Below are 230,686 nucleotides of genomic sequence, written 5' to 3' on the forward strand. Positions count from 1 at the left end.
GGGCTATTTTTCGTAAAGTTTCTGGGCGAATTGAGCCGTCTAAATGACAATGCAACTCTATTTTTGGTAGTTTTTTGACGCGTTCACGTTTCACAGTATCATCCTCTCTTTTTTGTTGAAATTTTGTGGTCTTCTTCAATCAGTATTTTGAAGACTTTAACACGCGTTGTACACTCTGTCAATAAGAGTCGTGGTATACTATAAAGACGAGTAGATTTTTCAGAGGATTTAAAGTACAAGGGGTTCTTAAAAACACTCTTTTTTATTATTTAGTTGGAGGGATTTTTTTGTTAGGAGTAGGGCTCTTATTTGTGGCGATTACCTTGATTAGTAATGGATATTGCGGCTTGGTTGGAGTAGATAAAAAATCGACTGGTCTATTAAATTTGCTGACAGGAAGTTTGTCTTTTATTATCAATACCCTTTATTTATCTCGAGGTGCTTATTATGACGCGGGGACTGGTTATTTATTTGCGTTCACTTACTTGATGGTCGGTCTGATTTATGTGTTTGATTTAGATATGCGGATTTATGGAATATTTGCTTTATTTGTTGCGATAAATACGATTCCAGCGGCATACATTTCGTTTACAGTAGATGGCGATTGGCGTTTTGCTTTGATTTGGTTGTCTTGGGGAATTTTATGGATGACAGGCTTTATTGAATATGTTTTGAAAAAGAAAATTGGAAAGCCAGTCTTGTATTTCGCGATTTTTGAAGGAATTGTTACCTGCTGGATTCCTGGTTTATTGATGTTGACGAATAATTGGTGAAAGTTGACTAGAAAATAATTGTTAAAGCGGAGAGGGGAGCAAAGCAACGCTCTCTTCGCAGTTATTTAGAGCAAAGATTGAGGTGTGTAAAAGAAGATAAGCTATTCTATTATATTAAGTTCTGCTAAACTAGAATTATTCGATAAGTAAAATGAAAACGTTGACATTCTTGGTAGGTGTGTCAACAAAGGGAGAATGAGTATGAAGTTGACCATTAAAGAAATTGCAGATATGGCAGGTGTATCAGTTACAACAGTGTCTCAAATCATCAACAATAAAGGTAGCCGCTTTAGTGAAAAAACGAGAAATAAAGTGTTGGCTGTGGTGGAAGAATACGATTATAAGCCAGATTATTTTGCTTCGAACATTATCACACGTCATTCAAAAACAATCGGGATGGTTGTGCCAGATGTAACTGATTTTTTCTTTGCTAAGGTGATCGAAGGGGTAGAAACCTATTTGAATTCTCTTGGTTACATGATTTTATTATGTAATTCAAAACATGATGAAGAAAAGGCGACGCAATATGTCACTGAACTTGTGCACCGTTCGGTAGATGGCATTATTTTTGCTACACCGAATATTTTACCAGCTAATCACATTTTGAGAAATAAAAGTAAACGGAAAGTTCCAGTTATTTTGGTCGATCGAGGAATCAATCCACGAGAAAGCGGCCGCTTGATCGTAAAAGAATATGAAGGTGCGTATCAAGCTGTCAGTTCGTTGATTGAACAAGGGCATCGGCATATCGGGATGTTGAAAGAAAACGACGGCTATTATCAGTTAACTGAAAGAGTGACTGCGTATCAGCATGCATTGAAAGATAACGGTATTTCTATACGGGAAGAATATATGTGCAGCGGGGACCTAAATTTAGGTGGTGGTTATACAGCAGCTAAAAAAGTTTTGAAAAATCAAAAAATTACAGCGATCTTTTGCGGCAATGATGAAATGGCTATGGGCGCTTATCAGGCAATCGAAGAGTGTGGAAAAAAAATTCCAGAAGATATTTCAGTGATTGGTTTTGATGGATTGGAGATCTCTGAATATTTGGTGCCAGGTTTAACGACTGTCTATCAACCAAGCTTTGATATTGGTTTTTATGCGGCGCAATTTTTAGTAGAGTCCATCAATGATCCAAAGAAAAAAATACCCAATAAAATTTTTGATACAACATTTATTTTAAGAAATAGCACGAAATCGATTGACAATTAGCGGGATTTGATTTATTGTTCGTGTTATAAGCGTTTTCAAAATATGAAAGCGTTAGTAAACTGTTTTACTAAAAGGTTTTAACCTGAACAATTTTAGTGTATAATACATCCTTGAGGATTGATTCGGAGGCAAAAAAAGCATGAGAATGGTAGATTTGATCGAAAAAAAACGAGATGGACAGGTCTTAACAGATGAAGAAATTCAATTCATTATTTCTGGTTATACCAAAGGGGATATTCCAGATTATCAGATGAGCGCCTTTTTAATGACTATTTTTTACAAAGATATGACAGATGAAGAAATTACGACCCTGACGTTGGCGATGGCTAACTCAGGTGAAATGATTGATCTTTCATCAATTAAAGGAATCAAAGTAGATAAGCATTCTACCGGTGGTGTAGGTGACACCACAACGCTGATTTTAGCGCCGCTAGTTGCCAGTGTTGGTGCTAGTGTGGCCAAAATGTCTGGGAGAGGTCTTGGTTATACAGGTGGAACATTGGATAAGTTAGAAGCGATACCAGGGTTTCATGTAGAAATACCTGATGCTGAATTTATTCGTTTTGTAAATGAAAGTCACGTAGCAGTAATTGGTCAGTCAGGTGATTTAGCGCCAGCAGATAAAAAATTATATGCATTACGCGATGTTACAGCGACGGTCAATTCGATCCCGCTGATTGCAAGTTCGATCATGAGTAAAAAAATCGCTGCGGGTGCGGATGCAATCGTATTGGATGTAACGACTGGTGAAGGTGCTTTTATGAAAAATATCGATGAAGCCCGCCGCTTAGCAGAAACAATGGTTCGGATCGGACATTTAGCGAATCGCCAGACAATGGCGGTGATTTCTGATATGTCTCAACCGTTAGGTGAAGCAATCGGCAATAGTTTAGAAGTTGTTGAAGCAATCGAGACACTGCAAGGCAAAGGACCAGAAGACTTGTTGGAAATGTGCTATATTTTAGGCAGTCAAATGGTCGTTCTAGCAAAAAAAGCAACTACATTAGACGATGCTCGTGAGATGTTGAAAGAGGCGTTGGAATCAGGTAAAGCATTGGAAAAATTCCGAGAAATGATCCGCAACCAAGGTGGAGATGACACCATCATCGATGCTCCTGAGCTTTTGTTGACAGCTAAATATCAAATAGAATTACCAGCTCAAACATCTGGTGTTGTTCAAAAGCTTGTAGCAAATGAAATCGGTATTGCTGCAATGCTCTTGGGGGCAGGGCGTGCAACGAAAGAAGATGAAGTGGATCATGCAGTAGGAATCAAACTGCATAAAAAAGTAGGGATGGCAGTGAGTTCTGGTGAGTCATTGCTGACTATTTATTCAAATTCAGATTCAATCGACCACGTAAAAGAACTTTTATATAAAAATATCGAAATCGGCAGTTCTGGCACTGAACCTGAGCTGATTCATGATATAATAACAGCATAAAGGATGTGTAAAAAAATAATGGAATTAAATCAAATGATTGACCACACTATTTTAAAAGCAGATGCAAAGGAAGAGGACGTTTTACGAATTATTGAAGAAGCTAAAAAATATGAATTCTTCTCAGTTTGTATTAATCCATGCTGGGTTGCGTTAGCAAAAGAACACTTAGCGGGAACTTCTGTGGCTGTTTGTACAGTAATTGGTTTTCCTTTAGGCGCTAATACATCAGAAGTAAAAGCCTATGAAGCAACAGATGCGATCAACAATGGTGCGACAGAGGTCGATATGGTCATTAACGTTGGTGCTCTTAAATCTAAGCAATACAAAAAAGTCTTGAAGGATATTCAAGCCGTTGTTGATGCAGCGAAGGGGCAAGCCTTAGTCAAGGTAATCATTGAGACAGCCTTACTAACAGATGAAGAAAAAATCAAAGTCTGTGAACTTGCTAAAGAAGTAGGTGCCGACTTTGTTAAAACATCAACTGGTTTTTCAACAGGGGGCGCTACAGTTGCAGATGTTAAATTAATGCGTGAAACAGTAGGACCAGACATGGGTGTCAAAGCGTCGGGTGGTATTCATAATGAAGCACAAGCCAAAGCGATGATCGATGCAGGTGCTACACGCATTGGAACAAGTGCAGGCGTTGCAATCATGGAAGGCTCAACTGGAGCAGGGTATTAAGCTAATGACAGCCAAACAAGAATGGTTAGCGATCGCAGATGATGCGTTAACAAAAGCATATGTACCGTATTCTCATTTTCCAGTGGGTGCATGCCTGATTACCAAAGAAGGTAAAACCTATCAAGGAGTCAATATCGAAAATGCTTCTTATGGATTGACCAATTGTGCAGAACGGACAGCACTATTCAAAGCTGTTTCAGAAGGTGAACGAGAATTTCACCATTTAGTAATTGCGGGAAATACACCAGAGCCAATCTCTCCGTGCGGCGCATGCCGACAAGTGATGGCTGAATTTTGTGCGCCTGATATGCCAGTTACCTTGGTAGGAGAACAAGGTGTTACCAAAGAAATGACCGTAGCTGAGCTTCTACCGTATGCTTTTACGGAAAAAGATCTGTAAGGTATTTTATTCGCTTCTCTTTGACTTTTTGAGAGTTATCTACACACAAGCTAAACCTGTCAACCTTTATCGTGCTATTGAAAAGTTTAAGGTACGCAAAGTACAGAAGTGTTTCATTATTATTTTGGTTCATTCAGTCATCTGACTGTTGAAAATATAAAACTATTTTAGGGGGCTTTACAGAGATGAAAAAAGCAAAATTATTTGGTTTTGGCTTGACTGCACTAGCATTGACTGTTGCATTAGCAGCATGTGGTGGAGGTAAAAAAGATTCAACAGATGGAAAATCAGCAGGCGGGGATGCAGATCACAGCGTTGTTATCGTTACTGATATTGGCGGGGTAGATGACCGTTCATTTAACCAATCAGCGTGGGAAGGTTTACAAGATTGGGGTAAAGAACATGATCTTAAAAAAGGAGCAGACGGATTTGATTACATTCAATCAAACGATGCTTCAGAATACGTAACAAATATTGATACAGCTGTTTCTAACGGATTTAAAACAGTCTTTGGTATTGGCTACTTACTAGCTGATTCAATCGGTACAGCAGCTGATGCAAATCCAGATACTCAATTTGGTATCGTTGATAGTGTTATTGAAGGAAAAGATAACGTAGTATCTGCAACGTTCAAAGACCAAGAAGCTTCTTACTTAGCAGGTGTCGCTGCAGCACGTACGACAAAAACAAATACGGTTGGCTTTATTGGTGGTGAAGAAGGCGCGGTTATCGACCGTTTTGAAGCTGGATTCCATCAAGGTGTGATCGATACTGCTAAAGAGTTAGGCAAAGACATTAAAGTTGAAATCGAATATGCAGCATCATTTGGCGATCCTGCTAAAGGGAAAGCATTAGCAGCTTCTATGTATCAAAAAGGCGCAGACATTATCTTCCACGCTTCAGGTGGTACAGGGCAAGGTGTCTTCCAAGAAGCAAAAGATTTAAACGAAACTGGTTCAAAAGACAAAGTCTGGGTAATCGGTGTAGATAGTGACCAAGATAAAGAAGGCAAATACAAAACAAAAGACGGTAAAGAAGATAACTTCACTTTAACATCAACACTTAAAGGTGTTGGTGCTGCTGTACAAGATATTTCTAATCGTGCGTTAGAAGATAAATTCCCTGGTGGGGAGCACTTAGTATATGGATTGAAAGATGGCGGTGTTGATTTAACAGATGGCTATTTAACTGATGATACAAAAGCTGCTGTTGAAAAAGTAAAAGAAGAAATCATCGCTGAAAAAATCACTGTTCCAGAAGTTCCCAAAGATGTAAAAGAGTAATCATTATACTTGATGAGATGATTGTTAGAACAAAAGTTGCTGGACACTTTTGTTCTAACGCCATCAAGGGTTTGTTAAGCCTTTAAAGAAAGAAAATGAAGGGAGATACCACTCATTTTCTTTCTTTAAGAGCCTAAAAGCTACTTTATTTTTTAGAAGTACCGTGTTAATAAATGATATAAGTGATTAAATCGTTAGGATGTGAAAAATGTGGCTCAAGAAAACTATGTAATTGAGATGCGCAATATCACTAAGCAGTTCGGGACGTTTAAGGCCAATGACAATATCAACTTAACTGTCCGCCCTGGAGAAATCCATGCGTTGCTTGGAGAAAATGGTGCTGGGAAATCCACCTTGATGAATATTTTATCTGGTTTGTTAGAACCAACATCAGGTGAAATCTTTATGAATGGGTCAAAAGTATCAATCAATGGACCGACTACTGCAAACCACTTAGGAATCGGAATGGTCCACCAACACTTTATGCTAGTAGATGCATTTACAGTGACAGAAAATATCGTTCTGGGAAGTGAACCGACAAAAGTTGGTATACTAGACCGCAAAAAAGCAACAGCAGAAATCAAACGAGTTTCTGAGCAGTATGGATTGTCAGTAGATCCAGGTGCTTATATTCGGGATATCTCTGTGGGTGCCCAACAACGTGTGGAAATTTTGAAAACGTTGTATCGAGGCGCCGATGTTCTGATTTTCGATGAGCCAACCGCCGTATTGACACCTCAGGAGATCGATGAGTTGATCGACATCATGCGTGGTCTTGTTCAAGAAGGTAAATCAATTATTTTGATTACACATAAATTAGATGAAATCAAAAAAGTTGCAGATCGTTGTACAGTGATTCGCCGTGGTCAAAGTATTGACACGGTAAATGTTCGAGATGTTTCATCACAACAGTTGGCAGATATGATGGTTGGGCGTTCTGTTTCGTTTAAGACAGAAAAGAAAATTGCAGAGCCTAAGGAAGTCGTTCTTTCAATCAAAGATTTAGTTGTGAAAGAAAGTCGTGGGTTAGAAGCTGTGAAAGGTCTTAGCTTGGATGTACGAGCTGGTGAAGTAGTTGGTATTGCAGGAATCGATGGTAACGGTCAAACCGAATTGATTCAAGCATTAACTGGCTTACGTAAAGCAGAGAGCGGGTCAGTTGAACTAAGAGGAGAAGCCATTACAAATAAACACCCTCGTGCAATTACAGAAGCAGGCGTTGGGCATGTTCCAGAAGATCGTCATAAGTATGGCTTAATCTTAGATATGAGCTTGGCAGAAAATATTGCGTTACAAACTTACTATAAAAAGCCGTTAAGTAACACGGGCGTTTTAAACTATAATCAAATCAATTCATACGCACGCAGATTAATAGAAGAATATGATGTACGGACAGTAAATGAGTTGGTCCCAGCGAAGGCTTTATCTGGAGGGAATCAACAAAAAGCGATTATCGCTCGTGAAATCGATCGTGATCCAGATTTATTGATCGTGTCACAACCAACGCGTGGGTTAGATGTTGGTGCTATCGAGTATATCCATAAGCGCCTGATCGAACAACGAGATAAAGAGAAAGCAGTATTAGTTGTTAGCTTTGAATTAGATGAAATTTTGAATGTATCTGATCGAATTGCCGTTATTCACGCAGGTAAAATCGTAGGGATCGTTGATCCGAAAGAAACAACTGAAAATGAATTAGGTTTATTAATGGCAGGCTATTCATTAGAAGAAGCTAGAGCAGAATTAAGGCAAGAGGCAGGTGAGGCAGTTGAATAATCAAACAGAACGAATACGGAATATTTTAGTTCCTGTTTTATCCGTATTGATGGGCTTTATTCTTGGAGCAATTATTATGCTTATTTCGGGTCAGGACCCGATTGCAGGGTATCAAGCAATGCTGCAAACTGCTTTTCAAAGTCCGAAGAGTATCGGAGAAATATTCGTAACAGCGGGGCCGTTGATTTTCACAGCCTTAGGATTTGCAGTAGCAAATTCGGCTGGATTCTTTAACATCGGTCTTTCAGGTCAAGCACTGTGTGGTTGGGTAACAAGTATTTGGGTAGCTTTAACGATGGCAGATGCGCCACGTTTAGTTGTTTTACCCTTAGCTGTACTTGCGGGCGCTTTAGCCGGAGCATTAGCTGCAGCGATTCCTGGACTATTGCGGGCTTTCTTTGGGACAAGTGAAGTCATCGTTACAATCATGTTGAATTATGTTTTTCTTTATACAAGCACACATATTGTAAATAATGTGATGTCAAAAGATTTTATGAGTAACAAAGGTGTGACAAAAGTTATTGGAGAAAACGCAAGCTTACGAACGGGCTTCTTAAAAGAATTGAGTAGTGGCTCTCGTTTAAATATTGGGATTTTTCTAGCACTTATTTTCCTTGTTTTGATTTGGTTCCTGATGAAGAAAACAACTTTAGGCTATGAGATCCGTTCAGTTGGATTGAATCCTTTTGCTTCCGAATATGCTGGAATGAGTAGTAAACGGACGATCGTCATGTCCATGGTCATTTCAGGAACGTTAGCCGGTTTAGGCGGAGTAGTTCTTGGCTTAGGAACATTTGGTAATTTCTTCGTACAAGGCTCTTCATTGAGTATCGGATTTGATGGGATGGCGATTTCCTTGTTAGGTGCGGGCAGCTCTGTAGGGATTTTCCTATCTGCGATTCTCTTCAGTGTGCTGAAGCTTGGCGGACAAGGAATGCCGCTTCGAGCAGGGGTTCCAATCGAATTAGTAGATGTAGTTATTGCTGCAATCATTTTCTTTGTAGCAATCAGTTACTTGATCCGCTTCTTACTAGCTAAAGCTTCAGGCAGCAAAAAAGAAGTAGCAATCGTTGAAGAGTTAGATGGAAAAACAGACCCAACAAGTCAAGAAGGAGGGAAAATCTAATGGAAATTGCATTGATCGCTACATTAGCGCCGATTATTACACAAACCTTGGTTTATTCTACTCCTTTAGTCTTTACGGCTTTGGGTGGGACATTTTCTGAGCGTAGTGGTATTGTAAACGTAGGACTTGAAGGAATCATGGTGATGGGTGCTTTCAGTTCAGTCGTTTTTAACTTAACTTTTGCCGAAACATATGGGGCAGCAACACCGTGGCTTGCTTGTTTAGTCGGCGGCTTAGTCGGGATGTTGTTCTCACTGCTTCATGCGGTAGCAACAATCAACCTAAGAGCTGATCATATTATTAGCGGGACCGTGGTTAACTTAATGGCACCAGCTTTAGGGATTTTCTTGATCAAGGTCATTTATGGTAAGGGTCAAACAGATACGATCACAGAATCATTTGGGTATTTTACATTTCCTGTTTTAAAGGATATCCCTATTTTAGGCGATTTATTCTTTAAACAAACAACGTTACCAGCTTTTGTGGCAATCTTAGTCGCAATCCTCTCTTGGTTCGTCTTGTTCAAAACTCGTTTTGGCTTACGCCTTCGCTCAGTTGGTGAGAACCCTCAAGCAGCAGATACATTAGGGATCAACGTTTATGTAATGCGCTATGCTGGAGTGTTGATCTCTGGATTTTTAGGGGGGATTGGTGGAGCGGTTTTTGCTCAAACAATCGCTGGCCGTTTTGCAGTAACGACGATTGCTGGGCAAGGGTTTATTTCAATGGCGGCGATGATTTTTGGTAAATGGAATCCACTTGGTGCGATGGGCGCTGCCTTATTCTTTGGTTTCGCGCAAAATATCAGTATTGCTGGATCGAATTTACCAGTTATTTCATCGATACCAGCGGTTTACTTACAAGCAGCACCTTATGTATTGACTATCATTGTGCTAGTTGTCTTCTTAGGCAAAGCTTCTGGACCAAAAGCAAATGGACAAAACTATATCAAATCAAAATAGAATAATTTAGTATAAAAAAGGGCGGGGCTATGGGACATTTTCTGAAGTCTTGCCCTTTTTATAAATAATTATCAGTCAAGTTTTACAGGATAAATTTCTAAAATAATCTCAAAGAAAGAAGGATGGTTATGTTTAAACGCGTGCATTTAATTGTAATGGATTCAGTCGGAATCGGGGAAGCACCTGATGCCGAAAAGTTTGGTGATGTAGGTAGTGATACATTAGGGCATATCGCAAAAGAAGCTGGGTTGACGATTCCTAACTTAGAAAAGCTTGGTTTAGGAACAATCGCTCCTCTTCATAATGTTGAAGCCGTATCTGACCATAAAGGCTATGCAACGAAATTAGAAGAAGTTTCTGTAGGGAAAGACACAATGACAGGGCACTGGGAAATCATGGGCTTGAATATTCAAAAACCATTCCGCGTATTTCCTGATGGTTTTCCAGAAGAATTGCTAAAACAAATCGAAGAATTTTCAGGACGTAAGATTGTCTGCAACAAACCATACAGCGGTACAGCCGTGATCGATGATTATGGACAACATCAAATGGAAACAGGAGACCTGATTGTTTATACATCTGCTGATCCAGTGTTACAAATAGCGGCTCATGAAGAAATCATTCCTTTGGAAGAATTATATCGGATTTGTCAATATGTTCGTGATATCACCAAAGATGAGCCATACATGATCGGTCGGATCATTGCACGTCCGTATCTTGGTGAACCAGGCAATTTTACTAGAACAAGTAACCGCCATGATTATGCGCTAGATCCATTTGGGCATACTGTTCTTGATTCATTGAAAGAAAATGGGAAAGACGTAATTGCAGTAGGGAAAATCAACGATATTTTCAACGGTCAGGGCATCACAGAATCTGTTCGTACGAAGAGTAATATGGATGGCGTAGACCAATTGCTTAAAGTGATGAAAAAAGAATTTGAAGGACTAAGCTTTACGAATTTAGTAGATTTTGATGCGCTATATGGTCATCGTCGGGATGTAGTCGGTTATGCGCATGCAATTGAAGCATTTGATTTAAGACTTCCTGAAATCATTGAGGCTATGGAAGAAGATGATCTACTGATGATAACCGCAGACCATGGGAATGATCCAACCTTCCCTGGGACAGATCATACAAGAGAATATGTTCCATTGTTGGTTTATAGTAAAAAAATGAATGGACAAGGTAGCTTGCCGCAAGGACATTATGCGGATATTTCAGCGACGGTAGCTGAGAATTTTGCAGTTCCAAAAACAGAAAATGGCGATAGCTTTTTAACTAAACTTGTATAGGAGAGAAACGATGACGAACTTAAGTGGAATGTTAAAAGAGACAACGAGCTTTTTAAAAGAAAAAGGCATTAAAGAAGTAGAATTTGGTTTGATCTTAGGCTCAGGTTTAGGCGAATTAGCAGATGAAATAGAAGATGCAATTGCTATTCCATTTGCTGAAATCCCTCATTTTGCAGTATCTGCTGTTGTGGGGCATGCTGGAAAATTAGTTTATGGGACTCTTTCAGGGCGAAAAGTCTTAGCAATGCAAGGGCGTTTTCACTATTATGAAGGTCATTCGATGCAAACTGTTACCTATCCAGTCCGCATGATGGCAGCGATAGGTGCCCATTCTATTATTGTGACAAATGCTGCAGGTGGCGTGAATGAAAGCTTCACACCTGGGAATTTGATGTTGATTACAGATCATATCAATTTCACAGGAGACAACCCATTGATCGGGGAAAATGATGACGAAATGGGGCCGCGTTTCCCAGATATGAGTCATGCGTACACGCCAGAATATGCTGAAATAGCTAGAAAAGTCGCTAAAGCACAAGATGTTCTATTACAAGAAGGGGTTTACATGGGCTATTCTGGACCTACCTATGAAACGCCTGCTGAAATTCGTATGTCCCGTGTGATGGGAGCTGATGCAGTTGGAATGTCAACCGTATCAGAAGTAATCGTTGCAGCGCATAGTGGGTTAAAAGTTTTGGGAATTTCTTGTATTACAAACTTAGCTGCTGGTATGCAAAGTAGTCTAAATCATGCAGAAGTAGTCGAAACAACTGAGCGTGTGAAGGGCCAATTTAAAGAGCTAGTCAAAGCGACATTAGCTGAATTATAAAAATGTACAGTTAAAGGAGAAAAAAGATGAGTGTTCATATCGAAGCGAAACAAGGCGAGATCGCAGATAAAATTTTGTTGCCTGGAGATCCATTACGCGCAAAATACATTGCTGAAACATTTTTAGAAAATCCGGTGTGTTACAATCAAGTCAGAGGAATGTTAGGCTATACTGGGACGTATAAAGGCGAACGAGTTTCTGTGCAAGGCACAGGAATGGGTATGCCCTCAGCGACGATCTATGCCCATGAATTGATCAATTCTTATGGCGTGAAAAAGCTGATTCGTGTTGGTACTTGCGGTTCGATTTCTGAAAAAGTCAGAGTGCGTGATTTAGTAATTGCTCAAGCAGCCGCGACCCCTTCTTCAATGATCCGTAACGATTTTCCCAAATATGACTTTCCACAAATCGCTGATTTTGATTTATTATTAAAATCATACACCACGGCCAAAGAAAAAGGCTTTGTGACACATGTAGGAAATGTCTTGTCTGACGATGTCTTTTACAAAGACAGCATGGACGGTGTTTTTGAACTAGGGAAATTAGGCGTATTAGCAATTGAAATGGAAGCCGCAGCATTATATTACTTAGCAGCTAAATTTGATGTGCAAGCGTTAGCCATCATGACAGTTAGTGATAGCTTAGTGACCGGCGAAGAAACAACTGCAGAAGAACGCCAAACAACATTCAATGATATGATCGAAGTTGGTTTAGAAACAGCGATCAACAGTTAATAGGAAAAGAGATTGAAATGAAAAACGTTCAATCTCTTTTTATTGCAAATCACAGCGATTGCTTGCAGAGCTGATGATGCGCAATACTTGGCGAGCGAAGCGAGAGAAGTTTCAAAAGACAAAATCACAGCGATTGCTTGCAGAGCTGATGATGCGCAATACTTGGCGAGCGAAGCGAGAGAAGTTTCAAAAGACAAAATCACAGCGATTGCTTGCAGAGCTGATGATGCGCAATACTTGGCGAGCAAAGTAAGCGCAGTTTCAAGCTTTTTGGTCTATTATATATGTATATGCATGGCCCTTAACTTGAATGGAGGAAGAAAAATGGACAATTTTAAATTTTATGTACCAACAGATATTCGCTTTGGCAAGGATCGCTTGGCGGATGAGCTGCCGGAAGCATTGAATGTTTACGGTAAAAATGTACTGCTAGTTTATGGTGGCGGTAGTATCAAGAAAAATGGATTATATAATCAAGTAATCGATTTGCTTGGAAAAAATCAAAATATAGTGGTAGAGCTTAGTGGAGTAGAACCAAATCCTCGGATTGAGACTGTTCGTCGCGGTGTATCCTTATGTCGTGAGCATCAGGTAGATGTAATTTTAGCTGTAGGCGGAGGTTCAACGATTGATTGTGCGAAAGTAGTTGCAGCAGGTTTTTACAGTGAAGAAGATCCTTGGGCTATTATTTTAGGAAGGAAAGGCTATCAAGGTGAAGCATTACCAATCGTCACAATTTTAACTTTAGCTGCGACAGGTAGTGAAATGAATGCAGGGGCTGTGATTTCGAATCTGGCGACAAACCAAAAACTAGGTGTTGGTGGTCCATCGATGATTCCTAAGGTCTCTTTCCTAGATCCTGCTAATACGTTTACTGTTCCAACTTATCAAACAGCAGCTGGTTCTGCCGATATTTTGAGTCATCTATTTGAAAGTTATTTTAATGTAACGCCAGGAACGGATGTGCAAGATTTTGTCTCAGAAGGCTTGATGCGTGCCGTTATCAAGAATTGTCCGATTGCGCTAAAATCGCCAGATAATTACGATGCGCGTGCGAACTTGATGTGGGCAAGCAGTTTAGCATTAAACGGTTTAACTCGAAATGGAAAACATGGTGTTTGGTCGTGTCATGCTATGGAACATGAATTAAGTGCTTTTTATGATATTACGCATGGAATTGGTTTAGCTATTTTAACGCCACGTTGGATGGAATATGTACTTTCTGAACAAACGGTCACTAAATTTGCTCAGTTTGCTCATAATGTTTGGGGAATCAAGGAAGAAGAGCCAATAATCGCTGCAAAAAAAGGAATTCAAGCAACCTATGATTTCTTCAAAACATGTGGCATTCCGATGACTTTGCCAGAAGTTGGTATTGATGATGAACGATTTGCGGAGATGGCCAAACAAGCGGTGGCACATAGCACAATCAAGGCAGATGCCTATGTACCTTTAGCTGAAGCAGATGTTGAAGCGATTTATCGTGAATGTTTGACTGAATCTAATTTTGTATAAGTGGCCGTAGCTATTTATTAAAGAAAGGTATGGTTGGGCGAGCTCTTCGGATAGAGTATGTTTTGTGATATAACAAGATAGGCTCAAGCATCAACAAGAAGTTTAGAGAAATAGAAAACCCCTGCAAGTTTCAGCCTATCAAAAGGAGAAACTTGCGGGGGTTAATTATCTTATAAGTAGTATTTTTTAGCTACAGTCAGGTCATCGTTTAATTCATAAACAAGTGGTTGACCAGTCGGGATTTCAAGATCCATGATATCTTCATCTGAAATTCCTTCGATATGTTTTGCTAAAGCACGTAAAGAGTTACCATGAGCTGCTACTAAGACTGTTTTGTTGTCTAATAAAGCAGGTGCGATTTGATCTTGCCAGAATGGTAAAGCACGTTCCAGCGTCACTTTTAAGTTTTCGCCGCCAGGAACATCGCGTTGGTCCAACATTGCATAACGACGATCGTTTGCAGCAGAACCTTCATCATTAGCGTCCATCAATGGAGGAAGCGTATCGTAAGAACGACGCCAAATGTGTACTTGGTCATCTCCATATTTTTCAGCAGTTTCTTTTTTGTTCAAGCCTTGTAATTTACCATAATGACGTTCGTTTAAACGCCAAGATTTGATTTGAGGAACCCATAATTGATCAGAATGTTCTAAAAGTAAGTTACAAGTTTTGATGGCACGAGTCAATACAGAAGTATAGGCTACATCAAATTCAATTCCAGCTTCTTTGATTTTGCGACCGCCTTCGATTGCTTCTTCAACACCTTGTGGTGCTAAATCTACGTCAGCCCAACCGGTAAATTGATTTAATGCATTCCATTCACTAAGTCCATGACGAGAAAATACTAATTTTGGCATGTATAGCTCTCCTTTGAGTTGTAGTTTCTGAAACTTTCATTTCCTTTTCTATTGTACACCGTTTTAAAATAGATTTCCATTGTAAATTAGTGGGAAATACTGAAACGAATGATTCGGTAGGTGGGCACCTTGGAGAAAATTGATAAACGCGAAATAGGTACAGTAGTTTAGCTGCAGTCTATTTCGCGTTTATCATTGAATAGAACGTTACCCCTGAGCTAGTTTAGTAACATCTGTGTCAGATAGATTGATATACTTATAACAAGTTCCCACAGAAACATTGCATTTTGAAGAGATGAATTGGATCGTTTCTTTTTTCTCATGATATAAATGACGGATTTTTTGAACAGTTCGTACATCTATTTTAGGGCGGCCGCCGATTTTCCCTTTTTTCCGAGCGTTATTCAAACCAACTAATGTTCGTTCTTGGATCAGGTCACACTCCATGGCAGCGAGTCCATTCATTAATTTGAAATAGATTTCTCCCATTGGATGACGAGTATCTATTTCTTCATCTAGACTAACTAAATGAATACCGGAACCTTTGAATGTCTGTGTCAATTCGGTTAGCTGACGAGTTGATCGACCAAGACGGTTCAATCGGCAGATTACTAAAGTATCACCAGCCCTTAAGCTAGTAAGAACTGTCTCAAGCTCAGAAATGAGGTGTTGGTCGTGGGTCACATCAAAAGACTCATGATAAACCTCATCACAGCCATAGTCAGACAATACTTTGATTTGTGTGTCTAAATCATCATCGATTATTGTTGTACGGGCATAGCCAATTATTTTCATCGTTCGTCCTTTCTAGTAAAAAAGTAAATAAGATACTAAAAATGTAGCATAAAAGCAGACGAAATGAAAGTTGTTTTTTTATCTTTTTTTAATGTTGCTCTTTGTTTTCCCATCGTATTCAAATAATTAGTTATTTTGGTACATGTATAGTTTTAGGTCCATTCTCGCCGCCGATGATCACCGTTGAAACGATGTTAAGGAATAAGCCATGTTCTACTACACCGACTAACTGATCCAAATAAGAACCTAAAGCAATTGGGTCAGCGATTTCATCTAAATGAAGATCGATGATATAGTGCCCACCATCCGTAACTAAAGTTTCTCCAGTTGCTGTTCTACGTAAAACTGGGGCAAAGTCTTTTTCTTTGAATAAACGAACTAACTGTTGGCTGCCGTATGGAACAACTTCAATTGGTAGTGGGAATTTGCCCAGTTTTTTTACAAGCTTAGATTCATCCACGATCCAAATACATTTTTTTGAATAAGTAGCAACGATTTTTTCGAACAATAAAGCCGCACCGCCGCCTTTGATCCCTTGGAAATCTTCACTAATTTCATCCGCTCCGTCAATTGTTAGATCGACAAATGGAACCTCATCGATCCCTTTTAAAGGAATCCCTAAGGCAAGAGCTTGGCGCTCTGTCTCTTTAGAAGTTGTTACGCCAGTGACAGATAACCCTTCCTCTTTTACACGTCGTCCGATTTCATCCACCATAAATTTTGCTGTCGATCCTGTCCCTAAACCGACGATCATACCGTCTTTTACATATTTTGCTGCTTCGATTCCTGCCATTTGTTTAAGATTCATTACACGTATCCTCTCCTTTTCAAGTCTCACCAAATATAATACATGCCTGCAATTAAAAAAGATAGCGGATCAAGTAGATTTGGATTGAATTTTAATTCTAAACTTATTTAATAGTAAACTTCTTTATAAAAGAATCTATAAAGTTATTTCCTTCATTTTTAAACAAAAAAGTCTATAGAACCGGTTGACAAATAAATCATGAGATGATATGCTATCAAAGGTGCTTTATCTACAGGTCTCTCGTTGGAGACGTGCTGACTGTCTATCGAAGCATATTTGATAATGAGTGCAGAGATTGCATTATTTTTTATCGCAAAAAAAGAACCACCTGGATGTGTGGAACTAGATGCGAAATGAGGAAGGAGGAAACAAGGAATGCCTACAATTAATCAATTAGTACGTAAACCTCGTAAATCAAAGGTGGAGAAATCTAATTCACCAGCGTTGAACAAAGGATATAATAGTTTTAAGAAAGCCCAAACGAACGTAAACTCACCACAAAAGCGTGGGGTTTGTACTCGTGTGGGAACAATGACACCTAAAAAACCTAACTCGGCTTTACGTAAATATGCCCGTGTTCGTTTGTCTAACTTAATCGAAGTAACAGCTTATATCCCAGGGATTGGTCATAACTTACAAGAACATAGCGTGGTACTATTACGCGGTGGACGTGTAAAAGATTTACCAGGGGTACGTTATCATATCGTACGTGGTGCGCTTGATACAGCCGGTGTTACAGATCGTAAACAAAGCCGCTCTAAATATGGTACTAAAATGCCTAAAGCAGCTAAATAATTTGACAATCACTAAGGTATTATACAATAAAGAATTTTCGGAAGGAGGAGTTACGGATGCCACGTAAAGGTCCTGTTACAAAACGCGATGTTTTACCAGATCCAATTTATAACTCAAAATTAGTAACTCGCTTGATCAACCGTGTAATGGTTGATGGAAAACGCGGGATTGCTGCTAATATTATCTATAATTCATTTGATATCATCAAAGAATCTACAGGTAACGATCCATTGGAAGTTTTCGAACAAGCAATGAAAAACGTTATGCCTGTCTTAGAAGTAAAAGCTCGCCGTGTTGGGGGTTCTAACTATCAAGTACCAGTTGAAGTTCGTCCAGAACGTCGTACAACTTTAGGCTTGCGTTGGGTTGTTAACTATGCTCGCCTACGCGGTGAACATACAATGGAACAACGTCTAGCGAAAGAAATCATGGATGCTGCCAATAATACTGGTGCTTCTGTTAAGAAACGCGAAGACACACATAAAATGGCTGACGCTAACCGTGCGTTTGCACATTATCGTTGGTAAAATCCTCTCTGTATGTAAGTTAACACTACGACAGACAGTCACTTTACAATCGATTTAAATAAAGAGAGGAGAACACCCTAGAATGGCAAGAGAATTTTCGTTAGAAAACACTCGTAATATCGGTATTATGGCTCACGTTGATGCGGGTAAAACAACAACAACAGAGCGTATCCTTTACTACACTGGTAAAATCCATAAAATTGGTGAAACGCACGAAGGTGCATCACAAATGGACTGGATGGAACAAGAACAAGAACGTGGGATTACCATCACTTCTGCTGCAACAACTGCTGAGTGGAAAGGTTACCGTGTAAATATCATCGATACTCCTGGACACGTGGATTTCACTATTGAAGTTCAACGTTCATTACGTGTATTAGATGGTGCTGTAACCGTTCTTGATTCACAATCAGGTGTTGAACCTCAAACTGAAACAGTTTGGCGTCAAGCAACTGATTATAAAGTTCCACGTATTGTTTTCTGTAATAAAATGGATAAAATCGGTGCGGATTTCTTATACTCTGTAAACTCATTACATGATCGTTTACAAGCGAATGCTCATCCAATCCAATTACCAATTGGTTCAGAAGATAACTTCACAGGGATCATCGATTTAATTACGATGAAAGCTGAAATCTATACAAATGATTTAGGTACTGACATTCAAGAAACTGAAATTCCAGAAGAATATATGGAACAAGCAGTTGAATGGCGTGAAAAATTAGTTGAAGCTGTTGCTGAAACGGATGAAGACCTAATGATGAAATATCTTGACGGTGAAGAAATTACTATCGAAGAATTAAAAGCGGGTATCCGCCAAGCAACGATCAACGTTGAATTCTTCCCAGTAATGTGTGGATCTGCCTTTAAAAATAAAGGTGTTCAAATAATGCTTGATGCAGTACTTGATTACTTACCATCACCACTTGATATTGAAGCAATCAAAGGGATCGACGTTAAGACAGACGAAGAAACAACTCGTCCTGCTGATGACGAAGCACCTTTTGCTTCACTAGCATTTAAAGTAATGACTGACCCGTTTGTTGGTCGTCTAACTTTCTTCCGTGTCTATTCTGGTGTCCTTGAAAGTGGTTCATATGTATTGAACGCTTCTAAAGACAAAAAAGAACGTATCGGTCGTATTCTACAAATGCATGCAAATACACGTAAAGAAATCGATAAAGTCTACTCAGGCGATATCGCTGCAGCTGTTGGATTGAAAGATACAACAACTGGTGATACTTTATGTGCGATGGATGCACCAGTTATTCTTGAATCAATCGAGTTCCCAGAACCGGTTATCCAAGTAGCTGTTGAACCTAAATCAAAAGCCGACCAAGATAAAATGGGGATTGCTTTGCAAAAACTTGCAGAAGAAGATCCATCATTCCGCGTTGAAACAAACGTTGAAACTGGTGAAACAGTTATCTCTGGTATGGGTGAATTGCACTTAGACGTATTAGTAGACCGTATGAAACGTGAGTTCAAGGTTGAAGCCAACGTTGGTGCGCCACAAGTATCATACCGTGAAACTTTCCGTGCTCCTGTAACTCAGGCAGAAGGTAAGTTTGTACGTCAGTCTGGTGGTAAAGGTCAATACGGACATGTCTGGGTTGAATTTACACCAAACGAAGAAGGTAAAGGCTTCGAATTTGAAAATGCTATCGTCGGTGGTGTGGTTCCTCGTGAATACATTCCAGCGGTTGAAAAAGGCTTGGCAGAATCAATGAACAACGGTGTTCTTGCTGGTTATCCATTAGTGGATATCAAAGCAAAACTTTACGACGGTTCATACCATGATGTCGATTCAAATGAAACAGCCTTCCGTGTAGCTGCTTCTATGGCGCTACGTGCGGCTGCTAAAAAAGCAATGCCTGTAATTTTAGAACCAATGATGAAAGTAACGATCACTGTGCCAGAAGATTACTTAGGTGATATCATGGGACACGTTACAAGTCGTCGTGGACGTGTTGAAGGTATGGAAGCACACGGTAACTCACAAATCGTTAACGCGATGGTGCCTCTAGCTGAAATGTTTGGTTACGCTACAACATTACGTTCAGCAACACAAGGTCGCGGTACATTTATGATGGTCTTTGACCACTATGAAGACGTACCAAAATCTGTACAAGAAGAAATCATCAAGAAAAATGGCGGAAACAACGCATAATAGTTAAGAAATAAGTACAGGCTTATTTATGACTAGGATTTTCTATTGATTTCAGTTAGAATAATAAAAGATGATCAGGTAGCTGTAAAACTATCTATCAAATAAAAATAAAATTCATATATTTTAGGAGGAACATTTAAAATGGCTAAAGAAAAATTTGACCGTTCTAAACCCCATGTAAACATTGGTACTATTGGACACGTTGACCATGGTAAAACTACATTAACTGCTGCAATCGCAACTGTGTTATCTAAACACGGTGACGGTGAAGCTCAAAACTATGCTGATATCGATAACGCTCCAGAAGAAAAAGAACGTGGTATCACAATCAACACTTCTCACATCGAGTATGAAACTGATGCTCGTCACTATGCCCACGTGGATTGCCCAGGACACGCGGATTACGTTAAAAACATGATCACTGGTGCTGCACAAATGGATGGAGCTATCTTAGTAGTATCTGCTGCTGATGGTCCTATGCCTCAAACTCGTGAGCACATCTTGTTATCACGTAACGTTGGTGTACCATACATCGTTGTTTTCTTAAACAAAATGGATATGGTAGATGACGAAGAACTATTAGAATTAGTAGAAATGGAAGTTCGTGATTTATTATCTGAATATGACTTCCCAGGTGACGACACTCCTGTTATCGCTGGTTCTGCTTTGAAAGCTTTAGAAGGCGACGCTTCATACGAAGAAAAAATCTTAGAATTAATGGCTGCAGTTGACGAGTATATCCCAACTCCAACTCGTGACACTGACAAACCATTCATGATGCCAGTCGAAGACGTATTCTCAATCACTGGACGTGGTACAGTAGCTACTGGCCGTGTTGAACGTGGAGAAGTTCGCGTTGGTGATGAAATCGAAATCGTTGGTATCGCTGAAGATACTAAGAAAACAACTGTAACTGGTGTTGAAATGTTCCGTAAATTGTTAGACTACGCTGAAGCTGGCGATAACATCGGTGCTTTATTACGTGGTGTAGCCCGTGAAGATATCGAACGTGGACAAGTATTAGCAAAACCTGCTACTATCACTCCTCATACAAAATTTAAAGCTGAAGTTTATGTTTTATCAAAAGAAGAAGGCGGACGTCACACTCCATTCTTCACTAACTACCGTCCTCAGTTCTACTTCCGTACAACTGACGTAACTGGTGTAGTTGAATTACCAGAAGGTATCGAAATGGTAATGCCTGGTGATAACGTTGCAATGGACGTTGAATTAATCCACCCAATCGCTATCGAAGAAGGAACTCGTTTCTCTATTCGTGAAGGCGGACGTACTGTTGGTTCAGGCGTTGTTTCTGAAATTACTAAATAATTACAGCTCAATATAAAGCAATAAAACCGACGTGAAAAATCGGAGTACTCGGACGTAAGTCGAAGGGATTTCCCTTCGGCTTTTTTTGTGTTTTGAATTTTTGCTAGATTAATTTGAAACCTGCTCAAAAAAATTCAAAATGTTCTTGACATATATCGAGGTTCGATATAATATAGTGTTACGATGTATCGCACCTCGATATATAGATGGAGGAGTTGAATAATAAATGGAAGATAAGCTAAAAAGAATATACATACCAATGACAGAAACAGGTTTCTATATTTTATTTGCACTTAGAGAAGAACGTCATGGCTACAGTATTATTCAATACGTTAAAGAAATGACGAACCAAGAAATTATCATTAGTGCAGGTACGATGTATGGCAGTCTCAGTAAAATGGAAAAGGACGGATTAATTCAAGCGACAAAAGAAGAAAATAGACGGAAAAGCTATTTGATCACAGAGTTAGGAGAGGAAATATTAGTACATGAAATAAATCGAATTAAACGACTCTATAAAAATAGTATTGGGGAGACAATAAATGGAAAATAAAAAAATAAAGAAATACTTTGGGTTGGCAGATTATCTAGAAGAAGAACAATTTTTACAAGAACAACATAAGAATGGATGGAAAATGGTAGAGTTAAAATTACCTTTTAGCACATACACTTTTGAAAGATGTGAACCAGAAGAGTATATATACCAACTAGATTTCAAACAACAAGAGAATGACCTAGGAGAATATCTACAATTATTTGAAGATTGTGGGTGGGAGTACTTTTATAAATATGGGAACTGGTACTATTTTAGAAAGCTAAAATCTGAAATAGAAGAAGAAAATACTATTTTTAGTGATGCTCCGTCTCGTGCGGAAATGGCAAGAAAAGTGGTGAAGTTTCAAGGAATGATTGCACTAGTTGCATTATTTCCACTGAGTTATTTAATACCTGTATTACTAAATAGAAACGAAGGAAAAAATTATGTTTTACTTGTCTTACTCGGGCTAATTATAGGGATCACAGTTATTTTATTAGGTGTTCACTTAAGAAATTTTTGGAAACTTACTGAGATTCTTAAAAATGAAGAGCAAATTTGAAAATAATATTAGATTCTAGAATTTTATTTTACTCGTTAAATGTGTTCCTTTTTTTGCTGATATGAATTTCAGTTGATATCCACGAAATGATTAAATTTAAGAAACAAGTATAATAAGATTGTAGCAACAGCCGTTTAGGATCGGGCAATTACTGAAAACCGCACAATGCCATAAAGCGCATTGTGCGGTTTTCAGTAATTGCCAAAGAGCCTGACTTTTTCACACCGTTTACTCGGATTCACGGTGATGTTAATAAAACTTAAAGTGTTTTGTCTCAATTGCTTTACCTTAAAGTTTTCCGGTCATAAACTGCGCTTCCCCGAAACCAAAGCTCCAATCAGCATCATTATTGATGATGAAAGAAATAAGTAAGTTCTCAGGTGCGATCCCACATAACTCGTCCAACTGTTGTGCAAGTAGCTGATAAAATATTTCTTTTTGATCGGTTGTTCGTTCTCTGCTAATAACGGTTAGTGAAATCATTTTAGCAGGATCTCTTTTAAAACCTAGCCCTGTATCTTCTAGTACCATTTCAAAAGGTTTGTGCTGCGTAACAATCTGATATCTATCACCTGTTGGAACATCAAAAGATGCTAAGACTGCGGAATGGGCAATATCGAGTATCGTTTGTATTTCTTCCTGGCTGCGTCCTTCGACCAAATCAAATTTTAGTAGTGGCAAGTTGAGTCCTCCTTTTTTTATTTAGTTGCTATATAGAAGTTCGACTGTATGTAAGTCGCAAAACTCTACGTATTTTTCAGGTATCTCTCTTGTTGTGACAATTCCTTTAATGCTTTCTAAAGGAGCGTACGTGAGTAAAGTAGAATGATCGAATTTTGAACTATCTGCCAGTAGGTAAATATCTTTGCTTCTTTGGACGATCATTTTTTTTATCCGATATTCCATTAAATCTGAATTAGTCAAACCACTCGTGATTGAGACGCCAGTTGCTGCCATAAAGGCTTTACTTATATTATATCTTGTCACAACAGCTTCATCTTCAATTCCTACAAAAGAACGCGTTTTTCTTTTATAACTATTACCAATAAGAATAAGTTGAACATTTTTCATTGCCGCAGCAAGGTTGATAATATCAAGATTGTTTGTTAATAAGGTAAATGGTAAGTCTGGATCAATGTGATTTAAAATTTGACTAGTAGTTGTTCCGGAATCGATATAGATTAAATCATCCTCTTTAATCAATGTAGCAGCTCTTTTACCAATTTGCTCTTTCTCTATTTGATTATGGATAGTGCGATTTTCAAAAGAAACTAAGCTATTCTCTACATAAACAACACCACCATAGACTTTCTTCAAAGTTCCTCTTTTTTCCAATTCATTGATATCTCGACGGATCGTATTTTTAGAGACGTTGAAAACACGGCATAATTCGTCGAGAGAAATACTGCCTTGTTGTTGTATGTAATTTTCAATTTGCTGAATTCGTTGTAATTTCATATTCTGTAACCTTTCTACTTCGTGTGATTAGATTCACTATAACACATGACCTTAATGTGTTCAACATATAACCAATTGTTTGCGGATTTAGCACTTTTTGAATCAATGAATTTTGTTTTTTTATAAAGAGTTTGGCAAGATATGATCAAAAAAGAAAATATTTCACCAAAAATGGGTTGACTATCGGAAATTGGAATTGTACAATGTAATCAAAAGTTAACCAAAGAACATCAAGATATAACCATCGTGTTGATTTTTAATAGAGAACAAGGAGGACGTTATAGATGGTAGAGGTACGAAAGTTAAAAAATTACATTGGTGGCAAATGGGTATCTAGTCGTACAGAAACGTATGAAGCAGTTTATAATCCGGCTACGAAAGAAATGTTGTGTGAAGTACCACTTTCTACAAAAGAAGATTTGGAAGAAGCGGTCACGATTGCTAGAGAAGCTTTTGAAACATGGAAAGAGATGGCAGTACCGAGACGTGCAAGGATTCTCTTTAACTATCAACAACTTTTAATCAAACATAAAGCGGAATTAGCTCGTCTAATCACACTTGAGAATGGGAAAAATCTCAACGAGGCTTTAGGTGAAGTACAACGAGGCGTTGAAAATGTAGAATTTGCTGCAGGAGCTCCAACGTTAATGATGGGAGATTCATTATCTTCGATTGCAACAGATGTAGAAGTTGCTAACTATCGTTACCCAATTGGGGTGGTCGCGGGAATTTCGCCTTTTAACTTTCCGATGATGGTTCCTTGCTGGATGTTTCCGATGGCAATCGCTTGTGGAAATAGTTTCGTTTTAAAACCGTCGGAAAGAACGCCTTTGCTAACTGAACGATTGGCTGAATTATTTACAGAGGCCGGGTTACCAGCTGGCGTATTTAATATTGTATATGGCGCACATGATGTTGTGAATGGGATTTTAGAACATCCAGAAGTGAAAGCGATTTCCTTTGTTGGCTCAAAACCAGTTGGTGAGTATGTTTACACTCAAGGGAGTAAGCACTTGAAACGAGTGCAAGCATTGACCGGTGCTAAAAACCATTCCATTGTCTTAAAAGATGCGGACCTAGATGATGCTGTGACCAATATTGTATCAGCCGCTTTTGGTTCCGCTGGTGAGCGCTGTATGGCGTGTGCAGTTGTAACGGTTGAAAATGAAATAGCAGATGCGTTTATCAATAAATTACAAGAAAAAGCATCAGGTATCAAAGTCGGAAATGGCTTGGATGACGGTGTCTTTTTAGGACCAGTTATTCGCGAAGAAAATCAAAAAAGAACACTAGCTTATATTGAAAAAGGAATCGAAGAAGGAGCCCGTTTGATTGCAGATGGTAGGGAGAATATTCCAGACAATGGTTATTTTGTTGGTCCAACTATTTTTGATGGTGTGACAACGGATATGACGATTTGGCGGGATGAAATTTTCGCTCCAGTATTGTCGATCATCAGAGTAGAAAACTTGCAAGAAGCCGTTACGACAGCTAATCAATCTGAATTCGCAAATGGAGCTTGTCTGTTCACTAATAATGCCTCTGCGATTCGTTATTTTAGAGAAAATATTGATGCAGGCATGCTAGGGATTAATTTAGGCGTACCCGCGCCGATGGCATTCTTTCCGTTTTCAGGTTGGAAGTCCTCGTTTTACGGGACGCTTCATGCAAATGGCAAAGACAGTGTAGATTTCTACACGCGTAAAAAAGTAGTGACAGCACGGTATCCTAAGACAAATATTTAATGGGAAAGAAGGTGTAAGGATGGTTCATTTAAAGTATAAACCTGTCCCGCAAGAGTTAGCGCAAGGCATCACGTTACTTCAACATATCAATAAAAATAATGCAGCTTTACAGTACATTGAATTGAAAGTCATAAAAATGACGAGTGGAAGTAAATTTCAAGAATCATTAGGAAAGCAAGAAGTGTGTATCGTTGCCCTAACAGGGAAAATTACAGTAACGGATGGAGAACAAACCTTTAAGACAATCGGCACGCGAAAAAATGTCTTTGAAAAAATCCCAACGGATAGTGTCTATATCTCGATAGAGCAAATGTTTGATATTACAGCGATAACCGAAGCCACGGTGATTCTATGTTACTCACCATCTGATAAGAAAAAGACAACTACTCTGATTAAAGCCTCAGATAATACCATTGAACGCAGAGGGAAATATCAGAATAAACGTTTGGTGCATAATATTTTACCAGATACAAGTCCAATTGCTGATCGTTTGTTAGTTGTTGAAGTGTTTACTGATGGTGGTAACTGGTCTAGTTATCCACCTCATAAGCACGATCAAGATAATTTACCTCTAGAATCGAAATTAGAAGAAACGTATTATCACGAAATGAATCCCAGACAAGGGTTTGTTTTTCAGCGAGTGTATACAGATGATCGCTTACTGGATGAAACGATGGCTATAGAAAATGGTGATGTCGTCGTTGTTCCAAAAGGCTATCACCCAGTAAGTGTGCCGGATGGTTACGATTCTTATTACTTGAACGTAATGGCAGGTCCAACTAGAAAGTGGCAGTTTCATAATGATCCTGACCACGAATGGATTTTAAACAGAGAATAGAAGGAGTGACAAGGATGACGAAAACATTTGATATGATCGCCCTTGGTCGAGCATGTATTGATTTGAATGCAGTGGAATATGATCGACCGATGGAAGAAACGATGACCTTTAAAAAATATGTAGGTGGTTCACCAGCAAATATCGCAATTGGCAGTGCAAAGTTAGGTGTAAAAGTTGGTTTTATTGGGAAAATTTCAGATGACCAGCATGGGCGTTTCATTAAAGAATACATGAGCGAAGCTGGAATCGATACGAGCCAACTGTTCACTGATCAAAAAGGACACAAAACAGGATTGGCATTTACGGAGATCAAAAGCCCAGAAGAATGCAGCATTTTGATGTATCGAGATCAAGTGGCAGACTTGTACCTAGCGCCGGAAGAAATCGATGAAGAATACATCAAACAAACAGATCTCTTGTTGGTATCTGGAACGGCACTTGCGCAAAGTCCTTCCAGAGAGGCGGTATTAAAAGCAATTGCTTATGCTAGAAAAAATCAGGTGAAAGTTGCGTTTGAACTAGATTATCGTCCGTACACATGGCAATCACCAGAAGACGTTTCCGTTTATTATTCAATCGTTGCTGAAAATGCTGATATCGTGATCGGTACAAGAGATGAATATGATGAACTAGAAGGCAAAAAAGGTGGAACAAATCAAGCGACCACAGACTATCTATTTCAGCATCGCCCTGAGTTGATTGTGATCAAGCATGGCGTAAAAGGTTCGTATGCCTATACCAAAAAGGGGGAAACCTATCAAGCGGGTTCGTATAAGACCAAAGTCTTGAAAACGTTCGGTGCAGGTGATTCTTATGCAGCAGCCTTTTTATATGCATTAAATACAGGGAAAGACATTGAAACCGCATTGAAATATGGAAGTGCATCGGCGGCTATTGTTGTTAGTAAACATAGTTCATCCGAAGCAATGCCAACAGCCAAAGAAATCGAACAATTAATTGCAGATCAATCTTGATTAAAGTAAGGCGGGAAAGTAATGGCTAAAAAAATTCGATTAACCACAGCACAAGCACTGATTAAATTTTTGAATCAACAATATATTCAAGTTGATGGTGAAGAATGCCCTTTTGTTGAAGGTATTTTTAATGTCTTTGGCCATGGGAATGTCTTAGGAATCGGTCAAGCACTTGAAGAAAATCCAGGGCATTTGAAGGTAATTCAAGGGAAAAATGAACAAGGGATGACACATGCAGCAGTAGCCTATAGTCGGCAGAAATTAAGACAGAAAATTTTTGCTGTTACAGCTTCAGCTGGTCCAGGATCTGCCAACTTGCTCACAGCGGCGGCAACTGCGTTTGCCAACAACATTCCAGTGCTGATCTTACCGGCAGATACGTTTGCTACACGTCAGCCTGATCCAGTTTTACAACAATTAGAACACGAAACCAGTGCGGCAATCACAACGAATGATGCCTTTAAAGCGGTCTCTAAATATTGGGATCGTGTTCAACGACCAGAACAATTGATGAGTAGTCTGCTACGAGCGTTTGAAGTCATGACGAATCCAGCGAGCTGTGGTCCAGCAACGATTTGTATTGCTCAAGATACTGAAGCAGAAGCGTATGATTACGATGAAGAATTTTTTAAAAAGAGGGTGCATTACGTTGATCGGCAAGTTCCTACAGAGCGTGAACTAAATGGTGCCGTAGAAAGAATCACGACAAGTAAGAAACCAGTCATTATCGTTGGAGGTGGAGCAAAGTATTCCCAGGCACGGGAAGCATTGATTCATTTGTCTACACAATGTGGGATTCCGTTAGTTGAAACACCTGCAGGTAAATCAACTGTAGAAGCAGACTTTAAAAATAACTTAGGAGGTACGGGTGTTTTAGGAACTTTGGCTGCTAATAAGGCAATTCGACAAGCTGATTTGGTTATTGGAATCGGTACAAGGTATACGGATTTCACCACGTCTTCTAAAACCGCTTTTAATTATGACCAAACGAAATTTTTGAATATCAATGTCAATCGCATGCAGGCCTATAAGTTTGATGCGTTCCAGCTTATCGGCGATGCAAAAGAGACAGTAGAGAATCTGATCCCGATGTTGGCAGACTATCAAACGTCATTTGGTGAAATTATCAAGGATCTGAAAGAAGAATGGGCTGTTGAAAGGAAGCGTCTAGGTGATATTTCTTTTTCGAGGGAGAACTTTTCTCCAGAGATTAAAGACCAGTTCACGCAAGAAATTCTAAATGAATATTCGGATACGCTACAGACTGAATTGGCTCAAACTAGTGCATTTCTTACAGTTAATAATAACGTAGCTAAAGACAGTATTGTCATTGCATCAGCTGGCTCTTTACCTGGTGATATGCAGCGTTTATGGAATCCACTCGTGCCGAATACGTATCATCTTGAATATGGTTATTCTTGTATGGGGTATGAAATCAGTGGTGCTTTAGGCGTGAAATTAGCCAGTCCAACACAAGAAGTCTATGCCATGGTAGGTGACGGGAGTTTCTTGATGCTTCATTCAGAACTAATCACGGCATTGCAATATGGGCAAAAGATCAATATTCTGTTATTCGATAATTCTGGATTTGGCTGTATCAATAATTTACAAATGGGTAATGGTAGCAGTAGCTATAAGTGTGAATTTAGAGATCATCGTGAGCAAATCATGAATATAGATTATGCGAAAGTTGCGGAAGGGTATGGCGCCAAAAGTTATCGTGCTAATACAAAAGAAGAACTGATTGCAGCGCTAGAAGATGCTAAAAAACAAGAAAAATCTACTCTGATTGAAATGAAGGTTTTACCAAAAACAATGTCAGATGGGTATGACAGTTGGTGGCACGTTGGGGTTGCAGAAGTTTCAAAAAGTCTGGCAGTTCAAGAGTCGTATGAGCGTAGTCAAAAAATGTTGGAAAAAGCCAAAGAGTATTAGCATGACAATAGGTTGGATCGGGAGCGTTTCACTTCACGAAATAAGAAGGAGTTGTTTCTGATCTTACCGTGTGTTCAAATTCTAGCTCTATAGGCTATGGCTTAACGAGTTATAGTCCATATGCAAATAAGCATTTTTTTGAAAGCGCATACGTTACAGTGTGGCTAAGGAAGTTGTCCAGCAGGTTTGTAAAAAAGAAAATGGAGGCAAAACAATGGATTTAAAAGTTGGCGTCATTGGGACAGGTGCAATCGGCATCGAACATATCAAACGAATCAATGAAAAAGTGCAAGGCGCGTACGTGACTGCGGTATCAGATATAAACGTAGAACAAGCTCAGCGTTTAGCAAATCAGATTGATGCTGTCTTTTTTGAAACAGGAGAAGAATTGATTGCTTCACCTGATGTGGCTATTGTTGTGGTAACTTCTTGGGATCCAACCCATGAAAAATATGTTTTAGAAGCAATTAAACATGGAAAATATGTTTTCTGTGAAAAACCTTTAGCGACAGATAGCGCAGGTTGTAAACGAATCGTTGATGCTGAAGTAAAAGCAGGAAAGAAACTAGTTCAAGTCGGCTTTATGAGACGATACGATCGAGGTTATATTGAATTGAAAGAAGCCATCGAAACCAAAAAATTCGGGGAGCCTTTGATGCTTCATTGCGCCCATAGAAACCCAACGGCAGATGAAAACTATTTAACGCCAATGGCGATCATTAACACAGGAATCCATGAACTCGATGCTTTGCGTTGGTTGCTTCAAGAAGATTATGTTTCAGCTCAAATGATTTTGCCTAAACAAACGAGTTTCACACATGAAAAACTGCATGATCCACAGATGTTGATTTTAGAAACAGTTTCTGGTGTCCATATCGATTTAGAGATTTTCGTTAATTGTCAGTTTGGTTATGATATCAAATGTGATGTTGTCTGTGAAACGGGAGAAATTGGATTAGAAGATCCAGCATACACACATGTGAAGGCAAAAGGAAAAAATTATACCAAGATCGCACCAGATTGGCAAACTCGTTTTGTTGAAGCGTATGACTATGAATTTGAATTATGGATTCGTTCGATTCAAACGGGCAATCTAACTGGACCGACTGCTTGGGATGGTTATGCGGCGGCCGTTACGATGGACGCTTGTGGTAAGGCTAGAGATACAGGTGAGCGAACATTGATTCAGTTACCTGAATGTCCAGCATTATATAAATGAAGCAACTTTATTAAATAAATCAACATTTAACTTTTAATTATAGGAGGAAGTAAAGAGTGGAAAAAATCAAGGTTGGAATTGTCGGCTTAGGCCGTCTAGGGAAAGTTCACGCAAAAAATTTAGCTGAAAATGTTCAAGGGTGTCAATTAATTGCTGCTTGTAGTTTTGTGCAAGAAGAATTGGATTATGCAATCAGGGTATTAGGGGTAGAAGAAACCTATCAAGACTATGAAGAAATGGTCAAAAGTCCAACGATTGATGCGGTGTTTATTGTGTCCCCTTCTGGCTTTCACTGCGAGCAGATTCAATTGGCGATGGAACATGGTAAACACGTTTTTAGTGAAAAACCGATTGGCTTGGATTTAGCTGAAATCGAAGCGACAGAGCGGGTAATTCAAAGTCGTCCGGAACAAGTATTTATGTTGGGATTCATGCGTCGTTATGACGATTCGTACCGCTATGCCAAACAATTAGTAGAAGATGGGGAATTAGGGGAACTGACTCTGATGCGCTGTTATAGTATCGATCCTAGTTCAGGTATGGAAAGCTTTGTAAAATTTGCGGGCGCCAGTGATAGTGGAGGGATTTTCATGGATATGTCAATTCACGATATCGATTTAGTCCGTTGGTTTACAGAAAAAGAAGTAAGCAAAGTATGGGCGTTAGGGAAAAATGCTGCTTATCCTGAATTGGATAAAGTAGGAGAATTGGAAACAGGAGCGGCCATGATGCAATTGGAAAACCAAGCGATGGCGATCTTAGTTGCAGGTCGTAATTGTCATCATGGGTATCATGTAGAAACTGAGCTGATTGGAACGAAAGGGATGCTTAGAGTAGCAGCGGCGCCAGAGAAAAATCTTGTTACGATCATGGATGAAAAAGGCGTTGTACGAGCTTGCTCACAAGATTTTCCAGAACGCTTTCGTGAAGCTTTCGTTAATGAAGCGAAAGAGTTTATTGCATGTATCAAAGAAAAACGTCAACCGCAAGTTTCAGCTTATGATGGGCTGCAGTCAACTAAAATCGCACTAGCGTGTAAACAATCATTTGAAACAAATGAATTGATCACAATTGAAAATCTATAGATAGCAGTCCTTTGAAAGGGGAGAAAAATAAAATGAATGAGTCAAAAATCCGTTTGGGCATTGCGCCGATTGCTTGGACAAATGATGATATGCCAGAGTTAGGGAAAGAAAATACGTTTGAGCAGTGTATTAGTGAGATGGCTTTGTCCGGCTATGTAGGGACTGAAATTGGGAATAAGTACCCGAAAGATCCAGATGTCTTACGACCGTATCTTGATATTCGAGGGTTGTCAGTCGCAAGTGCTTGGTTTAGTGCCTTTTTAACAACGAAACCGTATGAAGAGACAGAGCAAGCGTTTATTGAACATATGAATTTTCTCCATGCTATGGGGGCCAAAGTGATTGTTGTGTCGGAACAAGGACATAGCATTCAGGGTCAGATGGATCTAGCAATTTTCAAAGAAAAGCCGGTATTTTCTGCGTCAGATTGGCAAGCATTAGCAACTGGTTTGGAACGCTTGGGTGCGTTGGCAAATGCGAAAGGAATGACGATTGTTTATCATCATCATATGGGGACAGGTGTGCAAACGACAGAAGAAATCACTCGTTTGATGGACTTGACAGATCCTGAAAAAGTTTCTTTGCTATTTGATACCGGACATTTGGTCTTTTCTGGAGAAGACCCAATTGAAATTTATCAAAAATATCAAGAGCGTATCAAACACATTCATTTTAAAGATATACGAGAGCAGATAGCAAGACAAGTCAGCACAACGGAGCAAAGTTTTTTAAATGCAGTTAAGTCAGGAGTATTTACTGTTCCAGGAGACGGGATGATTGATTTTGCACCGATTTGGGAAGTTATCAAGAGTAGTGATTACGAAGGGTGGATTGTTGTTGAAGCCGAACAAGATCCGGCGCAGGCTAATCCTTTTGAATACGCAGTGAAAGCGAGAGACTACATTCACGAAATCACGAGTATTTAAAAACAAAAAAAGGAGCGGAATTCTATGAATCTATTTTCTCTTATTAGTTTTGTCGTAATCGTGGCTTGTGTTTGGATTTTTGCGTACAGTCGTGCGAAAGGTGTAGATACTTCTGGATCAGAAGGGTTCTTTATGGGAGGGAGAAGCCTGACCGCTTTGCCGATTGCAGGTTCTATTATCATGACGAATTTATCCACTGAACAAATCGTTGGTCAGAACGGGCAAAGTTATCACGCTGGTATGGAAGTTATGGCGTGGGAAGTAACGGCTGCGATTGCAATTGTTGCCTTAGCCGTCATCTTTTTACCGAAATATTTTAAGTATGGTATCAATACCGTTTCAGATTTTATTGAAATTCGCTATGATACAGTAACGAAACGAATTATTTCGATTCTATTTATCGTGACGTATATGATTTCATTTTTACCGGTTGTTTTATACTCAGGTTCACTCGTTTTTAATAAAATTTTTCATATAGATGAATTGTTAGGTGTTCGTCCGATTGTCGCAATTATTTTAGTTGCCTTGATCATCGGCGTGATCGGAATTCTCTATTTATTGATTGGTGGATTATCATTAAGTGCCAATAGTGATACCGTATATGGTGTTGGGTTGTTGATTTGTGGTTTATTGATTCCAATTTTAGGTGTAATGAAACTAGGTGATGGAAACTTTATTGGTGGAGTAGATTATATTGTCGACCATACGCCGTGGCTGTTAAACTCTGTTGGTGCAATTGATTCAGCGATTGTCCCTTGGCCAACGTTGATCACGGGAATGTTGTTCAATAATTTATATTTCTGGTGTACGAATCAAATGATCGTGCAAAAAGCGTTATCTGGGAAGAATCTAGCAGAAGCGCAAAAGGGGACCTTTATTGTAGGGCTTTTCAAAGTATTTGGCGCATTGTTCTTAGTATTTCCAGGTATTGTTGCACGTAATATTTTTGGGGATGCACTGATGAGCAATCCCGACAATGCATATCCATATCTCGTGACAGAGGTTTTACCTCAAGCGTTGTTTGGTGTATTTGCAGCTGTGATTTTTGGGGCGATCCTGTCTTCTTTTGCCGGGGCTTTGAATGCGACAGCGACTCTGTTTTCGTTAGATTTCTACAAACCTGTGATTAATAAACAAGCGGATGATAAGCAAATTGCTCGGGCTGGGAAAATCGTTACTATAATAGTTGGTGTAATATCTGTGGTTGTTGCACCGTTCATTTCTTTCGCTCCAGCAGGGTTGTATCAATTTGTTCAAGAGTTCAACGGATTATACAATATGCCGTTATTGGTCATTATCCTGTTTGCTTTCTATTCGAAAAAAGCGACAGCTATCGCAGCGAAGTCAACAATTGCGATTCATATTGTGTTATATGCATTATCAAAAGTCTTTTTGAAAGATATTCATTTCTTGTATGTGTTGAGTCTGCTATTTTTCTTAGATATTTTGATCATGTTGGCGATTTCTAAGTGGAAACCAGATGGAAATTTTGTGTTGGAGTCCTTCGATACGAAAGTAGACATCAAACCTTGGCGCTATACTAAAGTTGTTTCGGTTGTGTTGGTGGTCATTGTCATTTTGACTTATGTTGCTTTTTCTCCAATAGGTTTAGCGAGCTTGCAATAAGGTGAGTTTAGTGTTTGGGGAAAGGAATATCGATTAACAGGAGGGTTGATATGGAAAAAACAATTTTGATTATCTGTGAATCTGGAATTAGTGCTTCATTATTAGTTTCAAAAATTCTAGAGTCACTCAGGGAAAAAAAGTTAGAATACGCAATCGATTATGCACCTGTAAGTCGTGTTCAAGAGAAACTTACGTTTAAAAATTATGATGTATTACTTTTAACACCTCAAGTTGCAAGATATGAGGATAAAATACAGGCAATTGTTGACCAGGAAAAATGCACATCTAAAATCATATTCATCAAACCAGAAGATTTTCAGTATATGAATGTTGAACGAATGATTGGCCAATTGTAAAGAAGTCTTTAATATGAAAAAAAGATAGAGTGAAACGAAAATGTTTTACTCTATTTTTTTTGACCCACATAAAACGATTCTTGCATTGGCATACAAAGTCAGTTTTTCTTCTATTATATAGTTCTCAAATAGATAATTTGATTGGTAACACATAAGAAAATGAAAGGTGAGAAAATCCTTGCAATAAAAAACTGACTTTTTTCTGAAAAAATCCTTGCTATTACTATGTTTCTATAATATAATTACAAAGGTGCTGTTTACAGAAGTGTAAAAGCATTGGTAAATCAAGCTTTTGATCTACCGGCTAAGAAACGAGAGGTTGCGACACGCCCGGACGCTTTGCCACGAACGAGCGTGACGGAAAAATTTTCGTGGAGCTATGTCTACTTTCAAAATAGGCGAAGGAGGGAACAAGATGGCAAAACAAAAAATTCGTATCCGTTTAAAAGCGTATGAACACCGTATTTTAGATCAATCAGCGGATAAAATTGTGGAAACAGCAAAAAGAACTGGAGCTGACGTGTCAGGACCAATTCCATTACCAACAGAACGCTCGCTTTACACAGTTATTCGTGCGACTCATAAATACAAAGATTCACGCGAACAATTCGAAATGCGTACGCACAAACGTCTAATCGACATTGTGAACCCAACACCAAAAACAGTTGATGCTTTAATGAAGCTTGACTTACCATCTGGTGTGAATATTGAAATCAAACTATAAAATCAAGATGATGGAGGTGTACTCATGACCAAAGGAATCTTAGGAAAAAAAGTGGGAATGACACAAATCTTTACTGAGTCTGGTGAATTAATTCCAGTAACAGTAGTTGAAGCTACGCCAAACGTAGTTTTACAAGTAAAAACTGTTGAGACTGACGGATACGAAGCTATCCAAATCGGTTACCAAGACAAACGTGAAGTATTAGCGAACAAACCTGCGAAAGGTCATGTTGCGAAAGCAAACACGGCTCCTAAGCGCTTCATTAAGGAATTCAAAAATGTTGAGCTAGGAGAATATGAAGTAGGTAAAGAAATTAAGGTAGATGTTTTCCAAGCAGGAGACATTATTGATGTTACAGGAACTTCGAAAGGTAAAGGATTCCAAGGCGTTATCAAACGTCACGGACAAAGCCGCGGACCAATGAGTCACGGATCTCGTTACCACCGTCGTCCTGGGTCAATGGGTCCAGTTGCACCTAACCGTGTATTTAAAAATAAAAAACTTGCCGGCCGTATGGGTGGTAACCGCGTAACAATTCAAAACCTTGAAATTGTTAAAGTGGACGCTGAAAGAAATGTAATCATGATCAAAGGGAACATTCCTGGAGCGAAAAAATCATTAATCACAATCAAATCAGCTGTGAAAGCTAAATAAGCGTAGGGAAAGGAGGAACTAAGGAATGCCGAATGTAGCATTATTTAAACAAGATGGAACTCAAAATGGTGAAATCACTTTAAACGAAGAGATTTTCGGAATCGAACCAAATGAAACTGTTGTCTACGATGCAATCATCATGCAACGTGCTTCATTAAGACAAGGTACACACTCAGTAAAACACCGCGGAGAAGTTCGTGGCGGTGGCCGTAAACCATGGCGTCAAAAAGGAACTGGTCGTGCTCGTCAAGGTTCAATTCGTTCACCACAATGGCGTGGAGGTGGCGTAGTCTTCGGACCAACACCACGTTCTTACAGCTACAAACTTCCTAAAAAAGTTCGTCGTTTAGCAATGAAATCTGTATTATCAGATAAAGTTGCTGAAAACAACTTGGTAGCCGTTGAAGCTTTAGGCTTTGATGCACCAAAAACAAAAGAATTCAAACAAGTTCTAACAAACTTATCTATTGATGCGAAAGTATTAGTTGTTTTAGAAACAGGAAATGATTTTGCAGCATTGTCTGCACGTAATCTACCAAACGTTTCTGTAGTAACTTCTGATAACGTAAGTGTTTTAGATATCGTTTCTAATACTAAAGTATTGGCAACACAAACTGCTCTTACTCAAATTGAGGAGGTGCTTGCATAATGAACTTACTAGACGTAATCAAACGCCCAGTGATCACTGAAAAATCCATGCTAGCTATGGACGAAAAGAAATACACTTTCGAAGTGGACACTCGCGCAAATAAAACTTTAGTAAAACAAGCTGTTGTAGCAGCATTTGATGTTAAAGTTAAAAACGTAAACATCATTAACGTGCGCCCTAAATTTAAACGTATGGGCAAACACGCTGGCTACACAAAAAAACGTCGCAAAGCTGTTGTGACATTAACAGATGATTCAAAAGAAATTCAAATTTTCGATGCTGCTGAATAAGCAGTCCATGTTAACTATTAAATGGGAGGGAAAAAGACGTGGCGATTAAAAAGTATAAACCTACCACAAATGGCCGTCGTAATATGACAGCATCTGATTTTGCTGAAATCACGACATCAACACCTGAAAAATCGTTGTTGGCGCCATTAAAAAACCATGCCGGTCGTAACAACAACGGTCGTATTACAGTTCGTCATCAAGGTGGCGGTCACAAACGTCAATACCGTATGATCGACTTCAAACGTAATAAAGATAACGTTGTAGCGGTTGTCAAAACTATCGAGTATGATCCAAACCGTTCTGCTAACATCGCGTTAGTACATTACGAAGATGGAATCAAAGCATACATTCTAGCACCAAAAGGATTGGAAGTAGGCATGCGCCTTGTTTCCGGTACAGATGCAGATATTAAAGTAGGGAACGCATTACCATTGGAAAACATTCCAGTCGGTACTGTTGTCCACAACATTGAAATGAAACCTGGTAAAGGCGGTCAATTGATCCGTTCTGCTGGAACAAGTGCTCAAGTACTTGGTAAAGAAGGCAAATACGTATTAATCCGTTTGAACTCTGGTGAAGTTCGTATGATCTTAGCAACTTGCCGTGCAACTATCGGTTCTGTTGGTAACGAACAACACGAATTAATCAACATTGGTAAAGCAGGCCGCTCTCGTTGGATGCGTAAACGCCCAACAGTTCGTGGTAGCGTAATGAACCCGAACGATCACCCACACGGTGGTGGTGAAGGGAAACAACCGATTGGACGTAAAGCTCCTGTATCACCTTGGGGTCAACCAGCTATCGGCTTGAAAACTCGTAATAAAAGAGCTAAATCCGACAAATTTATCGTTCGTCGTCGTACTAAATAATTTTTTTGACCATGTGTCGTACATTTTGAGAGGAGGTTCACCATGGGTCGTAGTTTGAAAAAAGGACCTTTCGCTGATGAGCATTTAATGAAAAAAGTTGAAGCTCAACAAGGTGCCGAAAAGAAGAAAGTAATTAAAACTTGGTCTCGCCGTTCTACAATTTTTCCAACATTCGTTGGATTTACAATTGCCGTATATGATGGACGTAAACACGTTCCAGTATATATCCAAGAAGATATGGTAGGACATAAATTAGGTGAATTTGCACCAACTAGAACTTATCGTGGCCACGGAGCCGACGATAAGAAAACTAGACGTTAATTTTGAGGGGAGGAAATGCAAATGTCAGAACAAATTACATCAGCTAAGGCAACTGCTAAAACAGTTCGCACTTCACCTCGTAAAGCCCGTTTAGTAATCGATCTTATCAGAGGTAAAAGCGTTGCGGATGCAATTTCTATCTTGAAATTCATGCCAAACAAATCTGCTGGAATCATTGAAAAAGTTTTAATGTCAGCAGTTGCTAACGCAGAAAATAACTTTGACTTAGACGTTGAAAACTTAGTAGTATCTGAAGCATTTGTCAACGAAGGACCAACAATGAAACGCTTCCGTCCACGTGCAAAAGGTTCAGCATCACCAATTAACAAACGTACAAGTCATCTTACAGTAGTAGTATCAGAAAAATAATCTGTTTTAAACAGATGTCACTTGATAAGAGGAGGACCATTATTCTCAATGCTTTGGCATTTTGAAATAGTGGCTGCCGAACCTTAAAAGATTAAGAGGAGGACCATTATTTTTAGTGCTTTAGCACTTAGAGTTAATGGATACCGGACCTCAAGATGAAACCTATTTATTTTAATAAATAGGTGTCAAAAGATAAGAGGAGGGACAATCAGTGGGTCAAAAAGTACATCCAATTGGAATGCGTGTAGGCATCATCCGCGACTGGGATGCAAAATGGTATGCTGAAAAAGAGTATGCTGAGTTCTTACACGAAGATTTAAGAATCCGTAAATTTATCGCGACAAAACTTGCTGATGCCGCTGTGTCTACAATTGAGATCGAGCGCGCTGCAAATCGTGTGAATATTTCAATCCACACAGCTAAACCAGGTATGGTTATCGGTAAAGGCGGATCTGAAGTCGAAAACCTAAGAAAATCATTGAATTCACTAACTGGTAAAAGAGTTCATATCAACATCATTGAAATCAAAAAACCAGATTTAGATGCAAAATTAGTAGGCGAAGGAATTGCACGTCAATTAGAAAACCGTGTTGCTTTCCGTCGTGCTCAAAAACAAGCGATCCAACGCACTATGCGTTCAGGCGCTAAAGGAATCAAAACACAAGTATCAGGTCGTTTAAACGGTGCTGATATCGCTCGTTCAGAAGGTTACTCTGAAGGTACAGTTCCACTTCACACTTTGCGTGCTGATATTGATTACGCATGGGAAGAAGCAGACACAACTTACGGAAAATTAGGAGTTAAAGTGTGGATTTACCGTGGAGAAATTCTTCCAACGAAAAAAAACACTGAGAAAGGAGGGAAATAATCATGTTAGTACCTAAACGTGTAAAACACCGTCGTGAATTTAGAGGTAAAATGCGTGGTGAAGCCAAAGGCGGAAAAGAAGTAGCATTTGGTGAATGGGGTTTACAAGCAACTGAATCTCACTGGATTACTAACCGTCAAATCGAAGCTGCCCGTATTGCTATGACTCGTTATATGAAACGTGGCGGGAAAGTATGGATTAAAATTTTCCCTCATAAATCATATACAAGTAAAGCTATCGGTGTTCGTATGGGTAAAGGTAAAGGGGCACCTGAAGGCTGGGTATCACCAGTTAAACGTGGTAAAATCATGTTTGAAATCGCAGGCGTACCTGAAGAAGTAGCTCGTGAAGCACTTCGCCTTGCATCCCACAAATTACCGGTGAAAACCAAAATTGTAAAACGTGAGGAAATGGGTGGTGAATCGAATGAAGGTTAAAGAAATCAGAGAATTAACCACTGCCGAAATGCTTGAAAAAGAAAAGCAATTCAAAGAAGAATTATTTAATCTTAGATTCCAACTAGCAACAGGTCAATTAGAAAACACTGCACGTATTCAAGAAGTACGTCAATCGATTGCACGCATCAAAACAGTATTGCGTGAACAAGCTAACTAATAGTGGAAGGAGGCCAAACGCGTATGACTGAAGAAAGAAATCAACGCAAAGTTTACCAAGGTCGTGTTGTTTCAGATAAGATGGATAAAACTATCACTGTTGTCGTAGAAACAAAGAAAAACCATCCTATTTATGGTAAACGTATGAAATATTCTAAGAAATACAAAGCTCATGATGAAAACAACACTGCAAAAGTTGGAGACATCGTAAGAATCATGGAAACTCGTCCATTATCAGCTACAAAACGTTTCCGTTTACTAGAGGTAGTCGAAGAAGCAGTTATTATCTAATAAAAACGAGATTTTCCTATATAGATTGAAACATAAAATCTGAAAGGGGGATACACATCGTGATCCAACAAGAAAGCCGATTAAAAGTCGCAGATAACTCAGGTGCTCGTGAAATCTTAACGATTAAAGTACTAGGTGGTTCTGGACGTAAAACTGCTAATATTGGTGACGTGATTGTTGCTACGGTTAAACATGCAACGCCAGGTGGGGTTGTCAAAAAAGGTGAAGTCGTAAAAGCCGTTATCGTTCGTACTAAATCAGGAGCTCGTCGTACAGACGGTTCATACATTAAATTTGATGAAAATGCTGCTGTAATTATTCGTGATGATAAGAGCCCGCGTGGAACTCGTATCTTCGGTCCTGTTGCACGTGAATTACGTGAAAACAACTTCATGAAGATCGTTTCTCTAGCACCAGAAGTATTATAATCAGGACACGTATCAAAGGAGGTGCGAAACAGTAATGTTTGTTAAAAAAGGCGATAAAGTGAAAATTATCACTGGCAAAGACAAAAATAAAGAAGGCGTTGTATTAGCAGCGTTTCCTAAAAAAGACAAAGTCATCGTTGAAGGTGTTAACATCATGAAAAAACACCAAAAACCAAATCAAGCAGCGCCGCAAGGCGGAATCCTAGAAGTCGAAGCGCCTATTCATGTTTCTAATGTAATGGTGATTGACGGAACAGGTGTAGCTGGTCGTGTAGGTTACAAAGAAGTCGATGGTAAAAAAGTCCGTGTTTCTAAAAAAACCGGTGAAGTCTTAGATAAATAGATTAAAAGGAAGGAGGGGCTTACTAAATGAACCGCCTGAAAGAAAAATATATTAAAGAAATTACTCCAGCATTAGTGGAAAAATTTAATTATAATTCAGTTATGCAAACACCAAAAGTTGATAAGATCGTTATTAACATGGGTGTGGGTGACGCTGTATCTAACGCAAAAAACTTAGATAAAGCAGTTGAAGAATTAGCATTGATCACAGGTCAAAAACCTCTAATCACTAAAGCTAAGAAATCAATCGCTGGTTTCCGTTTACGTGAAGGCATGCCAATCGGTGCGAAAGTTACTTTACGCGGAGAAAGAATGTACGAATTTTTAGATAAATTAGTATCTGTTTCTCTACCTCGTGTACGTGACTTCCACGGAGTAAGCAAAAAAGCTTTTGACGGACGTGGTAACTATACTTTAGGTGTTAAAGAACAATTAATCTTCCCAGAAGTTGATTATGATTTAGTAGATAAAGTACGCGGTATGGACATCGTTATTGTAACAACAGCAAACACAGATGAAGAATCTCGTGAATTGTTAACACAATTAGGTATGCCATTCCAAAAATAATAAAAGGAGGCGAACTACGTGGCTAAAAAATCAATGATTGCTAAAAACAAACGCCCTGCAAAACATTCAACACAAGCGTATACTCGTTGTGAACGTTGCGGACGTCCACATTCAGTTTATCGTAAATTTCATCTTTGCCGTATTTGCTTCCGCGAACTTGCCTATAAAGGTCAAATTCCCGGCGTGAAGAAAGCTAGCTGGTAAACAAGTAAACTCGCATAAAGGAGGTAAATAGTTCAATGGTCATGACAGATCCAATTGCAGATTTTCTAACGCGCATTCGTAATGCAAACATGGTTAAACATGAAAGCTTGGAAGTGCCTGCGTCAAAAATCAAACGTGATATCGCTGAAATCTTGAAACGTGAAGGTTTCGTACGCGATGTAGAATATATCGAAGATGACAAACAAGGCGTGATCCGTGTTTTCCTTAAATACGGTAAAAACGAAGAACGTGTTATCACAAACTTAAAACGTATCTCTAAACCAGGTTTACGTGCTTATGTCAAATCTGACGAAGTACCTAAAGTATTGAATGGTCTAGGAATCGCGATTATCTCTACTTCTGAAGGTGTTGTAACTGATAAAGAAGCAAGAGCTAAAAACATCGGCGGCGAAGTAATCGCCTACGTATGGTAATTTAAAAAAACACACAAGGAGGTGTCTCTAAGTGAGCCGTATTGGTAATAAAATCGTTGTACTTCCTGCTGGCGTCGAAGTTAAGCAAGAAGGAAACAACATTACTGTAAAAGGACCTAAAGGTGAATTAACACGTGAATTTTCTGCTGATATCAAAATGAATATCGAAGGAAATGAAGTAACATTCACTCGTCCAAATGATAGCAAAGACATGAAAACAATCCACGGAACAACTCGTGCGAACTTCAATAACATGGTTGTAGGAGTAAGTACAGGCTTTGAAAAAGGTCTTGAACTTATCGGGGTTGGGTACCGTGCTCAAATGCAAGGGACTACATTAGTTCTTAACGTTGGGTATTCTCATCCAGTAGAAATCACACCACCAGCTGGTGTAACTGTAGAAGTACCTTCGAATACACAAGTAGTTGTAAAAGGCGCTAACAAAGAACATGTTGGTGAATTAGCAGCAAATATTCGTGGTACTCGTCCTCCAGAACCTTATAAAGGCAAAGGAATCCGTTATGTTGGCGAATTCGTACGCCGCAAAGAAGGTAAAACTGGTAAATAATAGCAGCATGAGAGTTATTTTTCAACTTTGTTTGAAAAATAACGATCCGTTGTCTATCGCAGCTTAATAGCTAGCAAATATAAAGAGGTGACAATTGTGATTACAAAACCAGATAAAAACAAAACACGCCAAAAGAGACATCGCCGTGTACGTAACAAAATCTCTGGTACTGCTGAGTGCCCACGCTTGAACGTATTCCGTTCTAACAAAAACATCTACGCGCAAATCATTGATGACGTAGCGGGTGTAACGCTAGCAAGTGCCTCTGCCTTAGATAAAGAAATTTCAGGTGGAAACAAAACAGAAACAGCCGCAGCTGTTGGTAAATTAATCGCTGAACGTGCCGCTGAAAAAGGCGTTAAAGTAGTAGTCTTTGACCGTGGTGGATACCTTTACCATGGCCGCGTGCAAGCTTTAGCTGAAGCAGCGCGTGAAAATGGACTAGAATTTTAGGAGAAGGAGGAACACCATTCATGGTTTATATTGATCCAAAACACTTGGAATTAGAAGACCGCGTGGTTTCTATCAACCGTGTAACGAAAGTTGTTAAAGGTGGACGTCGTCTACGCTTTGCAGCATTAGTTGTTGTGGGAGATAAAAACGGTCACGTTGGCTTTGGGACTGGTAAAGCACAAGAAGTGCCAGAAGCAATCCGTAAAGCAATCGAAGACGCGAAGAAAAACTTAGTGGAAGTACCTATGGTTGGTTCTAGTATCCCTCACGAAGTGATTGGGGTATTCGGTGGTGGCCGTATCCTTATGAAACCTGCAGTAGAAGGTTCTGGGGTAGCCGCTGGTGGACCAGTTCGTGCCGTATTGGAATTAGCTGGTGTAGCAGATATTACATCAAAATCATTAGGTTCAAACACACCAATCAACGTTGTTCGCGCAACAGTTGAAGGGTTAAAACAATTAAAACGTGCCGAAGAAGTGGCAGCACTTCGCGGTAAATCTGTAGAAGAAATTTTAGGATAAGGAGGACAAAATAATGGCTGAATTAAAAGTTACATTAAAACGCAGCGTTATCGGACGTCCTCAAAACCAAAAAGATACAGTTAAAGCATTAGGTTTAGGTAAACTAAACAGCTCTGTTGTGAAACCTGCGAACGAAGCAATCAAAGGTATGATCAACACTGTGTCACATTTAGTGGACGTTGAAGAAGTTTAATTTACAATAGTACATTGTTAAGGAGGTGCCAAACCAATGAAACTTCATGAATTGAAACCTGCTGAAGGTTCACGCCAAGTACGTAACCGTGTTGGACGTGGTACTTCATCTGGTAATGGTAAAACTGCCGGCCGTGGACAAAAAGGGCAAAAAGCTCGTTCAGGCGGTGGTGTAAGACTTGGATTTGAAGGGGGTCAAACTCCATTATTCCGTCGTTTACCAAAACGCGGCTTCACGAACATCAACCGTAAAGATTATGCAGTCATCAACTTAGATGTCTTAAATCGTTTCGAAGATGGAACTGAAGTTACACCTGCTGGATTGATCGAAGCTGGAATCGTGAAAAACGAAAAAGCTGGAATCAAAGTTCTTGCTAATGGTGAATTAACAACTAAAAAATTAACTGTGAAAGCAGCTAAATTCTCTAAAGCAGCAGAAGAAGCAATTGTTGCAGCTGGTGGATCAATCGAGGTGATCTAATGTTTAAACTGTTAAAAGACGCTTTTAAAGTCAAAGACATTAGATCAAAAATTTTGTTTACTGTATTCATTCTTTTTGTATTTCGTTTAGGTGCGCATATAACTGTACCTGGCGTAAATGCAAAAGGATTGCAAGACTTAAGCAATTTACCATTTTTAAATATGTTGAATATGGTCAGTGGTAGTGCAATGCAAAACTTCTCTATCTTCTCGATGGGGGTTTCACCTTACATTACAGCATCGATCATCATCCAATTATTACAAATGGATATCGTTCCAAAGTTTGTAGAATGGTCTAAGCAAGGTGAAGTTGGACGTAAGAAATTGAATCAAGCAACAAGATATCTAACGATTGTCTTGGGTATTGCTCAATCTATTGGGATTACTGCTGGATTTCAACAATTAAGTTCAGTTGGGATCGTAAAAAATCCGAATATCAGCACTTTTGTGATGATCTCTGTCATTTTAACTGGCGGAACAATGTTTGTTACTTGGTTAGGAGAACAGATTACTGAAAAAGGGATCGGTAATGGGGTTTCAATGATTATCTTCGCGGGGATTATTTCTCGTTTACCTGAAGGAATCAAAGAAATCATTGACGATTACTTTATCAACATCGAATCTTCTAGAATTTGGCAATCTGTCATTTTTATTGTAATCTTGATTATTGCAATTTTAGCTGTTGTTACTTTGGTAACTTTTTTCCAGCAAGCAGAACGAAAAATTCCGATCCAATATACAAAACGTGTTTCAGGAGCGCCAACTAGTAGTTATTTACCATTAAAAGTAAATGCTGCCGGTGTTATCCCAGTTATTTTTGCCAGCTCGTTGATTGCAACGCCGAATGCTGTTTTACAGGCCTTTTCTAAGAGTTATGCTGGTGAAGGTTGGTATGATGTAATGACACAAATTTTTAGTTACAATACCGTTCCAGGTGCGATTATTTATACTGTGCTGATCGTCGCTTTCACTTTCTTCTATGCGTTTGTTCAAGTTAACCCTGAGAAATTAGCGGAAAACTTACAAAAGCAAGGAAGCTATATTCCAAGTGTACGACCAGGTAAAGGAACAGAAGAATATATTTCTGGAATGTTAATGAGACTAAGTGTTGTCGGTTCTATATTCCTAGGTTTAGTGGCATTACTGCCGATCATTGCACAAATGATTTGGAAGTTACCGCAATCTATTGGTCTAGGAGGAACGAGCTTACTGATTGTGATTGGTGTTGCTTTAGAAACAGCGAAACAATTAGAAGGTTTAATGTTGAAACGTCAATATGTTGGCTTTATCAATAAGTAGGAGTCGTGTGTTGAGGATCATCCTCAGCACCATTCTTATTGGGCTAGCTTCAAAAGCCAGCCTTTAAAATTAGGAGGAAATGAAATGAACCTCATTTTAATGGGATTGCCTGGGGCAGGCAAAGGTACTCAAGCAGAACAGATCGTGGATACTTATGGTATTCCGCATATTTCTACAGGAGATATGTTCCGTGCTGCGATGAAAAACGAAACTGCTCTTGGCTTAGAAGCGAAATCTTATATCGATAAAGGTGCTTTGGTTCCTGACGATGTAACAAATGGAATCGTCAAAGAACGTTTGGCAGAACCAGATACTGATAAAGGTTTTTTATTAGATGGTTTTCCACGGACTTTGGATCAAGCAGAAGCTTTAGATAAAATGTTAACAGAGTTAAATAAAAAAATTGATGCTGTCATCGACATCCATGTCGAAGAAGAAATTTTGGTTGAACGCTTAGCTGGTCGGTTTATCTGCCGAACGTGCGGAGCTACCTATCACAAAATCTTTAATCCTCCTACCGTAGAAGGAACATGCGATCGTTGCGGCGGACATGAATTTTATCAAAGAGAAGATGATAAGCCCGAAACGGTCAAAAACCGTCTGGCTGTCAACATCAAAAGTAGTGCACCAATTTTAGACTTTTACAAGGCTAAAAACGTATTGCATACAATAGATGGGAATCGCGAGATCGATACTGTTTTTTCTGAAGTGAAAGAAATCATTGAAAAAAAATAGTTGTTTGAATTGCCGCAAGCTTACCATTTGTGTTTGATTCAGATTCTCTTGCCAAATAGAAAAATTTATGATAGAATGTATCAGTCCGACTTCTACCTTTTTGTGGAAGTTTAATTGAAAATTCTAGGTGGGGGCTGAAGTTTCCGCCATTTTATCGTGTGAAAATGCGAAACAAGTACAAGGAGGTACTGTGCGTGGCTAAAGAAGATATGATTGAAGTCGAAGGTACAGTCGTCGAAACTTTGCCGAATGCAATGTTTAAAGTTGAACTAGAAAATGGACACCAAGTTCTTGCTACTGTTTCCGGTAAGATCCGTATGCACTATATTCGAATTTTACCTGGGGATAAAGTGACTGTAGAGTTATCTCCATATGATTTAACTCGTGGTCGAATCACTTATCGCTTTAAATAATTGTACTCCGTAAAATTCAGGGAGGTATTATCATGAAAGTAAGACCATCAGTAAAACCAATGTGTGAACATTGTAAAGTAATTCGCCGTAAAGGACGTGTTATGGTCATTTGCCCAGCAAATCCAAAACATAAACAACGTCAAGGATAATAGGAGGTGTAACGTAGAATGGCTCGTATTGCAGGAGTAGACATCCCTCGTGATAAACGTGTAGTGATTTCCCTTACTTATATTTTTGGTATTGGTAACACTACTGCTAAAAAAGTTTTAGCAAACGTTGGCGTATCTGAAGATATTCGTGTTCGTGACTTAACAAACGAACAAACAGATGCTATCCGTGCGGAAATCGATAAGTTGAAAATTGAAGGTGATCTTCGTCGTGAAGTGAACTTAAACATCAAACGTTTGATGGAAATCGGTTCATACCGTGGTATCCGTCACCGTCGTGGATTACCAACTCGTGGACAAAACACGAAAAATAATGCACGTACTCGTAAAGGCCCAGCTCGTACTGTAGCAGGCAAGAAAAAATAATTCCTAAGTGAAGGAGGTTAGATCCTCATGGCAGCAAAAAAAGTTAGTCGTAAACGCCGTGTGAAAAAGAATATAGAAACTGGGATTGCACATATCCATTCTACATTCAATAATACAATTGTAATGATCACTGACAGTCATGGTAATGCATTAGCATGGTCATCTGCAGGTTCATTAGGTTTTAAAGGAAGCAAAAAATCAACACCGTTTGCAGCTCAAATGGCCGCAGAAGCTGCAACTAAAGCAGCACAAGAACACGGACTTAAAACTGTTGATGTAACAGTTAAAGGACCTGGTTCTGGACGTGAAGCAGCGATTCGTTCATTGCAAGCAACAGGTTTAGAAGTGACTGCAATTCGTGACGTGACTCCAGTTCCTCATAATGGATGCCGCCCTCCAAAACGCCGTCGTGTTTAATGAGTGCCACTCATTCTGAGTTTGAATTAAGAACGTCATTGAACAAGACACTTTTCGTTTTGAAAGGGGTATAGATAAGAATGATTGAATTTGAAAAACCAAGAATCGAAAAAATTGATGAGAATAGAGATTATGGCAAGTTCGTCGTTGAACCACTGGAAAGAGGTTACGGGACTACTTTAGGCAATTCTCTACGTCGTATTTTATTATCTTCTCTACCAGGAGCTGCTATTACCAATATTCAAATCGATGGTGTGTTGCATGAATTCTCTACCATTAAAGGTGTAAGAGAAGACGTAACTCAAATTATTTTGAATATTAAAGGCTTAGCATTAAAGCTTTATGCAGAAGAAGAAAAAACCCTTGAGATCGATATTACAGGACCTGCTACAGTAACTGCTGGCGATATCATCGTCGACAGCGATGTTGAGATCTTGAATAAAGATTTAATTATCTGTAGTGTCTCTGAAGGAGCTACTTTCCATGCTCGCTTAACAGTGAAACCTGGTCGTGGCTATGTTCAAGCAGACGAAAACAAAAAGGAAGATATGCCAATTGGTGTTCTCCCAGTTGATTCCATCTATACGCCAGTTCGCCGTGTGAACTACCAAGTAGAAAACACTCGTGTTGGTCGTCGTGATGACTTCGACAAATTAACAATGGAAATATGGACTGATGGTTCAATCATTCCTCAAGAAGCCCTTAGCTTAGCTGCTAAGATTATGACGGAGCATTTAGACATCTTTGTTAACCTTACTGATGAAGCGAAAAACGCTGAAATCATGGTTGAAAAAGAAGAAACACAAAAAGAAAAAATGCTAGAAATGACCATCGAAGAACTAGACTTGTCTGTTCGTTCATATAACTGTTTAAAACGTGCAGGTATTAATACTGTACAGGAACTTACAAATAAATCTGAACCAGAAATGATCAAAGTACGTAATTTAGGTCGTAAATCTCTTGAAGAGGTTAAACTAAAACTACATGATTTAGGTTTAGGCTTACGTAAAGACGATTAATACTTTTTACGAAGGAGGAAAACCAACGTGGGTTATCGTAAATTAGGACGCACATCAAGCCAACGTAAGGCAATGCTGCGTGACTTAACTACTGATTTAATTATCAATGAACGTATCGTTACGACTGAGTCTCGTGCGAAAGAAATTCGTTCAACTACAGAAAAAATGATTACTTTAGGCAAACGTGGCGATCTTCATGCTCGTCGTCAAGCAGCTACTTTTGTACGCAATGAAGTTGCTAGCGTTCGTGAAGAAGACGAAAAAATCGTTGTTGAATCAGCTTTACAAAAGTTATTCAATGACCTTGCACCTCGTTATGCTGAACGCCAAGGTGGTTACACTCGTATCTTGAAGACAGAACCAAGACGCGGAGATGCAGCACCAATGGTAATTATTGAATTTGTTAAATAATCAAACTATACCGTCACTTTATAGATGATTCTTTTAGAGTGTTATGATGTTGGAGGCGACTCCTAGTCTAGCTCAACGCTTTCCCTGTCGAACTTGGTTTGACAGGGAAGCACTCATCATAGTATAAGGTGTATTTTTTTGTCCTGAGAATTTTTCTCAGGTTTTTTTTGTTTAAACGATAGATTTTTTATTTTTGTTATTTTATTGCATCCCGATGCAAAGTTTAGTATACTTTCATTAGTCGGAATTTTCTGACAAAACACTAGGAGTTTCAAAAGGGGGAGTAATATGGCACAAATGACCGCGTTCACGTTATTGGTGGGCATCTTGTATATTGGAGATGTTGTTTCAAGTAAAACAAAAGCATGGATTTCATCTGTTTTTGTTTGTGCAGTATTATTTGTTATTGGTTACTGGACTTTTTTTCCAGAAAATATTGTTGAAATCGCTGGAATACCACCAGTCGTCGCTACTTTATTGATGTATTTACTGATTACGAATATGGGAACTTTATTATCTGTTAAAGAGCTAGTAAACCAATGGAAAACCATTGTGATCACACTTTCAGGAATTTTAGGCATCGTTGTTTTATTATTAACCGCAGGTTCAGTTGTTTTTGATTTTAAAACAGTTTTAGTAGCCGTTCCTCCACTAGTAGGAGGCGTTGTTTCATCTTTGATTATGTCAGAAGCAGCCCAAACTGCCGGCTTGACATCATTATCAGTATTGGCTATTTTGATTTATGTAATGCAAGGCTTTGCCGGGTATCCTTTAACGTCCATCATGTTGAAGAAAGAAGGCAAGCGAATGCTTGAAAAATACCGTAGTGGTGAATGGGTTCCAACGCATGAACAAGAAACAAGCGAGAGCTCAGAGAGTGATGAAGATCTTCCCAAATTGTTTAAAGGGATTCCCAAAAAATATCATACGGATTATTCACGAATCTTTCGTTTAGCAATTGTGGCTACATTGGCTTATTATGTCTCACTGTGGTGTGCGCCCTTTCTATCAATCAGTCCGTTTGTATTATGTTTATTTTTCGGTGTTGTCGCCTCATCGTTAGGTTTTTTAGAAAAGCAACCGTTGAAAAAAGCGAATAGTTTTGGTTTTGCAATTTTAGGATTAATGTTATTTATCTTTGATGGATTAAAAAAAGCGACACCAGAGATGCTAGAAGAATTATTCTTACCCATGGTCGGGATCATCATTATTGGGGTGATCGGCATGTATATCTTTTCAGCAATCGTAGGAAAATTATTAGGTGTTAGTAAAGAAATGGCATTTGCTGTGTCATTGACAGCCTTATATGGTTTTCCTGCAGATTATATTATTACCAATGAAGTCATTCAGTCATTAACCGAAGATGAAAAGGAAAAAGAAGCATTGACAAGTCATATGATGCCACCGATGTTAGTCGCTGGATTTATAACCGTTACGATTGTTTCGGTTGTGTTAGCAGGTATCTTTTCGAGTATTTTATTGAGTCTATAGAAATGAGGGAATAAATTGAAAGAATTAAAAGAGTTGGTTCAAAAGTATAAAAAGGAAATGATAGATTTTAGAAGAGATTTACATCAACATCCAGAACTACAGTTTGAAGAATTTAGAACAACAGAAAAAGTTGCTGAAACGTTAGATAAAATTGGAATTCCCTATCGTAAGACTGAACCTACAGGAATTATTGCAGAACTAGTTGGCGGTCAACCTGGAAAAACAGTGGCTTTGCGAGCAGATATGGATGCTTTACCTGTACAAGAATTGTCAGAAGGAATTTCTTACAAATCCTTAGAAGATGGCAAAATGCATGCCTGTGGTCACGATGCACATACGGCAATGCTTTTGACTGCAGCGAAAGCATTAAAAGAAGTGCAGCCAAAAATCAAAGGAACAGTTCGGTTTATTTTTCAGCCTTCAGAGGAAAATGCCCAAGGAGCTAAAGCTATGGTCGCTCAAGGAGCAGTGGAAGGTGTGGACGATGTTTTTGGGATGCATATCTGGTCACAAATGCTTTCTGGAACAGCCTCTTGTGTTGTCGGCTCATCATTTGCTTCAGCGGATATTTTTTCAATTGATTTCAAAGGACGCGGTGGACATGGCGCAATGCCGGATGCTTGTATAGATGCTGCTGTAATGGCTTCTTCTTTTGTGATGAATGTACAGACAGTGGTTTCCAGAGAAACTAATCCGCTAGATCCTGTTGTCGTAACAGTAGGAAAAATGGATGTAGGGACTCGTTTTAATGTAATTGCTGAAAATGCTCGTTTAGAGGGGACTGTACGTTGTTTTAGCATTGAGACGCGTGATCGTGTGGAAAAAGCACTAAAACGCTATGCAGAGCAAACTGCGGCGATGTACGGAGGCACAGCTGTCATTGATTATGATCATGGAACGATTCCAGTGGTCAATGATGAAGAAGATGCATTATTTGCTCAAAGTATTATCGCCGAAAACTTTGGTGAAGCTGCACTGATCCAAGAACCACCGACTACTGGTGGAGAGGATTTTAGTTACTTCACTGAAAATACACCAGGATGTTTTGCCTTAGTTGGTTGTGGAAATCCAGAAAAAGACACGCAATGGGCCCATCATCATGGTCGTTTTAATGTTGATGAAGATGCGATGGAGATTGGCGCAGAATTGTATGCGCAATATGCTTTTGAATATTTAAATAAATAGTCAATGAGTTGACGTACAAGGATAGAAAAGACTGATTTTTAGTTTTTCTATCCTTGTTTGTTTAGTTGCACAAAAAATAATCGTTAAAAAAATACTGTCTTGACAGATATGAATTCACATATTAGCCCTTAATTTGTTATAATAGAAAATAGTGCAAAGAAAAGAATAGATGATTGAAAAAACACTGATTTTTTGTTAGTGTTAGTAAGACTAAATAATTGAGGGAGTACGCGATGCAACCGATAATTGAATTAAAAAATATCGATTTTAACTATCAACCTGAAGATGCTTCTCCCGCTTTGAAAGATGTATCTTTTTCCATCCAACAAGGTGAGTGGATTGCGATTATTGGGCACAATGGGTCAGGAAAATCAACATTGGCAAAAACGATCAATGGGCTATTATTACCTGCTTCTGGCACAATTAACGTCGGTGGTAAAGAATTAAATGAAACGAATGTCTGGGATATTCGCAAAATGGTCGGAATGGTCTTTCAAAATCCAGATAACCAATTTGTCGGCTCAACAGTAGAAGATGATGTTGCCTTTGGCTTAGAAAATCAAGGAATTCCTCGTGAAGAAATGGTTTTAAGAGTCAAAGATGCTTTAGAAAAAGTACGCATGGCCTCTTTTGCGACACGTGAACCTGCTAGGTTATCAGGAGGACAAAAGCAACGTGTAGCAATTGCAGGTGTAGTTGCTTTACGTCCTGATATTATTATTCTAGATGAAGCGACTAGTATGTTGGATCCTGAAGGTCGTGATGAAGTGATAGCGACGATCAAAAAAATCAAAGAAGAAAGTAATTTGACTGTGATTTCAATTACGCATGATATTGATGAAGCAGCTAATGCTAATCGAATTTTAGTAATGAAACAAGGAGAGTTAGTCAGCGAAGGGATACCTGAGAAGATTTTCTCTGCTGGAACTGAATTGATCCAGATGGGCTTAGACCTACCATTTCCAGAAAAATTAAAAATTGCTTTAAAGCAACGTGGAGTCGATGTACCAAACGAATACTTGACTGAAGAAAGGATGGTGGATTGGTTATGGACATCCGTTTTGAACAAGTAGATTTTACCTACCAACCTAACACACCCTTCGAACAGCGAGCATTATTCGATTTAAATTTAACAATAGAAGACGGTTCTTATACTGCAATCGTAGGGCATACTGGTAGTGGAAAATCAACCTTACTACAGCATTTAAATGCCTTGGTAAAACCGACAAAAGGGACTGTGACGATCGGTGATCGAACGATTGTACCTGAGACAAATAATAAAAATTTAAAACCGATACGTAAAAAAGTCGGTATTGTTTTTCAGTTTCCAGAAGCTCAATTATTCGAAGAAACAGTGGCGAAAGATATCGCTTTTGGGCCTAAGAATTTTGGTGTGGCAGGAGAAGAAGCTGCAAGATTAGCGGCTGAAATGCTTGATTTAGTTGGACTGGACGCTAGTTTTTTAGACCGTTCTCCTTTTGAACTTTCTGGTGGTCAGATGCGACGTGTGGCAATTGCTGGTGTTTTAGCGATGGAGCCAGAAGTACTCGTTTTGGATGAACCGACAGCTGGACTTGATCCGCAAGGACGTAAAGAAATGATGGAGATGTTTCAGCGTTTGCATGAAGAACGTGGCATGACAATCGTTTTAGTGACGCATTTAATGGATGATGTAGCTAACTACGCAGACCATGTCTTAGTATTAGAAAAAGGCAGAATCGTGAAGGCAGGTGCACCTCAAGAGGTCTTTCAAGATATCGACTGGTTGAAAGAAAAACAATTAGGCGTACCAACAGCTGCAACTTTTGCAGAGAAATTAATTGCCAAAGGGCTCTCTTTTGAAGACTTACCTCTGACGGCAGAAACACTGGCTGATGATTTATTAAAGGGCATGAAAAAGGCTGGTGAAGACGGATGATGAATAAATTGATTTTTGGTCGCTATATTCCAGGAGATTCTTTTATTCATAGGATGGACCCACGCGCAAAATTGATTGCTAGCTTTTATTTTATTGGGATCATCTTTTTGGCGAACAATTGGCAGACATACGGTATTTTAGCTATTTTTACATTATTTGCAATTTTTCTATCCAAAGTGAATATCCGTTTCTTTATTCGAGGAATCAAACCGCTGATTTGGTTGATTCTGTTCACGGTTGCGTTACAGATGTTGTTTACCCAAGGCGGAGAAGTTTACTTTAAGTGGGGAATTTTTACAATCACTGAATTTGGTGTGACCAACGGATTATTTATTTTCTGTCGGTTTGTGTTGATTATCTTTATGTCTACATTACTTACATTGACAACACCGCCTCTGGACCTCTCAGATGCAATCGAATATTTATTGCGTCCATTAAAGGTAGTTCGTTTTCCTGTGCATGAAGTGTCATTGATGTTATCGATCGCGTTGCGTTTTGTGCCAACTTTGATGGATGAAACAGAGAAGATCATGAATGCACAACGGGCTCGTGGAGTGGATTTTGGCGAAGGGAACCTGATTCAAAAAATGAAAGCTGTGGTACCGCTGTTGATTCCGTTATTTGTGAGTAGTTTTAATCGAGCAGAAGATTTAGCAACTGCGATGGAAGCACGTGGCTACCAAGGTGGGGACGGCCGGACAAAATATCGGATTCTTCATTGGCAGGTAACAGATACAGCTGTTATGTTGGTATTTGCAGTCTTAACTGTAATGCTGATTTTTATGAGAAGTTAGAAGTAAAGGTGGAAAAGAAATGCCACGCTATAAAGCAATAATTGCGTATGACGGAACAAATTTTAATGGTTTTCAAGCTCAACCAAATGGACGTACTGTCCAAGAAGAGCTTGAAAAGACATTGAGAAAAATGAATAACGGCAAAACGATCACGATTTTTGGTTCTGGTCGGACAGATGCAGGGGTTCACGCCGCTGGACAAGTGATTCATTTTGATTATCCACAGACGAGAGATTTGGAAAAAATGCGTTATGCTCTAGATACTCAAACACCTGAAGATATCGCTGTTAAAAGTGTAGAAATCGTACCAGATGATTTCCATGCTCGTTATCATGTTGTTGAGAAGATCTATCAATTTCGGGTAGATATCGGGAAACCAAGAAGTCCGTTTAAACGATTCTACGCTAGCTACTTTCCTTATGAAGTGGATATTAAAAAGATTCGAAGAGCATTGACTGATTTAGTTGGAACGCATGATTTTACGTCATTTTGTGCTTCTGGTACCGAGATTGAGGACAAAGTTCGAACGATTCATGAAGCAAGACTTGAGATCAATGAAGCGGGAGACGAACTGGTTTTTACATTTCGTGGAGATGGTTTTTTGTATAAGATGATCCGAATATTGGTAGGAACACTTCTTAAAATGGGAAATGGTCGAATGGATGAAACAAGAATTCCTGAAATCATTGCCGCTAAAGATCGGAATTTAGCTGGACCAACTGCACATCCAGAAGGGCTGTATTTGGTTGAAGTAAAATATGAATGAATAAGTTTTTTATGAGTAAAATAACCAAACGTTTTATAAAAAAGTAGAGTAGCTATAACTCAAGAAGTTGTAGCAACTCTACTTTTTTATTTTATATTAATTCTTAAAAAAATTTAAAAACGTGAAAAATATTTGTATATTTCAGTATACAGGAGTAAGATATAATTCATAAAATCGATTGGGAATGAATGATCGATGGAGCAGAATAATTCCCTTTTTTTAGGGCTAAATGCTTGTGTACCAAGCTAGTTTAATTTTTGTAGAATATAATAAATCGTTATAAAGTTATTTTTAAGTCAGCAAATTTAGTTGGGGTTTATCGGAAAATTACTTATTTTGATAGATTACTCATTTCAAAGCTTCCATAAAACAATCTTTTATACGTATATTGTATAGAAATAGTATATAAATTAATAAATAACGTATTTGAATGAAGATAGGAGGATAAAAATGCTTGGTGTTATTTTATTGTATGTAGGAATGGTATTAATAAGCAATGGTCTTTACCGATTACAAGGGACACAAGATAAATCAGTCGTGGTGATGAATCTATTTACAGGTGGATTAAGTTTACTTTTAAACCTGGTAGCTCTTTCTTACGGGATAGTAGCGAATAAAGATTCATCGTGGTTTTATGCCAGTGCGACTGGTTTATTATTTGCGTTTACGTATCTCTATACAGCAATTAATTCAATGTTTGATTTAGATCAGAAGCTTTATGGCTGGTTCAGTTTATTTGTAGCAATCAACGCGATTCCAGCAGGAATATTATGTTTTTATGGGTATGGCGGAAATACGTTATACGGAATAATTTGGTTTCTCTGGGGAATTCTTTGGTTTACAGGATTTCTTGAAAATACACTCGGAAAAAATCTGGGGAAATTTGTGGGTTATCTATCGGTAGGGGAAGGAATCATTACTGCTTGGATTCCTGGATTCTTAATGCTACTTGATTTATGGCCAAAATAAAATGAGAAGGGAGCATTTATTATGCAATTAACAACAAGAGAACAAGAAAAAATGATGATCAGCTTGGCAGCAATGATTGCCCAACGCAGAAAAGACAAAAAAATAAAGTTGAATCATCCAGAAAGTGTCGCTTTGATTACGGATTTGATTTTAGAAGGCGCACGTGAAGGAAAAACAGTTTCTGAATTAATGAACGAGGGTAGAAATCTTTTAACAAAAGAAGATGTCATGGAAGGTATTTCAGAAATGATTCCAATGATTCAAGTAGAAGCAACATTTCCAGATGGAACAAAGTTAGTTACCGTTCATGATCCAATCCAATAAATTCATTTTAATGATTCGATGAAGGAGGAAAAGTTATGATTCCAGGAGAATATAAGTTAGCAAAAGAGCCAGTTGTATGTAATGAAGGGTATGATGCCATCACTTTAGAGGTGAAAAATGTTGGTGATCGAGCTGTTCAGGTGGGGTCACATTTTCACTTCTATGAAGCAAACGAAGAAGGCTTGAAATTTGATCGTGAAAAAGCAAGAGGCAAACGTCTAGATATACCTGCAGGTACTGCAATCCGCTTTGAACCAGGTGAAACCCGTAAAGTGAATTTGATTGACGTAGGTGGAAAACGCCGTATTTATGGTTTCAATGATAAAATAAATGGTTTTTTAGATGATGACCGCACAAAATAGCTGAAAAGAGGGAAAAATATGAGCTTTAAAATGGATAGAAGTAAATACGCGCAAATGTTTGGCCCAATAGTCGGGGATAGTGTTCGATTAGGAGATACGGATTTATTTGCAGCAATTGAAAAGGATTATACGATTCACGGTGAAGAAAGCAAGTTTGGTGGAGGAAAAGTTTTGAGAGATGGCATGGGGCAAAGCGCTACAGAAACCCGTGCAGCAAATCCACTGGTTGTAGATACAATTATCACCAATGCAACAATCATTGACTATACAGGAATTATTAAAGCGGATATAGGGATCCGCGATGGTAAGATCATCGCCATTGGTAAAGGCGGAAATCCAGATAATATGGATGACATAGACTTTGTCGTTGGTGCTAGTACGGAAGCAATTTCTGCTGAGGGTCTAATCGTAACAGCGGGTGGATTGGATATTCATGTTCATTTTATTTCACCAGGTTTAGCACAAGCGGGACTTGATAATGGCATTACAACATTATTCGGTGGGGGAACAGGTCCAGCTGATGGAACAAATTCAGCGACTACATCACCTGGTAAATGGCATATCGAACGAATGCTTCAGTCAGCCGAAAACTTACCGATCAACATTGGTGTTATGGCAAAAGGTGCGGGTGCTGTACCTGAAACGATTGCAGAACAAATTGAAGCGGGTGCCATGGCGATAAAAAACCATGAAGATTGGGGCGCAACTGCTGCTGGAATTGATAATTCACTGAAAGCTGCTGATCAATACGATGTTCAATTTGCGGTTCATACTGATTCGCTTAATGAAGGGGGATTCGTTCAAAATACGTTAGATGCTTTTCAAGGACGAACAGTGCATACATTCCATACTGAAGGTGCAGGTGGTGGACACGCACCAGATATCATGGTAGTAGCGGGGCACGATAATGTGTTGCCTTCATCAACGAATCCAACAAATCCTTATACGATCAATGAAATCAGTGAACTATTTGATATGGTCATGGTTTGTCATAACTTGGATCCGAAATTACCAGAAGACGTGTCATTTGCAGAATCTCGTGTACGTAAACAAACGATTGCAGCAGAAGATGTTTTACATGATATGGGTGCACTAAGTATTATGACTTCTGATGCAATGGCTATGGGACGTGTTGGTGAAGTTGCAATGCGTTGTTGGCAGTTGGCAGATAAAATGAAAAAACAACGTGGACCTTTAGATGGTGATAGTGAATTTAACGATAATAATCGGATCAAACGATATATTGCGAAATACACAATAAATCCAGCCATCACAAACGGTGTATCAGATTATATCGGATCCGTTGAAGTAGGCAAATATGCTGATTTAGTCATTTGGGAACCAGCGAAGTTTGGAGCAAAACCCAAAATGGTTTTAAAAATGGGCATGATTAGTTATGGTGTGATGGGAGATGCAAGTTCAAGTCTACCTACACCACAACCTCGTCTAATGAGAGATCTCTTTGGGGCATGCGGCAAGGCTGTGACTGCCACAAATATTACATTCGTTTCACAGTTTGCATACGATCATGGAATCAAGGAAAACATTGGACTTGAAAAAGTAGTTTTACCTGTTCATAATACAAGAAACTTAACCAAGCGAGACATGAAATTAAATAATTTCAGTCCAAAAACGATTACCGTTGACCCTCATACATTTGATGTGAAGATTGATGACGAATTGATTACTTGTGATCCCGTCGACACTGTGGCGTTAAGCCAAAGATATTACCTATTCTAAACAGAAAAATGCTGGGACAAAAGTGGCAAGCTATCAAAAATTCTTTTAAAAAAATGATATCTATATACATTTAGAAGAAATTTTAAGGAAGCTAATGCCACTTTTGTTCTGTTAAATTATCAATATGTTATTACAGGAGGAAGAATATGATTTTGACAGCTATTGATTCAAATCTTGATGAAATCGATGATATTACGAAATATCATGTTGAAACTGTTAGATTAAACAGTGATGATTTAAACAAAAGAATTTTAAGGGTAACCACAGATCATGGCAACGATTATGGTATTCGATTAACAAGTGAAAGTGAAGCGTTGCGTAATGGTTCTATCTTTTTTGTCGATGACCATAACATTTTAGTCATTGCGGTACGCTCTGAAGAAATGATTATCATTAAACCGTCAACGATGGATGAAATGGGTGAAATTGCTCACTTACTTGGAAATACACATAAACCTGTTGTTGTAGAAGACGGGAAAATTGTTTTAGAAGTAGATCCAACTGTAGTTGATCTTTTAAATAAAAAGGACATAGACTACGAGATTAAAAAAATCAAGTTGAAAAAAGCTTTGAAACATGTGGACTTGTCGCATGAACATTAATGAAAAAAGGTTTGAAAATTTTTTAGATGTTGTACAAGTCTGCGATTCCACTTTTCCTATTGGGACATTCAATCATTCCTTTGGTATGGAAAATTATTTGAGAACAGATAAAATAACGAATGCAGATGATTTTGAAATTTGGTTAGATACGTATCTAAAAACACAATTTAAATACGGTGAAGGGTTACTTATAAATCTTTGTTTTAAAGCTTTGGAAGAAGAAAAAATAGAAGTAATTTGGGAATACGATAAAATCATTACATGTTCCTCACAAGCAGCTGAAACAAGAAATGGGACAAAAATGATTGCGAAGCAAATGATTGACCTAGTTCAAACTTTACATGATATTCCATTACTAGATGATTATAAGCAACAAATCAAAAAGGCTACTGTTTATGGAAATCCAGCGATTGTTTTTGCTATTTTTGCTCATTATAAAGGACTGGACGCAGATGAAGCAATCTTACTTTATGGCTATAGTATAAATTCTACGATGATTCAAAATGCTGTCAGAGCAGTCCCTCTAGGGCAAAAAAGCGGACAATTAATTCTACAAAGAACAATCCCACTTCTAGAAGAGATAGTAGCAGAAATGAAGCAATTGGACGCATCTTATTTAGGAGCCAATGTACCTGGAATCGAATTGTCACAAATTAACCATGAAACACAAGTATTCAGACTTTTTATGTCATAGGGAGGAAATAACAGATGAAAAAAACAGTAATAATTGGTGTCGGTGGACCCGTTGGATCAGGGAAAACATTACTTATTGAACGTTTAGTTAGACAAATGAATGAGGATTTGAACGTTGCAGTAATAACCAATGATATCTATACAAAAGAAGATGCAAAATTCTTATGTGATAACTCTGTTTTAAGTGAAGATCGTATTATCGGTGTAGAAACTGGAGGATGTCCACATACAGCAATTCGTGAAGATGCATCAATGAATTTTGCAGCTATTGAACAATTAGAAGAACGATTTGAAGATTTAGATGTAATTTTTTTGGAAAGTGGTGGGGATAATTTAGCCGCAACGTTTAGTCCAGAATTAGTCGATTCCTCTATTTATATTATTGATGTGGCTCAAGGAGAAAAAATTCCTAGAAAAGCAGGTCAAGGAATGATCAAGAGTGATTTATTTATCATCAATAAAATCGATTTGGCTCCGTATGTTGGTGCTGATTTAGATGTCATGAAAAAAGACACCGAAGTTTTTCGAGAAGATAATACTTTTTTATTTACTAACTTAAAGGATCAAGAAGGGGTAGCAGCCGTAAATGAATGGATCCGTAAAAATGTTTTACTAGAAGGATTATAATATGAGGCAAGATACAGACGGACTTATTGAAATGGCATTTACCAATCGTAATAACCGAACCATTGCGTCTAGAATTTATCATGAGGGCAATTCTCGCGTGTCCTCGAATATTCCATTAGCGAATGAGAAAACACCATATTACTTCTTTATTAGTACGGGTGGGGGTTTCCTTGAGGGAGAGAAATATGAACTGGATGTTACGGTAGCCAAAGAAGCGCATGCTATCGTGACAACTCAAGCACCAACTTACGTATACAAATGTGATAATAAAATACAAACAACACAAAAAACACAGCTGGTTTTAGAAGAAAATAGCACATTTGAATATTTAACAGATGAAGTAATTCCTTATAAAAATTCAATTTACAAACAAGAAACAATCGTTCAGATGAAAGAAAATGCAACGCTAATTTTAATGGATGGTGTAACAGCGGGCTGGTCTGCTGATGAGCAACCGTTTCAATACGCTGAATTACAGATGAAAACAAGTATATATATGGATGAAGAATTAATCTACAATGACCATTTACTATCAGAGCCATTGAAAAATGATATGTCTGCACTAGGTTATTTTGAAGACGGCTTGAATTACAATACGTTGATAATTATCAGTCCTTCTTGTACAAAAGAGGTTATTGAAACAATTAGAAAGAAATTAAATGAAATTGAAACAACTGTCAATTTTGGCATTTCAAGTTTAGAAAAACCTGGTTTTGTGCTTCGAGCGCTGGGGAAAAGTGGAGAAGAAAATCGCTATATCCTGATGCAAGCACTCAATCATTTTCGAATAGAACAGCTTCATTATCCTGAATTGATTCTTAGTAAAAATGACAACTACATCCAGAATTAATGGACAAGATGAAGATTTTTTACGAACTTTTTAGTAAGAAATGGCGAGGCATTGTTCTGTTATGTAGTAAAAAGGGGAAATTAGTGTGGAAATGGCTAAGAAGACATTTAAAAATGAAATTATTGATTACTGGTCAAAGAGATCTGAAACCTATGGACAACAGCATCATGAAGAATTACTGGGAGAACCAAAAGCATTATGGCAGAATGTCATCCTTAGTGCTTTTAATGCAAACGAAAACCCAGTTAAAAAAATTCTTGATATAGGTACTGGTCCTGGTTTTCTCTCCATATTGCTTGCTGAAAAAGGCTTTGAAGTGACGTCAATCGATATGACAGAAGAAATGTTGATTCAAGCAAAGTTGAATGCGGGTGATCTCGTTGAAAAAATCGAATGGACATTGATGGATGCCCATAAGTTGACATTTGATACAGCACACTTCGATGCAATTGTCACAAGAAATGTCACTTGGAATCTAGAAAATCCAAAGGAAGCATATAAAGAATGGTATCGAGTATTAAAACCAGGAGGAATCTTACTAAATTTTGATTCAAATTGGTACAAATATCTTTACGATGAAACGCTTCGGGAGAAATATGAAAAAAATCGAGAATTGACGCAAGAGATGGCTGTTAAAGATTATTATGAAGGGACAGACATTGATTGGATGGAAGACTTAGCTAAAGAAATGCCTTTATCAAAAATTACCCGTCCTATATGGGATAAGAAGGTATTGAAAGAGTGTGGATTCCAATCTATTACAATTCATGAGAATATGAATGATCAATTACTAAGTGATATTCAAAAAATTAATTTCTTGTTTTCCCCTATATTCCTAATAGAAGCAACAAAATAAATAGCAAAGGAGATGAGTTGTTGGCAAAGAAAAGAAAATGGATGCCAGTCTTCTTTTTTACTATCTCTATGATGCTACTAATTTTAGCAGGCTGTAATTCATCAAAAAAAGAGAGCCGATCTTCTAATCAAATAAATTATGGTAGTACAAAAGATATACGAGATATTAATCCGCATTTATATAACGGAGAAATGGCTGCGCAAAATATGGTTTTCGAAGGATTGACCAAAAATGAAGAGGGAAAAGTCAAACCTGCGTTAGCAAAAAGCTGGGCTATTTCTGATGATGGTAAAGAATATACCTTTTCTTTACAAACTAATGTGAAATTTACGGATGGTACGGCATTCAATGCAGATGCTGTGAAGCAAAATTTTGATGCAGTTTTGGCTAATAAGGAACGTCATGCTTGGTTAGATATGGTGAATGAAATCGAGTCGACACAAGTAGTAGATGATGAGACTTTCAAATTAACCTTAAAACATCCCTATTACCCAACCTTGATTGAACTCGGGTTGACTAGGCCATTTCGTTTTATCTCGCCTAAAAGTTTTATTGAGGGGGGATCTAAAACGGGTGTGTCAAGCTATGTGGGAACTGGGCCGTATAAACTGGAAACGCACAAGGACAATCAATATGCGCACTTTGTAGTGAATGAAGATTATTGGGGTGAAAAACCAAAAGTTTCAGAAGTGGATTGGAAAGTAATTCCAGATTCACAAGCATTATTACTTGCTCTAAAAAAAGGAGAAATTGATCTTATTTATGGTGCAGATGGCGACCAATTAAATATGGATGCCTATAACGCAATGAAAGCTGACAAGGCTGCTTTTACAGCCGTATCTAGCCAACCAGTAGCCTCTCGTGCAATACTATTAAATAGTAAACGAGAAAATCTGAGTTCATTAAAGGTTAGACAAGCGTTAACTTACGCAGTCAACAAAGAGAATATTATTAAAGGTGTACTAAACAATTCAGAAGACAAAGCGGATACGCTATTACCAAAAACGGCTCCTTATTGTGATATTGAATTAAAAAGCTATAATCACAACGTGGAAAAAGCAAATCAATTACTAGATGAAGCAGGATGGAAAGTAGGGGAAAATGGAATACGGATGAAGGATGATAAACCTTTAGCACTAACTTTTTCCTATAATTCACAAAATGCACAAGAAGGAACAATCGCTCAATCGATTCAAGCGGATCTTAAAGAGGTGGGAGTGGACTTAGCCATTATTTCTGAGGAAAAACAGAATTTTCTTGATCGTCAAAAAGATGGAGAGTTCGATTTACAGTATTCGTTGTCGTGGGGAACGCCTTACGATCCGCAATCTTATCTTTCTTCTTGGCGAATACCGGCACATGGAGATTATCAAGCACAATTAGGCTTGGATAAAAAAGCATGGTTGGATGATAAAATCACACAAGTGATGATTGAGCCAGATGAAAAACAGAGACAAACAGATTATAGCGAAATTTTGACTTACATCAACGATCAATGTATATATATCCCAATTTCGTATTCGAAAACGAAAGCAATTGGTAAAGCTAACCTTAAAAATATCACGTTTAATGATTCGCAATATGAAATACCATTTGAAAAAATGTTCTTTGAATAAGGATAGAAAGTTGGGTGACAATGATTAAATCTATTATTAAAAATTGTGGAAAAATCCTACTTCTTCTTTTTTTAATAACGTTTATTCCTTTTTTCCTATTGACGTATCTATCCAATGATCCAGCTGAAGTAGCACTAAGAGTCCAGGCAATCACACCAACTGAACAAAATGTGCGTCAGATGCGTTCAGAATTGGGGTTAGATCAACCTTTTTTTGCAAGATATATTGATTGGGTTCAACAGGCTCTAAAAGGGGATTTAGGTAAAAGCTATGCTACTGGTAAATCGATTGCTGGTATGATCAGTGAGGCTTTTCCATATACAGTATTTTTGACTCTAGTGACACTGATCATCATTATTGTAACCTGTTTAGTACTGGGAATTTTGGCTGCTAATTATCAAAATCATTGGACTGAAAAAGTCTTAAGATTGATTACCTTTGTCTTAAATGCAATTCCATCATTTTGGCTAGGGTTGTTACTGATCTTTTTGTTCTCTATCAAGCTAAATTGGTTACCAACGGGAGGGGCCGAAAGCCTATTATCAGTTTTCTTGCCGGCATTGACACTTTCTTTGGCCTACTCTAGTTCGTATATTCGGTTGATTCGCAATGATTTATTGCAAAATAAACAGTTGCCATATGTCGACTATTATTTTACAAGAGGATTTTCAAAAAAATCGATCACGAAACATTTATTGAAAAATTCTTTGCGTTCTTCTGTTGTTTCGATTGGCGTGAGTATTCCCAAACTGATTGCTGGTAGCATCATTATAGAAAGTGTTTTTGCATGGCCTGGTATGGGGCTTCTCTGTATTAATGCAATCAGAAACCGCGATTTACCTGTTTTGCAAGCCTATATTGTGATTATGTCATTGTTCTTTATTAGCAGTAGTTTGTTGATTGATTCCTTAAACAAAAGGATTGATCCCAGACTAAGAGAGCGAGGCAGCTGATGGATGTAATGAAAAAAATAGTCAAGGATAGAATAGTTCTTGTTTCTATTCTCTTTTTAAGTCTTTTAATTTTAGGTATTATTTTTGCGAATGTCTTGTCACCGTATGATCCAAACAAACAAGATATTATGAATAAATTGGCTCATCCAAGTAGTGAACATTTTTTTGGAACAGACATGTTAGGTCGAGATATCTTTTCGAGGATATTATATGGCGGTAGAGTGACGTTACTTCTCTCCTTTTTAATTGTTTTCTTGATTCTTTTGATCGGGCTCATTTTTGGTGGAATTTCTGGGATGTTTGGTGGTTGGATCGATGCCTCAATGATGCGATTTTGTGACCTGATGCTTTCTTTACCGAATGAAATGATGTCTTTATGTATTATTGGGATTTTAGGCCCTAGTTTACTGACGATTATTTTAGCACTGACAATAGTACGATTTCCGTGGTACGTTAAAATGATCAGGACAGAAGTCCTTAATTATAAAACAAAAAATTATGTTGTCTTCTCCCTAAGTTCTGGAAAGTCTAAAGGATGGGTATTTAAAGAACACATTTTTCCCCCGATTATTCGGGCAATCATTGTTTACTCTACATTAGATATTAGTGCAGTGATTATGAGTATTAGTGCGCTATCTTTTCTCGGGGTTGGGATTCAGCCACCAACAGCTGAGTGGGGTAGAATGTTAAACGAATCCAGAGAAATCGCTGTAGTTGAGCCTTGGCAGATGATTCCTGCTGGGATCACACTATTTCTTGTGATAGCGATGCTCAATTATATCGGAGACGCAGTTGCGGAAGGAATCAACGAAGCGAATAGCGAGTAACGAGGGAGAAAGTAATGGAAAATACACTAATTTTGGTAGTGGAAGAGTTGAGCGTAAATGAACTCAAAACAAATAAAAGAGTCCTTGATAACCTAACTTTTCAAGTAGAAAGAAATGAGTTTTTAGGTATTCTGGCACCAAGTGGAAGTGGGAAAACAACACTTCTTAAAACGATTATGAGAATCTGTCCAAAATCACTTCATTCAAGTGGATTAATTACCTATTTTCCGGATACTAAAAATAAAATCGTTATTCAGGAGAAAACCAATGTTCATTCTTCGGCGGTATTAAGTCGCGAATTAACATACATCCCTCAAAATGCTTCAGAAGCATTTGATCCTATTGAAAAAATGGGTGTGCAATTGAAAGAAACATTGACAGAAAATCGATTTTCTGTAAGTGAAAGAACAAATATGATTCAAGAGTTATTGGAAAGTATGGACTTACCAGAAAGTATCTTAAACAAATACCCCTTTCAATTATCTGGTGGAACGTTACAGCGCTGTGCAATTGGGTTAGCACTTATTTTGAAATCCAAAGTGATTATTGCAGATGAGCCGACGAGTGCATTGGACACGATAAATAGAAAGAGAATTCTAGATAGTTTCTTGCAGCTAAAAAAACGAAATGAGACGACTCTACTTTTGGCGACACATGATATTGCTATTGTAGATTACTTATGCGATACGGCGCTTGTTTTAGAAGCAGGTAGAAAAATTGAACACAAAAAAATAGATAAAATGGACACTGATTCAACCTCATATTTGGTAAAAATGCGTAGAATAAAAAATAAAATAGGTTCGACATTTTGGAGATTAAAAGATGGAAAATTGGTTAGTTCTTGAGCAATTATCAAAGACGTATTACAAAGAGCGGTTATTCATGCCAAGAGAAAAAATGGACGGTGGACTAAAGCCATTTTCACTTTGTATTTCAGAAGAGATTATTGGTATTTTAGGAGAAAGTGGTAGTGGGAAAACAACATTAGCTAAACTAATAGCTGGTATTGAAAAACCAGATAAAGGGTCAGGGGAAATCATATTTAGACTAAATGAGCCACTCAAACAAAAGAACCCAGTGAGCATGATATTTCAAGAGTACACCTCTGCAATCAATCCGGACTTTACTGTAGAAAAAGCATTAGTAGAATCAGTTAGTAAAAACAATAAAACACAAGAAACAAAAGAAAAAATAATTACTGTTTTAAATAAAGTGGGATTATCTGAAGAACTCTTAGACAAGAAACCAAGAAACTTAAGTGGTGGCCAGATTCAGCGTGTTTGTATTGCGAGAAGCATCTTAACGGAAGCAAAGGTATTGATTTTGGATGAAGCCTTTAGTTCGTTAGACTTATTTAATGTGGAGCGTATGCTTGAGTTGTTACTTGCTTTAAAAAAAGAATTTAACTTGTATTATATAGTCGTTACTCATAATTTAGAATTGGCTACCTATTTTTGTGACAAACTTATTTTTTTAAAAGAGGGACATTTAGAAGAAGTGATAGAAACGAGTCAATTGATGCATGCGAAATCTGCTTATGTCCAAGCTTTGATTGATGCTCAAATTTGAGCGCCAAATAGTATAATTTGCTAGTAGTGTAGCAAAATGAATTACTATATTGAAATAGATTCAAAGAAAGGAATGGAATTCATGTCAAATTCAATTAATACAGGCGATACAGCATTTATGATTTTATGTACAGCAATGGTGTGTTTAATGACACCAGGTTTAGCTTTTTTCTATGGAGGTTTGGCACGTAAAAATAATATATTAATCATTATGGGACAATCATTTGTTTCAGTTGGAGTCACAACGTTAATGTGGATTTTTGGAGGGTTTGGGCTAGCATTTGGTACAGATTTTCATGGTATTATCGGAAATCCAGCTGATTTCTTCTTGATGAAAAATGTAGGCACATTAGCGAACCTTTTACATGGGGCAACGATTCCCTTTTTAATGTTTTTTGCTTTTCAATTGATGTTTTGTGTGATCACCGTCCCTCTTATGACAGGGGCTTTTGCGGATCGTTTGACGATGAAAGGGTATATTTTACTGTTGATTGGCTGGAATTTATTGATTTATTTCCCTGTCTGCCATTGGGTTTGGGGTGGTGGATTCTTAAGTAATTTCAACTTTAAAGACTTTGCTGGCGGTACAGTTATTCATACGACAGCCGGATTTGGTTCTCTAGCAACGATCTTGTACTTAGGACAAAGAAAGTTGACGGAACAACAAAAAAGCCAACACAATAATTTGATGATTGCTGCAATCGGAACTGGACTTTTATGGTTTGGTTGGTTTGGGTTTAATTCTGGTGGTGCATTACGTGCAGATATTCAAGCAGTGAATGCATTTGTTTCAACGTTTGTTGCACTTGCTACATCTTTAACTGTATGGATTTTATTTGCCAAATTTAAGAAGGGGTACTATGATTTTGTGGATATTTTGACTGGGTCAGTTGCAGGATTAGCAACGATAACCCCTTGCGCAGGATATGTAAAACCAACAGAAGCAATTGCTATTGGTGCCATCGCAGCAATTATTTGTAACCTTGCTGTTGATTTTCGTAAGAAAAAAGGTTGGGATGATGCATTGGATGTATGGGGTGTCCATGGCATTGGTGGATTCACTGGAACTATTTTAATTGGTATCTTCGGAACAGGTGCTTCATTAGTAACTGCTAGCGGCTTAAATGCACTGCTCGTTCAAATTTTAGGTGTCTGCTTCGTCGCAGCGTATGCATTCATCATAACAAGACTTATTCTAGTTGTTTCATCAAAAATAACAAGAATAGAGACAACAGAAGAAGAACAAGAAAAAGGATTAGATATGGAATTTTTCCATCAGTCTACTTATGATGAATAACTTTCATCTAATTAAATTGGCCAAAGTGAAAGAGTCAAGAGCGAAGACTGCCAAATCTTCACTCTTGACTCTTTCGTTTTTTAAATATTAATAAAATTACAAGTCAAGTTCATGTTCAACTTTTAACGAGTATCCGTGCTATAAACTAGCTTATTAGCCAGGCTTTTTTTGGGGGAGAATCAGTAAAACTATTTTCAGGACATTGTACATAGTAACGGGTTTAATAAGTCTTACCTTCGTTCATGAAATCTTACTTTAATTATTCTTGAATAATATTCTTCTTCTCAAAAAGCTGTTGCACTGTTCGATACAAATCAGCTAATTCTTCCTCGTCATAAGATAAATCCCAAAAATAAAGGGGTAATTCTGGATACTTTTTCCTCGGCAATAAAGAAGAACTGATCACTAAATCATATTGTTCATTCAAATCCTCCTGATAAGGTGCAGAATCTACAAAACCTAGATCATTTAAAAATTGGTAAATTCTTCTAACTAAAAGGAAATTATGCTCAAAAGCAACACCAATCATTAAATGTTCAGAATGCTTTGGCTTATCATAAGCCGGCAGTAAGACACTTTTGATAGCATTGACCAAGGGCTTTTTGATTGTATAAATAAACTTATATTCCTTTTCTTTCGCCTTTGTATCAAAAAAAGCTTGAATCTTTGTTTCAAGAAGTTCATCAGCTTTTTTCTTTTTACGTGGTAATTCTACTAACTTTTGAAGGTTAGGAAATGGTTGGCGTAACACATAAAAGGTAAACGTAATATTTAATAGATTTCCAATGATCATTGGTTTAGCAACAACATCAGGTTCCTTTTTGAAAATATTGATTTTAGCATAGGCAAGAAATTCTTGAACTAATTCATACACAGGATTTGGCCGCGACGAAAAATCATGCAATGTTTGAAATAGTGAAGGGTCATCATCTAGAGTATAAAAAGGAGCGTAATGAGCTAAGAAAAAAATAAAACTGCTTTCTCCCTTGCTGTGCTTAGGTGGTAGTGCTTGAATCGGTCCAAGTTCCTGGTTGAGACGCTCAAAATCATAGTACGGATTGTCCATCATTAAAAAATCATACCGGTCGTCATAACAAACAAAAATTTTCTTTCGCATTCGACAGAGAAAAATCGCTGCAAAATAGGTCAATTCTTTGGCACCTAAGTAAGTTCTAGATAAGGGGAAATATTCAGAAAATGCAACAACAAGCCTTTCAGCATCTTCAAAGGCAACACTTTTAAATGGCCAAACCGTCCCACGGGTTCCAAGCCACAATACATCAAAAAGTGCTACTCGAACAGCACGTTCATCCCCAGTCAAATTTGCTTCAGTATATGTAAATCGCAGATTAAATTGCTTTACGTGTTTTTTCAAAGGCAGCATCTTTCTAGAGACTGTCGAACGACTCACGTAATAGCGTTGACAAAAATCATCTATGTTAGGAAAATCTTGGTTTAAAAAATAAAGAATAAATTGAAAAGGCACCGATTTTTTCAAGAGAAAATAACGGTATTCATCAATGGTCACGAGTAACTTGGTACTATCGATTTTTCCTGCTTTTTGTAAAATGGATGGATGGTTGGAAATCACTTTAACTAAATCATGATTGATTTCATTTAAGATAATAAATGTCTGTTGATAATTCAACAATAGCTCATCAGATAATTGAGTAATTGAGATCTCTGATTGATTGATTTGTGTGATTCGTTTGAAAAGTTTAAACTTTGTCAGCATTCCGGAATCCATCATCAATTCTTCATATAGCATGCTAATCACTTCCTTGCCCCTATTCTACTGTATTATATAGGCACTTGTCAGCTAAGACGATAAGCTGTAGACAGCTAGTGACACATCCTTAACAAAAAGGCAAGATTTCGCTCGAAATAAAAAATAACCTCCAATAATTGTATTTTCCACGTACAACTTTTGGGGGTCACATCATAACTCTACGAGTTATCTCTCAGACTCAAGGAATTCGTATAAACGGTGCGAGCAGAAGCAATCCCTTCGGAAATAAGCTGAAATTCACAAAAATTTGAAGAGCAATTTTCGTGAATCCCTTCTTATTTCTCGGGATTAAACACTCCTGTCCCAACCTCTTTTTTTTATTTAAGATCAGTGTCTTTTTTCAGATTGATCCAAACCAAGCCGAGTATAAAACCAAGAACAGATGGAACGACCCAACCCATACCAATCGTAAATAATGGTAAGTAGTTCTCAGCAGTAGTCAAAATAGTTGTAACGCCTGAATTGCTCTTAATAAATTCAGGAGCATTATTCAAAGCATCAAGTAAAGCTGCCACAAGAGTGACATAAGTTGTTGTACGATAGACTTCTTTACGATGACCAAATAACGGACTGATAATCACTAGAATCATTAAAGTCATAGCCAAAGGATAAAGAAACATCAATACAGGAATAGAAAATTGAATAATATTCGTCAAGCCAACATTTGCAAATAAACAAGGTAAAATACTAGCTGCGGCAATGTAAAAAGCATAAGACCCTTTTGGAAATAGCTCACTGAATGTTTCAGAACAGGCAGTAATTAAACCAATGGCTGTTTTTAAGCACGCTAGAATGACGATAAAGGCTAATAAAACACTTCCTAAGCTACCCAAATAATGATTGGCAATCTGAGCTAAGGCAATTCCACCATTTTCACTGAGAGGGAATTTCCCCACACTCATTGTACCCATGTAAGACAATAATGTATAAATAATCCCCATCAAAACAACACTGATTGCACCAGATTTTATGGTATCCTTTGCAATGTCATTTGGTTTTTCTACTCCCATACCTCGAATCGTCGACACAATAATGATCCCAAAAGCTAAAGAAGCAAGAGCATCTAGTGTATTATAGCCTTCAGTAAACCCTTTAAAAAATGGATTTGCAACATATGACTCTGCAATAGGCGCTGAAGTGATCGAACCCAAGGGTGTAATAAAAGCAAATAAAATTAAAATAGCTAACAAAAATAAAAATAATGGATTCAAAAACTTTCCTACATAACCTAGTAGCTTAGATGGTTTACGTGAAAATGCCCAAGCAATAAAAAAGAATAGGGCTGAAAATAGTGCTAAAACTAATTTATGCTGATCACTTGGCAAAAAAGGGGCCAAACCAATCTCAAAAGATGTCGTAGCTAGACGAGGCAATGCGAAGAATGGACCAATCGTCAAGTATAGTAATACTGTAAAAGCAACAGCATAGCGCCGATTAACACGAGTTGCTAAATCAAAGACCCCATTACTTTTTGAAATACCAATAGCAATCACACCTAAAAAGGGTAACCCGATCCCTGTAATCAAAAAGCCTAAGTTTGCTAAAAAAATACTTGCTCCAGCTTCTTGCCCCATATGAACAGGAAAAATCAAATTTCCAGCTCCAAAAAATAAGCCAAATAGCATAGAACCTACATAAAGGTAGTCACGCCATGATAATTTTTTTGTCACACATCAACACTCCTTAAACGTTATTCTTAACTAAAATAACAGAATAAAGAGACCACAGCAAGCGAATTTCAGAAAGAGATACAGGTTTTTCTGAAAACATTAAAACCTGCTGAGATTAGCTTGTGAAATAAGCAAATTGATAATCATCACAAAACTGACCATTGATAAAAAATTCATCTTTAAATAAAGCTTCTTGTATAAACCCATTTTGTCGATAAAATTGAATGGCTTTAGTATTAGACCCCATAACGCGTAAAGAAATTTTATGAATCCCTTCTTTAGTAGCGACCTCCTTTAAATAATCCAATAATTGCCGACCGATCCCAAAAGATTGGCTGTCTGGATGAACACCGATCCCAAACATCCATTGCTTTTGATGGGCGTTCAAAGGCGTGGGATGATGAACGTCTATAAAACCATGAACTTTGTCAGCCTCAACAACAACAAAAATAATGCGTCCAGCTGTTTTTTCCTTATACTCGTCAACGGAATGATAATAATGCAGGACAGGAGAATTTTCATTCGTCCAAATCGTATTTTCTATCTCAAGTAGCTGTTGGAAATCGAGCTCTTCCACTGGTCGAATGGTGATCTGCTTGTTCATTTTATGCCTTCTTTCTGATTGTCGATCTCATTAAAGCGTTCTTCTAACTTTTGCTTATGGGTGCTTAAAATATATTCGAAACGAATATCGTATTTATCAGCTAGGATAAAAATATTATCCAGCACGTCACCGAGTTCTTCAGTCAAGTCTTGAACTAAATGTTCTGGGGCTTTTGATTTTTCATCTGGACGGTCACGCCCAATTTCTAAAGCACGCACCGCACGCGCAACTTCTCCTGTCTCTTCAGCTAAAAAACTGACGCGGATAAAAGAGTTGAGCGCATACCAACCTCTTTTTTTATAAAAATGACTGATCCATTGTTGATACTGTTGAAGCTCCACACAAATCCCTCCATTCTTCTTACTATGTTAGCATATAGAATAGAAAAAATAAAAATGAGTGTCATTTATTCAAAAGAAGATAGTCGCTATTTTTAACAAAGCAAAAATAGGCTATTTGTAGTATCATAATCAAGAGGAAGGCACAGTCAAAAATGGAGGGAAAAGAGATGACCACATTTTATTTTGTGAGACATGGAAAAACAGAACTGAATTTGAGTTTGAGATTTCAAGGAGGAAAAATCGATTCGCCGTTGTTACCGATCGGCATCGAACAAGCAATCCAAGCGGGACGTTATCTTTGCGATACATCATTTGATGCAGTTGCTGTCAGCACTCAAAAAAGAGCGATGGATACGGCGAATTACCTTCTTAAAGAAAATAATTATTTAGATGGATTAACCGTGAATTATTATGACAGCCTAAGAGAAATCAAATTTGGTAAACGTGAAGGCATTGAAATCGATCATACAGATGAGCAAACAAAGAACTTACGTCAACGACCAGACCTGTATGATCCCACAGCTTTTGGTGGTGAAACGATCGACTCTTTAGTAAAACGATCTACTGAAACAATAGAACAAATCAGTAAAAAATACCCAGATGGAAAAGTACTAATTGTAGCACATGGTGTGCTGTTGATTACGTTGATCAATTCCTTGATCGGAAAAGAAAAATCACAATGGCGTGAAGGTGGTCCCTTAGCGAATACGAGTATTACAATTTTAGAAAAAGAAAATGATTTACAGAATTACACGCTAAAAACATTTAATGATGTTTCTTATCAATCACAGAATGAAGAAGCATAAAAATCAAATCAAATGACAATCTGTTAGTCAGTTAGAATAGGTGGGAATTAGTTGAAGAGAATGGCCGTTTATTGCGGGGCAAGTGTAGGAAATAAAGCAATTTATCAGGAACAAACAAAAGTGTTAGGCCAATGGATGACCAATAATAAGTATGACCTTGTCTATGGGGGAGGCAATATTGGTTTGATGGGAATTCTTGCCGATACAGTTATTGACAATGGTGGCAAAGCAATCGGAGTGATGCCAAAATTTCTAATGGAGCGTGAATTAGCACATCAAGCGATTACTGAAATGCATATTGTTACTGACATGCATGAGCGTAAACGTAAAATGATCGATTTGGCAGATTGCTATTTAGCTTTGCCTGGTGGACCTGGAACGTTGGAAGAAATATCAGAAGTTGTTTCTTGGGGAAGGGTTGGTGAACATCAAAATCCCTGTGTCTTTTTTAATGTAGAGGGCTATTATGATTTATTAGCCGAATTTTTTGATAAAATGGTTCGCGATGGATTTTTAACGGAAGCAGACCGAGCAAAGATTTTCTTTTCTGAAGATTTAGATGCGATTCAAGCATTTATCGCTACCTTTACACCACCAACGATTAGACAATATAAATAAATCAACACTCGTTTGAACAGTGACTGCTCAAGCGAGTGTTGATTTATTTTTTAAGGTTTTGATAAAATTCGATGTAAAAACTCTTTCGTCCGTTCTTCTTTTGGATGAACAAAGATATCGTCAGAAGTTCCTTCTTCTGCAATCACACCTTTATCCATAAAAATCACACGGTCAGAAACTTCTTTAGCAAATTCCATTTCATGAGTGACGATGATCATCGTTAATCCTGTATGGGCTAAATCCTTCATAGTCTTCAGTACTTCTCCGACCATTTCAGGATCAAGAGCTGAAGTTGGTTCATCGAATAACATCACATCAGGATTCATCGATAAGGCACGAGCGATGGCGACACGCTGTTTTTGTCCACCGGAAAGTTGGGCTGGTTTTGCATCAATAAAGCGTTCCATACCAACTTTTTCAAGATTTTCTAACGCAATTTTCTTTGCTTCTTCTTTATTACGCTTTAAAACAGTAAGCTGTCCTGAGGTACAATTTTCTAAAACATTCATATTATTAAATAGGTTAAATGATTGGAACACCATCCCTAAATGAGTACGGTATTTTGGCAGATTGTACCCACGCTCTAAGACATTTTCACCATTATAGATGATTTTGCCTCCAGTTGGTTTTTCGAGTAAGTTGATACAACGTAACAGGGTTGATTTACCTGAACCAGAAGAGCCAATGATCGTGACAACTTCTCCTTTCGTGACGTTTACATTGATATCTTTTAACACTTCGTTATCACCAAAGCTTTTTCTTAAATGTTCGACTTCAATAATTGCGCTCATATTATTTCCTCCTAAATTTGAAAGCTCTTTAGCTTTCTTTTACGTTTTCTAGTTCTTCAACTTTGACATAAGCAGAAGGGCCGTCCATTTTCTTCTCGACTACACGTAAAACTCGTGTGATAGCATAGGTCATGATCAAGTACATGATCCCTACGATCGTAAATGTTTGGAAGAACTGGAAGTTTGCACCAGAGGCAGAATTTCCTTGGAAAAATAGATCAGCAACACCGATAACACTCAAAACGGCTGTATCTTTGATATTGATTACAAATTCATTCCCAGTAGCGGGTAAAATATTACGTAAAACTTGCGGCACAATGACTTTACGCATAGTTTGCCCATGTGTCATTCCAATGGCTTGTGCTGCTTCAAATTGTCCAGAATCAACAGCAAAAATCCCACCACGAACGATTTCCGACATGTAAGCTCCTGTATTGATGGAAACAATGAATAATGCCGCAACCGTTCGGTCTAAAGAAATGCCAAAAGCTAAAGCTAGACCATAGAAGATGACCATTGCCTGCACCATCATAGGTGTTCCGCGGAACACCTCAATATAAATTGAAAGCAAACCATTGCCTAATTTTTGGAAGAACCGTTTCACTTTGTTGTCGGATTCTGGAATCGTACGAACGACTCCAATCAATAAACCTAAAGCTGTTCCGACAAAGGTACCAATCAATGCGATAAACAAGGTTAAACCTGCACCGCGTAAGAACATACCGCCGTATTGATCCCAGATATTTTTAAAATCAGCTAGAACGCCAGTTTTTTCACTATCACTTGTTTCAGCCGCGGGTTGATCTTTCACTGCTTGATCCATGATTTTTGTGCGTTCTTCTGAAGAAATACCGGATAAAATTTGATTCACTTTAGCAATGTTTGGGTCTGCTTTACGCATACCAACTGCGATTTGAACATCTTCAGCATTGGTTTGGAAGCCATTTTCTTTAGAGAATTCGAGCATTTCCAACTCTTTATTCACACTTGTAGCGGTCACACCTTCAGGCCGTTCACTCACATAGCCATCGATCATACCAGAAGCCAATGCCGTTCTCATTGCTGAAAAGTTATCCATTGCTTGTTGTTTATTCACACCTGGAATTTGATCGATCACGCTATAATGGAAGGTATTTAACTGTGCTGTAACTTTAGCACCAGATAGATCCTTTAAGTTTTTAGCATCTGCAAATTTGCTTTTCTTCTGAACAACTACAACTAATTGTGATTCATAATAAGGATCAGTAAAATCAATTTCTTTGCGTCGTTCAGCCGTTGGGCTCATACCAGCAATAATCGCATCGATTTTTCCAGATTGCAGAGCAGGGGCTAGACCATCCCATTTTGTTTGAACGATCACGAGTTTTTTATCTAAGCCGGCAGCAATTTTTTTAGCGATTTGTACATCGTAGCCCCCTGCATAAGAAGAATTTCCTTGAATTGGTACAGCACCGTGTGCATCTGTTTTTTGGGACCAGTTGAACGGGGCGTAACCAGCCTCCATTCCAACACGGAATTCTCCGTTAGCCTCTGTTCCTTCTGCTTGACTAAAGACTGGAGCACAGAAAATAACTAAAATAAATGCAAATAACAAGCCAAGTGAAAATGATTTTTTGTTCATAATTGTCTTCCTTTCTTATACATCCTTGAATTTGTTTTACTATAATTCAGTTTAAAGAGTTTTGAAGAATACATTGAAACAGCTTCTTCTTTCACACAAAAAAACAACTATGCAAAATGCATAGTTGCCTATATCGTCAGGTACTCTCAACAAAAACATAGCGCAACTTAGCATCACTACTAAGACAGTCCGCAAGTTGTTCGCTTACGTCCCAACACATAACAGGGAGGCTGTTATGCATTTCGGCGATTTTTCCTAGACTTGTTTCGACGTGTCCTCTCACTCCACAAGCTTAATAAAAAACGCAACCTCTACCTCGATTTGAGGTACTATTTAATTATTCAATTCGAGTATAAAGTGTACGTTATTTACTTGGAAAAGTCAATTGCTTGTTTACCTAAGATTTGTTTGGAAATAATGGATTTCATGTCAATTGATTATAAAAAAACTTGGATAAACACAATTGTGGTAATCAGCGTTGTTTGTATTGTAGCTGTACTAGACATAAAGAATACAGAAGACCGTAGAACGGCTCGAGATGTTTTTTAGGGTAATAGTCCATTTGTTTCTAGTAGCTCAAAACAGAGTGTGAAAGATAAAATGATCGTGGTCATCCTAATTAATCAAAGAACAAGAAAAAAGCACTGAAAAGGAATACCTTTTCAGTACTTTTTGACAGTCAAAAAATATAATTAAGCTTTTGCTGCTTCTTTTGGTTCGCGGCCTAAAATAGCTTGTAAGACAGTTAAGACACCATATGAAGCTAAGATTGTGTAAATCAAGCTTGAATAAGTTGTAATATCGAAATCCCACGTTTTGTAAATCACTAAAACAATAGCCAAAATAATACCAGCAAGAACGTTAAAGAATGCAAACGCCCACAGATTTCCGTTTTCTTTGCGTGAAAGATAATAGATCGAAAACCATAAACTTAGAACACCCCAAGCAATGCAGACTAAAATAGCTGCCCAATAAATAATAAATGCTACCACGAAGTTTCACCTCACTTTTATACATTAAGTATTCTATCACGTTCTCTTTTGTTTGTCATGAAAAGACAGTGATAAAGCGGACATAATTAAAAGCTTTTCACCTGTTTTTAACGTGCAAAATTCGTGTCCTAATTAGCAAATATGAACGCAATTCTTTTTTATTTCTACGAATATGTTTTCTATCTCTTCCGTCTTTACGTTATAATGAAACTATTAGGAGATGAGACAATGCAAACAATTAATGAAACGAAAGCGATAAACCTGATCCAGCAAGCTAATCGTATTATTTTCTTAACAGGCGCGGGTGTGTCAACAGCCTCAGGCATCCCAGATTATCGCTCATTGTCTGGCATTTATCAAGGAATCGAACGACCTGAATATCTGTTAAGCCAGACTTGTATGATTGAGGAACCAGAAAAATTTTATTCATTTGTGCAAACATTATATCATCCTAATGCCAAACCAAATATCATCCATATGAAAATAGCAGAACTACAAAAAACTAAGAATGCATGGGTCGTTTCCCAAAATATAGACGGCCTCCATGCCAAAGCGAAAATGCAGCAGCTTGTTGATTTTCATGGAAACTTATATGATTGTTATTGTAGAAAATGTGGTCAAGCAGTTTCAGCAAAAGCTTATCTAACTTCTACAAGGCATGAGCAATGTGGTGGCCAAATTCGACCGAATATTGTTCTATATGAAGAAGGATTAGATGAAAAAGTAATAGCGGTATCGATCGAAGCTATAGCAAAAGCTGATCTGATCGTGATCGTTGGGACTAGCTTTCAAGTGCATCCGTTTTGTGATTTGATTCATTATGCAAATGACGCAGCTACACTTTTAGTGATTAATCAAACACCGATTCAATTAAATAGGGATGCTTATTTTTTAAAAGAAGATGCAGTGAAGGTCTTTGAAAATATAGGATAAGGAGCTTTAAAATGGAAGAAATTAAATCAGAACGACAAAAAATGATCGAGGGCGAACTTTATTTTGCTGGTGATCCAGAACTGGCAACAGCTCGCAAATTTGCAAGAGAACAGATGAAATTGATCAATAAAGAAGAAGACAGCCAAATCCGCCGCCAATTAGTGGAAGAAACCTTTGGAACAACTGGAACAGGTAGTTACATTGAACCATCAATTAGTTTTGATTATGGGTTTAATATTCATGTTGGTAAAAATTTTTATGCCAATTTTAATAGTATTTTCTTAGATATTTGTCCAATTACGATTGGGGACAATTGCATGTTTGGACCGAACGCTCAACTATATGCAGCCACACATCCTCTACATCCAGTCAAAAGAAATAGTGGGTTGGAATTTGGAAAACCCATCACGATTGGGGATAATGTTTGGCTTGGCGGTGGTGTTATCATCACTCCAGGTGTAACGCTAGGTAATAATGTGGTTGTAGCAGCAGGGGCTGTCGTAACCAAATCTTTTCCAGATAATTGTGTAATTGGCGGTAATCCTGCAAAAATCATCAAAGAAATTGAACTGGATGAGCCGAATCAGCCTCCTTTAACAATCCAACGCGATAAAATTGATACACTAGACAAAAAAATAGTTGCATTATTAGAAGAACGTATGGATGTAGTAGAAGCAATTGTTGCTATCAAAAAAACTGCTGACAAGCAGATATTAGATACCTCAAGAGAACAAGAAGTTTTAGAAAAAATCAATACGTATATCCAAAATGATGCGTACAAAGAAGTGATCAAAGAAACTTACCAAGGAATTATGGACGCATCAAAACATTTTCAGCAAAAACAGCTGGATTAAAAGAGCCAGGAGGGAATTGAATGGATGGTGTAAAAAGACGGGAAGCGATCTTACTTGAATTAGAATCAGCAGAAAAGCCTGTGAGTGCCAGTCGTTTTGCAAAAGAGTTCAAAGTCAGCCGCCAAATTGTGGTTGGAGATGTAGCCCTTTTAAGAGCTGCAGGTCATGATATTATCGCAACAGCTAGAGGATATCTGCTGGAAAAAGAAGAAAATAAACAAGGTATCATTCGGAAAATTGCCTGTCAGCACTCTCCCGAACAAACGGAAGAGGAATTACGAACAATTGTCTTTTTAGGTGGTGAGTTGCTTGATGTTGTGGTAGAGCATCCGATTTATGGTGAATTAACAGGAGGTTTGCATATCCGCACAGAAAAAGAGGTGAAAGCGTTCATCAAAGCATATCAAAAAAGTAGTGCGTCGCTATTATCCGAGTTGACCGGTGGTATCCATCTACATACGATACGTTGTGAAAGTGAAGACGCACTTAGCCGAATAAAAGAAGGGTTAGCCGAAAAAGGAATTTTGTATCAGGGCTAATAAAAAGCTCTATCAGAAATCATCTCGATTTCTGATAGAGCTTTTACTAATTATTTTCAGCTTCAAATTTTTCAAACGCTGACTTGATTACATCTTTCAAAGCGTTAGCAGAAGCGTTCATGCGATCTTTTTCTGAATCTGTCAACGGAATTTCGATCACTTGTTTGACTCCTTGGCGGTTGATCACAGCTGGTGCACCAATATAAATATCATTTTGTCCGTATTCACCATCTAAATAAACAGATAGGGGGAAGACAGAATCTTCATCATCTAGAATCGCTTTTGTAATTCGTGCTAAGGCAGCTGCGATTCCGTAGAAGGTTGCACCTTTTTTCTCAATGATTGAATAAGCCGCATCTCGTACATTGAAGAATAAGTTGACCATCGCTTCTTCATCGACGTCTGGATTATTTTTGACCCATTCGTAAATTTGCAACCCAGCTACATTGGCATGTGACCAAACTGGAAATTCAGTATCACCATGTTCTCCCAAAATATACGCATGGACATTACGGGCATCCACATCAACTAATTCAGCGATTGCTTGACGGAAACGAGCAGAATCTAGAGATGTTCCTGAACCGATAACGCGTTCTTTTGGAAATCCTGAGAATTTCCATGTAGAATAAGTTAAAATATCCACTGGATTGGCAGCGACTAAGAAGATGCCACTAAATCCAGAATCAACGATTGCAGTGACGATTTGTTTGTTGATCTTTAAATTTTTATGCACTAAATCGATTCGTGTTTCACCTGGTTTTTGTGCGGCACCTGCTGTTAAGACAACAAGGTCAGCATCGTGACAATCGTCATAAGTAGCGGCATAAATCTTTTTAGGAGAAGTAAAAGCTAATGCGTGAGATAAATCAGCGGCATCTCCTTCAGTTTTCTTTGTATCTATATCAATAATACCAACTTCTTGAGCAATATTTTGAGTGACTAAGGCAAAAGCATAACTAGATCCGACAGCGCCATCTCCAACTAAAATTACCTTTTGGTGGTCTTTGTTCCCAACTGCTGCAGTCATGTGTATCATTCCTTTCAGATAATTGTTTTATCACACTGATAATACCATCGTTTGTGAGGTTTGTCACGTTTTTTGTTTAGAAAAATAATACAGTTTTTAAAGGTGTTTCATAAGAAAACTCTTTCATGTGCGGTGTTTCACTATTTCTGTTTTTACCTATTTAGTTTGATTGGGAGAAAAGACAATTAAATTTTATGGCTTTTTTAACAACTTAAAAGATTCGGCAATCGATTGTTTTATGGTATAATTATAAAAAAACTGGGCAGAGGATTTTCCTGCCTGGGTATTTTGTGTTGGACAATGAATAAACAAGAAGGCAAAGAAGATTCTGTATTTTTTTTCTGAGAAGATTCCGTTTGCCGCAATGTTTTTATAAGGAGAATTATAGATGAAGATGATCGTTGGGTTAGGTAACCCAGGAAGTAAATACCAAGAAACAAAACATAATATTGGTTTTATTACGGTAGATGAAATTGCGCATCGTTATAATGCGACCTTCAATAAAAGTCAGTTTGAAGCAGATATTGCAGAATTTTTCATTGGAACTGAGAAAATCATGCTAGTCAAACCACTAACATTCATGAATGAGTCTGGCCGCTCTGTGGGTCCTTTAATGACTTATTATGGTGTAGAAGATGATGAGTTGATCGTGATCTATGACGACTTAGATTTAGAAACAGGGAAGATTCGTTTACGAGAGAAAGGCGGAGCAGGTGGGCACAATGGCATGAAAAGTTTGATTGCACACCTAGGTACAAACATATTTCCGAGAATCAAGATCGGTATTGGTCGTCCAATTGGGAGCAATACGGTTGTTCATCATGTATTGACAGGGTTCCCTAAAGACAAATATGAAGAGATTTTACTAGCGGTGAAAAGCGCAGCAGATGCGGCAATCTATGCTTGTGAAGGCCATACGTTTGTTGACACGATGAATCAATTTAATGGGAAATAAGTGAAATAGGAAGTTTTATCTAGCTTTGCAGGCTAGTCTTTCAGAAAAAAGATAAAATCTGATTGTGGCAAAAGACGCCACCCTCATATTTTTCTATTTTTCAATCAAGACTGGAAGAGCCTGTTCAGCTTTTATAGTTATCTAGCTTTGCAGGCTAGTCTTTCAGAAAAAAGATAAAATCTGATTGTGGCAAAAGACGCCACCCTCATATTTTTCTATTTTTCAATCAAGACTGGGAGAGCCTGTTCAGCTTTTATAGTTATCTAGCTTTGCAGGCTAGTCTTTCAGAAAAAAGATAAAATCTGATTGTGGCAAGAGACGCCACCCTCATACTTTTCTATTTTTCAATCAAGACTGGGAGAGCCTGTTCAGCTTTTAAATTTTAGGAGGAGTCTGACGTGAACATCATTGAACGAATTGGTGCAAGTGAACTAGCCCGAGATTGGCAAAAGCAATTAACAGGGAATACCCGCCAGTTGATTACAGGGTTAGCCGGCTCTGCAAAAACATTAGTCATGACCAGTGGCTTTAAAGAGAAGAATAAAAAAATCGTTGTTGCCGTTCCAAATCTTTACTATGGAAACCAATTAGTCGAAGATTTTCGTAATATTTTGTCAGATGAAGAAGTCTATATCTTTCCTGTTGATGAGGTGTTATCAGCTGAAATGGCCTTTTCTTCACCAGAAGCCAGAGCTGAAAGAGTGGCGGCACTTAATTTTCTTTTGACCGATCAAGCAGGGATTATCGTTGTTCCAGTAGCCGGGTTAAGGAAATATTTACCAAGTAAACAAACTTGGGAAAAGGCTCAGCTTCATTGGGAGCTTGGTGGCGAAATCGAGTTAGATACATTAGCGCAGCAATTAGTTTTGATGGGCTATGAGCGCCAATCCTTAGTAGGAAAACCAGGGGATTTTAGTATTCGCGGTAGTATTGTCGATGTTTATCCATTGAATTCAGAATATCCAGTAAGAGCGGAATTGTTTGATATTGAGATCGATTCGCTCCGTTACTTTGAAGCAGATACACAACGTTCGGTCGGGCCTATTGAATCTGTCACACTTTCACCAATGACAGACTTGGTTTTTTCTAAAGACGATTTGATCCATGGGGAAAAAGAGCTGACGAAAGCATTGGAGAAACGAGTAGCAATTGCTAAAGATGCGTCTGAAAAAGGGTTTCTAGAAGACTATTTTGGACAGTTGGCAAGTTCTTGGAGTCAAGGGATTCCCACAGATACGGCTCATTACTATACAGATCTACTGTATGAAAATAAAACGACCTTACTTGATTATTTAACAGAAGATAGTTTGGTTTTTATTGATGACTATGCGCGTATTTTAGAAGCAGAACGTGAAATTATTCGGGAAGAAAATGAATGGCAAGTGCTTAAACTAGAAGAAATGCGTATTTTTCCTGAGCAGACTTTTGGTGTAGAGTTTCACGAGCAAGTACGCAAAATGACGTTCTCAACAACTTTCTTTTCACTATTTCAAAAGGGTATGGGCAATCTGCGTTTCCAAGCGGTTCATAATTTTCAATATCGTTCGATGCAGCAATTCTTTGGTCAAATGCCCCTACTAAAAACGGAAATGGACCGTTGGCAAAAACAGGATCAGACGGTTATTGTTTTTGTTCCGACAAAAGAACGTAGTCAAAAAGTGGAAGAATTGTTTCGTGATTTTGCTATTTCAAGTGTGACCGCCTCAGCTGATAAATTAATAGAAGGTAAAATTCAAATCGTTGAAGGGGCGCTGCAATCTGGGTTTGAGTTGCCAGTAGAAAAAATTGTTGCGATCACTGAAAAAGAAATTTTCCACACAACGACGAAAAAAAGAGCAAGGCGTCAAACTGTTTCGAATGCAGAACGCTTGAAAAGCTATAGCGATCTGAAAACAGGAGATTATGTGGTTCATGCCAATCATGGGATCGGAAAATATATTGGGATGCAGACGTTGGAAGTGGATGGTGTCCATCAAGACTACATCACGATTTTATACCAAAACGATGATAAACTATTCATTCCTGTTACGCAGTTGAACCTGATTCAAAAGTTTGTAGCTTCTGAAGCGAAATCACCAAAAGTTAATAAATTGGGTGGTAGCGAATGGAGTAAAACAAAACGCAAAGTTACATCTAAAATTGAAGATATTGCAGACGATTTGATTCAACTTTATGCGTCAAGAGAGTCTGAGAAAGGCTATGCTTTTCCACCAGATGATGCTTATCAGAAAGAATTTGAAGATGCTTTTCCCTATAGCGAAACAGATGATCAGCTGAGAAGTACGGCCGAAATCAAACACGACATGGAAAAAACGCGCCCAATGGATCGTCTATTGGTTGGCGATGTTGGCTACGGTAAGACAGAAGTCGCTTTACGGGCCGCATTTAAAGCAATCAACAATAATAAACAAGTGGCCTTTTTGGTTCCAACAACAATTTTAGCTCAGCAACATTACGAAACAATGTTGGATCGATTTGAAGGTTTCCCGGTAGAAGTCGGTTTATTGAGCCGCTTTAGAACGAAAAAACAACAAAATGAAACGATTGAAAAAATCAAACATGGTCAAGTCGATATTGTCGTAGGAACTCACCGCCTGCTTTCTCAAGATGTGAATTTTAGTGATTTAGGCTTGCTGGTGATCGATGAGGAACAGCGTTTTGGTGTGAAGCATAAAGAGCGATTGAAACAATTAAGGGCGCAAGTCGATGTTTTAACACTGACTGCAACACCGATACCTAGAACACTGCATATGTCGATGCTCGGCGTACGTGATCTATCTGTTATCGAGACGCCGCCTGAAAATCGTTATCCGATCCAAACGTACGTCATGGAAAATAATCCAGGAGCAATTAGAGAGGCCATCGAAAGAGAAATGGCTCGTGATGGGCAAGTTTTTTATCTATACAATCGAGTAGATACGATCGAGCAAAAGGTTGAAGAAATTCAAGCATTGGTTCCAGAAGCGAGGATTGCTTATGCACATGGTCAGATGACGGAAGTGCAATTAGAGAACACCTTATTCGATTTTATTGAACGGCAATATGATGTATTAGTGACAACGACAATCATTGAAACGGGTGTAGACATTCCTAATGCCAATACTTTATTTGTAGAAAATGCTGATTACATGGGGCTGTCCACCTTGTATCAATTACGAGGTAGGGTTGGTCGAAGTAATCGGGTAGCGTATGCCTATTTTATGTACGAACAACAAAAGATTTTAAATGAAGTGAGTGAAAAACGTTTAGAAGCGATCAAGGATTTCACCGAGTTAGGTTCAGGGTTTAAAATTGCGATGCGCGATTTATCAATACGTGGTGCAGGGAATCTATTAGGTGCACAGCAACATGGCTTTATTGATTCTGTTGGGTTTGATATGTACTCTCAAATGCTTTCAGAAGCAGTTGCTCGCAAACAAGGGAAAAATATCCAAGATCAAAAAACATCAGTTGAGATCGATTTGGGGATCGATGCCTACTTACCGACAAGCTATATCGATGATGAACGTCAAAAAATTGAAATTTACAAACGGATCCGTCAATTGGAAAATATGGATATGTATGATGAACTAGAAGCAGATCTACTGGATCGCTTTGGCGAATACCCAGACGAAGTTGCTCATTTATTGACGACAGGACGAATTAAAATGGATGGGGATCGAGCATTAATAGAAACGATCCGTAAACGACAACAAGAAATCATCTTTACACTAAGTAAGATTGGCACTAAAACATATAATGTAGAACAAATTTTTGAAGCCTTGTCCAACACACAATTAAAAGCAGATCTTGCAGTAGATAATGAAAAAATGTCTATTCGCTTGAAAGTGCCTAAAGATATGAAGGAAGCCGCTTGGCTGCAAGAAGTGGCGTTGTTTACTACAGCTTTGAGACAGGAAAAATATAAAACTGTAGCTGTTGAAGAATCATAGAAAAAGACAAGATGGATAGTTTAGTGCTTTGAAAAAAAGGGAACATCTGATTGTGATAAAAAAGCTTCACACTCACATTCATCTATTTTTAAGTGAAGCAAAATAAGCTCATTCAGCCTTTAGATTGGAGGTCAACTATGGCACATAAGGAAATGCGGACGATGATGCAAGGCGCGGTTGTTTTAACGGTAGCATCATTTATCGCCAAAGTGTTGAGTGCAGTTTATCGGGTACCGTTTCAAAATTTAGTTGGGGATGAAGGGTTTTACGTCTATCAACAAGTTTATCCGATTTATGGTATAGCAATGACTTTAGCATTATCAGGACTGCCGCAATTTATTTCTAAAATCGTAGCAGAACAACCAGAAATCAGTGAGCAGAAAAAAGTATTGCAACAACTTTTTCCTTTTGTTTTTATTTTGGCGGGTTTATGTTGGGCCTTCTTCTTTTTCGGTAGCTATGAAATTGCGTATATGATGGGAGACTTGAAATTGTCCTCTTTGATCCAAGTTGTCTCATTTACCTTTTTGCTAGTTCCAGTATTGTCATTTTATCGTGGAAATTTCCAAGGACATTTAAGGATGATTCCAAGTGCCGTTTCACAAGTGGTAGAACAGCTCGTTCGAGTTGGTGTGATTTTAGTTGCGGCGTACTCATTTTCTAAGTTTGGCTGGTCAGTTTATCAGACTGGAACCATTGCAATGGCTGGTGCGCTTTTAGGCGGCGTAGTTGCTGCAGGAATTTTGTGGTATTATGATCGAAAGATTCGGATAGGCAGTTCTGCTTATCTGACTCAATGGAGATGGTCAAGGAATTCAGGGAGCTTGTTTAGACGTTTGCTAGTAGAAGGCGGTATTGTTTCTTTGTATAGTGCCTTTTTAATTCTTTTTCAGTTGGTCGATTCATTTGTTGTAAAGAATACACTGGTTATTTCTGGGATAAGTGATTCTGCAGCAAAGATTGATAAAGGTGTGTATGATCGTGGTCAGCCGCTCGTTCAATTAGGCTTGGTTGTTGCATTGGCGTTGAGCTCCAGTTTTTTACCAACGCTAACAAAATATTTTGTTAGTCAAGAGCAAGGACGCTTTTTGCAAGCGGCTAAAGTCTTTTTACGTTTGACAACGACCGTTGCAGCTGCTGCTTCATTAGGTTTAGTATTACTGCTCCCATACATGAATTTTGCTTTGTTTAAGGACTATCATGGCAATGGGGTCTTAGGCATCTATGTTTGGTCCATTGCATTTATGGCAGTGATTCAAGCCTATCAAAGTATTTTACAGAGCCGTAATCAGTTTGTGACAGCAATAGTTGCTGCATGTGCGGGTCTTTTGGTAAAACTTATTTCCACAAGTCCACTGACATATTCATGGGGGACAGTAGGTGCAAGTCTTTCTACGATTGCAGGATTGATTACTACGCTCATTTTCTTGATGCTTTTTTCTAAAAACGAGATTAACCGTTTTGTTATAGAACATCGCTTTTTCAAAAAACTAATGATCAGTTTAGCGACAATGGGTATTGTATTGATCTGTTATCAAGGTGTGATTGCGTTGTTTCTTGGAACGGTCGACCACCGAGGTCAGGCGTTGATCTTTACATTAGTGGGCGTTTTAATTGGTGCAGGAACATTTATTTACAGTATCATCAAAATAAAGTTATTTACTGTACGGGAATGGCTGACATTACCGTTTGGAGCAAAAATATTAAGAATGAAGAGGAAATAATTATGCGTTTAGATAAATTTTTAAAAGTTTCACGTATTATTAAAAGAAGACCTGTAGCAAAAGAAGTTGCTGATAAGGGGCGGATTCAAATCAATGGCATCTTGGCGAAATCATCGAGTAATGTAAAAATTGGGGATCAAGTTCGAATCCAATTTGGCAATAAAATCTTAGAAATCGAAGTACTCGAGCTTCGTGATTCAACGAAAAAAGATGATGCAGAAAAGATGTATCAGATTATTTCAGAGAAAAGAGTCGAAAATAGTGAGAATTTAGATTAGACAAGCTTCTTAGATGTTGGTATAATAAACTGGACAAACCAAAAACGAGTGGAGCGGAAAACATGGGAAAAAAGAAAAAAGACATGGAGAAAGTTGCTGCATTAGATAATGAGTATACTAAAGAACAGTATGCTGAATTTCAAAAACAGCAAAAGCAGTTGATTTTCAGACGCCGACGTTTGGCAGTTGTTTTTCTCGTGGCGTTTGTGATTTTTATCGTTTCAGGGATGCAGCTAATGAAGGATTATCAACAATTGAGTGCTTTCAAAAAGCAGCACACAGAAGCGGTTGCTGAATCCGCAGAAGCTGATAAGAAGTTAAATCGTTTGGAACAAGACGTGGCCCTTTTAAGAGATGATGATTACGTAGCGAAGTTGGCTCGTAGCCGTTTTTATGTTTCAAAAGAAGGCGAACAAATCTATAACATTCCAGAGTTAGGCGGAACGACTAGCTCCAGCAATGAACAAAAAGAATCATCACAAGAGAGTCAATCACAGTCTCATTCAACTGAAAAACAATCAGGCGAATAACTGCAGATATAATAGGGTAAATAATAGGAGGAACATTTTTTTTATGTCAATTGAAGTAGGAGCGAAGTTGCCAGGAAAAGTGTCTGGTATCACTAATTTTGGTGCCTTCATCGATCTAGGTGAAGGAAAAACAGGGTTGGTTCACATTAGTGAAGTATCAAATGGATTTGTAAAAGATATCCATGATGTGTTGACCGTAGGAGATGAAGTAACTGTAAAAGTTACCTCAGTCGGTGATGACGGTAAAGTAGGCTTATCGATTCGTAAAGCTCAAGAACAAGCAGCAGAACCAAAACGTGAATATCAACGTCGTGATAACAATGAGCATCAAGGCAATCGTGATCGGAATCAACGTCCAGCACCTAAAAAACAATTTACAAGAGCACAACCGATGAATAATTCAAAACAAGATTTTGATTCATTGATGAGCTCATTTTTGAAAGATAGTGATGATCGTTTAACTTCACTGAAACGGAATACTGAAGGCAAACGTGGCGGACGCGGTGGACGTCGTAATTAACGAATAGATAATTGAAGCTGAGCGAAAGCTCGGCTTTTATGTTTGGTGCAGTTTTTGTGGAAGTCTATAAACTAAGGAACGAAGAGGTGAGTAGATGTTTCGAGAATTTTATGATCATTGTAAAAACAATGCGTACTGGCAACCAAACCAAAAATTACTATTAGCAATTTCTGGTGGAGTTGATTCGATGGTATTATTAGAACTCATGCGAAAGGCGGCGCAAAAAGACTGCTTAAAATTGATTGTCGCCCATGTCGATCACCGCTTACGATTAGAATCAGTAGAAGAAGCATTATACTTGAGTGAGTACTGCCAACAAAAAGGGATTTCATACTATAGTAAAGTGTGGGAAGAAGTTGACAAGTCAAAAAATACAGAGGCTCGTGCCCGCAATTTTCGCTATACTTTTTTTTCTGAAATTATGGAACAAGAAAATATTTCTACGCTTTTGACTGCTCACCATAGCGATGATCAAGCTGAAACGATTTTGATGAAATTGGTAAGAGGAAGTGCACTATCAAATTTAGTTGGGATCAGAGCGAGACGACCCTTTGGTGGTGGTGAATTGATTCGACCTTTCTTAATTTTTTCCAAAGAACAGTTGGAACAGTTTGCTAAACAATCAGGAATTGTGTATTTTGAAGATCGTTCTAATCAAAGCGATACCTATCTGCGTAATCGTATGAGGCATCAGGTTATCCCTATTTTAAAACAGGAAAATCCAAATTTCTTACAGCATATCACTGATTTTAGTGAGCAACTTACTTTAGCTGACGAGCTTATTCAGTCTGTTATTGAACCAAAGTATGAGCGTTGGGTAAAAAAAACAGCAGAAGGTTGGGCATGTCAATTATCAGAACTAAGGCGGGAAGAAAGAAGTGTTCAACTTTTTTTCTTAATGTTTTTTTTCCAACGAACAATTGTTTCACAAGGTGTGCTAATCAGTCAAGCGCAGCTTCAACAACTACTAAAACTGCTCAATCAGCCAGCCCCCCAATTGATGATGGATATCGAACAAGGTTGGCAAATAGTAAAAGAATACAATGTTGTCCATCTAAAGAAAAATCAGCTGAATTATAAAGAAGGCCCCTTTTTTTTATGTGAAAATGAGCAAGTTTTTCTTTCTGAAAATGAATGGCTAGGATTGGAAACGACAGAAGAAAAAATACAGCAGCCAGAAACAATAAAAAATTGGTCAGAGCATTCGTTACTCATAAGCGGGCAAACGAGATTACCATTAACGATCCGTCATCGTAAAAATGGTGACAGAATATCGATGACGCCTGACTTAACGAAAAGAGTGAATCGGATATTTATTGATCAAAAAGTTCCAAATTTGCTCAGAGATCAAGCTTGGATCATTCTTTCGGCGCAAGATCAGATTATTTGGGTTCCTCTTTTTGTAAATTCCTATTTGAGTATTCCGAAAGAAACTGATAAAATACTCTACAGGCTCCTTTATAAAATAAAAGAGTAAGGAATAGAAAATGCTTTTATTCAAAGCAACAAAATAATATAAAAATCATGAATAATGATCTCACAGGAAAAGGAGAGCACTATGTTAGAGAAAGATATTGAACGAGTTTTGATTAGCAAAGAACAAATTCTTGAAAAATCAATTGAACTTGGAAAACAACTAACAGAAGACTACAAGGATAAAAATCCATTAGTGATCGGTATTTTAAAGGGAGCAATTCCTTTTATGGCGGACATCACACGTACAATTGATACGTACTTAGAAATGGACTTTATGGATGTATCCAGCTATGGCAATACAACCGTGTCTTCTGGTGAAGTAAAAATCGTTAAAGATTTAGATACAAATGTTGAAGGTCGTGATATTCTGATTGTAGAAGATATCATTGACAGCGGACGTACGTTAGCCTATCTAGTTGATCTCTTTAAGTATAGAAAAGCAGCATCCGTAAAAATTGTAACATTGTTAGATAAACCGGAAGGCCGTGTGGTCGATATCGTTGCGGATTACGTTGGTTTTGACGTACCCAATGAGTTTGTTGTAGGTTACGGCTTAGATTATGCTGAACGCTATCGAAATCTTCCGTATGTAGGGGTATTAAAACCTGAAATCTACGAATCAAATTAATATCTCTCTTAGATTTAGTTATGTTACAATGTAAAGGTCAGGATTGATAAAAATAAACCGTAAAATTAAATTACGAACAGTAATCAAAGGAGGACAGGCATGAATAAAAAAAATAGCGGCATGAAAAATGGCCTTTATTATGTATTGCTGATTTTGGCGATGGTCATGGTTGTTTATTTCATTTTTGGAAATAACAATCCTCAGTCACCAGATATCGAATACTCAACCTTCAGTACCCAATTAGAAGAAGGTAAAGTGAAAGAACTGACGATCCAACCAACCAATGGTGTGTATAAGATCACAGGTCAGTACAAAGAAAAACAAGAAATCAAAAATACTGGTGGTCTTTCTTTATGGGGATCTACAGAAGTTTCAACTAAAGCATTTACTACCATTGTCTTACCAAGTGATATCACCTTATCAGGAATCCAAGATATGGCGAAAGATAATAATGTAAAACTTACAGTGAAAGAACAATCATCTAGTGGTGCTTGGCTTTCTATCTTATTTAGTTTCTTACCAATCGTATTGTTTATCTTCTTATTCTACATGATGATGGGACAACAAGGCGGCGGTGGCGGTGGGGGCGGCCGTGTCATGAACTTTGGTAAATCAAAAGCCAAAGAAGCAGACAAAAAAGCCAACCGCGTACGCTTCTCTGACGTAGCAGGAGCGGAAGAAGAGAAACAAGAATTAGTTGAAGTGGTCGAATTCTTAAAAGACCCTCGCCGTTTCGTTGAATTAGGTGCCCGCATCCCAGCAGGTGTTCTATTAGAAGGACCTCCGGGGACTGGTAAAACCTTACTTGCTAAAGCCGTTGCCGGTGAAGCAGGTGTACCGTTCTACTCTATCTCAGGTTCAGACTTCGTTGAAATGTTCGTCGGTGTCGGTGCAAGCCGTGTCCGTGACTTATTTGAAACAGCGAAGAAAAATGCACCAGCAATCATCTTCATCGATGAAATCGATGCCGTTGGTCGTCAACGTGGTGCTGGTATGGGCGGCGGACACGATGAACGTGAACAAACCCTAAACCAATTGCTTGTTGAAATGGATGGATTTGATGGCAACGAAGGCGTAATCGTCGTAGCTGCAACAAACCGTTCAGATGTATTGGATCCGGCATTATTACGTCCAGGCCGTTTTGACCGTCAAATTTTAGTTGGTCGTCCTGATGTAAAAGGCCGTGAAGCGATTCTTAAAGTTCATGCTCGTAACAAACCATTAGCTGACGATGTTGATTTGAAAGTCGTAGCACAACAAACACCAGGTTTTGCTGGTGCTGATTTAGAAAACGTCTTAAACGAAGCGGCTCTAGTTGCTGCTCGTCGTAATAAAAAGAAAATTGATGCATCCGATGTGGACGAAGCAGAAGACCGCGTAATTGCAGGTCCTGCGAAGAGAGATCGTGTGATCAATAAAAAAGAACGCGAAATGGTTGCTTACCACGAAGCAGGACATACCATTGTTGGTTTAGTCTTAAGCCGTGCCCGTATCGTTCATAAAGTAACGATCATTCCTCGTGGACGCGCTGGCGGTTATATGATCGCTTTACCAAAAGAAGATCAATTCTTAATGACCAAAGAAGACATGTTTGAACAAATCGTTGGATTACTTGGTGGACGTACAGCAGAAGAAATTATTTTCGATGTACAATCAACAGGTGCTTCTAATGACTTCGAACAAGCAACAGGGATTGCCCGCAGCATGGTAACTGAATATGGAATGAGTGACAAATTAGGTCCTGTTCAATATGAAGGAAACCACCAAGTCTTTGTTGGACGTGACTATGGTCAAACAAAAGCTTACTCAGAACAGGTAGCATTCGAAATCGATCAAGAAGTACGTCGTATCTTGATGGAAGCACACGATAAAGCGCGTGAAATCATTGAAACGCACCGTGCGCAACATAAACTAATTGCTGAAAAACTATTAGAGTATGAAACATTAGATGCTCGTAGTATCAAATCATTGTTTGAAGAAGGCGTTATGCCACAGGATGTTATCGATAGCCAATTCCCTAGTGAAAAGGCTCAAACATTCGAGGAAGCCAAACGTGCATTAGAAGAAAAAGATGCACAAAGACAAGCCGAAGAAAAACAAGACTTTGAGGAAGCGAAAAAAGAGTTACATGACGAAACGGAAGAAGTAAAAGCGGACAGTGAAAAAACAGAAGAAAAAGTTCAATCAGAAGTAAAATCTGATGAAGAACACAAAAATGATTCTGAATATGACCGTAACAACTTTGACGATCGTTACAAATAAGCACATGAAAGTCTCCGTTACACTCGTTCAGTGAGTGTAACGGAGACATTTTTAATAGTTGCGTGCGCAACCCATGGCATTGCTGTATTTTATAAGTAGCAGTTACAGCTTTTTATGTAGTATTGATTTGTACAACCTTACTGTATTTTGGTTTAAGAATTTATTTTCCTTTGAACCAATCGGCTAATAAATAAAAATACGTTTCATTGCCTATGGTCTATTACTCTAAAAAAAGCAAGTAGCACTTATCAGTTCCAATTGTTGGTCGCAACTTTTTTTTCTTTAGCTTAAAATGATTTAGTTGAAAAAATAGCCGAACACTAGTATTATCTGATAATGAGTTAGAAAAAGAAGCAAGTGAGAAGAGGAAAATAAAAATGGAAGATTACTTAGTTAAAGCATTATGCTATGAAGGATCAATTCGCGCTTATGCAGTTTGCGCAACCAATACAATCTCAGAAACACAAAAACGTCATGATACATGGAGTTCTTCGACAGCAGCGTTAGGCAGAACGATGGTCGGAGCTTTGCTTTTAGGCGCAACTCTGAAAGGCGAAGACAAATTAACCGTAAAAGTTCAAGGAAACGGACCAGCTGGCGCGATAGTTGTTGATAGCGATGGGGATGGGAATACAAAAGGTTACATTAAAAATCCGCATGTTAGTTTAACGTTAAATGAAAATGGTAAAATCGATGTTCGCGGTGCAGTTGGAACTGAAGGGATTTTTACAGTAATCAAAGATTTAGGCCTGAAAGAAACTTTTTCGGGGCAAACACCAATCGTTTCTGGCGAAATAGGAGAGGACTTTACTTATTTCATGGCAGTCTCTGAGCAAATCCCATCGGCAATCGGCTTAAGTGTTCTGGTTGATACCGATGAAAGTGTCAAGGCTGCAGGTGGATTTATGATTCAAGTAATGCCAGGTGCGGATGAAAAAACAATTGATTTTATTGAAAAACGGCTACAAGAAGTTCCGATGATTTCCCGTTTGATTGACGAAGGTGAATCGCCGGAAGGAATACTAGAGCGGTTGCTTGGAAAAGATGAAATCGAAATCTTAGAAAAAATGCCAGTGCAATTTAAATGTAACTGCTCAAAAGAAAAATTTGGCACGGCGATCATTGCAGTAGGATTAGATGAAATCAATGCTATGATTGAGGAAGATCATGGAGCTGAAGCTGTTTGTCAATTTTGCGGCAATAAATACCACTATAGCGAAGCTGATTTGATAGAATTAAGAGACGAAGCAACCAAAAATACTCGTGAAAAATAACAGGAGGTCCATATGTGGAAAATAGGAGATATCGAAATTCCTAACCGTGTCGTTGTAGCACCTATGGCGGGTATTAGTAATGCAGCTTTTCGTGTAACAGTCAAAGAGTTTGGTGCAGGACTAGTTGTCTGTGAAATGATTAGTGATAAGGGAATACAGCAAAGAAATAAAAAAACGCTAGATATGCTTTATATAGATGAGGAAGAATATCCATTAAGCGTACAAATTTTCGGTGGAGACAAAGAGAACTTAGTCGAAGCAGCTAAATTTGTAGAAGAAAATACGAAAGCGGCGATCATTGATATCAATATGGGATGCCCTGTAAATAAAGTCATTAAAGCAGAAGCTGGGGCAAAATGGCTATTAGACCCAAACAAAGTCTACGAAATGGTAGACGCTGTTTCCTCCGCTATAGATTTGCCAGTCACAGTTAAAATGAGAACTGGTTGGGATGAAGATCACTTATTTGCGGTTGAAAATGCGTTAGCTGCTGAAAAAGCAGGAGCCTCTGCCATTGCCATGCATGGTCGTACAAGAGTTCAAATGTATGAAGGTCAAGCAAATTGGGATATTTTAAAAGAAGTCAAACGACATCTGACGATTCCTTTTATGGGAAATGGGGATGTACGTACACCTGAAGATGCCAAACGTATGCTAGAATATGTGGGGGCTGACGGTGTGATGATCGGTAGAGCTGCCTTGGGGAATCCATGGATGATCCAACGTACGAAGCAATATCTTGAAACTGGAGAACTACTACCAGAGCCAACCCCCTTTGAAAAAATTGAAACAGCTAAAGTACACTTGCAACGTTTAACCGATTTAAAAGGTGAAAAAATTGCTACTAGAGAATTCAGGCAACACGCTGCTTATTATTTAAAGGGAATCCCGCGTGCGGCTAAAGTAAAAGTTGCAATCAATCAAGCGGAAAGTCAACAAGAGATGGTCGATTTAATGGAAGCCTTCCTAGAAAAAACAGAAAAACAGGCAGAAAATGAAGCAATCGAAACAATCTAACAAAAAAAGCCGGCTGAAACAAAAATTCGGCTTGCTTTTTTTTGTTTTAATGTGGCATTATAGGGGTATGTGATTTCAGAATGGAGGAAGTACAGTGGCAGATGAACAACAAACGCATGTAGAAGATCTAAATGATCAAATGCTTGTGCGTCGTGAAAAAATGGAAAATCTACGTGAAGAAGGGATCGACCCTTTCGGGAAGCGTTTTGAACGTACACATAATTCAAAAGAATTACATGAACAATTTGATCAACATTCAAAAGAAGAATTAAACGAAATGGATTTATCAACAAGTGTAGCTGGACGAATGATGACTAAACGAGGCAAAGGTAAAGCGGGTTTTGCGCATTTACAAGATCGTGATGGTCAAATCCAAATTTATGTACGGAAAGATCAAGTTGGTGATGAAGCGTATCAACTATTTAAACAAGCAGATCTAGGCGATTTCTTTGGTGTGACAGGGCAAATCATGAAGACAGATACTGGGGAAGTGACGGTTAAAGCGAAGACGATTGTCTTATTAACTAAGGCTTTACGCCCTTTACCAGATAAATACCATGGACTGACAAATATCGAGCAACGCTATCGTCAACGCTATTTAGATTTGATCAGTAATAAAGATAGCTTTGATCGCTTTATGAAACGTAGTCAAATCATCAGCGAAATTCGTCGTTATCTTGATGGTAATGGCTATGTAGAAGTTGAGACACCTGTCTTGCACAATGATGCTGGCGGTGCGGCAGCACGACCGTTTATTACCCATCATAATGCTTTAGATATGGAGTTATACCTGCGAATTGCCTTGGAGCTACATTTGAAACGCTTAATCGTCGGTGGTATGGAGAAAGTCTATGAAATCGGCCGAGTGTTCCGAAATGAAGGAACTGATACAACGCACAATCCAGAATTCACAATGTTAGAAGCCTATACTGCATATACAGATTATCAAGATGTGATGGATTTGACAGAAGGAATCATCCGTAATGCTGCAGAAAAAGTCTTAGGAACAACTGCAATCACTTACGATGGGCAAGAAGTCGATTTAGGCTCTGAGTTCAGAAGAGTGCATATGGTAGATGCAATCAAGGAACAAACAGGCGTAGATTTCTGGCAAGAAATGACGGTTGAAGAAGCACGCTCACTAGCAAAAGAACATAATGTAGAAATCAAAGATAGTATGGCAGTGGGACATATTCTAAACGAATTCTTTGAAACATTTGTTGAAGAAACTTTGCAACAACCAACATTTGTTTATGGTCATCCAGTGGAAGTTTCCCCCCTAGCGAAGAAAAATCCAGAAGATGCTCGATTTACAGATCGGTTTGAACTATTTATAGTAGGAAAAGAATTTGCAAATGCATTTACTGAATTGAATGACCCAATTGATCAACGTGAACGTTTTGAAGAGCAAGAAAAAGAACGTGAACAAGGAAATGATGAAGCGCATGGCGTGGATGAAGATTTTATTGAATCTTTAGAATATGGATTACCACCAACTGGCGGTCTAGGTATCGGTATCGATCGTCTAGTTATGCTTTTAACTGATGCCCAATCAATACGAGATGTCTTGTTATTTCCAACGATGAGATAAAAAATAAAAGAGTAGATTATTGACCGACAATTGAAGTGAGCCCCCTAAGTTAGACCAGAAAATCTAACTTAGGGGGCTTTTTATAGTGGCTAAATATGATTATGACTTTAAAAAATCAGTAGTTGAAGCGTATCAGAGGGGAGAAGGTGGGTATGTGGCTCTAGCTCGCCGATACGGTATTCCAGCTGATTCAACAGTAAGAAAATGGGTAAAGATTGTAGAAAAATTGGACTTTAATGCCTTAAACCGACGTAAAAATAAACAAACTTATTCTTCCAAATTCAAGCAAGATGTCATACACTATTATTTGACTAGCGGTGACTCTTACCTTAATGTCGCATTGAAATATGGATTGCCATCTGGAAATCTACTCCAACATTGGCACCAACTATTTCTGCGTGAAGGCATTGAAGGTCTCTTACCGAAACTGAAAGGAAGGCCTTCAATGACTAAGAAAAAGAAGAAACAAATACCAAAAAGGCCGTTAACGCGTGAACAAGAACTGGAACGAGAAAATGAACTGCTTCGTGCAGAACTGGCCTTCGTAAAAAAGCTCCGAGCTTTAGGGATGAATATCCCAGATCGACTCAAGAACGAGATGCACGAATCATCCACGAACTCCGAAAGGAGTTCCGATTAACGATTCTTCTTGAAGCGACAAAATTTCCTAAAGCGACATATATGTATTGGCAAAAGCGATTGAATCGTGGGAATCCAGATGCCAAGCTAGAGGAAACCATTCAAGAAATCTTCGAAGAAAACGATGGGAACTATGGGTATCGTCGGATTCCAATCGCCCTGAACGAACAGGGAGTAAAGGTAAATCAAAAGAAAATCCGTCGAATCATGCGTAAGCTTGGGCTGAAGAGCGTAAAGTTTACACGCAAATCACGTAAGTACAATTCCTACAAAGGGACTGTTGGACGAGTGGCAAAGAATCGGATTCACAGACGATTTGTTACCTCGGTTCCTCATCAAAAGATTACAACTGATACTTCTGAATTTAAGTATTATGAACAAGATACGAACGGAAAACCTGTCATCAAGAAGCTGTATTTAGACCCATTCCTAGATCTGTTTAACGGGGAAATTCTGTCCTATCGAATATCAGAAAAACCAAATGCAAAGGCCGTTCTTGATGCTCAAAAAGAAGCCATAGAACAAACAGCGGACTGCCCCTATCGTCGGACTTTCCATTCTGACCAAGGCTGGGCTTACCAGATGAATGGTTATAGAAAGCCTTTAGCGGAGAAAAAAATATTCCAGAGCATGTCCCGAAAAGTGAATTGTCTTGACAATTCACCGATGGAAAGCTTCTTTGGTCTATTAAAGCAAGAAATTTATTATGGTGTGATTTATACAAGCTTTAAAAGGTTGAAGAGGGCAATTAAAGAGTGGATTAATTACTATAATCATCACCGAATCAAAACAAGGCTCGGCTGCAGTCCCGTTCAATATCGCAAACGGATGACCGCATAAAAACCCGACCAAATTTCTTCGGTCGGGTTATGGTCTAACTATTGGGTCTCACTTCAAATCTACTCTTTTTTATTTTCTTAGAAATAGCAGGAAAAACAATCGATTTCACTATTCTATCTGCAAAAAAACGAACAATAAAGAACAAAAGTAATAGAATAATCGGTAACGAAAAAAACTTTGAAAAAAATAGAAATTTTAGTTGACCTAAGCCCAGAAACTTGGTATATTATATCTTGTCGCAAGGCACCAATGAAACACGCCGAACGATAGAAATAACATAACATCCTAACGGGTGAAAAAAACTTTAGGAATCAGAAAAATTATTGTTGACAAATGATAACTGACCTGATAAACTAATGAAGTTGTCTCAGAAATGAATGGCAATGAAAAAGAAATAAAATAACAATTCAGGTTTTAAAAAACTTGAAAAATCAGGAAAAAGTTGTTGACAAATAACAACAAACCTGATAAACTAATGAAGTTGTCGGCGAAACATTCGATAACATCAAGCAGAAAAAACTTTGAAACTTTTGAAGAAAAGTGTTGACATCAAATCAAAGATTTGATACGATATAAAAGTTGCTGCGAGGTAACACGGTAGACCTTTGAAAACTGAACAAAGTAAGACGAACCAAATGTGTAGGTTGTTTTTACAACGGTAAAAACAAACAACAATTTTTAACAAGCAAGCAATATGCTAGCAACCAAATGAGCTTATCGATCGCAAGATCGTGTTCAACTTTTATTATGAGAGTTTGATCCTGGCTCAGGACGAACGCTGGCGGCGTGCCTAATACATGCAAGTCGAACGCTTCTTTTCTACCGAGTGCTTGCACTCATTTGAAAAGAAGAGTGGCGGACGGGTGAGTAACACGTGGGTAACCTACCCATCAGAGGGGGATAACACTTGGAAACAGGTGCTAATACCGCATAATAGTCGACACCGCATGGTGTTGATTTGAAAGACGCTTTCGGGTGTCACTGATGGATGGACCCGCGGTGCATTAGCTAGTTGGTGAGGTAACGGCTCACCAAGGCCATGATGCATAGCCGACCTGAGAGGGTGATCGGCCACACTGGGACTGAGACACGGCCCAGACTCCTACGGGAGGCAGCAGTAGGGAATCTTCGGCAATGGACGAAAGTCTGACCGAGCAACGCCGCGTGAGTGAAGAAGGTTTTCGGATCGTAAAACTCTGTTGTTAGAGAAGAACAAGTAGGAGAGTAACTGCTCTTACCTTGACGGTATCTAACCAGAAAGCCACGGCTAACTACGTGCCAGCAGCCGCGGTAATACGTAGGTGGCAAGCGTTGTCCGGATTTATTGGGCGTAAAGCGAGCGCAGGCGGTTTCTTAAGTCTGATGTGAAAGCCCCCGGCTCAACCGGGGAGGGTCATTGGAAACTGGGAGACTTGAGTGCAGAAGAGGAGAGTGGAATTCCATGTGTAGCGGTGAAATGCGTAGATATATGGAGGAACACCAGTGGCGAAGGCGACTCTCTGGTCTGTAACTGACGCTGAGGCTCGAAAGCGTGGGGAGCAAACAGGATTAGATACCCTGGTAGTCCACGCCGTAAACGATGAGTGCTAAGTGTTGGAGGGTTTCCGCCCTTCAGTGCTGCAGCTAACGCATTAAGCACTCCGCCTGGGGAGTACGACCGCAAGGTTGAAACTCAAAGGAATTGACGGGGGCCCGCACAAGCGGTGGAGCATGTGGTTTAATTCGAAGCAACGCGAAGAACCTTACCAGGTCTTGACATCCTTTGACCACTCGAGAGATCGAGCTTTCCCTTCGGGGACAAAGTGACAGGTGGTGCATGGTTGTCGTCAGCTCGTGTCGTGAGATGTTGGGTTAAGTCCCGCAACGAGCGCAACCCTTATTGTTAGTTGCCATCATTCAGTTGGGCACTCTAGCGAGACTGCCGGTGACAAACCGGAGGAAGGTGGGGATGACGTCAAATCATCATGCCCCTTATGACCTGGGCTACACACGTGCTACAATGGGAAGTACAACGAGTCGCTAGGCCGCGAGGTCATGCAAATCTCTTAAAGCTTCTCTCAGTTCGGATTGTAGGCTGCAACTCGCCTACATGAAGCCGGAATCGCTAGTAATCGCGGATCAGCACGCCGCGGTGAATACGTTCCCGGGCCTTGTACACACCGCCCGTCACACCACGAAAGTTTGTAACACCCGAAGTCGGTGAGGTAACCCTTGTGGAGCCAGCCGCCTAAGGTGGGATAGATGATTGGGGTGAAGTCGTAACAAGGTAGCCGTATCGGAAGGTGCGGCTGGATCACCTCCTTTCTAAGGAATATTACGGAAACTTACACATTCGTCGACACTTTGTTCAGTTTTGAGAGGTTTACTCTTATAAATAGAAGATATCAATTGATTTTTTCTATTCATATAGTTCTCTCAAACGAATTGTTCATTGAAAACTGGATATTGAAGTAAAAAAGTAATCAAAACAAACCGAGAACACCGCGTTGAAGAGTTAATTAACTGTTCGAAGCTTATTTTATTGGTGACGCCTCTATCGCTAGAGAAACGAACCAAACAATTGACCGTAAGGTCATAAGGTTAAGTGAATAAGGGCGCACGGTGGATGCCTTGGCATTAGGAGCCGATGAAGGACGGGACTAACACCGATATGCTTTGGGGAGCTGTAAGTGAGCTATGATCCAGAGATTTCCGAATGGGGAAACCCAACATCTTTTATAGGATGTTACTTTCCAGTGAATACATAGCTGGTTAGAGGTAGACGCAGAGAACTGAAACATCTTAGTACCTGCAGGAAGAGAAAGAAAATTCGATTCCCTGAGTAGCGGCGAGCGAAACGGGAAGAGCCCAAACCAACAAGCTTGCTTGTTGGGGTTGTAGGACTCCGTTGTGGTAGTCTGTCAAGATAGTCGAAGAACCTGGAAAGGTTCGCCAAAGTGGGTAATAGCCCCGTAGACGAAATGTTGGCAACACCTAGGAGGATCCTGAGTACGGCGGAACACGAGAAATTCCGTCGGAATCCGCGGGGACCATCCCGCAAGGCTAAATACTCCCTAATGACCGATAGTGAACCAGTACCGTGAGGGAAAGGTGAAAAGCACCCCGGAAGGGGAGTGAAATAGATCCTGAAACCGTGTGCCTACAACAAGTCAAAGCCCGTTAATGGGTAATGGCGTGCCTTTTGTAGAATGAACCGGCGAGTTACGATTGCATGCGAGGTTAAGGTGAAGAGCCGGAGCCGCAGCGAAAGCGAGTCTGAATAGGGCGAATGAGTATGTAGTCGTAGACCCGAAACCATGTGATCTACCCATGGCCAGGTTGAAGGTGTGGTAAAACGCACTGGAGGACCGAACCCACGTACGTTGAAAAGTGCGGGGATGAGCTGTGGGTAGCGGAGAAATTCCAAACGAACTTGGAGATAGCTGGTTCTCTCCGAAATAGCTTTAGGGCTAGCGTCGAAGTTAAGAATGATGGAGGTAGAGCACTGTTTGGACTAGGGGCCCATCTCGGGTTACCGAATTCAGATAAACTCCGAATGCCATTCATTCATATTCGGCAGTCAGACTGCGAGTGATAAGATCCGTAGTCGAAAGGGAAACAGCCCAGACCACCAGCTAAGGTCCCAAAATATATGTTAAGTGGAAAAGGATGTGGGGTTGCACAGACAACTAGGATGTTGGCTCAGAAGCAGCCACCATTTAAAGAGTGCGTAATAGCTCACTAGTCGAGTGACCCTGCGCCGAAAATGTACCGGGGCTAAACATATTACCGAAGCTGTGGATCACACCTCTGGTGTGATGGTAGGAGAGCGTTCTAAGGGCGTCGAAGCTAGATCGTGAGGACTAGTGGAGCGCTTAGAAGTGAGAATGCCGGTATGAGTAGCGAAAGACGGGTGAGAATCCCGTCCACCGTATGACTAAGGTTTCCTGGGGAAGGCTCGTCCGCCCAGGGTTAGTCGGGACCTAAGCCGAGGCCGAAAGGCGTAGGCGATGGACAACAGGTTGATATTCCTGTACCAGTTGTTTTTGTTTGAGCAATGGAGGGACGCAGGAGGCTAAGGAATGCATGCGACTGGAAGTGCATGTCCAAGCAGTAAGTCTTGAGTAGAGTCAAATGCTTTACTCTGTACGGACAAGCTGTGATGGGGAGGGAAATAATAGTACCGAAGTTCCTGATGTCACACTGTCAAGAAAAGCTTCTAGTGAGAAAACAACTGCCCGTACCGTAAACCGACACAGGTAGTCGAGGAGAGTATCCTAAGGTGAGCGAGCGAACTCTCGTTAAGGAACTCGGCAAAATGACCCCGTAACTTCGGGAGAAGGGGTGCTGACTTCGGTCAGCCGCAGTGAATAGGCCCAAGCGACTGTTTATCAAAAACACAGGTCTCTGCAAAATCGAAAGATGAAGTATAGGGGCTGACGCCTGCCCGGTGCTGGAAGGTTAAGAGGATGGGTTAGCTTCGGCGAAGCTCAGAATTGAAGCCCCAGTAAACGGCGGCCGTAACTATAACGGTCCTAAGGTAGCGAAATTCCTTGTCGGGTAAGTTCCGACCCGCACGAAAGGCGTAACGATTTGGGCACTGTCTCAACGAGAGACTCGGTGAAATTTTAGTACCTGTGAAGATGCAGGTTACCCGCGACAGGACGGAAAGACCCCATGGAGCTTTACTGTAGCTTGATATTGAGTGTTTGTACCACATGTACAGGATAGGTAGGAGCCGATGAACCCGGAACGCTAGTTTCGGTGGAGGCGCTGGTGGGATACTACCCTTGTGTTATGAACCCTCTAACCCGCACCACTTATCGTGGTGGGAGACAGTGTCAGGTGGGCAGTTTGACTGGGGCGGTCGCCTCCTAAAGAGTAACGGAGGCGCCCAAAGGTTCCCTCAGAATGGTTGGAAATCATTCGCAGAGTGTAAAGGCAGAAGGGAGCTTGACTGCGAGACTTACAAGTCGAGCAGGGACGAAAGTCGGGCTTAGTGATCCGGTGGTTCCGCATGGAAGGGCCATCGCTCAACGGATAAAAGCTACCCTGGGGATAACAGGCTTATCTCCCCCAAGAGTCCACATCGACGGGGAGGTTTGGCACCTCGATGTCGGCTCGTCGCATCCTGGGGCTGTAGTCGGTCCCAAGGGTTGGGCTGTTCGCCCATTAAAGCGGCACGCGAGCTGGGTTCAGAACGTCGTGAGACAGTTCGGTCCCTATCCGTCGCGGGCGTTGGAAATTTGAGAGGAGCTGTCCTTAGTACGAGAGGACCGGGATGGACTTACCGCTGGTGTACCAGTTGTTCTGCCAAGGGCATTGCTGGGTAGCTATGTAGGGAAGGGATAAACGCTGAAAGCATCTAAGTGTGAAGCCCACCTCAAGATGAGATTTCCCATTTCTTTAAGAAAGTAAGACCCCTCAGAGATGATGAGGTAGATAGGTTGGAAGTGGAAGTGCAGTGATGTACGGAGCGGACCAATACTAATCGGTCGAGGACTTAACCAAAGAAACGAAATAAAAAAGTTTTTCGGAATGTTTGATTCTATTACTTCAATCCAGTTTTGAGTGAATAATCACTCAACTAAATAGCAACAACACCCAGTGTGGTGGCGATAGCGAGAAGGATACACCTGTTCCCATGCCGAACACAGAAGTTAAGCTTCTTAGCGCCGATTGTAGTGAAGGGTTTCCCTTTGTGAGAGTAGGACGTCGCCACGCTAAAGTGTTGTCTTGGAGGTTTAGCTCAGCTGGGAGAGCACCTGCCTTACAAGCAGGGGGTCGGCGGTTCGATCCCGTCAACCTCCATTTTTTGAGCCGTTAGCTCAGTTGGTAGAGCATCTGACTTTTAATCAGAGGGTCGCAGGTTCGAGCCCTGCACGGCTCATAGGAATATTTTGCGGGTGTGGCGGAATTGGCAGACGCACTAGATTTAGGATCTAGCGCCTTACGGCGTGGGGGTTCAAGTCCCTTCACCCGCATTTTTAGTCTTGTTTTTAACTAGGCGCTTATACGCCGGCTTAGCTCAGTTGGTAGAGCATCTGATTTGTAATCAGAGGGTCGAGGGTTCAAATCCTTTAGCCGGCATCCAGACTGCGGAAATAGCTCAGTGGTAGAGCACCACCTTGCCAAGGTGGGGGTCGCGGGTTCGAACCCCGTTTTCCGCTTAGCTTGTTCTTTCGCCGGGGTGGCGGAACTGGCAGACGCACAGGACTTAAAATCCTGCGGTGAGTGATCACCGTACCGGTTCGATTCCGGTCCTCGGCATTGCTTTGAAACACTATAAATGTCAATTGTACAATTGACAGAATAGATGTTGGCAAGTACGAAGTAGATGAATTCATCTGGCTTTGATCCTTGTTTTAGCACCCATAGCTCAACTGGATAGAGTGCTTGACTACGAATCAAGAGGTTAGGGGTTCGACTCCCTTTGGGTGCATTTTAAAATACGGGAAGTAGCTCAGCTTGGTAGAGCACTTGGTTTGGGACCAAGGGGTCGCAGGTTCGAATCCTGTCTTCCCGATTCATTTTGTGGGGCCTTAGCTCAGATGGGAGAGCGCCTGCTTTGCACGCAGGAGGTCAGCGGTTCGATCCCGCTAGGCTCCATTAGTAACAATTTATTATTTTCGCGGTGTAGCTCAGCTGGCTAGAGCGTCCGGTTCATACCCGGGAGGTCGGGGGTTCGATCCCCTTCGCCGCGATTCCTTTTTAAGAGCCAAGGACCTTTAGCTCAGTTGGTTAGAGCAGACGGCTCATAACCGTCCGGTCGTAGGTTCGAGTCCTACAAGGTCCATTGTAGTGACACTTATATTTATTCCGGAGGATTACCCAAGTCCGGCTGAAGGGAACGGTCTTGAAAACCGTCAGGCGGGTAAAACCGTGCAAGGGTTCGAATCCCTTATCCTCCTTTGTTGATAAACATCAGTGCTAAAGCACTGTGGTTATCAATACTTGGCGAAGAAAGTGAGAGAAGTAAACCTTACTAGAAATCACCAAGAGTATCACCTTTCTATAGTCAAGATAGACTATAATTATCGCGGGGTGGAGCAGTCAGGTAGCTCGTCGGGCTCATAACCCGAAGGTCGTAGGTTCAAATCCTGCCCCCGCAATTGCTTTTAAAGAAGCAAAAAGTTATTAGTGACGCAACACAATAACGAATGGTTTGGTAGTTCAGCTGGTTAGAATGCCTGCCTGTCACGCAGGAGGTCGCGGGTTCGAGTCCCGTCCAGACCGTTTTAAATTTTTGCGGGTGTAGTTTAGTGGTAAAACCACAGCCTTCCAAGCTGTCGTCGCGAGTTCGATTCTCGTCACCCGCTTTATGGGCCTATAGCTCAGCTGGTTAGAGCGCACGCCTGATAAGCGTGAGGTCGATGGTTCGAGTCCATTTAGGCCCATTTTTAAATTATTTTCTTGGGGAAGTACTCAAGTGGCTGAAGAGGCGCCCCTGCTAAGGGTGTAGGTCGGGTAACCGGCGCGAGGGTTCAAATCCCTCCTTCTCCGTTTCATAGCGGCCCGTTGGTCAAGCGGTTAAGACACCGCCCTTTCACGGCGGTATCACGGGTTCGATTCCCGTACGGGTCATTTTTTATATTTATTCCGGAGGATTACCCAAGTCCGGCTGAAGGGAACGGTCTTGAAAACCGTCAGGCGGGTAAAACCGTGCAAGGGTTCGAATCCCTTATCCTCCTTTGTTGATAAACATCAGTGCTAAAGCACTGTGGTTATCAATACTTGGCGAAGAAAGTGAGAGAAGTAAACCTTACTAGAAATCACCAAGAGTATCACCTTTCTATAGTCAAGATAGACTATAATTATCGCGGGGTGGAGCAGTCAGGTAGCTCGTCGGGCTCATAACCCGAAGGTCGTAGGTTCAAATCCTGCCCCCGCAATTGCTTTTAAAGAAGCAAAAAGTTATTAGTGACGCAACACAATAACGAATGGTTTGGTAGTTCAGCTGGTTAGAATGCCTGCCTGTCACGCAGGAGGTCGCGGGTTCGAGTCCCGTCCAGACCGTTATCACTTTAGTTTCTTGGCGCAGTAGCTCAGTTGGTAGAGCAACGGATTGAAGCTCCGTGTGTCGGCAGTTCGATTCTGTCCTGCGCCATTTCAAAGAAGAAGCATGCGGGTGTAGTTTAGTGGTAAAACCACAGCCTTCCAAGCTGCCGTCGCGAGTTCGATTCTCGTCACCCGCTTTTTTCTTTAAGGGCCTATAGCTCAGCTGGTTAGAGCGCACGCCTGATAAGCGTGAGGTCGATGGTTCGAGTCCATTTAGGCCCATAATTTTTAAATGGCCCGTTGGTCAAGCGGTTAAGACACCGCCCTTTCACGGCGGTATCACGGGTTCGATTCCCGTACGGGTCATGTTAAAAAACATTTAGCTTTATGCTGAATGTTTTTTTATAAAATAATTATGAAAACGTTGACATCCCACTGATAATAAGGTATTCTATGCTTGTACTCAACAACTGAATAAATGGATAGTGATTGTTTAAATACAAGCTAAACCTAATTTTTCCAATGAAGAGGAGATTCTTCTTTTTTGGAAAGGTTGGGTTTTTCTTTTTTTACAATTGAAGGAGTAAATCTGAATAAAGGAGTGAAAAAATGATTATTCAAAAAATTTTGAATAATAATGTTGTGATTACGTTGGATGTAAATGAGCAGGAACAAATAGTGATGGGGCGTGGTATTGCTTTTAAAAGAAAAATTGGAGACTTTGTTGCAGAAGGTCAAATAGATCAAGTATTTCGTTTAGCAAACAAGGATACTTCTTTGAAGTTTCAAGAATTACTTGGTGATTTGCCTTTAGAAGTGATGCAATTGTCAGATGAGATTATTAAGTATGCTAAAACAAAGCTCGGCAGAAAATTAAATGATACAATCTTTATTTCTTTAACCGATCATCTTCATACTGCTTTAGAGCGAATACGTCAAGGGATTGAAGTGAAAAACTTCCTATTATGGGATATTAAACGTTTTTTTTCAGATGAATATGACATTGGAAATAAAGCATTAGAAATGGTTAAACAAAAATTCGATGTTCAACTTCCAGAAGATGAAGCAGGATTTATAGCACTGCATATAGTGAATGCGGAAATGGATGAAGAAGTTGGGAATGTCTACGAGTTAACAAAAATCATGCAGGAAATTACGAATATTGTTAAGTATCATTTTAAAATTACTTATAATAAAGACTCTGTTTATTTTTATCGCTTTAGTACTCATTTAAAATTTTTTGCTTATCGTTTATTAAATCATAAAGAATTCCAGGATGAAGATGACGGAGAATTATATGAAGTAATCAAAAAAAAATATCGTAATGCCTATAATTGTGTGAATAAGATTGCTGATTTTTTAACCGAAAGTTATCATTATACAATTTCAAAAGAAGAAAAAATGTATTTAATTATTCACATTGCACGAGTGGTACAAACAAATAGTCAGTAAGATTATTAAATCTTAGCTTAGATTTTTTATAAAAAGAAAGGTGGATAGCATAGTTATAAAGAAAAACCCTTTGGATAGTGACATTAAGTTGGCTAAACCTTCAAATGTGTTAACTAACAAACTAAACTTTGGAGGAACAAAAAAATGGGAAAATATCGTGATTTAGCGCAGAAAATTGTTGATAATGTAGGCGGAAAAGAAAATATTAATAGTTTGACTCACTGTATTACTCGCTTGCGATTTAAGTTGAAAGATGAATCAAAAGCAAATGATGAAATTTTAAAAAATATGGATGGCGTTGTGACTGTTATGAAAAGTGGTGGCCAATACCAAGTTGTAATTGGGAATCATGTACCCGCAGTTTATGAAGATGTTGTAAGTATTGCAGGAATTTCCGCTGATGCAGAACAAGAATCTTCTGGTGGAAATCTATTCAATCGTTTGATTGATATCTTGAGCGGTTGTTTCCAACCCTTTCTAGGAGCACTAGCTGCAGCTGGGATGGTAAAAGGATTAAATGCATTACTTGTTTTCTTGAAATTATATTCAGATACTTCTGGAACATACACGATGCTAAACGGTATCGGAGATGCGATATTCTATTTTATGCCAGTTATTCTAGGTTATACAGCTGCTAGAAAATTCAATTTGAACCCAATGGTGGGTATTGTCATCGGGGCAGCACTTTGTTACCCAACAGTACAAGGCAGCGCATTACAAGCTGTATTTGAAGAAACTGCTGGAGCAGGAGCAGCAGCACCATACAGTTTATTAGGATTACCAGCTTATAATACATTTTTAGGCATTCCTTGGGTTGGTGCTGGTTATACTAGTAGTGTCGTACCAATCATATTCATTGTGGCATTTGCAGCTCAGATTCAAAAACTCTTCAAGAAACTGATTCCTGAAGTTGTCCAAACATTCTTGGTACCATTTTTTGTATTGTTAATTGCACTACCAGTTGGTTTCTTAGTAATCGGTCCAATCATTAGTATGTTGACAGATTTACTAAGTGCTGGCTTCCAAGCATTGATGGGCTTCTCACCAGCTTTATATGGCGTTATTCTTGGCTTCTTCTGGCAAGTATTGGTTATTTTTGGATTACACTGGAGTGTTGTGCCGCTTGCAATTATGCAGATTACTCAAGAAGGTGCAAGTCAAGTATTAGTAGGATCATTTGCAGCAAGTTTTGCACAAACTGCAGTAGTTATGGCAATGTTCTTCAAGCTAAAAGATACAAAAGTGAAAGCTTTATGCCCGCCAGCAATTATTTCAGGTATCTTTGGAGTAACGGAACCGGCAATTTATGGAATTACATTACCTAAAAAGACTCCGTTTATTTATTCAATGATTGGAGCGGCAGTTGGTGGTTTGTATTTAATGTTTAATGGTGTTACTTCTTATACAATGGGTGGTTTAGGAATCTTTGGTGTTTTAAACTTTATCAATGGTGATGATGCGAGTGGAATGATTCATTCTTTTGTAGCCATTTTAATCGCAATGGCAATCGGTTTTGCTTTAACGTTCTTCTTCTGGAAGGATGATACAGTTATGGAAGAAATAACTGAAAATAAAAATGCTCAAAAAGCAATTAAAGAAGCAGTATTAAGTCCAGTTAAAGGTCGTGTTTTACCTTTGACCCAAGCTAGTGACCAAGCATTTGCACAAGGTGCTTTAGGTAAAGGTGTTTTGATTGAACCAACTGAAGGAGTTGTAAGAGCACCATTTGACGGAACTGTTATGACCTTGTTCCCAACCTTACATGCGATAGGGTTAATTTCTGATCAAGGAATGGAGTTATTGATCCATATCGGTATGGATACCGTTCAACTAGAAGGAAATGGTTTTGAAGCAAAAGTAGCGCAAGGCGACAAAGTGAAAAAAGGACAATTATTAGTTACCTTTGATATTGAAGCAATTAAAGAAGCAGGTTATAGTGTTGAAACACCGATTATCGTTACAAATACGGGTGATTATCTAGATATTGTAGAAACGCAAGATCGTGAAGTAACGTCCGATGATACACTAATTACTGGTTTAACTTAAAAATAAATAGAAGAGAATAGTGCTTACGGTAGACTCAAACGGATGCTATCGTAAGCCTTATATAGAAAGGAATTTTGACATGGCATTTAGAAAAGATTTTTTATGGGGTGGCGCAACTGCAGCCAATCAATGTGAAGGCGGCTATAACGAAGGCGGCCGAGGGTTAGCGAACGTGGATTTAGCACCAGTTGGACCAGACCGTTTTCCAGTGATCACAGGCGAGAAAAAGATGTTCGCTTTTGAGGAGGACCATTTTTACCCTGCACAAACTGCGATTGACATGTACCACCGTTATAAAGAAGATATCGCACTATTTGGCGAAATGGGGTTTAAAACTTACCGTTTATCAATTGCCTGGAGCCGTATTTTCCCTCTAGGAGACGAGACAGAGCCCAATGAAGAAGGGTTGAAGTTCTATGAAGATTTGTTCAAAGAATGCCGCAAGCACAATATTGAGCCTCTTGTAACGATCACGCATTTTGATTGTCCAATGCATTTAGTTGAAAAATATGGCGCGTGGCGCAGTCGTGAAATGGTTGGTTTTTATGAAAATCTTTGTCACGCAATTTTCAATCGTTATAAAGGCTTAGTGAAATATTGGTTAACCTTCAACGAAATCAATATGATTTTACATGCACCATTTATGGGCGCAGGTCTTTATTTTGAAGAAGGCGAAAACAAAGAACAAGTCAAATATCAAGCCGCACACCACGAACTATTAGCAAGTGCGATTGCCACAAAAATCGCTCACGAAGTTGACCCAGAAAACCAAGTTGGCTGTATGTTAGCGGCTGGCACAAACTATGCTTATACGTGTAAACCAGAAGATGTTTGGGCAGCGAAAAAAGCTGATCGTGAGAATTTCTTCTTTATCGACGTTCAATCTCGCGGAGAATATCCAGCATATGCGTTGAAAGAATTAGAACGTGAAGGCATCAAATTACCAATTGAAGAAGGCGATTTAGAATTACTGAAAGCACACACAGTAGACTTTATTTCATTTTCTTATTACTCATCACGTGTTCAATCAACGGATCCAGCGATCAATGAAAAAACAGCTGGAAATATCTTTGCCTCAGTGAAAAATCCATATTTAGAAGCAAGTGAATGGGGTTGGCAAATCGATCCACTAGGATTGCGTGTGACAATGAATGACTTATATGATCGTTACCAAAAACCATTATTTATCGTTGAAAACGGCTTAGGTGCAGTGGATGAACCAGATGAAAACGGCAATGTGATCGATGATTACCGAATCGAATATCTAGCGGCACACATCCAAGCGATGAAAGATGCAGTAGAACTTGATGGCGTAGATCTTTTAGGCTATACGACATGGGGCTGTATCGATCTTGTTTCAGCTGGAACTGGCGAAATGAAAAAACGCTATGGATTCATTTATGTCGATCGCGATAACGAAGGAAATGGCACCTTGAAACGTTCGAAGAAAAAATCATTTGACTGGTATAAAAAAGTCATTGCGACAAATGGGGAAGATTTGACAAACGCATAATGAGGAGGCAATCAAATGAAAAAAGCACTAAAATTGTTTGGAATTTTAATGTTAGGGTTGTTAGTCGTTGCCGGTTGTGGCAACGAAAAGAAAGAAGAATCATCAACCGCTAAAAAAAGACCAGAAGAATTGACTCTGTATATTGTCCGTCATGGTAAAACCATGCTAAATACGACTGATCGGGTTCAAGGTTGGTCAGATGCAGTTTTAACTAAAGCAGGTGAAGATGTCGTAACAGCTGCAGGGGTTGGCTTAAAAGATATTGATTTCCAAAATGCTTACAGTAGTGATAGCGGTCGAGCAATTCAGACAGCTAATTTGATCGTAAAAGAAAACAAAAAATCATCTGATTTAAAAGTTATTACAGATGAACGTCTAAGAGAATTTAATTTTGGAACATATGAAGGTGACTTAAACCACACAATGTGGCAAGATATTGCCGATGATCAAGGAGTCACATTAGAAGAATTTTTAAAGAATATGACGCCCGAATCGTTTGCCAATAGTGTCGCCAAATTAGATGCTAAAAATGTCGAAGAAGCTAAAGTCAACTGGCCAGCAGAAGACTATAAGACAATTACTACTCGACTTCAAGCAGGGTTAGAGGACATCGTTGAAAAAGAAATGAAAAATGAAGGGTCTGGGAATGTTCTGATCGCATCACATGGATTAAGTATCTCTGCATTATTGGCTACTCTGTTTGATGACTATAAAATTCCAGAGGGTGGATTAAAAAACGCAAGTGTTTGTACTGTAAAGTATAAAGATGGCAAATACACATTAGATAAAGTCAATGATTTAAGTTATGTGGAAGCTGGACAAAAATAAATGCTTGGAATGAAATGATTTTTTACACTTAATTCAGGTTTGATTTATACAAAATTCGATCAAAGAAACATTTTTGATCGAATTTTGTGTATAATAAGAACAAAAAGAAGGAAAAGGGCTAAAAAATATGGTAACTATTACAAATTTTCGTGACATCGGTGGTATAAAAAATAAAGAAGGAAAACAAATCAAAAAAGGGGTGTTTCTACGCTCTGGAGAGTTGTCTAATTTAACCAATGATGACCAAAAACGTTTAGAAACAACCTATCATTTAGGCAAAATCATTGATTTAAGAAGTGAAGCAGAAGTAGAAGAAAGACCAGATATATCTGTCCCAAAAACAGAATATATCCATATTGATATTTTAGAAGATATTCAAGATGAAGGAGCTTCTATCAGTGATTTCGTTAAAATTGGTTCTCCAGAAAAGTCTGCCTCTTACATGGAAAAATTATATGCAGATATTGCGTTGAATACGACTGCTCAAAAAGGCTACAATAAATTTTTTGAAGAAATTTTAGCTTTGCCGCAAAAAGAAAGTATTTTATTTCACTGTTTTGCTGGGAAAGACCGTACTGGAATTGCAGCATTGTTGATTTTAGAAACATTAGATGTACCAAAAGAAGCGATTTACACAGATTATTTAGTAACAAATAATTTAAGAAAAAAAGAAAATGCCATGATTTTAGAGCAAGCTAAAACAGCACAGCTAGAAGAGTCTAATTTAGAAGCATTACATGTTGCTTTAAATGTTGATAGTCGTTATTTAGATAATTTTTATAAGACTGTTGAAAAACAATACGGTGATATCACGACTTATTTAAAACAAGCAATTGGGATCAATAAAACAACAAAAGAAACGTTGAACCATCGTTTTATTTTAGAATAAATGCGATAGAAGTAGAGGTTGATTATGAATAAGAAGCAACATATTGAACGGCTGAATCGGTGTATCGAAATTTCTAGAAAGGCCCGTGAGCATGGCAACACTCCGTTTGGGGCTTTGCTAGCTGATAAAGCAGGAAATATTCTTTTAGAGCAGGAAAATGTCGAAATTACTGAAAATATCTGTACAGGCCATGCGGAAACTACTTTGGCAGCAAAAGCTTCACAAAAATATAGCAAAGAATTCTTGTGGGAGTGTATACTATATACTACAGCTGAACCATGTGCAATGTGTACGGGAACAATCTACTGGGGAAATATAGGAACGATCGTTTACGCAATGACTGAAAAGCGATTACTAGAATTAACTGGAGATAATGATCAAAACCCAACATTCGATTTACCTTCGAAGGAAATCCTAAGCCATGGACAAAAGAATATTCAAATCATCGGTCCATTTCCAGAAGTCGAGCAAGCAGCAGCAGCTGTTCATCACGGTTATTGGAACTAACTAAAAAGTAGAAATCATTCATTTTGTTGAATCATTTCTACTTTTTTATTTCCTTAAACATAAAATGTCAGAATTTTCCGAAAGGTTATTGACTTATTAGCATGTTAAGGCAATAATAGATAAAATCACTTATAAAAAAATAAGAAGGAGTATAGTATAAAATGATTATTAAGCCATCACTACCGCAAGAAATGACGATTTTTTTCGATGCAGAGAATCAACCAAATAAAAATGTTCAGATGGGCGTTATTGTCTTACAACCAGGAGAAAAACGTCCTTTAGAAGGATTTGCTAGACATGACCAAGATGAATATTCTTACGTTGTCTCTGGTAAAGCACATACGATTTTAGAAGACGGCCAAGATTTGATTGGCACACCTGGCGATGCGCAATTGATCGAAGCAGGTGAAGGACACATCAACTATAACAATGGAGATGAGGCAGCAGTTGTTGTTTGGATGTTAGTTGAGCGAATAGAAACTAAATATAAGGGAGAAATGTATGAAAAAAACAATTAAATCGATCATTGGATTAACCGCACTGATGACCATTATTTCGGGATGTTCTGGTGGAAAACAAAAAGAAGTTGCAGAAGCCACAAAACCGTTAAATTTAATGTCACCTTCAGAATTAACGACTTTAGACACGTCGGTTATGTTAGATTTTCCAGATGCAATCGTCCAAACCGCAGCTTTTGAAGGTCTATACGCACTAGACGACAAGGACCAATTGATTCCGGCTACAGCAAAAGAAATGCCAGAAATCTCTGAAGATGGTAAAACATACACAATCAAGCTAAGAGAAGAGGCTAAATGGAGCAATGATGATCCTGTTACTGCAAAGGATTTTGAATATGCTTGGAAAAAAATGATCGATCCTAGCAATGGATTTGTGTATAGCTTCTTGGTCGTAGATACTATTTTAAATGCTGAAGATATTTCCGAAGGGAAAAAACCAGTCGATGAACTTGGTGTCAAAGCATTAGATGAGCATACGTTGGAAGTCAAATTGAAAGAAGCGAAACCATATTTCACCTCAGTTTTGGCTTTTCCAACGTTTTTCCCGCAAAATCAAAAATTTGTCGAAAAAATGGGTACTGACTATGGAACGACAAGCGAAAATGTTGTTTACAATGGACCATTTACTGTAGCAAATTGGAAACAAACCGATTTAAGCTGGGATCTCAATAAAAATGAAAAATACTGGGATCAATCAAATGTAAAGTCTGACAAAATCCATTATGAAGTCGTCAAAGAGGCATCGACTGCACTGAATCTTTTTGAAGATGGTCAATTGGATGTCGCAACCGTTACAGGTGAACTAGCAAAGCAAAATCAAAGTAATCCAGACTATCATTCATATCCGGCCGCTACGATGAACTATATTCGCTTAAATCAAAAGCGTAAAGACAAAGATACACCGTTAAAAAATGAAAATCTAAGAAAAGCCTTAGCCCTTGGAATCGATAAAGAAAACTTAGTAAATAATATTATTGCGGATGGGTCTAAGCCGTTATATGGAGCAATTACAGAAGGCTTTGTCAGCAATCCTAAAACAGGTGTCGATTTCAGAGAAGAAGCTGGCGATTTGATGAAGTATAATCAAGAAGAAGCCTTAAAATATTGGGCGCTTGCTAAAAAAGAATTAGGGGACAAGATTACATTAGATTTGATAGTCACAGATGATGGTTCTTATAAAAAAATGGGAGAGAGCCTTCAAGGGAGTCTCGAAAAACTATTCTCTGGTTTAACGATCAATGTTTCAGCATTACCGACTGAAACGGCATTGAATCTTAGCCGAGAAAGTGATTACGATATGTTCCTGATCTATTGGACTCCTGATTATCAAGATCCAATTTCTACCCTGAACATGTTACGTACAGGAAATGATCGTAATTACTCTAATCCTAAATATGATGCCTTATTAGATGATGCATCACAAAAATATGCGACTGATTTAGAGAAACGTTGGGAAACGTTGATTGCCGCTGAAAAAGAAGGAATTGAGACAACCGCTGGAATGATTATTATCAGTCAAAATCAACAATCCGTTTTGCAAAATCCACAAGTCAAAGGGCTGAGTTATCATACTTTTGCAGCCCCATTAACCTTGAAAAATGTCTATAAAGCAGTAGAATAAAAGTACTAAAAAAAGTCTTTTAAGAAAGGCTTTTTTTAGTCAAATCAATGAATTGAAAGAAAAGAAATGAGTGTGTGATAGATGACAAGAAAGATAGAAGTCATAGCCCCACAAAAAAGATGGTCAGAACAATTTGAACAAGAACAAGACCGACTAGAAAAGGTATTCAACAAACAAATACTAGCAATTCATCACATTGGTAGTACAGCTATCAAAAATAGTAAGGCAAAATCTGTGATCGATATGCTAATGGTGGTAAAAGATATTCAAGTGATTGACAGCTATAATCAAGAGATGATAAAAATTGATTATGAATGTCTAGAGGAAAATGGTATTCTTGGTCGGCGTTTTTTTAGCAAAGGCGGAGATAATAGAAGTCACCATCTCCACGTTTTTCAAGAAGAGCATCCAGAAATTCAGCGACATTTACTGTTTAGAGATTTTATGAATAGTCATTCAGAGGAAGTTTTGGCATATAGCCAATTGAAGCTAGAACTAGCTCAAAAATTTCCTTATGATATTGAATCATATGTTGCTGGGAAAGATGCTTTTATCAAAAAAATTGATCAAAAAGCAAAAAGTTGGTATGGTAAAATGAAGTAAACATAAGGAGTCCAAATAATTATATGAATAATCGGCGAGTAACAGAAAATGATTATCAGAAGCTTGTAGAAGTTTGGGAAAGAGCTGTTAAGAAAACGCATGATTTTTTACAAGTAAACGATTTTCAAACGATAAAAGCGGAGTTACCAACTTATTTTCCTCATCTAGAGATGAATATTTGGCTAATAGAGGAAAGAATAATCGGTTTTTCTGGTATGGATGGAGATAAACTAGAAATGCTATTTTTAGAGCCAAACGATATTGGAAAAGGCTACGGCAAAAAAATCGTAGCAACATTAATTAAAAAAAATCAGCTTCGATTAATAGATGTTAATGAACAAAATCAGTCTGCGAGAATATTTTATCAAAAAATGGGATTTGAAGAATACGCTAGAAGTGAGATAGACAATGCAGGCAGACCTTATCCAATTCTACATCTACAGAAGAACTGTATTTAAAAAAGTCAAGTAAGGTCCTCTGATAGCTGTAAGAGCTATTAGAGGACCTTAGTTTGCGTTGTATAGTATAAAAATTAAGCGGTTAGTTTGGAACTTCGTGTGAACAGCTTGTTTAAAAAAACTTGACGTTGTTTTTCATTTGAATTTTTTAAAGAAGAGAATGAAAAATGCTTGACCTTTTTGATGCCGGACATACGTAGGACTTGTTTTTTTAGTACGGTACCATAATCTTGTTGGAATAGCGTTTTATACACTTTAGGCGCATCTTCAGTTGTTATGATCCAAGCAGATTTGCCAGTTAAGAGACCAATTGGGAAAAGACCTTTGTAACTATAAGCAAACCCTTTACTAAAGACTTTATCAATAAAACCTTTTAAAATAGCGGGCATACCGCCCCACCAAATTGGAAAAATAAAGACAATATGATCTGCCCAGGAAATCTGTTCCCGATATACGGCTGTTTCTTTATCAAATTGCATGTCTCTTCTTCTTTTTGACTTATTAAAAACTAATACAGGATCAAAATTTTCCTTATAAAGATCAATCGTTTTAACGGTATTTTGTTGCTCAATTCCTTGTTGAATCGTATTTAAAATAGCATGAGTGTAGCCAGTGGTATTAGGGTAAGCATAGATAATCAATATATTCATTAGTATTACCTCCATAGTTTAGTTGTGTAAATCAAAGAAAATCGTATCTGCAAATTCTGCTATTTCTCTTTTCATTTGATCATAGTTCGTTTTGCATTCTTCATACGTTTCTGGAATGGGGAGAGATTGTATTGAATGAATAATCATTTGATAATGTTGAATCGTTGTTTCTAGAGTACGAACTTTATTTGCTAAGAATTCTCGACTACGATTATTACAATCTAGTGAAACAGGATGATCAAATAAATTCAGTAATTCTTTCATCTCTTTTAAAGAAAAATGAGCATATTTCATGACAGAGATGTATTTTAATCGTGCCAAGTCTTTTTGGTCATATAGTCGATAGTTATTTACACCTCTTTGAGGATCGATTAGTTGTTCTTTTTCATAATAACGAATTGTATCTTCACTCAAATGCGTTTTTTGAGCAATTTCTTTAATAGTCCATTTTTTTGTCATCTTGATCCCTCCAAAATCATATTAACATTGGAGCATGCTCCAATGTCAACAGCTAAAATATTTTTTCAAGTCTCTGCTCTAGTTATGTTGAGCATTATTGTGTTAGAGGTACTTAATAATGTGTATAATAGAATTAAAGCTAACCTAACTATTTCTATTCCATAAAAATAGAATTACGTTTTATTTATTTTTGTAAAGTTAATTAAATATTTTTGGTACAAAAATTTTATGATAATTATAACGAGAAAAAATAGCTCTAATTCCCTGTGAACACTAGGGAGTGGGGACTTTTTTTATTTTAAAGTAGAAAAAAAATAGACATACGAATGAAAAAAATGACAAAAAAATTCGATTTTATTAGCATATTACTTGATATAAAAGATTGAGAGATACTATAATGGAAGTAAGTCAGCGGTTTTAGCTGCTTAGTTATGGGAGGAGAGAGCATTATGTTTAGTTATACAGATATGATTTTGTCAGTAATGCAACGAGTTGAAGTCTACAATGAGATTTTTAATGCCATTTCTAAGGAAGTACAAGAGAACAGCTGTAATCAAGCCATTAACAGAAGAGGAAAAGATACGTATGTATTTTGCCGGAGCAATGTTAATCGGTTCCTTGTGGAAGAAGCTAACTTTAGAAAAAATTTAGGTTTTTATGGTGAAAAAGAAGCAACCAAAATTTTATTGGAAGGCTTAGATACCTATAAAGAAGGTATCTACTTTTGGCTAGAAGCATTAAATGATAAATGTGAAGTAATTGATGAAATCAAATATAAGCGTGGCTTACATAGTACAGAAAGCTCGTTTAGATTGATCAATCAAGCGTGTAAAGAAGCTTGTGGTGGAATTCAAAGTGCACATAGTGTTCATAAAATGTAAATACGCTATCAGCAAGATGTAACAAAGATACGATGAGTCAATAATGTATGTTAAAAACATTAGTTGAAATAAGTAACAACTCTATTCGATTTTATTCATATTGTAATTTTCATTTTATTTATTCAAAATTCTCAAAATACCAAGGCAATGATTCATGTTGCCTTGGTATTTTTTTTAATTGCACAAACAAATTTATCAATCAAAGCGTCCAATGCTTTATCTAAGGTTTGAGCATTATCAGTATTTCTATTTAAGAATAAAGGTGGACAAGTGTGCATATCGATTAATTTTGTTGCAACTACCTGATAGTCTTCTAAAAAGACGGTAATCTGAGGATGAACAATCGTTTCACCACAAGAACCAGCAATGAGATAAGCTAATTCTATCTCGTTTTCATTTAGCTTGCGTAATCGATAATAACCATCTTTAATAAATTTCTTTTCTTCATTAAATAGAACAAACAAGCTATTAATTTGTGTACTTCTGTCCATAGCAATTCTCCTTTTTTATTAGTGTATCATACATTAAAAAAGTGTTATAAAATATTTTTTCCTTCAATTGACATCTAATGCAAATACTAGATTACTTAATAAAAAACGATATGAAATTCACATAATTCTCAAATATTTGTATTATTTATTAAAAACGTGATAAATAAAACATTGGAATTATGTAGACTTAGTAAATGAAATGAATTAAACTTATTTTAGTTTGATATATATATTAAATAAATATCTATATTATATCTTAATAGAGATGTATAGGAGATGAAAAACAGCTTTTTTAGGGATGAGCTGTTTGATTAACTAAAATATAAAGGGGACACCACATGTATAATATAGGATTTGTTTTGCTTGATGATGATACAAATGAGCAAAAATACATAGACTCACTAAATAGTGCTCAATTACATGTACATCCGATTAATAAAAATGAAGTTATTGAAACAAACGAAAATTATAATGGCATAGTGATTAATGAATACCATATACAAAATATTGGGTTGATTTGCGAGTTAATTTTATCATTAAAGAAAAAGACTGATATTTTTATTTGGGTGATTTCAAAGCGAGAGAATAAAATGAATCATATTGTGTACTTGCAACTAGGTGCGGATGGAATCATCGATCCTGAGACCGACACAGAAGAATCGAAATTACTGATGATAAATACCTTTAATCGATATAGTAGGATGTCTCTAAATGATTCGGAGCAGATAAGTAAATCAGAAGGGAATACAGAACTTCAATTACGCCCATGTAATTTTAGCGTCTTAATGAATGGCGAAGAGATTAGTTTGACTAAATTGGAATTTAAAACAATCGAATTTTTACAAACACAAAAAGGTGTAGCTGTTTCCTATGAAGAAATCTATAAAAACGTTTGGGAAAATGACGGAAACGACAAACAATATCGAGTCTCAAATCTGATTTTCCATCTAAGACAAAAAATTGAAAAAGATGCAGCACATCCTAATTATATCAAAACAGTTCGTTCAAAAGGATATAAGCTGACGCTATAAGCAATCACGTTAATTATAATAAAACAAATAGTCATGGCGGTTGATCTATTAGGAGACGAAAGACAATGACGGTGACAAAAAAACAAGTAAAAATGTTTTCTCTTTTTCAAGCCGATTGTTGAGCATAAACAAAATAGAGAAAATCAGTGCATGTTTGCCAACATCCGCTTAGAGAACTGCCATTCTCAAAGGATTTGTAAACAAAAATTCAGCACTAATTTCCCCCTGCATTGTGAATGTATCAAAAAACGAAACAATTGGCAAGGAAAATAGAAATAGATTGTGCATCTTTTTAAGACAGATGTGTAAAAAATTGTTAAGGGAGGAGTTGAGAAGATATGAAAATCGGAAAAAAGTCTTATTTTATTGGACTAGTTATTTTTCTGTTCAGTATTTTAGCGGTTATTTTATTTAATAACTCTAACAAAATTGAAGCAGCTGAGGAACCTTTGATAGGAAACGTGGATTCTTCCACTCTATTAAAAACCGAAGAAGATTTGCATAATCAAGAAACGATCACTGTTCCTCAAATGGAAGCTTACATGGATGGAACTAATTATCAACCAGCTCAGACCAAAATTGAGAATAAAATCACTGGAAGCATGACAAATGAGCAGTATCAAACGCAATATGCTGATTTGAATGCTCAGCAAAATCAAGCATGGAATACTCAATACAATTTCCGACCTGATACCAATGCGGTCCATGTAGGAACTTGGGCTGAGTTTAGAGCAGCTTTTGAGAATAATCAAGTCTCAAAGATCATCCTTGATGCAGATATTTATTATGGCTCTGCTATTGCTATCTCTAGAGCAGAATCAATTGAAATAGATGGTCAAGGGCATCTCCTTGAGATGCGAAATGGTTCCATCAATGTTGATGATCTAAATTCTTTGGCAAGTTTTGGCAAAGCCTTTTCTGACGTGCCAGTATTCCACATGCATGATATTCAAATTGCGAATAATACTGGGTATGGAGCGCTAGAGGGGAATCTTGGAACTGCGTGGTCATTTGTTAATGGTAAAGGACAATGGGGAACTGGCGGTTCAACCGGCTCAAATAGAAGATTATGGCGTTACAGAATTGGGAATGTTTATACTCCTTATGACACTAGTAAAAAAAGTGATAACCAACGTGTGGGTGGCCGCTTAATCAGTGCTCCTCGTGCTGAAATTAGCATGTATGGATACAATGTCATCGTAACAGGTGCTGAAAATTTCTATACCGGTGGAATGACATTTGAGCCTAGTACCTTTTATAAAGGCACAAACGCTGAGTATGATTATTCAGTTGTTTGGTTCATGGATAATACTGGTAAAAATGGGGACACTGATTCAACAGGGACCAGGAAATTTGATATTGGAGAAGGCAGTTTTGTGTATTTAAATTATACTGCTAATGGCACCAATTATCCTGCAGTGTATAACTTTTTCGATGAGCTAAGAGTCGGGAAAAATGCAACTTATAATGCGAACATGCCAGGATCAGCTGCCTATTTTAATGTGGACGATGCAAGCTTTATAGCGGAAGAAGGTTCAACAGTCAATTTACTTTCTCGTGCTGGCAGTCGAGCTACTGTTCAATCTGGTGCAGTGAATGCTACAAATGCTGGTTCACAAGCAAACCCTAAAAACACTAAATATGAATTTAAGCCTAAATCAAATGTGTTCATTGTTGGGAATAATAATGGTGGAGTTCTTGCATATAACTCAACAAATGGAGGCAATCAGTTCATATTTGATAGTCCAGAGTCATTTGACATTCGTAATTCGTTTAATAGTACAACGACAACCAATGCCTTTTTGGGAGATACAACGTCGAATAGAGGAACCAACAGTTTCACTATAAAAAATTCTGATATATCTATTTGGAATAATCAAGTAGACATTGATGGTGCGCCAACCTATGATTATTCGAATGTGACAGACTTCACTGTAACAAATTCATCTGCAAATGGAGGAGTGACAAGCTCCGATCCGGATCTTCAAAGTCAATATCTTCGTCCAAATTATAAACGTATCTCAGGAATGAATAGTATACCTGAACTAACTTGGACACCCGTAACTGATGCGGATTTCGACCAACAATCACGTATTTTAATAGGATATACAGCAGTTGGTGGTAGTGACCCGTTTGATGAGGATGGTAATGCAAAAACAAAGCCAGTTTATGCAGATAGTATTCGTAAAGCCTATGTCGACTATATAGATACTTTAGGCAACACTTTTACTGGAACTAGTACCGATGATAACTATGTACATTGGAAAAAGGCAGATCATACGATACCAGGATTTCAACTTGCCGAGCAAAATATGTTTGGAACACCATATCGTGCATCCTTTGTTAATAATGTCCTGACCCCTTATAGAACAGGGGAAAAGACACCTACAACAGTAATTGATGTCACGCCACCTGAACCAGCAGTTGTTACAGGGGATAAAGTGACAAATGGGATGAAACAACTAATCGGTAAAGATGCTGAACCAAAAGCTAAAATCTATGTTGATATCAACGGTACACGTCAATCAGCAGTCGGAACAGTGAATGAAGATGGTACGTGGGCCTATAACTTACCTCGTTACTTAAATACTGGTGAGACTGTCCAAATCTTCCTAGAAGACAATGCTGGCAAGATCACAGAAGTTTTAGATCCAGCAGCACCATCGACCAACAGTGATAATGGAAATATCAATCCGGCTACTGAAATGAAATACCGCGATGCCACGTTTAAAGCGGCAACAAAGTATACAGTCGAAGATGCATTACCAGATAAACCACTTATGGAAAAAACAGTTGTTTCTTCTGGCGGACAAACAACCCAAGTTGGGGACGTGTTGACGTATACGTTAACTGCTAAGAATAATAAAGCAGCAACATTTACTACAAATTGGGCAAAAGTTGTGATTACGGATACACTTCCTGCTGGTTTAGACTTTGATCCAGCAACAGCAGATATCAAAATTAATGATGTTACAGCTGTAAGTCCAGCTGATTATACGTATGATTCTGATTCCCGTGTATTAACAGTCAATGTTGGAGATTTAGCAACAGGAGCAACAGCTAAGGTGACATTTAAAGCAACAGTTGCTGCCAAAGCTGTCGGAACGATCATTACGAATGAAGCTGAAGCAATCGGTGATTCTCCAAGAGAAACTCCCTTTGTCGAAGGTCCAAATGATCCAAACGCTAAACATGAAACCTATTCAGCGAAATCACTTGCTGTAGATAATCCTGGCGGCACAGTTTTTGGTGTCTTAGAACTAGCGTCTGCGCCAACGGAAATTGATTTTGGTAGTGTGAAATATCAAGGAAAGAAAACCCGCCTAAATACTGCTGAACATCATGGTGCTGATCTTATTGTTAAAGATAGCCGGGCGAATAAAAAAGGCTGGTCATTAACAGCTAAAATGACGACTCCAATGACAAGCACAACGCCAGATGCTCCTGTCTATACACTAGATGGAGCAGTGAAGTACGTTTACAAAAATCGTGAAATCACGTTAAATGGCGGTGCACAAGATATCATGGTGCAGGATGCTGTTACTGGCGGATCAATCGAAGGCGCGACCTATAACATTAGTGATACATGGTCTGAGTCTGGTGACGGATTCAAATTTGAGGTTTCTGCCCAAGATGTGAAAGCACTTGGTTCTTATCAAGGAGAAATTCTTTGGGAATTGGGCGATGCTCCATAACAGTAAAGGAGATTCTTAATCTATGAGAAAAAAAATCAATATTTTAGTCTTCTCCTTTACTTTGCTATTAACGTTAGTAATCAGTTATCCTTTGACTGCTGCGGCTAATAACAATGGAGGAGAAGTGCAAACAGATGGTGTGATTCGTTTTTATGAAGATAGTTCTTCAACGGAGCCGCCAACAAGCACACAACCATCAAGTAGCACGTTAACAAGCTCAGCCCAAGTTGCTAAACCTGTTGGACGTTATCCGAGCACTGGTGAAATGGTAAAAACAAGTCTTGTATTTACCGGAGCAGCCTTGGTTATTATCGGATTACTTCTGTTTTTCTGGAAACGCAAGAAGGAGAAAGAAGGGCGGGATAACACATGAGAAGATTGAAAAAAACAATTAAATTTCTCGTTATGCCAATTGCTGTGATTTCTTTATTAGTGCTTATCAGTGATACTGCATTCGCAGAAACAGACGCAATGAGCGGACCTGGCAAAATCGAATTTTCAGGTGAATATCCGCAAGACATCGTTGATCCAGAAAAACCGGGTGAAATTGTCGACCCAGGAGAAACACCCCAACTTAAAGGGGATTTGAGAATCGACTTTGTTCCAAAACTAGATTTTTACCAGAATAAAATTTCCGATAAAGATGAGACGTACTACGGAAATGCACAAAATTTCTTTGGTGCAACCAAGCCTAGAGGAAACTTTGTTCAAGTCACTGACTTGAGACAAAAGCCGACTGGTTGGACGTTACAATTGCGTCAGGAAATGCAATTTACCAACAAAGATACAGAACACAGCGAAATCAACGGGGCAATGTTATCACTAGATAAATCCTGGGTAAGTTCTACTCGAGATGCTAGCGGCGCGCCCCAACTCTCAAAAGAGATCATTAATATAGACAATGTCGGTGCTTCGTATAACTTAGCACAAGCAAATGCTGGGCAAGGTGCAGGGACCTGGACGATTTCCTTTGGTGCATCTGAAGAAAATCAGGATAACCAAAAAAACACACTGGAACCTAGACTAGATCATACTGGTCAAGCAGTTTTAGATCCAGTATTTGATAATAAACCTGTCTACTTGAATAAAGCTGTTTCACTATCGATTCCGGGCACAACGATCGTTGATCCGGTACCTTACACTACGGTGTTAACTTGGATATTAGCCGAGTTGCCATAAATAGAAACAACAACACACACTAACACACACAAACTAGGAGGAAACACACATGAAAACAAAAACATTATGTTCAGTAGCATTATTAACTTTAGTAGGAGTAAGCTTAGCGGCACCAGCTGCAGCTAACGCTGAAGCAAAATCATTACCATCAAACGGTAAAATCAAATTTACTGAAGACAACGATCCTAAAGATGTTGTTGATCCAGAAGATCCAGAAAAACCAATTGTAGATCCTAAAGAACCAATCATCGTTAACCCAGATCGTGGTTCATTCAGTATCGATGCTGTAACTGAATTAAACTTCGGTGAAGATAAAGTGAAAGCTTTCGCTTCAAATCCAGAATACTTTGCTGCAGCAATTCCAGTAACAACTGGCACTGGTGAGGATGCCCCACAGGTTACTCGTGGGAACTTCGTACAATTTACAGACGTACGTGGTGTTGCAAATCATAAATACAAAGTAAGCGCACAATTATCTAAACAATTTGAAGCCAATGGTAATGCTGGAACGTTCTTGAAATCAGCTACGATCGATTACTCAAATGCAGCAATCACATCTGCTGACCCAGCAGCACAATGGCCAGCAACAACTGTTGCCGGATTCCAATTAGCAGCAAATGCAGCTGGAACAGGTGCTGGTGATTCAGTAGTAGTGTTAGATAACAAAGAAGCGTCTAAAGGAATCGGAACTTACACAATTGAATTTGGTCAATATGGCGACGGAAAAGCAGATACAACTGCTGAATCTGTTAAATTAACTGTACCAAACACAAACGTTTTACTAGCTGATGAATACACAGCTGAAATCACTTGGACAATCGCTGAAGTATTATAATTTAAACTGAATAAGTAGGTTAAATTATATCGCATACTTTAAGTAGTTATGTTCAAATAAATGGCGAGACAGAAATAATTATTTCTGTCTCAGCCTTTTTAAAGAGAGGGATAGCGATGAAAAAAAAGCATCTATTATTTTTAGTAGTGACATTTATGATAACAATGCTTATGCCAATCAAGACATATGCAGAAGAAAACAGCGGTGGTAACGCAACTGGTTTTACATATGAAACAATTAAACCTGACAATCAGAAGAGTCAAGACACTGGCTACTTTGATTTAAGGATGACACCTGGGCAAAAACAAACTGTAAAAATCAAACTGAAAAACTTGGCTTCAGAAGAAGCAGAAATTTCAGTGAAATTAAACGGTGCTAAGACAAACGCCAACGGAGTTATTGAATATGGTCCGACAACGATTAAAAAAGACAATTCATTAAAATACGATTTTGAAAGTATCGTTAAAGCTCCTGAAACAGTTAAATTGCCAGCCAATGGCGAAAAGGATGTCGACATAGAAATTACGATGCCAGAAGCTTCATTTGATGGAGTGATTTCAGGCGGAATCCAACTGCAAAAAATTGAAAAAGAAGAAGCGGCAAAACCGAAGAAAACGGGCGTTATCAATAAATATGCTTATGTCATTGGGATGTTGCTTTCTGAAACAGACAAAGAAATTCAACCAAACTTAGAACTAAATAAAGTTTATGCAGAATTGAATAATTTTCGAAATACATTTTTTGTGAATTTTTCTAATGTACAACCTGCTTATTTAGAAAATATGACAACACAAGTTCAAATCATGAAGGACGGCAGCGATGAAGTTTTATATGAAACAAAGCGTTCGGGTATGAGAATGGCGCCTAACTCATTGATCAATTTCCCTGTAAGCATGGAAGGTGACCGTATGGTTCCTGGCGACTATCGTGCTAAAATTTTAGTGACGTCTGGTGATAAGAAGTGGGAATGGGACGAAAAATTTAAGGTAACAGATGAAGAAGCAGATAAATTCAATAATCAAGATGCCGGGTTAGAAGACGTTCAAACGTTCAACTGGCAGTTGATTGCAGGAATTGTTGGTGGGGTACTAGTCTTAGCAATCATCATCTTCTTCGTAATCAGAGCAGTGAATAAAAAGAAGCAAACTAAGAAAAAAAAGGCTAGAAAAAAGAAATCCAAAAAGTAATAACTAGTTTAAAAAACTAGCGACATTTTTAAATGAAGGAGGTAAACAAATGACTATATTAGATTGGTTTTTTATTGTTTCTTTGTCCATAGCCAGTGTAGGATTATTATTTGCAGGGACCTCCTTTTATCTGATGATTCAAACTAAAAAAGCTTTAAACAAAGTAAAAAGAACAAAAGTCAAAAAGAAAAAAAAGAAACAAAAAAGACGGAAAATCAGAGAACTAACGAAAAAAAGCAAAAAGCAGCGAACGTTTGGAATCGTACTTAGTATTCTATTTTTACTGTCAACGTTAAGCGCAGGTTATTCATTGTATTATCAATCCATGCATTTAAGCCAAAAAGATTCTAAAGCTGTCATTCAAGGCTATTACCTAGTAGACAATATCGAAAAAGAGCTACAAGCAGCAAAAACGACAGATAATGATGTTAAAGCAGGAAAAAATATTAAATTATTAGCAGGGCAGCTTTCGAGTTATGGTATTTATAAAGCAACGATCAGAAATACCGAACAAGGGCAAAAAGCGTTGAATAAGTACTATAAGTCAATGAAAGAATTAGGAATAAACTTATCCTCTCAAACAGATGGTTTTTTCAAGGATGAGACGCTCTTAAATGAGTTCGAAGCAGACGTTGCAGCAGTTAAGAAAAATCAAGAAGCAGTTGTCAGCTACTTTAAAATCAATGAAAAAGCGTTGGTAAATAAAAAATAACCTGGTGATTTGATGAAAAAAGCAACTCATAAAAATAGAACGAAACGAAAGCCCAAAAAACAGATTACCCAAACAACATCGAATGTTAAAAAAGCAGTCAAAAGAAAAGTTCCCACCAATTCAAAGAAACCGACTAAAAAGCGTAAGAAGAAATTAAATAAGAAAAAGAGCAGAAAAATGAAGCTTCTTTTTTTTGAAATAGGGTTAACTATACTTCTGACAACTGGCGTGGTCTATCTATTATCTCTATTTACCTTTTCTCTTACAAAAGTTGAAGGTTATTCTATGAGTGACACTTTGGAAGATAAAGATGTAGTTGTTATCAATAAACTCACGGATATCAAGCGTTTTGATCTTGTCTATATGCGAGTTCCTAACTCTAAAGATAAATCAATTCGAAGGATTATCGGTCGTCCTGGAGAAAATGTATATTATAAAAATGGACAGTTGTATATTAACGAAGTGGAAAAAGACGAGCGTTTTATTGCTGACTACAAAAATCAATTTGAAAAAGATGGTATGATGTTTACCGAAGATTTTACATTAAAGAATTTGACAGGAAAGCCTACGATACCTAAAGGAAAGTATTTAGTTTTAGGCGATAATCGACCCTATGCAACGGATAGTCGTTATTATCAGCTAGTGGATGAAAAAGACATCATTGGGACTGTGGAAATGAGAGTATTACCGTTACATAAGTTACAGAAATTTTAATGAAATATTGAAAAAACACCACGATTTTATGGATTCTTAGGTGTTTTTATTTTATAAATCAATTGCTTATCTATCCAATAATAAAACAAAAATGTTTTGCTTAGAAAGTATAAAAAGTAAGTTTTTTCCTTGGAAATCTGTTATACTAGTAAGCGTTACAAGTTCCCGAAAGGATTTGTTGTAAAATAGTAGGCTTTTCGATGAACTATTCATTTTGGATATGACCGAGTGGTGCTACATTTTGACAAAGATGCCTTGTAACCGAATATAAATAGGGGGAATACATTATGACAGAGAGACATTTATTTACATCAGAATCTGTTTCTGAAGGACATCCGGACAAAGTTGCCGATCAAGTGAGTGACGCAATTCTGGATGCGATTTTAGAACAGGATCCGTTGGCCCGTGTGGCCTGTGAAACAAGTGTAACAACAGGTTTGGTTTTAGTTTTTGGAGAGATTTCTACTACAGCTTATGTCGATATCCAAAAAGTTGTGCGACAAACATTGAAAGATATTGGCTATACACGAGCTAAATATGGGTTTGATGGGGATACAGTCGCAGTTCTTGTTGCAATCGATGAGCAATCACCAGATATTGCACAAGGTGTGGATGATGCACTAGAAACACGTGGTGAAAAAGACACTAAAGATGACATTGGTGCTGGAGACCAAGGCTTGATGTTTGGGTTTGCAGTTGATGAAACACCAGAACTAATGCCGTTACCGATTTCTTTAAGTCATAAACTTGTTCGCCGTTTGACACAACTTCGTAAAGAGGAAAAACTTCCTTATCTACGTCCGGATGCAAAATCACAAGTGACTGTAGAATATGATGAAAATGGCAAACCGCAACGTGTCGACACAGTCGTGATCAGCACACAACATGATGAAGAAGCAACGCTGGAACAAATTCAAAAAGACGTGAAAGCCCTCGTCATTGATGAAGTGATCCCAGCCGAATTACTAGATGAAGAAACAAAATATTTTATAAATCCAACAGGCCGTTTTGTCATTGGCGGACCGCAAGGAGATGCCGGTTTAACTGGGCGTAAAATCATCGTAGATACTTATGGTGGCTATGCCCGTCATGGTGGCGGTGCCTTTTCTGGAAAAGATGCGACAAAAGTCGATCGCTCTGCAAGTTATGCGGCACGATACATTGCAAAAAACATCGTTGCAGCGGGCTTAGCTGAAAAAGTCGAAGTCCAATTAGCTTATGCAATTGGCGTAGCACAACCTGTCTCAATTTCCATCAATACTTTTGGAACAAGTGAAGTATCTGAAAGTAAATTGATTGCAGCGGTTAGAGAAAACTTTGACCTGCGTCCAGCAGGAATTATAGAAATGCTTGACTTATGTCGTCCAATTTACAAACAGACGGCAGCATATGGTCATTTTGGTCGTACAGACATTGAACTACCTTGGGAGCAGACAGATAAAGTCGAAGCAATCAAGAAAAGCTTGATGGAGTAAACGAGGCGGCGCTACTAATGAAATATTAGTGGCGCCGTTTTGCTGCGAATCACTGCGACTGCTGCGCAGAGCAGATGATGAGCAGTACTTGGCGAACGAAGAGAGCGAAGTAACCTATAAAAAAGAAACGCCAAGCATCATCAAGCCAAAGTAGACCGCCAAAAACATCAAGTACACTGTAGAGTACTATCCAAGCAGCAGAGCAGATGATGAGCAGTACTTGGCGAACGAAGAGAGCGAAGTAACCTATAAAAAAAAAACGCCAAGCATCATCAAGCCAAAGTAGACCGCCAAAAACATCAAGTACACTGTAGAGTACTATCCAAGCAGCAGAGCAGATGATGAGCAGTACTTGGCGAACGAAGAGAGCGAAGTAACCTATAAAAAAGAAATACCAAGCATCATCAAACCAAAGTAGACCGTCAAAAACATCAAGTACACTGTAGAGTACTATCCAAGCAGCAGAGCAGATGATGAGCAGTACTTGGCGACCAAAGTAATCTAACTAGTGAATCACCAAACGTTGCAATCATGAAAAACAAAGAGCAGCCATTTACAAAATTTATCATGAAATAAATTACAATAAACTTAAAATTTCTACTATTCAATGTAAAGTCTCACAACACTACCAACAAAACTCTGTAAATGAATTTATGCGTAACTTTACTTAACTAAACTATCAAAAGGACGGAGATACATGGAAAGAAAAACAAACGTCAAACTTGTAACAATCAGTGTTTTCGTTGCAACGTTTATGACAGCAATCGAAGGAACAATCGTTTCAACAGCCATGCCCACGATTGTAGGATCACTACATGGAATGGAAATCATGAACTGGGTATTTTCTATTTATCTATTAACAAATGCCATGCTAACACCGATTTACGGAAAATTAGCCGATAAAATCGGACGTAAACCAATTTTTATGATTGGAATTATTATTTTTATTATTGGTTCTTCTCTGTGTGGATTGGCTCAAAATATGATCACATTGATTATTGCTCGGGCGATTCAAGGGATTGGTGCAGGAGCCATCATGCCCGTTGCGTTAACGATTTTAGCAGATATTTATTCAATTGATAAACGTGCAAAAATGTTAGGATTGAACAGTGCTGCTTGGGGGATTGCTAGTATTTTTGGCCCACTTGCGGGTGGCTTTATTGTAGATACAGTTGGCTGGCATTGGATATTCTTCATCAATGTACCGATTGGGCTTGTCTTGATGGGGTTGATTGCTTACTTTTTAGTGGAGCCGAAAAGAGAACAAACTAAGGTGCCAATGGATATTTTAGGCAGTATTCAGCTGATGCTGGTCTTATTAACACTATTATTAGGATTCCAATTAATTGGTGATGGCGGCTTTAGCTTAAAAGTATTCTTGTGCTTAGGGGCATCTGTTTTATTTTTTATTGGCTTTATTTTTGTGGAAAAAAGAGCAAAAGATCCAGTAATTGATTTAATGCTGTTTAAAAATTCTACTTTTGTGATTGTCAATATCGTAGCTGCTTTGATCAGTGGCTTTTTGATGGGCGTAGAAGTTTATATTCCAATGTGGATGCAAGGGGTCCTAGGAAAAAGCGCCGGAATCGGTGGACTTGTCTTAGCGCCGATGTCTATTTTATGGATGGTTGGTTCTTTTATCGCAAGTAACTTGATGGAGAAACATTCGACTAAAAAAGTGTTGACGATCGGCTTGAGTATTACTTTGTTGGGTGGTATTTTCTTAGTCTTAGTTCCAGCCTCAATTTCCTTTGTTTGGTTCTTTGCCATTTCCTCTGTTTTAGGTGTCGGCTTTGGGATCACGATCACAACTACTACGGTTACGGCACAAAGTAGTGTAGATCCATCGGAAATGGGTGTAGCAACATCGTTCAACACATTAGCCAGAACGATTGGACAGACGTTGATGGTTTCTATATTTGGTGTGATCATCAATGCTGTCACAACGTCAGAATTAGCGAAAAGTTCACTACAGGTTGATCCTGATGTGATGAATCAGCTAGTTAATCCACATACAGCAAATACGATTCCACAAGATCTATTAACGCCGTTACGCGGGATGCTGTATTCAGGACTGCATAATGTTTATTTAGTCGGAATCGGTCTGATTCTTGCGGCGATTATCTTAAATGGTGTTGTGAAAAAGAAAGTTTCTTAATGCCTTAGATGTCTATTTTTAGGCAAGGGTTTTTGGCAGAAAAACGATTTTCAAATTTGGAGTGTGAAATAAAGCGATGCTCGTTTTATTTCACACTCTTTTTCTAAGAGTAATAGTTTGCTATACTGAAGAAAAAGGAGTGCGACGGAAATGGGAATTATTAATTATGGCACGTTTATTGTTTCTGCGATTGTCTTAAATTTGATCCCTGGATCAGATACGATTTTCATATTGAGCAAATCAACATTAGGGAGTAAAAGACAAGGCGTTATTTCCGTTTTGGGGATTTCATCAGGTATTTTAGCGCATACTTTTTTAGCTGCCTTAGGCTTGTCAGCCATTTTAGCTACATCAACCTTGGTTTTTAATAGCATTAAATTGTTAGGGGCGACGTATTTGATTTATTTAGGGATTACGACTTTTCTAAGAAAAGAGGCGTTAACAACTGAAAGAGCTGAATTGACCGTTAATGATTGGCAAATATATAAGCAAGGCTTACTTACGAATCTTTTAAATCCGAAAGTCGCCTTATTTTTCTTATCATTGCTTCCACAATATGTTGATACACAGTCTCAAGCTGGTTCATTGCCATTTTTTATATTAGGAATTACCTTTGTTTGTACGAGCACAATTTGGAGTTTAGGGATTGCCTATGGTTCTTCTTTTTTTGTCGGTCTATTTAAGAAGAATGAGCGGACTAAAAAAATGACCAATAAAATTGCAGGCTGTATTTATATTGGACTGGGGTTAAATTTACTTAGAGCAACAGCTAAAACTAGCTAGAAGAATAAAACGTGTAGTTTTCTTTATAAAAACGACGTAAATAATGCATTTTTTTGACATGAAAAGTTCATATTCATTTTGTATTATAGAAACATACCAAGAGAAAACAACTTAGGCAAAAACATTTTTCATTTTCAACTCCTCCTCCGCTCGTTCTTTTATGAAGAACGAGTTTTTTATTTGTACATTTAGTCAAAAAACAATGAATTTAATGCTACAATAATAAAAAATAGAAAAAGAGGGATGCTTAGATGGCTTTTTTGCAAGCAAATATTTATTCAAATGTTTTAGAAATGGAAGTGTCACTGAATGTAATTTTACCGCAAAAAACAGAAAAAAAGATTGGTACAACAACCAAAGGAAATCTTACTGACGTCCCAGTAATGTATCTACTTCATGGCATGGGCGGCAACCATAGCGTTTGGGAACGCCGTACATCAATAGAACGATATGTAACAAACTTAGGGCTGGCTGTGATTATGCCGTCTACAGATCTAGGGTGGTATACAGATACCCGTTATGGAATGAACTACTGGACATTTATTTCTGAAGAATTACCTACTATTTGCCATGAATTATTCCCACAATTAACAACTAAAAGAGAGAAAACATTCGCTGTGGGACTCTCAATGGGTGGTTATGGTGCCTTGAAACTTGGGCTGGCTAAACCAGAGAAATTTGGAGCCGTAGCTTCTTTATCTGGTTCTGTGAATTTGGCCGAAAGAGTGGATGATCTTTTGGCGATTAGGGGAAAAAATTTTTGGGAAGGTATTTTTGGTCCGCTTGAGCATATTCAAGGCTCAAACAACGATCCGATGTATTTACTAGAGCAGTTAGTAGCAGAAGGTAAAAAAGCTCCAGCTATTTTTCTGTGCTGTGGAGAAGAGGATTTTCTCTTACAGGGAAATAAAACTATGGCAAAAGCATTGTCTGCTCAGAAGATTGATCATACATTTGAAACAGGTCCAGGTAGTCATAGCTGGGACTTTTGGGATATGTGGATTCAACGAGTTTTAGAATGGTTACCGCTAGAAAAATAAGTCGAAAAAGCTTGAACAGGTATAGTTGTTCAAGCTTTTTCTCTATCAATTTTTTAAATAAGAGAATCTAGCCCATTTAAAAAGACACGCAATGTTTTCATGAAAAAATCTTTTTGCTTTTCTTTTTGCCGATACTGAATACTCTTGCTGATATTGTCCAATTCATGCTCTTGAACGGATTGTTTCATTAGAATGATTTGTGTTTTCAAATAGTCATCCCCAGCCATCACTTTATTATAGAGCTTTTTTTCTTCATTAGAGTCCATCAACATACCAAACAATAAATGCTGTAAAGAGGTGATGGTCATATAACTTAGCTCAATGGAAAAACCTGCTTCATTGAGGATGCCAAGAATTGCATCAAGATTTTTCAAACGAGAGGAGTAGGAAGGGATCGTTTGAATTTCGATTTCAATAGCGCAAGGATATTGCTGATAGAGCTCATAATAATTTTCCATATAAGCATAAATCGTTTCTTTCCAATTGTCTTTAGGTGTAGGTGAAATAAAATGATTCTCTATTTCTTCTGCCATACGTTGAAGTAAAGCTTGTTTATTTTCTATATGCCAGTAAATAGCAGGTGCCTGAACACCGAGTTTTTTCGCCACTTTGCGCATAGATAATTTTTCAAGTTCAGGCGTTTCTTTTAATAGTTCAAATGCGGCTTGAACGATCGTTTCTTTTGATAATTTTGGTTCCAAATTTTCTCATCCTTTTATTTCAAAAATAGAAGCGAACTGCTTGAATTTCAGTTCTAAAAATGGTAAATTGTTATGCAGCCTTATTTTACAGCGTTAAGTTTGTGAATTTTATTGAAGGCAATCGTGTCTTGCTTCTATCACATCATAACATTAATTGATCGTTGAAAGTTGCACAATGAATCAAATTAGGCTAGTTTTACAAAGGAAGTTGGGATTATATGAGTATTATTATGAAGCATGTCAAAAAGTACAAGCTGGAAGTCACCATAGCATTGTTTACGGTTGTTATCATGGTCATGTCGGCATTATGGCAGCCTAAATTATTACAAAAAGTATTAGAAGCAATTATTAAAGATGATAAGAGTCAAATGAAAGAACTAGGCTTGTATTTGATTGGGATTGCCGGACTTGGATTGATTGCAGGGGTTTTTAATACAATTTATTCTGCCAAAGTAGCACAAGGTGTGAGTGCAGACATTCGTGAGGCAACCTTTCGTAAGATCCAAACCTTTTCATTTGGAAATATTGAAGAATTTTCAGCAGGGAATTTGGTTGTCCGTTTGACCAATGATGTAACTCAAATTCAAAATGTTATCATGATCGCACTACAGTCGCTATTTAGGATTCCGATTCTTTTTATCGGTAGTTTCATTTTAGCGATGATGACCTTACCTCAATTATGGTGGGTGATCGTATTATTAGTGGTTGCAGTGTTTATTATTACAGTTTTATCCTTTTCACAGATGGGCAAACACTTTATGATCATCCAAACCTTGATTGATAAAGTGAATGGCTTAGCCAAAGAAAACCTTCTAGGAATTCGTGTAGTAAAATCATTCGTGCAGGAAAAAAATGAGTTGAACCGTTTCAGCAAGGTCAGTGATGAACTGACAAAACATAACCTAATTGTAGGGACTTTGTTTTCAGTGATGATTCCATCGTTTATGCTAGCTGCAAATTTAGCAGTCGTAGGCTCAATTTTTCTTGTGGGAAACTTAGTGAAAGATGATCCAACTTTAGTCGGTAGTATCGCATCATTTATGAGTTATTTGATGCAAATTATGATGGCGATCATTATCGGCGGAATGATGATGATGATGACTTCACGTGCGGCAGTTTCGATCAAGCGTATCAAAGAAGTCATGGACACTGTTCCAGCACTTAGCTACAAAGAGGTTCCTGAACAAGACTTGGATGGTAGTGTGGTGTTTGATCACGTTAGTTTCCGTTATCCAGGAGATGATACCGATACACTGAAAGACCTCTCGTTTTCAATCAAGCCTGGTGAAATGATCGGGATCGTAGGGGCAACTGGGGCAGGTAAATCAACCTTGGCACAATTGATTCCTCGATTATTTGATCCATCACAAGGAACTGTGAAGGTCGGCGGTGTTGATTTAAAAGAGGTCAATGAGCATAGTTTACGTAAGATGGTTTCATTTGTTCTACAAAAAGCGATTCTTTTTTCCGGAACGATTTCGCAAAATTTGCGTCAAGGGAAAAAAGATGCTAGTGAATCGGATATGAGTCGGGCAACTGAAATTGCGCAGGCCAAAGAATTTATCGAAAAATTAGCCTTACAATATGAAGCGCCAGTAGCGGAGCGAAGCAACAACTTTTCTGGAGGACAAAAACAACGTTTATCTATTTCTAGAGGCGTGATCGGTGATCCTAAAATCTTGATTTTAGATGATAGTACAAGTGCGTTAGATGCTCGTTCAGAGCGTTTAGTTAGAGAAGCGTTGGATAAAGATTTGAAAGATACAACAACAATCGTGATTGCTCAGAAGATTTCTTCAGTCGTTCACGCAGACCGTATTTTAGTTTTGGATAAGGGACAATTAGTAGGCGCGGGGACGCATGACGAATTAGCAAAAACGAACCCGACCTACCAAGAAATCTACGAAACTCAAAAGGGAAAGGATGAAGATAATGACTGATTTAATAAGAGCGAGTAAATTCTTTTTTCATTATTTAAAACGCTATAAACTTTCCTTCTTCTTTATTTTTGTGACGATTATTATTGCAACTTATCTCCAAGTAAAAGCACCACAGTTTGTGGGAGAAGCCATCCAAGAGTTGGCTAATTATGTTAATGCATTGATGAAAGGAACGGATGATAAAAGTAAGTTTATTGATATTGTCTGGAAACTATTGATCTTTTACGTACTAACAAGTGCAGCGAACTTTATCTATAGTATTTTATTTACACAAGTTGTTGGGAAGTCGACGAATCGAATGCGTATTGGTTTATTCAATAAGCTAGAAAAATTGACGATTCGTTTCTTTGATTCTCATCAAGATGGTGAGATTTTAAGTCGTTTTACAAGTGACTTGGATAATATTCAAAATAGCCTGAATCAAGCATTGCTTCAAGTGTTGACGAATGCTGCATTATTTGTGGGCATCTTGATCATGATGTTCCAACAAAATGTTCAATTAGCTTGGGCAACAATTGCTTCAACACCTGTTGCGTTAGTGATTGCAATCGTTGTTATTAGTAAAGCACGTAAATACGTCGACATCCAGCAAGATGAAGTTGGAAAGCTGAATGGCTATATGGATGAAAAAATCAGCGGTCAACGCATGATCATCACCAATGGCCTGCAAGAAGAAACAATTGACGGTTTTCTTGAACAGAATGAAACGGTGCGTAAAGCAACGTTCAAAGGACAAGTGTATTCAGGTCTGTTATTTCCAATGATGCAAGGAATGTCTCTTGTGAATACAGCAATCGTGATTTTCTTTGGCGGTTGGCTAGCATTGAATGGCGATCTAGAGAAGAGTGTTGCGTTAGGCTTAGTTGTTACCTTTGTTCAGTATTCACAACAATATTACCAACCATTGATGCAAATTTCATCTGGTTACAGCATGATCCAACTTGCGATCACTGGTGCTCGTCGTCTGAATGAAATGTTTGATGAACCAGACGAAATCAATCCAAATGATGGAAAAGAAATCGATGGGATCAAAGAGTCAGTGACACTGCAGCATGTTGACTTTGGCTATGATTCTGAAGTACCAATCTTAAAAGATGTTTCGATCGATGTAAAAAAAGGCGAAATGGTCGCTTTAGTTGGTCCGACAGGCTCAGGGAAAACGACAATTATGAATTTATTGAATCGTTTTTATGATGTAAATAATGGCTCTGTGACATTTGATGGAACAGATATCCGTGAAATTGAATTAAGCAGTCTACGTTCTCATGTGGGAATTGTGTTGCAGGATTCTGTGTTATTTTCTGGTACGATTCGAGCAAACATAGCGTTTGGTAAACCAGAAGCGACAGAAAAAGAAATTATTGAAGCCGCAAAACAAGCCAATATTCACGAGTTTATCTTAGAACAAGAAAATGGGTATGATACAGAAATTACTGAAGAAAACAACATTTTCAGTACAGGGCAAAAACAATTAATCAGTATTGCCCGTACAATCATCACAAATCCATCATTGTTGATCCTAGATGAAGCAACAAGTAATGTAGATACTGTAACAGAAGCGAAAATTCAAAAAGCAATGGATGAAGCAATCAAAGGCAGAACAAGCTTTGTGATCGCTCACCGCTTAAAAACAATTCTAAATGCAGACCGGATCGTAGTCTTAAGAAATGGTGAAGTAATCGAAGAAGGAAACCATCATGAACTCTTGAAACAAGATGGGTTTTATGCAGAACTTTATCATAATCAGTTTGTATTTGAATAATAGTAGAGGTTGGGACAGGAGTGTTTAATCCCGAGAAATAAGAAGGAATTCACGAAAATTGCTCTTCAAATTTTTGTGAATTTCGGCTTATTTCCGAAGCCTTCAAATCTTAGTGCTTTAGCACTTAGAATTTGATGTGATCGAAGCGAAGCGTAGTGATTGCTTCTGCTCCCACCGTTTATACGGATTCTTTGAGTCTGAGATATAACTCGTAGAGTTATATCCCAGACTCTTTTTGTTCATCCATAAAAATTGGCTAAGGGTCAAAAGACGGGGAATTAGATGAGGTGCGTTAGCGAATTAATCTGATTGCCCTCTATTCTCATCATGGAATTGTTTTCTCATAGTTGTTGTTTATCTAGTATATGATGAACCAAATAAGACAATATGATAATGAAGGAGGCACAAAATGGCTATTAATAGTGATTCAAGTAATGTCTCTGGTATTTCACCATGCTTGGAGTACCAAACTGCGCATCATTAGCCCGTTCATTTAATAAGCGTTTATTACTTCAAAAGCTAAACGATCGATCAACCTACACCTATTTTATGTTTGAATAAAACAAAAGAACAACCCTGTATTTTTAAGGATTGCTCTTTTCATTTAGTATATAGGTAAAAAATACAGCCGTTGACTCCCTACTTCTTCTCAATACAAAATAAAATAGGTGGGTTGTTCTTCTGATTAATAAACTGATAAGTCAAGACATTATACATTTCTTGCGGTAACTGTTGACAATACTCTTGTACAAGTTTCAGTTCCGCTTGACCACCAAAATGACCATAATAAACAACTAAAATAATTCGTCCCTTAGCTAGTAATCTAGGAAGCAAAGCGTCTAAAGCTTGTTCCGTAGTATCTGGTTTTGTGATAATCTGTTTATCTCCTTTAGGAAGATAACCGAGATTAAAGATCGCGGCTCTTAAAGAAGTTTCTGTTGAAAGCTGTGTATCGATCATTTCATGCCCCTGTTGGAATAAAGTTACTCGTGCTTGGTATCCTAACTCAATCAGTTTTTTTTCCGTATTGGCTAAAGCTTGTTCTTGTACATCAAAGGCATAAACTAATCCCCTAGGTCCAACTAACTCTGCTAAGAACGCTGTATCATGACCGTTGCCCATCGTGGCATCTACCACACAATCCCCTTCATGAATAACGTCTCTTAAAAGAGTGTGACTAAAATGTAGCGCGGTTTGTAGCATTAAGTGTGAACCTCCTGACTGTTTCGAACATTATAGATTCCCTGCACGCTATTTCGGCGTTTCATCTCATTGTCAATAGCATTTAAGACTTCCCACTTCTTAAGGCTCCACATTGGCCCTACTAAAGCATCTGTCGGTGCATCTCCAGTTAAACGATGGATCACGATCTCTGGGGGAATCATTTCCAATTGGTCGCAAATCACATTGACATAATCGGCGTTTCATCTCATTGTCAATAGCATTTAAGACTTCCCACTTCTTAAGGCTCCACATTGGCCCTACTAAAGCATCTGTCGGTGCATCTCCAGTTAAACGATGGATCACGATCTCTGGGGGAATCATTTCCAATTGGTCGCAAATCACATTGACATAATCGGCGTTTCATCTCATTGTCAATAGCATTTAAGACTTCCCACTTCTTAAGGCTCCACATTGGCCCTACTAAAGCATCTGTCGGTGCATCTCCAGTTAAACGATGGATCACGATCTCTGGGGGAATCATTTCCAATTGGTCGCAAATCACATTGACATAATCGTTCCGAGTCATTAATTGCAAGCGACCTTCATGATAATCCCGCAACATGCGAGTATTGGTCATTAAATGTAGTAGGTGTAGTTTAATCCCTTGGATATCGGAATCAAGGATCGTCCGCCGAACATTTTCCCGCATCATCTCCAAACTTTCACCTGGTAAACCATTGATCAGATGAGTACAGACTCGAATATTATGCTTTCGCAATTTCGCGACACCATTTAAGTATGTCTGATAATCATGTGCCCGATTGATTGTATTACTTGTATGTTCATAAGTTGTCTGTAAGCCTAACTCTATCCACAGATAATAACGCTGATTCAATTCGGCCAAATACTCAACCACATCATCTGGAAGACAATCGGGACGTGTTCCAACTGAAATACCTACAACACCTCGTTCGTTCACCACTTGTTCAAAACGATGCCGAATCACTTCTACTGGTGCATGTGTATTCGTGAAATTTTGAAAATAGACAATATACTGGTTCACTTGAGGCCATTTTTTGTGCATCATGTGTACTTCTTTTTGAAATTGGATGGGTAAAGGCTCAGAAGGTGCTACGATCATATCGCCTGAGCCAGAAACGCTACAAAATGTACACCCTCCTTTAGCCACCGTTCCGTCACGATTAGGACAGTCAAATCCACCATCTAAAGGTACTTTGAAAATCTTCCCACCAAACTGCTTACGTAAGGCGTAATTCCATGTATGATAGCGTTTGTTTGGATCTTCTGTATAGATAAATTCAACCATAATTTTTCTTCTTTCTATTGTTGTTTACTTTTAAAGCGCCAAACAAAACGTTTTTCTAAATAAATCGGATACGTCATCAACAACCACGCAAGCCCAAAACAAAAGCCACCTAAAACGTCGCTAGGGAAGTGAACACCTGCATAGATTCGGCTGATACCGATCAGGAAGATCCCTAAACCTAAGAGAATCTGTAACAAGAGACAAAGCTTTTTTTGTTTGATAAATTGCGGTAATAATAAAATAATCGTACCGTACAGCAGAACACTTCCGGTGGAATGACCACTTGGAAAACTGTAGCTATGCTCTGTAACTAAATGGTTTAAAGTTGGACGTGGTCGCATGAATAATAATTTGATCAATGGGTTTGCGACACCGGCGATTAGGCCAGTATTAATCAACAACCAAAGCATCTCAGCATAATATTTCCCTCTAAATAGTATAAACGCAATGGCTAGAGAAAGAATGCCTACCGTTAAAGGATCAGCAAATCTTGTATACCAAATAAAAAATTGATTTGCAGAAGGATAAGGTGTCCGTACTAGTGTTGTAATTGCTTGATCGAAACCGTTCAACCAACTAGGATAAAAGCGCACTACATAACCTAAAAACATAAAAACAACTAAAAAGCAGCTGCCAGCAAATTGATAGTATAATTTATTTTTCATGAAAATTCCTTTCCAAATTAGATAAAGTTTATTATAACATCAAATAATTAAGAAGACAGCTGAGATTCTCGAAAAAAAATAAGCCTATAGGAAAACTTTAAAAAGTTCTCCTATAGGCTTAAAAAATTAGAGGAATAGAAAATTATTCATCCTCGCCATCTTCATAATCGGAGGGACCTTCAACTGAAATGTCTCCAGAGTCTGTTCGAAGTTCAAATGATTTTGTTCCTTTTCCACGTTTAAAAGAAGTCCGTTCTTTTCCGAAAATCGTACTGTCTCCTAATTTGGTTTTTGTTTTGATCGTGACATCATACAGAATTTCTTCTGTATGTAATTGAATGTCTCCTTGTTGTGTTTCAACGCGTAATTTCTTTGGAATTTCTGTTCCATACAGGGAAAAACTACCATTGACACTAGTCACTTCAGCTTCTCCTTTAAGATCAGTTGCTTCGATATCGCCATTTGTTGTGTCTAGTTTAGCGATGCCTTTAGCTGTATTTACATAAATATCTCCAGAAGTACTAGTAGCAGACCAATTAGAGGCTGCGAAATCATTTAGCTGAATATCACCGTTTTTCGTCTGAAACATCGCTTCGCCAGTTCGAACGTCATTATAAACATTAAGATAGCCATTCGCTGTCTCTACCGCTAATTTTTCTGTATCGATACTAGTAAGGTCGATATCAGCGTTCCCCATTGTGATCGCTAAATTTTTTGCGGTAACTTCTGAAATATGGATCGAGCCTTGGGCAGTACCGTCAATGATTAAACGCTCAACAGAATCTGGTATCGTTAAACTAACAGCTGAACCTCTATTAAAAATATCTAACTTCATTCCGTCAAGTTCCTGTCTTTTCTTATCACTTTTTGCGGAAATCGTTAACTGGTCATTTTTTTCCTCAACATCTAAAGAGCTGTTCAAAGAAATCGGAAGTGAACTTCTAGAATTCATTACCACCTTATTTGAATTCTCAGTTAGAATATAAAAATTTGCATTCCCAGAAAGATCAAGGTGAATCTCTTTGGTATTTTGTTTGTTTTTTATCTCATAACTTTGTCTTTTCGTATCAGTCATCGAATGTTCAGCACGTCTGTAGTAAACAGCACTGCCAATCCCACCGATGATCATAGCTAAAACGCCAATGGTCAGAAAAAAAACAGTCGTCTTTTTCATATTAAATCTCTCCTCTTAAAACGCGAATATTCCATTGTAGGTAACGTTTTAAACATTTTCCAAAGAATTTTGTTAGTGGTGCTAAAATCACTAGTCCGATAATACCAGCACCAGAAAGGAATAGGCTAAGGAATAACTGGAACATTGTACCATCATTAAATCCAGCAACGAGCGAGATTCCTCCTAAAATTGGTGAAAATAAGAACACAACAGCAACGAGCCAACAGGCGAAAAAAACCATAACAATAGCAAAAATCATCCAAAACATAAACATAAAATTAAATGCAAGGACGCCTGCAACCTGACAAAAACGCATAAAACCACTACGATGAGGACGTTCATAAGAATGGTAGGAGTCATCATAAGGATGCTCAGGTATGTCTTCATAATAGTACTTATCATTGACAATTGGCTGAATCTCTTGCCAGCCATCTCGTTCGAGTCTTTTTTCAGGGACAGTAATATCAAACTCTTGTAAAATTTCTTCTGCAATCCCTCTTGGTTTTCCAAGACTTTTTGCTATTTCCTCTTCTGTTTGACCATCAGCTAATCGTTCTTCAAAAATCGTTTCATATTTGTTTAAGATAAAAACTTGCTGTTGGTTAGTCAGAGGTTTTAAGTAGATTTTCAACTCAATTAAAAAATGCTCTTTATTCATTTTTTTCCCCCATTTCATTTTACGATCGGATTACTTCTTCTTCACTATAATTTTTTTTAAGAGCAATAACAAGTACTTCGTTAAAAAATCAGCCTAAGGTAAAGAGAGACATCAGACTTGAGACCGAGTTCTAATTAAAAAAATAATAAGAAAAAATAGCAAACAAGAAAGAAAAAAATTACACTTTTATTTGTATAATGACAAAGAAAAAAATAAAAAATATTTCTATTTTGTTTGAAAAAAGGGTATACTATAAATCAAGGAATACTTTTTTTAGAAAATTCGGAGGATATAGCATGGAGAAGTATAAAACATCTAGAAAAGAACGGAGGAAAGCTGAACAGAACAAGCTAGCTTACGATCAGTTCAAAAAAGGAACGACTGTGCTTAGCTCTGCGATTGTAGTTTCCTCAATTGCTGCACCGATCGCTGCACCAAAAATAGCAGAAGCCACAGAAAATCAAAATTCAAGCGCGCACGTAAGTTACTCAGAGATAAATACACATACAGAAGACGTTCAAGGACAAAGAACGGTAACTGACACGAACGATTCGATGATGCAAGAAAATCAGACCACAGCACCTGAAGAAGCTTCGAGTGAAGAAACATCTGAAACACAAGAATCATCAGAATTGAATACATCAGAAACAACTGACAGTACTGAGACAACTGACGTTACAACAGACTCTAATGAAACAACGGATTCATCTATAACTGAAACAAAAGATACTGAGGCACCAGAACTTACGATGCGTTCAGCGTTTGCTGCACAATCTAGAAGTATCAGCCCAAGTACCTTTATTGCTGATATAGCAGGACACGCTCGTTCTGTTGCAGCCGCAAATGATTTATATGCGTCAGTGATGATGGCTCAAGCGATTCTTGAAAGTGATTGGGGTAGAAGTACGTTATCTGCTGCACCAAATCATAACTTGTTTGGAATCAAAGGAAGTTATCAAGGGCAATCTGTTACAATGAAAACGTGGGAAGTTATTAATGGTCAGTGGATTCAAGTAGATGCTGCGTTTAGAAAATATCCGTCCTATTCAGAATCATTTAGTGACAATGCCTATGTGTTGAGAAATACATCATTTCAGTCTGGTGTTTATTATTATTCAGGAGCTTGGAAAAGTAATACGAATTCTTACAGAGATGCCACTGCTTGGTTAACTGGACGTTATGCAACAGATCCAAGTTACAATACAAAGCTTAATACGATTATTACAACCTATAACTTAACTCAATATGACACGCCTTCATCAGGTGGCGGGAATACTGGTGGTGATACCGGTGGCAACACAGGTGAGAGTAATACTGGTGGTAATACCGGTGGGTCAAACAACACTGGCGGCGATACTAGCGGTCAAAATGTGACGCACAAAGTAAAAGCTGGAGATAGCCTATGGGCCTTATCGGCGAAATATGGCACATCGATCGCTACTATTAAAAGTTGGAATAACTTATCCAGCGATGTCATTTATGTCGGTCAAAAATTAATCGTGAAAAAAGGTTCTAGCAACACAGGTGGCGGCAGTACTGGTGGTAACACTGGCGGTTCAACAGGCAATACCGGAGGTTCCAGTAATACAGGGACTAATTCATATTACACAGTAAAATCAGGTGATTCTTTGTGGGCGATTGCTAATGCAAACGGGATAAGCATTGCGAACTTGCGTCAATGGAATAACTTGAGCGGAGATATCATCCACCCAGGACAAAAATTGATCGTGAAAAAAAGCTCTGGTAGTAATGGTGGTAGTACTGGAGGAACGACAGGCGGATCGACAGGTAGTACTGGCGGCTCAGGGAATACAAGCTCTTCAAATGCATATTATACTGTAAAATCAGGTGATAGCTTATGGGCAATTGCTAGTGCAAACGGCGTAAGTATCGCCAATCTACGTCAATGGAATAATATAAATGGAGATATCATTTATCCAGGTCAAAAGTTGATCGTGAAAAAAGGTGGTTCTAATGCTGGCGGCGGCAGTACCAGTAATGGCAATAGTGGTTCAACTGGTAACACTGGTGGATCAAGCAATGCAGGAGCCGCTACTGGTCATTATACGGTGAAGTCTGGGGACTCTTTATGGGCGATCGCTAATGCAAACGGGACAAGTATTGCCAATTTACGTCAATGGAATAATATAAATGGAGATATCATTTATCCAGGACAAAAATTGATCGTGAAAAAAGGTCAAACAGGTTCAACCAATTCATCCAATACTCAAGGAAGCAACCAAACAGCCGGATCTCACACTGTAAAAAATGGTGATACTTTATGGGGACTGTCTCAAACATATGGAACAAGTATTCAAAAAATCAAACAATTAAACGGATTATCTGGTGATACAATTTATATTGGTCAAAGATTGAAAGTTAAATAAAACGATTGAAATCCGTTAAGAAGTTTGGTAGTATGATAGCACATGATAGATAAACAGTGAAAAGGAATAGTAGAAAGAACCATGTTTTAGAGAGCGTATGGCTGGTGAAAATACGCACAGAAGCTTTCGAACTCGCCTTTGAGTTATTTTACTGAACAAGCGATGGAATGTAGAGTTTTCGTTTTCTGATTTAGGAAATCAAAAAAATGCCAACAATCCTTCAATCTTCATTAAGTAAAATCGGCGACGGTCGTTAAAACGTTGAGGCTTGTTTTATACAAGTGAAATTAGGTGGTACCACGTTGTCAGTCACACGTCCTATAGGAATTTTTCCTGTAGGGCGTTTTTGTTGCAAATCACAGCGATTGCTTGCAGAGCTGATGAAGCGCAATACTTGGCGACCAAGGGGAGCGAAGTTACCAAACTAGTAAATCACCACCAAGTCAATACTGCAATAAAGCATAAAAGAACGAATAAAAAAAGCAGAAAAATCTGGTCAGCTTTGCCAGAGCTGATGAAGCGCAATACTTGGCGACCAAACTAGTAAATCATCACCAAGCCAACACGTTAACAAAGTGAAAAGATTAACCTAAGAAATAGGCAGAAATCATCAATAAATAGTTACCGAAATAGGAGGACAAAAAAGTGAGTTACGATCACAAGAAAATCGAGAAAAAATGGCAAAAATATTGGGCGAAACATAACAGTTTCACGACTCATGATGATCCAAATAAAGAAAAATTTTATGCTTTAGACATGTTTCCATACCCATCAGGACAAGGGCTACATGTTGGGCATCCAGAAGGGTATACAGCAACAGATATCTTATCTAGAATGAAACGAAGCCAAGGCTATAGTGTTTTACACCCAATGGGCTGGGATGCCTTTGGATTACCTGCAGAGCAATATGCCTTAGATACAGGAAATGATCCAGCAGAGTTTACGAAAAAAAATATTGAAACCTTTAAACGCCAAATCAACTCTCTAGGATTTAGTTATGATTGGAATCGCGAAATTAACACAACAGATCCAGAATATTACAAATGGACACAATGGATTTTCACGAAATTATATGAACATGGTTTAGCTTATGAAGCGGAAGTAGCTGTTAACTGGGTACCAGAACTAGGAACAGTGATTTCTAATGAAGAAGTGATTGATGGTAAAAGTGAACGCGGTGGTTACGATGTTGTCAGAAAACCAATGCGTCAGTGGATGCTTAAAATTACTGCATATGCAGATCGCTTACTAGATGATTTAGATTTAGTGGACTGGCCTGAAAGTATTAAGGATATGCAACGCAATTGGATTGGCCGTTCTGAAGGAGCAAATGTTGATTTTAAGATTAAAGGAAGCAATGACACGATAACAGTCTTTACAACTCGTGCCGATACCCTATTTGGTGCTAGTTACTTAGTTGTTGCACCCGAGTTAAAAATTGTTGATGAAATCACAACGTCAGAGCAAAAAGCTGCAGTTACGGCTTATCAAGAAGAAGTAAGTAAAAAATCTGATTTAGATCGTACAGATTTATCTAAAACAAAAACTGGAGCTTTTACAGGTGCCTATGCAATCAATCCAGTGAATGGCAAAGAAATCCCAATCTGGATTGCAGATTACGTTCTAGGAAGCTATGGAACAGGTGCTGTTATGGCTGTACCAGCACATGATGAAAGAGACCATGCCTTTGCTAGTAAGTTTGACATCGAAATGATCCAAGTCATTGAAGGTGGGGATATCACCAAAGAAGCATACACTGGGGATGGTCTTCATATCAATTCTGGTTTCTTAGATGGTCTAACAAAAGAGGAAGCAAATGAAAAAATGTATCAGTGGTTAGAAGCTAATGGCTGTGGCAAAAAAGAAGTCACATACCGCCTACGTGATTGGCTGTTTTCTCGTCAACGTTATTGGGGAGAGCCGATTCCTGTGATTCATTGGGAAGACGGTACGACAACAACCGTGCCAGAATCTGAACTACCATTGAAATTACCTAAAACAGATGATATCAAACCAAGTGGAACTGGTGAATCTCCACTTGCGAATATTACGGAATGGATCAATGTGATCGACCCTGAAACTGGTAAAAAAGGGAAACGTGAAACCAACACCATGCCACAATGGGCAGGAAGCTCATGGTACCATTTACGCTATATTGATCCTCATAATAAAAATGAACTTGCTAACTATGAAAAATTAGAACGCTGGTTGCCTGTGGATATTTATATCGGTGGAGCAGAGCATGCAGTATTGCATCTACTATATGCACGCTTTTGGCATAAATTTTTATATGATATCGGCGTAGTTCCTACAAAAGAACCTTACCAAAAACTATATAATCAAGGAATGATCCTAGGTCAAAGCTTCCGAGATGGCCGTGGAGCATTAGTTCCTACGAATATGGTCGAAAAACGAGATGGTGTTTGGGTAAATATCGAAACGGGTGAAGAGCTGGAAGAAGCACCAGCTAAAATGAGTAAATCATTGAAAAATGTCGTAAATCCTGATGATGTTGTTGAAAAATTTGGTGCAGATACTCTTAGAATGTATGAAATGTTCATGGGACCGTTAGATGCCTCTATTGCGTGGAGTGAAAATGGACTTGAAGGCAGTCGTAAATTCTTGGATCGTGTTTGGCGCTTGATCGTTGATGAAAATAACAAGATGCGTGATCGAATCACGACGATAAATGACGGTTGTCTAACAAAGGTTTATCATCAAACTGTGAAAAAAGTGACAGAAGACATGGAGAATCTCCACTTTAATACCGCAATTTCACAATTGATGGTCTTTGTTAATGAGGCAAATAAAGTTGATGTTTTACCATATGAATATATTGAAGGCTTTGTTCAACTACTAGCACCGATCGCACCACATATTGGGGAAGAGCTATGGGCAATCCTTGGCAATGAGGAAAGTTTAACAAACGCACCTTGGCCGACCTATGATGAAGCCGCATTAGTAGAAGATGAAGTCGAAGTGGTTTTCCAAGTGAATGGGAAAGTTCGGGCGAAATTAAATGTAGCACGAGGTTTAAGTAAAGATGAATTAGAAGCACAAGCATTAGCGACAGAAGAAATTCAAAGTTTTGTTGAAGGGAAAACAGTTCGTAAAGTAATTGTTGTACCTGATAAATTGGTGAATATTGTCGCAAACTAGAAAAGTAAAACAGACTGAGACAAAAGCATTTATTTCCGAAGAAGCTGCTTTTATCTTGTCGTCTATTCAAATTTTGAGCGCGAAACAAAACTGACTTTTAGTTTTGTCTCGCGCTCGTTTACTATACGCATCTAGATAGGAGGAAAGATCGTGATTAGTCATATGACATTTATTGTTCATGATTTGATAAAAGCTAGTTTATTTTTTGAAACAATATTTGATGCAAAGGAAGTCTATAATAGTGGAATGGATACATTCTCAGTGGCGCAAGAAAAATTTTTCTTGATTAATAACGAGCTTTGGATTGCAATCATGCAAGGAGAATCTTTACCTACAAAAACCTACAATCATATTGCTTTTAAGATTGAAGAAAGTGAATATGACAGGTATTTAGAAAGAATAAAGGCCATAAAATTAGAAATCAAACCTGGACGCTCACGAGTTGTTGGTGAAGCAAGATCTGTTTATTTTTACGACTTTGACAATCATTTATTTGAATTGCATACAGGAACACTAGAGGAACGCTTAGAATGTTACCAGCAACTAGGATAAAAAACTCATTTTGCACAAATGAAAACATCATGATACAATGGTAAGCAAGAAATGACGAAGGTGGTGAATAAGTACAATGGTCAGCATGCCAAAAATAACAGTAAGCTTTTCATTTATAATAGCGTATTTAGCTTTTTGTCATGTGATTATTTCCAATTTTTTAACTCAAGGGACAAGTGTGTCCAAAAAGGGTTGGGAAATTAAATAAAACAGACCATTCAGACTTATTTGCTTAAAATATCTAGTCATAAAATAACAAGAAAAACGCTAAAATATTTCACTTGTAGGAGACAACAAGAATATGGATAGCTTAGCCAGAGTAAATAATGAAGTTTGAACGAAGAACGTTGTTCAGCTTTTTTGTGTACGCTAAAATAAATGGTACTTTTTATTACTGTTGATCTGTCTGAATGGCAGAAAGAGGAAGAGATGTTAGTACAATTACAAAAAATAACTAAGAATTATGGAACAATACCGCTATTTGAAGAATTAAATTTACAAATCAACAAAGGTGAAAAAATTGGACTGATCGGAACCAATGGCTCAGGAAAATCAACGATTTTAAAAATAATTACTGGGCTTGAAGGGGTAGAATCGGGAACTATCAGTTGCAAAAAGAATGGACGTATTGGATATCTAGAACAAATGCCAGAAGCCAGTGAGCAACGAGTAAGAGACTATCTTTTAGAAACGTTCACATTTTTGAATGCCATTCAGAAACAATTGACACGTTTGGAAGAACAAATGACTGCATCAGAATGCAATTTAGAAAAAACATTAGCTCACTATGGACAAAAGCAAGAAGAGTTCCAGCAAGCTGGCGGTTATGAAATGGAAAATAAATTAGAGATGATCAGTAATGGTTTGATGATCAATTACTTGTTAACAAAAAAACTATCCGAATTAAGCGGTGGAGAGCAAACGATTGTCGCTTTAGCGAGAATTTTACTCCAAGAAAATGATCTAATCTTATTAGATGAGCCAACGAATCATTTAGATACTAAACGAATCACTTGGCTTGAAGGCTACTTAAGACATGAAAAAACAGCTTATTTAATTGTTTCTCATGACCGTTTATTTTTAGATCATACAATCGACAAAATTGTAGAACTAGAAGATGGATGCTTACAAGAATATAAAGGGAATTATTCAGCCTATAAAAGACAAAAAGAAGAGCAATTAGAAAAATTAAGAAAAGATTTTGCGGAACAACAAAAGGAAATTCAAAAAATAAAATTAGCGATTCGTCGTTTTCGACAGTGGGGACATGAAGGGGATAATGAAAAATTCTTCAAAAAAGCAAAACAACTTGAAAAACGGTTAGAAAAGATTCGAAAAGTACCGAAACCCAGAGAAGAAGGGAGAAAAAAATTAGGAAAGAAATTTAAAGAAACACATCGTTCAGGTAAAGAGGTGCTTCAATTCAAGGAAGTGAGTAAAGCTTATGCAGATCGAATCGTGTTTGATAAGGTAGAGTTCTCGTTATTTTGGCAAGATCATTCAGCAGTCATAGGCGAAAATGGTGCTGGTAAAAGTACCTTACTAAAACTTGCTTTAGAAGTGGAGCCATTAGATGGTGGACAAATCAAGCAAGGTACGAATATTCAAGTGGGCTATCTTCCTCAAGTGATTGAGTATGGAAACCCTAAGCAAACAGTTTTACAATCATTTAGTCAAGCTTGCTCACTTGCTGAACAAGAAAGTCGTCGCATATTAGCGAAGTATTCGTTCTTTAGTGATGATGTGATGAAGCAAGTGCATTTTTTAAGTGGTGGCGAAAAAATTCGCTTAGAATTAGCAAAACTGATGCAAAATGAAGTGAACTTTTTACTACTAGATGAACCAACCAATCACTTGGATATCGAAACAAGAGAAGAGATAGAGGAAATATTAGAAGAGTTTAAAGGGACGATGCTTGTCGTATCTCATGATCGATTCTTTTTACAAAAAATGTTTGACACATTTTTAATTGTTGAACATCAAAAAATCAAGAAAAAGACAGGACCTTATTCGGAAATACTGATGTCTAATTAAATATTTATATAGGTAGAAAAATAGAAAACACGTGTTGTTTTAGCGCTATTTTTCTATCTTTTTTTACTTTCTAATGGACAAATTAGAAAGAATGATGACGATTATTAAATAGGGAAAAGCCATAAAAACGTAGAAAAAAATATAAAATTTGAAGAACTTTAAAAAAACTTAATATTTGTGAACGTCAAAAAAATATAGAAAAAAGCTGTTAAATATATATAAAGTAAAGGAAATGTTACTAAAAAACAAATATTAAATAAAAGAAATTAAAAAACATATGTTATTAAATTGAAATTACACTAGAATTACAATACAATAATATAAGTAATAAAGATTATTATTTAAGTTCTATTAAAAAGTAGGGGAGGACGGTCATGAAAAAAATTTTTCGTTTAATTTTTATCAGTATGATTATTTTAATGCTTTTTCCGATTGATTGGTCCTATGCTATAGAAATAGAACAATTAGACGAAGAAATGCAAACGACAACTGAAACGTCTGAAGAGGGTGTTTTGGATTCGACAGAAGCATCAACTACTGATTCATCCGTAACGCAAGAAACGTCTGAAGAAGAAATAGAGGAAGATGAAAAAATAACAGATAGTAATGATATAAAATATTCTTCTGATGAAAATGGAGATGAAATAAATAATAAAAACATATTAAGAGCGACACCGACACAAGCAGATGATGGTTTTTGGTTAGTTGACTCAGCAGCTACTTTGACGGAATACTTAAAAGATAGCCAAAAGTTAAATTTGCGTTTAACAAATGATATTGATCTTGGAAAAGGAGCCTATCAGCTCAGAACCAATATGATCATCGATGGTGCGAACCACATTATTACATACGATAAAGAAGGCTATTCTGATAGAGGGTTGTATATCAATCAGAAAGATGCAGTAGTAGAGATTCGAAATACACAATTTGGAAATAGTGATGGCACTGGAGCTGTTGGATACTATGGTTTCTTATCAGGCGGTTCCGCAATAAATATGACCTTTATTTTTGACGGTGTCGATTATTATTCAAATAATGGACAAATGATACATAACGTAAACGGCTCGGTGATTATGAGAGGTCAAAATACAATTGATCAAAGAGGAACAGGTGGCTATTCTCAAGAGTGGGCAGAAGTCAATTCCGTAGAAATTCAAAATGGTTATACATCTATTAAACATTCTTCTAATCAAACCCTAGCTTTTATCTGGTCAACGAGTACTTATCTAGCCAATCCTTATGCAGGAAAATCTCAAATTGTGGTAAGGGAAAATGCAAGACTTGATATACAGACAAATAGCAATATGACCTATGGAACATTAGCACCAAGTTACATTGTTGAGAAAAATGCTGTATTCAATTTGGATAAAGTCACGCTTGCAACTGGTGGCTCAAGAAATCAATTTTTCGCATCAGCTCAAACACAACCAGTCACATTTGATTTTCAAGAACAGTCTCAAGTTGATTTTAAGCTACCAGAACCAATTAATCTTTATACGGCAAAAGGTGGTATGACGATTGGAGCTGCTGCAGATGTTTCAGTCGATGTTGCTAGTGGAACGATTTTCTCGACTGCGTCATCTAGTCAATTTGTAATCAATATGAACAAATCAAAAAGAGTTTCATTTGCAGGAACAAGTCCAGGAACACTAGGACTAAATGGTGTCTCTAACGGCGTTAATCTATCTTTTGCAAGTAATTATTTACAAAAGATAGAGACGTTTTCAAATAAAACAAGTAGTACACCTACGCAAGAAATAATGAAAGAAGCATCAGATCTAACTGTTCAAGGGGCGAACTTTGCGAATGCATCAAGCTCAAGTGATCCGTTTACTGCTCCTGAATTACTTGCGTTAAAAAATTCACAGAAAATGGTCTTTAGTGAGTTTATCGATGTTCCAGATCAATTAGGATTATTTACACATGATCCAGAAGACACATCTGTTTCGTTATCGGGAAATTCAGTGAATAATGGGAGCCCGGCGACAGAGGTGAAGTTCTTTATATTTTCTGATGAAGAAGATACAAATGATCTAAGAAATGCAAGACAGATTGTTACATTGGACTCGTTTGATGGACAAACAAATACAGCACTTAAGTCCTACTACAGTGTCTTAGTAGATGGCTTAAATCCTAATACACTTTATTGGGCTCAAATGGTCGTCACCAATCAAGCAGGAGAAAGTGAATTTTCTGAGGCTGAAGTGTTTGCTACCAAACCTCAATTAAGTAACATAACAGCTAATGTCACTACTACTACAGCAATCATCAGCGGTGAACTAGCAAGTGATACAGGAAAATGGACAGATTATTCAAATGGAGAAGCTGCCGCAATACCTGATCAACAAGCTTATTTTGGCAGTAAGTATAATCAAGTTACAGTAGAATACAGTAAAAATAAGACCTTTCCAGCAAATGAGACTGATGCTCAAGTTGCAGATCTTTCAGGAGACAAGAATCAAAATTTTAGTACAAAACTAAAAGGACTTGATGGGGAAGCGACTTATTACGTTCGGGTGAAAGTTGCAGGAGTTTATGGAGAAGAAGTTATTTTGGCCATGTCACCTTTGACAGAATTTCAAACAGTGACTGAGATCATCAATGTGCAAGTTCCTATTGAGATGGCCTTTCAAACGAAGAACCAAGACATTGGAACGGCCAAAGAAGGACAGCTAACCTCAGCTGATTATCCAATTATTAATAATGGGAATGTAGCAACAAAAATATCGTTAACAAATCTAACGAAAGAAAATGCAGATGCTAATCAATTACTACTGCTGAATCATCTTTCAGGGAATCAAGGACAAGATGCATTAGCCTTGCAGCTACTTGTTGATCATGATCAGTCGAATCCTTTATTTCTGACGAATGGACTATCAAGTGTTCCATTGTCTCTAGGGATTTTAAATACGAATGAGCAAAAGAATCTTACGCTAGCAGGAAAATATTTCAATCCAACTGGATCAGTACTATTTCCTACTTATAAAATGACGTTCAAAGTTGAAAAGAATGAAGAATGAGAGGGAATCTATGAACAAATCAACGCAAACAAATGAAGAAAAAAAGAAAAAGAAACGACTATTACTTCTACTATTGCTGCTCTTATTTGCAATAGCGGCAGGTGGTATATACTATTATTATTCGACTAAAACCGAACCTGTTCAGGTTGTTTCTGGGGACTATCTGCCCGAGACAAAAGACGCTAAAAAAATGAGTGACAAAGAGCTCAAAGCAGCTGAACAAAAAGCAGTTGATGCAAGCAAATTTAATATGGTTATCAAATCGGAAGCCGTATTTGAGACTAGTGATAGTGAAGGGAGTCTTTATATTCAAAATCCAGTCGAAAATGGCTATCCTATCAATGTAGTGATTCGTTTAGACAGCAACAATGAACAAGTTTATTCCTCTGGTGCAATTCAGCCAGGTTATGAAATAAATGGAGCAAAGCTAGAGCAACAACTTCCTAAAGGAAAGCATCCTGCAACTGCCACATTTGATATTTACGATGCGAAAACAAATAAAAAACGTGGGCAAGTTCAGGCAGGAATTACGATTCAGATCAACAACTAACATAGTTATTTGACAGATTTTCTGTTAAAAATAAATCATCTTACACATAAGAAGGAGAAACGATATGAAAAAAACAAATATTTTACTTACTACAATGATGTTAGGCCTAAGTGTATCAGGACTAACACAATTTGCTTCAGCTCAAACAGTCGATGGAGAAAATTCTGCAGATGTGATCATCAACGGAACAATCGGTAAATTAGATAATACAGATCCAGATGCAACAATTCCAGAAGGGTCTGATGAGTGGATCAATGTTACTGTGGATACTGCAACGGCATTCCATACAACAACAGCAAGTGCCCATAAAAATATTGAATCAGCTGATTACAGTATTGTGAACAATTCAGGTCGTGGTGTAGCTGTGACTTTGAATAAAATGGACGGTACACCAACATATGTTGATACCTTGACAATCAATGCCAAAGGAAATGGTCTCGCTACCACACCAGCAGCGACTAAATTAGTCAATGGCAATGCGTTAGTTGATTTAACAAGTACATCTACTTGGATGACATTGGCAAATAAAGATGGTCGTTTAAATATTGATACAGATGCTGCTTCAGCGTATGCTAATGCTGCAACGTTTTATTATACAGGTACGACGGTTGCCAACTTACCAGCCGATGCCAATGAAAAAGCTACAGCAGAAAACTATACGCTAACATTAAAATTCACATCGATTCAAAAAGATGGTACAACAATTGGTGTAACGCCATAATTTCACAAAAGGCTGTGATAAGCAATGAAACAATTTAATTATCACATCATCACATTTATTCTTTTACTCGGCTGTATTGGCTTTTATCAAAAAGCTGCATACGCGGACACTGCTGAGGTAGAGATTAATGGACAAATCGGCGGCAAGACAGTAAATGAACAGGCACCAAAAGAACCAACCGGAAAACCGAATACCAACTTAGCAAAACCTAAGCAATCCCACATAACATTAAGAAAATTTCCAAATAATGGTAGTATTATTGACACACTTACCCCAATAGGGATATTGTTGCTGTTGATTTATATACTGCTCCTCAGATGGAAAGCACATAGAAATAAATATTCGTGAAAAACGGAAACAAGACGATCAACGTTTTGTTTCTATTTTCTTTATAAAAGAGAGTGATGAAGAATGAAGGAAACGAAGTATTCGATCATTCTGGAAAACAGACATTTTGGTGGTATAAAAAAATTGCAGCAAATATCTTATATTTTTAATCGAACTCATAGAAATGTCAAGTCAAGGGTTGTTGTATGAACAAACAGTGGTATACTGCTAATGAGACGAATTCGGTGATAAGTTAATCGAATGATATGAAAACCTGCAGGAGGCATAACAACTAGATGAAAAGAGTATCGATCAAGGAATTAAAGGAACTAATCGAGTTAACGGTCAAGGAGCCAGTTTCGATCATCGATGTTCGCGAAGTAGAGGAATTTGCTAAAGGGCACATTCTTACAGCGAAGAACTATCCATTATCTACTTTACCAGAAGCAATGTCAGAAATTGATCGAGAGCAGCCGCATTATGTTATTTGTCAACATGGTATTCGCTCAGAGCATGCCTGTTCTTTTCTCGAAAATTATGGTTATAATGTTGTTTCTGTTTCAGAAGGAATGTCAGTTTGGGACGGAGAAGGGCAAGAAAAGAGCTATAGATAAGAAAAGTCGTGATAAGTATGATACTTATTACGGCCTTTTTTTATAGAAAATAAGCTTAAAATGACAATTTTTGAATAAACTTATTTTTAGTAAGTAAAAACACTTGTAAGTTCACTTACTTTTTGTTAGTATATAAATGTAGACAAGAAAACAACAGTTATTGGAGGAAAATATCATGACAACAAAATTATTGATCGCCTATTACAGCTCAACAGGAACAGGAACACAAATGGTAAAATGGGCAAAAGAAGCAGCAGAAGCAAATGGGGCTGAAGTTCGTTTGAGAAAAGTCCACGAATTGGCACCAGATGTAGCGATTGACTCAAATCCATTATGGCGTAAAAATGTAGACGCTAGTACCGATATCCCAGAAGTGACAAGTGATGATTTACTATGGGCAGATGCTTATATCTTCTCTTCACCATCTCGTTTTGGTGTAATGGCTAGCCAATTAAAACAATTTTTTGATTTACAAGGTGGACTTTGGGCGCAAGGTAAATTAGCAAATAAATTTGTAACAGCTTTCTCTTCTGCACAAAATCCAAATGGTGGACAAGAACAAGTAATTCAAGGAATCTATACTGTTATGCAACATTGGGGCGCAATTATCGTGCCAGCAGGATACGTTAATCCATCAACTTTTGCAGCAGGCGGTAATCCTTATGGAACGAGTGCTTCAATTGATGGCGAAGGAAATATGTTGAAAGCAGATGAAGTGAAAGCAGCGATTCAAGATCAAACAAAACGTTTGGTGGATGTGACAACTAAATTTTTAGGGTAGGAAGCAGCGATTAATAACTATCCTAGTGTTTGATGTTTTTATAAGTATGTGTTTTGATTAGAAAAATGACGTGATGAACACAAGAACAAACACCCCTCAAGGGAGCCAAGCTCTCTTGAGGGGTGTTTGTTTAAAGTAGTCTATTTTGTAACATCTTCGCCAAACCATTTCGTTGAGATTCTAGCTAATTCTCCCGATTCTCGAAGCTTTTCAAAACCGGTATTGATTTTCTCAGCTAAGTTTTTGTCAGATTTTCTCAAACCGACAGCAAATGCCTCACTTTCAAAATCACCACTGACAATAGAATAGTCGGCTAAATTATCTTCATGAGAAAGATAATAGTTTGCATAAACCCGATCGATCAATAACCCATCGATTCGTCCAGATTTTAAGTCCATGAAAGCTTCGTTGAAGCCATCGTACAAAATCGCGGTCTGATCTTTAACTAGATTTTTTAGAATAGTCGGCTGCTCTTCAAAGCTATTGATACCAGAAGAGCCATTTTGGGCACCTAAAATTTTGCCTTTCATATCAGAAAAATGATTGATATTGTTCTTCTTTAAAGCGACAACAACTTGTTCATTTTTCATGTATTCATCACTAAAAAGGACTTTTTCTTCTCGTTCAGCACTTTTAGAGTAACCATTCCAAATCAAATCAATCGTTTGATTCTGTAATTCGTTTTCTTTCATTGACCAATCAATCGGCTGAAAATCAACGGTGATATCATATAAATCAAAAACTGCACGGGCTAGATCAATATCAAAGCCGATGATTTCGCCAGATTTGTTTTGAAAACCCATTGGCACAAAAGAATCATCCAATCCGACAATCACTCTTTTTTCATCATTGATGCGCGTCCATTGATCTGTATCTGTTTTTTTTCTACCACAACCAGCTACAGATAAGACAGCAAATAAAATTGTCATGAGAAAGAATAAATAGCTTTTTTTCTTCATATAAATGTCCTTTCTATTGAACAGGTGTGACTGTCAATAAGTTATCAGCAATATTTTCAGCAAAATTCATATCATGAGTTACAACGATTTGGGTCATCTCTTGTGCCTTGAGGGTTAAGATGACTTCTTCAACTTGTTGGCGAAGTTCAGGATCAAGCGCACTCGTTGGTTCGTCATAACCTAACACTTTAGGTTTCATTGCTAGGGCACGTGCGAGAGCCACTCGTTGTTTTTGACCGCCAGATAATTGATAAGGATATAAGCGTTCTTTTCCGCTGAGACCAAATTTTGTCAGTAAATCGATTGCTTCAGATTCACTAGCCTCTTTTGATTGTTTCAAAGAAAGGATCGGTGCTAAAGTTATATTGTCTAAAACTGAAAGATGAGGGAATAATTGGAAATCTTGGAAGACAATACCGACGACTTGATCTGCATTATCCATTTCCACAGGATTAAAAGGCACACCGTCCATCGTCAGTTCACCCGAATCAATTGTCTCTAAACCAGCTAAACAGCGTAGTAGAGTTGTTTTTCCACCTCCGGAAGGACCAACGATCGTTAGAATTTCACCATCTTTGATTTCTAAATTTAATTGGTCAATGATTCGACGACCATCGAAACTTTTGGTTAAGTTTTTAATAAGTAGCATGTTATTACCTCCTAATAGTAGATACTGAAAATATTTGTTCAGGCCTGTCAAAAAAATAGAGTAAATGAATTGATCTTTTGTCAGATGCTATTTCTATTTTTTCCTGAAATGATAACCCGAATGGGATTACTTATTTATAATACTGATAATGTTTTTCAAGTTTTTTCGATGCAAGTGTTAAGATTGCAGTTAGTAACAAATAAATAATCCCCACTAAAACTAAAGGCAACAGGCTTACATCACGGCTCATCGCAATTTTTCCAGCGCGTAGTAAGTCTCCTAAACCAAGGACATAAATCAATGAGGTATCTTTTACTAAATTGATTACTTCATTGCCGATGGAAGGCAATACAACTTTGATGACTTGAGGTAAGATAATTCTTGTGACTGTTTGAAAGCTAGTTAAACGCAGTACCTTGGCAGCCTCATATTGTCCTTCAGGAATCGATTGAATCCCACCACGAAAAATTTCTGCAAAATAAGCTGCATAATTTAAAATAAAAGCGAACAACGCAGCATCATATCGTTCAAAGACAATCCCAATCAATGGGAGACCATAAAAAACAAAGATAAGTTGCAATAATAATGGTGTTCCCCGCATTAGCCAAATGTAAATATTGATTAGAAAATTCAAGGGTTTAAAATTTGTCTGTAAGCCAAACGCAACTAAGATCCCAAGTGGAATCGACCCCAGTAGTGTAAAAATAAATACTTTTAATGTCATAAGTGCACCGTCTAATAAAGCCGGCATGATTTCTAAAATGTAGTTCATAATTTTTCCTCCCGTTTTTTAATTTTTTTTCTAAGAGTAAACAAAAAGCCCTCCTGGCAAAATCAGCCAAGAGGACGAAATAATCGTGGTTCCACCTCAATTTGTTACTACCTCACAGTACTAACCTCATAAAATCTTTAGTTTAACTAAAGATTTTTTCTGATAACGGAGAAGACCGCAAATTCCTACTTGATTCAGAAGTTGACTAAAACAGATGTGTTCATCAAAGGTTTCCAGCTTTTTCTCTCAGCAAAATAAAAAAGTCTCTGTCAGGAAATGATCAGTGATTACTTGTTCTGTTTGTGTGTGTTGGTTTTGTTAGAATGGTTGATGGATATTTTTTTACAATTTATTTATGTCAGATGTAAGCTGTTTTGAGATTTACTAGTAAGGAAACTGCTCTCTTGTTGGTCACCAAGTACTATTCATCATTTACTCTGACAAAGCCAGACGCAGTCCTCTAATTCTTAGAGCTTTAGCACTTAGAACTTGATGAGATCGAAACGAAGTGACGTGATGAATCGTAAAAAAAATCCTTTGGCAATAAAGCCAAAGGACGCAAAATTCGTGGTTCCACCTTTTTTTATTATCGCCTCACAACGATAACCTCATGAAGTCATAAACTTCCAATGCTGTAACGGGCATTCCCGAACTTTCCTACTTAGTTGTTCAAAAAGTTAACTCCCAGATGTGTTTCGCTTTATCTTTTTGTCTTTTTCCACCAAGCAAAGACTCTCTTCAATAAAAAAATAAAGGTACTCTTCTGTTCTTTGTTTTTTATTACTTTACCATCAGTTTGTCCACTTGTCAACAACTCTTTGTTTAGAAAATTCAGAAAATAGCTTATTTTAAGCATAAAAGTAACCGATTAAGGAAAATTGAGGTAAAATAGAAATAGTTATTTCCTATTAAAAAGTAAGTAAATTGTGATAGCCAAAAACTATCGCACCTTTTCTATTTGTACTATCCTTTCATATATATATCTGATAAACTATGTACAATTATTATCGGAAAGTAAAAAGGAGTGGTGTCGATTGAGGCGGCCAATTATTGGAATTGCAGCGAATGAAATTGAAGATGCAGGAGCGCGGTTGTACCATTTACCAATTAGTTACACTCCTTGTGGTTATATTAAAGCAGTTCAACATGCTGGAGGTTTACCGCTGGTTCTGCCAGTGGGTTCTCCTGACTTAGCTAAGGATTATATCAAACAGATCGATAAGTTGATTTTGGCTGGGGGACAAAATGTTTCACCAGGATTATATGGCGAACCAATCCAAGTTGAAGAAGCGTCATTATCTGAAGACAGAGATCGCTTTGAGTTAGCTTTGATTAAAGAAGCTATTGCACAAAAGAAACCGATTTTTGCCGTTTGTCGTGGTCTCCAACTGGTTAATGTAGCGCTTGGCGGTAGTTTATATCAGAATATCAGTCATTTTAGTGATATGAACATTGCTCATATGCAAGTACCGGTATCTAGAGAAATTCCAACACATCAGATTCACACAGAAGACAAGAGTATTTTACGTGAAATTTATGGAAAAAAAACGGCTGTTAACTCATTCCATTTTCAAGCGGTAAAAGAATTAGCAGAAAAACTAAAGGTTACAGCGTTTAGTGAAGATGGGATCATTGAAGGTGTGGAAAGTAACGATCCAAGTATAGTCTTTTTAGGTGTACAGTGGCATCCTGATTTTGCTTATGATCATTTAGAACAAGAAATGGCTGTTTTTCACTATGTGGTTAAAAAATTATAAAGTATCTAGTTTTTAAAAAGAGGAGGATTTTGATAATGAAGAAAAAGTTTGGTGTTTTTGTATTAGCAGCGAGTTTATTGTTGACTGCTTGCGGTGGAGGTAAAGGGACAAGTTCATCTGGCGAAAAACCAGATGGTGGTAAAACAACTCAGACACAAGTAATCAAAGTGGCCTCTGGTGGAGAATTATCAACATTAGATAGTGCGCATTATACGGATGTCTACAGTTCTGATATGATAGGTCAAGTTGTAGAAGGACTTTATCGGATGGATAAAAATCATGATCCAGAACTGGCAGTGGCCGCTAGCGAGCCAACTGTTAGTGATGATGGACTTGTTTATACGTTTAAATTAAAAGAAACAAAATGGAGCAACGGTGATCCAGTTGTAGCAGGGGATTTTGTGGCGTCCTTTAAAAATGTTGTAGATCCAAGCTTTGGTTCAAGCAGCAGTAACCAAATGGATATTTTCAAAAATGGTCGAAAAATTCGTGAGGGACAAGCCCAATTAGATGAACTTGGGGTCAAAGCACTGGATGATCAAACCTTAGAAATGACACTTGAATACCCAATTCCCTATTTAGCACAAGTATTGGTGGGCACACCATTTATGCCTAAAAATGAAAAATTTGTCAAAGAAAAAGGCGAAGCTTATGGCACGTCAGCAGACAACTTTGTTGGAAATGGCCCATTTGTGATTTCAGGTTGGGACGGTAATACAGAAAACTGGAAATTAGAGAAAAATAAGGATTACTGGGATCAGGAAAATGTTAAATTAGAGACGATCGATGTTCAAGTGGTGAAAGAAATTGGGACAGGGACGAATCTTTTTGATGCAGGAGATTTGGATTATACTGTATTAGCGGATACCTATGCCCTACAATACAAAGACTCACCACAAGCTAATTTTGTGCCTAAAGCAATGGTTGGTTATTTAAGTCCAAATCATAAACGAGAAGTAACAGGCAATATAAATGTTCGCAAAGCGATTCTGCAAGCAATCGATAAAGAGACTTTCGCTAAAGATATTCTAGGAGATGGTTCGACGGCAATCAATGGTTTTGTACCAAAGGATTTTGCAAAAAATCCTGAAACCGGCGAAGATTTTCGTAAAGAAAATGGTGATTTTCTTCCGTTTGATTTAAAATCTGCTCAAAAAAGCTGGGAAACCGCTAAGAAAGAATTAGGGAAAGAAGAAATCGAATTAGAATTACTTTCAGCTGATTCCGCGCTTGCAAAGAAGACAATTGAGTATGTCCAAGGGCAATTACAACAAAATCTACCTGGATTAAAAATTACATTGAAATCAGTTCCATTACAAAATCGTTTGGACTTACAAACAGCTAGTAATTTTGATCTAGTTTTCGGTACATGGACACCAGATTATGCGGATCCGATCAACTTCTTAGAATTCTATGATTCTAAGAGCGGTTTGAATACAGCGGGTTACGACAATCCCGAATATGATAAAGGATTGAATGATGCCAGAATTACTTTAGCCAACGATCCAGAAAAACGTTGGGATAAGTTGAAAGAATTAGAAGAAACATTGATTGAAAAAGACGCCGCTGTATTGCCTCTATATCAAGGTGCGATTGGTTACCTTAAAGCGGATCGATTAAAAGAACTACAAGTCTTTCCATTTGGACGAACAGTTTCATATCGTTTGGCCTATGTAGAATAACTTAAAAGAATACGAATCAGTTGAATGCCAATTTTCTCATCTTGGTATTCAACTTTTTTTATTGTGAAAATAGCTGTGGTAAATACTGATGTAGCAATCTTTAGTCAGGAAAAACAGTTTCAATCAAATGAGAATAGTGATAAGAAGTATGCGTATCTTTTGTAATTGTTGAATAATGCGTTTAACATAAAATATAGAAATAAGAAAAATTATTTGAAAAAGAAAAAACAATGTTGGAGGGGAAATTCTATGCGAGTGCTTAAAGGTCTTATTTCTTTATTATTAATAGCAGGTATTTTTGGTATCGTGGGTTTGTATTCCCAAGTGGAAAACTTAGGCGTTGTGAGTACCTTTTTTGAGAACTTGCTATTTGAAGGAGAGTGGCTCTTTTATTTTTACCAAGTTGTTCTTTTTACCCTCTTAGCGGTATTAGCCTTAGCGTTTTTAATGGTGATTTTTAAACCAATCACTAAAAAAGAAGTGCACATAAAAAAAGACATGGGGCAAATCAATTTACCACTGCATACGTTGGAGTCTATTGCTAAGTCTGCATTAAATGGGATCGTAAATGCCGATAACGCACAAGTGAAAGTTAGGCTAACGAAAAAGCAACTGGCGAATGTAGAAGTAATAGTCGCAGATGAGAATCAAAAAGAATTGCTAAGCAAAGGCAAAAAAATCCAAGAACAAATTCCACAAGCTTTACAACAGATGGCAAGAATCGAAACGAATAAGACGAAGGTAATTTTCAAAAAGAAAAAAACAGGAGCTTCGTTGTTGCCGATTAGTAAAAAAGAATCCCGTGTGGTTTGAAGGAGGCGGAACAGTGAAAAAACTAAAAAAACTCGAACCTTACCGCAATCAAATTCTATACACGAGTCTAGCTGTTCTAATCGCTATTCTTTTGATGACAATTGGCTTTTGGAAAACAATTTTATTGGTTCTTTTAATCGGGATCGGTTATCTTATTGGGAAAATGCAAGATGAAAAACGCTCTATCTCTTCAATTTTAGCTTCTATACAAGCTTTTTTTGAAAGATAAAATAAATTGAATCAAAATCAGAAAGGTTGAGAGAAAATGGATAACAAAACAAATGTAAACACAACTGAAGGAAAAAACACAAATGGCGTCAAAACAAAATTAACATTTGACGATCAAGTCGTGAAAAAAATTGCTGGTATCGCCGTATCAGAAATTCCTGGAATTTTAGGGTTGAGTGGAAATGCAATCACCAACTTGACTGATAAATTTACGAACGGAAATAATCCAACCAAAGGAATCAGTGCCGAAGTAGGAACGAAACAAGTGGCGATTGATTTAGATGTCATTGGAGAATATGGAAAAAATATTGCGCAAGTCTTTGATGCCGCAACGAAAAAAGTTTCTGAAGAAGTAAAAAATATGACAGGCTTAGATGTTATTGAATTTAACATGAATGTCGACGATGTTATGTCAAAAGAACAATACGAAGAAAAATTTGAAAATAAGAAAAAAGATGATAGTGACAACGATAAAAAATCAGATGATAATACCCGGGTATTGCAATAGGGTATGACTGATTTCGATTAGAGGAGGAGAAGCATTATGCTAAGTTTTATTTGGTCATTGATTGTCGGCGGGGTGCTAGGTGCCATCGCTGGAGCAATTTTAGGTAGAGATGTTCCAGGTGGTGTGATTGGGAATATCATTGTTGGATTTATTGGTAGCTGGGTCGGTACTATGTTATTAGGAAACTTTGGTCCAATTATCGGTGGATTTCCCATCATCTCAGCGTTGATTGGGGCAGTGATTTGTATCGCAATTTATTCTTTCATTGCCAAACGCATGGCTTAAGTGCAAAATAATAAAACCAGTTCCGATTAGCGATCATAGGCTATCGAAACTGGTTTTTCTAATTATTTATTCATACATTTCCGCGGGTAGTAAAATTGTTTCTTTATTGCCATCATCAAAAGCAAAGACTTGAGATGGATAAGCATCAGAATAAGGGAATGGTAAATCAATGGCCATTTGGACATCACTGATTTCTTGTGAAAAATGAACAGTTACTTTCCCACCATTGTCGATTAAATCAAAATACAACATATTCGTCAGCGGAATCACACCTTTTAAATCCAAATCAATAATCAGCCAGATACTGTCGATCAAGGCTGCAGGCAAGCTCTCAACTACACCTAAAGAAGCATAACGATTACGTGCGCTATCAAAACTTTCAACCATCAATTTGACCTCCTTTGTTTACCTACTAATAGTATACCTTATTTGTATAAAACTCGCTTCTGTTGTGTTTGAGAATAACTGCAAGTAAATAAGCTCAATAAAAGAGCAAAAAAGAGATAAAGTCAATGTAGTGACCCCAAAAAGTTAGACTTTTTTCGGAGTAGAGAAATCTACTCCGTTTTTTATTCGTTATTAAGCTGCTTTACTTTCGGCTATTCGAAACTGTACAGGACTTTTCCAGTTCAGTTTCTTTTTCAGTCGTTCGTTGTTGTAATAATAGATATAGTTATCAATTGCCATTTTTAGTTCTTCAAAACCAGAATAGGTTTTCCCGTGATAAATTTCTTGTTTTAAAAGACTAAAGAAGTTCTCCATGATTGAGTTATCTAGACAATTGCCTTTTCGAGACATACTTTGAAAAATGTTCTGTTTCTTCAGTTTATAGCTGTAAGCTTTCATTTGATACGCCCAACCTTGATCTGAGTGAAAGGTGCGACGATAAGGACAATCATTCGTCAGTCTGATTGCTTCTTCTAATCCTTCCATTATTGCCAGTGCATTTGGTTTTTCTGAGATACGATAAGAAAGAATTTCACTATTATACATATCCATAAAAGGATCTAAGTATAACTTTTTTTGACGAATGATTCCTTTGGGATCACAATCAAAATACTTTAATTCTGTTGTATCTGTCGTTATTTTTTGATGACAAACACTCGTGTAAAAGCGACGTTGGATTCGGTTCTTGGCAATCGTTCCAACTTTTCCACGATACGAGCTATAGCGACGGGATTTCCGTGTATAAGAGCGGACTTCAATCCTTAGCTTTCGAATTAAGCGTTGAACTTTCTTTTTATTCACGTGGAATCCTCGGCTCCTTAGTTCGTTCGTCATTCGTAAACAGCCGTAATCTTTATGCTTTTGACGAATATGAAGCATCTCTGTTTCAATTTCCTGATTTGGATTTTTTCGGTCAAATCGTTTTTGCCAATACATAAAGGTTGATTTAGAAAAATTCAATGCTTCAAGAAGCTCAACTAATTTGAACTGTCCTCGGAGGCTTGCGATGATTCGCGCGATTGATTCACTCGTCGTTGTTGAGCTTCCTGTTTTCGCAGCTTCCTCAGTTCTTTTAAAAAGGCATTTTCAATTTGAAGAGTACGAACCTGCTTTTCTAATTCTTTGATGCGATTCTGTTCTTCTAGCGTTTCTTTCATTAAATGCTTCTTTGTCTGTTCTTCTTTTTTTGGCACGGTAGATAGACGCCCTTTCTCTTTTGAGAGCCCATCGATTCCTTCTTTTCGGAATTTTCGCATCCAGTTGGCAATAAGAGTTGGATTATTCATTTCAAGAATATTGGCAACTTCACGATAGGAGAGCTCACTTGTTTGATATAACTCTATCGCATTTAGCTTGAATTGAACAGAATAATTCTGATTTTGACGTTTTCGTAAAAGACCTTCTTCACCAAATTCTTGATAAGCATTGATCCACCTATGGACTTGTTCCGCCGCTTTAACCCCATGCTTATTTGCTAAAGCTTGTATTCCTCCTTTCCCTACCAGATATTCTTGAACAATTTTTAGTTTAAGTTCAAAGCTATATTTAGACATAAAAATACCGACCTCCAAAAAATTAGATTTTTGGTCTAACTTTTTGGGGTCGGTTCAAAGACTTTATCTCTTTTAAGTTCTATTCAATCAATGCTTTATTCTGGTTTTTCACCAATCACAGTAGGCTCAGCTGCTTCGCCAGTAGATTCTTCTTCAGCTGCTTTAGCTTCTACAACGGCTGCAATTTGTTCTTCACCATCAGTAATAATATCGTAATCTTTATTTTTGGGTAGATCAGCCACAGTGATGGCATCGCCAATAGCAAGTTTGGTAATGTCAACTTCTACACGCTCTGGTAATTTATCTGGTGTAGCGGAAACAAGCACATTATATAAGTTTTGGTTTAATTCTCCACCAACTTTGACTCCAGCAGATTCACCAACAAGAACGATTTCAGCTTCAACTTCAGTTGTTTCTTTCATGTTTACAGCAAGAAACTCGACGTGCTTCATTTGGCTGGTGAATGTATCTAATTGTGCTTTAAACATCAATGTATTGATTTTTTTTCCACCAATAGTCATTGTGATTACAGCGTTGGCGCCATTATCTCGTAAAATTTTTGTTAATTCTTTTTGATCAACTGAAATAGGCGTACTTTCAATTTCAAATCCATAAACAACGGCGGGAACTTGACCAGTGTGACGTAGTTGATTTCTTAGGGAACGTGGACGGACAGCTCTTTCTTTAACTTCTAATGATACTGACATAACCAAAATCCTCCTTAAATTTAAAGCGTAATGGGGCTCATTGAGTTCTAAAGAACTAGCCCAATAGCTTGATAAATCAAAATGAATTTATATTTGGTTATCTGCAAAAAGCAAAATAATGTAAAAAAGGAGTTTTACTGACGCTTCGTGTAAATGGATAAAAGTTGGAACTTAGCTAAAGCTCTTCGGTTCATTTATGAGACGAACAAGCAACTTCTATCAAGAGGACAGCAAAGACAAAAAAATCCCGAATAATTGTGCACAATTATCCAGGGGGAAATTCCATATGATATCTTATTCTCTCCCAGGTCATTACGCTGTTTTTGAGAAACCTTATTCACTTTCTACATCAACCATAACGCGAATTCAAATTTAAGTCAAGGGAAGAGAGCGAATAGCGGGTGTCTTTTAATTTTTACTTAAAGATTGTTTTGTTACTTGTAAAATAAAATTAGTCGTGTTTTCTTTCCATTCGTTGCACTTTGTACTAAACTATTAAGTGAAATGAGGAAAGTACATGCGTTTAGATAAATTAATGGAACAGGAAAATTTTGGTTCTCGAAGGAAAGTCAAAGCCCTGATTCGTAGTAAGCAAGTGAGAGTTGACGGACATATCATTATGGATGAAAGTTTAAATGTAGATGCAGCTTTGCATGAAATTTTTGTTGGGGAGCGGCAAATACTGCAAAAAACACATGTCTATTATATGCTGAATAAGCCTCAAGGTGTTGTGACCGCCGTCAGGGATGTCAAACACCAAACGGTTATCGATTTAATCGAGAAAAAAGATCAAAGAGCAGGGTTATATCCTATTGGCAGACTAGACAGAGATACAGAAGGACTATTACTGCTCACAGATAATGGTCAACTGGGTTACCAGCTTTTGCAACCACAAAAAAAAGTACTAAAACGCTACGAAGTGATCGTTAATGAACGACTGACGAAGGAAGATTGCGTAGCATTTGCACAAGGAATTGTGTTTTCGGATGGCAAAAAGTGCCTAGCAGCTAAACTTCAGATTTTGTCCGCTGAAGAACATCAAAGTCAGGCTTATCTGGATATTACAGAAGGAAAATTCCATCAAGTGAAAAAAATGTTTTTAGCTGTGGGCAAAAAGGTGATTTACTTGAAACGGTTATCAATGGGACCAGTCGTATTGGATCCAATGCTTAGCTCAGGTGAGTATCGTTCTTTAAATCCAGAAGAATTACAGGCATTGTTGCCTTATTTCACTATACATAAAAAAGAAACGAGTGTGAAGCATGAAATTTACAACACTACTATTTGATGTTGATGATACATTATTGGATTTTCAATTAACGGAGAGAAAGGCGTTAAAAGCGCTATTTCAAGAAGAAGAATTGACGTTGACAGATGAGATAGAAGCGATTTACAAGAAAATTAATAGCCGATTATGGCGAGAGTTTGAGCAAGGAAAAACAGACAAAGCCACTGTGACAGATACCCGTTTTAGTTTATTGTTTCAACAATTGAACAAAAAAGTCGATGGCAAAAAGATGGGGGAGCAATATCGCTATCATTTAAGCCAAGGACATGACTTGTTAGGGAATAGCAAAGCTGTCATCGAAAAACTTAATTTCGATTACGAGTTGTATATTGTCACAAATGGGGTGGCAAAAACCCAGTATCAACGCTTAAATGATTCTCAAATGACGAAATTTTTTAATGATATCTTTGTTTCAGAAGAAGTTGGTTATCAAAAACCGATGAAAGAATATTTTGATTATGTGTTCGAACGAATTCCTAATTTTGAAAGGGAAAAAACAATGATCATTGGGGATTCGTTAGCCTCGGACATTCAAGGCGGGCAGTTAGCTGGAATTCAAACGCTTTGGCTTAATCCAACAAAACAAGCAGCATCAGCAACAATTCAACCTAATTATGAAATCAGCCGGTTAGATGACATTTTTGATATATTAGATTAAAAAAGAGGTAGAGGCAAAATTGTGTAGCACTGAGAAATAAGAAGGAGTTACCTTCCACTCCATACTAGGGTTAGAGGGTAAACTTATCGACAGATGAGTTTACCCTCTAATCTTAGTATGTTTTATACGTCTTGGCTTAAACGAACCATATCTTTCAAAATTAGCTTGTTTTCAACAATTTCATCTTTGTAGTGACGAACAAAAAAATCGCGATCAATACCACTCATACGAAATCCACATTTTTGATAGAGATACAATTGGCCTAAGCTAGTGCTGCCAGTTCCGATTTCTACTGTTTTATAGTGATTTTGTTTGGCATGATCTAGTGCAAAATGTATCATTGTTTCACCAATTCCTTGCCCCTGGTAGTGATCAGAGACGGCGATATTAATGATTTCCAGAGTTTCTGGGCGTGTCGGCAATAAGACTAAGATACCTACAATCTGCTCATTTAAAATAACCTCAAAACATACTCCGCGTTTTACATACTCTGCGACTAAACGATGATCTGGATCAGCTGATTGCAATAAGTCATAGTGAAGTGACTGGATTTCTTGAATTTTTCTAATCATCATCTGGATTTTTCCTCTCTAGGTGAAGTGAATGAATGAAAGAATAGTTTATCAAAAATGACAGTTTAGAGCAATAAAGGAAAAGAGGTCTTTTCAGAGTGTGTTGACAGAATCTGAAAATATATGATTAAATAAATAGGTTCAAAATTAAGGAGGAAATTAACAGTGAGAGAAAATTTAAAGGGTGCAAAACAAGAAATGAAAGATAAGGTTAGGCCGTATCAAACTTATGGGTATTATTTTTCAATACCAATCATTATTATTGCTGTGTTTATATTGCCTTTTTTAGGCATAAATGTAAGATCCATAGGGACGATTATTTTTGTTTTTATAATTTTTGCACATATTGGCGCAAGTAAGTTAGAATTGGTCTCTAAAAGAAAGTATGTTGCCCCAATATTAATGTATGTTGCAGATCTAATTGGTCTTATAATGGGAATTTTAATGATTTCTGAAATTTCAAATGGGGGAACTGGTGATGTAGCGTTGGGCTTAATGGGGTTGATCGTTTTTCCGCTTGAGATTATAGCTATTATTTTCTTTTTCATTACGGCAAATGATATAAAAAAAGCCTACCCAACGATGAAACAAGCATCAAAAGAGGCTCGTGAAGAGTATTTATCTCTTAAAAAAAATAGTCAATAGATCAGAATGTGGTTGAGACTGCTTTGAAATGAATTAAAGCAATCAATCGTGAGAGTCTGCAATCTCTACAGAGAATTAGGCTATAGAGTTGCCTAAAACCATAACGAAACTCATAATTTTAAAAAAATAGAAAAAATTGTAGCTTTCTTTCGAGTTTCTATTATAATAGAAAAAGGTTATTAAGACTTTTAGACTTATAAGAGAGAGGTTACCTTGAATGAAAAATACTCAACCAATCGTGATTGGTGTTACTGGCGGTTCCGGCAGTGGAAAAACCAGTGTTAGTCGGGCGATTTTCAATCACTTTCCAAATCATTCGATCATGATGCTGGAACAAGATTCTTATTATAAAGATCAAAGCAACCTGAGTTTTGAAGAGCGCTTGAAGACAAATTATGATCATCCGTTCGCTTTTGATACGGACTTGTTGATTGCTCATTTACAACAACTGATAAACTATCAGACAATCGAAAAACCAGTGTATGATTATGTGGCTCATACGAGAAGCTCTGATGTTTTGATTCAAGAGCCAAAAGAAGTTATCATTTTAGAAGGTATCTTGATTTTGGAAGATAGCCACCTAAGAGAGCTGATGGATATCAAGCTTTATGTGGATACAGATGATGATATCCGTATCATTCGTAGAATCAAGCGAGATATGGAAGAACGTGGCAGAACGCTAGATTCTGTTATTGAACAATATTTAACGGTGGTTAAACCCATGTATCATCAATTTATTGAGCCAACGAAACGCTATGCCGATGTGATTGTTCCAGAAGGTGGCGAAAATCATGTGGCGATTGATTTGATCACTACTAAAGTAGCGAGTATTTTACGTGAACTTTAAAAATAGTCAAGAATAAAAAGAACAACAGCCCTATTTGTGAGTAGCAATGTGGGCTGTTTTTTTGTATTAAAAAAATGAAACATGGACAAATCAAGCATAGTTATAGTATCTTAGTGAGATAACTATTGTTCACAATGACAGTGATTTTGAGAGGAACGATCAGATGAGAATTTTAATTATTGAAGATAATCGTGAATTGGCAATGTCTGTACAAAAAGGATTGGAACGAGAAAATTTTTCAGTTGATCTCGCTTTTTCCGGTCTAGTTGGTGAAGAAAAAGCCTATGTGAATGCGTATGATGCTATTTTATTAGATTTGAATTTACCGGATAGAGATGGTTTATCGATCTTAAATTTTTTAAGAGAATCAACCATTGACACGCCGATCATTATTACTACCGCTAGAGATGAAATCGAAGAGCGTGCGAAAGGACTTGATTTTGGTGCGGATGATTATTTAGTCAAACCATTTGAATTGCTAGAATTAGTGGCCCGTATTCGCGCGGTTATTCGACGTTTTCATGGACGGACAACGCCTTTTATCAAGATCGATCAATTGATGATCGATCCAGTAAAACGGTTTGTCAGCTATGGCGATACGGAAGTGTTTTTAAAACCAAAAGAATTTGATATTTTGTTATGTATTGCTCAGCAGCATCCAGCAGTTGTTTCAACGGAAAAAATAGCTGAACATGTTTATGATGAAAATTTCGATCCATTTTCTTCTGTTTTGCGGGTCCATTTGGCTCGATTAAAGAAACAGCTTGCTCAAGCTTCCGGAAAAGAATTACTTAAAACGATTCGAGCGAAAGGATATCAATTATGCGAATAAATTTTAAAATCAGTTTAACCGTTTTAACCTTTGCTTTTTTTGTCATCTTGATCATCGGTGGCGGTTTTTTTGCTGTAAAAAGTAATTGGCGTGCACAAAATATCGGTCAGTCGATTGGTTCAGCTATTTATGTCGTGAATGATGCTAGTGAACCAATCTCACCAGCGACTGCAACAGTTGAACTAAAAGCCTCGGAGTTAGTCAGTACCGAAGCGTTAGATGACATTTATTTGAATAGTCTATTAAAATATTTGCCAATGATCATTTTAGTTGTATGCTCAGCTTTGTTAGTGTTAACCATGAGCTTATGGTATGTTTTGAGACGAATCTATACCAAACAAATGGTGTCGATCATTCATGATTTACAGTTTTTAGAAAAATTTTCTGAAGAAAAAGTTGAAGATAAAGCGGTTGCTACAGCCTTTAAACAACTTAGAGATAAATTTGATGGAAACCTGGATGATTATAAAAGGCTCAGTAGCTACCTTACTCATGAACAGAAGAATGCAATCGCCATTTTAAGAGCTAATTTGGAATTAGAACAAAATGAAAGTGGGAATCTCCAGATTTTAGATCGTTTGACAGACAGTATCGATGATATCTTAACCTTGTCCAACAGCACTGAAGAGGCGATGAGTGAACAGGTCGATGTTTCATTAATTTGTGCGGAAGTTTGCGATACCTATCGAAAAAGCTATCCCAATCTCACGTTTTCTTTTAATGAAATTGAATCGACCTTGATCTTAGGCAAAAACCGTTGGATTTATCGGGCAGTATCGAATTTAGTAGACAATGCCATCAAATATGGTGAGAACAAACCTATTGAAGTTTCTGTCAATAACCGAAAAGGCAGCATTATAGTTGAAATAAAAGACCATGGCAAAGGGATCGAACCACAAGTGCATACGAATATTTTTAATCATAATTATCGAATCAATGGACTAAAACAAGATGGTTACGGGATTGGTTTATCAGTGGTTTCTCATGTTTGTGATTTATGTCAAGGCTTTGTCTATGTCGAAAGTAAAGAGAATCAAGGATCCACATTTTATTTATCATTTCCGCAAATTGCTGAAAGTTAACATTCAGTTAACAATTGATTTGGTATTGTAGTACCAAGAAAGGAGGAGAGCTAGATCATGTTCGTCTTTAAACATGCTTGCTTAAATCTTAGAAGACACATCTGGAGTCATATACTAGTCGGTATCATTTTATTTCTTTTGATTTTGGTCACCATGATCACAAACACTATGTACACTTCGGCTAAATTATTCACTAAAAATTATAGTAAACAGTTTATGACCTTAGTGACGATTCTAGAACCAGATTTAAGTAATTCAACGCATGAAAAAAAACTAACAAAAGAACAATATCTCAAATTTGGAGCATCTGACTATGTAAAAGGAATAAAAATGGTCGGCAGTCTGCCTGTTTCATTTCCAAAATTGAACACAAGCGCCCTGCCTATACCTGCTCAATTTCAAAAATTAGAAGATGACGAGAGTACGCTCTACTCTTATCAAACAGCTGCTACATGGTTTGGTGTTGATCCAAAAGATCTGATGAGTGAGCTTGCTGAAAGTAATATGGAAATTCGTTCTGGAAGTCCCAATCTAAAAATGGATGAGTGTTTGATCAGTAATGAGTTTGCGCAGTTAAATAAGCTTAAAATTGGTGATTCAATTCAGGTCATAGTCCCTGTCAATGAAAAGAATGAGGGGAAAAAGTTAATTGTTGCGGGAATCTATCAACCCAAAAAAACAACGCAATCAAATGAGGCATCTATGGTGATGAAGATTCTCGGAAATGATATCTTTACGAATTGGGAAACGATACGTACTATGAACGAGTTTGATTCTCTAGGAGATAACAGTGTATCCTATGAATTAACAACTAGGGCTGCTTTTGACAATTTTTTAAAAGAAGTAAAAGCAAAGGGATTACCTAGTGAATATCAAGTTGTCACCAACGAAGGCAATATGAACATGCTTTTAAGTCCTGTTAATGGAGTAGTAACCCTAGCTGGGACGGTTTTATTAGGCTTTTTAATTTTTGGAAACTTTGGTTTGATATTATTTTCAATTCATATGTTCAAAAAAAAGCAAGCTGAAATTTGTGTGTTGCGTAATATTGGGATAACTAAGGCACAACTTATCAAAAGTAGGATAATTGAATTATTAATTGTGACCATGGTTAGTTTTGCTTTCGCTTTTTTGACAGCAAGCTGGATCGTACAACCAATTGCAGATTGGCAATTAATGAATCAAAGAGTAGTGATGGGAAATGTCGATCAGCTATTTAGTGTTGTTTCTAATGGAACAAATGAAACAATCACATCGATTCCTATGAAATTCAATCATGTATCGTTCATTTCTATGATTGGAATCATTAGCTTATATTTCATTACGATCATCACTGTCTATAGTTATAAGCTTTTCAAATTTGAGACAATTGAATTTTTGTTAGAAAGGAATCTAGACGAATGACGATTCTCTCTCTTAAAAATATAGTATATACGCATAAGAAAAAACAAGTGACTGTGCTAGAGGATGTCACAATCAATTTTTCAATGGGGAAGGTTTACGGTATTCTAGGAAAAAGCGGAGTAGGGAAAACAACATTACTAGCGTTACTTGCAGGGATTAGCACAGTTGATTCTGGTAGCATTCTTTTTAAGGAGCAAAACCTTGGATTAATTGATCGAAATCAGTATCGTCAAAAGGAAATCGGAACAATCTTTCAACAATACAATGTATTATCGCAAGTAAGTGCTTTAAGATTTCTTAAGTTATGTGCGATTTCCTCTGCTAAACAAAGTTATGACGATTGTTATTTCTACGAACTATTGAAAAAAGTTGGACTAGATAAAAAACTGGCTAACCAACCAATCCAAAAATTGTCTGTTTCTAATCAGCAGCGTGTCTATTTAGCCAAAGCAGTTGTGAATGATCCGCAGATTATTTTACTGGATGACCCTACAAAGTCACTAAGCGAATTATCATTAGCGATGGTTATGAGTTATTTACGTATATACGCAAAAAATGAAAAGAAGTGCATCATTGTCAGTTCAGAATCGAAAGAGATCGCTGACTATGTGGATGAATTATGGGGGTTGAATGGTAGAAAACTATCATTTATCAAAGACGTTTTAGAAAACTAAGCCGCATTAATGTTGTGGCTTAAGGGTTCTTGATCGTTTTGAAGTGGAAAGGAATAATGTATGAACTATTGGAATCGGGCAATATGCAGCGTGACAAGAAGAAAAGGAAAATCAGTAATCTTATTTGCCGTTATTTTTATATTAGGAAACGTTATAGCAGGATCGATTGCTATTCAGCAATCCACTGCGAATGTAGAAAAGAAAATCAAGCATGATCTAGGTGCGACTGTAAGTGTTGATTTTGACTATCAAAAAATGATGGATGAAGGGGAAACAGTATCGCCAACCTCTTTAAAAGTAGAGGATATGAAAAAACTAGGTGAGTCTACCTATGTGAAGGAATTTGATTATAATGTGAAATCCAGCTTAATCGTCAAAAAAATCAAAACTTATGAGATGAAAAATACAGCTGACTTTGGCGGAATGCCTAAAGTATTAAATCTTAAGGGAAATAACTTACTAGAGCCGTTAGATTTTAAAGACAAGAAAGTCAAACTTGTGGAAGGGCGGACCTTTAAGCAAGAGGAAATCAACAATGGGAAAGATGTCGCTATCATGTCAAAAAAGGTGGCAGAAGAAAATGGGTTTAATGTTGGGGACAAAGTCGTTTTAGATAGTTTAGTTGTGGATTACAAACAGGATGGTTCACAAGAAGAACTAGCGAGCCAAGACCATCCTGTTGAAATTATTGGTCTGTTTGATCCGATTAGTGTTGAAAAGAAAAAGTCAGATGGAAAAGAGCAACAAGGAATGAATGAGCAGTTTATGGAAACTGAACAATTCAATACGCTCTATATGCCAAATGACGCTGTGATCAATATCAATAAAGCTGAATTTGATAAAGGGAAAGAATTACTACCAGATCGGTATAAAAATACGGATGGAACTGAAGCAACAGTGGACGATATGAATCAAATCGTACCTGTCTATGTCCTTAAAACACCAGAAGATGTCGAAGCTTTTAAAGAAGAAGCCAAGCCATTGATTCCAGAAGGCTACAAGTTAACAGCTTCGACCGATCAATACGATCAAGTTGGAGGGACATTCAAAAAAATGTCGCAAATTTCTGGTTATGTTGTTCTTTTGGCGATTGGTGCCACATTATTGATTATTTCTTTAGTGGTCATTCTCTTTTTACGTGATCGTAAACATGAATTAGGTATCTATCTTTCATTAGGGGAAACAAGAGCGAAAGTCATGCAGCAAATCGTCATAGAATTGTTGCTGATTAGTCTAGTTGCAATGTGTGTCTCACTAATTACAGGAAATGTTCTTGGGAAAATGGTTTCAGAATCTTTGATTGCTAGCGATGCATTTTCACAAACAGGTGATGCAGCAAGTTCTGGTGGCGCAATGATGATCGGTGGCGGTTCTAGTTTGCCAACCTTGACTACAGAAGATGTCGCTAGTGCTTATGAAGTGAAATTTTCAATGAGCTATATCATGACCTTCTTGATTGCAGGATTAAGTACAGTTTTATTATCTGCGATTTTACCTTTGACATATGTCTTACGGTTGAATCCAAAAAAAATCATGATGTAGGAGGAAACCAATATGACAATTTTACAAACAAAAAACGTGAGCTATTTTTATCAAGATGGCGACAAACGGCGGATGATTTTACAAGATACGTCCATTAATTTTGAACAAGGACAATTTTACACGATTTTAGGACAATCTGGTTCAGGAAAAACAACCTTTCTTTCGTTGATCAGTGCATTGGATGAACCCAAATCTGGTGAAGTCATGTATAAAGGTCAAAATATCAAAAGTATCGGGTTGGAAAAGTATCGTAGAGATGATATCAGTATTATTTTTCAAAGTTACAATTTGGTCCCGTATCTGACTGCTTTGGAAAATGTTTTAGTTGCGATGTCGATTACAGACAATGATATGCCCAAAGACCATCGTGAAGTAGCCTATAATTTATTAGATTATATTGGCATCAATAAAACCAAAGCGGATCGGTTAATCGGTCAATTATCAGGTGGGGAACAGCAGCGGGTAGCAATTGCTAGAGCTCTGGCAACGAATGTGGATATCATCCTTGCAGATGAACCGACAGGAAACTTAGACGAAGGAATGGAACAAGAAATCGTTGATATTTTCAAAGACTTAGCTGAAACACATAATAAATGTGTAATTGTTGTAACGCACTCAAACGAGATAGCGAAGCAATCAGACAAAACTTATTTTCTTAAGCAAGGTGAGTTGATAGTCAATGAGTGACTTTTTATCTAACTTCAATAAATCGAATTACGAAGATACGAAAGAAAAAAAACTTCGTGATAAAGCAGAATTACCAAAACAGGAATCAGAGGTACAACCGTCAAAAGAGCTAGTCAACGAAAGAACCACTAAAATCGGACCAAACAATCGGACTGAATCTAAAAAAACGGACATTGAAACAGAGCAAGAAATTCCGATTCAATCACGAAGCACTCAGTTAGATGATGGGACAGAAATAGATCCAACGTATCATAAGAAAAGAAAACAAAAAATGATATTAAGTGGCATACTAAGTGTGCTTGTACTTTGTTTAGTATATTTTGCTTACTATCAAATGACTCACGTTAAGCTACCTGATTTTACAGGAAAAGATTTGGCTGAAGCACGAGCTTGGGCAACCGAAAACAAACTGAAATTAACTGTCGAGCAAACGTACAATAAAGAAATAGACATAAACAAAGTCATTTCACAAAATTCAAAACAAGGAAGCAAACTCAAAAAAGGTGCTGAATTGACTGTCAAATCAAGCTTAGGCGCAGATCCAGAAGAAAAAGTGGCATTGCCTGATTTTATGACGATGAAAAAATCAGAAGCAGAAAAATGGATAAAAGACAATCAAGCAGATAATGTATCCTTAATCGATGAATACAGTGATTCGATAGAAAAAGGGAAAGCAATCCGCTTTGAAATTGTGAACAAAGAAGTGAATAAGGACAATTATAAACGAAAAGATAAAGCAAATATGTATTATTCTAAAGGCAAAGAAACCTTTGAAAAAAATATTTCTGTTCCTGACTTCACCAAAAAAATGAAGAGTGAAGTTGAAAGCTGGGCAAAAACGAATGATATCAAAGTAACTTATGAGGAAGCAAGTTCAGCGGAGGTTCCAGCAGAAAGTATTATTTCTCAAAGCATTGCTAAGGATCAAAAAGTGGCTAAAAAAGACAGTATGACTGTGAACGTGTCATTAGGTAAAGGTTATGTTGTTCCAAATTTTGCTGAGTATACGCAAGAAGAAGCAGCGACAGCTGTAGAAGGTTTAACAGTTCAAGCCAAAAGTGTTTTTACCAACAATGTACCATATGGACAATTGATTTCTCAAAGTGTTGAGGCGGGTACTCAACTGACGAGTAAAGATGAGTTGAAATTAAAAGTATATTATTCTGCTGGGCAGCCATATTTAAAGGATCTCAGGGGAAGTACGTTGGAAGGGGATCTTCAAAAGCAATTCTATGATGACTTCCAATCAAAAGGAGCGAATATTCAGTACACAGTAAAATATGTTGATTCAGCTGAACCCAAAGGGACCGTGGTTGGAATGAGTGCGTATAATCTTTATGTACCGTTGGATTATACGGTAACTTTAGATATTAGCTTAGGTAACTTAGAGGGAGCTTCAAATTATACGCCTAAGTCTCCTGAAAAAGAGTCTGATGAGAAGCAAGAACAACTTCAGTAAAAAAAGGGCATCCAAAAGTAGGGAGCACTTGACGGGAATGCTCCTAGCTCTGAAAATTTCAGTATATTTCTAAAGGGGCCGATTTTTATCACTGTTTATTGGATTAAAAAGAGCATGGATATAACTCTTGAAGTGAGACCCAATAGTTAGACCATAACCCGACCGAAGAAATTTGGTCGGGTTTTTATGCGGTCATCCGTTTGCGATATTGAACGGGACTGCAGCCGAGCCTTGTTTTGATTCGGTGATGATTATAGTAATTAATCCACTCTTTAATTGCCCTCTTCAACCTTTTAAAGCTTGTATAAATCACACCATAATAAATTTCTTGCTTTAATAGACCAAAGAAGCTTTCCATCGGTGAATTGTCAAGACAATTCCCTTTTCGGGACATGCTCTGGAATATTTTTTTCTCCGCTAAAGGCTTTCTATAACCATTCATCTGGTAAGCCCGACGATAGGGGCAGTCCGCGGTTTGTTCTATGGCTTCTTTTTGAGCATCAAGAACGGCCTTTGCATTTGGTTTTTCTGATATTCGATAGGACAGAATTTCCCCGTTAAACAGATCTAGGAATGGGTCTAAATACAGCTTCTTGATGACAGGTTTTCCGTTCGTATCTTGTTCATAATACTTAAATTCAGAAGTATCAGTTGTAATCTTTTGATGAGGAACCGAGGTAACAAATCGTCTGTGAATCCGATTCTTTGCCACTCGTCCAACAGTCCCTTTGTAGGAATTGTACTTACGTGATTTGCGTGTAAACTTTACGCTCTTCAGCCCAAGCTTACGCATGATTCGACGGATTTTCTTTTGATTTACCTTTACTCCCTGTTCGTTCAGGGCGATTTGAATCCGACGATACCAATAGTTCCCATCGTTTTCTTCGAAGATTTCTTGAATGGTTTCCTCTAGCTTGGCATCTGGATTCCCACGATTCAATCGCTTTTGCCAATACATGTATGTCGCTTTAGGAAATTTTGTCGCTTCAAGAAGAATCGTTAATCGGAACTCCTTTCGGAGTTCGTGGATGATTCGTGCATCTCGTTCTTGAGTCGATCTGGGATATTCATCCCTAAAGCTCGGAGCTTTTTTACGAAGGCCAGTTCTGCACGAAGCAGTTCATTTTCTCGTTCCAGTTCTTGTTCACGCGTTAACGGCCTTTTTGGTATTTGTTTCTTCTTTTTCTTAGTCATTGAAGGCCTTCCTTTCAGTTTCGGTAAGAGACCTTCAATGCCTTCACGCAGAAATAGTTGGTGCCAATGTTGGAGTAGATTTCCAGATGGCAATCCATATTTCAATGCGACATTAAGGTAAGAGTCACCGCTAGTCAAGTAATAGTGTATGACATCTTGCTTGAATTGGGAAGAATAAGTTTGTTTATTTTTACGTCGGTTTAAGGCATTAAAGTCCAATTTTTCTACAATCTTTACCCATTTTCTTACTGTTGAATCAGCTGGAATACCGTATCGGCGAGCTAGAGCCACATACCCACCTTCTCCCCTCTGATACGCTTCAACTACTGATTTTTTAAAGTCATAATCATATTTAGCCACTATAAAAAGCCCCCTAAGTTAGATTTTCTGGTCTAACTTAGGGGGCTCACTTCATCTTCGAGTTATATCCATGCTCTTTTTTGGTTTGCAAGAAAAATTATAGCTCAAAGTAATAATTTGATGAGAATAAAAATTTTCTTTTATAGAAAAAAATGAATACGTCGATTGAAGTAATTTCTTTGTTAAAAAATTAATTTTGATAGAAATATTGAAATAAGAAAATGTTTTTTTATAATAAAAATTTATTAATTCGTTTTTATCGAAGTTTATCGTGTAGGTGTTTTACGACATAAGTTCCTGTTTTTGTTGTATTTTTTATAAATTATATTTTAAAAAATGAAAATATAATGTTTTATAACAGTTAAGTTAATGTCGAATAAATGGTTTGATTTTGCCTAAAATGAACCTTCTTTTTTCTCATAAAGGCCTCTTTTTACTAGAGTTTATCAAAGTTTTAAGGGGTTGGTACAAAATATTGAAAAATATTACTATAAAAGCATGATATAATTTACAAAAACAGTTTTTTGTTAGGTAGGGGTGATAAACTATTATGATGAGAAGGGGAGAAATCTTTTATGCAAATCTTTCACCAGTTGTTGGTTCAGAACAAGGGGGGATTAGACCGGTCTTGATTATTCAAAATAATAAGGGCAACTTATTTAGTCCAACATTGATTGTGGCGCCAATCACTAGGAACGTGAATAAAAAAATGCAACCAACACAGGTTAAGGTGGATATACCACATGAAGATCGTATGACGCCATCATTGGTATTACTTGAACAAATCCGAACGTTAGATAAAGAGCGAATTCTTCACAAGATATGTCACTTACAGGAAGATGATATGCTAAAGGTTAACCAAGCACTGAAAATAAGCATTGGGATTCGTTAATCCGGAGTAGTACATAGGTAAGATATACATAAATATTCGCAGACAATGGATTGCACGCATTACGATAACAGATCAAGTAATTCGCGAATATGCTTTTTTAAGGAACATGAGTAAGTGATTGTGGGAAAAGTCGTTTAGGAACTTACTGAAAATATCGGCTTTTCACACTGTTTATCAAGAATCTAAGTGATTAGGTTGTCACTCGTAGAGAGGACCTAGTCACTATTTTTCTGTAGAGATCTATTGTGATAAAAGTATCCTTTTGTCTTTTTCAAGATATACAGCTATAGTAGGAACAAAAGGAGTCGATCAGGATGAGGGAAATTCGTTATGGTATTTTAAGTACCGCACAAATCGTGCCCCGATTTGTTGAAGGAATCAAAAAAAGTAAAGCTGGAAAGGCTGTTGCCATCGCTTCAAGAAGTTTGGATAAAGCGGAGAAAATGGCGGAAGCGTTGGCTATTCCCAAAGCGTATGGTAGCTATGAAGAATTATGTCAGGATCATGAAATCGAAATCGTTTATGTTGCGACCTATAACAAAGGGCATTACGAAGCAGCAAAAATGGCCTTGAGTCATCATAAACATGTTTTGGTTGAAAAACCTTTTACGCTTTCAATAGTTCAGGCAGAGGAACTGTTTGCATTAGCAGAACAAAATGGGTGCTTTTTGATGGAAGCCCAAAAGTCAGTCTTTTTACCAATCAGTTTACAAGTGAAAAAAAACATTAAAGATAATAAAATTGGTGCCATCCGTTGGCTTCAATCAGTGACGACGTATCCTAATGTAGAGCATATCAGCTGGTTTCACTCATTAGATGCTGGCGGGGGAGCACTTCACGGATCGGGAAGTTATCCTATTCAATATATGCAGTTTTTATTGGATCAATCAATTGAAGAGTACAATGGCAGTGTGACCAGAAAAAAAGGATTGACGGATGATCAAGTAAATGTGGGATTAAGGTTTCAAAATCAAGTGTTAGCCTCTATTTTCATTTCAGTAAAAATAGACATCCCGAGTGTTATGACGATCTACGGTGAAAAAGGCCGTATAGAAATCCCTTACTTTTGGAAAGGCCAACATGCGACTATTTATTATGAAGATGGCAGTCAAGAAAAACTAGTTGGCGAGTTTGACAGTGAATTTGTATTTGAAGTGGAGCATGTGAATGAATGCTTACAAAAACAGTTGTTAGAAAGTCCTGTAATGACTAAAAAAATGACTCTGGATACAGTTCGTTTAGTAGATCAATTGTATACTACTTGGTTGACAGAAGATGAAAAGTGAAAAAGCCATTGCAATTAAAAGCTGTCTGTGTTAAAGTAATCCTCATGCGACGAGTTGACTCAATCAGACAGTTTCGGCTGTTCCGTTTTGACGGCTAGTGATTGACAAAACAACAGAGGCACATATGTTTAATCATACCTACCGGATGTAGGCGTGTCGGATAAATATTTTTGTGGAGAAGATTTTATCTATTTATTTTTATAAGTACTGTGGCGAAAAGAAGACTTCGGTCTTCTTTTTTGCTGTGAAGAGAAACAGAACGACTAGCGATGTTTAATGCCTGTAACTCTTGCTTACGTTCATGCGAGATCTAGTTATAAAAAAATCTTGTGTTGGTGCAAAAAAATTTAATAATAGATAACTTTAATTGCACTAAGAAGAAAGTACAATAAAACTTGTGTTTCCTAACAAAAAAACTGATAGAACGAAAAATAAAATAACGGATAAGAGAATTTAAATCAGCGAAGAAGAATAGTATACTAAGAAAGTTGCACTTTTGTAAGTGCAACTTTTTTGTGTTGTTGTGTTATAAAAATCAAGCTATAGTTCAAGTGTAAGGAAAGAGAGTTGGTGAGTAAATGTCACTGCACTTATCAAAACGGGAAATAAAAATCTTGTTGCTGCTTTTGGATTTAGAAGAAAGTGTAACGACAAAGGAATTAGCTGAAACATTCAAAGTTAGTGTACGGACGATCAAATATGATTTAGATAATGTACGTGTTTGGTTCAAAGAGCAAAATGTTTTACTGCAGTCCCGCCGTAATAAAGGCATATGGTTGGAGATACCAGATTCAGAACGTTTGACCTTGAAAAATGAAATTATCGAAGTTGAACGATTCGAAACCTATCCCGATCAGGAATTGCGAGTCAATCAATTGATTTTTCGCCTATTATTAGCATCGAAGTGTTTGACCTCACTAGAGTTGGCAGATGAGCTGCAAGTCAGTAGAAATACGATCATCAGTGACTTAGATCGAGTCGAAGAACAAATTCAGCTCTACAACTTGGCGTTAAAACGTCAGAGTCGTCAGGGATTTTTGATTACAGGGAATGAAAGCAAAATTCGCTTGTTGATGGAGTATATCACGCAAAAAGAAATAACTGAATATGATATCTATCAAATCATGAGCTATTTTGTCCAGTCTGGTCAGCAGAAGAAAATGCAAGAAGTTCATGTTGGAGTCAACACGATTTTTCAAAAAATTTATCAAATTGCCTTGAAAGAAATGACCCGTCTTTTAGATCCATCTTTGTTTGATCAATTCAACTATGCTGAAATTCTTTCGATCACATTACGAGTCGCCATCGCAGCGGCAAGAATGCAGCTCCATCATACTGTTGGTGGCTATAAGATGTTGACCAATCAAAAAGTATTGGAGCAAAAACAGGAATTACCCTTTTTATTGATGAAACAAGTTTTTGATCATTATGACCTACCGCTTTTAGCAGATGAGTATTTTTATATTTATAGTGATGTATTTGTTGCGAATAATCAGCAGGATATTGTGGGACTATCAGAAGAGTTAATTAAAGATGTATCACAAGAGATTGATTTTCCTTTTTATCGAGACCGCCAATTATTTACGAATCTGTTTGCCCATCTATCTCTGCGTTTGACTAAGAAACATCTATTTATAAATGAATATAATCCGTTTGTTGATGACATCAAAGCGAAGTATCCACAGTTATTTTCAGCGATCCAGCTTGCCAGTCAAAGTGATATCGTAGGTTCTGCCTTATTAATCAATGATTCATTTATCGCCTATATTGCACTGCACTTTTTAGTGGCATATGAAAAAAATCTGCATGAGGTCAATGTAGTAAGAATCGTTTATGTATGTTCCACAGGCTTAGGTGTGACTAGTTTGATTGAACAAAAAATTCTTGAAGAAGTCTCTAATGTTGACATCGCAGGATTTGCTTCAGTTTTGAATGCAGTAGATGTAATAGAAGAAAAGAATCCAGACTTAGTTCTGAGTATTTTCCCAATCGAAATCTTGAATCGCCCGTTTGTTAAAGTTAACCCACTACCTACAGAAGCAGATCTTCATAGTATTCAAGAAGAGGTCAACAAAATTTTAATACACACGAAAAGCGGTAAAGTTCCTCGGCTGATACCTCGTCAGCAGGTGAAAGAAAAACAAGGAATCGAAGCAGAAAGTCGCGATATTCTGGTTCGAACATATGTGATCTATGAAGAGTTATTGAAAGCATTTGCTGACAAACTGACGCAAGAGTACAAAGAAGCGTTTTTATTACATGTCATGTTGATGGTCCATCGAATCACATTCGATGGTCAGTATGAAAACGAAGGAAACATTGTAAAAGAAACGTTGTTGGCGCAGCAAGTCTTAGTGGGAGAAATCGAGCAGATTTTTGCCAAAAACGATTTAATGGTTAATCAAGCAGAAATTACTGCTTTATTGAATTATATAAGAGAGGAGTAGTATGTATGAAAATAAGTGACGAGGCACAAATAATAATTGATGAAAGTCCTAATAAAGTCGAATTAGAAGCGGCACTAGAAAAAATTAATGGGTTATTGAGGGCGCAAAAGATTCAACCAACTGAATTACAATGGACGATTTTGATCAATCATATAAATGAAATGATTAAAAGGTCTAAAGCAGGTGAAAAAATGGCTGTTGTTGATCCAGCAATGTTTGAAGAAGTATCGAAAGAAGCGCTGAGGATGGCTGATAAAGTGGTTCAACTAATTGGCAATTTACCTCAAGATGAAATGTATGTATTATCGATTCATTTTGAAGCCGCTAGACAAAATGAAGAATAGAGAATAGACAGTGAACAAAAGAACTAAATTAAATTATCTAGCTTTTCAAGCTTATACTTTTAAAAATCAGGAGGAATTAAGATGATAACAGTAGTAATCGCAGATCGTTTAGGTAAAGGGCAAAATGTTGCAAAAGGGGTAGAGTCAGCTGGAGGTAAAGCTATTGTTGTTCCAGGAATGGGAGCAGATATGCGTTTAGGGGATGTCATGCAACTAGAAAATGCTGATTTAGGCATTTCATTTTGTGGTAGTGGTGGTGCAGGTGCTTTAACAGCAGCGACCAAGTATGGCTATAAAGAGCGGCATGGAATGCGCTCAATCGACGAAGGAGTAACGGCAATCAATGATGGTAAAACAGTTTTAGGTTTTGGTTTTATGGATCAAGAAGAATTGGGGAAACGAATTGTTGAAGCCTATATAAAAAAGAATGGCTAATCATTAAAGCATAGCGCACAGAAAAAGAGGGGGAACTGAATAAGGAGTAGTGCAGTCATTGTTTTCATTTGTTAAAACCGTGAAGAGAAACGATTCAGTTTTAAAACAAGAGGAGGAAAACCAATGGGAAACGTAACGGCTAAAAAGCGTCAAGTTATTCAGGTTGAAGGTACAGGCAAAGAACAGAATCTAGCCTTTGCTAATGCATTGAACCAAATCCATAATCGTGTATTGAAGGAAAAAGATGATGTGATTGTTCGGATCGAACCTGTAGCTATTCAAATTATCAAAGCAGAACAAGAAACCTATACAGAACGTTTTTTCTTTTTCTTTTTACCTCGAAAGCGAGCGGATTATCGTGTATTACTGAATGTTGAGGTAGAGATTACCTTGATTGAAATGGAGACGATTTCATTTGTAGAAAAAAAAGTTGCTGATCCAAATGGTCTTTCTATTCCTTTTGGGCAGAAAAAAAGAATACAGAAGGAGGCAAATTAAATGGATGTTGTAGTCGTTTTACTCAAATCGTTATTGATTGGAGGATTAGTCGGGTTTGCAGCAGGAGCAGGAGCCGCGAGAATGTTTCATGCACCAAGTACGCAAGGTTTAGGTGCTTTTAGAACTTTAGGGGAAATGAACGCTTGTGAAGGAGATGCAGCTAGTCATTTTTCTTTTGGATTAGGCTTCTTCTTTAATGCGTGGGCTTCAACTGTTGGTGCGGGTGCATTTACACAAGATGTAGATCATCGTGTGATTCCAAACTGGGCTGCTGCGGCTTTATTAGTCAAAAATAAAAATGTTGCTGAAACAATGCATAACCCTAAAAAAATGGGGATCTCCGGTGCAATTGTCGGAATGGTAGTGGTTGCTTTCTTGAATACGACAGCATCAGCAATTCCAGAATCACTACAGGTAACAGCGGTAGCTGTTTTAGTGCCAGCAGCAAATCTTTTGATCAACACTGTCATGCCTGTTTTATTCTGGCTAGCAGCAATCGATGCTGGTAAGCGTTCTGGTCTTTGGGCAACAATATTCGGCGGTCTTGCGACGATGATCATGGGCAACGCAGTACCAGGAGTTGTTTTAGGAATTTTGATTGGAAAAGGTGTCGATGAAATCGGCTGGAATAAAGTAACGAAAAGTATGATGGCAGCTGTTATTTTATTATTTGTATTTAGTGCATTTTTCCGTGGCTTCGATTTACAAATGATCGAAAGTTTCCGTTTACAGATTCCAGGTTGGTTACAAAATATGCATGATGTTTTTAGTATCGGTAAATAAGTAAATGGAAAGTGAGGAAGCAGGATGAATGAAATAGTAGAGTTGGAAAAAAAGAATTTTTGGTTTGCTGATTGGTCATTTCCTATTTTAGTTGGGTTATTGTCAGCTGGTGTATTCGCTGGAACGCATATGTATATTGAACATGGTGTAGGGGCCTTTAATGAAGTAGCCATCGTAGCGATGTTGAAAGCAGGAATGGATGGCGGTTCATATGGTGCTGCCGCTGCCTTTGGTGCTAGTTTCTTGTTTGCTCGTATTTTGGAGGGGTCACTAGTTGGAATATTGGATATTGGTGGTGCGATTTTAACGGGTGTTGGAATTGGTGTTCCTGCGATTTTGTTAAGTATGGATATTACAGCTCCAGTTGAAAATTTTAGTCTTTCATTATTAACAGGTATGCTACTTGGCTTAATCATTGGTGGTATTATTATCATGATTCGTAAATTTACCATTAATCAGTCAAATTCAACGTTTGGTGCAGATGTGATGATGGGGGCAGGGAATGCTTCTGGTCGTTTCTTAGGGCCATTGATTATTATTAGTGCATGTGGCGCGTCTGCGCCAATAGGCATTGGCTCAATTATTGGTGCTGTAATTTTCTATGTTTGGAAAAAACCAATTGCTGGTGGTGCGATTTTAGGAGCGATGATCTTTGGTGCACTATTTCCAGTAGATTTACCTAGTTAAAAAAAGGGCAAAATTGCACTTTTTCTTTTGAAAATCGTTTACATTATAATATTACCATGTTATTGTGAAGAGGAAATAATTTGATTGTTGGCATTCTAATTGGACAACCATTATTCCTAGTGGGATCGGTCACTATTTTTTGCAGTTCAGTCATTTTATGGAAGTATAGACATAAATTCGACTATCTAGAGCGGGGGAAAAGTGAATGAAACGAGCATTAGGCGTATCCGTGTATCCGGATCACAGTGAGATAGAAAAAGATAAAGCCTATTTGAAAAAGGCTAGTGAATGTGGCTTTTCGCGAATCTTCATGAGTATGTTGGAAGTAACGCAAGGGAAAGAAGTTGTTAAGGAAAAGTTCAAGTCGTTGATTTCTTATGCAAAAAGTTTAGGCTATGAGACGATTTTAGATGTTGCACCAACTATTTTTGATGAACTACAGATTTCATACGATGATCTAACATTCTTTTATGAGATGGGTGCTGATGGGATTCGGTTAGATGTTGGATTTGATGGAAATAAAGAAGCTAGATTGACGTTTAATCCATTTGATTTAGCGATTGAATTGAACATGAGTAATGATGTTGCTTATCTTGATACTATTTTGACCTATGAAGCAAATGTTCCATTTCTTTATGGTTGTCACAATTTTTATCCTCAGGAAGGAACAGCATTACCGTATGATTTCTTTGAGCGTTGTAGTGTTCGTTTTAAAAAACATGGGATTCGCACAGCAGCATTCATCAATTCCCAGGCAGGTAAAATTGGCCCTTGGGATGTCAACGATGGCTTACCTACGTTAGAGATGCATCGGCATTTACCTGTAGATATTCAAACAAAACACTTATTTGCAACAGGTCTGATTGATGATGTGATTATTGGGAATGCTTACGCATCAGATGAAGAATTAGAGTTACTAGGCAGTTTAAATCGTTATCAATTGGAATTAACAGTTGAGTTTACCAAAGAAGCCAGTGATGTTGAAAAAATAATCACATTAAAGGAGCAACACTTCCGTCGCGGCGATATCACAGATCAAGTCGTACGTTCAACAGAAGTTCGTAAAAAATATAACGATGACGCTAATCCTGCTCATGATAATACCAAAGAGTTTCAAATCGGAGATATTGTAATCGGAAATGATGCATTTGGGAAATACAAAAATGAATTGCAAATTGTTCTACAACCGCATTCAGATGACCGTAAAAATAAAGTAGGTCAAATCACAGAAGAAGAATTGTTGTTGTTGGATTTTGTAAAGCCCTGGACAAAATTTAGATTTAAAGAAAAGTAGGGGATAAAATGAGTTATGATTTGATCATTAAAAATGGGAAAACCATTACTGGTCAGCCCATAGAAATAGCAATCAACGCTGGGGAAATCGTGAAAGTTGCAGATGAAATCAATGAAAAGGGTGAGGAATTGATTGAGTTAAACGGTGATGCGTATGTATCCGCTGGCTGGATTGATGATCATGTTCATTGTTTTGAAAAAATGACTCTTTACTATGATTTTCCAGATGAAATTGGTGTTAAAAAAGGTGTAACAACCGTCATAGATGCTGGTACTACAGGGGCCGAGAATATCCATGAATTTTATGATTTAGTGAAAAAAGCGAAAACAAATGTATATGCCCTAGTGAATATCTCAAAATGGGGCATTGTTGAACAAGATGAATTGGCTGATCTGAGTAAGGTTAAAGAGGAACTAGTTCATAAGGCATTAACTGAGATGCCAGATTTTGTTGTAGGGTTCAAAGCTCGTATGAGTAAAACGGTGATTGGGGACAACGGGATCAGGCCGTTAGAAATGGCGAAAAAAATTCAAAAAGCCAATAATGGATTACCATTAATGATACATATTGGTTCAGCTCCGCCAAAGCTAGATGAAATTTTAGCCCATATGTCAAAAGGCGATATTTTAACTCATTGTTTCAATGGCAAACCAAATGGCATCTTAAACCAAGCAACTAGTCAAATCAAAGACTTTGCTTGGGCTGCTTACGATAAAGGGATTGTATTTGATATTGGTCATGGAACGGACAGCTTCAATTTTGAGGTTGCTGAAACGGCTTTAAAAGAAGGCATGAAAGCAACCTCGATCAGCACAGATATTTATATCCGCAATCGAGAAAAAGGTCCAGTTCATGATTTGGCAACTACGATGGAAAAATTACGCGTGGTAGGCTATGATTGGCCTGAGATTATTGAAAAAGTTACATCAGTTCCAGCTGGAAATTTCCATTTTGAGACGAAAGGTCACTTAAAAGAAGGCTATGATGCTGATATTACGATTTTTACGATTGAAACAGGTCAAAAGACTTTAACTGATTCGAATGGATTTAAAAGAGAAGCAACAGAATTGATCAAACCTGTAAAAACCATTATTGGAGGAACAGTTTATGACAATTAATTATGAAAAATTCAATTTAAAAGAAGTGATCAATGCATCGGGTAGAATGACGATTTTAGGTGTGTCAAAAGTTTCTGAAACTGTTTTAGCTGCACAAAAATTTGGTGGAGAACATTTTTTTGAAATGAGCGAATTAAGTATTCAAACTGGTGCGTATCTAGCACAATTATTAAAGGTTGAAGATGCCCAAATCGTTTCTTGTGCATCAGCGGGAATCGCTCAAAGTGTTGCCGCTTTGATTGGTGAAGGATCTGTTTATCATGCCTATCATCCTTATACTGATAAAATCGCAAAACGTGAAATTATTTTGCCAAAGGGCCATAATGTAGATTATGGGACACCGGTTGAAGTTATGGTGGAACAAGGTGGCGGACAAGTGATTGAAGCTGGTTACGCAAATATGTGTACACCGGAACATATTGAAATGATGATCACAGATCAGACTGCAGCCCTTTTGTATATCAAAAGTCACCACACAGTTCAAAAGAGTATGTTAAGTGTGGTAGAGGCTGCAATTGTAGCAAAAGCTCACAACATACCATTGATTGTTGATGCCGCAGCGGAAGAAGACTTAGTTAAATACAGCGAAGCAGGTGCTGATTTGGTAATCTATAGCGGTGCCAAAGCAATTGAAGGCCCGAGCGCTGGTTTAGTGATTGGCAAAAAACGATACATTGAATGGATCCGTCTGCAAGGTAAAGGGATTGGGCGTGCTATGAAGATTGGTAAAGATAATATTTTAGGATTTACACAAGCAGTGGAAGATTATGTGAACAATGGGAGTGAATCAGGGGCCCTGATGCAAGCTCGTTTAGCACCTTTTATTACAGCTTTGAACGCAATCCAAAATATTGAAGCTAAAATTGTCCAAGATGGTGCAGGGCGAGATATTTATCGTGCCAGTATTAAAGTCAAGGGTGCAAAATCAGCGAAAGAAGTCATTCAAGAATTAAGAGCTGAAAGTCCAGCAGTCTATACGCGTGAGTACCAAGCAAATAATGGAATTATTGAATTTGATATTCGTTCAGTAAATGAAGAAGAAATGAATAAAATCGTAACCCGTTTAACAACGATCATGCATTAAAAACTATCATACTAAATTAGGAGTGAAACATTATGCCATTAACACCGAACTATCTAGAAAACCGTATTTGTTTAAATGTTTTAGCGAATTCCGTAGAGAATGCTAAAGACTGTTATGAAGCCGCAGAAGGGCATATTGTTTTAGGGGTACTATCAAAAAACTATGCGACTGATGAAGCTGCAATCGAAGAGATGAAAAAATATGCTGATGAAACGAATAATGCTTTATCTGTTGGACTAGGTGCAGGGGACCCGAATCAAAGCCAGATGGTCTCAAGACTGTCCAAAGAACTACAACCTCAACATGTTAACCAAGTCTTTACAGGCGTGGGCACTTCACGTGCTTTACTAGGTCAAAACGAAACGGTTGTCAACGGCTTGGTGTCGCCGACAGGTAAAGTTGGGATCGTCAATATTGCTACAGGACCATTAAGTTCGCAAGCACCAGTTGGTGAAGTAACGATCGAAACCGCGATTCGTTTATTGCAAGATATGGGTGGTAGCTCAATCAAATTTTTCCCGATGAAAGGTTTAGCGCACATCGAAGAATACAAAGCTGTAGCTGAAGCTTGCGCAAAATATGATTTTTACCTAGAGCCAACTGGTGGAATCGATTTAGAAAACTTTGAAGAAATCGTACAGATCGCAGTAGATGCTGGCGTGAAAAAAATCATTCCCCATGTTTATAGCTCGATCATTGACTCAGAAACAGGAGACACAAGACCAGAAGATGTTAAATCGTTACTAGGTATGATCAAAAATACGTTGAAAAAATAAAAGCTGAACATGCTCGTTCAGGACTTCGGAAAAAATAGAAAAACTGAGCCTCAGGCAATTTTTATCTTTTTTCCGAAGTCTTAGCTTGTAAAGCTAGGAAGTAGGCAGGGATCGAGATGAGAATTGCGGCCTTTGGTGAAATAATGATGCGTTTGACACCACCAGAATATTTGATGTTGGAGCAAACGAAGGAATTACGGTTAGATTTTACAGGTACAGGAGTCAATATTTTAAGCAATCTTGCTCATTTCGGCACTCAGACAAGCCTGCTGACGAACCTTCCAGATAATCGGTTAGGTGAAGCAGCCAAAGCCAGTGTTCGCCAATTAGGTATTCAAGATTGCTGGATCGGCAGTTTGGGGGATCATATTGGTTCCTATTTTGCAGAAATGGGGTTTGGTCCAAGACCAACGCAGGTGACGTATCAAAATCGTCGAAATAGTTCGTTTGGGATCAGTGGTGCTTCTGATTATGATCTTGACGCTTTTTTGGAGGAAATAGATTTAATTCATATTTGTGGGATCTCGTTAAGTTTGACGGAGAAAACGCGAGAAGCAGCCCTTGTATTAGCTGAAAAGGCGCATAAGAAAGGGAAAAAAGTTTGTTTTGATTTTAATTTTCGTCCTAGTTTGAACGAAGCCCATGGTGTTTCGCTTATGCAAGAACAATATGAAAAGATGCTACCTTATTGTGATGTGGTTTTTGGTAGCCAACGTGATTTAACAGATTTACTGGGCATGGAGTTAGATCAAACATTGGATGTCTCTGAACAATTTGAAAGAGTTGTCCGCCAGTTTATGGCAAAATATCAGATTGAACATTTTGCTGGAACCATTCGCCAAGGTGAAGGTGACAGACGATATTTGACTGGCTTCCTATTTGATGCGGAAAACTATGTTCAAGCCGCTCCACGTCAAATTATCAATTTAGATCGAATCGGTGCAGGAGATGGTTATGCCGCAGGAATTTTATTGGGTTATAGTGAATCGTGGTCATTAGTGGAAACAGTAGAATTTGCTACGGCTAATGGAGTCTTAGCCCATACGATCCAAGGGGACGTACCGTTAACGACACGGAAACAGGTAAAACATTTAATGGAACAACCCACTGTTGATTTGATTAGATAAGAAAAAGAGTAGAATGAATTAGTGTAAATGCGTTTATACTACTTTCGTTCTAGTCTTTTTTTCATTATAATGAGGATAAACAATGAATTTAGCGAAACCATTTACGTAGTTAAGATAAATTGGTATGCTAAGGGTCAGTGGCTATTATTATTCGTTGCATTTATATAGAACAGTCTGTTTACAGGAGGAGATCGACATGACCGATGAAAATATTTGGAAAGCACTAGACGATAATGTTTTGAAAGATAGTATTCGCAAACGACCAGGTATGTACATTGGTGGAATTGGTCCCACTGGCTTAGAAAGTATGGTCTTACAAGTGCTGGATCATTTACTGCAATTAGCAGTTGATCTAAAGCAGGCAGAGCTTTCAATCGAACTATCAGATCAACAATTTATTTTTTCTTTTTTCAGTAAAAAAGGCTTACTTCTAGATGAAATTCCAAAAGAACAGTATACACCACCGTATCTTTTTCTTTCTGTTGTTAATGCACTATCGGAGCAATTGGGCTTTGGTGTAGAAAAATCAGGAAAACGAACGATCCAAATTTATCAACATGGACTGTTGAATAAAAAAGCGTTGATTCCTTCAGAAGATGAAGGGCAAAGAATCGAATTGGCATTCACGCCTGATGCAAGTTTATTTGGTCACGCACCGTTATCTTATTTTGTTTTACTGAATCGTTGTCAGGAATTGGCGATGCTACACAGCGGATTGACGATTTCGTTGACTGATGGAAAAAAACAAAAAAATTATTTTCATTACAAGCAAGGACTTGTTGACTATATTTTTCAAAAAGATGATAGCATCACGCGTAGCGGGCAGCCGTTGATCATTAATACGATCAGTGAAGGTGTCACAATTCAAGCAGTTATTTCAAAAAATGGCTCTACGAGTATTAAAGATAGCTTTGTTAATGGACACCTACCAGCTGATGGCGGTACGCATCTGGATGGATTTATTCAAGGAACGGTGGATGGAATTAATCAATTTTTGGAAGAAACGAATCGTTTGAAATACCTCACAGTAGATAATTTTTCTGAACGTTTTGATATGGTTCTTTCAATCAAAGTCAAACGACCAAGATACACTGGGGCAATTAAAAAGAAAATCAGAAATCCCGAGCTATATAAAATCGTGAGAGAAGCGGTTTTTTCGGAAGTATCATTCTTTTTAAAACGCCATCCTGCGTGGTATTTAAATTAAAATGAGCGATAATCATTGAAAGGTGCGACTATGAAAATTTTTATTGATGGTGATGGTTCACCAGTGAAAGAAACTACGATCGAAATAGCATTAAGTTATTCGATCGCAGTTGTGATTGTGACAAGTATTGACCATTACTCTCTGAAAGAATATCCTGAGAATGTTTCTTTTGTTTATGTTGATAAAGGCGCAGATGCAGCAGATTATAAAATTGTTCAATTGATTAGACAAGGTGATATTTTGGTGACGCAAGATTATGGCTTGGCTTCATTGGTGTTGCCAAAGGGTGTGCGCGTGTTACATCAGTTAGGGTATGAGTATACAGGCGGAAATATTGATGGATTGCTGGAACAACGGTATTTTAGTGCGAAAGTTCGTAAAAGTGGCGGACATACGAAAGGACCAAAAGCTTTTACACAAGCCGATCGCGATAAATTCAAAAAGACGCTTGTTGAGCTGATTGAACAGAAGAAGTAAGAACAGTTTCATTTTCATTCTAGCTCTATATGGGAATAAGAGCGCCTTTTATTTGTATGACAAGCAAAAAACTTTTTGATTGAATTCGCTATTTGTTTCTATTCCGAGGAATGGTTTTATGCTAAAATATGAAAGAGCAATTTTGAAATCTTTTTTTAGATAGAACCATAAATACAAGAAAATGATTTAGCTTGACGATAAGTTCTCCTAGCAATTAGAAACAAGAGATCAGCGTGAGTGGCTTAGGAACTAAACCTTTCGTTTAGCTTTAAAAATTAGGAGGAAAAGCATTTGAAGATAACTTTGTTATATGGTGGAAGAAGTGAGGAGCATGATGTCTCGATATTGTCTGCCTATTCCGTTTTAAATGCGATTTATTATAATTACTATCAAGTTCAGTTAGTTTTTATTAGTAAAGATGGGCAGTGGGTTAAAGGACCTCTTTTATCAGAAAAACCTACAAGTAAAGAGATCCTCAAGCTAACTTGGTCAGAAGATGGTGAGACAGATAAGTGGGGTGAGTTCACAGGTCGCGTAATCATGCCTTGTGAAATCAAAGAAGAAGATACGATTGTTTTTCCTGTATTACATGGACCTAATGGGGAAGACGGGACGATCCAAGGGTTCCTAGAAACATTAGGATTACCTTATGTTGGAGCTGGTGTGCTTGCAAGTGCCAATGCGATGGATAAAATCATGACCAAGTATTTATTGCAAACAGCTGGCATCCCGCAAGTGCCATTTGTACCTGTATTGAGAAGTGACTGGAAAGAAAATCCTAGAAAAGTCTTTGAACAATGTGAGGGTTCATTGATTTATCCGGTATTTGTTAAACCTGCTAACATGGGCTCAAGTGTGGGGATCAGTAAAGCTGAAAATCGTGAAGAGTTGCAAAATGCATTGGAAGAAGCGTATCGTTACGATTCAAGAGCAATTGTAGAACAAGGAATCGAAGCACGCGAAATCGAAGTGGCAATTTTAGGTAATGAGGATGTTCGGACAACATTACCGGGTGAAATCGTCAAAGATGTTGAATTCTATGATTACAATTCAAAATATATCGATAATCAAATCACGATGAAAATTCCAGCTGAAGTGCCTGATGAAGTTCATCAAAAAGCGCGAGAATTTGCAAAAAAAGCGTACACTATTTTAGACGGCAGTGGACTAAGTCGCTGCGATTTCTTTTTGACTAGTAAAAATGAGTTATTCTTAAATGAACTGAACACGATGCCTGGTTTCACAGAATTTAGTATGTACCCATTACTATGGGAAAATATGGGCTTAAAGTATAGTGATTTGATCGAAGAATTAATTCAGTTAGCATTAAATCGCTTCAAACAAAGACAAAGTTTTTACGAAAGATAAACCACAAAAAGGGAGGAAGCAAAACGCAGTGAGTTTTGTTTCAGCCCTTTTATAGTGAACTAGACAAATCATTTCTGATTAAAAAGGAGAGAAAACGATGCAATTAACTTTCTGGGAAGCGGCAAAAGCAGTCAACGCCACAAATGACTGGAAGAAGTGGAACGATTTTGATTTGACAGGTCTGGAATTTGATAGCAGATTAATTACCAAAGGCAATCTTTTTGTTCCGCTAAAAGGTGAAAATGATGGGCATTCATTTATAAAGAATGCTATAGATAAAGGTGCAGGTGCATCATTTTGGAGTACTTCAGAATCTGCCCCAGATCAATTGCCAGTTTTACAGGTAGCAGATACTCTAAGAGCAATGCAAGATTTAGCTATTTATTATTTAAAAAAAATGGCGCCGACAGTCGTTGCCATCACAGGAAGCAATGGCAAAACAACAACGAAAGATATGACAGAAGCGGTCTTAGCGCAACAATTTCAAACTTATAAAACCCAAGGAAATTATAATAATGATATCGGCTTGCCGTACACTATTTTACAGATGCCTGATAAAACGGAGCAATTGATTTTAGAAATGGGGATGGATCATGCTGATGAGATCGATTTTTTATCAAGATTAGCTCAACCTGATGTAGCTGCGATTACCATGATCGGTGAGGCGCACATTGAAAATCTTGGATCGAGAGAAGGGATTGCCAAAGCAAAAATGGAAATTACGTCTGGGCTGGCTGCTAAGGGATTATTGATTATTCCGGCAGAGGAACCACTGCTATCTCCTCTGACAAAAGGATTAACGCAAACAATTAAAACATTTGGGTTTGGGAAAGCTGATTGTCAAGCAGAGATCATTGAAGCGCAAAAAGAATATACTTCTTTTAAAATCAATGGCTCACCTATTTTATATACCATTCCTGTTCCTGGAAAGTATAATGTGGGGAACGCTTTGATTGCGATTAGCATTGGTCAATGGTTTCAGCTATCAGAAGAAAAAATCCAAGCGGGCTTAGCCAAGTTTCAGTTAACTAAAAACCGAACACAGTGGCTAAAAAGCAAGACGGGAATCGAAATTCTAAGTGATGTTTACAATGCGAATCCAACTGCTATGAATTTGGTCTTAGATAGCTTTAGTCAAATGCCAACAAAGGGAAAACGAATAGCGGTTCTAGGAGATATGCTTGAATTAGGGCCAGACTCAGCTGCAATGCATGCATCTGTGGAGGAACATCTAAATCCGGCTGAAATAACAGAAGTTGTCCTCTATGGTGAGCAAATGAAGGTCCTGTACGAAGAATTAGTGAAAAAGTATCAAGAAAACAAAATCCACTATTTCCACAAAGAAGAAAAGGATCAATTAACAAGCACATTAAAATCAATTTTAGAACCAAAAGATACGGTTGTTTTAAAAGCCAGCAACGGAATGGGTTTAAGTGAGGTCGTTAATTCCCTTCTAGAAAGTTAGCAAGCTTTCATAAAACTTGCTGAAAATATAAATATATGCTAAAATAACCTATTGCCGAAAGATCGAAGTAGATAAAACGAAAGTACCTATTGAAGATACTTTTCTATCATATAAAGATTAAAAAAGCTGAACGAACTCGTTTGGCTTTTCTAGTGCCTGTAGCTTCATAAGGTGGATTTTTCGGTAACACTAATGAGAAAATAAACTAGACCTATGTTGAAGGTTTACAGACTCCGTGAACATTTTCAAAATTAGTGAAAGTCAAATCACCTGTAACACCAATTTTAGAAGAAAAAATTTCTTCTGCAACAAACATTATTAGGAGGATATCATTTGAAATTTAAAGAACTAGGCTTAGAAACAGACTTATTGGCAGCAATCGAACGCTCAGGATTTGAAGAAGCAACACCAATCCAAGAGGAAACGATCCCTCTAGCATTAGAAGGAAAAGACGTTATCGGACAAGCACAAACAGGTACTGGTAAAACAGCTGCTTTTGGCTTACCGATGTTGCAAAAAATCGATACATCAAACCGTGTTGTACAAGGAATCGTTATTGCACCAACTCGTGAATTAGCGATCCAAACACAAGAAGAATTGTACCGTTTAGGTCGTGACAAAAAAATCCGTGTTCAAGCAGTCTATGGTGGCGCAGATATTGGCCGTCAAATTCGCGGACTAAAAGAAAATCCACATGTGGTTGTCGGAACACCAGGTCGTTTATTGGATCATATCAATCGTCGCACCTTGAAGTTAGATACGATCGAAACATTGGTTTTGGATGAAGCAGATGAAATGTTGAACATGGGATTCTTAGAGGATATCGAAAAAATCATCTCTAAAATTCCAGCAAAACGTCAAACATTACTATTTTCAGCAACAATGCCGCCAGCAATCAAAAATATCGGCGTGAAATTCATGAAAGAACCAGAACACGTAAAAATCAAAGCAAAAGAAATGACTGCTGATTTGATCGATCAATATTATGTGCGTTCAAAAGACTTCGAAAAATTCGATGTAATGACACGCTTACTAGATGTTCAAACACCAGAGCTAACAATTGTCTTTGGTCGTACAAAACGTCGTGTAGATGAATTAGCACGTGGATTAGAAGCACGTGGCTACAAAGCAGAAGGTATTCATGGAGACTTGTCACAACAAAAACGTATGAGCGTATTACGTTCATTTAAGAGTGGTAATTTGGACATCTTAGTAGCAACAGACGTTGCAGCTCGTGGATTAGACATTTCTGGTGTCACACACGTTTACAACTACGATATCCCGCAAGATCCAGAAAGCTATGTTCACCGTATCGGCCGTACTGGTCGTGCCGGAAAAGGCGGAATGTCAGTGACATTCGTTACACCAAATGAAATGGGTTACCTACATGTCATTGAGGAATTAACGAAAAAACGTATGACCCCACTACGTCCACCAAATGAACAAGAAGCATTTAAAGGACAATTGGGTGCAGCAATTGAAACAGTCGAAGAAAAATTAGCTGAAAATGGTCTAGAAAATTACTTGCCATCTGCTAAAAATCTTTTGGAAAAATATTCTGCTGAAGATTTAGCAGCATTACTACTAAAAACTATTTCTAAAGACCCATCAGATGCTGTACCAGTAAAAATTACACCAGAACGTCCATTACCATCTACGAAAAAAGGCTTCAACAAAAATAATCGTGGTGGTGGCGGTAACAGCCGTAACCGTAATAAAAATGGTGGCGGTGGCTATCGTGGCAATAAAAATAACAAAAGCACAGGTGGTAGCAGCAGTGGAAATGGCGGCGGCTACAATAAGAGCAAAGATAATCGTTCGGCCAAACGTCATAACGACAAAAAACGTAGCTTTGTTATTAGAGATAACTCAAATTAATAAATCAATAACAGTTGGAAATAAGAAATAACTATTTCCAATGTATGACTTATTGGATTTTAAAAGAGTGGAACAAAGCTTAGACTTTGTTCCACTCTTTTTCCTTTTTAGTAAAAGGATGCAATAAAGAAGAGATAAACTGTATTTCTACCCCTTTTTTCGCTCCTTAAAACCGAGTGTTATCAACACATAAAGCTTTTTATTAATTTTTTCAATTATTATGTGGAAAAATTGCTAAAATTTGATAGAATAAGAGTAATTTATAAAATAAAAAAAGAGGGCTTGAAAGAATGATAAAAGGAATTGGTATAGATATGGTTGAGCTTTCAAGAATCGAAAAAATCATCGAAAATAAATCTTCTTTTGTTCAGCGAGTTCTGACGAGTAATGAATATGAACTTTTTCAAAGATTACCTCACAAACGTCAGGTCGAGTTTTTAGCAGGCCGTTTTGCTTGTAAAGAAGCTTTCTCAAAAGCCTGGGGGACAGGGATTGGAAGTGTCGGATTACACGATATTGAAATCTTAAAAGAACAAAGTGGAGCGCCGAAAGTCACAAAATCACCTCATAAAGGAAATGTATTTGTATCTATTTCCCACACAGAAACCTCTGCGGTTGCTCAAATCATCTTGGAAGTTGGTTGATTAGCTACTAAATTTGAATACCGGTCGAGATAAAAGCGATTGATCAACGATCATGGGCTGTATTCCCACGAGGAACTGTATAAGCAAATGATTCGGCTGTTTCTGATCCGACCGTAAAAGAAAGAAGGACATATATGGCTGTAGGATGGCATCGTCCCACAAAGTTAGTGATCGATACACAAGCGATCAAAGAAAATGTTTCAAATGAAGTCAAACGAATGCCGCAAGGTACAGAGCTATTTGCTGTAGTCAAAGCAAACGGATATGGACACGGAGCTGTACAAACGGCTCAAGCAGCGATTGAAGGAGGTGCTACGGGCTTTTGTGTCGCAATCCTAGATGAGGCCATCGAACTAAGAGAAGCTGGCATTACAGAGCCAATACTGATTTTAAGTGTTGTAGATGTTTCTTACATAGACCTGTTGCTAAAATATGATCTATCCGTCACGGTAGCAACCCAAGAATGGTTAGTACAAGCAATTGATCAATTGAATCAGATAAAAACACAAGCACCATTAAAAATACATATAAAAGTCGATACAGGTATGGGGCGTATTGGTTTTACTACACCAATTGTTGTAAAACAAACAGTTGAATTAATTCAGTCAACGCAAGTAATCGCTTGGGAAGGCTTGTTCACGCACTTTTCTACAGCAGATGAAAAAAATACGAGTTACTTTAAAAAACAATCAGAGCGTTTCCAAGAAATTTTATCTGTTCTTTCAGAGTTACCCCAATATGTACATGTAAGTAATAGTGCAACTGCACTTTGGCATCCTAATAATGCGGGAAATATGATTCGATTTGGTATAGCAATGTATGGACTGAATCCATCGGGACATGCATTACCCGAAATTTATCCATTAAAACCAGCCTTGAGTTTAGTGTCAAAGTTGATTCAAGTGAAAGAACTAGCAGTGAATGAAGGAATTGGTTATGGAAATACGTATACGACTACAAAAAATGAATGGATCGGTACTGTCCCAATCGGGTATGCAGACGGCTGGCTCCGTCATCTACAAGGGTTTTCAGTATTAGTTAATGGTGAAAAATGTGAAATTGTTGGCAGAATCTGCATGGATCAATGTATGATTCGCTTGCCGAGAAAAACGAATGTAGGGACAACTGTCACATTGATAGGACACGACCATGGAGCAAATATCACATTGCAAATGGTGGCAGACAAACTAGAAACAATCCACTATGAAGTGGCATGTACATTTTCTGAACGTATGCCAAGGGAGTATAAATAGAATAGGAGGCTTCAAATGGTCAAAAGGGGTGACATATATTTTGCAGACTTATCCCCTGTTGTAGGATCAGAACAAGGGGGAGTGCGACCAGTACTCGTCATACAAAATAATTTAGGAAATCATTTTAGTCCAACCATTATTGTAGCCGCAATCACAGCAAAAATGGCTAAACCCAAATTACCTACACATATCGGCATCAATTCTGAAGAAACTGGAATCGAACGAGATTCAGTCATTTTACTAGAACAAATCCGCACCATTGATAAGATCCGTTTAAAAGAAAAGGTTTGTCATTTGGGAATAGATATCATGGAAGCGGTCGATCGTGCGTTAGGTGTCAGCGTAGGAATTTTGGAAGCAGAACTAGAAGAAGAGAATCTTGGTACATATCGTTAAAAGTATCGGACATTTGGCTGGAAAACATAAGACATATCCAGTTGTATTCCTATTAGGATAATTGTTTGAGACGACGTAATACGAAATGGAAACAGGAACACTGTGTTAATTACTTAGATCTTGTTATTATTAATTATTTAACACTTAATAATAAAACCACTCTTATCAATAGAATAAAACTGAAAATTAGACCTATAGAAACAACATTCGTTCACTGAATTAGTAAAAAAACACTAAAATTTATCACGTACCCTGCTGTTTTTATTGACTTTTAGTTGCGTTTATAAAAAAAAGTTGGCAATAGCGCAACGTAATGTTACAATAAACTATGTATAATTGGGTAGAAAGTGAATAACTTTCAAAAAAGTAGATATATTTAGTGTTTTTTTATTAAGGGATAAAGGAGTTTATATTTGATGACGATTTTCATGTTTGTATTAGTAGTAATACTGTTTCTTTTTTTCAGTTATCAGTTGTATGTTCGATTCCAACTGGAGAGCTTAGATTCTGATAGTCCAAAAATGAAACGCAAGATCAATTTTTATAAGTATCAAGAGAATAATCGATCATTATTATTTTTGATGATTGCAGCAATTATTTTTTGTTTAATCCTTTTTGGGATACTGTATAATCAAGATACTTTAAGAAAAGATAATAAAGAGTTAGAATTCAAGATAGAAGAGATCAAGGACGCCAGAGGAACAGCTTCTGGTGCTGAAATTGAGAGCTATAAAGAAAACACGCTAAAGTTAGCTGAATTTCCTTGGAAGAAAATTGTAGAAAGTCGAGATGCCCAAGCGCTAGACAACTACGAACTTCTACTGATAAGAGATTGGCAGCCCTTTTTTGGAGAAGCGAATGTCGCGATCATGATCAGTCAAAAAACGGGAACGTTGACAGTATCAGTTTTTCCTACGGCCTTAAGCTTTAATGATTTCCAGACTGCTGAAAAAAACATTGAGGCATTTATCAAAGAGTTACAGCCAGTAAAAGAAATCACAATGATCGATTTTAACTTTACATATCGAGATAAAACCAACAAACTCTCTAAACAGTCGTTCGTTTTCACAAGAGAGGCGAAAGACAGTAACTTAGAAAAAGTAAAACTAGATAAATAATGGAAGATAGAAATAAAAGACGGGGTGTAAACACATGGCAAAGAGACGGTTAATTAAGAAAATTAACGAAGTTTCCGAGGAAGAATTAACGCAGGATGTAGATTTTAATTCGGAAGAACCACAACGACCAGCTACTGTAACAACTACGAACAATAGTAATTTATTAGCTGAACAAGAACAAGAGATCACTCGTTTAAGAGAATTGATCGAAGAATATAGATTACAAGAATCTGAATTTGAGAAAAACAAAGAAGAGAACTTTCGTTTATCTCAACAAAATAAACAATTAGTGATCAAAGTTGAGAGTAACCAAAATGAACTTGAACAGATGAAAGAAAAGAATGATGAACTAGCAACACAGCTCAACCAAAAAGAAACTGAGATCTTTGAATTAGAAGATGGGCTTGAGTCAGACGATTCTGCTGAAGAAATCAATCGTTTGAAAGCGGAAATCGAAGTACTGAAAAAAGAAAATACTAGTGGACAAGAACAAATTGCCTACTTAGAAACTGCACTTGTTGAAAAAGATAAAGCCTTAGAAATCCAAATTTCTGAAAAAGAAAAAGAAATCCAACAATTACAAACAGAGTTAGCTGCCCGAGGAACAATCGGAGAAAAACAAGAAGCATTGGAGACGGTGAAGATGGAATTAGAATCATTGAATGAAAAACTTCAAACTACTAATAAAGAAAATCAAGAGTTAACACAAAAACTTGCTGATCTTCAAGAACAAATGCACCGCTTACAACAAGAAAACCAAGAATTAAAAGACAAAGAGACCACTTTATCAACAAATAGTGATGTGTCTGTTGATAACAGTCGTGTTGAAGAATTGAAAAAAGAATTAGAAACAGTTCTTAAAGATAAGAGTGAACTAGAAGCAAGTCTTGGTCGCATCCAAGGTCTAAATGATAAATATTCTATTCAAAAAAATGTTTTCGAATCTGAATTAGCAGGATTAAGAGATAGCTACAAAGAAAAAGAAGAAGAACTAGAAAACTTAAATGCTGAATTAGAAACAATGCGTAGCTTGTCTACTACAGGAGAAGCAACAGGGAATCAGCTAGCTGAATTATTACAAGCAAAACAACAAATCAATGACTTGTTGTTGAAAAACCAATCCTTACAAGAAGAAGCGTTGAAATCACAACAAGAGATCGGTGAAGTAATGGTTTCTGCTAAGAAGGAAGCAAATCGTATTATTAGTGAAGCGCAAGTTGAATCAAAACACATGATCAACTCAGCAGAACTTGAAATGTTGAACATAGGAAACCGTGCGAAAAATATTTCAAATGAAGTAGAAGAATCTAAAAATGAAGTAATGACGATTTACCGTGAATTGGAAGAACGTTTAAGCAAATTATCACGTTTAGATAAAACTGGAAACTAAACCATTAGAAAACGAATGAAGGGAAGAACAATATGAAAAAACAAATCAATAAAAAATACCGCATACTGTTGATTTCTTCTGCAATATTGTTTAGTACTGTTGTTTACTTTATGTCTGATTCATTGATTTTAGGCGCATCAGCTGGTGGTGGGGGTACAGTATCTGCACCTGTAACAACAGATGATAGCGAAGCCCCTACATCTGCTTCAATACCACAGGCAGCTCAAACACAACAAGAAAGCAATTTAAGCAGTGATGTTGCTTCTGAAGATAAGAATAACGAAGTGCCTAAAGAAGTTTATGTGATAAAGGCTGGTCAGACATTATGGGAAATTGCTCAAGATTCAGGGTTATCAATTCAAACATTAATGAATAAAAATCAGCTTAGTAGTAGTGTTATTGTTGAGGGACAGGAATTAGTATTCGATTGATTATGAGTTTAGGGGTGGAGCAAAACTTTTAGAGTTTTGCTCCACTTATTTTTTTACATAGGGAGACCTATTGCAGTACTTCTCTTAATTAGCGGGGTTTTATATATGGAAAAAACAGCAACACTCTGTTATCCTTAATTAAGAGTATTAATTGGTATGATTGAGGTGTATCATGGATGAACTAAGAATACGTTTTGAACGACTAAAAAGACAATTAAACCGTAAGTTTAATAAAAATAGAAAGTCAAAAAATAAGAATCGAAAGCGCCCACACGCTGGCACTAAAAAGAAGCGTCCAAAACCTAGAGAACGAGCTGAAATAATAAGAGAAGAGCCGAGAGTTAAATCGAGACCTAAAGAAGAACGAATTCAAAAAGCTGCTTCAACCAATAAAAAGCGCAAAAAGAAAAAATTAACGAAAGAAGAATTTGAGAAAAGAAAAAAGAAAAAAAGAAAAGAGAATATCACTGAAATCATCAAATTCATGCTACCTATCGTATTATTTGCAGTTTTTGTATTTTTCTTTATTCTGAATACTTCCCCTCACATGGTTGATGGGGATTCAATGAAACCTACTTTATTAGATGGGGATCGAGTGATTGTTCGTCGGACAAAAGAGCCTAAAAGATATGAGGTCATAACATTTAGCCCACCTGTAAAAAGCGAGTTTCAATATGTGAAACGAATCATAGGGATGCCTGGGGATTTAGTATGGACAGAGGGTAATGATTTATTTATCAATCATCAAGCAGACTCTTTACCAAAAGCATCTGAATTATCTGCTGCAAATGAATTACCAGATGGGACAATCAAAGTGAATATATCAGAAGACAGTCTAGCTCAAATGTCACAGCTGAAAAAAATCCCTAAAGGTCATTATTTTGTATTGGGGGATAATCGAAATAATTCCAGTGATAGTAGAGCATTTGGTTTAGTTGATGGTCAAGCTATTGAGGGTGTTGTATCCTTCCGGTTTGCACCGTTTAATAATATTGGATGGATAAAATAAAAAAACGATAAATTTATCGTTTTTTTATTTTTTATAAATCGATTCACTGATCATTATTTTTTATTATATTTTAAAAAATAAAAACAAATTATAGCGGAATCTATGTTAATCTATAATTATGGTTATTCTCACTAAATTTAATGTATACAAAGAAAACAGAGAACATAAAGAGAGCGTTCTCTGTTATAATTTCAATTAGTGATGTAACCAACAAGTTTGGCACTATCTTGTATCGATTAACTGAATAATCTGTTTTTCGATTTCAGTCATGTCATAACTATTACCAATATCTGAGAATATATAAACTAATTCTTGTTTTTCAGAAATCACTTCATTGTATATGTTAGAAAGAAGTATGTCATAATGACTGTCCTCTTTAAAAGCTTCAGCTTTGATTGGGTATTTGTGACCTAAAACATTGGTCAAATGCTGAATAACTAATTCACCAATAAAAGGATTCAGTGAATGATAGACACCGATCGCAATTTTTTCTTCATTTAATTCAGCAATATGATTTAGGATGATAGTGTAGTGGATTTCAGTGAATTTATTTTTATAGCTTCCTTTTTCACCATCTTGATCAAATTTTTTGGTCGCAATGTCCATCAGTTCAAAAACTTCATTACCAGAAAATGGATGACGGTGAGCATTGACGATCGATTTGATGGTCCAACTATCAAAGGGCAAGATAAATCCATCAAAATAATAAAGCTGAGAATGTAGCTGAAACAATAAATTTTCAATATACAGTAAGCGTGCAGATGAAGCGTAATTGGACAAATAGCCTTGCTGTTTTAAATATTTTAATATTACTTTATTCATATAGTTTAAATAAGAGCTTTCTCTGCGCTGCTTTTCTGCCAACCTAAAGGCAAAAGATGAATTAGGCGAAAAATTATGCATGGAACAAAAGAAGTCATAAAACATGTATGCTTCATAAATAGTATATGGACGGTCGATCTTTTTCATATATGTATGTAAGGACAAATTAATTTCTTCAAAGAGCGGTCGATCAGGATAATCATAGTTAGGGCTGATAACAGGATTATATTCAGTAGCCAGTCGTCTAAAGGATATTTTCATCCATAATTTTATTTGCAAGACTTCAGTAGGATCAAAGACTACATTGAGAGACTCCCTTAATATATCTACAAAGCCAAGATATTGATTAGCGGTTTCTTTTTCTAAACTGGTTTTATCCTCAAATAGAAACCAAAAGAAACTAAAAAAGAAATAGCGAATCTGTTTTTCTTCTCCGATCAACTTTCCACGTTTGATTTGTAGGCGAAATTCTTTTAAAAGATCGTTTAATTCGGTGATCTTTCGATAATAAGTCGCAGAGCTTATCGCATAATTCAATTGAAAATAGTCGCAAGTCAGTTCACCTTTAGAGAATAACTGGTTCACCATTTGAAATTTTATCGACTTTTCGAGAAAAAGTACAACAACGTTCTTCAAGGGAAAAGTCGGTTGCTTTTTTAAAGTAATATTTTCACCTTTTAACGTTAGTTCAACTTGCTCATTTACTTGATTCTCTTCAAGAAAACTTTGCAGGAAAGACAAATATTCATTTAAAGTCGGTAAGCTAATTTGAAATTCACTAACTAGCTCATTTTTTGTCGCCTTGCCTTGATTGTTGTATAAAAATAATAAGATATCATTCATATAATCGAAGGGCTTTTCTAAAAAATCTCGTTTTAGCATAATAGACACCTCACTTAAAGGATACTTGATTCATGAGAAAATGGCAATACGCAACTTATAAAAAGAAATTAGTCTCTATAATTATTTAAAAAAATCATTTTTTTATATATAATGAACTAGATTGTTACTTTTAAATTATATTTATATAGTTATAAAAATGACTTATTTGATTGAAGGGAGAAGAACCTTAGTGAAAGTAGTAATTATCGGAGCCTCACACGGTGGACTTCAAGCGGCATTAACGTTAAAGAAATTAGATCCTCAAACTGAGGTTGTTCTAATTGAAAAAAGAAGTGAGCTTAGCTTCGTTTCAAGCGGGATCATATTGAGAATGAATCAAATGGTTGATGAGCTGGATAATGTGAGATATCTTACAGCAGAAGAATTGAGTAAAAAAGGCATAGTTGTTTTACTTAATACAATGGTTACTACGATACAGCCGGAAAAAAGCACTATTATCTATGAGGATGATGCTAAAAAAACTTGTAAAGTAAGTTATGACAAGCTAATTCTCGCAACAGGTTCAAACCAATTTTCAACTAATCTGACACTACCAAGTAAAGATAAAGTGACCGTTTTCAAAAGTTACTCCAGTTCAGTGGAAGTATTGAGAAAATTGGAACAGGCAAGATCAATCTCGATTATTGGTGGCGGATATATCGGAGTGGAATTGTGTGATGCTTTGAAAGAAAAAGGCAAAGAAATCCACCTGATAGAAAGTGCAGGATCTGTTCTTTTCCGTTATTTGGATAAGGAACTGTCATCACTCATTGAACAAAAAATCGTTGATTCAGGTGTAAAACTTCATTTAAACGAAAGTGTTATTGGTTTTTCAGATATAGAAGAAGAGAGTTTTATCACCCAAACCACGAATGAAGAAATCAGAAACGATTATGTTATTGTGGCCGTAAATGCTCGTCCTGATACGACATTAGTGAAAGAATTTTTAGACTTAAATGCTAATGGAACAATTCGAGTCAATGAACATATGCAGACAAGTGATCCAAATATTTTCGCTTTAGGAGATGTGATTTCTTATCCTGTCCGCAATAGCTATCGTAAGTCGTTCATCCCTTTAGTGAATAATGTTGTTCGAAGTGCGACCGTTGCTGCTATGAACGTTTTAGGGCATCCGATGAAGTACAATATGACGCAAAAGACAACGGCCACTAAAATTTTCAACAACTATATTGCTACTACAGGGTTAACCGAAGTAGAAGCAAAGTTTGAAGGAATCGAAGTTGAAAGTATCTTTTTAACATTACCAAGTCAGTTGCCTTATCTTAAATTGCAGGAAGAGGTGCATATCAAACTGGTTTTCGAAAAAGGTACGCATAACTTGATTGGCGGACAATTGATGTCTGAAAAGGATATTACGCAATCGATCAACACGTTATCTTTAGCAATTGACAAAGAAACCACACTAGAAGAGTTAGTCACTATGGACTTTTATTTTAACCCTGGAATCAACCAACCAATGGGAATTATTAGCCGTGCTGCATATGAATTTTTGATTGAGAAGTATAGGGTATAAAAATCTTGTCTTTGTATAAGAGGGGTGAAGCATTTCTTTGGCCCTTTAATAGTTATTAAACTTTTTCTAATAGCAAGAGCAGCAAGACAAACATGTTTATGCTGTTTTTTTGTATAATTATTGTTTTTTGTAATAAAAGCGAATTGCTACTACTAATTGTTATTTAAGCGTATAATAAAATAAAAATATAGGAGGGGCATAGCCGATGAAAGCAGCAGAAAAAAATTTTTATGACTTCATCTTAGATCGTACAAAAGCAGATCATCAAGAAGACATGAAACATTTACTAGCAGAATTGCTGGAAAGAAAATCAACGGATAAGCTCGATAAGATGTATCTTATGGGTGTGGTTCCCAGAGCACTTTCTTATCTAGAGCCTGATTCAGTAAATGAAGTGAAAAAAGTAGTATCAGAGTTCTCAGCAAAACTATAGCAAAAAAATAAAGGCAAGCTGATTCATTTGGATGAGTTTGTCTTTTTTAGGTGTCATAAAATAAGAAATGTCCCATTGAACGTGAAGAAAATGGATATGAATGGTTCATAAATAACAATAGACTTGAATTCTCTACGACAATTCAAGAAACCTGTCGTAGAAATGGACAAAAATAGTTTTTTTCATTTGTTATTGATAAAAAAATTATGCTAAAGTAAATCAGTCATTAAAAAGAGTGGGTGAGCAGGATGAAACATATAAAGAACACATTAAAGTTATTTAAATTAGATTGGCAACGTATTTTTAAAAACCCGATCGCTACATTTTTGATTATTGCACTGATGATTATTCCATCACTTTATGCATGGTTCAATATCAAAGCCTTGTGGGATCCTTATGCAAATACAGGAGAATTGCCGATTGCAGTCTACAGTGACGACCAAGCTGTGACATTCAAGGATAAAGAAGTCGATATTGGAAAAGAAGTATTAAAAAATCTTCATAAAAATAAACAATTAGGTTGGCGTTTTGTTGATTCAAAACAAGAATTAGACAAAGGGGTAAAATCAGGAAAGTATTATGCCGGTATCTATCTGCCAAAAGATTTCTCAAAAGACCTATTAAGCTTTACTACAGGGGATATTAAAAAGCCTAAAATTGACTATTCAATCAATGAAAAGATCAATGCGATCGCACCAAAAATCGCTGAAAAAGGTGCAACCTCATTACAAGCGCAAATCACAGATGAGTTCACTAAAACAGCAAGTGGTACTTTGGTTCATGTATTTAATGATATTGGCTATAATTTAGATTCTAATCTGGTTAGTATAACGAAAGTGAAGGATATGATCCTTTCGACAGATGAAAATATTGGTCAAATCGATAAATATATGCAAGAAGTTGTTGCACTTCATGGGAAAATGCCTGAGTTGAAAACAAAGCTAGCGAAAGCCAATGAATTTGCGGAGTATTTGCCTCAAGTTGATGCTTTAGGAACAAAGCTAGTTGATTTAAACGACAAGATGCCAACAATCAAAGAACAAGCTAAAGTTATTTTGACCTTACAGGAGAAAATCCCAGAAATTCAAAATGCTGGGAAACAATTAGCGATGATTGACGAAGATTTTGCTTCAGTTGAACAAACAATGACGGAAGGAATCGAAGAAGCTAAACAAGGTTTGACCATTATCCAACAAGTTCAAACGGCTTTGCCAGATATTGAAAAACTTGGAGAGCAAGCAGATCAATTAGCGACTGCAACCAGTGAAGGAGCAGTAAAATTACAAGAGGCGTTACCAAGCATTACAAGCAGTATCAAAGTAACGCTAGAGTCAGTTCAAACAATTGGATCAAATGTATCCGCAATTGCTGGTCAAATCGAGCAATTATTGACTGATAATGAATTGACACCAGAAGAACGTGAAACGCTGAAGCAAATGTTGCAACAATTTAGCGACAGCTTAGGGAAGCAGCAAGCAGCAATTGATCAATTGGCTGAAATGCTGACAAGTATTCAAAATTCTTCTGGTAATCAAGAACTTCAACCAATCATTGATAATTTAAATAATCTTAGTACGTTGATTGCAGGGCTAAAAAATCGAGTGGATAGTATTGATGCTGATGGGATTTCAGTGGATCAGTTGAAAGCTGTATTAGGAGAAATTGAAAACATGGCCAACAATATCGCTGGGATTGCTGGCAGTATCAATGTAGATGCAGTTGCAACAGATGTAAATAACATTTTAACAAAGCTCATCACTACGATTTCCAGCGCTCAAGGCTTGCTCGACAAAGCTAAGCAAATCGATTTTGCTACATTATTAAATTCAACACAAGCAACTGTTTCTAATGCAATCAGCATCTTAGAAAAATACCAAGCAGAATTACCTGCAATCAAACAAGAAGTGCATGATGCCAATGTTTTACTGAATGGTCATATGGACACGATCGTAAATGGCATTAACAAAGGTGCAGAACTTTACAACAATGAATTGCCTGTCATCGAAGAAAAACTTGGCTTAGCTGCTGATTTTATTCAAAATGATTACCCAGGGATCAAAGAAAATATCACTGGTACTTTAAAAACAGTCAATGACAAAATGCCGGATTTAGAGTCTGCCTTGAACAAAGCAAATGACTTAGTTCAAAATGACTGGCCAAATATCAAGACAGGTCTCCATAAAGCCGCAGAAGCGATCCGAAATGGGGAGAAGGATGTTGACCTTGGACAAGTGATAAAGTTGCTTAAACTGGATGCTAACGCTGAAAGTGACTTCTTTGCTAAACCAGTTGAAGTGAAAGAAAATAAAATTTACCCAATTGCTAATAATGGCTCAGCTAGTACACCATTTTACACAGCTCTTTGTTTATGGGTTGGTGCCGTGTTATTTTCAAGTGTGGCAACAACTGATTTTTATTTAGATGAAAAAGACCGCGGGAACTATTCAAAACGGGAACAATTTTCTGCGAGGATGTTAACCTTTTTAGTAATGGGACTAGCGCAAGCGTTGATTGTGACGTTAGGAAATTATTTCTTGTTAGGAGTAGATGTTAGACAACCAGTATATAGTGTATTATTTGCTTTGTTGATCGCCTTTGCGTTTATGATGATGGTCTATGTACTAGTGGCACTATTTGGCAATGTCGGAAAAGGGGCTGCGATCATTATCCTGGTGCTTTCAATCTCGGGAGGTGGCGGAAACTATCCAATTCAAGTTTCTGGCAAATTCTTCCAGTTTATTAATCCATTTTTACCATTTACCTATGCGGTAAATCTATTAAGGGAATCAGCAGGAGGTATTTATTGGCCGAATGCTTGGAAGGCGATTCTCATTTTACTAGGAATTTCAATTGTGTTTTGTGTGTTGGGCATTCTCTTATATCCTTATGTTGAAGAAAAAACGAAGAAGTTAGAGAACGTTTCGCATGAAAGTCATATTTTCCATTAAAAATAAGAAATAAATGCTGGTGAAAGCTTGAATCAAGCCTATAATGGGAGTGATTCAAGTTTTTTTCCTTATTTGTTATCTTTCAAGGTGTCCCTAATAAAAAAACAAAGACATCCAATTGATCAATTAGGGGGATTCTAAACAATAAAAACTCACTAAAAAAAACAGCATTTAACTATACAAATGGCTGAAATCATTTTATAGTCTTAAGATATGCTAAAAATGAGGTAGGGATCACGATGATAAAATTTTTAATAGAGCGCTTTGAAAAAAGCCAACCAAAAAATTCAGATACTCGAACAGCTTTTGGGATTTTTGCGGGGATCGTAGGGTTACTATCTAACTTGCTGCTTTTTGTTGGAAAATTGTTGATTGGACTAATTTCTGGCAGTGTGTCGATTATGGCTGATGCAATGAATAATTTGTCGGATACGGTTTCTTCTGTGCTAACGCTCGTCGGTTTTTATATTTCAGGGAAACCAGCAGATAAAGAACATCCATACGGTCATGAACGTTTTGAATATATCAGCGGTATGTTAGTTTCGTTATTGATTACCTTTGTTGGGTTTCAATTTTTTATGACATCGATTGAACGAATCCGAGATCCTCAAAGTATCAAAGTAACACCAGTAATTCTGATTGTGTTAGTATTGTCGATTCTAATCAAAGTTTGGCAAAGTATTTTTTATCAACGAGTAGCCAAAAAAATTGATTCTAATACATTAGTTGCAACGGCTAAAGATAGTTTAAATGACGTATTTACGACGATGGCTGTACTCGTTTCAGCGACAGTAGAGGGCTTGACTGGCTTGAAAATTGATGGCTTTGTAGGGCTATTGATAGCGTGTTACATTATTTTTAGTGGTTTACAATTGATTCGAGAGTTTGTCAACGAGTTGATGGGGCTTAGACCTGATCAAGCAGCGATAGATGAAATGAAACGATATCTATCCTTAGTACCAGAAATCGTAGGGTATCATGATTTACTGATCCATCAATATGGACCCAATAAAACATTTGCCTCTGTTCATATTGAAATCGATGACCGCTGGAATCTGACTCAAGCCCATGAAAAGACGGATGATATCGAAAAGAAATTTAAAGAAGCGTTGGGGGTTGATCTTGTTTGTCACATCGATCCTGTGAACTTACATGATCAAAGACAACAGTTTATTCACCAAGAGCTGAAAAGAATCATCAAAGGGATCAATAGTGAATTAAAAGCCCACGATATACGCTTAGTAGATCATGGCAGTCAGCCTCGTATTTTATTTGATTTGGTTGTTCCAAACCATTTTAAAGCAACAGACCAGGAACTAAAGATTCGCATTCAAGAACAAGTATATCGAAATATTGGGGATTATTTAGTTGAAGTAACATTTGATCACAATTATTTACTTTAAATTTCTCTTTAATGATAAAAAAATAATAGCTATATAGTTGTTTTTCTCAAAAATATACATAAAAATGATTGTTTTAGCTAAAAAAATGAGAAAATATTGTTCTCTAACATGGTAACATAGGGATGAAATGTTAGGAGGAATAAAAAGGATGGATCGTAACTTATTAATCGTTCTCTATTTTTTTGTTGTTGTGATTGTTGTTTTAACATTAGTGATTGTCAGAGATAAACAATTTTTACGGAGTTTATTAGGAAAAAAAGAAGTACAGCAAGAAGAAATCACGGATTTGAAATTAGAGAAGATTCGTTTGAAACATATTATAAAAATGCAGGATGAGACGATTTCTCATATGCTGAGCTCAACTCAGTATATTAAACCGATGAAAATGGAGTATCCGAAAATAGAACCAAACGAAGCAAATCAAGAGACAGAATGGCATTTGGATGAATATACCAGTATGAATCGAGAGTACCACGAATTATAAGTAAATAGAAGAAGTTGAACTATAACTCTTAGAGTTTCCGGTTCAACTTCTTTTAGTTGCTATCCATTTGTCCTTGTATATGAATCGATAAAAACATATACTAGCCTTAAAAAGGAGGTTATTGAATGAATGCTCAATGGATCGTACTTGGTTTTGTGGGGCTGATTATATTGATTATCAGTGTAATGGAAATTTATAATCGCTTAAAATTACGAGCAATGGTCAAAAGTAAGTGGGGAACATTTCCTAATACACGTTTTTTTGATAAAGAGGAAAGCTTGAGGGATGCGTGGTATACAGCTAAAAAATATCGAAAGTATGATAGTGAAGTCGATGAGATCACTTGGTATGACCTAGACGGATTTACTCTGTTTGAAAGAATCAATGCAACCTATTCAAGTGTAGGCTCAGAAGCACTGTATCAGCGTTTACGCAATTTTAACTTCTCAGAAGATAGTCATGACCGTTTGGAAACATTGATTGAGTATTATGAGCAAAATCCTCAGATTAGAGAAGCGATTCAATTTCAGTTTGCCTGTTTAGGGAAACAAGATAAGAATAATGTTGAAAGCTATTTAAGTGAAACTAGAAACCAAGTGCTGCCAAATACAAAACTCTACTTGTTTTGTGGGAGTCTACCGATTGCCGCCGTCGCTTTAATACTGTTATTTCCGAATACCGTATCAATTGTCCTATTGTTAGGCTCGATTTTATTCAATGTGATTTATTACCAAATAAAAAAGGAAAAATTACAACGTGAGCTGATCTGTATGGGGTATTTAGTCCAAACGGTTGTATGTGCAAAGAAATTAGCTAAAGTGAAAACACCTTTTCAAGAAGAGTTGGCAAACAACCTTAAGCCGTTGGCATCAATGACTAAATTTGGTATTTCCTTTCGAATAAAGTCTAACAGTGAGGCTGAAATGATGTTTGATTATTTTGCGATGATCTTCATGCTGCCCTTTATTTCATATAACTTTGTTCTGGAAAAATTAACCAATTATGAAACTCAAGCAAAAGAAATGTGGCGTTTACTTGGAGAATTGGAAGTTGCAGCAGCAGTTTTGAATTTTCGTAAAGTCATGCCAGATACAAGCCAACCTGTATTTTCAAAAGGCATTCAAGTAAAGGGGGAAGAAGTTTATCATCCATTATTAGCCTCTCCTGTGCCAAATGAAGTGAACTGGACAAAAAATACCCTAGTAACTGGTTCGAATGCTTCTGGCAAGTCTACCTATGTTAAAAGTGTAGCGATCAGCTGTATTCTTTCTGCGACGATCCACACCGCGTTAGCGACCAAGTTTCAATTGCCGTTTGCACATATTTTGACATCAATGGCAGTTGAAGATGACATTTTTGAAGGCGATAGCTATTTTGTTGCAGAAATCAAATCAGTTAAACGAGTCCTTGATTTAGCTGAAACAAGAGTTCCGTGTTTATGTTTTATTGATGAAATACTAAAGGGTACGAATACGATCGAACGAATCGCCGCATCATCTAGTATGGTTCATTGGTTAGCAGATTATCCGTCGTTGGCTTTTGTTGCTACCCATGACATTGAACTGACAGAAATCTTAAAAGAATCTTGTGATAATGTCCATTTTCAAGAGCAGGTGACAAAAGAACAAGGTGTATCATTTGATTACCGTCTAAGGCAAGGACCATCAACTACGAGAAATGCCATTCAGCTTTTGCAGGTGTTGAATTATCCGCAACGGATCGTGGCACAGGCAAAAAAAGAAGCAGATTATTTTGATGAATATCGTACTTGGCAAACAGTAGAATAGCAATCAAGACATGAAAATCGTTTTGGATGTTCATGTCTTTTTTCTTGTGACGACAGCGCAAAGGCAGAATCGTTTCCTTGAAAAGATAAGCTTGTTAAAATGAAAAAAACAGTGCTCTAAGAATTTGTTTAAACGATGGAAAGAAGAGCCTAAACATTTCAATTATTTAGCAGGGAAATAATTGACAATCTTACTTTAGAAGCGTAGCATATGTGATTGTTTCGGAAAAAAATAGGAAAAGGAGAGGTTGATCAAGTGGATTATTTAAAGCGATTATTTATCGGTAAGCCGTTAAAATCGACTGAAAATGATGAACATAAGTTGAGTCGTTTTGCCGCATTGGCTTTATTGTCATCAGATGCATTATCCTCTATTGCTTATGGTACTGAACAAATCGTTGTCGTGTTAGTTACGTTATCTGCTGCGGCTATCTGGTATTCACTGCCCATTGCCGCTTTTGTCATTATTTTACTTATTTCATTAACACTATCTTATCGGCAAATCATTCATGCATATCCTCAGGGTGGCGGAGCTTATGTCGTCAGCAGTGAAAATTTAGGGGAAAATGCTGGACTAATAGCAGGCGGTTCTTTATTGGTCGACTACATGTTGACTGTAGCAGTTTCGGTGTCGGCAGGCGCTGAGGCGATCATTTCAGCAGTACCAGCTCTATACGGGCACCAAGTTGTGATTTCCATCATCATTGTTTTATTGATCATGTTGATGAATTTACGAGGCTTAAGGGAATCAGCTAGCTTTTTGATGCTGCCGGTCTATAGCTTTATTGCGATTATTACTTTATTGATTGCTACTGGGCTATTTAAAATTATCACAGGTGTAGTGCCGATTCATGCAACAGCGGTGCCGGGGGCGGTGGTTCCTGGGATTACAATTGCGTTGATTTTGAGGGCCTTCTCTTCGGGCTCCTCATCATTGACTGGGGTTGAAGCAATTAGTAATGCTGTTCCTTTTTTTAAAAAGCCGCGAGCAAAAAATGCGGCTGGTACGTTAACTTTGATGGCTGGGATTTTAGGCTTTTTCTTTGTAGGAATCACGTTTATCAACTATTGGTATGGGATTGTTCCACAGACGGAAGTGACTGTCTTAGCTCAAATCGGTAAAGCAGTATTTGGTCAAAATATTCTTTATTATCTCTTGCAGTTTGCAACAGCTTTGATTTTAGCTGTTGCAGCTAATACTGGCTTTTCAGCGTTTCCAGTGTTGGCCTTTAATTTAGCGAAAGATAAATTTATGCCGCATATGTATATGGATCGTGGGGATCGTTTGGGGTATTCAAATGGTATCTTGACTTTAGCTGCAGGTTCAGTGGTTTTGTTATTGATTTTTCAAGGCTCAACAGAACGATTGATTCCATTATATTCAATCGGTGTGTTTATACCGTTTGCCTTATCTCAGACTGGGATGGTAGTAAAATGGCGTAAAGAGACAAAAAAATGGTTGTCAAAATCAATTGCAAATATGATTGGAGCATTCATTTCTTATGGAATTATCGTTATTTTATTCATGTATCGTTTGGGAGATATTTGGCCATTTTTTATTATTATGCCAGTGCTGATTTTTATTTTTTATAGTATTCATGCTCATTACAAAAACGTAGCAGAACAGCTGCGCTTAGAGGAAACTGTGGAACAACAAGAATTTTTCGGCAACACAGTGATTGTGTTAGTTGGAAATGCGACGCAAGCCAATGTGGGGGCGGTAAATTATGCCCGTTCAATCGGTGATTATGTCGTTGCGATGCATGTATCGCTTGATGAGAATGTGGAAAAGGAAAAAGAAATCGAGACGGAGTTCAAAAAACAATTTCCTGATATTCGTTTTTCTGTCGTCCATTCTTCGTATCGTTCGATCACAAATCCAATTCTTCGTTATGTCGATTTGGTTAGTAAAAATTCAGCTAAGCGGCATTATACAACGACGGTCCTGATTCCTCAATTCGTCCCTAATCGTCGTTGGCAAAATATTTTGCATAATCAGACGAGCTTACGTTTGCGCCTGCGCTTATCTTGGCGCGAGAATATTGTCGTTGCAACATATAGTTATCGTTTGAAGAAATAAAAAAAGCAAGTAAGAATTAGAAGAGATTCTTACTTGCTTTTTTTGTTAAAGCTAAAAAGGCTCATACCGCTTTACTAGATATAGCGGCACAAAACAGCCTTTGAAGAAAATAGATAAGCGTTTTGTTCCACTTTTCTATGAATGTTTACTAGCTGGATCTAAGCGGCGTTCGATCATGCCTAACACCCAGTCTGTAATGATCGCCATTAAGGCCGTTGGTAAGGCACCAACAAGAATGATCGCTGTCCCATCAGTTGCATTAGTACCGCGAATGATGATATCTCCTAACCCACCGGCACCGACAAAAGCACCAATTGCGGTGATCCCGATTGCTACGACAAGAGCATTTCTAATTCCTGCCATGATCACAGAGACAGAAAGCGGCAATTCTACCATGTAAAGCCTTTGCCATTTTGTCATGCCCATTCCTTTGCCCACATCTAATATATTTCGGTCGACTTGGATCATCCCAGTATAGGTATTTTTGATGATCGGTAAAAGCGAATAGAGAAAGACCGTGACGATAACTGTGTTGACACCCAGACCAAGACCTAACATCAAGATTGAAAGCATCGCGAGAGAAGGAACCGTCTGAATCAAGTTTGCAATACTGACGACCCAACCAGCCATTTTTCTTCTACGGGCAATGAAAATCCCGATAGGTATACCAACGATAGCGGCAAATAATACACCGTAGATAGAAATTAAGAAATGCCGAACGAATTGACTCAAAACATAACTGCCATTTTGCTCAAAGTAATAGAAAAACTGCTGCAGTAAATTCATATCTTGTAAATTCTGCATTATTTTCCACCTCCTTCAGACTCGAAGAAATGGTGTTCTTTTAAGAAATTATCCGCAACGGTTTCAGGTTCCATTAGATCATTGTCTGCTTGATAGTTTAGCTTTTGCATCGTTTCGGTTGAAATTTTTCCTGATAATTTACTAAGGACATCACTTAATTCAGGATGTTTTTTCAAGATTTCATCTGTTGCGACTGCACAGGCATCATAAGGCGGGAAGAAATGGAGATCATCTTCTAAAATAACCAAATCATAACTGCCGATTCGGCCATCTGTTGAATAGCCTAAAACAACATCCATTTTATTCGCAGCCACTGCGTCGTAAACTAAACCAATCTGCATTGGAAACACTCGTTTAAAATCAAAGCCATAGGTTTCAGTAAACCCTTTATAACCGTCCCCTTTACGGTCGATCCAAGATGTATCAACACCAGCAGTTAGCTGGTCGCCAACTTTTTTAAGATCACTGATTGTTTTTAAATTATATTTCTCGGCCGTTTCTTGTGTAACCATAAAAGCGTAGGTATTGGCAAATCCGTAGGAATTAAACCATTTTTGCTGGAATCTTTTTTGAAACTCTGATTGGACTACCTCAAAAGCTTTTTTAGGTTCTTTGATTGGTTCTAGATTAAGTGTTGTAGTCAAATCAGTCCCTGTGTAACGGGCAGCTGAAATTTGTGCGTCACCATTCATCATTGCTTGGTGATTGATTGTAGTCGTTGCTAAATTATTGATGATCGTGGTTTTTTCATCCGTGTAATGCTCGATCATACCAGCGACTAGGCTTGCTAATATCTGTGCTTCTGATGTGATTCCGCCAGTAATAGAAATCGTAGAGTCATCGGCGTTAGAAGCAAGTCCAGGTAAGGAGCAGCCCGATAATAGTAAAGCACTACAAAAAGTGATGAACAATAATTTTAATTTTCGTTTCATGATTATTCCGCCTCCCTTAATGCTTTAGGCGTTAATTTTTTCTCTAATAGCCCTAGTAATAGATCTGCGGCCAAAGCCAAAATAGTAACAGGAATCGTTCCGGCAAAAATCAAATCGGGTTGATAATTATTTAATCCGCTGAAAATGAAGTCTCCAAGACCACCAGCACCGATATAAGAAGCTAATGTGGCCCATGCAATCACATAAACGGCAGCTAGGCGAATCCCTGCCATGATCGTCGGCATCGCTATTGGTAATTCGACCATAAAGATTGATTGGACATTGGTCATGCCCATTCCTTTGGCAGCATCTTTATAATCAGAGCTGACTTCTTTGATTCCAATATACGTATTTCTTAAAATAGGTAATAAAGAGTAAATAAACAAAGCAATGATAGCTGGAATTTTTCCAACACCAAAAATTGGGATCATCAATGCAAGTAAAGCTAAAGAAGGGACAGTTTGTAAAGCACTGGTTAAGCCGATAACAATGGCCGCTGTTCTCTTAGTTCGTGTCAATAAAATTCCAATAGGTACTGCAAATAAAATACCCAAGAGAAGAGCTATCCCGGAAATAAAAATATGTTCACCGATTTTAGTGACAAGCTCATTTCCTCGTTCTAATAAAAACTGATCCATTTTTTTACACCTCCGTTTGAGGCTGTTTGACATCAGTTGGTTCTGTTTCTCTTGAAGCAGTCGTCACATTTTCTGTGTCTTCTTCACCCCAGATAACATCGTAAACGATATCTACTAGTGAGGCTCTAGTTAAAATGCCAACTACTTTTTGTTTATCATCTACCACTGGAACATATTTTAAACCACGTTTTAAGATTCGTTGTAAGGTATCGCGTAATAGTGACGATTTTTTTACAAAGAATACTTTTGGATTCATGATATCACTAACGCTAGTCGCAATATTTCTACGGCGGTCAAGGGTTTCAACATCGATAAAGCCTTTTAACACGCCTGCGCCATCCACCACTAAGAGTGTATCAACACGTTTTTCTCTCATGAGTTTGATTGCTTCTGACAATGATTTTTCTGGTGTGATCGTGATCGCGTTATTCAGCATCACTTCACCAACAGTGGTAATATCTGGTTTGGCTTGAATCAAGCGGTCTTCGCCAATCAACTCTTCAACAAATTCGTTGACTGGATGGCGTAAAATATTATCAGGTGTATCAAACTGAATAACTTTTCCTTCACTCATGATGGCGATTCTATTTGCTAATTTTAACGCTTCATCCATGTCATGAGTAACAAAAACAATAGTTTTTCCTAAACGTTCTTGTAAGTCTTTCACTAAATCTTGTAGAGAATCTCTTGTGATCGGATCTAAAGCACCAAAAGGTTCATCCATTAAAATGATATCCTGGTTGGCTGCAAGAGCTCTTACAACACCGATTCTTTGTTGTTGCCCACCAGAGAGTTCATTTGGATAACGATCAAGCATTTCTCTAGGTAGTTCAACTAGATCGATCATTTTTTCTGCAATTTTATTCCGTTCTTCTAAGTCGACTTTTAATAACTTAGGTACAAGTACGATGTTTTCTCGGATCGTCATGTGTGGCATTAAACCGATATTTTGAATAACATAGCCGATTTTTCGACGTAACTCCACTGGATTGATCGTTTGGATATCTTCTCCATTGATCATGATTTTTCCTTTTGATGGATCGGTCATCCGATTGATCATCCGCATAGAAGTTGTTTTTCCGCTACCACTAGTTCCGATAAAGCAGATAAATTCACCTTTATCAAAAGACAAATTGATGTCATCTACAGCGATTTTTCCACCTTTGTAAATTTTTGAAACATGTTGAAATTCGATCAACTTTCTCACCCCAAATTCTTTTTTCTTGGTCTTGTTTCTTAACTAGTTTCAGTGTTTCCTGACAAATGTATCTACTACTAGTATGCTACAAAACAACGATTTGGACAAATCAGATGTTTTTTTCGCCATTTTAGGATTAAAAAATAACAAATGTAGGTAGAAAATGAGGATTTTTAACGATAATTATGCGGGAAAGTGTAATAAGATTTTCAAATCCAGCTATTATTCTATTGACAATAGCTGGAAACCTTAGTATATTGATGACTAACTACTACTGTTTTATGAATAATAGGGAGTGAAAAGGAGAAGGTAATGGAGAAGGTTGGATTAGGATACATGGTATTTAGTTTGAGTTATTTATTCTTGTTTTATTTTGTATCTAAGAAAAATGAACACTATAGAAAATTTGTTTTATCAGGATTTGTTATTATTCAATTTATTTATTTAGTTTGGCGTTTGTTTTATACGATCCCAAATGGAAGTATAGTTGAGATAATTGCTGGGAGTTTATTATATTTGGCTGAATTTATGGGATTTATTCAAGCCTTTACGTTAGTCATCTTATTTTGGAAACCTTATAAGCGAGCTGAAAAATCATTAGCTGAATTAAAAGAATTGCCAACAGTTGATATTTTGATCGCTACATATAACGAAAACATTGAAATTTTAGAAAGAACGGTGGTTGGGTGTCTATCGATCGATTATCCTAAAGAATTATTGAAAATTTATTTTTGCGATGATGGGGACCGAGCAATGGTGAAAAAATTAGCAGAAAAACATTGTGTTGAATTTATCGCTCGTCCGACTCACGAACATGCAAAAGCGGGGAATTTGAATTATGCGCTGACAAAAACAAGTGGGGAAATCATCGTGACTCAAGATGCTGATATGGTGCCTAAACGCGAGTTTTTACAGCGGACATTAGGACATTTTTCAAAAGAGCTAGTTGGTTTTATTCAAACGCCGCAGACTTTTTTTAATTCAGATATTTTTCAGCATAATTTATATTTAGATGGTGAAATCAATAATGAACAAGACTTTTTTATGCGTAGTTTAGAAGAAGGGAAAGATCGATTCAATGCGGTACTTTATGTAGGCAGCAATGCTTTATTTAGAAGAGCTGCGCTAGATTCTATCGGAGGTTTTACAACAGGTGTCATCACAGAAGATATGGCTACAGGATTGCTGCTACAAAACAATGGATGGGAGGGTGTATTTGTTAATGAAGCCCTTGCCTCAGGACTATCCCCAGAAACGTTAGCCGATTATGTGAAACAACGAGATCGTTGGGGACGTGGCAATGTACAAGTTATCAAAAAATATAGATTGAATACATTGAAAAACCTATCATTTATGCAAAAGTGGTTTTATCTTGATGGCGTGATGTTTTGGTATGCAGGGCTCTATAAATTGATTTTTTTACTTTCCCCCTTTCTTTATTTAGTTTTTAACATTTCTAGCCTAAAAACCACATTAGCTCAGCTGGTGATTTTTTGGCTGCCAGCTTTTTTATCTGGAAGTTTGATGTATAAATCTGTTGCTAGAAAGAAATACAATTCCTTCATAAGCAATATTTACGAGCTAGTGACAGCTCCTCAAGTTTCTTGGGCCGTTTGGAAAGAAACGTTATTTAGCCCTAAAAAGAATAAGAAATTTCACGTAACAGTCAAGGGGATTCAAGGGGAAAAAGGATATTTTGATTGGCGTAATTGTAAAGTACAGATTTTATTATTAGGTGCAAACTATTTTGCCTTGATTTATTATATCCTGCACTTGGATTTCAACCACTTACAATGGTGGGATGTTCTTTCCATCAATATTTACTGGCTGTTTTACAATATTTTTAGTTTGAGCGTCGCAGTTAGTGTAGCATATGAGCGGCCACGCATGCCGATGAATATTCCTGTCGATTACGAAGGGGAAATAGTCAAGGGCAATCAAGTGATCCCAGTTCGAATCAATTATTTAGGTGAAAAAAGTGTAACGATCAGTGTTGATCAAAATGAGCCGTTTTTAAGCGCCTTACTCAATCAAGACGAAGGCTACCTCTCTTTCCAAAAAATCAAACATGTCAAAATGATACGCTCGAGTATTATTAATGTAGCGGGAAATGTTGAAATGACCTTCAAGATTCAAAAATTTTCACGTAAAAATCATTATCGTTGGCTAGGCTTGATTTATTCTGATCCGACTTATGGAGTAGGGGATGTTCAGTCAATCAGAGTTAAGTTTTATACCATTTTCAAGTATATAGTCAAAAATAGAAGAGATGTACAAAAAAATCAACAGTTATTGTCATAAAGGAGCCAAGTAGACGAATGAAAAAAAAGAGAATAATTAGTATGCTAATTTTGATCGTTGTTGTTTTTACTGGATGCACTAGTAAGACTGCTGATCCAAAAGATGTCGCTACAACATTTATTAATAATGTGATTTATAGGAAAGATAAAGATGATGCTGAAAAATATTTTTATAAATTAGATGCACCAAGTCAAACAGATATGGTCGAGGATTTTTCTGAGCTATTCGATCTATCAAAAGAACAAGCCAAAGAATTGGTGAGCATTTACCAAGAGCAATTGGACAAAGAAACAAGCTTTTCAGTAAATATAAAAGAGAGCAAGTCAGAAAAAAAAGAAGCGCAAGTAACGGTCACAGGCTTGGATCAGACAAACTTTGATCAGACGATTGACCAAAAAACAGACGAAGAATTGGTGCAATGGTTAAAAAATAAAGGCTATGATCAGCTTGAAAAATTAGATGATATTGACCAAATTTCCGATGAAAAGCAATTAAACGGGATTTTAAAAGAACTAGATACATTAAAAGACGAAGACCTTAATCAAATCCAATTCGAAGCACTTAAAAAAACGTTTAAGGAATTAAAAGCCGCAAAAGAACCGAAAACGATTCGATTGGAATTAGAGCCAGATAAGAAAGAAAAAAAATATTGGCTCATATTAGAGGAAGAGAAACGATTTAGCGAATTACTAGATGCTTTCCAAGGATAACTATAGTATAGAAATATGTTGATTAAGGAGAACTTAGAATGAAAAAAATGATAGTATTTTGCATAGCTCTTTTAATGATCGGTATCGGGATGACCCAGACAATAAATACCGCAGATGCTGCTTTTTCTAAAGATGAAGTCGTCAGAGAGCGCTTTGCTTTAAAACGAGAACAATTAGCAGAAGTGGTTTCAAAAAAAATCGCACATGTTGAAAATTCGATCAAGAAAAAGCTCAAAGAACAAGAAGCCAACAAAATCAAAAAACAAAAAGAAGAGGAGGATAAAAAAGCTGCAGCTAAAAAAGCAGAAGAAGAACAAGCGGCCAATCAAGCCGCAGCCCAAGAGGCTGCACAAGCAGAAGAAGCGGCAAAACAAGCGGTGATCCAAGAAGAACAACAAGCACCTCAAGCGCAAGGAAATGGAGAAACAGCTGATGCTGTGTCAGGCGCCTCTGCAAATGGGCAAGAGAGAGGGCAAAGAAATAGAGAGTGGGGCAATCAACTGAGCGATCCTAATTTGACACCGGCAGAACGTCAAGGTATCATTCAAGAGAAAAAGAATTACAACCGCAATAACCACTGACAAAGAACGAAACAACGCCTTGTACCAAAGCTCAAAGCCCTTTGGTCTAAAGTGGATTTTAGTCATGTTTGCTCTTTTGTTATTTCAGTGGACATTATCGAACAGCGGGTAATTTGTCAATCAAAACTGTGATAAGGGGATTGAGCGATGAGGGCTTCCAGCCAATTTAAAAAAGGTGCTTTAGAAATGTGTGTACTTCATTTTATTCAAAAAGAAGATCGATACGGATACGAATTAACACAACGAGTAAATCAATTTATACCAATCACTGAAGGGGCGCTTTACCCAGTTTTGCGTCGATTAGTCAAAGAATCATACTGTGTCATTTATACCAAAGAATCGCCTGATGGTCCTTCTAGAAAATATTATCAAATGACAGATAAAGGAAATGAGTATTTAGAACTTTTAGAACATGATTGGGATGAGTTCGTTGAGCAAGTCACTAAACTGAGGGGGGCCGATTAGTGAAAACAATGAAAGAATATTTAAATCAGCTACAAGCAGCTTTTGCTGAAGAAGATATAGAAGAGTTTAACGAATTAAAAGAAGATCTATTGGAACAGTTAGCGATTTGTTTAGAAGAAGGTCAGACTGAAGCAGAAGTTGTTGCAGGCCTTGCCCCACCCGAAGAGATTGCAGCGGATTACTACGCAGATTTAAGTTTAGATGCTGCAATCAATGCTAAAACGTCAGTTGTTCCAAGAGAAGAAATTCAAGATGTTTTCATTCAAACGCAGAAAAAAAGAATACAGAAATTTATGGAAACAGTCTTTAAAGTATTGAAACCATTATTTCTTCTGTTACTTTTAGCCTTGTTGGCTTTTTTCTTGACGTACACAATCAAAGAGTTGATAGAAGAGCAGAATCTTGCGGGGATTCCAACGATTTTCTGTTTACTGTTGATAGCAATCATTTTGCAAGTAATAAAAGGCTGGCAAAGTGAAAAACGATCATGGATCAATGGTTTGTCGATTGGCTTTTTAGCCTTTGGAATGGGCTTGCTGTTATTTTGTTCAATGACGAACCGATTGATGTATATAGGGAGACAATACTATAAAGAAATCAGTTTAACATCAAGCAATCATGCTGCGTTTAGTTTTGATTCAGATGCGGATGTCGAAATTACAACAGTAGAAGTATCTAGTACAGAAAAACCTAGTTTGATGGTCAAAGGTCGCTTTAAAGAAAGCGATATCAAAAAAATTGAAACGGGTTCATATGATAATAAAGTAAATTTGACTTTAGATGAAGAAAGTATCTTTGATACCTTTACCCGCACTGGACGATCAGAAGTGATTTTCTTTATTCCAAAAGGCACAATCTTGGATGATTTTCATTTGGGATTAAGCCGTGGAGATCTGCGCCTGTTAGATATTCAAACAAAGAATTTTGACTTAGATTTACTCTCTGGAGATGTTTACGCTAAAAATATTATTGCAGATGATGGCAATGTCAGTAGCGAGTACGGTGATGTGATCATAGAAGAATCCGCAATGAATTTAAAGGTTAAAAGTGTGTCTGGTAAAACAGTCATTACGGGTATGCTGGGTGATCTAACAATCGACGGCGATAAAGGACTCTCCATCTTGAAATTTTTACGCTCAGATAATGTTGTGTTGAATAATCATTCAGGTAGAATGATCCTAGAAGATTCGGAAACAAAAAAACTGACAGCAACTGCAACAGATGGTCAAGTTATCGTTAAACGAACAAAAGGGGATCTTTTGATGTCTAATGAAAGCGGAAAAATCGTTTCAGAGGAAAATCAAGGCACATTAGATTTAAAAAATGGCTCCGGCCAAACGATTGCTGTCCAAGAAAGTAAAGTAAATGCGCAGGTCTCTAGTCAATCCGGATTTATCAAATGGCTGCAAGATCCTAGCCAGTCAGTCAAGATTACAGCAAGTACAGGGACTGGCGAATTGAGAAATGATTTTTCAGATGTAGCAAACAACGGAAAATATAAAGTTGATGTGAAATCGAAAACAGGAGATGTTAAAATCTTAGAAAAAGTTGAATAAACGTAACAATTTTAGTCGCTTAACGTTATGAAAAATGGGTGCCACAATTAGTGAATTAAGGAGAGCTAGACAAAACGCAATACGTTTTGTTTTGCTCTCCTTAAATCTGAACAAGTGGTTAAGAAACAACGGAGAATTTGTTCTAACGTACTTCCTAGGAAAAAAGTTTTTAAGGAGAAAAGATGTTTAATAAAAGGAAAATAAGAAAATGGTTTAAACAAGGACAGCTAGCTTTGAAAGAAAATGATCACCAACAAGCAGTCTATTTTTTTAAGCTAACTATTGAAACAAGTATTAAAAATGGTGGGATTCAATTAAATGAGTGTTTTAATGCATTTGTTTTACTTGGAGATATCTATAGTGAACAGATGTGCTTTGGAGAAGCGGATCAACTTTATCGAATGGCTGCTGGGCTAGATTTTTCAGCAAAGTATGTTTTGTTAAAACAGGAACTCTTCCATGATGAAACAAATTATGAAACGAATAGCAAAAAATGGTTGGAAAAAAATATGATTGATTTTACTGATATTATTCAAACAAAAGATAGAAAGAATTGGCATTTTCTTATTGAAGAAGGAAAAATCAGTTTACAAAAATTATTGCCCCCCAATAAAATAGAAGATCAAATGCAGGTAGAAACGGATCAAGATTTTGTTTGGTCTTACGAAGAGTGCGTAGATATACCGAATATGTAAACGAAAAAAAGCCGAGAATAAAAATGGTTTATTCATTTTATTTTCGGCTTTTTTTAATTAGTTCTGGTTCAAACATTTTATGTAAGCGAGCAAAAAGTGAAGAAAATTAGCTTTATTTTAATAATAAAACAAGATAAATAAAAAAATTTTTGACACTTTGTTGACTATGAAATTGTTTTTCTTTAAAATGAGTAATAGGATAGAAACGAATATAATAAAAAGGCACTTCAAAAATCAGTTGGCGCTGATTCATGAAGCCCTGAAAAGTCAGAGAACGCTGACCAATCAAGTTGCCCTTGTCAATGCGTAACATCGACATATTCCATTTTACTCAATTTTCGAAGAAATATCTAGAACTTTCTTTATGGATTTTGAGATGGATCATGTGATGCCTATTTGTTGAACATGCAATGGTGTTGGTAGAGTTTACCAGCACCATTTTTTTATTTTGTTTCTATCCAGAAAAAGTAAAGCGTTGTGTTGTGGGCTTGTGACACAGATTGAAGCCGACAATCGGTCACGAGCTAACAATGTGGGCTTTACGAAATGAAAAGGATCAAAGACGTACAAGTGCTGGTAGAATCGTTGAAGTGGTAATGTTCTGTGCAGCAAAATGTAGTTTTTGATACTTTAAAGGATACAAGCAGGAGGAAAGAAATAATAAGAATGGTCTATTCTAGCTAAACCAGTCTATTATTATCTTACACACCTGCTTGTATTTTTGAGTATAAAAAAGCTCTATTGTTCTTTATAAATAGTTGTTTCGATTTCTAATCGTTTTTCTTCTAAAAAAGGCGGCAAAGCAAGGTGTTCTCCCAATGAATTTAAGGGCTCATCGATCGTAAAACCAGGACTTAGAGTAGCAAACTCAACACGCATACCACCAGGTTCTTTGATGTAGAGGCTTTTAAAATAGCCGCGGTGTACTGATTTTTCAATATTCCAGCCTTGGTTTTGCGCTTTGTTATGAAGTTTATCTAGCGCTTGTTCATCATTGACTGAAAAAGCAATATGATCCATACTTCCTCGTCCCATCCGTGTTTTCTCAGTTGTTTCTGTTGGTAAGAGCTGAATAAAATCTGTTTCATTTAGCTGGATACGTCCTTGATTATTTTTCCATCCTAACAATCGATAGAAAAAGTCTGCTGTTTTGTCAAGTTCAGCACTATGAAATTCAGTAGAAGAGAGACCAAGAATTTGCTTATCTCCTGGAATAGCATTTTTAACCTGCAAATTCTGTTCTAATGGACCTTGTTCCACT

Annotated in this window: 226 protein-coding genes, 25 tRNA genes, 3 rRNA genes, 1 pseudogene, 2 riboswitches and 2 other annotated features (2 of these 259 cut by a window edge); of the genes and pseudogenes, 215 read left to right on the top strand and 40 right to left on the bottom strand. The window is 37.6% G+C overall.

Annotated elements, in window-relative coordinates:
- Positions 1-94, bottom strand: partial view of an adenosine deaminase gene (add, locus tag IGJ55_RS01825; protein WP_207120405.1) — the 5' end (the start) only. The gene continues 914 nt to the left of window position 1, outside the view; only the first 94 of its 1,008 coding nucleotides appear in the window; it begins with the start codon at positions 92-94; its stop codon lies beyond the left edge, outside the window.
- A 193-nt stretch (positions 95-287) separates the two neighbouring features.
- Here add and IGJ55_RS01830 point away from each other — a divergent pair, with 193 nt between their 5' ends.
- The 14 genes from IGJ55_RS01830 to IGJ55_RS01895 all read left to right on the top strand — a co-directional run bounded on the left by IGJ55_RS01830 (position 288) and on the right by IGJ55_RS01895 (position 14,030).
- Positions 288-773 carry an AmiS/UreI family transporter gene (locus IGJ55_RS01830; protein WP_069641164.1) on the top strand — a complete coding sequence of 162 codons (486 nt, stop codon included), beginning with the start codon at positions 288-290 and terminating at the stop codon, positions 771-773.
- 201 nt (positions 774-974) lie between these two features.
- A complete protein-coding gene (locus tag IGJ55_RS01835; protein ID WP_069641165.1) occupies positions 975-1,988 on the top strand; it encodes a LacI family DNA-binding transcriptional regulator in 1,014 nt (337 codons plus the stop codon).
- Between the two features lie 139 nt (positions 1,989-2,127).
- Entirely contained in the window at positions 2,128-3,429 is a 1,302-nt protein-coding gene (locus tag IGJ55_RS01840; protein WP_430607221.1) for a pyrimidine-nucleoside phosphorylase, read from the top strand.
- 18 nt (positions 3,430-3,447) lie between these two features.
- Complete coding sequence (deoC, locus tag IGJ55_RS01845) at positions 3,448-4,110, top strand: deoxyribose-phosphate aldolase (RefSeq protein ID WP_207120408.1); 663 nt, start codon at positions 3,448-3,450, stop codon at positions 4,108-4,110.
- Positions 4,111-4,114: 4 nt separating this feature from the next.
- Positions 4,115-4,510, top strand: coding sequence for a cytidine deaminase (locus IGJ55_RS01850; protein WP_069641168.1), 396 nt, complete (start codon positions 4,115-4,117; stop codon positions 4,508-4,510).
- Positions 4,511-4,695: 185 nt separating this feature from the next.
- Complete coding sequence (locus IGJ55_RS01855; protein WP_069641169.1) at positions 4,696-5,793, top strand: BMP family lipoprotein; 1,098 nt, start codon at positions 4,696-4,698, stop codon at positions 5,791-5,793.
- Positions 5,794-6,003: 210 nt separating this feature from the next.
- Positions 6,004-7,569 (top strand): ABC transporter ATP-binding protein, encoded by a 1,566-nt coding sequence (locus IGJ55_RS01860; RefSeq protein WP_429951038.1) that lies wholly within the window; start codon positions 6,004-6,006, stop codon positions 7,567-7,569.
- On the top strand, positions 7,562-8,695 hold the full coding sequence (locus IGJ55_RS01865) for an ABC transporter permease (protein WP_069641171.1): 1,134 nt from the start codon (positions 7,562-7,564) through the stop codon (positions 8,693-8,695). The genes IGJ55_RS01860 and IGJ55_RS01865 overlap by 8 nt, the downstream gene beginning before the upstream one ends.
- Complete coding sequence (locus IGJ55_RS01870) at positions 8,695-9,657, top strand: ABC transporter permease (protein ID WP_430607222.1); 963 nt, start codon at positions 8,695-8,697, stop codon at positions 9,655-9,657. Before IGJ55_RS01865 ends, IGJ55_RS01870 begins: the two co-directional genes overlap by 1 nt.
- A 128-nt stretch (positions 9,658-9,785) precedes the next feature.
- The gene (gene deoB, locus IGJ55_RS01875) at positions 9,786-10,952 is read left to right on the top strand and encodes a phosphopentomutase (RefSeq protein WP_069641173.1); all 1,167 of its coding nucleotides are present in this window, start codon (positions 9,786-9,788) and stop codon (positions 10,950-10,952) included.
- 10 nt (positions 10,953-10,962) lie between these two features.
- Complete coding sequence (locus IGJ55_RS01880; protein WP_429951036.1) at positions 10,963-11,781, top strand: purine-nucleoside phosphorylase; 819 nt, start codon at positions 10,963-10,965, stop codon at positions 11,779-11,781.
- Between the two features lie 26 nt (positions 11,782-11,807).
- On the top strand, positions 11,808-12,515 hold the full coding sequence (gene deoD / locus IGJ55_RS01885) for a purine-nucleoside phosphorylase (protein ID WP_010761702.1): 708 nt from the start codon (positions 11,808-11,810) through the stop codon (positions 12,513-12,515).
- Positions 12,516-12,591: 76 nt separating this feature from the next.
- The gene (locus IGJ55_RS01890) at positions 12,592-12,768 is read left to right on the top strand and encodes a hypothetical protein (protein WP_430607223.1); all 177 of its coding nucleotides are present in this window, start codon (positions 12,592-12,594) and stop codon (positions 12,766-12,768) included.
- A 71-nt stretch (positions 12,769-12,839) separates the two neighbouring features.
- Complete coding sequence (locus IGJ55_RS01895) at positions 12,840-14,030, top strand: iron-containing alcohol dehydrogenase (RefSeq protein WP_069641175.1); 1,191 nt, start codon at positions 12,840-12,842, stop codon at positions 14,028-14,030.
- Positions 14,031-14,200: 170 nt separating this feature from the next.
- On the opposite strand, the gene gpmA is transcribed toward IGJ55_RS01895, so the two are convergent.
- The 3 genes from gpmA to rpiA all read right to left on the bottom strand — a co-directional run bounded on the left by gpmA (position 14,201) and on the right by rpiA (position 16,490).
- Positions 14,201-14,887, bottom strand: a complete 687-nt coding sequence (gene gpmA / locus IGJ55_RS01900) for a 2,3-diphosphoglycerate-dependent phosphoglycerate mutase (protein ID WP_069641176.1) — start codon at positions 14,885-14,887, stop codon at positions 14,201-14,203.
- A 207-nt stretch (positions 14,888-15,094) separates the two neighbouring features.
- The gene (locus IGJ55_RS01905) at positions 15,095-15,682 is read right to left on the bottom strand and encodes a recombinase family protein (protein WP_069641177.1); all 588 of its coding nucleotides are present in this window, start codon (positions 15,680-15,682) and stop codon (positions 15,095-15,097) included.
- 130 nt (positions 15,683-15,812) lie between these two features.
- Positions 15,813-16,490, bottom strand: coding sequence for a ribose-5-phosphate isomerase RpiA (gene rpiA / locus IGJ55_RS01910; RefSeq protein ID WP_207120413.1), 678 nt, complete (start codon positions 16,488-16,490; stop codon positions 15,813-15,815).
- A 375-nt stretch (positions 16,491-16,865) separates the two neighbouring features.
- Here rpiA and rpsL point away from each other — a divergent pair, with 375 nt between their 5' ends.
- The 6 genes from rpsL to IGJ55_RS01940 all read left to right on the top strand — a co-directional run bounded on the left by rpsL (position 16,866) and on the right by IGJ55_RS01940 (position 22,408).
- Positions 16,866-17,285, top strand: a complete 420-nt coding sequence (rpsL, locus tag IGJ55_RS01915; protein ID WP_069641179.1) for a 30S ribosomal protein S12 — start codon at positions 16,866-16,868, stop codon at positions 17,283-17,285.
- 56 nt (positions 17,286-17,341) lie between these two features.
- The gene (gene rpsG, locus IGJ55_RS01920) at positions 17,342-17,812 is read left to right on the top strand and encodes a 30S ribosomal protein S7 (RefSeq protein ID WP_010761695.1); all 471 of its coding nucleotides are present in this window, start codon (positions 17,342-17,344) and stop codon (positions 17,810-17,812) included.
- 82 nt (positions 17,813-17,894) lie between these two features.
- Positions 17,895-19,982: an elongation factor G gene (gene fusA / locus IGJ55_RS01925; protein WP_069641180.1), complete on the top strand. Its 2,088-nt coding sequence runs from the start codon at positions 17,895-17,897 to the stop codon at positions 19,980-19,982.
- Between the two features lie 141 nt (positions 19,983-20,123).
- The gene (gene tuf / locus IGJ55_RS01930) at positions 20,124-21,311 is read left to right on the top strand and encodes an elongation factor Tu (RefSeq protein ID WP_069641181.1); all 1,188 of its coding nucleotides are present in this window, start codon (positions 20,124-20,126) and stop codon (positions 21,309-21,311) included.
- Positions 21,312-21,537: 226 nt separating this feature from the next.
- Positions 21,538-21,864: a PadR family transcriptional regulator gene (locus IGJ55_RS01935; protein WP_069641182.1), complete on the top strand. Its 327-nt coding sequence runs from the start codon at positions 21,538-21,540 to the stop codon at positions 21,862-21,864.
- Positions 21,854-22,408: a DUF2812 domain-containing protein gene (locus IGJ55_RS01940; protein WP_069641183.1), complete on the top strand. Its 555-nt coding sequence runs from the start codon at positions 21,854-21,856 to the stop codon at positions 22,406-22,408. Before IGJ55_RS01935 ends, IGJ55_RS01940 begins: the two co-directional genes overlap by 11 nt.
- Positions 22,409-22,696: 288 nt before the next feature.
- Here the strand turns inward: IGJ55_RS01940 and IGJ55_RS01945 are convergent, their stop codons facing one another.
- Positions 22,697-23,089 carry a tautomerase family protein gene (locus tag IGJ55_RS01945; protein WP_069641184.1) on the bottom strand — a complete coding sequence of 131 codons (393 nt, stop codon included), beginning with the start codon at positions 23,087-23,089 and terminating at the stop codon, positions 22,697-22,699.
- A 21-nt stretch (positions 23,090-23,110) separates the two neighbouring features.
- Entirely contained in the window at positions 23,111-23,866 is a 756-nt protein-coding gene (locus tag IGJ55_RS01950) for a DeoR/GlpR family DNA-binding transcription regulator (protein WP_207120415.1), read from the bottom strand.
- 284 nt (positions 23,867-24,150) lie between these two features.
- Here IGJ55_RS01950 and iolA point away from each other — a divergent pair, with 284 nt between their 5' ends.
- From iolA to IGJ55_RS02245, 59 genes are all read left to right on the top strand, one after another.
- On the top strand, positions 24,151-25,611 hold the full coding sequence (gene iolA, locus IGJ55_RS01955) for a methylmalonate-semialdehyde dehydrogenase (protein WP_069641186.1): 1,461 nt from the start codon (positions 24,151-24,153) through the stop codon (positions 25,609-25,611).
- Between the two features lie 19 nt (positions 25,612-25,630).
- Positions 25,631-26,449 (top strand): 5-deoxy-glucuronate isomerase, encoded by an 819-nt coding sequence (iolB, locus tag IGJ55_RS01960; protein WP_430607224.1) that lies wholly within the window; start codon positions 25,631-25,633, stop codon positions 26,447-26,449.
- 14 nt (positions 26,450-26,463) lie between these two features.
- A complete protein-coding gene (gene iolC / locus IGJ55_RS01965; RefSeq protein ID WP_430607225.1) occupies positions 26,464-27,423 on the top strand; it encodes a 5-dehydro-2-deoxygluconokinase in 960 nt (319 codons plus the stop codon).
- A gap of 21 nt (positions 27,424-27,444) precedes the next feature.
- Entirely contained in the window at positions 27,445-29,358 is a 1,914-nt protein-coding gene (gene iolD, locus IGJ55_RS01970; protein ID WP_430607226.1) for a 3D-(3,5/4)-trihydroxycyclohexane-1,2-dione acylhydrolase (decyclizing), read from the top strand.
- Positions 29,359-29,572: 214 nt separating this feature from the next.
- Positions 29,573-30,577: a Gfo/Idh/MocA family protein gene (locus tag IGJ55_RS01975; protein WP_069654060.1), complete on the top strand. Its 1,005-nt coding sequence runs from the start codon at positions 29,573-29,575 to the stop codon at positions 30,575-30,577.
- Between the two features lie 56 nt (positions 30,578-30,633).
- On the top strand, positions 30,634-31,662 hold the full coding sequence (gene iolG / locus IGJ55_RS01980; protein ID WP_430607228.1) for an inositol 2-dehydrogenase: 1,029 nt from the start codon (positions 30,634-30,636) through the stop codon (positions 31,660-31,662).
- 32 nt (positions 31,663-31,694) lie between these two features.
- Positions 31,695-32,588, top strand: a complete 894-nt coding sequence (gene iolE / locus IGJ55_RS01985) for a myo-inosose-2 dehydratase (protein ID WP_069641192.1) — start codon at positions 31,695-31,697, stop codon at positions 32,586-32,588.
- 24 nt (positions 32,589-32,612) lie between these two features.
- On the top strand, positions 32,613-34,214 hold the full coding sequence (locus tag IGJ55_RS01990; protein WP_207120422.1) for a solute:sodium symporter family transporter: 1,602 nt from the start codon (positions 32,613-32,615) through the stop codon (positions 34,212-34,214).
- Positions 34,215-34,264: 50 nt separating this feature from the next.
- A complete protein-coding gene (locus tag IGJ55_RS01995; RefSeq protein ID WP_069641193.1) occupies positions 34,265-34,570 on the top strand; it encodes a PTS sugar transporter subunit IIB in 306 nt (101 codons plus the stop codon).
- Between the two features lie 415 nt (positions 34,571-34,985).
- Positions 34,986-35,294 carry a 30S ribosomal protein S10 gene (gene rpsJ, locus IGJ55_RS02000; RefSeq protein ID WP_002389727.1) on the top strand — a complete coding sequence of 103 codons (309 nt, stop codon included), beginning with the start codon at positions 34,986-34,988 and terminating at the stop codon, positions 35,292-35,294.
- A 24-nt stretch (positions 35,295-35,318) separates the two neighbouring features.
- Positions 35,319-35,948 (top strand): 50S ribosomal protein L3, encoded by a 630-nt coding sequence (rplC, locus tag IGJ55_RS02005; RefSeq protein ID WP_010766222.1) that lies wholly within the window; start codon positions 35,319-35,321, stop codon positions 35,946-35,948.
- A gap of 25 nt (positions 35,949-35,973) precedes the next feature.
- Positions 35,974-36,597 carry a 50S ribosomal protein L4 gene (gene rplD, locus IGJ55_RS02010; protein WP_010761689.1) on the top strand — a complete coding sequence of 208 codons (624 nt, stop codon included), beginning with the start codon at positions 35,974-35,976 and terminating at the stop codon, positions 36,595-36,597.
- Complete coding sequence (gene rplW, locus IGJ55_RS02015; protein WP_010761688.1) at positions 36,597-36,887, top strand: 50S ribosomal protein L23; 291 nt, start codon at positions 36,597-36,599, stop codon at positions 36,885-36,887. Before rplD ends, rplW begins: the two co-directional genes overlap by 1 nt.
- Positions 36,888-36,925: 38 nt before the next feature.
- A complete protein-coding gene (rplB, locus tag IGJ55_RS02020; protein ID WP_025869823.1) occupies positions 36,926-37,756 on the top strand; it encodes a 50S ribosomal protein L2 in 831 nt (276 codons plus the stop codon).
- Positions 37,757-37,798: 42 nt separating this feature from the next.
- Positions 37,799-38,077, top strand: coding sequence for a 30S ribosomal protein S19 (gene rpsS / locus IGJ55_RS02025; protein ID WP_010761686.1), 279 nt, complete (start codon positions 37,799-37,801; stop codon positions 38,075-38,077).
- A gap of 21 nt (positions 38,078-38,098) precedes the next feature.
- Complete coding sequence (gene rplV, locus IGJ55_RS02030; RefSeq protein ID WP_010761685.1) at positions 38,099-38,446, top strand: 50S ribosomal protein L22; 348 nt, start codon at positions 38,099-38,101, stop codon at positions 38,444-38,446.
- 211 nt (positions 38,447-38,657) lie between these two features.
- Positions 38,658-39,314: a 30S ribosomal protein S3 gene (rpsC, locus tag IGJ55_RS02035; RefSeq protein WP_010766221.1), complete on the top strand. Its 657-nt coding sequence runs from the start codon at positions 38,658-38,660 to the stop codon at positions 39,312-39,314.
- Between the two features lie 2 nt (positions 39,315-39,316).
- The gene (rplP, locus tag IGJ55_RS02040) at positions 39,317-39,751 is read left to right on the top strand and encodes a 50S ribosomal protein L16 (protein ID WP_002356208.1); all 435 of its coding nucleotides are present in this window, start codon (positions 39,317-39,319) and stop codon (positions 39,749-39,751) included.
- Positions 39,741-39,929 carry a 50S ribosomal protein L29 gene (rpmC, locus tag IGJ55_RS02045; RefSeq protein WP_010761682.1) on the top strand — a complete coding sequence of 63 codons (189 nt, stop codon included), beginning with the start codon at positions 39,741-39,743 and terminating at the stop codon, positions 39,927-39,929. The genes rplP and rpmC overlap by 11 nt, the downstream gene beginning before the upstream one ends.
- Before the next feature lie 23 nt (positions 39,930-39,952).
- Positions 39,953-40,219, top strand: coding sequence for a 30S ribosomal protein S17 (rpsQ, locus tag IGJ55_RS02050; RefSeq protein WP_010761681.1), 267 nt, complete (start codon positions 39,953-39,955; stop codon positions 40,217-40,219).
- Between the two features lie 59 nt (positions 40,220-40,278).
- Entirely contained in the window at positions 40,279-40,647 is a 369-nt protein-coding gene (gene rplN / locus IGJ55_RS02055; RefSeq protein ID WP_010761680.1) for a 50S ribosomal protein L14, read from the top strand.
- A 34-nt stretch (positions 40,648-40,681) separates the two neighbouring features.
- Entirely contained in the window at positions 40,682-40,990 is a 309-nt protein-coding gene (gene rplX / locus IGJ55_RS02060) for a 50S ribosomal protein L24 (RefSeq protein WP_010761679.1), read from the top strand.
- 26 nt (positions 40,991-41,016) lie between these two features.
- On the top strand, positions 41,017-41,556 hold the full coding sequence (gene rplE / locus IGJ55_RS02065) for a 50S ribosomal protein L5 (protein ID WP_069641195.1): 540 nt from the start codon (positions 41,017-41,019) through the stop codon (positions 41,554-41,556).
- A gap of 18 nt (positions 41,557-41,574) precedes the next feature.
- A complete protein-coding gene (locus tag IGJ55_RS02070; protein ID WP_002356214.1) occupies positions 41,575-41,760 on the top strand; it encodes a type Z 30S ribosomal protein S14 in 186 nt (61 codons plus the stop codon).
- A gap of 35 nt (positions 41,761-41,795) precedes the next feature.
- Complete coding sequence (gene rpsH / locus IGJ55_RS02075) at positions 41,796-42,194, top strand: 30S ribosomal protein S8 (protein WP_010761677.1); 399 nt, start codon at positions 41,796-41,798, stop codon at positions 42,192-42,194.
- A 31-nt stretch (positions 42,195-42,225) separates the two neighbouring features.
- Positions 42,226-42,762: a 50S ribosomal protein L6 gene (gene rplF, locus IGJ55_RS02080; RefSeq protein ID WP_010761676.1), complete on the top strand. Its 537-nt coding sequence runs from the start codon at positions 42,226-42,228 to the stop codon at positions 42,760-42,762.
- 96 nt (positions 42,763-42,858) lie between these two features.
- Positions 42,859-43,215 (top strand): 50S ribosomal protein L18, encoded by a 357-nt coding sequence (gene rplR, locus IGJ55_RS02085; RefSeq protein ID WP_010761675.1) that lies wholly within the window; start codon positions 42,859-42,861, stop codon positions 43,213-43,215.
- A gap of 20 nt (positions 43,216-43,235) precedes the next feature.
- Positions 43,236-43,736, top strand: a complete 501-nt coding sequence (rpsE, locus tag IGJ55_RS02090) for a 30S ribosomal protein S5 (RefSeq protein ID WP_010761674.1) — start codon at positions 43,236-43,238, stop codon at positions 43,734-43,736.
- A gap of 13 nt (positions 43,737-43,749) precedes the next feature.
- On the top strand, positions 43,750-43,929 hold the full coding sequence (gene rpmD / locus IGJ55_RS02095; protein WP_010761673.1) for a 50S ribosomal protein L30: 180 nt from the start codon (positions 43,750-43,752) through the stop codon (positions 43,927-43,929).
- Positions 43,930-43,965: 36 nt separating this feature from the next.
- The gene (rplO, locus tag IGJ55_RS02100; RefSeq protein WP_010761672.1) at positions 43,966-44,409 is read left to right on the top strand and encodes a 50S ribosomal protein L15; all 444 of its coding nucleotides are present in this window, start codon (positions 43,966-43,968) and stop codon (positions 44,407-44,409) included.
- The gene (gene secY, locus IGJ55_RS02105) at positions 44,409-45,707 is read left to right on the top strand and encodes a preprotein translocase subunit SecY (protein WP_069641196.1); all 1,299 of its coding nucleotides are present in this window, start codon (positions 44,409-44,411) and stop codon (positions 45,705-45,707) included. Before rplO ends, secY begins: the two co-directional genes overlap by 1 nt.
- A gap of 84 nt (positions 45,708-45,791) precedes the next feature.
- Positions 45,792-46,442, top strand: a complete 651-nt coding sequence (locus tag IGJ55_RS02110; protein ID WP_069641197.1) for an adenylate kinase — start codon at positions 45,792-45,794, stop codon at positions 46,440-46,442.
- Positions 46,443-46,636: 194 nt separating this feature from the next.
- On the top strand, positions 46,637-46,855 hold the full coding sequence (infA, locus tag IGJ55_RS02115) for a translation initiation factor IF-1 (protein WP_002356224.1): 219 nt from the start codon (positions 46,637-46,639) through the stop codon (positions 46,853-46,855).
- A 32-nt stretch (positions 46,856-46,887) separates the two neighbouring features.
- A complete protein-coding gene (gene rpmJ / locus IGJ55_RS02120; RefSeq protein ID WP_002288710.1) occupies positions 46,888-47,004 on the top strand; it encodes a 50S ribosomal protein L36 in 117 nt (38 codons plus the stop codon).
- Between the two features lie 18 nt (positions 47,005-47,022).
- Positions 47,023-47,388, top strand: coding sequence for a 30S ribosomal protein S13 (rpsM, locus tag IGJ55_RS02125; protein WP_010766211.1), 366 nt, complete (start codon positions 47,023-47,025; stop codon positions 47,386-47,388).
- A gap of 27 nt (positions 47,389-47,415) precedes the next feature.
- Entirely contained in the window at positions 47,416-47,805 is a 390-nt protein-coding gene (gene rpsK, locus IGJ55_RS02130) for a 30S ribosomal protein S11 (protein WP_010761668.1), read from the top strand.
- Between the two features lie 80 nt (positions 47,806-47,885).
- Positions 47,886-48,824 carry a DNA-directed RNA polymerase subunit alpha gene (locus tag IGJ55_RS02135; RefSeq protein WP_010761667.1) on the top strand — a complete coding sequence of 313 codons (939 nt, stop codon included), beginning with the start codon at positions 47,886-47,888 and terminating at the stop codon, positions 48,822-48,824.
- Positions 48,825-48,851: 27 nt separating this feature from the next.
- Entirely contained in the window at positions 48,852-49,235 is a 384-nt protein-coding gene (gene rplQ, locus IGJ55_RS02140) for a 50S ribosomal protein L17 (protein ID WP_069641199.1), read from the top strand.
- Positions 49,236-49,523: 288 nt separating this feature from the next.
- Positions 49,524-50,726 (top strand): hypothetical protein, encoded by a 1,203-nt coding sequence (locus IGJ55_RS02145; RefSeq protein ID WP_430607230.1) that lies wholly within the window; start codon positions 49,524-49,526, stop codon positions 50,724-50,726.
- Between the two features lie 15 nt (positions 50,727-50,741).
- The gene (locus IGJ55_RS02150) at positions 50,742-51,911 is read left to right on the top strand and encodes a M20 family metallopeptidase (protein ID WP_430607231.1); all 1,170 of its coding nucleotides are present in this window, start codon (positions 50,742-50,744) and stop codon (positions 51,909-51,911) included.
- Between the two features lie 233 nt (positions 51,912-52,144).
- Positions 52,145-52,984, top strand: a complete 840-nt coding sequence (locus IGJ55_RS02155; protein WP_430607232.1) for an energy-coupling factor ABC transporter ATP-binding protein — start codon at positions 52,145-52,147, stop codon at positions 52,982-52,984.
- A complete protein-coding gene (locus IGJ55_RS02160; protein ID WP_429951015.1) occupies positions 52,960-53,829 on the top strand; it encodes an energy-coupling factor ABC transporter ATP-binding protein in 870 nt (289 codons plus the stop codon). The genes IGJ55_RS02155 and IGJ55_RS02160 overlap by 25 nt, the downstream gene beginning before the upstream one ends.
- On the top strand, positions 53,826-54,623 hold the full coding sequence (locus IGJ55_RS02165; RefSeq protein WP_069641204.1) for an energy-coupling factor transporter transmembrane component T family protein: 798 nt from the start codon (positions 53,826-53,828) through the stop codon (positions 54,621-54,623). The genes IGJ55_RS02160 and IGJ55_RS02165 overlap by 4 nt, the downstream gene beginning before the upstream one ends.
- 19 nt (positions 54,624-54,642) lie before the next feature.
- Positions 54,643-55,389, top strand: a complete 747-nt coding sequence (gene truA / locus IGJ55_RS02170) for a tRNA pseudouridine(38-40) synthase TruA (protein WP_069641205.1) — start codon at positions 54,643-54,645, stop codon at positions 55,387-55,389.
- 450 nt (positions 55,390-55,839) lie between these two features.
- The gene (locus IGJ55_RS02175) at positions 55,840-56,358 is read left to right on the top strand and encodes an AmiS/UreI family transporter (RefSeq protein ID WP_069641206.1); all 519 of its coding nucleotides are present in this window, start codon (positions 55,840-55,842) and stop codon (positions 56,356-56,358) included.
- 21 nt (positions 56,359-56,379) lie between these two features.
- On the top strand, positions 56,380-56,682 hold the full coding sequence (locus IGJ55_RS02180) for an urease subunit gamma (protein WP_069641207.1): 303 nt from the start codon (positions 56,380-56,382) through the stop codon (positions 56,680-56,682).
- Between the two features lie 35 nt (positions 56,683-56,717).
- Positions 56,718-57,044, top strand: a complete 327-nt coding sequence (locus IGJ55_RS02185; protein ID WP_069641208.1) for an urease subunit beta — start codon at positions 56,718-56,720, stop codon at positions 57,042-57,044.
- Positions 57,045-57,062: 18 nt separating this feature from the next.
- Positions 57,063-58,784, top strand: coding sequence for an urease subunit alpha (ureC, locus tag IGJ55_RS02190; protein WP_069641209.1), 1,722 nt, complete (start codon positions 57,063-57,065; stop codon positions 58,782-58,784).
- Between the two features lie 146 nt (positions 58,785-58,930).
- Positions 58,931-59,386, top strand: coding sequence for an urease accessory protein UreE (locus IGJ55_RS02195; RefSeq protein WP_069641210.1), 456 nt, complete (start codon positions 58,931-58,933; stop codon positions 59,384-59,386).
- The gene (locus tag IGJ55_RS02200; RefSeq protein WP_429951013.1) at positions 59,376-60,080 is read left to right on the top strand and encodes an urease accessory protein UreF; all 705 of its coding nucleotides are present in this window, start codon (positions 59,376-59,378) and stop codon (positions 60,078-60,080) included. The genes IGJ55_RS02195 and IGJ55_RS02200 overlap by 11 nt, the downstream gene beginning before the upstream one ends.
- A 14-nt stretch (positions 60,081-60,094) precedes the next feature.
- Positions 60,095-60,706, top strand: a complete 612-nt coding sequence (gene ureG, locus IGJ55_RS02205; RefSeq protein WP_069641212.1) for an urease accessory protein UreG — start codon at positions 60,095-60,097, stop codon at positions 60,704-60,706.
- 1 nt (position 60,707) lies between these two features.
- A complete protein-coding gene (locus IGJ55_RS02210; protein ID WP_069641213.1) occupies positions 60,708-61,556 on the top strand; it encodes an urease accessory protein UreD in 849 nt (282 codons plus the stop codon).
- Positions 61,557-61,647: 91 nt separating this feature from the next.
- Positions 61,648-62,412, top strand: a complete 765-nt coding sequence (locus IGJ55_RS02215) for a class I SAM-dependent methyltransferase (protein ID WP_069641249.1) — start codon at positions 61,648-61,650, stop codon at positions 62,410-62,412.
- A gap of 20 nt (positions 62,413-62,432) precedes the next feature.
- Positions 62,433-64,028: a nickel ABC transporter substrate-binding protein gene (gene nikA / locus IGJ55_RS02220; protein WP_429951009.1), complete on the top strand. Its 1,596-nt coding sequence runs from the start codon at positions 62,433-62,435 to the stop codon at positions 64,026-64,028.
- Positions 64,029-64,048: 20 nt separating this feature from the next.
- Positions 64,049-64,981: an ABC transporter permease gene (locus IGJ55_RS02225; protein ID WP_429951549.1), complete on the top strand. Its 933-nt coding sequence runs from the start codon at positions 64,049-64,051 to the stop codon at positions 64,979-64,981.
- On the top strand, positions 64,981-65,808 hold the full coding sequence (locus IGJ55_RS02230; RefSeq protein WP_429951007.1) for an ABC transporter permease: 828 nt from the start codon (positions 64,981-64,983) through the stop codon (positions 65,806-65,808). Before IGJ55_RS02225 ends, IGJ55_RS02230 begins: the two co-directional genes overlap by 1 nt.
- A 14-nt stretch (positions 65,809-65,822) precedes the next feature.
- Positions 65,823-66,653, top strand: coding sequence for an ATP-binding cassette domain-containing protein (locus tag IGJ55_RS02235; protein ID WP_429951005.1), 831 nt, complete (start codon positions 65,823-65,825; stop codon positions 66,651-66,653).
- Positions 66,631-67,377: an ABC transporter ATP-binding protein gene (locus IGJ55_RS02240; RefSeq protein ID WP_069641217.1), complete on the top strand. Its 747-nt coding sequence runs from the start codon at positions 66,631-66,633 to the stop codon at positions 67,375-67,377. The genes IGJ55_RS02235 and IGJ55_RS02240 overlap by 23 nt, the downstream gene beginning before the upstream one ends.
- A gap of 81 nt (positions 67,378-67,458) precedes the next feature.
- Positions 67,459-68,673, top strand: a complete 1,215-nt coding sequence (locus IGJ55_RS02245) for an ammonium transporter (RefSeq protein WP_207120433.1) — start codon at positions 67,459-67,461, stop codon at positions 68,671-68,673.
- A 259-nt stretch (positions 68,674-68,932) separates the two neighbouring features.
- Here the strand turns inward: IGJ55_RS02245 and IGJ55_RS02250 are convergent, their stop codons facing one another.
- The 4 genes from IGJ55_RS02250 to IGJ55_RS02265 form a co-directional block, all read right to left on the bottom strand.
- A complete protein-coding gene (locus tag IGJ55_RS02250) occupies positions 68,933-70,441 on the bottom strand; it encodes a helix-turn-helix domain-containing protein (RefSeq protein ID WP_429951547.1) in 1,509 nt (502 codons plus the stop codon).
- Positions 70,442-70,779: 338 nt separating this feature from the next.
- Positions 70,780-72,132, bottom strand: a complete 1,353-nt coding sequence (gene brnQ / locus IGJ55_RS02255) for a branched-chain amino acid transport system II carrier protein (RefSeq protein WP_429951003.1) — start codon at positions 72,130-72,132, stop codon at positions 70,780-70,782.
- A 115-nt stretch (positions 72,133-72,247) separates the two neighbouring features.
- The gene (locus IGJ55_RS02260; RefSeq protein ID WP_430607234.1) at positions 72,248-72,736 is read right to left on the bottom strand and encodes an N-acetyltransferase family protein; all 489 of its coding nucleotides are present in this window, start codon (positions 72,734-72,736) and stop codon (positions 72,248-72,250) included.
- Positions 72,733-73,077: a MazG nucleotide pyrophosphohydrolase domain-containing protein gene (locus IGJ55_RS02265; RefSeq protein ID WP_430607235.1), complete on the bottom strand. Its 345-nt coding sequence runs from the start codon at positions 73,075-73,077 to the stop codon at positions 72,733-72,735. Before IGJ55_RS02265 ends, IGJ55_RS02260 begins: the two co-directional genes overlap by 4 nt.
- A gap of 167 nt (positions 73,078-73,244) precedes the next feature.
- Between IGJ55_RS02265 and IGJ55_RS02270 the strand changes: the two genes are divergently transcribed.
- Positions 73,245-73,883 (top strand): histidine phosphatase family protein, encoded by a 639-nt coding sequence (locus tag IGJ55_RS02270; RefSeq protein ID WP_207121806.1) that lies wholly within the window; start codon positions 73,245-73,247, stop codon positions 73,881-73,883.
- Positions 73,884-73,943: 60 nt separating this feature from the next.
- Positions 73,944-74,501, top strand: a complete 558-nt coding sequence (locus IGJ55_RS02275) for a TIGR00730 family Rossman fold protein (RefSeq protein WP_430608108.1) — start codon at positions 73,944-73,946, stop codon at positions 74,499-74,501.
- A gap of 50 nt (positions 74,502-74,551) precedes the next feature.
- Here the strand turns inward: IGJ55_RS02275 and IGJ55_RS02280 are convergent, their stop codons facing one another.
- The 3 genes from IGJ55_RS02280 to IGJ55_RS02290 form a co-directional block, all read right to left on the bottom strand.
- Positions 74,552-75,292, bottom strand: a complete 741-nt coding sequence (locus tag IGJ55_RS02280; protein WP_069641224.1) for an amino acid ABC transporter ATP-binding protein — start codon at positions 75,290-75,292, stop codon at positions 74,552-74,554.
- A gap of 28 nt (positions 75,293-75,320) precedes the next feature.
- Entirely contained in the window at positions 75,321-76,913 is a 1,593-nt protein-coding gene (locus IGJ55_RS02285) for an ABC transporter permease subunit (protein WP_430607236.1), read from the bottom strand.
- A gap of 150 nt (positions 76,914-77,063) precedes the next feature.
- A riboswitch (Lysine riboswitch) is annotated at positions 77,064-77,235 on the bottom strand.
- Between the two features lie 370 nt (positions 77,236-77,605).
- The gene (locus IGJ55_RS02290; RefSeq protein WP_069641226.1) at positions 77,606-77,905 is read right to left on the bottom strand and encodes a hypothetical protein; all 300 of its coding nucleotides are present in this window, start codon (positions 77,903-77,905) and stop codon (positions 77,606-77,608) included.
- 228 nt (positions 77,906-78,133) lie between these two features.
- Between IGJ55_RS02290 and IGJ55_RS02295 the strand changes: the two genes are divergently transcribed.
- The 3 genes from IGJ55_RS02295 to IGJ55_RS02305 are packed head-to-tail and all read left to right on the top strand — an operon-like array spanning position 78,134 to position 80,231.
- Entirely contained in the window at positions 78,134-78,838 is a 705-nt protein-coding gene (locus IGJ55_RS02295) for an NAD-dependent protein deacylase (RefSeq protein WP_430607238.1), read from the top strand.
- 11 nt (positions 78,839-78,849) lie between these two features.
- On the top strand, positions 78,850-79,692 hold the full coding sequence (locus IGJ55_RS02300) for a chorismate mutase (RefSeq protein WP_207121804.1): 843 nt from the start codon (positions 78,850-78,852) through the stop codon (positions 79,690-79,692).
- A 20-nt stretch (positions 79,693-79,712) separates the two neighbouring features.
- Complete coding sequence (locus IGJ55_RS02305; RefSeq protein WP_069641228.1) at positions 79,713-80,231, top strand: transcription repressor NadR; 519 nt, start codon at positions 79,713-79,715, stop codon at positions 80,229-80,231.
- 46 nt (positions 80,232-80,277) lie between these two features.
- Here the strand turns inward: IGJ55_RS02305 and IGJ55_RS02310 are convergent, their stop codons facing one another.
- Positions 80,278-81,258: an L-lactate dehydrogenase gene (locus IGJ55_RS02310; RefSeq protein ID WP_207121802.1), complete on the bottom strand. Its 981-nt coding sequence runs from the start codon at positions 81,256-81,258 to the stop codon at positions 80,278-80,280.
- A gap of 388 nt (positions 81,259-81,646) precedes the next feature.
- Between IGJ55_RS02310 and pth the strand changes: the two genes are divergently transcribed.
- The 51 genes from pth to IGJ55_RS02565 all read left to right on the top strand — a co-directional run bounded on the left by pth (position 81,647) and on the right by IGJ55_RS02565 (position 117,336).
- The gene (gene pth, locus IGJ55_RS02315) at positions 81,647-82,213 is read left to right on the top strand and encodes an aminoacyl-tRNA hydrolase (protein ID WP_429950998.1); all 567 of its coding nucleotides are present in this window, start codon (positions 81,647-81,649) and stop codon (positions 82,211-82,213) included.
- A gap of 398 nt (positions 82,214-82,611) precedes the next feature.
- Positions 82,612-86,145 carry a transcription-repair coupling factor gene (gene mfd, locus IGJ55_RS02320; protein ID WP_430607239.1) on the top strand — a complete coding sequence of 1,178 codons (3,534 nt, stop codon included), beginning with the start codon at positions 82,612-82,614 and terminating at the stop codon, positions 86,143-86,145.
- Between the two features lie 137 nt (positions 86,146-86,282).
- On the top strand, positions 86,283-87,869 hold the full coding sequence (locus tag IGJ55_RS02325) for a putative polysaccharide biosynthesis protein (protein ID WP_069641232.1): 1,587 nt from the start codon (positions 86,283-86,285) through the stop codon (positions 87,867-87,869).
- A gap of 2 nt (positions 87,870-87,871) precedes the next feature.
- Positions 87,872-88,147 (top strand): RNA-binding S4 domain-containing protein, encoded by a 276-nt coding sequence (locus IGJ55_RS02330; RefSeq protein ID WP_430607240.1) that lies wholly within the window; start codon positions 87,872-87,874, stop codon positions 88,145-88,147.
- Positions 88,148-88,209: 62 nt separating this feature from the next.
- Positions 88,210-88,677, top strand: coding sequence for an FtsB family cell division protein (locus tag IGJ55_RS02335; protein ID WP_069641234.1), 468 nt, complete (start codon positions 88,210-88,212; stop codon positions 88,675-88,677).
- Between the two features lie 43 nt (positions 88,678-88,720).
- Positions 88,721-89,197 (top strand): S1 domain-containing RNA-binding protein, encoded by a 477-nt coding sequence (locus tag IGJ55_RS02340; RefSeq protein WP_069641235.1) that lies wholly within the window; start codon positions 88,721-88,723, stop codon positions 89,195-89,197.
- A gap of 94 nt (positions 89,198-89,291) precedes the next feature.
- Positions 89,292-90,674, top strand: coding sequence for a tRNA lysidine(34) synthetase TilS (gene tilS / locus IGJ55_RS02345; protein ID WP_430607242.1), 1,383 nt, complete (start codon positions 89,292-89,294; stop codon positions 90,672-90,674).
- A gap of 81 nt (positions 90,675-90,755) precedes the next feature.
- A complete protein-coding gene (hpt, locus tag IGJ55_RS02350; protein ID WP_430607243.1) occupies positions 90,756-91,301 on the top strand; it encodes a hypoxanthine phosphoribosyltransferase in 546 nt (181 codons plus the stop codon).
- 99 nt (positions 91,302-91,400) lie between these two features.
- The gene (gene ftsH / locus IGJ55_RS02355; protein ID WP_069641238.1) at positions 91,401-93,563 is read left to right on the top strand and encodes an ATP-dependent zinc metalloprotease FtsH; all 2,163 of its coding nucleotides are present in this window, start codon (positions 91,401-91,403) and stop codon (positions 93,561-93,563) included.
- 377 nt (positions 93,564-93,940) lie between these two features.
- Positions 93,941-94,837, top strand: a complete 897-nt coding sequence (gene hslO / locus IGJ55_RS02360) for an Hsp33 family molecular chaperone HslO (protein ID WP_430607244.1) — start codon at positions 93,941-93,943, stop codon at positions 94,835-94,837.
- Between the two features lie 12 nt (positions 94,838-94,849).
- Positions 94,850-95,854: a tRNA dihydrouridine synthase DusB gene (gene dusB / locus IGJ55_RS02365; protein ID WP_430607245.1), complete on the top strand. Its 1,005-nt coding sequence runs from the start codon at positions 94,850-94,852 to the stop codon at positions 95,852-95,854.
- 94 nt (positions 95,855-95,948) lie between these two features.
- Complete coding sequence (gene lysS, locus IGJ55_RS02370; protein WP_069641241.1) at positions 95,949-97,445, top strand: lysine--tRNA ligase; 1,497 nt, start codon at positions 95,949-95,951, stop codon at positions 97,443-97,445.
- An 85-nt stretch (positions 97,446-97,530) separates the two neighbouring features.
- A protein-coding gene (locus IGJ55_RS02375) for an IS3 family transposase (protein WP_430607246.1) occupies positions 97,531-98,924 on the top strand; the annotation gives its coding sequence in 2 pieces (ribosomal slippage) (positions 97,531-98,071 and positions 98,071-98,924; 1,395 coding nt in all).
- Between the two features lie 743 nt (positions 98,925-99,667).
- Positions 99,668-101,228: ribosomal RNA gene (locus IGJ55_RS02380) — 16S ribosomal RNA — on the top strand.
- A 274-nt stretch (positions 101,229-101,502) separates the two neighbouring features.
- Positions 101,503-104,414, top strand: a 23S ribosomal RNA gene (locus IGJ55_RS02385).
- Between the two features lie 97 nt (positions 104,415-104,511).
- A 5S ribosomal RNA gene (gene rrf, locus IGJ55_RS02390) occupies positions 104,512-104,627 on the top strand.
- Together the 16S, 23S and 5S rRNA genes with 25 tRNA genes alongside form the textbook arrangement of a ribosomal RNA operon.
- A 14-nt stretch (positions 104,628-104,641) precedes the next feature.
- Positions 104,642-104,714 (top strand) — tRNA-Val (locus IGJ55_RS02395).
- A 6-nt stretch (positions 104,715-104,720) separates the two neighbouring features.
- Positions 104,721-104,793, top strand: a tRNA-Lys gene (locus tag IGJ55_RS02400).
- 12 nt (positions 104,794-104,805) lie between these two features.
- Positions 104,806-104,887 (top strand) — tRNA-Leu (locus IGJ55_RS02405).
- Between the two features lie 33 nt (positions 104,888-104,920).
- Positions 104,921-104,993 (top strand) — tRNA-Thr (locus IGJ55_RS02410).
- An 8-nt stretch (positions 104,994-105,001) separates the two neighbouring features.
- Positions 105,002-105,073: transfer RNA gene (locus tag IGJ55_RS02415), tRNA-Gly, on the top strand.
- 14 nt (positions 105,074-105,087) lie between these two features.
- Positions 105,088-105,173 (top strand) — tRNA-Leu (locus tag IGJ55_RS02420).
- Positions 105,174-105,271: 98 nt separating this feature from the next.
- A tRNA-Arg gene (locus tag IGJ55_RS02425) sits at positions 105,272-105,345 on the top strand.
- Positions 105,346-105,355: 10 nt separating this feature from the next.
- A tRNA-Pro gene (locus IGJ55_RS02430) sits at positions 105,356-105,429 on the top strand.
- 10 nt (positions 105,430-105,439) lie between these two features.
- A tRNA-Ala gene (locus IGJ55_RS02435) sits at positions 105,440-105,512 on the top strand.
- Between the two features lie 21 nt (positions 105,513-105,533).
- Positions 105,534-105,607 (top strand) — tRNA-Met (locus IGJ55_RS02440).
- A gap of 18 nt (positions 105,608-105,625) precedes the next feature.
- Positions 105,626-105,699, top strand: a tRNA-Ile gene (locus IGJ55_RS02445).
- Between the two features lie 25 nt (positions 105,700-105,724).
- Positions 105,725-105,814, top strand: a tRNA-Ser gene (locus tag IGJ55_RS02450).
- Positions 105,815-105,941: 127 nt separating this feature from the next.
- Positions 105,942-106,015, top strand: a tRNA-Met gene (locus tag IGJ55_RS02455).
- A gap of 50 nt (positions 106,016-106,065) precedes the next feature.
- A tRNA-Asp gene (locus tag IGJ55_RS02460) sits at positions 106,066-106,139 on the top strand.
- Between the two features lie 12 nt (positions 106,140-106,151).
- Positions 106,152-106,222: transfer RNA gene (locus tag IGJ55_RS02465), tRNA-Gly, on the top strand.
- A gap of 4 nt (positions 106,223-106,226) precedes the next feature.
- Positions 106,227-106,300 (top strand) — tRNA-Ile (locus IGJ55_RS02470).
- A gap of 18 nt (positions 106,301-106,318) precedes the next feature.
- Positions 106,319-106,406: transfer RNA gene (locus tag IGJ55_RS02475), tRNA-Ser, on the top strand.
- Between the two features lie 9 nt (positions 106,407-106,415).
- A tRNA-Glu gene (locus tag IGJ55_RS02480) sits at positions 106,416-106,487 on the top strand.
- 17 nt (positions 106,488-106,504) lie between these two features.
- Positions 106,505-106,594 (top strand) — tRNA-Ser (locus tag IGJ55_RS02485).
- Between the two features lie 127 nt (positions 106,595-106,721).
- Positions 106,722-106,795: transfer RNA gene (locus tag IGJ55_RS02490), tRNA-Met, on the top strand.
- A gap of 50 nt (positions 106,796-106,845) precedes the next feature.
- Positions 106,846-106,919: transfer RNA gene (locus tag IGJ55_RS02495), tRNA-Asp, on the top strand.
- A gap of 18 nt (positions 106,920-106,937) precedes the next feature.
- Positions 106,938-107,010: transfer RNA gene (locus IGJ55_RS02500), tRNA-Phe, on the top strand.
- Positions 107,011-107,027: 17 nt separating this feature from the next.
- Positions 107,028-107,098, top strand: a tRNA-Gly gene (locus IGJ55_RS02505).
- Between the two features lie 11 nt (positions 107,099-107,109).
- A tRNA-Ile gene (locus IGJ55_RS02510) sits at positions 107,110-107,183 on the top strand.
- 12 nt (positions 107,184-107,195) lie between these two features.
- A tRNA-Glu gene (locus tag IGJ55_RS02515) sits at positions 107,196-107,267 on the top strand.
- 243 nt (positions 107,268-107,510) lie between these two features.
- Positions 107,511-108,353: a BglG family transcription antiterminator LicT gene (gene licT, locus IGJ55_RS02520; protein WP_069640452.1), complete on the top strand. Its 843-nt coding sequence runs from the start codon at positions 107,511-107,513 to the stop codon at positions 108,351-108,353.
- A gap of 144 nt (positions 108,354-108,497) precedes the next feature.
- The gene (locus tag IGJ55_RS02525) at positions 108,498-110,399 is read left to right on the top strand and encodes a beta-glucoside-specific PTS transporter subunit IIABC (protein WP_069640451.1); all 1,902 of its coding nucleotides are present in this window, start codon (positions 108,498-108,500) and stop codon (positions 110,397-110,399) included.
- Positions 110,400-110,478: 79 nt separating this feature from the next.
- The gene (locus tag IGJ55_RS02530) at positions 110,479-111,912 is read left to right on the top strand and encodes a 6-phospho-beta-glucosidase (protein ID WP_430607248.1); all 1,434 of its coding nucleotides are present in this window, start codon (positions 110,479-110,481) and stop codon (positions 111,910-111,912) included.
- Between the two features lie 15 nt (positions 111,913-111,927).
- Positions 111,928-112,740: a histidine phosphatase family protein gene (locus IGJ55_RS02535; RefSeq protein WP_207120282.1), complete on the top strand. Its 813-nt coding sequence runs from the start codon at positions 111,928-111,930 to the stop codon at positions 112,738-112,740.
- 127 nt (positions 112,741-112,867) lie between these two features.
- Entirely contained in the window at positions 112,868-113,629 is a 762-nt protein-coding gene (locus IGJ55_RS02540; protein WP_430607249.1) for a tyrosine-protein phosphatase, read from the top strand.
- Between the two features lie 24 nt (positions 113,630-113,653).
- Positions 113,654-114,136 (top strand): nucleoside deaminase, encoded by a 483-nt coding sequence (locus IGJ55_RS02545; protein ID WP_207120280.1) that lies wholly within the window; start codon positions 113,654-113,656, stop codon positions 114,134-114,136.
- A gap of 161 nt (positions 114,137-114,297) precedes the next feature.
- Positions 114,298-114,654, top strand: a complete 357-nt coding sequence (locus IGJ55_RS02550; protein WP_069638842.1) for a cupin domain-containing protein — start codon at positions 114,298-114,300, stop codon at positions 114,652-114,654.
- Positions 114,638-116,275 carry a peptide ABC transporter substrate-binding protein gene (locus IGJ55_RS02555; RefSeq protein WP_430607250.1) on the top strand — a complete coding sequence of 546 codons (1,638 nt, stop codon included), beginning with the start codon at positions 114,638-114,640 and terminating at the stop codon, positions 116,273-116,275. Before IGJ55_RS02550 ends, IGJ55_RS02555 begins: the two co-directional genes overlap by 17 nt.
- Before the next feature lie 81 nt (positions 116,276-116,356).
- Complete coding sequence (locus IGJ55_RS02560; RefSeq protein WP_430607251.1) at positions 116,357-116,878, top strand: GrpB family protein; 522 nt, start codon at positions 116,357-116,359, stop codon at positions 116,876-116,878.
- 23 nt (positions 116,879-116,901) lie between these two features.
- A complete protein-coding gene (locus IGJ55_RS02565; protein WP_207120278.1) occupies positions 116,902-117,336 on the top strand; it encodes a GNAT family N-acetyltransferase in 435 nt (144 codons plus the stop codon).
- Between the two features lie 74 nt (positions 117,337-117,410).
- Here the strand turns inward: IGJ55_RS02565 and IGJ55_RS02570 are convergent, their stop codons facing one another.
- Both IGJ55_RS02570 and IGJ55_RS02575 read right to left on the bottom strand, forming a co-directional pair.
- Positions 117,411-117,986: an NAD(P)H-dependent oxidoreductase gene (locus IGJ55_RS02570; RefSeq protein ID WP_069638846.1), complete on the bottom strand. Its 576-nt coding sequence runs from the start codon at positions 117,984-117,986 to the stop codon at positions 117,411-117,413.
- 18 nt (positions 117,987-118,004) lie between these two features.
- Positions 118,005-118,445 (bottom strand): MerR family transcriptional regulator, encoded by a 441-nt coding sequence (locus IGJ55_RS02575; RefSeq protein ID WP_069638847.1) that lies wholly within the window; start codon positions 118,443-118,445, stop codon positions 118,005-118,007.
- Between the two features lie 449 nt (positions 118,446-118,894).
- On the opposite strand from IGJ55_RS02575, the gene IGJ55_RS02580 reads away from it, so the two are divergent.
- Positions 118,895-119,326 carry a hypothetical protein gene (locus tag IGJ55_RS02580; RefSeq protein WP_069638848.1) on the top strand — a complete coding sequence of 144 codons (432 nt, stop codon included), beginning with the start codon at positions 118,895-118,897 and terminating at the stop codon, positions 119,324-119,326.
- A gap of 152 nt (positions 119,327-119,478) precedes the next feature.
- On the opposite strand, the gene IGJ55_RS02585 is transcribed toward IGJ55_RS02580, so the two are convergent.
- On the bottom strand, positions 119,479-119,817 hold the full coding sequence (locus tag IGJ55_RS02585) for a hypothetical protein (RefSeq protein ID WP_207120277.1): 339 nt from the start codon (positions 119,815-119,817) through the stop codon (positions 119,479-119,481).
- A 338-nt stretch (positions 119,818-120,155) separates the two neighbouring features.
- Between IGJ55_RS02585 and IGJ55_RS02590 the strand changes: the two genes are divergently transcribed.
- The 12 genes from IGJ55_RS02590 to IGJ55_RS02645 all read left to right on the top strand — a co-directional run bounded on the left by IGJ55_RS02590 (position 120,156) and on the right by IGJ55_RS02645 (position 134,626).
- Positions 120,156-120,848, top strand: coding sequence for a winged helix-turn-helix domain-containing protein (locus IGJ55_RS02590; protein WP_069638850.1), 693 nt, complete (start codon positions 120,156-120,158; stop codon positions 120,846-120,848).
- Between the two features lie 338 nt (positions 120,849-121,186).
- Positions 121,187-124,543, top strand: coding sequence for an isopeptide-forming domain-containing fimbrial protein (locus tag IGJ55_RS02595; protein ID WP_207120276.1), 3,357 nt, complete (start codon positions 121,187-121,189; stop codon positions 124,541-124,543).
- A gap of 22 nt (positions 124,544-124,565) precedes the next feature.
- The gene (locus tag IGJ55_RS02600) at positions 124,566-124,916 is read left to right on the top strand and encodes an LPXTG cell wall anchor domain-containing protein (RefSeq protein ID WP_069638852.1); all 351 of its coding nucleotides are present in this window, start codon (positions 124,566-124,568) and stop codon (positions 124,914-124,916) included.
- Positions 124,913-125,722, top strand: a complete 810-nt coding sequence (locus IGJ55_RS02605; protein WP_069638853.1) for a WxL domain-containing protein — start codon at positions 124,913-124,915, stop codon at positions 125,720-125,722. The genes IGJ55_RS02600 and IGJ55_RS02605 overlap by 4 nt, the downstream gene beginning before the upstream one ends.
- Positions 125,723-125,771: 49 nt before the next feature.
- Positions 125,772-126,557 carry a WxL domain-containing protein gene (locus IGJ55_RS02610; RefSeq protein ID WP_069638854.1) on the top strand — a complete coding sequence of 262 codons (786 nt, stop codon included), beginning with the start codon at positions 125,772-125,774 and terminating at the stop codon, positions 126,555-126,557.
- A 116-nt stretch (positions 126,558-126,673) separates the two neighbouring features.
- Positions 126,674-127,744: a DUF916 and DUF3324 domain-containing protein gene (locus tag IGJ55_RS02615; RefSeq protein WP_069638855.1), complete on the top strand. Its 1,071-nt coding sequence runs from the start codon at positions 126,674-126,676 to the stop codon at positions 127,742-127,744.
- A gap of 49 nt (positions 127,745-127,793) precedes the next feature.
- Positions 127,794-128,456 carry a hypothetical protein gene (locus IGJ55_RS02620; RefSeq protein ID WP_069638856.1) on the top strand — a complete coding sequence of 221 codons (663 nt, stop codon included), beginning with the start codon at positions 127,794-127,796 and terminating at the stop codon, positions 128,454-128,456.
- A gap of 12 nt (positions 128,457-128,468) precedes the next feature.
- Complete coding sequence (lepB, locus tag IGJ55_RS02625) at positions 128,469-129,170, top strand: signal peptidase I (protein WP_429950089.1); 702 nt, start codon at positions 128,469-128,471, stop codon at positions 129,168-129,170.
- Between the two features lie 150 nt (positions 129,171-129,320).
- A riboswitch (SMK box riboswitch) is annotated at positions 129,321-129,460 on the top strand.
- A complete protein-coding gene (metK, locus tag IGJ55_RS02630; protein ID WP_069638857.1) occupies positions 129,458-130,645 on the top strand; it encodes a methionine adenosyltransferase in 1,188 nt (395 codons plus the stop codon). It overlaps the preceding riboswitch by 3 nt.
- Before the next feature lie 697 nt (positions 130,646-131,342).
- A complete protein-coding gene (locus IGJ55_RS02635; protein ID WP_069638858.1) occupies positions 131,343-132,803 on the top strand; it encodes an MDR family MFS transporter in 1,461 nt (486 codons plus the stop codon).
- Between the two features lie 150 nt (positions 132,804-132,953).
- Positions 132,954-133,586, top strand: coding sequence for a LysE family translocator (locus IGJ55_RS02640; RefSeq protein ID WP_069638859.1), 633 nt, complete (start codon positions 132,954-132,956; stop codon positions 133,584-133,586).
- A gap of 251 nt (positions 133,587-133,837) precedes the next feature.
- Positions 133,838-134,626 carry an alpha/beta hydrolase gene (locus IGJ55_RS02645; RefSeq protein WP_069638860.1) on the top strand — a complete coding sequence of 263 codons (789 nt, stop codon included), beginning with the start codon at positions 133,838-133,840 and terminating at the stop codon, positions 134,624-134,626.
- A 53-nt stretch (positions 134,627-134,679) separates the two neighbouring features.
- Here the strand turns inward: IGJ55_RS02645 and IGJ55_RS02650 are convergent, their stop codons facing one another.
- Entirely contained in the window at positions 134,680-135,327 is a 648-nt protein-coding gene (locus IGJ55_RS02650; protein WP_069638861.1) for a TetR family transcriptional regulator, read from the bottom strand.
- A gap of 218 nt (positions 135,328-135,545) precedes the next feature.
- Here IGJ55_RS02650 and IGJ55_RS02655 point away from each other — a divergent pair, with 218 nt between their 5' ends.
- Positions 135,546-137,267, top strand: coding sequence for an ABC transporter ATP-binding protein (locus IGJ55_RS02655; RefSeq protein WP_430607252.1), 1,722 nt, complete (start codon positions 135,546-135,548; stop codon positions 137,265-137,267).
- Positions 137,260-139,029, top strand: a complete 1,770-nt coding sequence (locus IGJ55_RS02660) for an ABC transporter ATP-binding protein (RefSeq protein WP_069638863.1) — start codon at positions 137,260-137,262, stop codon at positions 139,027-139,029. The genes IGJ55_RS02655 and IGJ55_RS02660 overlap by 8 nt, the downstream gene beginning before the upstream one ends.
- Positions 139,030-139,668: 639 nt before the next feature.
- Here the strand turns inward: IGJ55_RS02660 and IGJ55_RS02665 are convergent.
- The 7 genes and pseudogenes from IGJ55_RS02665 to IGJ55_RS02695 form a co-directional block, all read right to left on the bottom strand.
- The gene (locus tag IGJ55_RS02665) at positions 139,669-140,232 is read right to left on the bottom strand and encodes a class I SAM-dependent methyltransferase (RefSeq protein WP_069638864.1); all 564 of its coding nucleotides are present in this window, start codon (positions 140,230-140,232) and stop codon (positions 139,669-139,671) included.
- Complete coding sequence (locus tag IGJ55_RS02670; RefSeq protein WP_430607253.1) at positions 140,232-140,414, bottom strand: hypothetical protein; 183 nt, start codon at positions 140,412-140,414, stop codon at positions 140,232-140,234. The genes IGJ55_RS02665 and IGJ55_RS02670 overlap by 1 nt, the downstream gene beginning before the upstream one ends.
- Positions 140,332-140,607: pseudogene (locus IGJ55_RS02675) on the bottom strand (hypothetical protein); the annotation flags it as partial. The gene IGJ55_RS02670 and the pseudogene IGJ55_RS02675, both read right to left, overlap by 83 nt.
- On the bottom strand, positions 140,492-141,520 hold the full coding sequence (locus IGJ55_RS02680; protein ID WP_430607254.1) for a TIGR01212 family radical SAM protein: 1,029 nt from the start codon (positions 141,518-141,520) through the stop codon (positions 140,492-140,494). The gene IGJ55_RS02680 and the pseudogene IGJ55_RS02675, both read right to left, overlap by 116 nt.
- Positions 141,521-141,534: 14 nt before the next feature.
- Complete coding sequence (locus tag IGJ55_RS02685; protein ID WP_069638866.1) at positions 141,535-142,185, bottom strand: phosphatase PAP2 family protein; 651 nt, start codon at positions 142,183-142,185, stop codon at positions 141,535-141,537.
- A 142-nt stretch (positions 142,186-142,327) separates the two neighbouring features.
- A complete protein-coding gene (locus tag IGJ55_RS02690) occupies positions 142,328-143,359 on the bottom strand; it encodes a DUF4097 family beta strand repeat-containing protein (RefSeq protein ID WP_430607255.1) in 1,032 nt (343 codons plus the stop codon).
- 1 nt (position 143,360) lies between these two features.
- Positions 143,361-144,017: a DUF1700 domain-containing protein gene (locus IGJ55_RS02695; RefSeq protein WP_430607256.1), complete on the bottom strand. Its 657-nt coding sequence runs from the start codon at positions 144,015-144,017 to the stop codon at positions 143,361-143,363.
- A gap of 296 nt (positions 144,018-144,313) precedes the next feature.
- On the opposite strand from IGJ55_RS02695, the gene IGJ55_RS02700 reads away from it, so the two are divergent.
- The 10 genes from IGJ55_RS02700 (at position 144,314) to wrbA (ending at position 158,162) form a co-directional block, all read left to right on the top strand.
- Positions 144,314-146,404: a LysM peptidoglycan-binding domain-containing protein gene (locus IGJ55_RS02700; RefSeq protein WP_430607257.1), complete on the top strand. Its 2,091-nt coding sequence runs from the start codon at positions 144,314-144,316 to the stop codon at positions 146,402-146,404.
- A 47-nt stretch (positions 146,405-146,451) separates the two neighbouring features.
- Positions 146,452-146,728: a binding site (T-box leader), on the top strand.
- Positions 146,729-147,049: 321 nt separating this feature from the next.
- Positions 147,050-149,563 (top strand): leucine--tRNA ligase, encoded by a 2,514-nt coding sequence (gene leuS / locus IGJ55_RS02705; protein WP_429950111.1) that lies wholly within the window; start codon positions 147,050-147,052, stop codon positions 149,561-149,563.
- Positions 149,564-149,725: 162 nt separating this feature from the next.
- A complete protein-coding gene (gene fosX / locus IGJ55_RS02710) occupies positions 149,726-150,115 on the top strand; it encodes a FosX/FosE/FosI family fosfomycin resistance hydrolase (RefSeq protein ID WP_430608110.1) in 390 nt (129 codons plus the stop codon).
- A gap of 429 nt (positions 150,116-150,544) precedes the next feature.
- Positions 150,545-152,149: a ribosomal protection-like ABC-F family protein gene (gene abc-f / locus IGJ55_RS02715; protein WP_430607259.1), complete on the top strand. Its 1,605-nt coding sequence runs from the start codon at positions 150,545-150,547 to the stop codon at positions 152,147-152,149.
- 374 nt (positions 152,150-152,523) lie between these two features.
- Positions 152,524-155,169 carry a fibronectin type III domain-containing protein gene (locus IGJ55_RS02720; protein WP_430607260.1) on the top strand — a complete coding sequence of 882 codons (2,646 nt, stop codon included), beginning with the start codon at positions 152,524-152,526 and terminating at the stop codon, positions 155,167-155,169.
- 10 nt (positions 155,170-155,179) lie between these two features.
- Positions 155,180-155,719, top strand: a complete 540-nt coding sequence (locus IGJ55_RS02725) for a hypothetical protein (protein WP_429950117.1) — start codon at positions 155,180-155,182, stop codon at positions 155,717-155,719.
- Positions 155,720-155,783: 64 nt separating this feature from the next.
- Entirely contained in the window at positions 155,784-156,440 is a 657-nt protein-coding gene (locus IGJ55_RS02730) for a hypothetical protein (protein WP_429950119.1), read from the top strand.
- Positions 156,441-156,464: 24 nt separating this feature from the next.
- A complete protein-coding gene (locus IGJ55_RS02735) occupies positions 156,465-156,788 on the top strand; it encodes a hypothetical protein (RefSeq protein WP_430607261.1) in 324 nt (107 codons plus the stop codon).
- A 275-nt stretch (positions 156,789-157,063) separates the two neighbouring features.
- A complete protein-coding gene (locus tag IGJ55_RS02740) occupies positions 157,064-157,381 on the top strand; it encodes a rhodanese-like domain-containing protein (RefSeq protein ID WP_429950121.1) in 318 nt (105 codons plus the stop codon).
- Positions 157,382-157,556: 175 nt separating this feature from the next.
- On the top strand, positions 157,557-158,162 hold the full coding sequence (wrbA, locus tag IGJ55_RS02745; protein WP_069638877.1) for an NAD(P)H:quinone oxidoreductase type IV: 606 nt from the start codon (positions 157,557-157,559) through the stop codon (positions 158,160-158,162).
- Positions 158,163-158,302: 140 nt separating this feature from the next.
- Here the strand turns inward: wrbA and IGJ55_RS02750 are convergent, their stop codons facing one another.
- From IGJ55_RS02750 to IGJ55_RS02760, 3 genes are all read right to left on the bottom strand, one after another.
- The gene (locus IGJ55_RS02750; RefSeq protein ID WP_430607262.1) at positions 158,303-159,121 is read right to left on the bottom strand and encodes an amino acid ABC transporter substrate-binding protein; all 819 of its coding nucleotides are present in this window, start codon (positions 159,119-159,121) and stop codon (positions 158,303-158,305) included.
- Positions 159,122-159,134: 13 nt separating this feature from the next.
- The gene (locus IGJ55_RS02755; RefSeq protein ID WP_430607263.1) at positions 159,135-159,770 is read right to left on the bottom strand and encodes an amino acid ABC transporter ATP-binding protein; all 636 of its coding nucleotides are present in this window, start codon (positions 159,768-159,770) and stop codon (positions 159,135-159,137) included.
- 130 nt (positions 159,771-159,900) lie between these two features.
- Entirely contained in the window at positions 159,901-160,542 is a 642-nt protein-coding gene (locus tag IGJ55_RS02760) for an amino acid ABC transporter permease (protein WP_069638880.1), read from the bottom strand.
- Positions 160,543-161,091: 549 nt separating this feature from the next.
- Positions 161,092-161,322 (bottom strand) — a binding site (T-box leader).
- 254 nt (positions 161,323-161,576) lie between these two features.
- Between IGJ55_RS02760 and IGJ55_RS02765 the strand changes: the two genes are divergently transcribed.
- From IGJ55_RS02765 to IGJ55_RS02790, 6 genes are all read left to right on the top strand, one after another.
- Entirely contained in the window at positions 161,577-162,299 is a 723-nt protein-coding gene (locus tag IGJ55_RS02765) for a gamma-glutamyl-gamma-aminobutyrate hydrolase family protein (RefSeq protein WP_430607264.1), read from the top strand.
- A gap of 35 nt (positions 162,300-162,334) precedes the next feature.
- A complete protein-coding gene (locus IGJ55_RS02770) occupies positions 162,335-163,981 on the top strand; it encodes a peptide ABC transporter substrate-binding protein (protein ID WP_069638882.1) in 1,647 nt (548 codons plus the stop codon).
- A gap of 249 nt (positions 163,982-164,230) precedes the next feature.
- Positions 164,231-164,794: an alkaline shock response membrane anchor protein AmaP gene (gene amaP / locus IGJ55_RS02775; protein ID WP_429950128.1), complete on the top strand. Its 564-nt coding sequence runs from the start codon at positions 164,231-164,233 to the stop codon at positions 164,792-164,794.
- 13 nt (positions 164,795-164,807) lie between these two features.
- On the top strand, positions 164,808-165,023 hold the full coding sequence (locus IGJ55_RS02780; protein ID WP_069638884.1) for a DUF2273 domain-containing protein: 216 nt from the start codon (positions 164,808-164,810) through the stop codon (positions 165,021-165,023).
- A gap of 36 nt (positions 165,024-165,059) precedes the next feature.
- Positions 165,060-165,530 (top strand): Asp23/Gls24 family envelope stress response protein, encoded by a 471-nt coding sequence (locus IGJ55_RS02785; protein ID WP_069638885.1) that lies wholly within the window; start codon positions 165,060-165,062, stop codon positions 165,528-165,530.
- A gap of 36 nt (positions 165,531-165,566) precedes the next feature.
- Positions 165,567-165,815 (top strand): GlsB/YeaQ/YmgE family stress response membrane protein, encoded by a 249-nt coding sequence (locus tag IGJ55_RS02790; RefSeq protein WP_069638886.1) that lies wholly within the window; start codon positions 165,567-165,569, stop codon positions 165,813-165,815.
- 66 nt (positions 165,816-165,881) lie between these two features.
- Here IGJ55_RS02790 and IGJ55_RS02795 read toward each other — a convergent pair whose 3' ends face one another.
- From IGJ55_RS02795 to IGJ55_RS02805, 3 genes are all read right to left on the bottom strand, one after another.
- On the bottom strand, positions 165,882-166,202 hold the full coding sequence (locus IGJ55_RS02795) for a DUF960 domain-containing protein (protein WP_069638887.1): 321 nt from the start codon (positions 166,200-166,202) through the stop codon (positions 165,882-165,884).
- A 192-nt stretch (positions 166,203-166,394) separates the two neighbouring features.
- Positions 166,395-167,815, bottom strand: a protein-coding gene (locus IGJ55_RS02800; RefSeq protein WP_430607266.1) for an IS3 family transposase whose coding sequence is annotated in 2 segments (ribosomal slippage) — positions 166,395-167,338 and positions 167,338-167,815 — 1,422 coding nt in all. Because the reading frame shifts where the segments join, the coding sequence is not laid out codon by codon here.
- 95 nt (positions 167,816-167,910) lie between these two features.
- A complete protein-coding gene (locus IGJ55_RS02805; RefSeq protein WP_069638888.1) occupies positions 167,911-168,522 on the bottom strand; it encodes a 50S ribosomal protein L25/general stress protein Ctc in 612 nt (203 codons plus the stop codon).
- A 517-nt stretch (positions 168,523-169,039) separates the two neighbouring features.
- Between IGJ55_RS02805 and IGJ55_RS02810 the strand changes: the two genes are divergently transcribed.
- Both IGJ55_RS02810 and IGJ55_RS02815 read left to right on the top strand, forming a co-directional pair.
- A complete protein-coding gene (locus tag IGJ55_RS02810) occupies positions 169,040-169,810 on the top strand; it encodes a 16S rRNA pseudouridine(516) synthase (protein WP_430607267.1) in 771 nt (256 codons plus the stop codon).
- Positions 169,785-170,468, top strand: a complete 684-nt coding sequence (locus IGJ55_RS02815; protein ID WP_430607268.1) for a YjjG family noncanonical pyrimidine nucleotidase — start codon at positions 169,785-169,787, stop codon at positions 170,466-170,468. The genes IGJ55_RS02810 and IGJ55_RS02815 overlap by 26 nt, the downstream gene beginning before the upstream one ends.
- 122 nt (positions 170,469-170,590) lie before the next feature.
- On the opposite strand, the gene IGJ55_RS02820 is transcribed toward IGJ55_RS02815, so the two are convergent.
- Positions 170,591-171,040, bottom strand: coding sequence for a GNAT family N-acetyltransferase (locus IGJ55_RS02820; RefSeq protein ID WP_430608112.1), 450 nt, complete (start codon positions 171,038-171,040; stop codon positions 170,591-170,593).
- A 165-nt stretch (positions 171,041-171,205) separates the two neighbouring features.
- Here IGJ55_RS02820 and IGJ55_RS02825 point away from each other — a divergent pair, with 165 nt between their 5' ends.
- The 9 genes from IGJ55_RS02825 to IGJ55_RS02865 all read left to right on the top strand — a co-directional run bounded on the left by IGJ55_RS02825 (position 171,206) and on the right by IGJ55_RS02865 (position 180,212).
- A complete protein-coding gene (locus IGJ55_RS02825; RefSeq protein WP_100630402.1) occupies positions 171,206-171,685 on the top strand; it encodes a hypothetical protein in 480 nt (159 codons plus the stop codon).
- 217 nt (positions 171,686-171,902) lie between these two features.
- On the top strand, positions 171,903-172,532 hold the full coding sequence (gene udk, locus IGJ55_RS02830; RefSeq protein WP_430607269.1) for a uridine kinase: 630 nt from the start codon (positions 171,903-171,905) through the stop codon (positions 172,530-172,532).
- A gap of 163 nt (positions 172,533-172,695) precedes the next feature.
- Entirely contained in the window at positions 172,696-173,364 is a 669-nt protein-coding gene (locus IGJ55_RS02835) for a response regulator transcription factor (protein ID WP_069638893.1), read from the top strand.
- On the top strand, positions 173,355-174,446 hold the full coding sequence (locus IGJ55_RS02840; RefSeq protein ID WP_207120265.1) for a sensor histidine kinase: 1,092 nt from the start codon (positions 173,355-173,357) through the stop codon (positions 174,444-174,446). Before IGJ55_RS02835 ends, IGJ55_RS02840 begins: the two co-directional genes overlap by 10 nt.
- A 57-nt stretch (positions 174,447-174,503) precedes the next feature.
- Entirely contained in the window at positions 174,504-175,850 is a 1,347-nt protein-coding gene (locus tag IGJ55_RS02845) for an ABC transporter permease (protein WP_207120264.1), read from the top strand.
- The gene (locus IGJ55_RS02850) at positions 175,847-176,524 is read left to right on the top strand and encodes an ATP-binding cassette domain-containing protein (protein WP_429950139.1); all 678 of its coding nucleotides are present in this window, start codon (positions 175,847-175,849) and stop codon (positions 176,522-176,524) included. The genes IGJ55_RS02845 and IGJ55_RS02850 overlap by 4 nt, the downstream gene beginning before the upstream one ends.
- A gap of 60 nt (positions 176,525-176,584) precedes the next feature.
- Positions 176,585-178,066 carry an ABC transporter permease gene (locus IGJ55_RS02855; protein ID WP_207120262.1) on the top strand — a complete coding sequence of 494 codons (1,482 nt, stop codon included), beginning with the start codon at positions 176,585-176,587 and terminating at the stop codon, positions 178,064-178,066.
- A gap of 12 nt (positions 178,067-178,078) precedes the next feature.
- Complete coding sequence (locus IGJ55_RS02860) at positions 178,079-178,753, top strand: ABC transporter ATP-binding protein (RefSeq protein WP_430607270.1); 675 nt, start codon at positions 178,079-178,081, stop codon at positions 178,751-178,753.
- Positions 178,746-180,212 carry a PASTA domain-containing protein gene (locus IGJ55_RS02865; protein ID WP_430607271.1) on the top strand — a complete coding sequence of 489 codons (1,467 nt, stop codon included), beginning with the start codon at positions 178,746-178,748 and terminating at the stop codon, positions 180,210-180,212. The genes IGJ55_RS02860 and IGJ55_RS02865 overlap by 8 nt, the downstream gene beginning before the upstream one ends.
- A gap of 184 nt (positions 180,213-180,396) precedes the next feature.
- Here the strand turns inward: IGJ55_RS02865 and IGJ55_RS02870 are convergent.
- Positions 180,397-181,766, bottom strand: a protein-coding gene (locus IGJ55_RS02870) for an IS3 family transposase (RefSeq protein ID WP_430607272.1) whose coding sequence is annotated in 2 segments (ribosomal slippage) — positions 180,397-181,226 and positions 181,226-181,766 — 1,371 coding nt in all. Because the reading frame shifts where the segments join, the coding sequence is not laid out codon by codon here.
- A gap of 550 nt (positions 181,767-182,316) precedes the next feature.
- Here IGJ55_RS02870 and IGJ55_RS02875 point away from each other — a divergent pair.
- The 25 genes from IGJ55_RS02875 to lepB (IGJ55_RS02995) all read left to right on the top strand — a co-directional run bounded on the left by IGJ55_RS02875 (position 182,317) and on the right by lepB (IGJ55_RS02995) (position 207,173).
- Positions 182,317-182,658: a type II toxin-antitoxin system PemK/MazF family toxin gene (locus IGJ55_RS02875; protein ID WP_069638900.1), complete on the top strand. Its 342-nt coding sequence runs from the start codon at positions 182,317-182,319 to the stop codon at positions 182,656-182,658.
- Positions 182,659-182,972: 314 nt separating this feature from the next.
- A complete protein-coding gene (locus tag IGJ55_RS02880) occupies positions 182,973-183,944 on the top strand; it encodes a Gfo/Idh/MocA family protein (protein WP_430607273.1) in 972 nt (323 codons plus the stop codon).
- A gap of 578 nt (positions 183,945-184,522) precedes the next feature.
- Positions 184,523-186,391, top strand: coding sequence for a BglG family transcription antiterminator (locus IGJ55_RS02885; protein WP_430607274.1), 1,869 nt, complete (start codon positions 184,523-184,525; stop codon positions 186,389-186,391).
- Between the two features lie 5 nt (positions 186,392-186,396).
- Positions 186,397-186,735, top strand: coding sequence for a PRD domain-containing protein (locus IGJ55_RS02890; RefSeq protein ID WP_429950148.1), 339 nt, complete (start codon positions 186,397-186,399; stop codon positions 186,733-186,735).
- 81 nt (positions 186,736-186,816) lie between these two features.
- Entirely contained in the window at positions 186,817-187,170 is a 354-nt protein-coding gene (locus tag IGJ55_RS02895; protein ID WP_069638904.1) for a glycine-rich SFCGS family protein, read from the top strand.
- A gap of 123 nt (positions 187,171-187,293) precedes the next feature.
- The gene (locus IGJ55_RS02900; protein WP_069638905.1) at positions 187,294-187,668 is read left to right on the top strand and encodes a DUF4312 family protein; all 375 of its coding nucleotides are present in this window, start codon (positions 187,294-187,296) and stop codon (positions 187,666-187,668) included.
- On the top strand, positions 187,669-188,451 hold the full coding sequence (locus IGJ55_RS02905; RefSeq protein ID WP_069638906.1) for a DUF4311 domain-containing protein: 783 nt from the start codon (positions 187,669-187,671) through the stop codon (positions 188,449-188,451).
- 24 nt (positions 188,452-188,475) lie between these two features.
- Complete coding sequence (locus tag IGJ55_RS02910; RefSeq protein WP_207120258.1) at positions 188,476-189,138, top strand: DUF4310 family protein; 663 nt, start codon at positions 188,476-188,478, stop codon at positions 189,136-189,138.
- Positions 189,139-189,343: 205 nt separating this feature from the next.
- Positions 189,344-190,432: a DUF871 domain-containing protein gene (locus IGJ55_RS02915; protein ID WP_430607275.1), complete on the top strand. Its 1,089-nt coding sequence runs from the start codon at positions 189,344-189,346 to the stop codon at positions 190,430-190,432.
- Positions 190,433-190,440: 8 nt separating this feature from the next.
- Entirely contained in the window at positions 190,441-191,550 is a 1,110-nt protein-coding gene (locus tag IGJ55_RS02920) for an amidohydrolase/deacetylase family metallohydrolase (protein WP_430607276.1), read from the top strand.
- Positions 191,540-192,634: a DgaE family pyridoxal phosphate-dependent ammonia lyase gene (locus IGJ55_RS02925; RefSeq protein ID WP_207120255.1), complete on the top strand. Its 1,095-nt coding sequence runs from the start codon at positions 191,540-191,542 to the stop codon at positions 192,632-192,634. The genes IGJ55_RS02920 and IGJ55_RS02925 overlap by 11 nt, the downstream gene beginning before the upstream one ends.
- Before the next feature lie 32 nt (positions 192,635-192,666).
- Positions 192,667-193,410 carry a 2-dehydro-3-deoxy-phosphogluconate aldolase gene (gene dagF, locus IGJ55_RS02930; protein ID WP_207120254.1) on the top strand — a complete coding sequence of 248 codons (744 nt, stop codon included), beginning with the start codon at positions 192,667-192,669 and terminating at the stop codon, positions 193,408-193,410.
- Positions 193,411-193,526: 116 nt separating this feature from the next.
- Positions 193,527-194,537 carry a sugar kinase gene (locus tag IGJ55_RS02935; RefSeq protein WP_207120253.1) on the top strand — a complete coding sequence of 337 codons (1,011 nt, stop codon included), beginning with the start codon at positions 193,527-193,529 and terminating at the stop codon, positions 194,535-194,537.
- 196 nt (positions 194,538-194,733) lie between these two features.
- Positions 194,734-195,744 carry a hypothetical protein gene (locus IGJ55_RS02940; RefSeq protein ID WP_207120252.1) on the top strand — a complete coding sequence of 337 codons (1,011 nt, stop codon included), beginning with the start codon at positions 194,734-194,736 and terminating at the stop codon, positions 195,742-195,744.
- 30 nt (positions 195,745-195,774) lie between these two features.
- Positions 195,775-196,221: a YaiI/YqxD family protein gene (locus tag IGJ55_RS02945; protein ID WP_069638973.1), complete on the top strand. Its 447-nt coding sequence runs from the start codon at positions 195,775-195,777 to the stop codon at positions 196,219-196,221.
- Between the two features lie 291 nt (positions 196,222-196,512).
- Positions 196,513-197,589: a D-alanine--D-alanine ligase gene (locus tag IGJ55_RS02950; protein ID WP_429950161.1), complete on the top strand. Its 1,077-nt coding sequence runs from the start codon at positions 196,513-196,515 to the stop codon at positions 197,587-197,589.
- Between the two features lie 97 nt (positions 197,590-197,686).
- On the top strand, positions 197,687-199,054 hold the full coding sequence (locus tag IGJ55_RS02955) for a UDP-N-acetylmuramoyl-tripeptide--D-alanyl-D-alanine ligase (protein ID WP_429950163.1): 1,368 nt from the start codon (positions 197,687-197,689) through the stop codon (positions 199,052-199,054).
- A 333-nt stretch (positions 199,055-199,387) separates the two neighbouring features.
- Positions 199,388-200,932 (top strand): degradosome RNA helicase CshA, encoded by a 1,545-nt coding sequence (cshA, locus tag IGJ55_RS02960; RefSeq protein ID WP_207120249.1) that lies wholly within the window; start codon positions 199,388-199,390, stop codon positions 200,930-200,932.
- A gap of 290 nt (positions 200,933-201,222) precedes the next feature.
- A complete protein-coding gene (gene acpS, locus IGJ55_RS02965) occupies positions 201,223-201,576 on the top strand; it encodes a holo-ACP synthase (RefSeq protein ID WP_069638917.1) in 354 nt (117 codons plus the stop codon).
- A gap of 134 nt (positions 201,577-201,710) precedes the next feature.
- Positions 201,711-202,829 (top strand): alanine racemase, encoded by a 1,119-nt coding sequence (gene alr, locus IGJ55_RS02970; protein ID WP_207120248.1) that lies wholly within the window; start codon positions 201,711-201,713, stop codon positions 202,827-202,829.
- A 15-nt stretch (positions 202,830-202,844) separates the two neighbouring features.
- Positions 202,845-203,225: a type II toxin-antitoxin system PemK/MazF family toxin gene (locus tag IGJ55_RS02975; RefSeq protein ID WP_069638919.1), complete on the top strand. Its 381-nt coding sequence runs from the start codon at positions 202,845-202,847 to the stop codon at positions 203,223-203,225.
- 416 nt (positions 203,226-203,641) lie between these two features.
- Positions 203,642-204,343 carry a hypothetical protein gene (locus IGJ55_RS02980; protein WP_069638920.1) on the top strand — a complete coding sequence of 234 codons (702 nt, stop codon included), beginning with the start codon at positions 203,642-203,644 and terminating at the stop codon, positions 204,341-204,343.
- Between the two features lie 34 nt (positions 204,344-204,377).
- The gene (locus tag IGJ55_RS02985; protein ID WP_430607278.1) at positions 204,378-205,733 is read left to right on the top strand and encodes a hypothetical protein; all 1,356 of its coding nucleotides are present in this window, start codon (positions 204,378-204,380) and stop codon (positions 205,731-205,733) included.
- 32 nt (positions 205,734-205,765) lie between these two features.
- Positions 205,766-206,164, top strand: coding sequence for a LysM peptidoglycan-binding domain-containing protein (locus IGJ55_RS02990; protein WP_069638922.1), 399 nt, complete (start codon positions 205,766-205,768; stop codon positions 206,162-206,164).
- Between the two features lie 172 nt (positions 206,165-206,336).
- The gene (gene lepB / locus IGJ55_RS02995) at positions 206,337-207,173 is read left to right on the top strand and encodes a signal peptidase I (RefSeq protein WP_207120246.1); all 837 of its coding nucleotides are present in this window, start codon (positions 206,337-206,339) and stop codon (positions 207,171-207,173) included.
- 222 nt (positions 207,174-207,395) lie between these two features.
- On the opposite strand, the gene IGJ55_RS03000 is transcribed toward lepB (IGJ55_RS02995), so the two are convergent.
- Positions 207,396-208,877, bottom strand: coding sequence for a helix-turn-helix domain-containing protein (locus IGJ55_RS03000; RefSeq protein ID WP_069638923.1), 1,482 nt, complete (start codon positions 208,875-208,877; stop codon positions 207,396-207,398).
- Between the two features lie 190 nt (positions 208,878-209,067).
- On the opposite strand from IGJ55_RS03000, the gene IGJ55_RS03005 reads away from it, so the two are divergent.
- The 7 genes from IGJ55_RS03005 (at position 209,068) to IGJ55_RS03035 (ending at position 219,545) form a co-directional block, all read left to right on the top strand.
- Positions 209,068-210,411, top strand: a complete 1,344-nt coding sequence (locus IGJ55_RS03005; RefSeq protein ID WP_069638924.1) for an FAD-dependent oxidoreductase — start codon at positions 209,068-209,070, stop codon at positions 210,409-210,411.
- Between the two features lie 205 nt (positions 210,412-210,616).
- Complete coding sequence (locus IGJ55_RS03010) at positions 210,617-210,844, top strand: hypothetical protein (protein WP_069638925.1); 228 nt, start codon at positions 210,617-210,619, stop codon at positions 210,842-210,844.
- A gap of 248 nt (positions 210,845-211,092) precedes the next feature.
- Complete coding sequence (locus IGJ55_RS03015; protein WP_430607279.1) at positions 211,093-213,792, top strand: YhgE/Pip family protein; 2,700 nt, start codon at positions 211,093-211,095, stop codon at positions 213,790-213,792.
- A 239-nt stretch (positions 213,793-214,031) separates the two neighbouring features.
- The gene (locus IGJ55_RS03020; protein ID WP_069638927.1) at positions 214,032-215,195 is read left to right on the top strand and encodes a cation diffusion facilitator family transporter; all 1,164 of its coding nucleotides are present in this window, start codon (positions 214,032-214,034) and stop codon (positions 215,193-215,195) included.
- 148 nt (positions 215,196-215,343) lie between these two features.
- Positions 215,344-215,679: a hypothetical protein gene (locus tag IGJ55_RS03025; protein WP_429950171.1), complete on the top strand. Its 336-nt coding sequence runs from the start codon at positions 215,344-215,346 to the stop codon at positions 215,677-215,679.
- A 125-nt stretch (positions 215,680-215,804) separates the two neighbouring features.
- Positions 215,805-217,466: a MutS-related protein gene (locus IGJ55_RS03030; RefSeq protein ID WP_430607280.1), complete on the top strand. Its 1,662-nt coding sequence runs from the start codon at positions 215,805-215,807 to the stop codon at positions 217,464-217,466.
- Positions 217,467-217,721: 255 nt separating this feature from the next.
- Entirely contained in the window at positions 217,722-219,545 is a 1,824-nt protein-coding gene (locus tag IGJ55_RS03035) for an amino acid permease (protein ID WP_207120244.1), read from the top strand.
- Between the two features lie 135 nt (positions 219,546-219,680).
- On the opposite strand, the gene IGJ55_RS03040 is transcribed toward IGJ55_RS03035, so the two are convergent.
- Genes IGJ55_RS03040 through IGJ55_RS03055 form a run of 4 tightly spaced genes read right to left on the bottom strand, consistent with a single transcriptional unit; the run spans position 219,681 to position 223,117 of the window.
- A complete protein-coding gene (locus IGJ55_RS03040; protein WP_069638931.1) occupies positions 219,681-220,349 on the bottom strand; it encodes an ABC transporter permease in 669 nt (222 codons plus the stop codon).
- Complete coding sequence (locus tag IGJ55_RS03045) at positions 220,349-221,281, bottom strand: osmoprotectant ABC transporter substrate-binding protein (RefSeq protein ID WP_429950178.1); 933 nt, start codon at positions 221,279-221,281, stop codon at positions 220,349-220,351. The genes IGJ55_RS03040 and IGJ55_RS03045 overlap by 1 nt, the downstream gene beginning before the upstream one ends.
- 2 nt (positions 221,282-221,283) lie before the next feature.
- Positions 221,284-221,919: an ABC transporter permease gene (locus IGJ55_RS03050; protein WP_430607281.1), complete on the bottom strand. Its 636-nt coding sequence runs from the start codon at positions 221,917-221,919 to the stop codon at positions 221,284-221,286.
- Between the two features lie 4 nt (positions 221,920-221,923).
- Complete coding sequence (locus IGJ55_RS03055) at positions 221,924-223,117, bottom strand: betaine/proline/choline family ABC transporter ATP-binding protein (RefSeq protein WP_204638613.1); 1,194 nt, start codon at positions 223,115-223,117, stop codon at positions 221,924-221,926.
- A gap of 312 nt (positions 223,118-223,429) precedes the next feature.
- Here IGJ55_RS03055 and IGJ55_RS03060 point away from each other — a divergent pair, with 312 nt between their 5' ends.
- From IGJ55_RS03060 to IGJ55_RS03085, 6 genes are all read left to right on the top strand, one after another.
- Positions 223,430-225,418: a glycosyltransferase family 2 protein gene (locus tag IGJ55_RS03060; RefSeq protein ID WP_429950182.1), complete on the top strand. Its 1,989-nt coding sequence runs from the start codon at positions 223,430-223,432 to the stop codon at positions 225,416-225,418.
- A gap of 17 nt (positions 225,419-225,435) precedes the next feature.
- On the top strand, positions 225,436-226,128 hold the full coding sequence (locus IGJ55_RS03065) for a hypothetical protein (protein ID WP_429950183.1): 693 nt from the start codon (positions 225,436-225,438) through the stop codon (positions 226,126-226,128).
- A gap of 38 nt (positions 226,129-226,166) precedes the next feature.
- A complete protein-coding gene (locus IGJ55_RS03070; protein ID WP_429950185.1) occupies positions 226,167-226,709 on the top strand; it encodes a hypothetical protein in 543 nt (180 codons plus the stop codon).
- A 147-nt stretch (positions 226,710-226,856) separates the two neighbouring features.
- The gene (locus tag IGJ55_RS03075; protein WP_069638938.1) at positions 226,857-227,174 is read left to right on the top strand and encodes a PadR family transcriptional regulator; all 318 of its coding nucleotides are present in this window, start codon (positions 226,857-226,859) and stop codon (positions 227,172-227,174) included.
- A gap of 8 nt (positions 227,175-227,182) precedes the next feature.
- On the top strand, positions 227,183-228,730 hold the full coding sequence (locus tag IGJ55_RS03080) for a DUF4097 family beta strand repeat-containing protein (protein ID WP_430608114.1): 1,548 nt from the start codon (positions 227,183-227,185) through the stop codon (positions 228,728-228,730).
- 182 nt (positions 228,731-228,912) lie between these two features.
- Positions 228,913-229,425 (top strand): hypothetical protein, encoded by a 513-nt coding sequence (locus IGJ55_RS03085; RefSeq protein ID WP_430607282.1) that lies wholly within the window; start codon positions 228,913-228,915, stop codon positions 229,423-229,425.
- Between the two features lie 112 nt (positions 229,426-229,537).
- Here the strand turns inward: IGJ55_RS03085 and IGJ55_RS03090 are convergent, their stop codons facing one another.
- Entirely contained in the window at positions 229,538-229,738 is a 201-nt protein-coding gene (locus tag IGJ55_RS03090; RefSeq protein ID WP_069638941.1) for a hypothetical protein, read from the bottom strand.
- Between the two features lie 425 nt (positions 229,739-230,163).
- Positions 230,164-230,686, bottom strand: partial view of a VOC family protein gene (locus IGJ55_RS03095; RefSeq protein WP_429950188.1) — the 3' portion only. Its footprint extends 368 nt past the window's final position; 523 of the gene's 891 nt are visible here — the last part of the coding sequence; its start codon lies beyond the right edge, outside the window; its stop codon occupies positions 230,164-230,166.

The sequence above is a fragment of the Enterococcus sp. AZ170 genome (assembly GCF_050545135.1).
In the GTDB taxonomy this organism is placed as follows: Bacteria; Bacillota; Bacilli; order Lactobacillales; family Enterococcaceae; genus Enterococcus_L; species Enterococcus_L ureilyticus.

What these genes read in the sequence shown, in the direction of transcription:
- ureC (WP_069641209.1), top strand. Translation starts at nt 57,063, where the DNA reads ATGAGCTTTAAAATGGATAGAAGTAAATACGCGCAAATGTTTGGCCCA.
- IGJ55_RS02560 (WP_430607251.1), top strand. Translation starts at nt 116,357, where the DNA reads ATGACAAGAAAGATAGAAGTCATAGCCCCACAAAAAAGATGGTCAGAA.
- gpmA (WP_069641176.1), bottom strand. Translation starts at nt 14,887, where the DNA reads ATGCCAAAATTAGTATTTTCTCGTCATGGACTTAGTGAATGGAATGCA.
- IGJ55_RS02215 (WP_069641249.1), top strand. Translation starts at nt 61,648, where the DNA reads ATGGCTAAGAAGACATTTAAAAATGAAATTATTGATTACTGGTCAAAG.
- IGJ55_RS02565 (WP_207120278.1), top strand. Translation starts at nt 116,902, where the DNA reads ATGAATAATCGGCGAGTAACAGAAAATGATTATCAGAAGCTTGTAGAA.
- tuf (WP_069641181.1), top strand. Translation starts at nt 20,124, where the DNA reads ATGGCTAAAGAAAAATTTGACCGTTCTAAACCCCATGTAAACATTGGT.
- dusB (WP_430607245.1), top strand. Translation starts at nt 94,850, where the DNA reads ATGTGGAAAATAGGAGATATCGAAATTCCTAACCGTGTCGTTGTAGCA.
- IGJ55_RS03065 (WP_429950183.1), top strand. Translation starts at nt 225,436, where the DNA reads ATGAAAAAAAAGAGAATAATTAGTATGCTAATTTTGATCGTTGTTGTT.
- IGJ55_RS03015 (WP_430607279.1), top strand. Translation starts at nt 211,093, where the DNA reads ATGAAACATATAAAGAACACATTAAAGTTATTTAAATTAGATTGGCAA.
- IGJ55_RS01995 (WP_069641193.1), top strand. Translation starts at nt 34,265, where the DNA reads ATGGAAAAAACAATTTTGATTATCTGTGAATCTGGAATTAGTGCTTCA.
- IGJ55_RS02260 (WP_430607234.1), bottom strand. Translation starts at nt 72,736, where the DNA reads ATGAACAAGCAGATCACCATTCGACCAGTGGAAGAGCTCGATTTCCAA.
- IGJ55_RS02580 (WP_069638848.1), top strand. Translation starts at nt 118,895, where the DNA reads ATGTTTAGTTATACAGATATGATTTTGTCAGTAATGCAACGAGTTGAA.
- IGJ55_RS02275 (WP_430608108.1), top strand. Translation starts at nt 73,944, where the DNA reads ATGGCCGTTTATTGCGGGGCAAGTGTAGGAAATAAAGCAATTTATCAG.
- IGJ55_RS02985 (WP_430607278.1), top strand. Translation starts at nt 204,378, where the DNA reads ATGGCAAAGAGACGGTTAATTAAGAAAATTAACGAAGTTTCCGAGGAA.
- IGJ55_RS02300 (WP_207121804.1), top strand. Translation starts at nt 78,850, where the DNA reads ATGGAAGAAATTAAATCAGAACGACAAAAAATGATCGAGGGCGAACTT.
- IGJ55_RS02865 (WP_430607271.1), top strand. Translation starts at nt 178,746, where the DNA reads ATGAGTGACTTTTTATCTAACTTCAATAAATCGAATTACGAAGATACG.
- IGJ55_RS02935 (WP_207120253.1), top strand. Translation starts at nt 193,527, where the DNA reads ATGAGAATTGCGGCCTTTGGTGAAATAATGATGCGTTTGACACCACCA.
- hslO (WP_430607244.1), top strand. Translation starts at nt 93,941, where the DNA reads ATGGAAGATTACTTAGTTAAAGCATTATGCTATGAAGGATCAATTCGC.
- iolA (WP_069641186.1), top strand. Translation starts at nt 24,151, where the DNA reads ATGGTAGAGGTACGAAAGTTAAAAAATTACATTGGTGGCAAATGGGTA.
- IGJ55_RS02875 (WP_069638900.1), top strand. Translation starts at nt 182,317, where the DNA reads ATGATGAGAAGGGGAGAAATCTTTTATGCAAATCTTTCACCAGTTGTT.
- IGJ55_RS02280 (WP_069641224.1), bottom strand. Translation starts at nt 75,292, where the DNA reads ATGAGCGCAATTATTGAAGTCGAACATTTAAGAAAAAGCTTTGGTGAT.
- IGJ55_RS02225 (WP_429951549.1), top strand. Translation starts at nt 64,049, where the DNA reads ATGATTAAATCTATTATTAAAAATTGTGGAAAAATCCTACTTCTTCTT.
- IGJ55_RS02850 (WP_429950139.1), top strand. Translation starts at nt 175,847, where the DNA reads ATGACGATTCTCTCTCTTAAAAATATAGTATATACGCATAAGAAAAAA.
- rplO (WP_010761672.1), top strand. Translation starts at nt 43,966, where the DNA reads ATGAAACTTCATGAATTGAAACCTGCTGAAGGTTCACGCCAAGTACGT.
- IGJ55_RS02660 (WP_069638863.1), top strand. Translation starts at nt 137,260, where the DNA reads ATGACTGATTTAATAAGAGCGAGTAAATTCTTTTTTCATTATTTAAAA.
- IGJ55_RS01890 (WP_430607223.1), top strand. Translation starts at nt 12,592, where the DNA reads ATGCGCAATACTTGGCGAGCGAAGCGAGAGAAGTTTCAAAAGACAAAA.
- IGJ55_RS02740 (WP_429950121.1), top strand. Translation starts at nt 157,064, where the DNA reads ATGAAAAGAGTATCGATCAAGGAATTAAAGGAACTAATCGAGTTAACG.
- IGJ55_RS01880 (WP_429951036.1), top strand. Translation starts at nt 10,963, where the DNA reads ATGACGAACTTAAGTGGAATGTTAAAAGAGACAACGAGCTTTTTAAAA.
- iolE (WP_069641192.1), top strand. Translation starts at nt 31,695, where the DNA reads ATGAATGAGTCAAAAATCCGTTTGGGCATTGCGCCGATTGCTTGGACA.
- iolD (WP_430607226.1), top strand. Translation starts at nt 27,445, where the DNA reads ATGGCTAAAAAAATTCGATTAACCACAGCACAAGCACTGATTAAATTT.
- dagF (WP_207120254.1), top strand. Translation starts at nt 192,667, where the DNA reads ATGCCATTAACACCGAACTATCTAGAAAACCGTATTTGTTTAAATGTT.
- IGJ55_RS02145 (WP_430607230.1), top strand. Translation starts at nt 49,524, where the DNA reads ATGGCACAAATGACCGCGTTCACGTTATTGGTGGGCATCTTGTATATT.
- IGJ55_RS02805 (WP_069638888.1), bottom strand. Translation starts at nt 168,522, where the DNA reads ATGTCAGTATCATTAGAAGTTAAAGAAAGAGCTGTCCGTCCACGTTCC.
- lepB (WP_429950089.1), top strand. Translation starts at nt 128,469, where the DNA reads ATGAAAAAAGCAACTCATAAAAATAGAACGAAACGAAAGCCCAAAAAA.
- rpsS (WP_010761686.1), top strand. Translation starts at nt 37,799, where the DNA reads ATGGGTCGTAGTTTGAAAAAAGGACCTTTCGCTGATGAGCATTTAATG.
- rplD (WP_010761689.1), top strand. Translation starts at nt 35,974, where the DNA reads ATGCCGAATGTAGCATTATTTAAACAAGATGGAACTCAAAATGGTGAA.
- IGJ55_RS02295 (WP_430607238.1), top strand. Translation starts at nt 78,134, where the DNA reads ATGCAAACAATTAATGAAACGAAAGCGATAAACCTGATCCAGCAAGCT.
- IGJ55_RS02760 (WP_069638880.1), bottom strand. Translation starts at nt 160,542, where the DNA reads ATGAACTACATTTTAGAAATCATGCCGGCTTTATTAGACGGTGCACTT.
- deoD (WP_010761702.1), top strand. Translation starts at nt 11,808, where the DNA reads ATGAGTGTTCATATCGAAGCGAAACAAGGCGAGATCGCAGATAAAATT.
- IGJ55_RS01905 (WP_069641177.1), bottom strand. Translation starts at nt 15,682, where the DNA reads ATGAAAATAATTGGCTATGCCCGTACAACAATAATCGATGATGATTTA.
- IGJ55_RS02885 (WP_430607274.1), top strand. Translation starts at nt 184,523, where the DNA reads ATGTCACTGCACTTATCAAAACGGGAAATAAAAATCTTGTTGCTGCTT.
- rpsL (WP_069641179.1), top strand. Translation starts at nt 16,866, where the DNA reads ATGCCTACAATTAATCAATTAGTACGTAAACCTCGTAAATCAAAGGTG.
- IGJ55_RS02570 (WP_069638846.1), bottom strand. Translation starts at nt 117,986, where the DNA reads ATGAATATATTGATTATCTATGCTTACCCTAATACCACTGGCTACACT.
- IGJ55_RS02845 (WP_207120264.1), top strand. Translation starts at nt 174,504, where the DNA reads ATGTTCGTCTTTAAACATGCTTGCTTAAATCTTAGAAGACACATCTGG.
- IGJ55_RS01940 (WP_069641183.1), top strand. Translation starts at nt 21,854, where the DNA reads ATGGAAAATAAAAAAATAAAGAAATACTTTGGGTTGGCAGATTATCTA.
- IGJ55_RS02655 (WP_430607252.1), top strand. Translation starts at nt 135,546, where the DNA reads ATGAGTATTATTATGAAGCATGTCAAAAAGTACAAGCTGGAAGTCACC.
- IGJ55_RS02335 (WP_069641234.1), top strand. Translation starts at nt 88,210, where the DNA reads ATGGGAAAAAAGAAAAAAGACATGGAGAAAGTTGCTGCATTAGATAAT.
- IGJ55_RS02945 (WP_069638973.1), top strand. Translation starts at nt 195,775, where the DNA reads ATGAAAATTTTTATTGATGGTGATGGTTCACCAGTGAAAGAAACTACG.
- tilS (WP_430607242.1), top strand. Translation starts at nt 89,292, where the DNA reads ATGTTTCGAGAATTTTATGATCATTGTAAAAACAATGCGTACTGGCAA.
- rpsK (WP_010761668.1), top strand. Translation starts at nt 47,416, where the DNA reads ATGGCAGCAAAAAAAGTTAGTCGTAAACGCCGTGTGAAAAAGAATATA.
- IGJ55_RS02700 (WP_430607257.1), top strand. Translation starts at nt 144,314, where the DNA reads ATGGAGAAGTATAAAACATCTAGAAAAGAACGGAGGAAAGCTGAACAG.
- IGJ55_RS02915 (WP_430607275.1), top strand. Translation starts at nt 189,344, where the DNA reads ATGAAACGAGCATTAGGCGTATCCGTGTATCCGGATCACAGTGAGATA.
- rplV (WP_010761685.1), top strand. Translation starts at nt 38,099, where the DNA reads ATGTCAGAACAAATTACATCAGCTAAGGCAACTGCTAAAACAGTTCGC.
- IGJ55_RS02245 (WP_207120433.1), top strand. Translation starts at nt 67,459, where the DNA reads ATGTCAAATTCAATTAATACAGGCGATACAGCATTTATGATTTTATGT.
- IGJ55_RS02855 (WP_207120262.1), top strand. Translation starts at nt 176,585, where the DNA reads ATGAACTATTGGAATCGGGCAATATGCAGCGTGACAAGAAGAAAAGGA.
- IGJ55_RS02910 (WP_207120258.1), top strand. Translation starts at nt 188,476, where the DNA reads ATGAATGAAATAGTAGAGTTGGAAAAAAAGAATTTTTGGTTTGCTGAT.
- IGJ55_RS02210 (WP_069641213.1), top strand. Translation starts at nt 60,708, where the DNA reads ATGAGGCAAGATACAGACGGACTTATTGAAATGGCATTTACCAATCGT.
- IGJ55_RS02160 (WP_429951015.1), top strand. Translation starts at nt 52,960, where the DNA reads ATGGACATCCGTTTTGAACAAGTAGATTTTACCTACCAACCTAACACA.
- rplE (WP_069641195.1), top strand. Translation starts at nt 41,017, where the DNA reads ATGAACCGCCTGAAAGAAAAATATATTAAAGAAATTACTCCAGCATTA.
- metK (WP_069638857.1), top strand. Translation starts at nt 129,458, where the DNA reads ATGACAGAGAGACATTTATTTACATCAGAATCTGTTTCTGAAGGACAT.
- ureG (WP_069641212.1), top strand. Translation starts at nt 60,095, where the DNA reads ATGAAAAAAACAGTAATAATTGGTGTCGGTGGACCCGTTGGATCAGGG.
- IGJ55_RS02940 (WP_207120252.1), top strand. Translation starts at nt 194,734, where the DNA reads ATGACCGATGAAAATATTTGGAAAGCACTAGACGATAATGTTTTGAAA.
- IGJ55_RS02525 (WP_069640451.1), top strand. Translation starts at nt 108,498, where the DNA reads ATGGGAAAATATCGTGATTTAGCGCAGAAAATTGTTGATAATGTAGGC.
- rpmD (WP_010761673.1), top strand. Translation starts at nt 43,750, where the DNA reads ATGGCTGAATTAAAAGTTACATTAAAACGCAGCGTTATCGGACGTCCT.
- IGJ55_RS02530 (WP_430607248.1), top strand. Translation starts at nt 110,479, where the DNA reads ATGGCATTTAGAAAAGATTTTTTATGGGGTGGCGCAACTGCAGCCAAT.
- rpsH (WP_010761677.1), top strand. Translation starts at nt 41,796, where the DNA reads ATGGTCATGACAGATCCAATTGCAGATTTTCTAACGCGCATTCGTAAT.
- IGJ55_RS02590 (WP_069638850.1), top strand. Translation starts at nt 120,156, where the DNA reads ATGTATAATATAGGATTTGTTTTGCTTGATGATGATACAAATGAGCAA.
- IGJ55_RS01855 (WP_069641169.1), top strand. Translation starts at nt 4,696, where the DNA reads ATGAAAAAAGCAAAATTATTTGGTTTTGGCTTGACTGCACTAGCATTG.
- IGJ55_RS01850 (WP_069641168.1), top strand. Translation starts at nt 4,115, where the DNA reads ATGACAGCCAAACAAGAATGGTTAGCGATCGCAGATGATGCGTTAACA.
- IGJ55_RS02955 (WP_429950163.1), top strand. Translation starts at nt 197,687, where the DNA reads ATGCAATTAACTTTCTGGGAAGCGGCAAAAGCAGTCAACGCCACAAAT.
- fusA (WP_069641180.1), top strand. Translation starts at nt 17,895, where the DNA reads ATGGCAAGAGAATTTTCGTTAGAAAACACTCGTAATATCGGTATTATG.
- IGJ55_RS02790 (WP_069638886.1), top strand. Translation starts at nt 165,567, where the DNA reads ATGCTAAGTTTTATTTGGTCATTGATTGTCGGCGGGGTGCTAGGTGCC.
- IGJ55_RS02585 (WP_207120277.1), bottom strand. Translation starts at nt 119,817, where the DNA reads ATGGACAGAAGTACACAAATTAATAGCTTGTTTGTTCTATTTAATGAA.
- IGJ55_RS03040 (WP_069638931.1), bottom strand. Translation starts at nt 220,349, where the DNA reads ATGCAGAATTTACAAGATATGAATTTACTGCAGCAGTTTTTCTATTAC.
- IGJ55_RS02165 (WP_069641204.1), top strand. Translation starts at nt 53,826, where the DNA reads ATGATGAATAAATTGATTTTTGGTCGCTATATTCCAGGAGATTCTTTT.
- IGJ55_RS03060 (WP_429950182.1), top strand. Translation starts at nt 223,430, where the DNA reads ATGGAGAAGGTTGGATTAGGATACATGGTATTTAGTTTGAGTTATTTA.
- IGJ55_RS02670 (WP_430607253.1), bottom strand. Translation starts at nt 140,414, where the DNA reads ATGATTCCCCCAGAGATCGTGATCCATCGTTTAACTGGAGATGCACCG.
- IGJ55_RS02595 (WP_207120276.1), top strand. Translation starts at nt 121,187, where the DNA reads ATGAAAATCGGAAAAAAGTCTTATTTTATTGGACTAGTTATTTTTCTG.
- IGJ55_RS03080 (WP_430608114.1), top strand. Translation starts at nt 227,183, where the DNA reads ATGAAAGAATATTTAAATCAGCTACAAGCAGCTTTTGCTGAAGAAGAT.
- IGJ55_RS02810 (WP_430607267.1), top strand. Translation starts at nt 169,040, where the DNA reads ATGCGTTTAGATAAATTAATGGAACAGGAAAATTTTGGTTCTCGAAGG.
- IGJ55_RS02330 (WP_430607240.1), top strand. Translation starts at nt 87,872, where the DNA reads ATGCGTTTAGATAAATTTTTAAAAGTTTCACGTATTATTAAAAGAAGA.
- IGJ55_RS02900 (WP_069638905.1), top strand. Translation starts at nt 187,294, where the DNA reads ATGGGAAACGTAACGGCTAAAAAGCGTCAAGTTATTCAGGTTGAAGGT.
- IGJ55_RS01935 (WP_069641182.1), top strand. Translation starts at nt 21,538, where the DNA reads ATGGAAGATAAGCTAAAAAGAATATACATACCAATGACAGAAACAGGT.
- IGJ55_RS02695 (WP_430607256.1), bottom strand. Translation starts at nt 144,017, where the DNA reads ATGAATAAAGAGCATTTTTTAATTGAGTTGAAAATCTACTTAAAACCT.
- rpiA (WP_207120413.1), bottom strand. Translation starts at nt 16,490, where the DNA reads ATGAATCTTAAACAAATGGCAGGAATCGAAGCAGCAAAATATGTAAAA.
- IGJ55_RS01975 (WP_069654060.1), top strand. Translation starts at nt 29,573, where the DNA reads ATGGATTTAAAAGTTGGCGTCATTGGGACAGGTGCAATCGGCATCGAA.
- IGJ55_RS02110 (WP_069641197.1), top strand. Translation starts at nt 45,792, where the DNA reads ATGAACCTCATTTTAATGGGATTGCCTGGGGCAGGCAAAGGTACTCAA.
- IGJ55_RS02640 (WP_069638859.1), top strand. Translation starts at nt 132,954, where the DNA reads ATGGGAATTATTAATTATGGCACGTTTATTGTTTCTGCGATTGTCTTA.
- truA (WP_069641205.1), top strand. Translation starts at nt 54,643, where the DNA reads ATGCCACGCTATAAAGCAATAATTGCGTATGACGGAACAAATTTTAAT.
- rplX (WP_010761679.1), top strand. Translation starts at nt 40,682, where the DNA reads ATGTTTGTTAAAAAAGGCGATAAAGTGAAAATTATCACTGGCAAAGAC.
- IGJ55_RS02895 (WP_069638904.1), top strand. Translation starts at nt 186,817, where the DNA reads ATGATAACAGTAGTAATCGCAGATCGTTTAGGTAAAGGGCAAAATGTT.
- IGJ55_RS02890 (WP_429950148.1), top strand. Translation starts at nt 186,397, where the DNA reads ATGAAAATAAGTGACGAGGCACAAATAATAATTGATGAAAGTCCTAAT.
- IGJ55_RS03090 (WP_069638941.1), bottom strand. Translation starts at nt 229,738, where the DNA reads ATGTTACGCATTGACAAGGGCAACTTGATTGGTCAGCGTTCTCTGACT.
- iolB (WP_430607224.1), top strand. Translation starts at nt 25,631, where the DNA reads ATGGTTCATTTAAAGTATAAACCTGTCCCGCAAGAGTTAGCGCAAGGC.
- IGJ55_RS02175 (WP_069641206.1), top strand. Translation starts at nt 55,840, where the DNA reads ATGCTTGGTGTTATTTTATTGTATGTAGGAATGGTATTAATAAGCAAT.
- IGJ55_RS02545 (WP_207120280.1), top strand. Translation starts at nt 113,654, where the DNA reads ATGAATAAGAAGCAACATATTGAACGGCTGAATCGGTGTATCGAAATT.
- secY (WP_069641196.1), top strand. Translation starts at nt 44,409, where the DNA reads ATGTTTAAACTGTTAAAAGACGCTTTTAAAGTCAAAGACATTAGATCA.
- IGJ55_RS02635 (WP_069638858.1), top strand. Translation starts at nt 131,343, where the DNA reads ATGGAAAGAAAAACAAACGTCAAACTTGTAACAATCAGTGTTTTCGTT.
- IGJ55_RS02980 (WP_069638920.1), top strand. Translation starts at nt 203,642, where the DNA reads ATGACGATTTTCATGTTTGTATTAGTAGTAATACTGTTTCTTTTTTTC.
- IGJ55_RS03070 (WP_429950185.1), top strand. Translation starts at nt 226,167, where the DNA reads ATGAAAAAAATGATAGTATTTTGCATAGCTCTTTTAATGATCGGTATC.
- IGJ55_RS02305 (WP_069641228.1), top strand. Translation starts at nt 79,713, where the DNA reads ATGGATGGTGTAAAAAGACGGGAAGCGATCTTACTTGAATTAGAATCA.
- IGJ55_RS02905 (WP_069638906.1), top strand. Translation starts at nt 187,669, where the DNA reads ATGGATGTTGTAGTCGTTTTACTCAAATCGTTATTGATTGGAGGATTA.
- rplP (WP_002356208.1), top strand. Translation starts at nt 39,317, where the DNA reads ATGTTAGTACCTAAACGTGTAAAACACCGTCGTGAATTTAGAGGTAAA.
- IGJ55_RS02310 (WP_207121802.1), bottom strand. Translation starts at nt 81,258, where the DNA reads ATGACTGCAGCAGTTGGGAACAAAGACCACCAAAAGGTAATTTTAGTT.
- IGJ55_RS02835 (WP_069638893.1), top strand. Translation starts at nt 172,696, where the DNA reads ATGAGAATTTTAATTATTGAAGATAATCGTGAATTGGCAATGTCTGTA.
- IGJ55_RS01950 (WP_207120415.1), bottom strand. Translation starts at nt 23,866, where the DNA reads ATGAAATTACAACGAATTCAGCAAATTGAAAATTACATACAACAACAA.
- deoB (WP_069641173.1), top strand. Translation starts at nt 9,786, where the DNA reads ATGTTTAAACGCGTGCATTTAATTGTAATGGATTCAGTCGGAATCGGG.
- IGJ55_RS02785 (WP_069638885.1), top strand. Translation starts at nt 165,060, where the DNA reads ATGGATAACAAAACAAATGTAAACACAACTGAAGGAAAAAACACAAAT.
- IGJ55_RS02180 (WP_069641207.1), top strand. Translation starts at nt 56,380, where the DNA reads ATGCAATTAACAACAAGAGAACAAGAAAAAATGATGATCAGCTTGGCA.
- IGJ55_RS02155 (WP_430607232.1), top strand. Translation starts at nt 52,145, where the DNA reads ATGCAACCGATAATTGAATTAAAAAATATCGATTTTAACTATCAACCT.
- IGJ55_RS02250 (WP_429951547.1), bottom strand. Translation starts at nt 70,441, where the DNA reads ATGCTATATGAAGAATTGATGATGGATTCCGGAATGCTGACAAAGTTT.
- IGJ55_RS02920 (WP_430607276.1), top strand. Translation starts at nt 190,441, where the DNA reads ATGAGTTATGATTTGATCATTAAAAATGGGAAAACCATTACTGGTCAG.
- IGJ55_RS02200 (WP_429951013.1), top strand. Translation starts at nt 59,376, where the DNA reads ATGAACATTAATGAAAAAAGGTTTGAAAATTTTTTAGATGTTGTACAA.
- IGJ55_RS01870 (WP_430607222.1), top strand. Translation starts at nt 8,695, where the DNA reads ATGGAAATTGCATTGATCGCTACATTAGCGCCGATTATTACACAAACC.
- rplW (WP_010761688.1), top strand. Translation starts at nt 36,597, where the DNA reads ATGAACTTACTAGACGTAATCAAACGCCCAGTGATCACTGAAAAATCC.
- licT (WP_069640452.1), top strand. Translation starts at nt 107,511, where the DNA reads ATGATTATTCAAAAAATTTTGAATAATAATGTTGTGATTACGTTGGAT.
- abc-f (WP_430607259.1), top strand. Translation starts at nt 150,545, where the DNA reads ATGTTAGTACAATTACAAAAAATAACTAAGAATTATGGAACAATACCG.
- iolC (WP_430607225.1), top strand. Translation starts at nt 26,464, where the DNA reads ATGACGAAAACATTTGATATGATCGCCCTTGGTCGAGCATGTATTGAT.
- IGJ55_RS02550 (WP_069638842.1), top strand. Translation starts at nt 114,298, where the DNA reads ATGATTATTAAGCCATCACTACCGCAAGAAATGACGATTTTTTTCGAT.
- amaP (WP_429950128.1), top strand. Translation starts at nt 164,231, where the DNA reads ATGCGAGTGCTTAAAGGTCTTATTTCTTTATTATTAATAGCAGGTATT.
- IGJ55_RS03025 (WP_429950171.1), top strand. Translation starts at nt 215,344, where the DNA reads ATGGATCGTAACTTATTAATCGTTCTCTATTTTTTTGTTGTTGTGATT.
- IGJ55_RS02975 (WP_069638919.1), top strand. Translation starts at nt 202,845, where the DNA reads ATGGTCAAAAGGGGTGACATATATTTTGCAGACTTATCCCCTGTTGTA.
- fosX (WP_430608110.1), top strand. Translation starts at nt 149,726, where the DNA reads ATGACATTTATTGTTCATGATTTGATAAAAGCTAGTTTATTTTTTGAA.
- IGJ55_RS03045 (WP_429950178.1), bottom strand. Translation starts at nt 221,281, where the DNA reads ATGAAACGAAAATTAAAATTATTGTTCATCACTTTTTGTAGTGCTTTA.
- IGJ55_RS02185 (WP_069641208.1), top strand. Translation starts at nt 56,718, where the DNA reads ATGATTCCAGGAGAATATAAGTTAGCAAAAGAGCCAGTTGTATGTAAT.
- IGJ55_RS02605 (WP_069638853.1), top strand. Translation starts at nt 124,913, where the DNA reads ATGAGAAGATTGAAAAAAACAATTAAATTTCTCGTTATGCCAATTGCT.
- IGJ55_RS01835 (WP_069641165.1), top strand. Translation starts at nt 975, where the DNA reads ATGAAGTTGACCATTAAAGAAATTGCAGATATGGCAGGTGTATCAGTT.
- IGJ55_RS02340 (WP_069641235.1), top strand. Translation starts at nt 88,721, where the DNA reads ATGTCAATTGAAGTAGGAGCGAAGTTGCCAGGAAAAGTGTCTGGTATC.
- IGJ55_RS02555 (WP_430607250.1), top strand. Translation starts at nt 114,638, where the DNA reads ATGAAAAAAACAATTAAATCGATCATTGGATTAACCGCACTGATGACC.
- IGJ55_RS01840 (WP_430607221.1), top strand. Translation starts at nt 2,128, where the DNA reads ATGAGAATGGTAGATTTGATCGAAAAAAAACGAGATGGACAGGTCTTA.
- ftsH (WP_069641238.1), top strand. Translation starts at nt 91,401, where the DNA reads ATGAATAAAAAAAATAGCGGCATGAAAAATGGCCTTTATTATGTATTG.
- IGJ55_RS02925 (WP_207120255.1), top strand. Translation starts at nt 191,540, where the DNA reads ATGACAATTAATTATGAAAAATTCAATTTAAAAGAAGTGATCAATGCA.
- IGJ55_RS02730 (WP_429950119.1), top strand. Translation starts at nt 155,784, where the DNA reads ATGAAAAAAACAAATATTTTACTTACTACAATGATGTTAGGCCTAAGT.
- IGJ55_RS02690 (WP_430607255.1), bottom strand. Translation starts at nt 143,359, where the DNA reads ATGAAAAAGACGACTGTTTTTTTTCTGACCATTGGCGTTTTAGCTATG.
- IGJ55_RS03085 (WP_430607282.1), top strand. Translation starts at nt 228,913, where the DNA reads ATGTTTAATAAAAGGAAAATAAGAAAATGGTTTAAACAAGGACAGCTA.
- IGJ55_RS02840 (WP_207120265.1), top strand. Translation starts at nt 173,355, where the DNA reads ATGCGAATAAATTTTAAAATCAGTTTAACCGTTTTAACCTTTGCTTTT.
- lepB (WP_207120246.1), top strand. Translation starts at nt 206,337, where the DNA reads ATGGATGAACTAAGAATACGTTTTGAACGACTAAAAAGACAATTAAAC.
- IGJ55_RS02755 (WP_430607263.1), bottom strand. Translation starts at nt 159,770, where the DNA reads ATGCTACTTATTAAAAACTTAACCAAAAGTTTCGATGGTCGTCGAATC.
- IGJ55_RS02725 (WP_429950117.1), top strand. Translation starts at nt 155,180, where the DNA reads ATGAACAAATCAACGCAAACAAATGAAGAAAAAAAGAAAAAGAAACGA.
- IGJ55_RS02750 (WP_430607262.1), bottom strand. Translation starts at nt 159,121, where the DNA reads ATGAAGAAAAAAAGCTATTTATTCTTTCTCATGACAATTTTATTTGCT.
- IGJ55_RS02615 (WP_069638855.1), top strand. Translation starts at nt 126,674, where the DNA reads ATGAAAAAAAAGCATCTATTATTTTTAGTAGTGACATTTATGATAACA.
- IGJ55_RS03010 (WP_069638925.1), top strand. Translation starts at nt 210,617, where the DNA reads ATGAAAGCAGCAGAAAAAAATTTTTATGACTTCATCTTAGATCGTACA.
- IGJ55_RS02535 (WP_207120282.1), top strand. Translation starts at nt 111,928, where the DNA reads ATGAAAAAAGCACTAAAATTGTTTGGAATTTTAATGTTAGGGTTGTTA.
- IGJ55_RS02820 (WP_430608112.1), bottom strand. Translation starts at nt 171,040, where the DNA reads ATGATTAGAAAAATTCAAGAAATCCAGTCACTTCACTATGACTTATTG.
- deoC (WP_207120408.1), top strand. Translation starts at nt 3,448, where the DNA reads ATGGAATTAAATCAAATGATTGACCACACTATTTTAAAAGCAGATGCA.
- IGJ55_RS02680 (WP_430607254.1), bottom strand. Translation starts at nt 141,520, where the DNA reads ATGGTTGAATTTATCTATACAGAAGATCCAAACAAACGCTATCATACA.
- IGJ55_RS03075 (WP_069638938.1), top strand. Translation starts at nt 226,857, where the DNA reads ATGAGGGCTTCCAGCCAATTTAAAAAAGGTGCTTTAGAAATGTGTGTA.
- pth (WP_429950998.1), top strand. Translation starts at nt 81,647, where the DNA reads ATGAAGATGATCGTTGGGTTAGGTAACCCAGGAAGTAAATACCAAGAA.
- IGJ55_RS02735 (WP_430607261.1), top strand. Translation starts at nt 156,465, where the DNA reads ATGAAACAATTTAATTATCACATCATCACATTTATTCTTTTACTCGGC.
- IGJ55_RS02665 (WP_069638864.1), bottom strand. Translation starts at nt 140,232, where the DNA reads ATGCTACAAACCGCGCTACATTTTAGTCACACTCTTTTAAGAGACGTT.
- alr (WP_207120248.1), top strand. Translation starts at nt 201,711, where the DNA reads ATGGCTGTAGGATGGCATCGTCCCACAAAGTTAGTGATCGATACACAA.
- IGJ55_RS03020 (WP_069638927.1), top strand. Translation starts at nt 214,032, where the DNA reads ATGATAAAATTTTTAATAGAGCGCTTTGAAAAAAGCCAACCAAAAAAT.
- rpsQ (WP_010761681.1), top strand. Translation starts at nt 39,953, where the DNA reads ATGACTGAAGAAAGAAATCAACGCAAAGTTTACCAAGGTCGTGTTGTT.
- IGJ55_RS02235 (WP_429951005.1), top strand. Translation starts at nt 65,823, where the DNA reads ATGGAAAATACACTAATTTTGGTAGTGGAAGAGTTGAGCGTAAATGAA.
- IGJ55_RS02720 (WP_430607260.1), top strand. Translation starts at nt 152,524, where the DNA reads ATGAAAAAAATTTTTCGTTTAATTTTTATCAGTATGATTATTTTAATG.
- IGJ55_RS02285 (WP_430607236.1), bottom strand. Translation starts at nt 76,913, where the DNA reads ATGAACAAAAAATCATTTTCACTTGGCTTGTTATTTGCATTTATTTTA.
- rpmC (WP_010761682.1), top strand. Translation starts at nt 39,741, where the DNA reads ATGAAGGTTAAAGAAATCAGAGAATTAACCACTGCCGAAATGCTTGAA.
- rpmJ (WP_002288710.1), top strand. Translation starts at nt 46,888, where the DNA reads ATGAAAGTAAGACCATCAGTAAAACCAATGTGTGAACATTGTAAAGTA.
- IGJ55_RS02610 (WP_069638854.1), top strand. Translation starts at nt 125,772, where the DNA reads ATGAAAACAAAAACATTATGTTCAGTAGCATTATTAACTTTAGTAGGA.
- IGJ55_RS02645 (WP_069638860.1), top strand. Translation starts at nt 133,838, where the DNA reads ATGGCTTTTTTGCAAGCAAATATTTATTCAAATGTTTTAGAAATGGAA.
- acpS (WP_069638917.1), top strand. Translation starts at nt 201,223, where the DNA reads ATGATAAAAGGAATTGGTATAGATATGGTTGAGCTTTCAAGAATCGAA.
- IGJ55_RS02540 (WP_430607249.1), top strand. Translation starts at nt 112,868, where the DNA reads ATGGTAACTATTACAAATTTTCGTGACATCGGTGGTATAAAAAATAAA.
- udk (WP_430607269.1), top strand. Translation starts at nt 171,903, where the DNA reads ATGAAAAATACTCAACCAATCGTGATTGGTGTTACTGGCGGTTCCGGC.
- rpsG (WP_010761695.1), top strand. Translation starts at nt 17,342, where the DNA reads ATGCCACGTAAAGGTCCTGTTACAAAACGCGATGTTTTACCAGATCCA.
- IGJ55_RS02860 (WP_430607270.1), top strand. Translation starts at nt 178,079, where the DNA reads ATGACAATTTTACAAACAAAAAACGTGAGCTATTTTTATCAAGATGGC.
- rpsE (WP_010761674.1), top strand. Translation starts at nt 43,236, where the DNA reads ATGGTTTATATTGATCCAAAACACTTGGAATTAGAAGACCGCGTGGTT.
- IGJ55_RS01990 (WP_207120422.1), top strand. Translation starts at nt 32,613, where the DNA reads ATGAATCTATTTTCTCTTATTAGTTTTGTCGTAATCGTGGCTTGTGTT.
- rpsJ (WP_002389727.1), top strand. Translation starts at nt 34,986, where the DNA reads ATGGCAAAACAAAAAATTCGTATCCGTTTAAAAGCGTATGAACACCGT.
- rpsM (WP_010766211.1), top strand. Translation starts at nt 47,023, where the DNA reads ATGGCTCGTATTGCAGGAGTAGACATCCCTCGTGATAAACGTGTAGTG.
- IGJ55_RS02600 (WP_069638852.1), top strand. Translation starts at nt 124,566, where the DNA reads ATGAGAAAAAAAATCAATATTTTAGTCTTCTCCTTTACTTTGCTATTA.
- IGJ55_RS03000 (WP_069638923.1), bottom strand. Translation starts at nt 208,877, where the DNA reads ATGCTAAAACGAGATTTTTTAGAAAAGCCCTTCGATTATATGAATGAT.
- IGJ55_RS01895 (WP_069641175.1), top strand. Translation starts at nt 12,840, where the DNA reads ATGGACAATTTTAAATTTTATGTACCAACAGATATTCGCTTTGGCAAG.
- rplC (WP_010766222.1), top strand. Translation starts at nt 35,319, where the DNA reads ATGACCAAAGGAATCTTAGGAAAAAAAGTGGGAATGACACAAATCTTT.
- IGJ55_RS02795 (WP_069638887.1), bottom strand. Translation starts at nt 166,202, where the DNA reads ATGGTTGAAAGTTTTGATAGCGCACGTAATCGTTATGCTTCTTTAGGT.
- IGJ55_RS02620 (WP_069638856.1), top strand. Translation starts at nt 127,794, where the DNA reads ATGACTATATTAGATTGGTTTTTTATTGTTTCTTTGTCCATAGCCAGT.
- IGJ55_RS02880 (WP_430607273.1), top strand. Translation starts at nt 182,973, where the DNA reads ATGAGGGAAATTCGTTATGGTATTTTAAGTACCGCACAAATCGTGCCC.
- IGJ55_RS02990 (WP_069638922.1), top strand. Translation starts at nt 205,766, where the DNA reads ATGAAAAAACAAATCAATAAAAAATACCGCATACTGTTGATTTCTTCT.
- IGJ55_RS02325 (WP_069641232.1), top strand. Translation starts at nt 86,283, where the DNA reads ATGGCACATAAGGAAATGCGGACGATGATGCAAGGCGCGGTTGTTTTA.
- IGJ55_RS02240 (WP_069641217.1), top strand. Translation starts at nt 66,631, where the DNA reads ATGGAAAATTGGTTAGTTCTTGAGCAATTATCAAAGACGTATTACAAA.
- IGJ55_RS02575 (WP_069638847.1), bottom strand. Translation starts at nt 118,445, where the DNA reads ATGACAAAAAAATGGACTATTAAAGAAATTGCTCAAAAAACGCATTTG.
- IGJ55_RS02270 (WP_207121806.1), top strand. Translation starts at nt 73,245, where the DNA reads ATGACCACATTTTATTTTGTGAGACATGGAAAAACAGAACTGAATTTG.
- hpt (WP_430607243.1), top strand. Translation starts at nt 90,756, where the DNA reads ATGTTAGAGAAAGATATTGAACGAGTTTTGATTAGCAAAGAACAAATT.
- IGJ55_RS03030 (WP_430607280.1), top strand. Translation starts at nt 215,805, where the DNA reads ATGAATGCTCAATGGATCGTACTTGGTTTTGTGGGGCTGATTATATTG.
- IGJ55_RS02815 (WP_430607268.1), top strand. Translation starts at nt 169,785, where the DNA reads ATGAAATTTACAACACTACTATTTGATGTTGATGATACATTATTGGAT.
- IGJ55_RS02135 (WP_010761667.1), top strand. Translation starts at nt 47,886, where the DNA reads ATGATTGAATTTGAAAAACCAAGAATCGAAAAAATTGATGAGAATAGA.
- IGJ55_RS02770 (WP_069638882.1), top strand. Translation starts at nt 162,335, where the DNA reads ATGAAGAAAAAGTTTGGTGTTTTTGTATTAGCAGCGAGTTTATTGTTG.
- IGJ55_RS02195 (WP_069641210.1), top strand. Translation starts at nt 58,931, where the DNA reads ATGATTTTGACAGCTATTGATTCAAATCTTGATGAAATCGATGATATT.
- IGJ55_RS02685 (WP_069638866.1), bottom strand. Translation starts at nt 142,185, where the DNA reads ATGAAAAATAAATTATACTATCAATTTGCTGGCAGCTGCTTTTTAGTT.
- wrbA (WP_069638877.1), top strand. Translation starts at nt 157,557, where the DNA reads ATGACAACAAAATTATTGATCGCCTATTACAGCTCAACAGGAACAGGA.
- IGJ55_RS02230 (WP_429951007.1), top strand. Translation starts at nt 64,981, where the DNA reads ATGGATGTAATGAAAAAAATAGTCAAGGATAGAATAGTTCTTGTTTCT.
- IGJ55_RS03050 (WP_430607281.1), bottom strand. Translation starts at nt 221,919, where the DNA reads ATGGATCAGTTTTTATTAGAACGAGGAAATGAGCTTGTCACTAAAATC.